Source organism: Curtobacterium sp. MCSS17_015 (assembly GCF_003234265.2).
GTDB lineage: Bacteria > Actinomycetota > Actinomycetes > Actinomycetales > Microbacteriaceae > Curtobacterium.
Genome location: NZ_CP126256.1, coordinates 1,828,786 through 2,058,436, shown reverse-complemented (window position 1 = coordinate 2,058,436; position 229,651 = coordinate 1,828,786). Strand labels below are relative to the sequence as shown.

General features: G+C 71.5%; 202 protein-coding genes, 5 tRNA genes, 3 rRNA genes and 1 other RNA gene (2 of these 211 running past the window's edge). 140 read left to right on the top strand and 71 right to left on the bottom strand.

Features of this window, described 5'->3' with window-relative positions; genetic code table 11:
* On the bottom strand, positions 1-994 hold the 5' end (the start) of the coding sequence (locus DEJ18_RS09610) for an acyltransferase family protein (RefSeq protein ID WP_181434240.1). The gene continues 1,103 nt to the left of window position 1, outside the view; only the first 994 of its 2,097 coding nucleotides appear in the window; its start codon is at positions 992-994; its stop codon lies beyond the left edge, outside the window.
* 70 nt (positions 995-1,064) lie between these two features.
* Here DEJ18_RS09610 and manA point away from each other — a divergent pair, with 70 nt between their 5' ends.
* The 5 genes from manA (at position 1,065) to DEJ18_RS09585 (ending at position 8,263) form a co-directional block, all read left to right on the top strand.
* The gene (manA, locus tag DEJ18_RS09605) at positions 1,065-2,288 is read left to right on the top strand and encodes a mannose-6-phosphate isomerase, class I (protein WP_111080689.1); all 1,224 of its coding nucleotides are present in this window, start codon (positions 1,065-1,067) and stop codon (positions 2,286-2,288) included.
* A gap of 77 nt (positions 2,289-2,365) precedes the next feature.
* Positions 2,366-3,328 (top strand): UDP-glucose 4-epimerase GalE, encoded by a 963-nt coding sequence (gene galE / locus DEJ18_RS09600; protein WP_111211012.1) that lies wholly within the window; start codon positions 2,366-2,368, stop codon positions 3,326-3,328.
* Positions 3,329-3,545: 217 nt separating this feature from the next.
* Positions 3,546-3,878, top strand: a complete 333-nt coding sequence (locus DEJ18_RS09595) for a WhiB family transcriptional regulator (RefSeq protein ID WP_375334644.1) — start codon at positions 3,546-3,548, stop codon at positions 3,876-3,878.
* Between the two features lie 138 nt (positions 3,879-4,016).
* Positions 4,017-6,869 carry a glycosyltransferase family 2 protein gene (locus DEJ18_RS09590; RefSeq protein WP_111211013.1) on the top strand — a complete coding sequence of 951 codons (2,853 nt, stop codon included), beginning with the start codon at positions 4,017-4,019 and terminating at the stop codon, positions 6,867-6,869.
* Positions 6,866-8,263 (top strand): DUF5719 family protein, encoded by a 1,398-nt coding sequence (locus tag DEJ18_RS09585; RefSeq protein ID WP_111211014.1) that lies wholly within the window; start codon positions 6,866-6,868, stop codon positions 8,261-8,263. Before DEJ18_RS09590 ends, DEJ18_RS09585 begins: the two co-directional genes overlap by 4 nt.
* Positions 8,264-8,393: 130 nt before the next feature.
* Here the strand turns inward: DEJ18_RS09585 and DEJ18_RS09580 are convergent, their stop codons facing one another.
* Positions 8,394-8,834 carry a metallopeptidase family protein gene (locus tag DEJ18_RS09580; RefSeq protein ID WP_111080486.1) on the bottom strand — a complete coding sequence of 147 codons (441 nt, stop codon included), beginning with the start codon at positions 8,832-8,834 and terminating at the stop codon, positions 8,394-8,396.
* 54 nt (positions 8,835-8,888) lie between these two features.
* Here DEJ18_RS09580 and DEJ18_RS09575 point away from each other — a divergent pair, with 54 nt between their 5' ends.
* Both DEJ18_RS09575 and ahcY read left to right on the top strand, forming a co-directional pair.
* Positions 8,889-9,116: a DUF3499 family protein gene (locus DEJ18_RS09575; protein WP_111080485.1), complete on the top strand. Its 228-nt coding sequence runs from the start codon at positions 8,889-8,891 to the stop codon at positions 9,114-9,116.
* Positions 9,117-9,181: 65 nt separating this feature from the next.
* Positions 9,182-10,660: an adenosylhomocysteinase gene (gene ahcY, locus DEJ18_RS09570; RefSeq protein WP_111211015.1), complete on the top strand. Its 1,479-nt coding sequence runs from the start codon at positions 9,182-9,184 to the stop codon at positions 10,658-10,660.
* 98 nt (positions 10,661-10,758) lie between these two features.
* Here the strand turns inward: ahcY and DEJ18_RS09565 are convergent, their stop codons facing one another.
* Entirely contained in the window at positions 10,759-11,628 is an 870-nt protein-coding gene (locus DEJ18_RS09565) for an RDD family protein (protein WP_111211016.1), read from the bottom strand.
* 109 nt (positions 11,629-11,737) lie between these two features.
* Here DEJ18_RS09565 and DEJ18_RS09560 point away from each other — a divergent pair, with 109 nt between their 5' ends.
* On the top strand, positions 11,738-12,733 hold the full coding sequence (locus DEJ18_RS09560) for a stage II sporulation protein M (RefSeq protein ID WP_111211017.1): 996 nt from the start codon (positions 11,738-11,740) through the stop codon (positions 12,731-12,733).
* A 127-nt stretch (positions 12,734-12,860) separates the two neighbouring features.
* On the opposite strand, the gene DEJ18_RS09555 is transcribed toward DEJ18_RS09560, so the two are convergent.
* The 5 genes from DEJ18_RS09555 to DEJ18_RS09535 are packed head-to-tail and all read right to left on the bottom strand — an operon-like array spanning position 12,861 to position 18,847.
* Positions 12,861-14,270: a DUF58 domain-containing protein gene (locus tag DEJ18_RS09555; RefSeq protein ID WP_111211018.1), complete on the bottom strand. Its 1,410-nt coding sequence runs from the start codon at positions 14,268-14,270 to the stop codon at positions 12,861-12,863.
* The gene (locus tag DEJ18_RS09550; RefSeq protein WP_502866245.1) at positions 14,270-15,265 is read right to left on the bottom strand and encodes an AAA family ATPase; all 996 of its coding nucleotides are present in this window, start codon (positions 15,263-15,265) and stop codon (positions 14,270-14,272) included. The genes DEJ18_RS09555 and DEJ18_RS09550 overlap by 1 nt, the downstream gene beginning before the upstream one ends.
* Positions 15,262-16,641 carry a DUF4350 domain-containing protein gene (locus DEJ18_RS09545; protein WP_146241602.1) on the bottom strand — a complete coding sequence of 460 codons (1,380 nt, stop codon included), beginning with the start codon at positions 16,639-16,641 and terminating at the stop codon, positions 15,262-15,264. Before DEJ18_RS09545 ends, DEJ18_RS09550 begins: the two co-directional genes overlap by 4 nt.
* On the bottom strand, positions 16,638-17,303 hold the full coding sequence (locus DEJ18_RS09540) for a DUF4129 domain-containing protein (RefSeq protein ID WP_111211020.1): 666 nt from the start codon (positions 17,301-17,303) through the stop codon (positions 16,638-16,640). The genes DEJ18_RS09545 and DEJ18_RS09540 overlap by 4 nt, the downstream gene beginning before the upstream one ends.
* A complete protein-coding gene (locus DEJ18_RS09535; protein ID WP_111211021.1) occupies positions 17,300-18,847 on the bottom strand; it encodes a glycerophosphoryl diester phosphodiesterase membrane domain-containing protein in 1,548 nt (515 codons plus the stop codon). Before DEJ18_RS09535 ends, DEJ18_RS09540 begins: the two co-directional genes overlap by 4 nt.
* Positions 18,848-18,957: 110 nt before the next feature.
* Here DEJ18_RS09535 and mtrA point away from each other — a divergent pair, with 110 nt between their 5' ends.
* From mtrA to secA, 6 genes are all read left to right on the top strand, one after another.
* Positions 18,958-19,635, top strand: coding sequence for an MtrAB system response regulator MtrA (gene mtrA / locus DEJ18_RS09530; protein ID WP_111080477.1), 678 nt, complete (start codon positions 18,958-18,960; stop codon positions 19,633-19,635).
* Positions 19,636-19,640: 5 nt separating this feature from the next.
* The gene (mtrB, locus tag DEJ18_RS09525) at positions 19,641-21,305 is read left to right on the top strand and encodes an MtrAB system histidine kinase MtrB (protein ID WP_258376967.1); all 1,665 of its coding nucleotides are present in this window, start codon (positions 19,641-19,643) and stop codon (positions 21,303-21,305) included.
* On the top strand, positions 21,302-23,008 hold the full coding sequence (locus DEJ18_RS09520) for an LpqB family beta-propeller domain-containing protein (protein ID WP_111211023.1): 1,707 nt from the start codon (positions 21,302-21,304) through the stop codon (positions 23,006-23,008). The genes mtrB and DEJ18_RS09520 overlap by 4 nt, the downstream gene beginning before the upstream one ends.
* A 96-nt stretch (positions 23,009-23,104) precedes the next feature.
* Entirely contained in the window at positions 23,105-23,902 is a 798-nt protein-coding gene (locus DEJ18_RS09515) for a phosphoribosyltransferase family protein (protein ID WP_111211024.1), read from the top strand.
* Positions 23,903-24,060: 158 nt separating this feature from the next.
* Entirely contained in the window at positions 24,061-24,783 is a 723-nt protein-coding gene (gene hpf, locus DEJ18_RS09510) for a ribosome hibernation-promoting factor, HPF/YfiA family (RefSeq protein ID WP_258371050.1), read from the top strand.
* A 147-nt stretch (positions 24,784-24,930) separates the two neighbouring features.
* Positions 24,931-27,711, top strand: coding sequence for a preprotein translocase subunit SecA (gene secA / locus DEJ18_RS09505; RefSeq protein ID WP_111080473.1), 2,781 nt, complete (start codon positions 24,931-24,933; stop codon positions 27,709-27,711).
* Positions 27,712-27,825: 114 nt separating this feature from the next.
* Here secA and DEJ18_RS09500 read toward each other — a convergent pair whose 3' ends face one another.
* Positions 27,826-28,332: an Rv3235 family protein gene (locus tag DEJ18_RS09500; protein ID WP_111211025.1), complete on the bottom strand. Its 507-nt coding sequence runs from the start codon at positions 28,330-28,332 to the stop codon at positions 27,826-27,828.
* Between the two features lie 118 nt (positions 28,333-28,450).
* On the opposite strand from DEJ18_RS09500, the gene DEJ18_RS09495 reads away from it, so the two are divergent.
* On the top strand, positions 28,451-29,956 hold the full coding sequence (locus tag DEJ18_RS09495; protein WP_111080471.1) for a sensor histidine kinase: 1,506 nt from the start codon (positions 28,451-28,453) through the stop codon (positions 29,954-29,956).
* Positions 29,957-30,109: 153 nt separating this feature from the next.
* Here the strand turns inward: DEJ18_RS09495 and DEJ18_RS09490 are convergent, their stop codons facing one another.
* Positions 30,110-30,358, bottom strand: a complete 249-nt coding sequence (locus DEJ18_RS09490) for a WhiB family transcriptional regulator (protein ID WP_022904217.1) — start codon at positions 30,356-30,358, stop codon at positions 30,110-30,112.
* A gap of 266 nt (positions 30,359-30,624) precedes the next feature.
* Here DEJ18_RS09490 and DEJ18_RS09485 point away from each other — a divergent pair, with 266 nt between their 5' ends.
* A complete protein-coding gene (locus tag DEJ18_RS09485) occupies positions 30,625-31,044 on the top strand; it encodes a hypothetical protein (protein WP_111211026.1) in 420 nt (139 codons plus the stop codon).
* Between the two features lie 34 nt (positions 31,045-31,078).
* On the opposite strand, the gene bcp is transcribed toward DEJ18_RS09485, so the two are convergent.
* Positions 31,079-31,549: a thioredoxin-dependent thiol peroxidase gene (gene bcp, locus DEJ18_RS09480; RefSeq protein WP_111080469.1), complete on the bottom strand. Its 471-nt coding sequence runs from the start codon at positions 31,547-31,549 to the stop codon at positions 31,079-31,081.
* Positions 31,550-31,661: 112 nt separating this feature from the next.
* Between bcp and DEJ18_RS09475 the strand changes: the two genes are divergently transcribed.
* Positions 31,662-31,737 (top strand) — tRNA-Lys (locus tag DEJ18_RS09475).
* Positions 31,738-32,013: 276 nt separating this feature from the next.
* Here the strand turns inward: DEJ18_RS09475 and DEJ18_RS09470 are convergent.
* Complete coding sequence (locus DEJ18_RS09470; RefSeq protein ID WP_111211027.1) at positions 32,014-32,664, bottom strand: IMPACT family protein; 651 nt, start codon at positions 32,662-32,664, stop codon at positions 32,014-32,016.
* Between the two features lie 57 nt (positions 32,665-32,721).
* Between DEJ18_RS09470 and DEJ18_RS09465 the strand changes: the two genes are divergently transcribed.
* The 4 genes from DEJ18_RS09465 (at position 32,722) to DEJ18_RS09450 (ending at position 34,872) form a co-directional block, all read left to right on the top strand.
* On the top strand, positions 32,722-33,162 hold the full coding sequence (locus DEJ18_RS09465) for a hypothetical protein (protein ID WP_146241603.1): 441 nt from the start codon (positions 32,722-32,724) through the stop codon (positions 33,160-33,162).
* Positions 33,159-33,623, top strand: a complete 465-nt coding sequence (locus DEJ18_RS09460) for an ImmA/IrrE family metallo-endopeptidase (RefSeq protein WP_111211029.1) — start codon at positions 33,159-33,161, stop codon at positions 33,621-33,623. Before DEJ18_RS09465 ends, DEJ18_RS09460 begins: the two co-directional genes overlap by 4 nt.
* On the top strand, positions 33,620-34,546 hold the full coding sequence (locus tag DEJ18_RS09455) for a hypothetical protein (RefSeq protein ID WP_111211030.1): 927 nt from the start codon (positions 33,620-33,622) through the stop codon (positions 34,544-34,546). Before DEJ18_RS09460 ends, DEJ18_RS09455 begins: the two co-directional genes overlap by 4 nt.
* 113 nt (positions 34,547-34,659) lie before the next feature.
* A complete protein-coding gene (locus tag DEJ18_RS09450) occupies positions 34,660-34,872 on the top strand; it encodes an SCO4848 family membrane protein (RefSeq protein WP_111080464.1) in 213 nt (70 codons plus the stop codon).
* Positions 34,873-35,048: 176 nt separating this feature from the next.
* Here the strand turns inward: DEJ18_RS09450 and DEJ18_RS09445 are convergent, their stop codons facing one another.
* On the bottom strand, positions 35,049-35,366 hold the full coding sequence (locus tag DEJ18_RS09445) for a hypothetical protein (RefSeq protein WP_146241604.1): 318 nt from the start codon (positions 35,364-35,366) through the stop codon (positions 35,049-35,051).
* A gap of 70 nt (positions 35,367-35,436) precedes the next feature.
* On the bottom strand, positions 35,437-36,990 hold the full coding sequence (locus DEJ18_RS09440) for an amino acid permease (RefSeq protein ID WP_111211032.1): 1,554 nt from the start codon (positions 36,988-36,990) through the stop codon (positions 35,437-35,439).
* Between the two features lie 144 nt (positions 36,991-37,134).
* On the opposite strand from DEJ18_RS09440, the gene DEJ18_RS09435 reads away from it, so the two are divergent.
* On the top strand, positions 37,135-38,316 hold the full coding sequence (locus DEJ18_RS09435; RefSeq protein WP_111211033.1) for a mechanosensitive ion channel family protein: 1,182 nt from the start codon (positions 37,135-37,137) through the stop codon (positions 38,314-38,316).
* 94 nt (positions 38,317-38,410) lie between these two features.
* On the opposite strand, the gene DEJ18_RS09430 is transcribed toward DEJ18_RS09435, so the two are convergent.
* Positions 38,411-38,611 carry a hypothetical protein gene (locus tag DEJ18_RS09430; RefSeq protein ID WP_111080460.1) on the bottom strand — a complete coding sequence of 67 codons (201 nt, stop codon included), beginning with the start codon at positions 38,609-38,611 and terminating at the stop codon, positions 38,411-38,413.
* Positions 38,612-38,713: 102 nt separating this feature from the next.
* Between DEJ18_RS09430 and DEJ18_RS09425 the strand changes: the two genes are divergently transcribed.
* On the top strand, positions 38,714-39,865 hold the full coding sequence (locus DEJ18_RS09425; protein ID WP_111211034.1) for an SLC13 family permease: 1,152 nt from the start codon (positions 38,714-38,716) through the stop codon (positions 39,863-39,865).
* Between the two features lie 12 nt (positions 39,866-39,877).
* Here the strand turns inward: DEJ18_RS09425 and DEJ18_RS09420 are convergent, their stop codons facing one another.
* Positions 39,878-40,849, bottom strand: coding sequence for a magnesium transporter CorA family protein (locus DEJ18_RS09420; protein ID WP_111211035.1), 972 nt, complete (start codon positions 40,847-40,849; stop codon positions 39,878-39,880).
* A gap of 159 nt (positions 40,850-41,008) precedes the next feature.
* Between DEJ18_RS09420 and otsA the strand changes: the two genes are divergently transcribed.
* The 22 genes from otsA (at position 41,009) to DEJ18_RS09310 (ending at position 65,286) form a co-directional block, all read left to right on the top strand.
* Complete coding sequence (otsA, locus tag DEJ18_RS09415; protein ID WP_111080457.1) at positions 41,009-42,601, top strand: alpha,alpha-trehalose-phosphate synthase (UDP-forming); 1,593 nt, start codon at positions 41,009-41,011, stop codon at positions 42,599-42,601.
* Positions 42,594-43,391, top strand: coding sequence for a trehalose-phosphatase (otsB, locus tag DEJ18_RS09410; RefSeq protein ID WP_111211036.1), 798 nt, complete (start codon positions 42,594-42,596; stop codon positions 43,389-43,391). Before otsA ends, otsB begins: the two co-directional genes overlap by 8 nt.
* A 128-nt stretch (positions 43,392-43,519) precedes the next feature.
* The gene (gene ilvD / locus DEJ18_RS09405; RefSeq protein ID WP_111211037.1) at positions 43,520-45,214 is read left to right on the top strand and encodes a dihydroxy-acid dehydratase; all 1,695 of its coding nucleotides are present in this window, start codon (positions 43,520-43,522) and stop codon (positions 45,212-45,214) included.
* A 46-nt stretch (positions 45,215-45,260) separates the two neighbouring features.
* The gene (locus DEJ18_RS09400; protein ID WP_111080454.1) at positions 45,261-47,081 is read left to right on the top strand and encodes an acetolactate synthase large subunit; all 1,821 of its coding nucleotides are present in this window, start codon (positions 45,261-45,263) and stop codon (positions 47,079-47,081) included.
* Positions 47,078-47,578, top strand: a complete 501-nt coding sequence (gene ilvN / locus DEJ18_RS09395) for an acetolactate synthase small subunit (RefSeq protein WP_111211038.1) — start codon at positions 47,078-47,080, stop codon at positions 47,576-47,578. The genes DEJ18_RS09400 and ilvN overlap by 4 nt, the downstream gene beginning before the upstream one ends.
* Before the next feature lie 44 nt (positions 47,579-47,622).
* A complete protein-coding gene (ilvC, locus tag DEJ18_RS09390; RefSeq protein ID WP_111080453.1) occupies positions 47,623-48,648 on the top strand; it encodes a ketol-acid reductoisomerase in 1,026 nt (341 codons plus the stop codon).
* Positions 48,649-48,721: 73 nt separating this feature from the next.
* Positions 48,722-48,862 (top strand): hypothetical protein, encoded by a 141-nt coding sequence (locus DEJ18_RS09385; protein ID WP_181434241.1) that lies wholly within the window; start codon positions 48,722-48,724, stop codon positions 48,860-48,862.
* Positions 48,853-50,043 (top strand): mannitol-1-phosphate 5-dehydrogenase, encoded by a 1,191-nt coding sequence (locus DEJ18_RS09380; protein WP_111080452.1) that lies wholly within the window; start codon positions 48,853-48,855, stop codon positions 50,041-50,043. Before DEJ18_RS09385 ends, DEJ18_RS09380 begins: the two co-directional genes overlap by 10 nt.
* 26 nt (positions 50,044-50,069) lie before the next feature.
* Positions 50,070-50,492: a hypothetical protein gene (locus DEJ18_RS09375; protein WP_111211039.1), complete on the top strand. Its 423-nt coding sequence runs from the start codon at positions 50,070-50,072 to the stop codon at positions 50,490-50,492.
* Complete coding sequence (locus tag DEJ18_RS09370) at positions 50,489-50,878, top strand: hypothetical protein (RefSeq protein ID WP_111211040.1); 390 nt, start codon at positions 50,489-50,491, stop codon at positions 50,876-50,878. Before DEJ18_RS09375 ends, DEJ18_RS09370 begins: the two co-directional genes overlap by 4 nt.
* A 105-nt stretch (positions 50,879-50,983) precedes the next feature.
* On the top strand, positions 50,984-52,573 hold the full coding sequence (gene serA / locus DEJ18_RS09365; RefSeq protein WP_111211041.1) for a phosphoglycerate dehydrogenase: 1,590 nt from the start codon (positions 50,984-50,986) through the stop codon (positions 52,571-52,573).
* Positions 52,574-52,580: 7 nt separating this feature from the next.
* A complete protein-coding gene (locus DEJ18_RS09360) occupies positions 52,581-53,648 on the top strand; it encodes a 3-isopropylmalate dehydrogenase (RefSeq protein ID WP_111211042.1) in 1,068 nt (355 codons plus the stop codon).
* A 14-nt stretch (positions 53,649-53,662) separates the two neighbouring features.
* Entirely contained in the window at positions 53,663-54,820 is a 1,158-nt protein-coding gene (locus DEJ18_RS09355; RefSeq protein ID WP_111080447.1) for a branched-chain amino acid aminotransferase, read from the top strand.
* A gap of 9 nt (positions 54,821-54,829) precedes the next feature.
* On the top strand, positions 54,830-55,600 hold the full coding sequence (locus DEJ18_RS09350; protein ID WP_111080446.1) for a fumarylacetoacetate hydrolase family protein: 771 nt from the start codon (positions 54,830-54,832) through the stop codon (positions 55,598-55,600).
* Between the two features lie 521 nt (positions 55,601-56,121).
* Positions 56,122-57,643, top strand: a 16S ribosomal RNA gene (locus DEJ18_RS09345).
* A 466-nt stretch (positions 57,644-58,109) separates the two neighbouring features.
* Positions 58,110-61,238, top strand: a 23S ribosomal RNA gene (locus DEJ18_RS09340).
* Between the two features lie 137 nt (positions 61,239-61,375).
* Positions 61,376-61,492 (top strand): 5S ribosomal RNA (rrf, locus tag DEJ18_RS09335).
* The 16S, 23S and 5S rRNA genes sit together here, the layout of an rRNA operon.
* A gap of 110 nt (positions 61,493-61,602) precedes the next feature.
* Positions 61,603-63,090, top strand: coding sequence for a glutamate--tRNA ligase (gene gltX, locus DEJ18_RS09330; protein WP_111210841.1), 1,488 nt, complete (start codon positions 61,603-61,605; stop codon positions 63,088-63,090).
* 5 nt (positions 63,091-63,095) lie between these two features.
* On the top strand, positions 63,096-64,019 hold the full coding sequence (locus tag DEJ18_RS09325; RefSeq protein ID WP_375334674.1) for an NAD(P)/FAD-dependent oxidoreductase: 924 nt from the start codon (positions 63,096-63,098) through the stop codon (positions 64,017-64,019).
* Positions 64,020-64,063: 44 nt separating this feature from the next.
* Positions 64,064-64,138 (top strand) — tRNA-Gln (locus DEJ18_RS09320).
* Positions 64,139-64,342: 204 nt separating this feature from the next.
* Complete coding sequence (locus DEJ18_RS09315) at positions 64,343-64,633, top strand: zinc ribbon domain-containing protein (protein WP_111210840.1); 291 nt, start codon at positions 64,343-64,345, stop codon at positions 64,631-64,633.
* A gap of 20 nt (positions 64,634-64,653) precedes the next feature.
* Positions 64,654-65,286, top strand: a complete 633-nt coding sequence (locus DEJ18_RS09310; protein ID WP_111210839.1) for an MBL fold metallo-hydrolase — start codon at positions 64,654-64,656, stop codon at positions 65,284-65,286.
* Positions 65,287-65,357: 71 nt separating this feature from the next.
* On the opposite strand, the gene DEJ18_RS09305 is transcribed toward DEJ18_RS09310, so the two are convergent.
* A complete protein-coding gene (locus DEJ18_RS09305; RefSeq protein WP_111210838.1) occupies positions 65,358-66,167 on the bottom strand; it encodes a DUF72 domain-containing protein in 810 nt (269 codons plus the stop codon).
* Positions 66,168-66,270: 103 nt separating this feature from the next.
* On the opposite strand from DEJ18_RS09305, the gene DEJ18_RS09300 reads away from it, so the two are divergent.
* From DEJ18_RS09300 to DEJ18_RS09280, 5 genes are all read left to right on the top strand, one after another.
* A tRNA-Glu gene (locus tag DEJ18_RS09300) sits at positions 66,271-66,346 on the top strand.
* A gap of 33 nt (positions 66,347-66,379) precedes the next feature.
* A tRNA-Glu gene (locus DEJ18_RS09295) sits at positions 66,380-66,455 on the top strand.
* Positions 66,456-66,705: 250 nt separating this feature from the next.
* Complete coding sequence (locus tag DEJ18_RS09290; RefSeq protein WP_111082446.1) at positions 66,706-67,209, top strand: fluoride efflux transporter FluC; 504 nt, start codon at positions 66,706-66,708, stop codon at positions 67,207-67,209.
* Positions 67,206-67,580 carry a fluoride efflux transporter CrcB gene (gene crcB / locus DEJ18_RS09285; protein ID WP_111210837.1) on the top strand — a complete coding sequence of 125 codons (375 nt, stop codon included), beginning with the start codon at positions 67,206-67,208 and terminating at the stop codon, positions 67,578-67,580. Before DEJ18_RS09290 ends, crcB begins: the two co-directional genes overlap by 4 nt.
* Positions 67,577-68,179 (top strand): histidine phosphatase family protein, encoded by a 603-nt coding sequence (locus tag DEJ18_RS09280; RefSeq protein WP_111082448.1) that lies wholly within the window; start codon positions 67,577-67,579, stop codon positions 68,177-68,179. The genes crcB and DEJ18_RS09280 overlap by 4 nt, the downstream gene beginning before the upstream one ends.
* Positions 68,180-68,195: 16 nt before the next feature.
* On the opposite strand, the gene DEJ18_RS09275 is transcribed toward DEJ18_RS09280, so the two are convergent.
* Positions 68,196-68,633, bottom strand: coding sequence for a GNAT family N-acetyltransferase (locus DEJ18_RS09275; protein WP_111210836.1), 438 nt, complete (start codon positions 68,631-68,633; stop codon positions 68,196-68,198).
* 108 nt (positions 68,634-68,741) lie between these two features.
* Positions 68,742-69,809, bottom strand: coding sequence for an FUSC family protein (locus DEJ18_RS09270; RefSeq protein WP_111082450.1), 1,068 nt, complete (start codon positions 69,807-69,809; stop codon positions 68,742-68,744).
* Between the two features lie 145 nt (positions 69,810-69,954).
* Here DEJ18_RS09270 and leuC point away from each other — a divergent pair, with 145 nt between their 5' ends.
* The 6 genes from leuC (at position 69,955) to DEJ18_RS09240 (ending at position 76,528) form a co-directional block, all read left to right on the top strand.
* The gene (gene leuC / locus DEJ18_RS09265; protein WP_111210835.1) at positions 69,955-71,406 is read left to right on the top strand and encodes a 3-isopropylmalate dehydratase large subunit; all 1,452 of its coding nucleotides are present in this window, start codon (positions 69,955-69,957) and stop codon (positions 71,404-71,406) included.
* Complete coding sequence (leuD, locus tag DEJ18_RS09260) at positions 71,406-72,002, top strand: 3-isopropylmalate dehydratase small subunit (RefSeq protein WP_110826128.1); 597 nt, start codon at positions 71,406-71,408, stop codon at positions 72,000-72,002. Before leuC ends, leuD begins: the two co-directional genes overlap by 1 nt.
* Complete coding sequence (gene murA / locus DEJ18_RS09255; RefSeq protein WP_110826129.1) at positions 72,002-73,369, top strand: UDP-N-acetylglucosamine 1-carboxyvinyltransferase; 1,368 nt, start codon at positions 72,002-72,004, stop codon at positions 73,367-73,369. The genes leuD and murA overlap by 1 nt, the downstream gene beginning before the upstream one ends.
* A gap of 1 nt (position 73,370) precedes the next feature.
* Positions 73,371-74,246 carry a lysophospholipid acyltransferase family protein gene (locus DEJ18_RS09250; RefSeq protein WP_258376958.1) on the top strand — a complete coding sequence of 292 codons (876 nt, stop codon included), beginning with the start codon at positions 73,371-73,373 and terminating at the stop codon, positions 74,244-74,246.
* Between the two features lie 106 nt (positions 74,247-74,352).
* Positions 74,353-75,366, top strand: a complete 1,014-nt coding sequence (locus tag DEJ18_RS09245; protein WP_111210873.1) for an NAD(P)H-dependent glycerol-3-phosphate dehydrogenase — start codon at positions 74,353-74,355, stop codon at positions 75,364-75,366.
* Between the two features lie 31 nt (positions 75,367-75,397).
* Positions 75,398-76,528, top strand: a complete 1,131-nt coding sequence (locus DEJ18_RS09240) for a D-alanine--D-alanine ligase family protein (protein WP_111210834.1) — start codon at positions 75,398-75,400, stop codon at positions 76,526-76,528.
* 68 nt (positions 76,529-76,596) lie between these two features.
* Here DEJ18_RS09240 and DEJ18_RS09235 read toward each other — a convergent pair whose 3' ends face one another.
* On the bottom strand, positions 76,597-77,079 hold the full coding sequence (locus DEJ18_RS09235) for a DUF3515 family protein (protein WP_111210833.1): 483 nt from the start codon (positions 77,077-77,079) through the stop codon (positions 76,597-76,599).
* Positions 77,080-77,154: 75 nt separating this feature from the next.
* Here DEJ18_RS09235 and thiL point away from each other — a divergent pair, with 75 nt between their 5' ends.
* Positions 77,155-78,201: a thiamine-phosphate kinase gene (gene thiL, locus DEJ18_RS09230; protein ID WP_111210872.1), complete on the top strand. Its 1,047-nt coding sequence runs from the start codon at positions 77,155-77,157 to the stop codon at positions 78,199-78,201.
* A 167-nt stretch (positions 78,202-78,368) separates the two neighbouring features.
* Here the strand turns inward: thiL and DEJ18_RS09225 are convergent, their stop codons facing one another.
* Entirely contained in the window at positions 78,369-78,932 is a 564-nt protein-coding gene (locus tag DEJ18_RS09225) for an RsmD family RNA methyltransferase (protein ID WP_111210871.1), read from the bottom strand.
* 180 nt (positions 78,933-79,112) lie between these two features.
* Between DEJ18_RS09225 and DEJ18_RS09220 the strand changes: the two genes are divergently transcribed.
* The 7 genes from DEJ18_RS09220 to DEJ18_RS09190 all read left to right on the top strand — a co-directional run bounded on the left by DEJ18_RS09220 (position 79,113) and on the right by DEJ18_RS09190 (position 88,280).
* Positions 79,113-81,314: an ATP-dependent DNA helicase RecG gene (locus DEJ18_RS09220; RefSeq protein ID WP_111210870.1), complete on the top strand. Its 2,202-nt coding sequence runs from the start codon at positions 79,113-79,115 to the stop codon at positions 81,312-81,314.
* A gap of 28 nt (positions 81,315-81,342) precedes the next feature.
* Positions 81,343-81,831 carry a pantetheine-phosphate adenylyltransferase gene (coaD, locus tag DEJ18_RS09215; protein ID WP_111210832.1) on the top strand — a complete coding sequence of 163 codons (489 nt, stop codon included), beginning with the start codon at positions 81,343-81,345 and terminating at the stop codon, positions 81,829-81,831.
* Positions 81,832-81,913: 82 nt separating this feature from the next.
* Entirely contained in the window at positions 81,914-82,492 is a 579-nt protein-coding gene (locus tag DEJ18_RS09210) for a YceD family protein (protein WP_258376957.1), read from the top strand.
* A gap of 47 nt (positions 82,493-82,539) precedes the next feature.
* Complete coding sequence (gene rpmF, locus DEJ18_RS09205) at positions 82,540-82,743, top strand: 50S ribosomal protein L32 (RefSeq protein ID WP_022905230.1); 204 nt, start codon at positions 82,540-82,542, stop codon at positions 82,741-82,743.
* A gap of 13 nt (positions 82,744-82,756) precedes the next feature.
* The gene (gene rnc, locus DEJ18_RS09200; RefSeq protein WP_111210830.1) at positions 82,757-83,488 is read left to right on the top strand and encodes a ribonuclease III; all 732 of its coding nucleotides are present in this window, start codon (positions 82,757-82,759) and stop codon (positions 83,486-83,488) included.
* Positions 83,489-83,492: 4 nt separating this feature from the next.
* Complete coding sequence (mutM, locus tag DEJ18_RS09195) at positions 83,493-84,458, top strand: bifunctional DNA-formamidopyrimidine glycosylase/DNA-(apurinic or apyrimidinic site) lyase (protein WP_111210829.1); 966 nt, start codon at positions 83,493-83,495, stop codon at positions 84,456-84,458.
* A gap of 30 nt (positions 84,459-84,488) precedes the next feature.
* Positions 84,489-88,280 (top strand): chromosome segregation SMC family protein, encoded by a 3,792-nt coding sequence (locus DEJ18_RS09190; protein WP_111210828.1) that lies wholly within the window; start codon positions 84,489-84,491, stop codon positions 88,278-88,280.
* An 84-nt stretch (positions 88,281-88,364) separates the two neighbouring features.
* Here DEJ18_RS09190 and DEJ18_RS09185 read toward each other — a convergent pair whose 3' ends face one another.
* Entirely contained in the window at positions 88,365-89,393 is a 1,029-nt protein-coding gene (locus DEJ18_RS09185; RefSeq protein WP_111082460.1) for a TerC family protein, read from the bottom strand.
* Positions 89,394-89,657: 264 nt separating this feature from the next.
* Between DEJ18_RS09185 and ftsY the strand changes: the two genes are divergently transcribed.
* The 3 genes from ftsY to ffh all read left to right on the top strand — a co-directional run bounded on the left by ftsY (position 89,658) and on the right by ffh (position 92,547).
* The gene (gene ftsY, locus DEJ18_RS09180) at positions 89,658-90,527 is read left to right on the top strand and encodes a signal recognition particle-docking protein FtsY (protein WP_111210827.1); all 870 of its coding nucleotides are present in this window, start codon (positions 89,658-89,660) and stop codon (positions 90,525-90,527) included.
* 132 nt (positions 90,528-90,659) lie between these two features.
* Positions 90,660-90,827 (top strand): hypothetical protein, encoded by a 168-nt coding sequence (locus DEJ18_RS09175; RefSeq protein WP_181434222.1) that lies wholly within the window; start codon positions 90,660-90,662, stop codon positions 90,825-90,827.
* A gap of 166 nt (positions 90,828-90,993) precedes the next feature.
* Entirely contained in the window at positions 90,994-92,547 is a 1,554-nt protein-coding gene (gene ffh / locus DEJ18_RS09170; RefSeq protein ID WP_111210826.1) for a signal recognition particle protein, read from the top strand.
* Between the two features lie 63 nt (positions 92,548-92,610).
* Here ffh and DEJ18_RS09165 read toward each other — a convergent pair whose 3' ends face one another.
* A complete protein-coding gene (locus tag DEJ18_RS09165) occupies positions 92,611-93,741 on the bottom strand; it encodes a glutamate--cysteine ligase (protein ID WP_111082463.1) in 1,131 nt (376 codons plus the stop codon).
* Between the two features lie 92 nt (positions 93,742-93,833).
* On the opposite strand from DEJ18_RS09165, the gene DEJ18_RS09160 reads away from it, so the two are divergent.
* The 5 genes from DEJ18_RS09160 (at position 93,834) to trmD (ending at position 98,065) form a co-directional block, all read left to right on the top strand.
* A complete protein-coding gene (locus tag DEJ18_RS09160; protein ID WP_258376956.1) occupies positions 93,834-95,948 on the top strand; it encodes an oxidoreductase in 2,115 nt (704 codons plus the stop codon).
* Between the two features lie 197 nt (positions 95,949-96,145).
* Positions 96,146-96,556 (top strand): 30S ribosomal protein S16, encoded by a 411-nt coding sequence (gene rpsP, locus DEJ18_RS09155; protein WP_111082464.1) that lies wholly within the window; start codon positions 96,146-96,148, stop codon positions 96,554-96,556.
* A 3-nt stretch (positions 96,557-96,559) separates the two neighbouring features.
* Positions 96,560-96,796 (top strand): RNA-binding protein, encoded by a 237-nt coding sequence (locus tag DEJ18_RS09150; protein WP_110826143.1) that lies wholly within the window; start codon positions 96,560-96,562, stop codon positions 96,794-96,796.
* A gap of 19 nt (positions 96,797-96,815) precedes the next feature.
* Positions 96,816-97,376: a ribosome maturation factor RimM gene (rimM, locus tag DEJ18_RS09145; RefSeq protein ID WP_111210825.1), complete on the top strand. Its 561-nt coding sequence runs from the start codon at positions 96,816-96,818 to the stop codon at positions 97,374-97,376.
* Positions 97,377-97,378: 2 nt separating this feature from the next.
* Positions 97,379-98,065, top strand: a complete 687-nt coding sequence (trmD, locus tag DEJ18_RS09140) for a tRNA (guanosine(37)-N1)-methyltransferase TrmD (RefSeq protein WP_111210824.1) — start codon at positions 97,379-97,381, stop codon at positions 98,063-98,065.
* A 110-nt stretch (positions 98,066-98,175) separates the two neighbouring features.
* Here the strand turns inward: trmD and map are convergent, their stop codons facing one another.
* Positions 98,176-98,958, bottom strand: coding sequence for a type I methionyl aminopeptidase (gene map / locus DEJ18_RS09135; protein ID WP_111082467.1), 783 nt, complete (start codon positions 98,956-98,958; stop codon positions 98,176-98,178).
* Positions 98,959-99,122: 164 nt separating this feature from the next.
* Here map and rplS point away from each other — a divergent pair, with 164 nt between their 5' ends.
* The 9 genes from rplS to DEJ18_RS09090 all read left to right on the top strand — a co-directional run bounded on the left by rplS (position 99,123) and on the right by DEJ18_RS09090 (position 106,383).
* Entirely contained in the window at positions 99,123-99,476 is a 354-nt protein-coding gene (rplS, locus tag DEJ18_RS09130; protein ID WP_110826147.1) for a 50S ribosomal protein L19, read from the top strand.
* A 160-nt stretch (positions 99,477-99,636) separates the two neighbouring features.
* Positions 99,637-100,386 carry a signal peptidase I gene (gene lepB, locus DEJ18_RS09125; RefSeq protein WP_111210823.1) on the top strand — a complete coding sequence of 250 codons (750 nt, stop codon included), beginning with the start codon at positions 99,637-99,639 and terminating at the stop codon, positions 100,384-100,386.
* Positions 100,383-101,078: a ribonuclease HII gene (rnhB, locus tag DEJ18_RS09120; RefSeq protein WP_111210822.1), complete on the top strand. Its 696-nt coding sequence runs from the start codon at positions 100,383-100,385 to the stop codon at positions 101,076-101,078. The genes lepB and rnhB overlap by 4 nt, the downstream gene beginning before the upstream one ends.
* 67 nt (positions 101,079-101,145) lie before the next feature.
* Positions 101,146-101,469 carry a DUF2469 family protein gene (locus tag DEJ18_RS09115; RefSeq protein WP_110826150.1) on the top strand — a complete coding sequence of 108 codons (324 nt, stop codon included), beginning with the start codon at positions 101,146-101,148 and terminating at the stop codon, positions 101,467-101,469.
* 77 nt (positions 101,470-101,546) lie between these two features.
* Complete coding sequence (locus DEJ18_RS09110) at positions 101,547-101,897, top strand: histone-like nucleoid-structuring protein Lsr2 (RefSeq protein ID WP_111082470.1); 351 nt, start codon at positions 101,547-101,549, stop codon at positions 101,895-101,897.
* A 96-nt stretch (positions 101,898-101,993) separates the two neighbouring features.
* Positions 101,994-102,473, top strand: a complete 480-nt coding sequence (locus DEJ18_RS09105) for a YraN family protein (protein WP_349775061.1) — start codon at positions 101,994-101,996, stop codon at positions 102,471-102,473.
* Positions 102,470-103,993 (top strand): YifB family Mg chelatase-like AAA ATPase, encoded by a 1,524-nt coding sequence (locus DEJ18_RS09100; RefSeq protein ID WP_181434220.1) that lies wholly within the window; start codon positions 102,470-102,472, stop codon positions 103,991-103,993. The genes DEJ18_RS09105 and DEJ18_RS09100 overlap by 4 nt, the downstream gene beginning before the upstream one ends.
* Entirely contained in the window at positions 103,990-105,255 is a 1,266-nt protein-coding gene (gene dprA / locus DEJ18_RS09095; protein ID WP_258376955.1) for a DNA-processing protein DprA, read from the top strand. Before DEJ18_RS09100 ends, dprA begins: the two co-directional genes overlap by 4 nt.
* 150 nt (positions 105,256-105,405) lie before the next feature.
* The gene (locus DEJ18_RS09090; RefSeq protein ID WP_502866244.1) at positions 105,406-106,383 is read left to right on the top strand and encodes a tyrosine recombinase XerC; all 978 of its coding nucleotides are present in this window, start codon (positions 105,406-105,408) and stop codon (positions 106,381-106,383) included.
* An 8-nt stretch (positions 106,384-106,391) separates the two neighbouring features.
* Here the strand turns inward: DEJ18_RS09090 and DEJ18_RS09085 are convergent, their stop codons facing one another.
* On the bottom strand, positions 106,392-107,111 hold the full coding sequence (locus DEJ18_RS09085; protein ID WP_258376954.1) for a murein hydrolase activator EnvC family protein: 720 nt from the start codon (positions 107,109-107,111) through the stop codon (positions 106,392-106,394).
* A 242-nt stretch (positions 107,112-107,353) separates the two neighbouring features.
* Between DEJ18_RS09085 and DEJ18_RS09080 the strand changes: the two genes are divergently transcribed.
* The 10 genes from DEJ18_RS09080 (at position 107,354) to DEJ18_RS09035 (ending at position 116,139) form a co-directional block, all read left to right on the top strand.
* Positions 107,354-108,796 (top strand): sugar porter family MFS transporter, encoded by a 1,443-nt coding sequence (locus DEJ18_RS09080; RefSeq protein ID WP_258376953.1) that lies wholly within the window; start codon positions 107,354-107,356, stop codon positions 108,794-108,796.
* A gap of 282 nt (positions 108,797-109,078) precedes the next feature.
* A complete protein-coding gene (rpsB, locus tag DEJ18_RS09075) occupies positions 109,079-109,993 on the top strand; it encodes a 30S ribosomal protein S2 (protein WP_111082473.1) in 915 nt (304 codons plus the stop codon).
* Positions 109,994-110,082: 89 nt separating this feature from the next.
* Positions 110,083-110,910 carry a translation elongation factor Ts gene (gene tsf, locus DEJ18_RS09070; protein ID WP_111210819.1) on the top strand — a complete coding sequence of 276 codons (828 nt, stop codon included), beginning with the start codon at positions 110,083-110,085 and terminating at the stop codon, positions 110,908-110,910.
* 106 nt (positions 110,911-111,016) lie between these two features.
* On the top strand, positions 111,017-111,736 hold the full coding sequence (gene pyrH / locus DEJ18_RS09065; RefSeq protein WP_111210818.1) for a UMP kinase: 720 nt from the start codon (positions 111,017-111,019) through the stop codon (positions 111,734-111,736).
* A gap of 54 nt (positions 111,737-111,790) precedes the next feature.
* On the top strand, positions 111,791-112,345 hold the full coding sequence (frr, locus tag DEJ18_RS09060) for a ribosome recycling factor (protein ID WP_111082476.1): 555 nt from the start codon (positions 111,791-111,793) through the stop codon (positions 112,343-112,345).
* Between the two features lie 50 nt (positions 112,346-112,395).
* Positions 112,396-113,337 carry a phosphatidate cytidylyltransferase gene (locus DEJ18_RS09055; RefSeq protein ID WP_111210817.1) on the top strand — a complete coding sequence of 314 codons (942 nt, stop codon included), beginning with the start codon at positions 112,396-112,398 and terminating at the stop codon, positions 113,335-113,337.
* A 67-nt stretch (positions 113,338-113,404) separates the two neighbouring features.
* Positions 113,405-113,953 (top strand): DivIVA domain-containing protein, encoded by a 549-nt coding sequence (locus tag DEJ18_RS09050; RefSeq protein WP_111082478.1) that lies wholly within the window; start codon positions 113,405-113,407, stop codon positions 113,951-113,953.
* Positions 113,954-114,151: 198 nt separating this feature from the next.
* Complete coding sequence (locus tag DEJ18_RS09045) at positions 114,152-115,048, top strand: aggregation-promoting factor C-terminal-like domain-containing protein (RefSeq protein ID WP_258376952.1); 897 nt, start codon at positions 114,152-114,154, stop codon at positions 115,046-115,048.
* Between the two features lie 12 nt (positions 115,049-115,060).
* Positions 115,061-115,366 (top strand): Rv1322 family protein, encoded by a 306-nt coding sequence (locus DEJ18_RS09040; protein ID WP_284177268.1) that lies wholly within the window; start codon positions 115,061-115,063, stop codon positions 115,364-115,366.
* The gene (locus tag DEJ18_RS09035) at positions 115,363-116,139 is read left to right on the top strand and encodes an alpha/beta hydrolase (protein ID WP_111210816.1); all 777 of its coding nucleotides are present in this window, start codon (positions 115,363-115,365) and stop codon (positions 116,137-116,139) included. The genes DEJ18_RS09040 and DEJ18_RS09035 overlap by 4 nt, the downstream gene beginning before the upstream one ends.
* A gap of 108 nt (positions 116,140-116,247) precedes the next feature.
* Here the strand turns inward: DEJ18_RS09035 and DEJ18_RS09030 are convergent, their stop codons facing one another.
* Positions 116,248-118,080: a coiled-coil domain-containing protein gene (locus DEJ18_RS09030; RefSeq protein ID WP_111210815.1), complete on the bottom strand. Its 1,833-nt coding sequence runs from the start codon at positions 118,078-118,080 to the stop codon at positions 116,248-116,250.
* 186 nt (positions 118,081-118,266) lie between these two features.
* Between DEJ18_RS09030 and DEJ18_RS09025 the strand changes: the two genes are divergently transcribed.
* Together DEJ18_RS09025 and DEJ18_RS09020 are read left to right on the top strand one after the other, a co-directional pair.
* Positions 118,267-120,012: a DUF8094 domain-containing protein gene (locus DEJ18_RS09025; protein WP_111210814.1), complete on the top strand. Its 1,746-nt coding sequence runs from the start codon at positions 118,267-118,269 to the stop codon at positions 120,010-120,012.
* Positions 120,009-121,028, top strand: coding sequence for a tetratricopeptide repeat protein (locus DEJ18_RS09020; RefSeq protein ID WP_111210813.1), 1,020 nt, complete (start codon positions 120,009-120,011; stop codon positions 121,026-121,028). Before DEJ18_RS09025 ends, DEJ18_RS09020 begins: the two co-directional genes overlap by 4 nt.
* Before the next feature lie 85 nt (positions 121,029-121,113).
* Here the strand turns inward: DEJ18_RS09020 and glgB are convergent, their stop codons facing one another.
* The 3 genes from glgB to DEJ18_RS09005 all read right to left on the bottom strand — a co-directional run bounded on the left by glgB (position 121,114) and on the right by DEJ18_RS09005 (position 127,733).
* The gene (gene glgB / locus DEJ18_RS09015; protein WP_258376951.1) at positions 121,114-123,600 is read right to left on the bottom strand and encodes a 1,4-alpha-glucan branching protein GlgB; all 2,487 of its coding nucleotides are present in this window, start codon (positions 123,598-123,600) and stop codon (positions 121,114-121,116) included.
* The gene (locus DEJ18_RS09010) at positions 123,597-125,597 is read right to left on the bottom strand and encodes a maltotransferase domain-containing protein (protein ID WP_258376950.1); all 2,001 of its coding nucleotides are present in this window, start codon (positions 125,595-125,597) and stop codon (positions 123,597-123,599) included. Before DEJ18_RS09010 ends, glgB begins: the two co-directional genes overlap by 4 nt.
* 84 nt (positions 125,598-125,681) lie before the next feature.
* A complete protein-coding gene (locus DEJ18_RS09005) occupies positions 125,682-127,733 on the bottom strand; it encodes a glycogen debranching protein (RefSeq protein WP_111210812.1) in 2,052 nt (683 codons plus the stop codon).
* A 58-nt stretch (positions 127,734-127,791) separates the two neighbouring features.
* Between DEJ18_RS09005 and DEJ18_RS09000 the strand changes: the two genes are divergently transcribed.
* The 7 genes from DEJ18_RS09000 to DEJ18_RS08970 all read left to right on the top strand — a co-directional run bounded on the left by DEJ18_RS09000 (position 127,792) and on the right by DEJ18_RS08970 (position 134,068).
* Positions 127,792-128,955: a cysteine desulfurase family protein gene (locus DEJ18_RS09000; RefSeq protein ID WP_111081592.1), complete on the top strand. Its 1,164-nt coding sequence runs from the start codon at positions 127,792-127,794 to the stop codon at positions 128,953-128,955.
* 81 nt (positions 128,956-129,036) lie between these two features.
* Positions 129,037-130,146, top strand: coding sequence for a peptide chain release factor 2 (gene prfB, locus DEJ18_RS08995; protein ID WP_111081593.1), 1,110 nt, complete (start codon positions 129,037-129,039; stop codon positions 130,144-130,146).
* Positions 130,147-130,241: 95 nt separating this feature from the next.
* The gene (gene ftsE, locus DEJ18_RS08990; protein WP_111081594.1) at positions 130,242-130,997 is read left to right on the top strand and encodes a cell division ATP-binding protein FtsE; all 756 of its coding nucleotides are present in this window, start codon (positions 130,242-130,244) and stop codon (positions 130,995-130,997) included.
* Positions 130,994-131,908, top strand: coding sequence for a permease-like cell division protein FtsX (gene ftsX, locus DEJ18_RS08985; RefSeq protein ID WP_111081595.1), 915 nt, complete (start codon positions 130,994-130,996; stop codon positions 131,906-131,908). The genes ftsE and ftsX overlap by 4 nt, the downstream gene beginning before the upstream one ends.
* Positions 131,909-132,028: 120 nt before the next feature.
* On the top strand, positions 132,029-132,505 hold the full coding sequence (gene smpB / locus DEJ18_RS08980) for an SsrA-binding protein SmpB (protein WP_111052779.1): 477 nt from the start codon (positions 132,029-132,031) through the stop codon (positions 132,503-132,505).
* Between the two features lie 127 nt (positions 132,506-132,632).
* Positions 132,633-133,008: a transfer-messenger RNA gene (gene ssrA / locus DEJ18_RS08975) on the top strand.
* Between the two features lie 211 nt (positions 133,009-133,219).
* The gene (locus DEJ18_RS08970; RefSeq protein WP_111210811.1) at positions 133,220-134,068 is read left to right on the top strand and encodes a hypothetical protein; all 849 of its coding nucleotides are present in this window, start codon (positions 133,220-133,222) and stop codon (positions 134,066-134,068) included.
* A gap of 7 nt (positions 134,069-134,075) precedes the next feature.
* Here DEJ18_RS08970 and DEJ18_RS08965 read toward each other — a convergent pair whose 3' ends face one another.
* From DEJ18_RS08965 to DEJ18_RS08950, 4 genes are all read right to left on the bottom strand, one after another.
* Entirely contained in the window at positions 134,076-135,380 is a 1,305-nt protein-coding gene (locus DEJ18_RS08965) for an LLM class flavin-dependent oxidoreductase (protein ID WP_111210810.1), read from the bottom strand.
* Positions 135,380-136,735 carry an O-acetylhomoserine aminocarboxypropyltransferase/cysteine synthase family protein gene (locus DEJ18_RS08960; protein WP_111210809.1) on the bottom strand — a complete coding sequence of 452 codons (1,356 nt, stop codon included), beginning with the start codon at positions 136,733-136,735 and terminating at the stop codon, positions 135,380-135,382. The genes DEJ18_RS08965 and DEJ18_RS08960 overlap by 1 nt, the downstream gene beginning before the upstream one ends.
* A gap of 171 nt (positions 136,736-136,906) precedes the next feature.
* Positions 136,907-137,626, bottom strand: coding sequence for a M50 family metallopeptidase (locus DEJ18_RS08955; protein WP_181431138.1), 720 nt, complete (start codon positions 137,624-137,626; stop codon positions 136,907-136,909).
* Positions 137,627-137,786: 160 nt separating this feature from the next.
* A complete protein-coding gene (locus tag DEJ18_RS08950; protein WP_111210807.1) occupies positions 137,787-140,537 on the bottom strand; it encodes a helix-turn-helix transcriptional regulator in 2,751 nt (916 codons plus the stop codon).
* Positions 140,538-141,023: 486 nt separating this feature from the next.
* Here DEJ18_RS08950 and DEJ18_RS08945 point away from each other — a divergent pair, with 486 nt between their 5' ends.
* Positions 141,024-142,586, top strand: a complete 1,563-nt coding sequence (locus tag DEJ18_RS08945) for an MFS transporter (RefSeq protein WP_258376949.1) — start codon at positions 141,024-141,026, stop codon at positions 142,584-142,586.
* Between the two features lie 83 nt (positions 142,587-142,669).
* On the opposite strand, the gene DEJ18_RS08940 is transcribed toward DEJ18_RS08945, so the two are convergent.
* From DEJ18_RS08940 to aroA, 3 genes are read right to left on the bottom strand one after another with little or no spacing between them, the layout of a single operon-like run.
* On the bottom strand, positions 142,670-143,455 hold the full coding sequence (locus DEJ18_RS08940; RefSeq protein WP_111210805.1) for an inositol monophosphatase family protein: 786 nt from the start codon (positions 143,453-143,455) through the stop codon (positions 142,670-142,672).
* Positions 143,456-143,500: 45 nt separating this feature from the next.
* Positions 143,501-144,553 carry a ribosome small subunit-dependent GTPase A gene (rsgA, locus tag DEJ18_RS08935; RefSeq protein WP_111081602.1) on the bottom strand — a complete coding sequence of 351 codons (1,053 nt, stop codon included), beginning with the start codon at positions 144,551-144,553 and terminating at the stop codon, positions 143,501-143,503.
* On the bottom strand, positions 144,550-145,929 hold the full coding sequence (gene aroA / locus DEJ18_RS08930) for a 3-phosphoshikimate 1-carboxyvinyltransferase (RefSeq protein WP_111210804.1): 1,380 nt from the start codon (positions 145,927-145,929) through the stop codon (positions 144,550-144,552). The genes rsgA and aroA overlap by 4 nt, the downstream gene beginning before the upstream one ends.
* Positions 145,930-146,081: 152 nt before the next feature.
* Between aroA and DEJ18_RS08925 the strand changes: the two genes are divergently transcribed.
* From DEJ18_RS08925 to DEJ18_RS08915, 3 genes are read left to right on the top strand one after another with little or no spacing between them, the layout of a single operon-like run.
* Positions 146,082-146,864 (top strand): sigma-70 family RNA polymerase sigma factor, encoded by a 783-nt coding sequence (locus tag DEJ18_RS08925; RefSeq protein WP_111081691.1) that lies wholly within the window; start codon positions 146,082-146,084, stop codon positions 146,862-146,864.
* On the top strand, positions 146,861-147,103 hold the full coding sequence (locus DEJ18_RS08920) for a zf-HC2 domain-containing protein (RefSeq protein WP_111081604.1): 243 nt from the start codon (positions 146,861-146,863) through the stop codon (positions 147,101-147,103). The genes DEJ18_RS08925 and DEJ18_RS08920 overlap by 4 nt, the downstream gene beginning before the upstream one ends.
* Before the next feature lie 60 nt (positions 147,104-147,163).
* Positions 147,164-147,601 carry a GNAT family N-acetyltransferase gene (locus tag DEJ18_RS08915; protein WP_111081605.1) on the top strand — a complete coding sequence of 146 codons (438 nt, stop codon included), beginning with the start codon at positions 147,164-147,166 and terminating at the stop codon, positions 147,599-147,601.
* Between the two features lie 99 nt (positions 147,602-147,700).
* Here the strand turns inward: DEJ18_RS08915 and DEJ18_RS08910 are convergent, their stop codons facing one another.
* Complete coding sequence (locus tag DEJ18_RS08910) at positions 147,701-151,510, bottom strand: multifunctional oxoglutarate decarboxylase/oxoglutarate dehydrogenase thiamine pyrophosphate-binding subunit/dihydrolipoyllysine-residue succinyltransferase subunit (protein ID WP_181434219.1); 3,810 nt, start codon at positions 151,508-151,510, stop codon at positions 147,701-147,703.
* A gap of 189 nt (positions 151,511-151,699) precedes the next feature.
* Between DEJ18_RS08910 and guaB1 the strand changes: the two genes are divergently transcribed.
* Positions 151,700-153,139: a GMP reductase gene (gene guaB1, locus DEJ18_RS08905; RefSeq protein ID WP_111081606.1), complete on the top strand. Its 1,440-nt coding sequence runs from the start codon at positions 151,700-151,702 to the stop codon at positions 153,137-153,139.
* 75 nt (positions 153,140-153,214) lie between these two features.
* Here the strand turns inward: guaB1 and DEJ18_RS08900 are convergent, their stop codons facing one another.
* The 3 genes from DEJ18_RS08900 to DEJ18_RS08890 all read right to left on the bottom strand — a co-directional run bounded on the left by DEJ18_RS08900 (position 153,215) and on the right by DEJ18_RS08890 (position 156,473).
* Positions 153,215-154,255 carry a hemolysin family protein gene (locus DEJ18_RS08900; RefSeq protein ID WP_111081607.1) on the bottom strand — a complete coding sequence of 347 codons (1,041 nt, stop codon included), beginning with the start codon at positions 154,253-154,255 and terminating at the stop codon, positions 153,215-153,217.
* Positions 154,252-155,622 (bottom strand): hemolysin family protein, encoded by a 1,371-nt coding sequence (locus tag DEJ18_RS08895; RefSeq protein WP_258376961.1) that lies wholly within the window; start codon positions 155,620-155,622, stop codon positions 154,252-154,254. Before DEJ18_RS08895 ends, DEJ18_RS08900 begins: the two co-directional genes overlap by 4 nt.
* 227 nt (positions 155,623-155,849) lie before the next feature.
* Positions 155,850-156,473 carry an HAD-IA family hydrolase gene (locus DEJ18_RS08890; protein ID WP_146241588.1) on the bottom strand — a complete coding sequence of 208 codons (624 nt, stop codon included), beginning with the start codon at positions 156,471-156,473 and terminating at the stop codon, positions 155,850-155,852.
* Between the two features lie 24 nt (positions 156,474-156,497).
* Here DEJ18_RS08890 and DEJ18_RS08885 point away from each other — a divergent pair, with 24 nt between their 5' ends.
* On the top strand, positions 156,498-157,346 hold the full coding sequence (locus tag DEJ18_RS08885) for an ADP-dependent NAD(P)H-hydrate dehydratase (RefSeq protein ID WP_111210802.1): 849 nt from the start codon (positions 156,498-156,500) through the stop codon (positions 157,344-157,346).
* Between the two features lie 83 nt (positions 157,347-157,429).
* Here the strand turns inward: DEJ18_RS08885 and DEJ18_RS08880 are convergent, their stop codons facing one another.
* Positions 157,430-158,146 carry a YceI family protein gene (locus DEJ18_RS08880; protein ID WP_258376948.1) on the bottom strand — a complete coding sequence of 239 codons (717 nt, stop codon included), beginning with the start codon at positions 158,144-158,146 and terminating at the stop codon, positions 157,430-157,432.
* A 138-nt stretch (positions 158,147-158,284) separates the two neighbouring features.
* Here DEJ18_RS08880 and DEJ18_RS08875 point away from each other — a divergent pair, with 138 nt between their 5' ends.
* Both DEJ18_RS08875 and DEJ18_RS08870 read left to right on the top strand, forming a co-directional pair.
* Complete coding sequence (locus tag DEJ18_RS08875) at positions 158,285-159,562, top strand: glycosyltransferase family protein (protein WP_111210801.1); 1,278 nt, start codon at positions 158,285-158,287, stop codon at positions 159,560-159,562.
* Complete coding sequence (locus DEJ18_RS08870; protein ID WP_111210800.1) at positions 159,559-159,867, top strand: thiamine-binding protein; 309 nt, start codon at positions 159,559-159,561, stop codon at positions 159,865-159,867. The genes DEJ18_RS08875 and DEJ18_RS08870 overlap by 4 nt, the downstream gene beginning before the upstream one ends.
* Positions 159,868-159,878: 11 nt before the next feature.
* Here the strand turns inward: DEJ18_RS08870 and DEJ18_RS08865 are convergent, their stop codons facing one another.
* The 3 genes from DEJ18_RS08865 to DEJ18_RS08855 form a co-directional block, all read right to left on the bottom strand.
* Complete coding sequence (locus DEJ18_RS08865; RefSeq protein ID WP_146241587.1) at positions 159,879-160,187, bottom strand: hypothetical protein; 309 nt, start codon at positions 160,185-160,187, stop codon at positions 159,879-159,881.
* A 612-nt stretch (positions 160,188-160,799) separates the two neighbouring features.
* Positions 160,800-164,552, bottom strand: a complete 3,753-nt coding sequence (locus tag DEJ18_RS08860) for an RHS repeat-associated core domain-containing protein (protein ID WP_181434218.1) — start codon at positions 164,550-164,552, stop codon at positions 160,800-160,802.
* A gap of 24 nt (positions 164,553-164,576) precedes the next feature.
* The gene (locus DEJ18_RS08855; protein ID WP_146241586.1) at positions 164,577-166,013 is read right to left on the bottom strand and encodes a DUF6531 domain-containing protein; all 1,437 of its coding nucleotides are present in this window, start codon (positions 166,011-166,013) and stop codon (positions 164,577-164,579) included.
* Positions 166,014-166,239: 226 nt separating this feature from the next.
* Between DEJ18_RS08855 and DEJ18_RS08850 the strand changes: the two genes are divergently transcribed.
* Both DEJ18_RS08850 and DEJ18_RS08845 read left to right on the top strand, forming a co-directional pair.
* Positions 166,240-166,431 carry a hypothetical protein gene (locus tag DEJ18_RS08850; RefSeq protein ID WP_111210797.1) on the top strand — a complete coding sequence of 64 codons (192 nt, stop codon included), beginning with the start codon at positions 166,240-166,242 and terminating at the stop codon, positions 166,429-166,431.
* Positions 166,432-166,699: 268 nt separating this feature from the next.
* Positions 166,700-167,968 carry an MFS transporter gene (locus DEJ18_RS08845; RefSeq protein WP_110825159.1) on the top strand — a complete coding sequence of 423 codons (1,269 nt, stop codon included), beginning with the start codon at positions 166,700-166,702 and terminating at the stop codon, positions 167,966-167,968.
* A gap of 250 nt (positions 167,969-168,218) precedes the next feature.
* On the opposite strand, the gene DEJ18_RS08840 is transcribed toward DEJ18_RS08845, so the two are convergent.
* The 6 genes from DEJ18_RS08840 to DEJ18_RS08815 all read right to left on the bottom strand — a co-directional run bounded on the left by DEJ18_RS08840 (position 168,219) and on the right by DEJ18_RS08815 (position 174,708).
* A complete protein-coding gene (locus DEJ18_RS08840) occupies positions 168,219-168,890 on the bottom strand; it encodes a response regulator transcription factor (RefSeq protein ID WP_111052750.1) in 672 nt (223 codons plus the stop codon).
* Positions 168,891-169,020: 130 nt separating this feature from the next.
* Complete coding sequence (locus DEJ18_RS08835) at positions 169,021-170,337, bottom strand: hypothetical protein (protein ID WP_111081616.1); 1,317 nt, start codon at positions 170,335-170,337, stop codon at positions 169,021-169,023.
* Entirely contained in the window at positions 170,334-171,491 is a 1,158-nt protein-coding gene (locus DEJ18_RS08830; RefSeq protein WP_111210796.1) for an ATP-binding protein, read from the bottom strand. Before DEJ18_RS08830 ends, DEJ18_RS08835 begins: the two co-directional genes overlap by 4 nt.
* Positions 171,492-171,672: 181 nt before the next feature.
* Positions 171,673-172,872 carry a homoserine O-acetyltransferase MetX gene (gene metX / locus DEJ18_RS08825; protein ID WP_111210795.1) on the bottom strand — a complete coding sequence of 400 codons (1,200 nt, stop codon included), beginning with the start codon at positions 172,870-172,872 and terminating at the stop codon, positions 171,673-171,675.
* Between the two features lie 135 nt (positions 172,873-173,007).
* Positions 173,008-174,339 carry a bifunctional o-acetylhomoserine/o-acetylserine sulfhydrylase gene (locus DEJ18_RS08820; protein ID WP_111210794.1) on the bottom strand — a complete coding sequence of 444 codons (1,332 nt, stop codon included), beginning with the start codon at positions 174,337-174,339 and terminating at the stop codon, positions 173,008-173,010.
* 198 nt (positions 174,340-174,537) lie between these two features.
* Positions 174,538-174,708, bottom strand: a complete 171-nt coding sequence (locus DEJ18_RS08815; protein WP_181434217.1) for a hypothetical protein — start codon at positions 174,706-174,708, stop codon at positions 174,538-174,540.
* A gap of 230 nt (positions 174,709-174,938) precedes the next feature.
* On the opposite strand from DEJ18_RS08815, the gene DEJ18_RS08810 reads away from it, so the two are divergent.
* Positions 174,939-175,928: an AraC family transcriptional regulator gene (locus DEJ18_RS08810; RefSeq protein ID WP_146241585.1), complete on the top strand. Its 990-nt coding sequence runs from the start codon at positions 174,939-174,941 to the stop codon at positions 175,926-175,928.
* A gap of 9 nt (positions 175,929-175,937) precedes the next feature.
* On the opposite strand, the gene DEJ18_RS08805 is transcribed toward DEJ18_RS08810, so the two are convergent.
* Positions 175,938-177,029, bottom strand: a complete 1,092-nt coding sequence (locus DEJ18_RS08805; RefSeq protein ID WP_111210792.1) for an acyltransferase family protein — start codon at positions 177,027-177,029, stop codon at positions 175,938-175,940.
* 84 nt (positions 177,030-177,113) lie between these two features.
* On the opposite strand from DEJ18_RS08805, the gene DEJ18_RS08800 reads away from it, so the two are divergent.
* From DEJ18_RS08800 to DEJ18_RS08780, 5 genes are read left to right on the top strand one after another with little or no spacing between them, the layout of a single operon-like run.
* Positions 177,114-177,911 carry an SDR family oxidoreductase gene (locus tag DEJ18_RS08800; protein ID WP_111210791.1) on the top strand — a complete coding sequence of 266 codons (798 nt, stop codon included), beginning with the start codon at positions 177,114-177,116 and terminating at the stop codon, positions 177,909-177,911.
* A 43-nt stretch (positions 177,912-177,954) separates the two neighbouring features.
* Entirely contained in the window at positions 177,955-178,485 is a 531-nt protein-coding gene (locus DEJ18_RS08795) for a phosphoribosyltransferase (protein ID WP_181431141.1), read from the top strand.
* Positions 178,482-179,201: a Type 1 glutamine amidotransferase-like domain-containing protein gene (locus DEJ18_RS08790; protein WP_181434216.1), complete on the top strand. Its 720-nt coding sequence runs from the start codon at positions 178,482-178,484 to the stop codon at positions 179,199-179,201. Before DEJ18_RS08795 ends, DEJ18_RS08790 begins: the two co-directional genes overlap by 4 nt.
* A gap of 1 nt (position 179,202) precedes the next feature.
* Complete coding sequence (locus DEJ18_RS08785) at positions 179,203-179,889, top strand: uracil-DNA glycosylase (protein WP_111210789.1); 687 nt, start codon at positions 179,203-179,205, stop codon at positions 179,887-179,889.
* Between the two features lie 23 nt (positions 179,890-179,912).
* Positions 179,913-180,521 carry a GNAT family N-acetyltransferase gene (locus tag DEJ18_RS08780; RefSeq protein WP_111081623.1) on the top strand — a complete coding sequence of 203 codons (609 nt, stop codon included), beginning with the start codon at positions 179,913-179,915 and terminating at the stop codon, positions 180,519-180,521.
* A gap of 11 nt (positions 180,522-180,532) precedes the next feature.
* On the opposite strand, the gene DEJ18_RS08775 is transcribed toward DEJ18_RS08780, so the two are convergent.
* Positions 180,533-181,231 (bottom strand): FadR/GntR family transcriptional regulator, encoded by a 699-nt coding sequence (locus DEJ18_RS08775; RefSeq protein ID WP_111210788.1) that lies wholly within the window; start codon positions 181,229-181,231, stop codon positions 180,533-180,535.
* Between the two features lie 217 nt (positions 181,232-181,448).
* Here DEJ18_RS08775 and DEJ18_RS08770 point away from each other — a divergent pair, with 217 nt between their 5' ends.
* Genes DEJ18_RS08770 through DEJ18_RS08760 form a run of 3 tightly spaced genes read left to right on the top strand, consistent with a single transcriptional unit; the run spans position 181,449 to position 184,834 of the window.
* Positions 181,449-182,951: a GntP family permease gene (locus tag DEJ18_RS08770; protein WP_111210787.1), complete on the top strand. Its 1,503-nt coding sequence runs from the start codon at positions 181,449-181,451 to the stop codon at positions 182,949-182,951.
* A complete protein-coding gene (locus DEJ18_RS08765) occupies positions 182,948-183,490 on the top strand; it encodes a gluconokinase (protein ID WP_111210786.1) in 543 nt (180 codons plus the stop codon). Before DEJ18_RS08770 ends, DEJ18_RS08765 begins: the two co-directional genes overlap by 4 nt.
* 48 nt (positions 183,491-183,538) lie before the next feature.
* Positions 183,539-184,834: a cytochrome P450 gene (locus tag DEJ18_RS08760; RefSeq protein ID WP_111210785.1), complete on the top strand. Its 1,296-nt coding sequence runs from the start codon at positions 183,539-183,541 to the stop codon at positions 184,832-184,834.
* A gap of 30 nt (positions 184,835-184,864) precedes the next feature.
* Here DEJ18_RS08760 and DEJ18_RS08755 read toward each other — a convergent pair whose 3' ends face one another.
* Together DEJ18_RS08755 and DEJ18_RS08750 are read right to left on the bottom strand one after the other, a co-directional pair.
* The gene (locus DEJ18_RS08755; RefSeq protein WP_111210784.1) at positions 184,865-186,529 is read right to left on the bottom strand and encodes an ABC-F family ATP-binding cassette domain-containing protein; all 1,665 of its coding nucleotides are present in this window, start codon (positions 186,527-186,529) and stop codon (positions 184,865-184,867) included.
* Positions 186,530-186,606: 77 nt separating this feature from the next.
* Positions 186,607-187,302: a hypothetical protein gene (locus tag DEJ18_RS08750; protein ID WP_111210783.1), complete on the bottom strand. Its 696-nt coding sequence runs from the start codon at positions 187,300-187,302 to the stop codon at positions 186,607-186,609.
* 71 nt (positions 187,303-187,373) lie between these two features.
* On the opposite strand from DEJ18_RS08750, the gene DEJ18_RS08745 reads away from it, so the two are divergent.
* Complete coding sequence (locus DEJ18_RS08745) at positions 187,374-188,813, top strand: amidase (protein WP_111210782.1); 1,440 nt, start codon at positions 187,374-187,376, stop codon at positions 188,811-188,813.
* Positions 188,814-188,978: 165 nt separating this feature from the next.
* Here the strand turns inward: DEJ18_RS08745 and DEJ18_RS08740 are convergent, their stop codons facing one another.
* From DEJ18_RS08740 to DEJ18_RS08715, 6 genes are all read right to left on the bottom strand, one after another.
* Positions 188,979-189,791, bottom strand: a complete 813-nt coding sequence (locus DEJ18_RS08740; RefSeq protein WP_502866240.1) for an ABC transporter ATP-binding protein — start codon at positions 189,789-189,791, stop codon at positions 188,979-188,981.
* A complete protein-coding gene (locus DEJ18_RS08735) occupies positions 189,788-190,591 on the bottom strand; it encodes an ABC transporter ATP-binding protein (RefSeq protein ID WP_111210781.1) in 804 nt (267 codons plus the stop codon). The genes DEJ18_RS08740 and DEJ18_RS08735 overlap by 4 nt, the downstream gene beginning before the upstream one ends.
* A complete protein-coding gene (locus DEJ18_RS08730; protein WP_258376960.1) occupies positions 190,588-191,478 on the bottom strand; it encodes an ABC transporter permease in 891 nt (296 codons plus the stop codon). The genes DEJ18_RS08735 and DEJ18_RS08730 overlap by 4 nt, the downstream gene beginning before the upstream one ends.
* A gap of 2 nt (positions 191,479-191,480) precedes the next feature.
* The gene (locus DEJ18_RS08725) at positions 191,481-192,434 is read right to left on the bottom strand and encodes an ABC transporter permease (protein WP_111210780.1); all 954 of its coding nucleotides are present in this window, start codon (positions 192,432-192,434) and stop codon (positions 191,481-191,483) included.
* A gap of 9 nt (positions 192,435-192,443) precedes the next feature.
* Positions 192,444-193,943 (bottom strand): ABC transporter substrate-binding protein, encoded by a 1,500-nt coding sequence (locus tag DEJ18_RS08720; protein WP_111210779.1) that lies wholly within the window; start codon positions 193,941-193,943, stop codon positions 192,444-192,446.
* 110 nt (positions 193,944-194,053) lie between these two features.
* On the bottom strand, positions 194,054-195,007 hold the full coding sequence (locus DEJ18_RS08715) for an alpha/beta fold hydrolase (RefSeq protein WP_181434215.1): 954 nt from the start codon (positions 195,005-195,007) through the stop codon (positions 194,054-194,056).
* Between the two features lie 99 nt (positions 195,008-195,106).
* Here DEJ18_RS08715 and DEJ18_RS08710 point away from each other — a divergent pair, with 99 nt between their 5' ends.
* Together DEJ18_RS08710 and DEJ18_RS08705 are read left to right on the top strand one after the other, a co-directional pair.
* Complete coding sequence (locus DEJ18_RS08710) at positions 195,107-196,021, top strand: siderophore-interacting protein (RefSeq protein ID WP_258376947.1); 915 nt, start codon at positions 195,107-195,109, stop codon at positions 196,019-196,021.
* Positions 196,015-196,833, top strand: a complete 819-nt coding sequence (locus DEJ18_RS08705; protein ID WP_502866239.1) for an ABC transporter ATP-binding protein — start codon at positions 196,015-196,017, stop codon at positions 196,831-196,833. The genes DEJ18_RS08710 and DEJ18_RS08705 overlap by 7 nt, the downstream gene beginning before the upstream one ends.
* A 31-nt stretch (positions 196,834-196,864) precedes the next feature.
* On the opposite strand, the gene DEJ18_RS08700 is transcribed toward DEJ18_RS08705, so the two are convergent.
* The 5 genes from DEJ18_RS08700 to DEJ18_RS08680 form a co-directional block, all read right to left on the bottom strand.
* On the bottom strand, positions 196,865-197,221 hold the full coding sequence (locus tag DEJ18_RS08700; RefSeq protein ID WP_111081635.1) for a Fe-S oxidoreductase: 357 nt from the start codon (positions 197,219-197,221) through the stop codon (positions 196,865-196,867).
* A 3-nt stretch (positions 197,222-197,224) separates the two neighbouring features.
* Positions 197,225-198,625, bottom strand: coding sequence for a dihydrolipoyl dehydrogenase family protein (locus DEJ18_RS08695; RefSeq protein WP_111081636.1), 1,401 nt, complete (start codon positions 198,623-198,625; stop codon positions 197,225-197,227).
* An 80-nt stretch (positions 198,626-198,705) separates the two neighbouring features.
* Positions 198,706-199,527, bottom strand: coding sequence for an arginase family protein (locus DEJ18_RS08690; RefSeq protein WP_111210778.1), 822 nt, complete (start codon positions 199,525-199,527; stop codon positions 198,706-198,708).
* 56 nt (positions 199,528-199,583) lie between these two features.
* On the bottom strand, positions 199,584-200,309 hold the full coding sequence (locus tag DEJ18_RS08685) for a PspA/IM30 family protein (protein ID WP_111210777.1): 726 nt from the start codon (positions 200,307-200,309) through the stop codon (positions 199,584-199,586).
* 47 nt (positions 200,310-200,356) lie between these two features.
* Complete coding sequence (locus DEJ18_RS08680) at positions 200,357-202,237, bottom strand: TPM domain-containing protein (protein WP_181434214.1); 1,881 nt, start codon at positions 202,235-202,237, stop codon at positions 200,357-200,359.
* A gap of 323 nt (positions 202,238-202,560) precedes the next feature.
* Between DEJ18_RS08680 and DEJ18_RS08675 the strand changes: the two genes are divergently transcribed.
* Complete coding sequence (locus tag DEJ18_RS08675) at positions 202,561-202,764, top strand: hypothetical protein (protein ID WP_111081640.1); 204 nt, start codon at positions 202,561-202,563, stop codon at positions 202,762-202,764.
* Positions 202,765-202,855: 91 nt separating this feature from the next.
* Positions 202,856-203,587, top strand: a complete 732-nt coding sequence (locus tag DEJ18_RS08670) for a 4'-phosphopantetheinyl transferase family protein (RefSeq protein ID WP_111210775.1) — start codon at positions 202,856-202,858, stop codon at positions 203,585-203,587.
* Here the strand turns inward: DEJ18_RS08670 and DEJ18_RS08665 are convergent.
* Positions 203,532-204,728: a glycosyltransferase gene (locus DEJ18_RS08665; protein WP_111210774.1), complete on the bottom strand. Its 1,197-nt coding sequence runs from the start codon at positions 204,726-204,728 to the stop codon at positions 203,532-203,534. The genes DEJ18_RS08670 and DEJ18_RS08665 overlap by 56 nt on opposite strands.
* Positions 204,729-204,790: 62 nt before the next feature.
* Between DEJ18_RS08665 and DEJ18_RS08660 the strand changes: the two genes are divergently transcribed.
* Both DEJ18_RS08660 and DEJ18_RS08655 read left to right on the top strand, forming a co-directional pair.
* Positions 204,791-205,687 (top strand): UbiA family prenyltransferase, encoded by an 897-nt coding sequence (locus DEJ18_RS08660; RefSeq protein WP_258376946.1) that lies wholly within the window; start codon positions 204,791-204,793, stop codon positions 205,685-205,687.
* On the top strand, positions 205,684-207,117 hold the full coding sequence (locus DEJ18_RS08655; protein WP_111210772.1) for a phytoene desaturase family protein: 1,434 nt from the start codon (positions 205,684-205,686) through the stop codon (positions 207,115-207,117). Before DEJ18_RS08660 ends, DEJ18_RS08655 begins: the two co-directional genes overlap by 4 nt.
* 55 nt (positions 207,118-207,172) lie before the next feature.
* Here DEJ18_RS08655 and DEJ18_RS08650 read toward each other — a convergent pair whose 3' ends face one another.
* The 4 genes from DEJ18_RS08650 to DEJ18_RS08635 all read right to left on the bottom strand — a co-directional run bounded on the left by DEJ18_RS08650 (position 207,173) and on the right by DEJ18_RS08635 (position 213,483).
* Positions 207,173-208,489: a M1 family metallopeptidase gene (locus DEJ18_RS08650; protein WP_258376945.1), complete on the bottom strand. Its 1,317-nt coding sequence runs from the start codon at positions 208,487-208,489 to the stop codon at positions 207,173-207,175.
* An 8-nt stretch (positions 208,490-208,497) separates the two neighbouring features.
* Positions 208,498-212,466 carry a Pls/PosA family non-ribosomal peptide synthetase gene (locus DEJ18_RS08645; protein ID WP_111210770.1) on the bottom strand — a complete coding sequence of 1,323 codons (3,969 nt, stop codon included), beginning with the start codon at positions 212,464-212,466 and terminating at the stop codon, positions 208,498-208,500.
* Between the two features lie 220 nt (positions 212,467-212,686).
* Positions 212,687-212,758, bottom strand: a tRNA-Arg gene (locus DEJ18_RS08640).
* Between the two features lie 131 nt (positions 212,759-212,889).
* Positions 212,890-213,483, bottom strand: coding sequence for a hypothetical protein (locus DEJ18_RS08635; RefSeq protein WP_111210769.1), 594 nt, complete (start codon positions 213,481-213,483; stop codon positions 212,890-212,892).
* A 73-nt stretch (positions 213,484-213,556) separates the two neighbouring features.
* On the opposite strand from DEJ18_RS08635, the gene argS reads away from it, so the two are divergent.
* From argS to prmC, 9 genes are all read left to right on the top strand, one after another.
* Complete coding sequence (gene argS, locus DEJ18_RS08630) at positions 213,557-215,227, top strand: arginine--tRNA ligase (RefSeq protein WP_111210768.1); 1,671 nt, start codon at positions 213,557-213,559, stop codon at positions 215,225-215,227.
* A gap of 2 nt (positions 215,228-215,229) precedes the next feature.
* A complete protein-coding gene (locus tag DEJ18_RS08625; RefSeq protein ID WP_111210767.1) occupies positions 215,230-215,994 on the top strand; it encodes a DUF2993 domain-containing protein in 765 nt (254 codons plus the stop codon).
* 69 nt (positions 215,995-216,063) lie between these two features.
* Positions 216,064-217,485: a diaminopimelate decarboxylase gene (lysA, locus tag DEJ18_RS08620; protein ID WP_111210766.1), complete on the top strand. Its 1,422-nt coding sequence runs from the start codon at positions 216,064-216,066 to the stop codon at positions 217,483-217,485.
* A 28-nt stretch (positions 217,486-217,513) separates the two neighbouring features.
* A complete protein-coding gene (locus DEJ18_RS08615; RefSeq protein ID WP_111210765.1) occupies positions 217,514-218,821 on the top strand; it encodes a homoserine dehydrogenase in 1,308 nt (435 codons plus the stop codon).
* Positions 218,822-218,921: 100 nt separating this feature from the next.
* A complete protein-coding gene (gene thrC / locus DEJ18_RS08610; protein ID WP_111081651.1) occupies positions 218,922-220,001 on the top strand; it encodes a threonine synthase in 1,080 nt (359 codons plus the stop codon).
* A gap of 32 nt (positions 220,002-220,033) precedes the next feature.
* Entirely contained in the window at positions 220,034-221,023 is a 990-nt protein-coding gene (gene thrB, locus DEJ18_RS08605) for a homoserine kinase (RefSeq protein ID WP_111210856.1), read from the top strand.
* Positions 221,024-221,151: 128 nt separating this feature from the next.
* Positions 221,152-223,338, top strand: a complete 2,187-nt coding sequence (rho, locus tag DEJ18_RS08600) for a transcription termination factor Rho (protein ID WP_111210764.1) — start codon at positions 221,152-221,154, stop codon at positions 223,336-223,338.
* 3 nt (positions 223,339-223,341) lie between these two features.
* Entirely contained in the window at positions 223,342-224,424 is a 1,083-nt protein-coding gene (gene prfA / locus DEJ18_RS08595; protein WP_111081653.1) for a peptide chain release factor 1, read from the top strand.
* Positions 224,425-224,536: 112 nt separating this feature from the next.
* On the top strand, positions 224,537-225,373 hold the full coding sequence (gene prmC / locus DEJ18_RS08590) for a peptide chain release factor N(5)-glutamine methyltransferase (RefSeq protein WP_111081702.1): 837 nt from the start codon (positions 224,537-224,539) through the stop codon (positions 225,371-225,373).
* Between the two features lie 144 nt (positions 225,374-225,517).
* On the opposite strand, the gene DEJ18_RS08585 is transcribed toward prmC, so the two are convergent.
* Positions 225,518-226,165: an HAD family hydrolase gene (locus DEJ18_RS08585; RefSeq protein WP_258376944.1), complete on the bottom strand. Its 648-nt coding sequence runs from the start codon at positions 226,163-226,165 to the stop codon at positions 225,518-225,520.
* A 38-nt stretch (positions 226,166-226,203) separates the two neighbouring features.
* On the opposite strand from DEJ18_RS08585, the gene DEJ18_RS08580 reads away from it, so the two are divergent.
* From DEJ18_RS08580 to atpE, 5 genes are all read left to right on the top strand, one after another.
* Positions 226,204-226,878 (top strand): L-threonylcarbamoyladenylate synthase, encoded by a 675-nt coding sequence (locus DEJ18_RS08580; protein WP_111210854.1) that lies wholly within the window; start codon positions 226,204-226,206, stop codon positions 226,876-226,878.
* Positions 226,875-228,128 carry an MraY family glycosyltransferase gene (locus DEJ18_RS08575; protein WP_111210763.1) on the top strand — a complete coding sequence of 418 codons (1,254 nt, stop codon included), beginning with the start codon at positions 226,875-226,877 and terminating at the stop codon, positions 228,126-228,128. Before DEJ18_RS08580 ends, DEJ18_RS08575 begins: the two co-directional genes overlap by 4 nt.
* Entirely contained in the window at positions 228,125-228,604 is a 480-nt protein-coding gene (locus DEJ18_RS08570) for a Cg1360 family ATP-synthase-associated protein (RefSeq protein WP_111081655.1), read from the top strand. The genes DEJ18_RS08575 and DEJ18_RS08570 overlap by 4 nt, the downstream gene beginning before the upstream one ends.
* Positions 228,605-228,708: 104 nt before the next feature.
* A complete protein-coding gene (gene atpB, locus DEJ18_RS08565; protein ID WP_258376943.1) occupies positions 228,709-229,569 on the top strand; it encodes a F0F1 ATP synthase subunit A in 861 nt (286 codons plus the stop codon).
* Between the two features lie 61 nt (positions 229,570-229,630).
* Positions 229,631-229,651: the beginning of an ATP synthase F0 subunit C gene (atpE, locus tag DEJ18_RS08560; protein WP_027465781.1), read on the top strand. Its footprint extends 216 nt past the window's final position; 21 of the gene's 237 nt are visible here — the first part of the coding sequence; its start codon is at positions 229,631-229,633; the stop codon falls past the right edge of the window.

Here is a 229,651-nt window from a genome sequence, read left to right as displayed (position 1 = left end):
TGCCGAGGGCGTGTCCCGTGACGATCGGCAGCAGCACGACCGCGGGCCAGTGCCAGAGGTACACCGCGTAGGAGATGCGCCCGAGCCCCGCCACCGGCGCCCACCGCCCGGGCACCGCCAGGCCCGACCGACCACCGAGCAGCACCACGAGCGTCGCACCGACCACGGGGAGCAGCGCCGCGGTCCCCGGGTAGGGGGTCGCCGACGTGATCGTCCACAGCGAGGCGACGAGCAGGGCCGCACCCAGCCACGCGCCTCCCGTCCGCACGGCGGCGGTCGTCCGCGAGCGCGGCGGCGCCGTCAGCACGGTGGCGGCCAGCCCGCCGAGTGCGAACTCCCACGCGCGCGTCGCGGTCGAGAAGTACGCGATCCCGGGAGCGGTTCGGGTCTCGACGACACACCAGACGAGGGAGAGCACGACCACCGCGCCGAGCAGCAGGCGCGCGGTGCGGACCGGGGAGTGCCCCCGCGTGCGACGGAGCGCGGCCGTCAGTACGACGAGGAGCACCGGCAGGGCGATGTAGAACTGCTCCTCGACGGACAGCGACCAGAAGTGCTGGAACGGGGACGGGTCGTTGTCGGAGGCCAGGTAGTCCACCGAGTCGGAGGCGAGCTGCCAGTTCTGCAGGTACACCGTCGACGCGATCAGCTCGCGGCCGTACTGCCCCCAGAGCGTGCTCGGCACGAGGACGAGCACGGCGGTGCCGGTGGCCAGCAGCGTCAGCGCCGCGCCGGGCAGCAGCCGCTTCGCACGCCGCGCCCAGAACGTGCCGAGGGCGATGCGTCCGGTGGCCACCTGTTCGCGGAGCAGGTGTCCCGTGATCAGGTACCCGGAGATCACGAAGAACACGTCCACGCCGACGAAGCCGCCGGGCACCCGGTTCGGCCAGAGGTGGTAGACGACCACGGCGAGGACCGCGAACGCCCGCAGCCCCTGGACGTCCCACCGGGTCCGGTCGGCGCGGTCGGGGACGGTGCGGGTCGGTTCGGCCATCCCGGAGAGTCTATGTATCGCGGATCGTGCACGTGCCCTCCGGGACGGTCGTGCCGGATACGCTCGTGACATGTTCCTCGGCATCACGAACACCCCTCGCGACTACGCCTGGGGGTCGGTCTCCGCGATCCCCGAACTGCTCGGACGGACCGTCACCGGCGTCCCGCAGGCCGAACTCTGGCTCGGCGCCCACGCCGGCAGCCCCAGCGTGGTGGTGAACCCGGCCATGGTGGGTGGTGCCGACACCGTCCTCGACTGGATCACGGCCGAACCGGAGACGGCGCTCGGTCCGGACCGCGCCGGCCTGCCGTTCCTGCTCAAGGTCCTCGCCGCCGCGGCCCCGCTGTCGCTCCAGGCCCACCCGACGCCGGAACAGGCCCGCGAGGGCTTCGAACGCGAGGAAGCCGCAGGGGTCCCGCTCGACGACCCGGGCCGCAACTACAAGGACCCGTTCCCGAAGCCCGAGCTCGTCGTCGCGTTGAGCGACCGCTTCGAGGCGCTGAGCGGCTTCCGCCCGGTACCCGAGGCGCTCGCCGAGGTCGAGGCGCTCGACGGCGGCTCCGGTCGTCTCGGGCCGCTCGTCGTGCACCTGCAGCACGGCCTCGAGGACACGGTGCGCTGGCTCGAGGAGGCCGACGACTCGGCACGGGCGGTGATCGGCGCGGTCGGGCACCTGGCGACCGGAGCCGTCGCCGCCGCAGGTCCGGACGGCACGGTCACGCCCAACACCGCGACCGCGGCCGACCTCGCCCGCGCCTACCCGGAGGACCCGGGCGTCGTGGTGTCCCTCCTCATGCACCGCGTGACGCTCACCAGGGGCGAGGCCATGTACCTGCCCGCCGGGAACATCCACGCCTACCTCGACGGCCTCGGCATCGAACTGATGGCACCGTCGGACAACGTCCTGCGGGGTGGGCTGACCCCGAAGCACGTCGACGTGCCGGAGCTCCTCCGGGTCCTCGACTTCACGGCGCACCCGGTGCCCCTGCTCGAGCCGGAGCACCTCGCCCCCGCGGTGGACCGCTTCGCGCCGGCGGGGGTCGGCTTCGCGCTGCTCCGCGTGACGGGTGACGGGCGGCCGGCCGGTCCCGGCGCCGGCGGGACCGCGCCGCTCCACGGACCGTCCATCGCGATCTGCACCGAGGGTGTCGTCACCCTGGTCGGCGCCCGCACCGCGACGCTCCTGCGTCGCGGGGAGTCCTGCTACATCACGCCGGACGAGGGCGACGTGACGGTGGAGGCGGACGCCGGCAGCGGGACCACCGGGACCGTGTTCATCGCGACGGGCGCGTAGGCCGACCGCCACCGGCACGGCGGCGGTCGGCCCGACCACCGCCGGGCCCCCGCCGCCCGTTCCGCTAGCGTGGCGGCATGAGTTGGTTGGTCACCGGCGGTGCCGGGTACATCGGGTCCCACGTCGTCCGAGCGCTCGGCGCGGCGGGCATCGACACGGTCGCGCTCGACGACCTCTCGAGCGGTTTCCGGGCGTTCGTGCCCGAGGGTGTCCCGTTCGTCGAGGGCACGATCCTCGACGGCGCACTCCTCGAACGGACCATGCGCGAGCACGCCGTGACCGGTGTCGTGCACGTCGCCGGCTTCAAGTACGCCGGTGTCTCGGTCGAGCGGCCGCTGCACACGTACGAGCAGAACGTCACCGGGATGGCGACGCTCCTGGGCGCGATGGCCGACGCCGGGGTCGACAAGGTCGTCTTCTCGTCGAGCGCCGCGGTCTACGGCACGCCCGACGTCGACGTCGTCGTCGAGGAGACCCCGAAGGCGCCGGAGTCGCCGTACGGCGAGTCCAAGCTCATCGGCGAGTGGCTGCTGCGGGACCTCGAGGTCGCCCGCGGCTTCACCACGACGTCGCTGCGCTACTTCAACGTGGTCGGCTCGGGGGAGCCCGACCTGTACGACGCCAGCCCGCACAACCTGTTCCCGCTCGTCTTCGACGCCCTGCTCGCCGGTCGCACGCCGCGCATCAACGGCGACGACTACGCGACCCCGGACGGCACCTGCGTCCGTGACTACGTGCACGTCGCCGACCTCGCGCACTCGCACGCGGTGGCGGCGCGCAAGCTCGAGTCCGGGAAACCGCTGCAGCGCGCCTACAACCTCGGCAGCGGTGACGGCGTGAGCGTCCGGCAGATCATGGACGCGATGGCCAGGGGGACCGGCATCGACTTCCAGCCCGAGGTCGCGCCGCGCCGCGCCGGCGACCCGGCCCGGATCGTCGCGACCGGCGAGGCCGCGGCGCGTGACCTGGACTGGGCGATGCGGCACAGCCTGGACGACATGGTGACGAGTGCCTGGGAGGCCCGGCGCCGCGCCGCCTGACCGGCCCGCGCCCGTCGAGCCCCGCCGCCACCCCGGCTGTGGGGCTCCTCGTGTCCCCCGAACGACCCGCAGACCCCGAGCGACACGCCCGAACGGGGGACATGCCACGGCGGAACCGGGAGGGGCTTCTATGATCCGCGACTTGACTCCGAGGAATCACACCGCTGTAATTACACCGACGGCATCGTCGTCAGGGCCGCAAACGAGACGTCAAGGGGTGATCAGGGTGAGCGCATCCGACTTCGAAGCCGGAGTGCCGGACGACTGGCACGTCGACCCCGTCGCACTCGGCGTGCCGGGTGTCCGCCGGTCGATCGAGACCGACGACGAGAACCCGCTCGCGTGGCAGGTCGACTCGCTCTGTGCCCAGACCGACCCCGAGGCGTTCTTCCCCGAGAAGGGCGGCTCCACCCGCGAGGCGAAGAAGATCTGCACCTCGTGCGAGGTCCGCACCCAGTGCCTCGAGTACGCGCTCGAGAACGACGAGCGATTCGGCATCTGGGGCGGTCTCTCCGAGCGCGAGCGCCGCAAGCTCCGCAAGCGCGCCTGAGCGGTCCCGGTCCACGAGGACCGTGCGCGGGCGCGCTCGAGCAGTCCCGCAGCGGACGCGTCCGGAGGCGACCGTCTGCGCAACGCGCCGCCGCACCCGGCCGGCACCGCGCCGTGCGGCCCGTAGAGTGGCGCCGTCATGCAGCCCAGTGCCTCCTCACGCCGCGTCACAGCGATCCTCGTCGCCGCCAACGCGGCGGACCACCTCGACCGCACCCTGAACGCCCTCGCTGCGCAGACCCGTCCGCCCGAGGCGCTCGTCGTCGTCGACGTCGGGTCGACCGACGGCTCGACCTCGGAACTGTCCTTCGGTGGCAGCGCCCAGCTCTCCCGGATCCCGGCGGGTCGCCCGTTCGGTGAAGCCGTCCGACACGGTGAGCGGGTGGCCCCGCGTGCGGAGCCCGACGAGGGCGTCGACGAGTGGCTCTGGCTCGTCGGGCACGACAACAGCCCGACCCCCGGCACCCTCGCCGCGCTCCTCGCCGCGGTCGAGATCGCCCCGTCCGTCGCGATCGCCGGGCCGAAGCTCGTCGGCGTCGACGACCCGGCACGGATCAAGGCCTTCGGCGAGAGCATGACCCGCTTCGGCCGCTCCGTCACCCTCGTGCAGGACGAGCTCGACCAGGGCCAGCACGACCGGCACACCGACGTGCTCGGCGTCTCGGCCGGCGGCATGCTCGTCCGCCGGTCCGTGTGGAACAGCCTCGGCGGGTTCGACCCGGCGCTGCCCGACGTCGACGCCGCCCTCGACTTCTCGGTCCGGGCACGACTCGCCGGACACCGCGTCGCCGTGGTCCCCGAGGCCCGCGCCACCAGCGCCGGCCCGATCGAGGAGTTCGGCCGCGCGAAGGTCTCCGAGCGTCGCCGGGTGCGCTTGCACCGCCAGGCCCAGCTGCACCGCCGCCTCACCTACGCACCCGCCGGCGTCCTCTGGTTGCACTGGCTCACGCTCCTGCCGTTCGCCGTGGGGCGCGCGATCGGGCACCTCGTCGCGAAGCACCCGGCCGCGGTCGGCGGCGAGCTCGCGGCCGCGCTCGCCGTGTCGGCCGGCGGTGGCGTCCGTCGTGCGCGGCGCACCCTCGCGGCCAACCGGAAGACCGGCTGGGCGGCGATCGAGCCGCTCCGGGTGAGCTGGCGACGGGTGCACGAGCACCGCACGACCTCACGGGACGTCGAACTCGCCCGCGCCGAGGACGCTCCGGTCGCCCGCGCGTCGTTCCTCGGCGACGGCGGCGTCTGGGTGGTGCTGGCCGCGGTCGTGCTGAGCATCGTGACGTTGTTCCCGCTGCTCGGGTCGCCGGCGTTGACCGGCGGGGGACTCCTGCCGCTGAGCACCGACGTCGGCGAACTCTGGCGGAACGTCGGGTACGGCTGGCACTCCCTCGGTACGGGGTTCACCGGCCCGTCCGACCCCTTCGCGGCGGTGCTCGCGGTGCTCGGCTCGATCACGTTCTGGTCGCCGTCCACCTCGGTCGTCCTCGTCATGCTCCTGTCCTTCCCGCTCGCCGCACTCGGCGCGTGGGCCGCGGTGCGCAAGGTGACGACGCGGACCTGGGTGCCGGTCATCGGCGCCGTGCTCTACACGCTCGCCCCCGCGCTGGTCGGGGCCGTCACCTCCGGGCACCTCGGCGCCGTGATCGCCCACGTGTTGCTGCCGTGGCTGTTCCTCACCCTGGTCGAGGCCCACCGCTCCTGGGCCTCGGCGTCCGGCGCCGCGCTGCTCTTCGCCGTCGTCGCCGCGTCGGCACCGTCGCTCCTGCCCGTCCTGCTCATCGGCTGGCTCGTCGCGCTCGTCGTCGGCTTCCGGCACGCGCACCGCCGGGTCTTCGTCCCCGTCCCCGCCGCGGTGCTGTTCGTCCCCCTCGTCCTCGCACAGGTCAGCAGGGGCAACCCGCTCGCGGTGTTCGCCGACCCCGGCGTCCCGACGGCCACGCCGGCACCGAGCGCGCTCCAGCTGGCCATCGGACAGCCGCTGCCGGACTGGAACGGTTGGCTGTCCGCCACCGCCCCGCTGGGGCTGGTCGGCGCGGTGCTGCCCGTCGTGATGGCCGTCCTGGCCCTCCCGCTCGCCGCGAGCGCGATCGGTGCCGTCCTCGGCCACCGGTGGTCGCTCGCGGGCACCGCGCTCGCCGCCGCCCTCCTCGGCTACGCGTCGGCGTTCGGTGCGACCCACCTGGCGGTCACCGGTGTCGGTTCGACGACGACGATCGTGTGGCCGGGCAGCGCCCTGTCCGTCACGGCGCTCGCGCTCGTCGTGGCCGCGTGCATCGGCATCGACACCGTGCCGCGTGCCGCGCCAGTCGTCGGGCTCGTCGCGAGCGTGTTCGCCGCCGTCGCCGTGGCTCCCGCCTTCGCCGCGTTCTACGTCGACCGGGCCGCGATCCAGCCCACGTCGGGTCGGGTCCTGAGCGCCTACGTCAACGCCGAGGCCCAGGCGAACCCGGACGTCGGCACACTCGTCGTGCAACCACAGACGGACGGGTCGCTCGCGGTCGCCCTCGAGCGGGGGCAGGGCTCGACGCTCGACGACCAGTCCACCCTCGACGCCACCGCGCTGTCGCTCAGCCGGTCCGGATCACGGCTGGCCACGCTCGCCGGGAACCTCGCGAGCCGCAGCGGCTACGACCCCGAGCCCGCCCTGCGCGAGCTCGGCGTGAGCTTCGTGCTCCTCGACGACGCCCCGGACGACCCCGAAGCGCGGGCCGTGCACGACCGGGCCGCCGGCGCGATCGGACAGAACGCGCTCTTCACGAGCATCGGCGAGACGACGAACGGTGCGCTCTTCCACTACGAGGGGGACGTCGACCGGACGAGCACCGGGTCCGCGGCGGCCGCGGCGACGCACGTGCTGCACCTCGTCGTGATCGGCATCGTGTTCGGGGCCGCGGCCCTGCTCGCCGTGCCGACCGCACCGCGCCGACGCCGTGCCACCTCGAACGTCATCGAGGCCGACGAGCCCGCCACCACCTTCGACGAGGAGCGCGACGAATGAGCACGAGCACCGCGCGCCGCTGGGCGCTCCGCGGCACCGCGACCGCCGTCGCCGTCGTCGTCGCGGCCGGCACGATCGCCGCCGCGCACACGATCGGCACCACCGAGACCCCGGGCCACCCGGCCGGCCGGACCGTCACCCCGGTGCCGGCCGCAGCCGAGCGCGTCTGCGCGGGCAGCGCCCTGCGGCTCTCGGACGAGTCCGGCAACGACGCCACGCGCGCCAGCGCCATCGGGTCGCCGGAGATCGCGAGCGCCACCACGGGCGAGGGCGTCGACCGCACCGAGCTCGAGGGCTCGACCACCGGCAGCAGCGCGCCGACGCTGCTCACCGCGCCGGCCGGGGACACCGCACCGCAGGTCGCCGGCAGCAGCGTGCAGAGCGTCTCCTCCGGCGACCTGGTCGGCGTCGGAGCGGCCTCCTGCGACGACCCGTCGCAGTCGACCTGGCTCGTCGGCGGTTCGACGGAGACCGGCCGGACCAGCCTCGTCACCCTCGCGAACCCGACCGACGTCAACGCCACGGTGGACCTGGCGATCGCCGACGCGAACGGCACCGTCAGCGCGCCCGGCACGACCGGCATCGTCGTCGCGCCGAACTCGCAGAAGGTCGTCCCGCTCTCCGGCTTCGTCACCGACCAGGGGTCGACGGTCGTGCACGTCACCTCCACCGGCGGCCAGATCGTCGCCCACATGCAGGAGACCGTCGTCCGGACCCTCACCCCGGGCGGGTTCGACATCGTCTCCGGCGGGGCCGCACCTGCCCGCACGCAGGTCATCCCGGGCGTCGTGCTCGACGACGCCGAGGGGGCACAGCGCGGCGAGGACACCTCAGACGCGGCACCCGCCCTCCGGCTCTACGTGCCGGGGGACCGGAGCGCGCGCGTCACGCTCGGCATCACGACCGCGGACGGCGGCGGCACCACGGTGGACGCCACCGCCGAGCCGGGGGTCGTCACGGACGTGCCGCTCGACGACTTCCCGGACGGCCGCTACTCGTTCACGATCACCTCGACCGTGCCGATCGTCGCCGGGGCGCGCACCACCACGCCGACCGACGACGGCCGGACCGACCTCGGGTGGTTCGCATCCGCCGAGCCGCTCGGCGAGTCGACCATCACCGCCGTCGCGGCCGGGTCGGGAGCGCGTCTCAACCTCGTCAACCCCACCCGCGAGGACGCCACGGTGACCATCGCCTCCGGCGACGACTCCCGCGAGGTCGAGGTCGCCTCCGGCTCGACCGCGACCGTCAGCGTGCCGAGCGCGCAGCAACTCCGGCTCACCGGTGCCGAGGGGTTGGTCGCCGGGGTCACCTACCAGGGCGACGACGGCATCGCCGGGTTCCCGGTCCGCCCGGCCACTGAGGTCTCGAGCCCGCTGCGGGTCTACCCCTAGCGGGTCGGCGACCGGCGGGCCGGTGACCGACGGGCTGGCCCTGACGGGCCGGCGGCCGGGTCCGGCAGGTCAGGCCGCTGGTGGTCCCGCGGGGTCGGCGGGGTCCCCGGCGTCGGTCGGGAGGCGCGGGTCACCAGTGCCGGTAGCGGTCCGGCGCCAGGTCCCACGGGTCCTTGTCGAGCAGTTCGGCGACGGCGCGGAACACCGCGGTCTCGACGACGATGCGTCGGTCGACGTCGTCCTTCTCGGGGCTGTGCGTGACCCGCTCGACGGGGATGCGGAACACCGTCACCCGTCGGCCGTCACGGTCCACACGCCACCGGGGCAGTGCGTCGGGCCGGGCCGTGTCGGTCGGCATGTCCGCGACCTGGAACACGACGCCCGCGAGCTCCTCCGGCCACAGCCCGACCAGGTAGTGCGCGGTGTCGCCCACGATGCGGTCGAAGGCCTCGGCACGGGTGATCACGGGTGCGAGCTCCGGCCCGGTGATGCTCGAACGGTACCCACGGCCGTGCCGGGAACGCCCGCGAGCACGGTCGACCTGCGGGACGGGAGGGGGCTTGCGGCGCATCCGCCCATCGTACGCGGCGGGCCCCCGAGCGGCTGCCGGTAGGGTCGGGGCGGTATGGACGTACGGATCTGCAGCAAGGTCGCCTGTGGCGCGGGTGCCTCGGCGACCCTGACGTACGACTACGCCGACTCGATGGTGGTCGTCGGACCCCTCTCGACCCGCGTCGAGCCGCACGGCTACGACCTCTGTGCCCGGCACGCCGCGACCCTGCGTGTGCCCCAGGGGTGGCGGGTCGTCCGCCGGGACCCGCCGCCGAGGACCCCGGACCGCACGGCGTCCTGACCCCAGCGTCCGGAGGCGCACGGCCGGACCGGGCCGGTGGCGGTGCCCGTGGGAGACTGGTGCCCATGCCGATCGAAACCCGTGCCGCCGTGCCGTTCCGCGTCGCCGACCTCACGCTCGCCGAGGCCGGACGCCACCAGATCCGTCTCGCCGAGAACGAGATGCCCGGCCTGATGGCCCTGCGCGAGGAGTTCGGCGCCGCGCAGCCCCTCGCCGGAGCACGCATCGCCGGGTCGCTGCACATGACGGTGCAGACGGCCGTCCTCATCGAGACCCTCGTCGCGCTGGGCGCGCAGGTGCGCTGGGCCAGCTGCAACATCTTCTCCACCCAGGACGAGGCCGCCGCGGCGATCGCCGTCGGCCCGACCGGCACCCCTGACGCCCCCGCCGGCGTCCCGGTGTTCGCGTGGAAGGGCGAGACGCTCGAGGAGTACTGGTGGTGCACCACGCAGGTCTTCGACTGGAGCGCCGAGGCGGCCGCGGCGGGAGCGGACTGGACGGGGCCGAACCTGATCCTCGACGACGGCGGTGACGCCACCATGCTGGTGCACACCGGTGCCGATGCCGAAGCCGCCGGGCGGGTGCCCGATGCCGGTGCGGACGCCAGCGCCGAGTGGAAGATCGTGCTCGCCACGGTGGCCGCCTCGCTCGAGACGTCCCCGGACCGCTGGACCCGCATCGCGGCCGAGATCCAGGGCGTCACCGAGGAGACCACGACCGGCGTGCACCGCCTGTACGAGCTCTCGCGCAACGGTGAGCTGAAGTTCCCGGCGATCAACGTCAACGACTCGGTGACGAAGTCGAAGTTCGACAACAAGTATGGCATCCGCCACTCGCTGCCCGACGGCCTGAACCGTGCCACCGACGTCCTCATCGGCGGCAAGGTCGCGTTCGTCGTCGGCTACGGCGACGTCGGCAAGGGCGCGGCGGAGGCACTCCGCGGACAGGGCGCGCGCGTCATCGTCAGCGAGGTCGACCCGATCTGCGCCCTGCAGGCCGCGATGGACGGCTACCAGGTCGCGCGGTTGCAGGACGTCGCGGGGGAGGTCGACATCGTCGTCACCTGCACCGGCAACCTCGGCGTCGTCGGGGTCGACGACATGCTCGCGTTGAAGCACCTGGCGATCGTGGCGAACGTCGGACACTTCGACAACGAGATCGACATGGTCGGGCTCGAGACGCTCCCGGGTGTCGAGAAGGTCGAGATCAAGCCGCAGGTGCACGAGTGGCGTCTGCCGAACGGCCGGTCGATCCTCGTGCTGAGCGAGGGCCGCCTCATGAACCTCGGCAACGCGACCGGGCACCCGTCGTTCGTGATGAGCAACTCGTTCACCAACCAGGTGCTCGCGCAGATCGAGCTGCACACGCGGCTCGACTCCTACCCCACCGGCGTGTACGTGCTGCCGAAGCACCTCGACGAGAAGGTGGCGCGCCTGCACCTCGACGCGCTGGGGGTGCGGCTGACCGAGCTCCGGCCGGAGCAGGCGTCGTACATCGGCGTCGCGGTCGAGGGCCCGTACAAGCCCGAGCACTACCGGTACTGACGCGCCGCGGGTCCGGGCGGGGGCGGGAGGCCCGGCCGGACCCGTCGCCTGCTCGGTGGCCGCAGCTGAGGTCATCTCCCCCAGCCCTTCCGGTGACCTCAGCGGGGGAAGCCGGGCGGGCGGGCACCGGCCACCGCCGCTGCGGCGTCGAGGGACCGTACCCGGCCGCCGAAGGCCAGCAGGTCCCGCTGCCGACGGAGCGCGACGACGCCCGCCAGGAACTCCTCCGGGGCCACGGGCGGCACCGGGTGCGCGTACCCGGCGACCTCGGCCGCCAGCGCGCGGGCGGTGGCCTCGCGGAGGGCCGGCTGCACCGTCGCGGCCCCGCGGAAGAAGGCCCCCAGACGGTTCTCGAGCCGCTGCGGGAGCGCACGGACGTCGGCCACCCGGGCCCACGCGGTCAGCGACGGCGGCAGCAGCACCGACGGTGCGGCGGACCGTGGCAACCGCTCGTGCTGCACGACGGTCCCGGCGAGCAGATCGCCCAGTCGGCGCGGCCGTGAGCCGAACAGGGCGACCACGAGCGCGAGCGAACCGAAGGTCGTCCAGAGTTCGAGCAGCCCGACCAGCGACCGGGTGAACGCGTGCCGGAAGGACACCGCTCCACCGTCGAGCCGGACCACCCGCGTGCCGAGGGCGTACCGCCCGACGCTCTTGCCACGGGTCGCCGTCTCGACCGCAGCGGGGACCAGGACGAAGACGGTCACGATGACGGCGATCTGCGCGGCAGCGCCCCAGGCGTCGTCGATGCCGACCGGCCAGACGCGAGCCAGTCCGATGAGCAGCATCACGAGGAGCGCGACCAGGCACAGCGCGTCGAGGAGCGCTGCGGCGAGACGGAGCACGATGCCGGCGGGGACGACGTCGAGCGCGACCGCCTCGCCCACCACGAGCGCGTCGTCGGTCTCGTCGAGCGCGCGGACGAACCGTCGGTCCGCCAGGTCCCGGGGCGTGCTGCGCTTCGGCATGGGATCATTCTGGCGGAAGCGTGCCACGAGCGGCAGGACGGACGCGGAGCCGGTCCGGTCGAGTGCCGCGAGCGGACGACCACGCGGACGATGACGAGGGGGAGACCGGATGGACCTGGACGCGTACGCAGACGTGCACCGCGAGCGGTGGACGGAGCTCGACCGGCTCGCCCGGCGCCGGCCGACCTCCGGCGCCGACGTCGACCGCCTCGTCGCCGGGTACCAGGCGGCCGCGACCGACCTCGCGCGGATCCGTGCCGCCGCTCCCCGGTCCACGACCGGGGACCGCCTGTCCCTGACGCTGCATCGCGCCCGGCTGCGGTTCACGGGTGCACCGGTCGATCCGCTGACGGTGCTGACGCGGTTCTTCGCACTGCAGCTGCCGGCGGCGCTCTACCGGATCCGCTGGGTGACGATCTGGGTCGCGGTCGCGACCGTCCTCATCGCGGTCGTCACGGCGGTCTGGATCACCTCGACACCCGGCGCCGTCGCCACCTTCGGGACCGACGCCGCCCTCCGGCAGTACGCCACGCAGGACTTCGTCGACTACTACTCCGACCACGGCCTCGGTGCCTTCACCGCGCAGGTTTGGACCAACAACGCCTACATCGCGGCGAGCATGGTGGCGTTCGGCATCACCGGGCTCTTCGTGCCGTACTCGATCATGCAGAACGCCGTGGGTCTCGGCGTCTCGGCGTCGGTCATGCACTCCCAGGGGCGGTTGGGCGACTTCTTCCTGTACATCGCGCCGCACGGGCAGCTCGAGTTGTACTCGGTCTTCCTGGCCGGTGGGGCCGGCCTGATGATCGCCTGGTCGTGGATCGCGCCCGGTCACCGCACGCGGGGGCAGGCGCTCGCCGAGGACGGTCGCGCGCTCATCACCGTCGCGATCGGGCTGGTACTGACCCTGCTGCTGTCCGGTGTCGTCGAGGGGACGGTCACCCGGCAGGAGTGGCCGTGGCCGGTGAAGATCGGCATCGGCACGGTGGCGCTCGCGCTGGTCCTGGCGTACCAGTGGGTGCTCGGCGGCCGGGCGTACCGGGCGGGGGAGCGGGGCGACCTGGACGAGTTCGACCGGGGAGCCGCGGCGATCGTCGCGGGCTGACGGGCTGACGGGCTGACCGGCTGACCGGCTGACCGGGCGGACCGGGCGGCATCGGGTGACCCGCCCTCGGGCGACCCGCCCGGCGCGTGGAGGGCGAGGCGGACCGGCGGTCGCCTGCCGGCGCCGGTCAGAGCCTCCCGGACGCCTTCGCCCGGATGTACGCGTCCGCGGTCCGCGGCGGGACGTCCTCGGGCGCCCCCCGCACCACCTCGGCGCCCGCGCGGCGGGCGACGTCGGCGACCCCGTCGGCGTCGAGCAGGGTCCGCTCGGCCGCGGCACGGCGGTACACGTCGTCACCCGCGCGTCGTCGCCACCCGGGCCGGAGGGCAACCGGGTCACCGCCGCCGACACCCCGCCGTCCGGCGCGGTCACGTCGTCCCCGAGCGACCTGGAGGCCCGACCCGGCCCCGTCGGTCCGCCCACCCGGTGCGGCCATCCGCAGCACCGCCGGGTCCTCGACCGACGTGACGACCACCGCGTGCCGACGCCCGAGCACGGGCAGCACCGTGAGCAGGTCCCCGGAGGCACCGACCGAGTCGAGGCTCGTCGCGAGCACCACGAGCGCGCGCTGTGTGGTGACGGCGTCGACGATGCCGGGGACGGCGGCCCAGTCGGTGGCCCGGAGCCCCGGCTCGGTGGTCGCGAGAACCGTGCCGAACCGTTGGACGACGTCCGCGCGCGTCGCACCGTGCACACGGCCCCGGACGACGTCGTCGAGCACGATGAGGTCGACCCGGTCGCCGGCAGCGGCCGCGAGCGCCCCGACCAGCAGTGCGGTCTCGATGGCGGTGTCCAGGCGGGGTTCGTCGTCCACGCGCCCCGCTCCGGCGCGTCCGGCGTCGACGACGACCACGACCCGTCGGTCGCGCTCGGGACGCCACGTCCGCACGACGAGGTCCTGCCGTCTGGCCGTGGCGCGCCAGTCGATCGACCGGACGTCGTCTCCGCGGACGTAGTCGCGGAGGGAGTCGAACTCGGTGCCGTGGCCGCGCAGCTGCAGGGTCGTCTCGCCGTCGAGCTCCCGCAGGCGGGCCAGGCGCGAGGGCAGGTGCCGGCGTGACCGGAACGGTGGGGTGACGACGAGTTCGTCCGGCGCCGCGACGACGCGCTGCCGTGCCGCGAGTCCGAGTGGTCCTGCTGCGCGGAGCGCGACCCCGGCGGTGGTGCGCCGGCCGCGACGGAAGGGGCTGAACCGCATCCTCGCGGTCCGTCGTTCGCCGGCGGGCACCGTCATGGGGATCCGGCGCGGCTCGTGCCCGGCGGATGGCTCCCACATGTCCCGGACCACGGCGCGCAGCACCCGGCTGCCGTCGTTGGCGAGCACCAGGGTGCCGTCGGCCGTCGTGTCCCGACGGGCGAGGCGGGGCATCCGGCGTTCCACCCGCACCCGCCGGAGGTCCGCCGCGAACACGAGGTCGACGCCGGCGGCGAGCACCACGACGCCGATCCACGCGACACCGCCCCACCCGCTGCCGAGCAGCACGGTGGGGACGATCGCGACGGCGAGGAGCGCGACGAACCGGCCGGTGACCGCCACTAGATCGGCACCCGCACCTGCTCGAGCACCTGCTGCAGCACCCCGTCCGCGTCGACGCCCTCGAGCTCGGCGTCGGGAGCGATCCGCAGCCGGTGCCGCCACACCGGCAGGAGCATCGCCTGCACGTGGTCGGGCGTGATGGCGTCGTAGCCGGTCAGCCACGCCCAGGCCTTCGCGGCGGCGAGCAGGGCGGTCGAACCGCGCGGGCTCACCCCGACGCGGACCGACGGCGTCTGCCGGGTGGCACGGGCGAGGTCGACGACGTACGCGAGGACGTCGTCACGAGCGCCGACGTCCCGGACGGCGCGCTGGGCGGCCCGGACCTCGTCGACGCCGACGACGGGCACGATGCCGGCCGACCGGACGTTGCGTGCCACGAACCCGTCCGCGTGGCGGCGGAGCACCTGCCACTCGACCTCGCGTGGGGGCAGGTCGAGCGTGAGCTTCATGAGGAACCGGTCGAGCTGCGCTTCCGGCAGCGTGTAGGTGCCCTCGAACTCGATCGGGTTCATCGTCGCGGCGACGAAGAACGGGTCGGGCAGCCCACGGGCGGAGCCGTCGACGCTGACCTGTCGTTCCTCCATCGCCTCGAGCAACGCGGACTGGGTCTTCGGGGGCGTCCGGTTCACCTCGTCGGCGAGCAGCACGTTCGTGAACACCGGTCCCTCGCGGAATGGGAACGTCCCGGTGGAGGCGTCGTACACGAGTGACCCCGTGACGTCGCCGGGCATGAGGTCGGGGGTGAACTGGATGCGCTTGGTGTCGAGCGACATCGCCGCCGCGAGGCTCCGAACGAGCAGGGTCTTCGCGACACCGGGGACGCCCTCGAGCAGGACGTGTCCCTGCGCGAGCAGACCGACGATCATGCCGGAGACCGCTCCCTCCTGTCCGACGACGGCCTTGCCGACCTCCGCGCGGACACGGCCGATGACGTCGCGGAGGGGGTCACCGTCCGTCCCGCGTCCGGAGCTGGTGGTGGTGGGCAGGTCGGTCACGATCGTCCTCCTGGTCGCGGGTCGGTGGTCGGTGTCGGTGCTGTCGGTGGCGGCTCGGCCGGTGGCGCCGGCGGTCCGTTGCGCTGCGGGGTGCGGCTGGTGCTGCCCCGGTCGGTGCGGTCCGTCGGCACGTCCGTCCGGGAGGCGCGGCGCACGTCGCCGGAGACCGCCCGGCCGACGGCGTCCTCCAGTTCGTCGAGCGCGGCGGCGCCGGCGACGAGCGCACGGTCGTCGCCGGTCGGCCCGCCGACGAGGACCGCGCCGACCTCCCCGACCGGACGGCGGGTGACGGCTGCGGCCCGGCGCACGACCGCGTCGACGTGCGCCGAACGGGGCAGGCCGAGTGCCTTCCCGATGCGGAGGACAGCGGCGACGCGGAGGGTGTCGAGCGTGTGGGTGCGGTCGCGGACCCGGGCGGCGAGGCGCGCGCGACCCTCGGTGGTCTCGGCGGCGCGGACCACGACGGGCAGACGCTCGACGACGAGGGGACCGAGTCGCCGACCGCGCCAGCACGCGGCGGCGACCGCCACGACCCCGAGCAGCCCGATGGCGCTCGGGACCCACGGCGGGGCGAGGTCGCCGAGCGTCGGCGCGGCGTCGGCGCTCCCGGCCGTCGGGACGTACCACAGCAGGTCGTCGTGGCTGCCGAGCAGCCCGAGCGCCAGGGCCGCGTTGCCCGCGCGGGTGACGGTGTCGTTCCGGAACGCGTCCGTGGTGCCGACGACCGTGACCCGTCCGGCGGCCGTGTCCGCCCGGAGGAGGCCCCATCGACGGTCTTCACCGGACCCGGTCGGGACACAGCGGAGCAGGTCCGGGTCGTCGGTGGCGTAGGTGACTCCACCGGTGGTCACGGACCCGGCGGCCCGGGCGGCCGGGATCCCGCACGAGGTCGTCGACGCCACCGTGGTCTCCGAACTCCCGCCGGCTGGTCGCGCGTCGACGCGGAAGGCCTCGAGGACGCCGGGGTCGGTCGTGACGAGGACGACGTCGGGCGCGGTCCGCGCGATGCGGCGGGCGACGGACGGGGCGAGCACCCCCGCCGAGTCGTCCACGAGGACGGTGCTGTCGGCCGCCGCGTCGTCCGTCGTGACCCGGTCGGCGTCGGAGACGACCGCGACGTCGACGCCCTGCTGCCCGAGCACCCGGACGATCGCCCGCGAGCCGCTGCCCGTCGTCGAGGACGGGTCGAGCGGGGTGTCCGAGGAACGGTCGCCCGTGCCCACGACGGCCGTCAGGGTCGCCAGGAGCAGCCCGACGACCACCACCGCACACCAGGCTCCGATGCGCACGGCGCGATCACGGGGATCCGGCCTTGCCGTCGCCGTCGAAGTGGTGGTCTGGTCCGGTGCCGCGGTGCGGGTCGCGGTGGCGCTCATGCCCGGACCCCTTGGTGGTCGACCGGGCGACGGGGGTCGCCCGGGCGGTCGACCGGTCGGGACTCGCGGACGGCCCGCTCGGCGTCGAGCACCCGCCGGGCGGTGGCCTCGTCCGCGTCGACCCCGAGGTACCGGACCGCGTCGAAGGCGTCGGAGGCGTCCCGCAGGACCGGACCGAGTGCGGGGAACGGCCGGGTCGCCCGGTCCGCGATGGCGCGCGCGGTCGCACCGGGCACCACGGCGACCAGGTCCCGCTCACCCAGGCCGCGCGCCAGGGCCCGGTAGCCCTCGAGCACCGCGGTCGACCAGTCGCCGGCGGCCAGAGCCGCGCGGGCGGCCACCGCGACGGCGTCCGCCGTGCGGAGGTCGTCGTCGTCGAACACCCCGCCCAGGTCGTCGGCCCGGATGCGGGCACGTCGGCGGGGGAGTCCGCGGTTCACCACGACGAGCACCACCACGGCCACGAGCACGACGATCGCCACGACGAGGAGGACCCGGCCGAGGGTGACGGAACCGGCACCGTCGGGCTGCAGCGAGCCGAGCCAGTCGAGGAACGCGCGGGAGGCCCGGTCCCACCAGGTCTCCTGGACCCCGCGGTACTCCGACCGGCCGAGCTCCTGCTCGAGCAGCCGACGTGCCTCGTCCGGGTCGACGGCGCTCACGGTCGGCCGCTCGGCGGGTCCTGCTGGCGTCGGTGCGGCAGCCCGGGTTGTTCCGGCGGCCAGGGTTGCTGCTGTCCCTGTGGCGGGCCCGGTTGCTGCGGCCAGCCCGGTTGCTGGGGCCAGGGCTGTTGTCGGGGCCAGCCCGGTTGCTGGGGCCAGCCCTGTCCCTGTGGCCAGCCCTGTCCCTCTGGCCAGCCCTGTCCCTGTGGCCAGCCCTGCTGCTGCGGCCAGCCCTGCTGCTGCGGCCAGCCCTGCTGCGGGGACCACGGCGGTCGGGCCACCGGGGCGGCCGGAGCGAACGGGTCGGCCGGTTGCCCGGTCTCCAGGTGCGCGGCGATACGCTGGTCGAGCGCCTCGGTCCGGATCCGCCGGTCGATCGCCAGGAAGGTCGTGACGGAGGCGCCGAGGACGTCCGTCACGCACTGCACCGCGATCACGAGCAGGCTGCCGACCACGAGCGCGACGATCCCGCCCGCGGAGGGCGCGCCTCCGGTCGTGTCGGTCTGGCCCAGCGGGTCGAACACACCGGAGAACAGTGTCAACGCGACGGTCAGCGGCACGCTGGCGATGCTCGCGGCGACGCCGAACACCACCTGGACGAGCAGCAGGATCCCGAAGGTGCGCCAGAAGGCCCCGCGGGTGAGCCGCCACGACTGGCCGGCCGCCGAGAACACGCCGCGACCCTCGAGCGCGATGGTCGGGACGGTGAACGCGAAGCGTGTGACGAGGAACGCGACGAGGACGGCGAACCCGAGCACCATCACGACGACGGTCAGCACGAACCAGCCGACGGCGCGCTCGCCCGCGGCGAGCGCGGCCACGAAGGCGAGCACGACCAGCACGAAGACCGTGCCGATGACGGCACCGGCGGCGAGCTGGAGCAGGATCCAGCCGACGACCGCACCCCGGCGCCCGGCGAGGAGTGACCACAGGCCGCGGAACGTCCCGCGGCGACCGAGCACCCGCTGCCCGGTGTCGACCGCGATCGGCGCGACGAGGAAGCCGCGCGCCAGGTACGCCAGGAACGGCAGGCCGATGCTGAGCACCGCGTAGAGCGTCACCGTCCCGGCGATGATCGTGTCGGTGTCACCCGTGCCGTCCACCGCCGACAGCATGCGGGTCTGCAGGGTGCGCTGCCCGAACGCGGAGGCGAGCGTGGACACGAGCCCGAGGACGCCGGAGAGCAGCACGGCCCAGAGGAGCAGCACGCGGGCGTTGCGGCGGAAGACCGTGAAGGCGCCGGCCAACACGTCGCCGAGGCCGAGCGGGCGGAGCGGGATGACGGGGCGGTGCGGCTGCGGACCCGGCCCGACCCCGGACGGGGGCTGCGTCGGTCCGTACCCCGGGCCGGTCTGGCCGGACGTCGTGCCCGAGGAGCCCGCCGGACCGGACGGGACGCCGGACGCACCGTCCCCGACCCGGTCGTGCTGCCCGGCAGCACCGTGCCCTGCACCGTGCTCCGGTGGCGTCCCCGCGCCCGGAACGTGCCATCCGCCGTCGACCATCGTGACCGCCCCCTCGCCTCGGTCGTTGCCGGAACGCACGACCGGGTCCCATCCTGTCGGAAAACCTGTGCCGACGAGGGCTCGGCTATCGTGAGCGGAGCGTGCCCGTCCCTGGGCACCCCCGACCTGCCCCTCGGAGTCCGGATCCCATGACACCGCGCATCCTCGTCGTCGACGACGACCAGGCCCTCGCCGAGATGATCGGCATCGTCCTCCGCTCGGAGGGCTACGAGCCCGACTTCAGCGCCGACGGCAACGACGCCGTCGACGCGTTCCACGCCACGAAGCCCGACCTCGTGTTGCTCGACGTCATGCTCCCGGGCATCGACGGGATCGAGGTCTGCCGGCGGATCCGTGCCGAGAGCGGCACGCCGATCATCATGCTCACCGCGAAGGGCGACACCGCCGACGTGGTCGCGGGCCTCGAGAACGGCGCCGACGACTACGTGGTCAAGCCGTTCAACCCGAAGGAGCTCGTCGCCCGGATCCGGACCAGACTGCGCCCGACCGCCTCGGACGCGACCGTCCTGCACGTCGGGGACCTCGTCGTCGACGTACCGGGCCACGAGGTGCGCCGCGGCGACAAGCCGATCGCCCTCACCCCGCTCGAGTTCGACCTGCTCCGCGCCCTGGCCGAGAAGCCGAGCCAGGTCTTCACGCGCGAGATGCTCCTCGAGCAGGTCTGGGGCTACCACTACAAGGCGGACACCCGCCTGGTGAACGTCCACGTGCAGCGGCTCCGCGCGAAGATCGAGCACGACCCGGACAACCCGCGCATCGTCACCACCGTCCGCGGCGTCGGGTACCGGGCCGGCGCGCAGAGCTGACGCCCGTGCCGTCGACGTCGGTCCCGGTGCCGTTCCGCCGGACGCGCCGGCGGGCCCGGTACTGGCTCCGTCGGATCTGGCGGGGGATCGCCTACCTGTGGCGCCGCTCGCTGATGGTGCGCTCGGTCGCGATCACCGTCGCGACCACCGGGCTGGCGGTGGCGGTCATCGGGACCGCTGTGATGGTGAGCATCTCGAACAACGTGTACGCGCAGCGCCGCGACCAGATCGAGGCGGAGTCGGCACGGGCCACCATCGTCGCGCAGGGGATCTTCGACGCCGCGACGGCGGCCGAGGACAACAACCAGACCGAACTCGAGTCGTTGCAGAGCGAGGCGCAGAACGCGATCCTCTCGAACACGACCAGCCCGGGCGGCACGAGCATCGCCATCGAGCGGACGCCGGGCGAGCGGACCCCGCAGATCCTGCAGAACGTCGCGAGCACCGGCTTCCCGGACGCGGTCATCACCGACGAGCTCCGGAAGCGGGTCGCGGCCGACACCGGGGAACTCAGTCTGCAGCCGGTGCGCCTCGACGGACCCGACGGCCGTGGTCCCGGGCTCGCCGTCGGGTCGACGCTCGACATCCCGAGCGCCGGGCAGTACGAGCTGTACCTCGTCTACGACCTGTCCGACGCGCAGCAGACCCTCGACTTCGTGTCGCAGACGCTCTCCATCGGCGGAGTCGCCCTCATCGTCCTCATCGCCCTCGTCACGTCCCTCGTGGTGCGGCTCGTGGTCCTGCCGATCCGTGGCGCCGCCGAGACGAGCCGCAAGATCGCCGCCGGGCGCCTCGACGAGCGCATCCCGGTCCGGGGTGAGGACGACATCGCGACCCTGGCCCGGAGTTTCAACGACATGGCCGACGCGGTCAGTCGGCAGATCACCCAGCTCGCCGAGCTCTCCCGCGTGCAGCAGCGCTTCGTGTCGGACGTGTCCCACGAGCTCCGCACCCCGCTCACCACGATCCGGCTCGCCGGCGACCTGCTGTACGACGCCCGGCACGACTTCGAACCATCTGCCGCGCGCTCGGCCGAACTGCTGCACGCCCAGGTCGACCGGTTCGAGCTGCTGCTCGCCGACCTGCTCGAGATCTCGCGCTACGACGCCCAGGCCGTCGAACTCGAGACCGAGTCGGTCGTGCCGGCGGCGCTGACGGCGGACATCGTCGACGAGTTCCGTCCGCTCGCCGACCGGGCCGGCATCGAGCTCCGCCTCGCCACCCCGGGCGGCCACACCACCATGCAGCTCGACGGTCGTCGCATCCGGCGGGTGCTCCGGAACCTGGTCGGCAACGCCATCGAGCACGGCGACGGTCGCCCGGTCGACGTCGTGGTCGACAGCGACTCGCGATCGGTCGCGATCGCGGTGCGCGACCGCGGCGTCGGGATGCCCCCCGAGGACACCGCCCGGGTGTTCGACCGGTTCTGGCGCGCGGATCCCAGCCGCAAGCGCACCATCGGCGGCACCGGGCTCGGGCTCGCCATCAGCCTGGGCGACGCCCAACTGCACGGCGGGCGCATCGACGTCTGGTCGCGACCGGGCGAGGGTTCGGCGTTCGTGCTGGTCCTGCCGCGCCGCAGCAGCGAAGCGCCCCCGACGTCGGCGATCCCGCTGCCCGCGCTCGACGAGTCGTACGACGGACCGACCGCATCGGAGGACCGACCATGAGCAGGACCACCGGCACCGGACACCGCGTGCGGCGGGCCCTCGCGACGGCGCTCGCCGCCCTCACGCTCCTGGGCGTCACGGCGTGCGCGGCGATCCCCGAGTCCGGACCGGTGCGGGCCGGGAAGTCCATCACCGACGAGTCGCCCTCGGGCGGCGTCGACTACCGACCCTCCGGACCCGAGGCCGGGTCCGACCAGACCGAACTGCTCACCCAGTTCATCGACGCAGCCACCGGCGCCCAGAACGACTACGCGGTCGCCCGGGAGTTCCTCAGCGCCGGGTTCTCCCAGAAGTGGAACCCGCGCCAGGGCGTCACGGTCCGCCAGGGCGACGGCGAGGTCGAGCGCGTCGGGACCCGCGAGCTGACCTACACGCTCACCGCCAGCGCATCGGTCGACGCCGACGGCGAGTACACCCAGGCGGTCCGCCCGACCTCGTCGACGCTCACCTTCCAGTTCACCCGTGAGGACGGCGAGTGGCGGATCGCCTACGCCCCCGACGGCATCATCCTGTCCCCGGTCAACTTCGTCTCGGTCTTCCAACCGCACGCGCTCTACTTCTACGACCCGACGTACCGCTACCTCGTGCCCGACGAGCGGTGGTTCCTCGCCCGCTCGTCGACGAGCACCCGCATCGTCAGCGCCCTGCTCGCCGGGCCGGCCGAGTGGCTCGAGGGCGCCGTCGTCTCGTCGTTCCCCGAGGGCACGCAGCTCTCCCTCAACGCGGTCACGATCGAGAGCGGCAGCGCACAGGTCGACCTCTCCAGCGAGGCGCTCCGGGCGAGCACCGTCGAGAAGGTCCGGATGCGTGAGCAGCTCACGGACTCGCTGTCCTCCATCGCCACGGTCTCCTCCGTCGACCTCACCGTCGAGGGCGTCTCGGTGCCCCTGCCGGACTCGAGCGGCACGAGCGCGCAGCGGAACCCGGACGTCGACGCCAGGCCCCTCGTGGTGCAGGACGGCGTCGCCGGGTTCGCGACGCCGAGCACGGGAGAGGTCACCGGCCTCGGCGGCGGGATGAGCGGTCGGATCGCCGACCTCGAGCCGGCGTCGCTCGCACTCTCCGCCGCGGGCACGGTCGCGGCCGTCGGCAACCGCGACGGCGTCTTCGTCGTCCGCAGCGGCAAGGACCCGCTCCGCGTCGACACCCGTGGCGGCCTCGTGCCGCCCTCGATCGACGACCAGGGGTTCGTGTGGGTCGCGGAGCGCTCCGACCCCCGCTCCATCGCCGCGTACGGCCTCGGTGGCGACCCGCACCAGGTCACCTCGACCCTGCCCGAGGGTCGGCTCGTGTCCTTCGAGGTGTCGCGGGACTCCACCCGCGCGCTCGCGCTCCTGGACACCGACGACGGGGCCGCCCTCTACGTGCTGGCGATCACGCGCGGCTCCGACCGGGCGCCGACCTCGCTCGGTCCGCCCGTGCGCGTCCAGGCCGCCGCCGGGGACCCCGTCGGCGCGACCTGGGTGGACGAGCTCGACGTCGCGTCCGTCGGCCGCACGGAGACCGGGTCCAGCGTCGTCCGGACGACGGTCGGCGGGCAGTCGGAGACGCTCGCGAAGCCCGACGGCACCGCGACCGCCATCGCCGGGGGGAGCGGCAGCGCGCTGCTGCTCCGGATGTCGGACGGCTCCGTGCTGCAGTCGACGGGTGGTGGGTGGGACACCACGGGCGTCGCCGCGTCGGTCCTCGGCGTCCAGCGCTGAGGCACTTGCCCTCCACGGACGTCCCGGACGCCGAGCCCGTCCACAGCTGTCCGGGCGGCCTCGGCGTCCGGCGCTCCGTTCCACGAGCATCGTGTCGTGTCGAACCACCAGCCACCGCCCGGCGGCGCACCGGCCGCCGCCGTACCCGCACCCGTTCCCGTACCGCGGGGCGAGGTGTCCCGGCCCTGGCGAGACGCCCTCGTCGCGGTCCTCGCCCTGCTCCTGCCCGTCGTGTGCGCCGGGTGCGGTCACCCCGACCATGCCCTCTGCCCGGTGTGCCGGTCCGCCCTCGCCGCCCTGCCCGGGCGCACGCGCCTGGTGGCGGGCGTCCGACTCGACGCGGCGTACGAGTACGAGGGACTCGTCCGCACGCTCGTCCTCGAGTGGAAGCTCCGCGGACGCGTCGACGTCGTCGGTCCGCTGACCCGCCGTACGGCGGACCTCGTCCGGGCGGCGCTCGCCGCGGCACCGGGTGCGGTCGTCCTCCGGGTCCCACCGTCGGCCCGCGGTCACCGGCGGCGCGGCTTCGACCCGGTCGTCACGGTGCTGCGCCGCGCCGGGGTCCGGCATGCTCCCGCACTCCGGCGGCTCACCGCTCCGCGGGCCCGGTCCGGTGTGGACGACGTGGCGGCGGCCCAAACCGGTCCCGGCACCCTGGCGTCCGGACCGCGGATCCCGACCGGGCAGAAGGAGCGCACCGCCCTGGAGCGGGTCGCCGCCACCGTGGGGACGCTCAGCGCCGCGGGACTCGTCGGGCAGGTCGGCGGTCGTGACGTCGTCGTCGTGGACGACGTCGTGACCACCGGCGTCACGATGGCCGAAGCCGTCCGCGCGGTGCGGGTGGCCGGCGGCCGCGTGGTCCGGTGCGTCGCGATCGCCAGTGTGGAGGCGTGAGCGTGGTGCACGAGCCGGACGTCCCCTGGGCATCGGGTGGGCGTGTGCTGCCTCCCGCGCAGCTCGCGTACCCGCTCGGGCGGCAGGGTCTAGCCTCGCGGCAAGGCGTTGGTGTTCGCCGGACGGAGGCGAACCGCCGAATGTGGATGGGAGCCGCCATGGACGTGACGATCACGGGCCGGAACGTCGGGGTCACCGACCGATTCCGGACCTACGTGGAGCAGAAGTCCGAGAAGATCGACGCGCTCGCCGACCGGGCCCTCGCGTTCGAGGTGCGAGTGAGCCGGCACCACGAGAAGAGCAGCGGGGCGCAGGGCGAGGACCGCGTCGAACTGACCCTCATCGGACCCGGGCCGCTCGTCCGGGCCGAGTCCGCGGCGTCGGACAAGTACGCGGCGTTCGACCTCGCGTTCGCCCGCATCGCCGAGCGCCTGCGTCGTGCTCGCGACCGCAAGAAGGTGCACCGCGGACGGCACCGCCCGACGTCCGTCGCCGAGGCCGCGGGCGCCGGCTTCGAGGGCATGGGCGTGGAGCCCGCCGACGGCAAGCTCATCGAGGAGGTCGCCACCGGCGCCGTGCCCGTGGTCGACGCCGACCAGGGCACGGACCACGAGGACGAGGACGCGGCCTACTCGCCGGTCGTGATCCGCCAGAAGGTGTTCGAGGCCGCCCCGATGACCGTCGACGACGCGCTGTACCACATGGAGCTCGTCGGGCACGACTTCTACCTCTTCGTCGACTCGGAGACCCACCGCCCGAGCGTTGTCTACCGACGGAAGGGCTGGGACTACGGCGTCATCGGCATCGACGAGAACCCGGGCGCCGACGCCCGGGGGAGTGAGCACGTCCTCGTCGAGGAGACCTCGCCCGCGAGCGCGTAGTCCCCGGCAGCACGGCCCTCGAGTGCGCACGGTCCACCCGGGCCGTGCGCACTCGTGCTGCTCCCAGCGCCGGGCCGCGGGGGGTTGCTAGCATGACTGGCTGATCGGGCGCGCGGACCGCGCACGACGACTTCGTAAGGAGCTCACGTGGCAAACGTGCTGGAGAAGGTCCTCCGCATCGGTGAAGGGCGGACCCTCCGTCGGCTGAAGGCGTACGCCTCGGCCATCAACGACCTCGAGGACGACTTCGCGAGTCTGACGGACGAGGAGCTCCTCGAGGAGACGACCGAACTCCGCGAGCGGTACGCCAACGGTGAGACCCTCGACGACCTCCTGCCGGAGGCCTTCGCGGCCGTGCGGGAAGCGTCGAAGCGGACGCTCGGCATGCGGCACTTCGACGTGCAGCTCATGGGTGGCGCCGCCCTCCACCTCGGCAACATCGCCGAGATGAAGACCGGTGAGGGCAAGACCCTCGTCGCGACGACCGCCGCCTACCTCAACGCGATCCCGTCCCGTGGCGTGCACGTCATCACGGTCAACGACTTCCTCGCGTCGTACCAGTCGGAGCTCATGGGCCGCGTGTTCCGTGCCCTCGGCATGACCACGGGCTGCATCGTCGCAGGTCAGTCGCCGGCCGAGCGCCGTGAGCAGTACGCAGCCGACATCACGTACGGCACGAACAACGAGTTCGGCTTCGACTACCTGCGCGACAACATGGCGTGGCAGGCGTCCGACATGGTCCAGCGCGGCCACTTCTTCGCCGTGGTCGACGAAGTCGACTCGATCCTCATCGACGAGGCCCGCACGCCGCTCATCATCTCCGGCCCGTCCTCGGGCGAGGCGAACCGCTGGTTCACGGAGTTCGCGTCCATCGCCACGCGGCTGACCCCGGGCGAGGACTACGAGGTCGACGAGAAGAAGCGCACCGTCGGCGTGCTCGAGCCCGGCATCGAGAAGGTCGAGGACTACCTCGGCATCGACAACCTCTACGAGTCGGCGAACACCCCGCTCATCTCGTTCCTCAACAACTCGATCAAGGCCGTCGCCCTGTTCAAACGCGACAAGGACTACGTGGTCATGAACGGCGAGGTGCTCATCGTCGACGAGCACACCGGCCGCATCCTGATGGGACGTCGCTACAACGAGGGCATCCACCAGGCGATCGAGGCCAAGGAGGGCGTCGAGGTCAAGGCCGAGAACCAGACCCTCGCCACGATCACGCTGCAGAACTACTTCCGCCTGTACCAGAAGCTCTCCGGCATGACCGGTACCGCCGAGACCGAGGCGGCGGAGTTCATGTCGACCTACAAGCTCGGCGTGGTCCCGATCCCGACGAACCGGCCGATGCAGCGCATCGACCAGACGGACCTGGTCTACAAGAACGAGCAGGCCAAGTTCGAGCAGGTGGCGAACGACATCGAAGAGCGCCACCAGAAGGGTCAGCCGGTCCTGGTCGGCACCACGAGCGTCGAGAAGTCCGAGTACCTGTCGAAGCTGCTCGCCAAGAAGGGCGTGAAGCACGAGGTCCTCAACGCGAAGAACCACGCTCGCGAAGCCGCCATCGTCGCCCAGGCCGGACGCGCCGGCGCCGTCACGGTCGCGACGAACATGGCCGGTCGTGGAACCGACATCATGCTCGGCGGCAACGCGGAGTTCCTCGCCGTGCAGGAGATGCACGCGAAGGGGCTGTCGCCGACCGAGACCCCGGAGGAGTACGAAGCCGAGTGGGACAAGGTCTTCTCGGCGATGAAGGCCACCGTGGAAGAGGAGAGCGAGAAGGTCCGCGACGCGGGCGGCCTCTACGTCCTCGGAACCGAGCGCCACGAGTCCCGTCGCATCGACAACCAGCTGCGCGGTCGTTCCGGTCGTCAGGGCGACCCCGGCGAGAGCCGTTTCTACCTGTCGCTCACCGACGACCTCATGCGCCTGTTCAACTCCGGTGCCGCCGAGAGCCTGATGGGCCGCGGGAACGTCCCGGACGACCTGGCCATCGAGAACAAGCTCGTCGGCCGCGCGATCCGCTCGGCGCAGGCGCAGGTCGAGGGCCGCAACGCCGAGATCCGCAAGAACGTCCTCAAGTACGACGACGTCCTGAACCGCCAGCGCGAGGCGATCTACAGCGACCGCCGGCACATCCTGGAGGGCGACGACCTGCACGAGCGCGCGCAGTCGTTCCTCAAGAGCGTCGTCGACGACGTCATCGACACCCACACCGGCGAGGGTTCCCCGGACGACTGGGACCTCGACGCCATGTGGACCGAGCTCGGCACGCTCTTCCCGATCTCGATCACCATCGACGAGGTCATCACCGAGGCCGGCTCGAAGGGCAAGGCGACGCGTGAGTTCCTCGCCCGCGAGATCCTCTCCGACGCTCAGCTCGCGTACCAGAAGCGTGAAGAAGCCCTCGGTGAAGAGGCGATGCGTGAGCTCGAGCGTCGCGTCGTCCTCTCGGTGATCGACCGCCGTTGGCGCGACCACCTCTACGAGATGGACTACCTCAAGGACGGCATCGGGCTGCGTGCGATGGCGCAGCGTGACCCGCTCGTCGAGTACCAGCGTGAGGGCTACGCCCTGTTCCAGACGATGATGGGCCAGATCCGCGAGGAGTCGGTCGGCTTCCTCTTCAACCTCGAGGTGCAGGTCCAGTCGGACGGCGAGAACGCCGTCATCGAGGCGAAGGGCCTCGGCGAGGAGGGTGAGAACGCCGGCCTCGAGTACTCCGCTCCGTCGATCGACGGCGAGGTCGAGGTCCGCGACGAAGCCGGTCGGCTCGAGCAGGCCGCCACGGCTCGCGCGCAGCGCGCCCAGGCCGAGCAGGAGGCCGCCGGCCCCGAGCAGGGTTCGGCCTTCGGGTCCGCAGCGACCGCTTCGGGCCAGGCCGACGCGAGCAACCGCGCCGAGCGCCGGGCGGCGGCCAAGAAGGGCTGACGCACCACGGCACACGACGGGAGGCCCGGTACCAGCTGGTACCGGGCCTCCCGTCCGTCGTCCCCGACGGCACCAGAGGCGGTGCCGGGGCGCGCCCCGCTCAGCGCGCCCCGTTCAGAGCACACCGATGGCCGTTGCCCGCCAGCGTCCGTTGCGGACCTCGAGCCGGATCGCGACCGCTCGAGCGCGGCTCCGGGTGTGGACGACGACGGCCGCCTCCGCGACGCCGTCCCGCGGCCCGTCCAGGACGACGCCGCCGACCCGGATGACGGCGCGGTGGTGGCTGTGCCGGGAGACCGAACGGGCCCGGGCCGCGATCGCCGCTCGGTGCTGCAGGTGTCGGTGCACCTCGTCACTGATCCAGCGCGAGATGGTGTCGACCTCGCGGGCGCCGGTGAGGATCTCGGCGACGCAGAGGGCCAGGGAGCGTGCGGTCTCACCCGCGTCTGGCAGATCGGCTGCAGCATCGGCGGGCGGCGCACCGGTGGCGTCTGCCGTGCCGTCCGCAGTCCGTCGGTCGCCGACCTGGTCGTGGCTCTGGCTGTGATCGTGCTCCGGTCTCTTGACGTGCCCGCGCCTCCCGATCGGCTCGTCGTCGATGCGCTCTGCGATGTCCGTCACCCCGGCCCCCTTTCGTCAGGGCCGAGCGTATGGGCCGTGCAACATCACATTTCGCAGCCGGTACCAGGCTGTGGAGAGCGCGCCGTCGTCCACACGGGGGCGCACCTAGACTTGTCGGGTGTCGACCCTCAGTGACCTCGTCCTCGCACAAGGCCGTTCCTCCGAAGCCGACGTGGAGTGGCTCCACCTGCTCGTCGGGGACTGGCAGCTGCTCGCCGACCTGTCCTTCGCCGACATGGTGCTCTGGGTGCCGACGGCCGACGGCTCGTCGTTCGTCGCCGTCGCTCACGCCCGTCCCTCCTCGGCCGCGACCCTGTTCTACCGCGACATCGTCGGGCAGGAGATCCGCGAGGAATGGCGCGACCAGGTCACCCAGAGCTTCACCGGCAGTCGCGTCGTCGACTCCGCCGAGCCGGACTGGTACGAGGACACCCCGACCCGGGTCCGCGCGATCCCGGTGCTCCGGCGCCTCACCGCGAAGAGCGCCGAGACCACCGAGCGACCGATCGCCGTCGTCACCCGGCACTCCAACCAGGACGAGTCACGCACGCCGAGCCGGCAGGAACTCAACTTCACCGCGAGCGCGAACGACCTGTTCGGCATGATCGCGACCGGCGACTTCCCGGACCTCGGTGCCCCCGCGGGTCCTCGTCGCGGCGCGCCCCGTGCCAGCGACGGCCTGCTCCGCCTCGACACGAACGGCGTCGTCACCTTCGCGAGCCCGAACGGCCTGAGCGCCTTCAACCGGATGGGCTTCGACGGCGAACTCGAGCGCAAGTCCCTGGCCGAGGTCACGACGGAACTCCTCGGCGCCCAGCTCGACGTCGACGAGTCCCTGCCGCTCGTGGTCACGGGGCGGGCCCCGTGGCGCGCGGACATCGAGGCGAAGGGCGTCACCGTGACGCTCCGGTCGATCCCGCTCCGCGACCACGGTGAGCGGATCGGCGCCGTCGTGCTCTGCCGCGACGTCACCGAGATGCGCCACCAGGAGCGCGAGCTCATCACCAAGGACGCGACGATCCGCGAGATCCACCACCGGGTCAAGAACAACCTGCAGACGGTCGCCTCACTGCTGCGGATCCAGGCGCGCCGCACCCACTCCGACGAGGCGCGGACCTCGCTGCAGAACGCGATGCGACGCGTGGCCGCGATCGCCGTCGTGCACGACACCCTGTCGACGGGCCTCAGTCAGACCGTGGACTTCGACGAGGTGTTCGACTCGGTCCTCAAGCTCGTGACCGAGGTCGCCGCGTCGCACAACACGACCGTGCACCCGAAGAAGACGGGGGAGTTCGGGGTGCTGCCGTCGGAGGCGGCCACGCCGCTGGCACTCGGCCTCACCGAACTCGTCACCAACGCCGTCGAACACGGCCTGGACGGGCGGGACGGTGAGGTCGAGATCGTCGCCAACCGGCACGATGACCACATCGAGATCCAGGTGCGCGACAACGGAGTGGGTCTGCCCGAGGGCAAGGTCGGATCGGGACTCGGCACGCAGATCGTCCGCACGCTCATCCAGGGCGAACTCGGCGGCACGATCGACTGGCACACCCTGACCGGCAGCGGCACCGAGGTCACCATCTCGATCCCGTTCCGCTGGCTCACGGCCGGTACCGCCGCCTAGGGTCTGCGGAACCGCGGCGTCCGTCACGAACTGCACGATGCCGCGGTCCCGCTGACGACGCCCCGCGGCCCGAGGGCGCGGTCCCGGGCACGACGACGCCCGCCGGCCCCGAGGGGCGCGGCGGGCGTCGAGCGGTCTGCCGGTCCTGCTGTGTCAGGAGGCCCGACGGGCGCGGGCGGCGCGGCGCTTGAGCGCGCGACGCTCGTCCTCGCTGAGGCCTCCCCAGACACCGGAGTCCTGGTTGTTCTCGAGTGCGTACTGCAGGCACATCTCGGTCACGGTGCAGCGAGCGCAGACCGACTTGGCCTTCTCGATCTGGTCGACGGCCGGGCCGGTGTTCCCGACGGGGAAGAAGAGCTCGGGGTCTGCGGTGAGGCAGGCTGCCTGGTCACGCCAATCCATGTGGTGGTGCTCCTTGCGATAGATGCTCGAACGGCAGGCCGCGGCCGTGACTCGGGGGATCGGGACTCTGCACATGCTCATGTGACGTACGGGAGGCTTCCTGTGGGGGAGGAGCCCGCGCGGGGAGAGTTCGACGCCCGCAGAACGCTCGGGGGAGGAGCGTCGAACCACGGGAGACGCACACCACATCGTGCCGTCCAAACGACCTCGAACATCGTTCCATACTGGTATGGCCAAATCAAGGGTTTCACTGCTGGAGGATCGCTGTGCCTGACACCATCCCGGACGACGAACTCGTCCCCCGGAGGCGGCCTGCTGCGCTCCTCGTGCTCGTCGTCGTCGTCGGACTCGAGTTCCTCGCGATGGCTGCCGTGACCGTGTTCCTGCTCGTCGAGCTCCTCATGACGCCGGCCGCGAGCGTGGCGTCGGCGGTGGCGCTCCTCGTGCTCGCCGTCCTCGCGACGCTCTGGCTCGGTGCCATGGTCGTGGGGCTGCGTCGTGGACGCGCCTGGGTGCGCAGCGGGATCGTCGTCTGGCAGGTCCTGCAGGGAGCCCTCGCGATCGGCGCGTTCCAGGGGGAGTCCCGTGTGGCGTCCGTCGGCTGGGCGCTGCTCATCCCGGCGCTGCTCGGCATCACGCTCGTGCTGTCACGGTCCGTGACCGCGGTGCTCGCACGTCGGGACTGACCGGAGCAGCGCCGGGAGGTCGGCTCGGAGCTCGTCAGACCAGGCCGAGCTTCTTCCGCAGGCTCGCGACGTGGCCGGTGGCCTTGACGTTGTAGAGCGGCAGCTGCACCGTGCCGTCCTCGTCGACGACGATCGTCGAGCGGATCGTGCCGGTGACGATCTTGCCGTAGTTGTTCTTCTCGCCCCAGGCGCCGTACGCCTCGTGCACGGAGAGGTCGGGGTCGCTCAGCAACGGGAAGCTCAGGGCCTGCTCGTGGTGGAAGCGCTGGAGTGCGGGCAGCTCGTCCTTGGAGACCCCGAGTACCTCGTACCCGGCCGCCTGCAGCGACGACATGTTGTCGCGGAAGTCGCAGGCCTCGGTGGTGCAGCCCGGGGTGGAGGCGGCGGGGTAGAAGTACACGATCACCTTCCGCCCGCGGAGGTCCGCGAGCGTGTGCTCCGTGCCGTCCTGGTCGGGGAGGGTGAAGTCGGGGGCGGTGTCGCCGGCGGCGAGACGGTCGCTCAAGTGGGGCTCCTGTTCGTCCGGTGCCGCGAGTGGTCAACGGCACGCAGAAGTCATGCTATTGTTGATTCCCGTCGCGGGGCGCATGCCGAAGCGGCAGGACAACGCAAGACACGCACCTCTAGCTCAATTGGCAGAGCAACTGACTCTTAATCAGTGGGTTCTCGGTTCAAGTCCGAGGGGGTGCACCACACCGAAGACCCCGACCGATCCGGTCGGGGTCTTCGTCGTTCTCGCCGTCTCCCTCGTTCCCGGACGCCCCGCCGGTCCCGAGCCCGTTCCCCCGGGCCGGTCCCCTGCCGAGAGGGCGGGGTCGCCCCTGCTCGGACCGTCGCGCACGATGCTGAGCGCGCGAACGGCTCATCGGCCCGACACGCCCGACTGCGCCGGGGCGACGGATCTCGGCAGTCCGTCGGCGTCGGTCACTCGGACCCGATCTGCAGGACGTGCCCTCCGGCCCCCTGTCCTCATCCGGCTGGGAGGTCCACCACCCGTTCCTCCCCGAGGACCGCTTCCAGCTCCCCGGCGGACACCGCGGCGAGTTCCGCCCGCAGCGCGGCGATCCCGTCCGACGGCACCCACACCTCGAAGGTGGCCTCGGTGCCGTAGGCCGTCGCGCCGGAGGTCGCGTCGTGGCGCTGCACCCACGCGCGGAGGGCGTTGTCGACCCGTCCGGCGTCCGCGTGGGGGACCGCGACGGTCACTCGCGTGCGTGCTGCCCGTCGGACGAGGTCGGCCCGGTCGAGCGTCTCGGACACCGCTGTCGAGTAGGCGCGGACCAGCCCACCGGCACCGAGCTTGACACCGCCGAACCACCGGCTGACGACCACGACGACGTCGGTCAGCTCGCGCCGCCGGAGCACCTCGAGCATCGGGACGCCCGCCGTGCCCGAGGGCTCGCCGTCGTCGGACGACCTGGCCTGGTCACCGAGCACTCCGGTCACCATCGCGGTGCAGTGGTGACGGGCGTCCCACCTGCGACGGCGCACGTCGGCGATCACGGCCTCCGCCTCGGCCGGGTCGGCGGCCGGGTGGGCGAGCGTGACGAAGCGGGAGCGGGACACGACGAACTCGTGCTCGACCGGACCGGCGACGGAAGAGGGGTACCGGCGGGACACCCGTCCGAGGGTAGCGGCGCAGTAGGGTTGACGGGCACGGGATCGAAGGGGGCGGCGATGACTGATTCGATGCCGAAGGGCGGCGTGCTCGACGTGGGGGAACTCGCGCGACGGCTCAACCTGCTGCTCGACTTCGAGGAGTCGCAGCGCGGCGCTCCGGTGCCCTTCGCGGAGATCGAGCAGTACGTCGGCGAACGCGGCGGATCGCTCTCGCGGGCGAAGTGGACGTACATGGTGTCCGGCGACGGCCGGCGGAACAGCGACACGCTGCTCCTCCGCCTGCTCGCGGGCTTCTTCGAGGTGGACGAGCGGTTCCTGCTCGAGGACAGTGAGCTCCCCGAGCGCATCGGGGCGCAGCTCGCGCTGGTGCGGTCCATCCGCTCGGCACGGGTGAGCGGGTTCGCGGCGCGGACCTTCCCCGGTGAGCTCTCCCCGGACGCCCTCCGCCGCATCGCCGAGGTCATCGAGCAGGAGTCGCGCAGCGGTGGTGCGGTGTGACGGCGCCGACGCTGGTCGAGCGCTTCTGGCAGGTGGGTGCCGATGCGGGCTGGACCGGCATCGACGACGCCGTCGCGGCAGCGGAGCAGCTCGTCGGCAAGCCGATCACGGTGCGTGAGGAGTCCTTCCTGGCAGACGAGCCGGTGTGCGGCTTCGTCGCGACGCTCGAGCACCGGCACCTCGTGATGATCTCCCCGACGCCGTCCCCGACGTTCCGCGCGTTCGTCATCGGCCACGAGCTCGGCCACGTCCTGCACGGCCACCACGAGACCGCTCCGCAGGCGGCGGCGATCCGGAGCCTCATCCCGGACCTGCCGGAGTACAAGGTCGAGCGTGCGCTCGCCCGCGGTCTCTTCGAGAACGAGTACGAACGCGAGGCCGAGCTCTTCGCCGACCGGCTCGCGCAGTTGATCCGCGGGCACCGCGAACGTCCCAGTGCGTTCCGCGGGGTCTTCGGGTGATCCTCGCCGTCGTCCAGGCGCTGCTGCTCGTCGTCGGGGCAGTCGTGCTCTCCGTCCTGCAGCGCGGCCAGGACCGCACGCTCGCGGTCACCTTCTGGCTGTTCTCGGCCACGATCGTCGCCGGCGTCGACCCCCTGGCCCGACTGGTCGACCCGCTGCTCGGCGGTCGGAACGTCCTGACACTCGTGTGCGACGTCCTCATGGCCGCCGGGACGAGCACGCTCCTCTGGGGTGTCGCCAAGGCCGTCGGTGCGGCGCGTCCGTGGATGCGCAACGCGGTGATCGCCTCGTGCTCGGTCGTGGTCGTCGCCGTCGTCACGGCGTTCGTGCTGCTCGACCCCGTGCCGACGACCACCACCTTCATGCTGGCCGTCGGTGACCAGCCCACCGCTGCCGTGTACTCGATCGTCCAGACCACCTACCTCGGTGTCGCGCTCGGTGCGACGGGTCTCATCTGCGTCCTCCGGGTGGCTGAGGCCCGGACGGCACCCGACCGCATCGGCCTGTGGGTCCTCGTCGCCGGCGGGGTGTTCGGCGTCGTCCGGATGGTGGTCGTCGCGGTGATGGACCTCGCGCACGTCGCCGGCCGGGTCGACGTCACCCACGCCCTGGCACTGCCGTACGACGTCACCACGCCGGGTGCGGTTCTGCTCGTCGCGTCCGGCATGCTGCTGCTCGTCGTCGGTCACCGGCTCTGGCAGGCGCGCCGGACGCGCGCGTTGGAGCAGGCCCTCCATCGTCTCGCGCCGCTCCATGCCCGGCTCGGCACCGACAACGACTACCCGGACTCCGACGACCCCGCGACCCGCCTCAGTCGACTCATCGTCGAGGTGAACGACGGCGTCCGTCGTCAGCGCGCGCCGCTCAGCCCGGGCGACCGCGCCACCCTCGCCGAGGCGGAAGCGGTCCTCGAGACCACCTGACGTCGGGACGACCAGCCGGGCGTGTAGTCTCTGTAGCACGTGCTACACCTGGTGTGGACGCGGGTCTCGGCCGGTCGTGGGGGGCGGCCGAGGCCCGGGCGTAGGATCGTCGGGTGCTCGTCTTCGCTGCAGTCGTCCTGATCGTCGGTGCCGTCTTCAACGTGATCGCCTGGCCGCGCTTCTTCCAGCGCGTCGCGAAGGACTCCCGCGCCCGTGACGCCGCCGGCCGCCCGACGACCTTCTGGCGGGTCCACTTCGTGCTGATGCTCATCGGGCTGGCGATCGCCGCCGCCTCGGTCCTCGCCGCGGTGCTGCTCCTGGTCTGACGAGCGTCGCGCCCCGGCGGCGTGCGACCCGGCTGCACGGTCGCGCAGTCCGGCTGTGCAGCGCGGCCGGGAGGCCCGTGGTGCCCCCGCACCGCGCCTCCCGTCAGCGGACGACACCGAACGACGGGCCCCGTCACGGATCCCGTGCCTCGTCACCGGGGCGCGTCTGGGCGACGTCAGCCGCGCTCCGACGAGGCCGGTGGGAGCGGCACACCGAGCGCCGATCGCAACGCGAGGTCGGCGACCGCTTCGTCCGCGGGGGAGAGCAGCACCCGCCAGACGTCCTCCGGCGTGACGAACTCGACGCAGACCGCGTCGACGTCGCACTCCTCGATGCGCCACCCCTGGACGGCCTCCATCGGGACCGGCAGGAGCGTCTCGCGCTCGTAGCTCGTCTCGGCGGTCACACGGTCACGGAACACGCGGACCCGGCACAGGGCACCTCGCCACGTGTGCTGCAGGTCCAGCGTCGGGAGAACAGGAGAGTCCGGCACCCGCTGATCGTACCGGCGGGTGCCGGACTCGTCTCGCCCCGCAGGGCGTCCGGATCGGTGCGGTGTCGGATCAGGACCGGTCGTCGACCTCGTCCGTGCCGTCACCGCGGCGGCGGACCTGCGCGGCCGGGTCGCGCCCGGTGATCGGGTACGGACCGGTGACGCCCTGCCGCAGCGACGCGATGCGCAGGATGCGGTCGCGCTGCAGGAACCACCCGACGACCAGCAGCGGGATGACGATGACGAGCGACGCGATCGTGTACGTGCCGACCGGGTAGTCGATGGCCATGAGGACGATGACCGAGGCGAGGAACGCCAGGGTCAGCCAACTCGTGACCGGAGCGCCGGGGAGCCGGAACGTCGGCTCCTTCGCCAGACCCTGCTTCGCCCACTGCCGCAGCTTCATCTGGCACAGGATGATCGTGCCCCACGCCGTGATGATCCCGAGGCTGGCGATGTTCAGGGCGATCTCGAACGCCTGGCCCGGGACGAAGTAGTTGAGGACGACGCCGGCGACGGTGAAGGCCGCGGTGAGCAGGATGCCGGCGTAGGGCACCCCGCCCTTCGACATCTTCGTCGTCCACTTCGGAGCGGAGCCGTTCATGCCCATCGAGTGCAGGGCGCGCCCGGTCGAGTAGAGCCCGGCGTTGAGGGACGACAGCGCGGCGGTGAGCACGACGAAGTTCATGATCGACCCGACGACCACACCGACCTGCGGGTTGCCGATCGACGAGAAGAACGTGACGAAGGGGCTCTCGCCATCCTTGTACGCCGTGTAGGGCAGCAGGATCGACAGCAGCACGATCGAGCCGACGTAGAAGACCGCGATGCGGAAGACGACGGAGTTGATGGCGCGCGGGATGACCTTCTCGGTGTCCTGGGTCTCACCGGACGCGGTGCCGACGAGCTCGATCGCGGCGTAGGCGAACACGACGCCCTGGATGACGAGGACCGCCGGCAGGACGCCGTTCGGCAGGATGCCGCCGTTGTCGCCCCAGATCGAGAAGCCGGTGCGGACCGCTTCGCCGCCGGTCTCCACCGGGAAGGCGAAGACGAGCCACACGATGGCGACGACCAGGAAGGCGACGAGGGCCGCGACCTTGATGAGGGCGAACCAGAACTCGAGCTCGCCGAACACCTTGACGGCCACCATGTTGGCGGCGAGCACGACGAGCAGGGCCACGAGCGCGAGCAACCACTGCGGTGCCGCGGTGAAGGCCGACCAGTACTTCAGGTAGACCGCGACGGCCGTGGTGTCGACGATCGAGGTCATGGCCCAGTTGAGGAAGTACATCCAGCCGGCGGCGTAGGCGAACTTCTCGCCGTAGAACTCGCGCGCGTAGGAGATGAACGACCCCGAGGACGGCCGGTGCAGCACGAGCTCACCGAGGGCCCTGAGGATGAAGAAGGCGAAGACCCCCGCGATCAGGTACGTCACCGCGAGGGCGGGTCCTGCGGTGTGGAGTCGGCCACCAGCACCGAGGAAGAGGCCCGTCCCGATCGCACCACCGATCGCGATCATCTGCAGCTGCCGGGGCTTCAGCCCGTGCTGGTAGCCCTCCTGCTCGTGCGAGAAGTCGTTCGCCGGAGCGCGGTCGACGCCCGTGTCGTTCTTCGCTGTCATGGCCGACACGCTACCGCCGGTCGTCACCCCCGGCGGACCGACGACCGCGGCAGACCCCAGGACCGCGCCCGACGGCCTGCCGGACCCGGCGCTCCCTGGCCGCCGGCTGGACGACACCGGTCGGGCACCCGTCACGATGGTCGGATGGACATTCTCCTCCGACTCCTCGTCGCGATCGGGTTCGCCCTGCTCGTCACGGCCGTCGCGTCACTCGTCCTGCACCTGGTGTTCCGGGCGCTCGGTCGGCGGGAACGTTGGGCGGTCGCACTCTCGCGACGGACGAAGCACCCGACCCGCGCCACCCTGCTCCTCGCGCTGCTCTGGACGGCGTTCAGCACGAGCATCCCGCGCGACGCCGACCGGTTCCCCTGGCGGGACGAGGTCTCGCACGCCTTCCTCATCGCGATGATCGGCGTCGGCTGCTGGCTGGCCTGCGAGCTCGCGATCTTCCTCGAGAGCCTCGGGCTGCACAAGTACCGCGTCGACGTGCCGGACAACCGGGTGGCGCGGCGGATCCGGACCCAGGTGCTCATCATCCGACGGCTCACCGTCGCTGTCCTCGTTATCATCGCCGTCGGCGCGATCCTGCTCACCTTCCCCGGGGTGGAGGCCGCCGGTGCGAGCGTCCTGGCGAGTGCCGGCCTGCTCTCGGTGATCGCGGGTCTCGCCGCGCAGTCGATGCTCGGCAACGTGTTCGCGGGGATGCAGCTCGCCTTCTCCGGGTCGATCCGGGTCGACGACGTGGTCGTGGTCGAGGGGCAGTGGGGGCGCATCGAGGAGATCACCCTGACGTACGTCGTCGTGCACCTCTGGGACGACCGTCGGTTCGTGCTGCCGTCGACGTACTTCACGAGCACGCCCTTCGAGAACTGGACCCGGACGAGCAGTGAGCTCCTCGGCGCCGTCGAGTTCGACCTCGACTGGCGGGTCAGCCCGTCGGAGATGCGCGAGGAGCTCGACCGGATCCTGGCGACGAGCACCATCTGGGACGGCCGCACGAAGGTCCTCCAGGTCACGGACGCCGTCGGGGGACTGGTCCGCGTCCGGATCCTCGTCACCGCCCCGGACGCCGGTGGCCTGTTCGACCTCCGGTGCTACGTGCGTGAGGAGATGGTCGAGTGGATGCAGCGCCAGCACCCGGAAGCGCTCCCGCTGCAGCGCGTGCAGCTCACCGACCCGACCCCCACCACGCCGACACGACGCGGGCCCCGGAGCGAGAACGACTCGCAGCTGTTCGGCGAGGGCGACGAACGGTCCGCTCTCTTCACCGGTCCGATCCAGACCTCCGGCATCCGTGCCGACGAGGTCCCGCCGGACGGCCGCTGACCACCGCACCCAGACGCGACCCGACCGGTCGCGGGACGGACGGGAGGCCCGGTACCAGCTGGTACCGGGCCTCCCGTCGTGTCGTCCGGGGCGGTCAGCGAGCCGAGCGCTGCTTCGCCTTCACCGCGCGGTCGTCCTCGACGACCGTCCCGACCGCCACGATCGTCGTCGCGAGCCAGGCCACCCAGGTCAGGGCGAGCCTCCAGTCGCGCGGTCCACGCCTCGTCGTCTGCAGCACGCTGTAGCCGCTGATGAGCGAGCCCCACACCGCACCGCTGAACATGAACTTCCGCACGGGTTCCTCCTGTCGTCGTCCTGGCCACGTTACCGGGCGCTACATTGGAGCGCCGCCGGGCGCACAGGGGGACCTCCGGCCATCCCAGCAAGGAGTCGCATCGTGCGCCAAGCAGTCATCGGGGCCGTCCTGCTCGCCGTCGGGGCGGTGTGCGTCGCCCTCGGGCTCCTGCCGCTCCCGGAGCTCGGTGCGCTCGCCGAGCGGGTGCTGCCGGTGCTCGGGTTCGTCCTCGGGCTGACGATCGTCTCCGAGCTCGCCGCTGACGCCGGGGTGTTCGACCGGCTCGCCGACGTCGCCGCGCGGGTCGGTGGCGGGCGGACGATATGGCTCTGGGCTGCCGTCGTCGTGCTCGCGGTGGTGTGCACGGTCTTCCTGTCCATCGACACCACCGCGGTCCTGCTCACACCGATCGTCATCACGCTCGCTCGTCGGGTCGGTCTGCCGCCGATGCCCTTCGCGCTGACCACGGTGTGGCTCGCGAACACCGCCTCGCTGCTGCTGCCGGTGTCGAACCTGACGAACCTGCTCGCCGTCGACGGCATCGGCCTGGACGGGCCGCTCCCGTTCGCGGGTCTCATGGTGTGGGCGGCGCTCGCCGGGGTCGTGGTGCCGTGCGCGGTGCTGCTCGTGGTCTTCCGTCGCTCGCTGTTCGGGCGGTACACGCCGGCCGGGCTGCGGAAGGCGTCCGACCCGCTGTTCTTCTGGGCGGCGTCGGCGGTGCTGGTCGCCCTCGTCGCGGCGCTGACCGCCGGTGTCGAGGTCTGGGTCGCGGCGGTCGTCGCCGCCCTGGTCCTGGTCGGCATCGCTGCGTGGCGGGCGCCGTCGGAGCTCCGCCCGTCCCGGGTGCCGTGGTCGACGCTCGTCTTCGCCGCCGGGCTCTTCGTCGTGGTCGAGACCCTGCACGCCACGGGCGTCACCGACCCGGTCGTGCAGGCCGTCGGCGGGGGGACCGGCACGGGGTCCCTGCTGGTGCTCGGCGGGGCCGGCGCGGTGGCGGCGAACGCGATCGACAACCTGCCCGCCTACCTGGTGCTCGAGCCGGCGGCGGGCCACGAGGCCCTGCGGTACGCGGCGCTGCTCGTCGGGGTCAACGCCGGGTGCCTCGTCACGCCGTGGGCTTCCCTCGCGACGCTGCTCTGGCACGCGCGGCTCACGGCGGAGGGCATCCACCTGTCGTGGGGGCGCTACGTCGCCCTCGGATGCGTCGTCGCGCCGCTCACCGTCGTCGCGGGCGTGCTCGCGCTGCGGCTCTGACCGACGTCGTCGTCAGAGCCAGTCGCGACGCTTGAACGAACGGTAGAGCAGCAGCGACGACGCCACCGTGAGCGAGATCGACGCCCAGAGACCGCTCCACTCGCCCTCGCCCGGGAAGTGCACGTTCTGCCCGAAGAAGCTCGTGATGCCGGTCGGGATCGCGATGATGGCCGCCCAGCTCGTCACCTTCTTCATGACGGTGTTCTGCCGGTTCGAGGCGAGGTTGAGGTTCGTCTCGAGCACGCTCGACACGGCGTCGCGCTGCTGTTCGACGGTGTCGGCGATCGACACGAGGTGGTCCTCGACGTCGCGGAAGTACGGGCGGACGCCGTCGACGATGGTCTCCGCGTCGCCGTGCAGCAACGACCCGACGCTGTCCCGGGTCGGGACGACGAGTCGGCGGAGCACCCCGAGCGCCTTGCGGAGTCGGAAGGAGCGACGTTGGATCTGCTGCTCGCGGGGGTCGCCGTTCTCGAACAGGTCGTCCTCGAGCGCGTCGATGTCCCGCTCGATCGTCGCGAGCACGCTGGTGGCGTGGTCGACGACGGTGTCGAGCAGTCCCCAGAGCAGCCACGGCACCCCGTGGTCGGCGAGGTCGCTGTTCGCGTCCCAGCGGCGCTGCACCGCCGCGGTGTCGAAGTCGGCGCCGTGGATGGTGACCAGGGCGTGTCGGGTGACGAAGGCCTTCACCTCGTGCGTGACGAGTTCGCCGTCCTCGCCCGGCCCGTCGGTGTCGTAGACCACGAGGAAGATGCTGTCCCGGTACCGGTCGAGCTTCGGCCGTTGCCCGCGCTCGACGGCGTCCTCGACCGCGAGGGCGTGGATGCCGAGCTCCTCCTCGACGTGCTCGAGGTCGGCGGGCTCGGGGTCCGTGAAGTCCACCCAGACGAACGACCCGTCCCGGGCGACGAGGTCGGAGACCTGCTCGACGGGGAAGTCCCGCTCCGCCGACGACCCGTCCTGCCAGCAGCGCGTGCTCACCATGCGGCCGAGCTTAGTGAGCGGACGGTGCACACCCCTGCCCCGGCGGCCCGACCCACGCCCCGGTGGTGAACGTCCCCTCAGCCCGGCCACCCGGTCGCTGGTAGTTTCGGTCGCGACGCCCCGGCAGGCCGCCGGGCAGGAACGGAGCACCCGCCACCCATGCCCGCAGACCGAACCGACAGCACCCGGTACGCATTCATCGTCGCCTCGAACCGACTCCCGGTCGACCGGGTGGTCGAGGAGGACGGCACGGAGGGCTGGCGGCACTCGCCCGGCGGCCTCGTCACGGCCCTCGAACCGGTGATGCGCGCGAACGACGGGGCCTGGGTCGGCTGGGTCGGCCAGCCCGACGTCACCGTCGAGCCGTTCGACAACGAGGGCATCCACATCGTCCCGGTACCGCTCAGCGCCGAGGACGTGCAGGAGTACTACGAGGGGTTCAGCAACGACACGCTGTGGCCGCTCTACCACGACGTCATCGAGCACCCGAGCTACCACCGTGACTGGTGGAACGCCTACAAGCGCGTGAACCAGCGGTTCGCCGAGCAGATCGCCGAGATCGCCGAGCAGGACGGCATCGTCTGGGTGCAGGACTACCAGCTGCAGCTCGTGCCGGCGCTCCTGCGCACCCTGCGACCGGACCTGACGATCGGCTTCTTCAACCACATCCCGTTCCCGCCGGTCGGCATCTACGCGCAGCTGCCCTGGCGAGCGCAGATCCTCGACGGACTGCTCGGCGCGGACGTGATCGGGTTCCAGCGCCAGGACGACGCGAGCGACTTCCTCCGCGCCGTCCGGCACATCAAGGGCTACACGACGAAGGGGTCGACGGTGGACGTCCCCGTCGACGACCCGCAGGCGCCGCGGAGCCGCAAGGGGATCACCGTCCGACACGTCGAGGCGCGCCACTTCCCGATCTCGATCGACGCCGAGAGCTTCGAGGAGATCGCCCGCCGTCCCGAGGTGCAGCAGCGTGCGAAGGAGATCCGCGACGGACTCGGCAACCCGAAGACGGTGCTGCTCGGCGTGGACCGGCTCGACTACACCAAGGGGATCCGGCACCGCATCAAGGCGTTCGGCGAACTCGTCGAGGACGGCCGACTCGCGGTGGAGGACGCCGCGCTCATCCAGGTCGCGAGCCCGAGCCGTGAGCGGGTCGACACCTACCGGATGCTGCGCGACGAGATCGAGCTGAGCGTCGGTCGGATCAACGGCGACCTCGGGGTCATCGGGCACCAGCCGATCTCGTACCTGCACCACGGGTACCCGCGCGAGGAGATGGTGGCGCTCTACCTGGCCGCCGACATCATGCTCGTGACGGCCCTCCGCGACGGCATGAACCTCGTCGCGAAGGAGTACGTCGCCTCGCGCCACGACAACGACGGCGTGCTGATCCTGTCCGAGTTCGCCGGAGCCGCCGACGAGCTCAAGCAGGCCGTCATCGTCAACCCGCACGACATCGGGGCCCTCAAGGACTCGATCCAGCGCGCCATCGAGATGCCCCGCCGCGAGCGCTCGACGCGGATGCGCGCGCTCCGCAAGCGCGTGAAGGACAACGACGTGGCACGCTGGTCGCGCTCGTTCCTCGAGGCGCTCGACCGGCACGCGCCGAAGGGCGCGCAGATCGATCCGGAGTCGGTCGAGCAGGGCGAGCCGCACCGGGAGGCCCAGACCGACGGCACGTCGATCTTCGACCAGGACGCGCAGCGGGCGCGCGCCGCCGAGGACACCCGGGAGGACCGTGATGCCTGAGCAGGAGGCGCGCACCGAGCAGACGACGGACAGCGGTCTCGCTCCGGCCCTCGAGGCGCTCGTGGCCGCGCCGCGACTGCTCGTCGCCCTCGACTTCGACGGCACGCTCGCGCCGTTCGCCGACGACCCGTCCCAGGTCGGGGCGCTCCCCGGCAGCTGGGCGGCCGTCCTCACGCTGCAGCGGGCACGGGACACCGAGGTCGTGCTCGTCTCCGGACGGCCGCTCGGCAGCCTCGCGGCGGTGTCGCACGCTCCCGACGGCATGGCACTGGTCGGCTCCCACGGCGTGGAGTGGCGCGTCGACGGCCACGACGAGGCGGCGCTCGCCGCGGACGAGACGGCTCGGGTGGCGCGCATCGGAGCCGCCCTCGACGCGGTCGGGGCCCGGCACCCCGGCGTCGTGATCGAGCACAAGCCCGCCGGGCACGGCGTGCACACCCGACGCGTCAGCGCCGAGGAGGCCGCGGCGGCGAACGCCGAGGCGAGTCGGGCGGCGCACGAGGCCGACGCCGACGTCCTCGAGCGCGGCGGCAAGGACATCCTCGAGTTCGCGGTTCGGCACGTCACCAAGGGGGACGCCATCGACCGGCTCCGTGCGCTCCGCGGAGCGGACGCCGTCTTCTTCGCCGGTGACGACGTCACGGACGAGGACGCCTTCCGGGTGCTCCGCGCCGGTGACGTCGGCGTGAAGGTGGGGGAGGGCGACACCCTGGCCACCCACCGGGTGTCCGACCCATCGGCCCTCACCGACGTCCTGAAGCAGCTGGCGCGCGCCCGGGCGACCCGCTGAGCCGGGGCCGGTCCGACCCTCCCGTCCGTCCGGCGGCGGGGGGCGCCCGGCTCGGGTCGATCGACGCAACACGATGCAGACGCATGGTGTTGCGCGACTGGTATCCCAAACGGTCCTAGACTCTGGGCATGCCTGACATCGACGTGAAGCCGCGCAGCCGGGTCGTCACCGACGGGATCGAAGCAACCACTTCGCGTGGCATGCTGCGGGCCGTCGGGATGGGCGACGAGGACTGGGAGAAGCCGCAGATCGGCATCGCCTCGTCGTGGAACGAGATCACCCCCTGCAACCTGTCCCTCGACCGCCTCGCCCAGGGTGCCAAGGAAGGCGTCCACGGCGGCGGCGGGTACCCGCTGCAGTTCGGCACCATCTCGGTGTCCGACGGCATCTCCATGGGCCACGAGGGCATGCACTTCTCGCTCGTCTCGCGCGAGGTCATCGCGGACAGCGTCGAGACCGTCGTCAACGCCGAGCGCCTCGACGGCACCGTGCTGCTGGCCGGCTGTGACAAGTCCCTCCCCGGCATGCTGATGGCCGCCGCGCGCCTCGACCTGGCGAGCGTGTTCCTCTACGCGGGCTCGGTGATGCCGGGCTACGTCAAGCAGGCCGACGGCACCATGAAGGAAGTCACGATCATCGACTCCTTCGAGGGTGTCGGCGCGTGCAAGGCCGGCACGATGAGCGAAGCGGAGCTCAAGAAGATCGAGTGCGCGATCGTCCCCGGCGAAGGCGCCTGTGGCGGGATGTACACGGCCAACACCATGGCGAGCCTGGCCGAGGCGCTCGGCATGTCGCTCCCCGGGTCCGCCGCGCCGCCGAGTGCCGACCGTCGCCGCGACTACTACGCGCACCGGTCCGGCGAAGCAGTCGTGAACATGCTCCGCCTGGGACTGACCGCCCGCGACATCCTGACACGCGAGGCGTTCGAGAACGCCATCACCGTGCTCATGGCCCTCGGCGGCTCGACGAACGCCGTGCTGCACCTGCTGGCGATCGCGCACGAAGCCGAGGTCGAGCTCACCCTCGACGACTTCAACCGCATCGGCTCGAAGGTCCCGCACCTGGCCGACATGAAGCCCTTCGGCAAGTACGTCATGGTCGACGTCGACCGCAACGGCGGCATCCCGGTGATCATGAAGGCCCTGCTCGAGGCCGGCCTGCTGCACGGCGACTGCATGACCGTCACGGGCAAGACGGTCGCCGAGAACCTGGCCGAGATCGACCCGCCGGAGCTCGACGGTGAGGTCTTCCGCAAGATCGACGACCCGATCCACGCGACCGGTGGCCTGACGATCCTGCAGGGCTCGTTCGCGCCCGAGGGCGCCGTGGTGAAGACCGCCGGCTTCGACGCCTCGGTGTTCGAGGGGCCCGCCCGGGTGTTCGACCGCGAGCGTGCCGCGATGGACGCCCTCACCGAGGGCCGTATCCAGAAGGGCGACGTCGTCGTCATCCGCTACGAGGGCCCCAAGGGCGGTCCGGGCATGCGCGAGATGCTGGCGATCACCGCGGCCATCAAGGGCGCAGGCCTCGGCAAGGATGTACTACTCTTGACGGACGGTCGATTCTCAGGCGGCACAACCGGCCTCTGCATCGGCCACATCGCACCGGAAGCCGTGGACGCAGGTCCAGTGGCATTCGTGCGCGATGGCGACCGCATCCGTGTCGACATCGCGGCTCGCACGCTCGACCTACTCGTCGACGCCGCCGAGCTGGAAGCCCGCCGTGACGGCTGGGCCCCGCTGCCCCCGCGCTACACCCGCGGAGTCCTCGCGAAGTACGCCAAGCTCGTGCAGTCCGCCGCCCAGGGCGCGGTCACGGGCTGACGTCGACACCCGACACATCGCCATCCCTCCAGGCAAGGAACCCTTCATGCCCACGGAAGCCACACCGCTGTCCGCTGCCGGAGCGCGCCGGTCACCCGAGGTCCTGACCGGCTCGGGCGCCGTCCTCCGCACGCTCGAGCACCTCGGGATCACCGACGTCTTCGGGCTCCCCGGCGGCGCCATCATCCCCTTCTACGACGAGCTCATGGCCTCGACGACAATCCGCCACGTCCTCGTCCGGCACGAGCAGGGAGCCGGCCACGCCGCCGAGGGCTACGCGTCCTCGTCGGGCAAGGTCGGCGTCGCCATCGCCACCTCGGGTCCCGGCGCGACGAACCTCGTCACCGCGATCGCCGACGCCTACATGGACTCGGTGCCGTTCATCGCGATCACCGGACAGGTGTTCTCGACGCTGATGGGCACCGACGCGTTCCAGGAAGCCGACATCGTCGGCATCACGATGCCGATCACGAAGCACTCGTTCCTCGTCACCAAGCCGGAGGACATCCCGGCCACGCTCGCCGCCGCGCACCAGATCGCGACGACGGGCCGCCCGGGGCCGGTGCTCGTGGACATCACCAAGGACGCGCAGCAGAAGTCGGCGCCGTACATCTGGCCGCCGAAGATCGACCTGCCCGGCTACCGCCCGGTCACGAAGGCGCACGGCAAGCAGATCACCGCGGCGGCGCAGCTCCTCGCCGAGTCGTCCCGCCCGGTGCTCTACGTCGGCGGCGGTGTCATCCGCTCCGGCGCCTCCGCCGAACTCCTGGCGTTCGCCGAGGCCACCGGCGCCCCGGTCGTCACGACGCTGATGGCCCGCGGCGCCTTCCCGGACTCACACGCGCAGCACCTCGGCATGCCCGGCATGCACGGCACGGTGCCCGCGGTGCTCGGGCTGCAGGAGAGCGACCTCATCATCGCGCTCGGTGCCCGCTTCGACGACCGTGTGACGGGCAAGGTCGACGACTTCGCCCCGGACGCCAAGGTCGTGCACGTCGACATCGACCCGGCCGAGATCTCGAAGATCCGGTACGCCGACGTCCCGATCGTCGGCGACGCGAAGGACGTGCTCGTCGACCTCGTGGCGGCGTGGGCCGACGTGCCGGTCGACCAGCGGGCCTCCACGGCCGACTGGTGGGCGCACCTCAACCAGCTGCTCGAGGACTTCCCGCTCGGGTACACCGAGCCGACCGACGGGCTGCTCGCCCCGCAGGCGATCATCAAGCGCATCGGCGAGATGACCGGACCCGAGGGCGTCTTCGCCTCGGGCGTCGGTCAGCACCAGATGTGGTCGGCGCAGTTCATCCAGTACGAGCGCCCGAACGCCTGGCTCAACTCCGGCGGCGCCGGCACGATGGGCTACTCGGTCCCGGCCGCGATGGGTGCCAAGGTCGCGCAGCCCGACCGCGTCGTGTGGGCCATCGACGGCGACGGCTGCTTCCAGATGACGAACCAGGAACTCGCAACCTGTGTCATCAACGACATCCCGATCAAGGTCGCGGTCATCAACAACTCGTCGCTCGGCATGGTGCGCCAGTGGCAGACGCTGTTCTACGACGGCCGCCACTCGTTCACCGACCTGCAGACCGGCCACGGCACCCGTCGGGTCCCGGACTTCGTGAAGCTCGCCGACGCGTACGGTGCGCTCGGGATCCGGGTCGAGAAGCCGGAGGAGGTCGACGCGGCCATCCAGCTCGCGCTCGACACCAACGACCGCCCGGTGGTCATCGACTTCGTGGTCAGCCGCGACTCGATGGTCTGGCCGATGGTCCCGCAGGGCATCGGCAACTCCTCCATCCAGTACGCCCGCGACCTCGCGCCCACCTGGGACGACGAGGACGCCGACATGACGGGGGAGCCCGCATGAACCACGTCCTGTCCCTCCTGGTGGAGGACAAGCCGGGTCTGCTGACCCGTGTCGCCGGCCTGTTCGCCCGCCGCGGGTTCAACATCGAGTCCCTCGCCGTCGGCAGCACCGAGGTGGACGGCCTGAGCCGCATCACCGTGGTGGTCGACGTCGAGGACCTGCCGCTCGAGCAGGTGACGAAGCAGCTCAACAAGCTCGTCAACGTCATCAAGATCGTGGAGCTCGACTTCCCCCAGTCGGTGCAGCGCGAACACATGCTCGTCAAGGTGCGTGTCGACAACCAGACCCGGTCCGCGGTGCTCGACGCCGTGACGCTCTTCCGGGCGCAGGTCGTCGACGTCGCCACCGACTCGCTCGTCGTCGAGGTGACCGGTGACCCCGGCAAGATCCAGGCGATCCTGCGCGTCCTCGAGCCCTACGGCATCAAGGAGCTGGCGCGCGCCGGTCTCCTCGGCATGGGCCGCGGACCGAAGAGCATCACCGACCGGGTGCGCTGAGCACCGGTCAGCCAGAGACCACCGAACCAAGGAGATCACGCACCGTGACTGACATCGTGTACGACGCCGACGCCGACCTCAGCCTCATCCAGGGCAAGAAGGTCGCCGTCATCGGCTACGGGTCGCAGGGCCACGCCCACGCACTCAACCTCCGCGACTCCGGCGTCGAGGTCAAGATCGGCCTCAAGGAGGGCTCGAAGAGCCGCCAGAAGGCCGAAGAGGCCGGCTTCGAGGTCCTCACCCCGGCCGACGCCACCGCGTGGGCCGACGTCGTCGTCATCCTCACGCCGGACCAGGTCCAGCGGATCGTCTACGCCGACGACATCGCCCCGAACCTCAAGCAGGGCGCGACGCTCGTCTTCGGGCACGGCTTCAACATCCGCTACGGCTACATCGAGGCGCCCGAGGGTGTCGACGTGTCCCTCGTCGCCCCGAAGGGCCCCGGGCACACCGTCCGTCGTGAGTACGAGGCCGGCCGCGGCGTCCCCGTGATCGTCGCCGTCGAGGTCGACGCCTCCGGCAGCGCGTGGGACCTGGCGTGGTCCTACTCGAAGGCCATCGGCGGCCTGCGCTCCGGCGGCATCAAGACGACCTTCACCGAGGAGACCGAGACCGACCTGTTCGGTGAGCAGGCCGTCCTCTGCGGTGGCACGTCGCAGCTCATCCAGTACGGCTTCGAGACCCTGGTCGAGGCGGGCTACCAGCCGCAGATCGCCTACTTCGAGGTCCTGCACGAGCTCAAGCTCATCGTCGACCTCATCTGGGAGGGCGGCCTCACCAAGCAGCGCTGGTCGATCTCCGACACCGCCGAGTTCGGTGACTACGTCTCCGGCCCGCGCGTGATCTCGCCCGAGGTGAAGGAGAACATGAAGGCCGTGCTCGCCGACATCCAGGACGGCACCTTCGCGAAGCGCTTCATCGAGGACCAGGACGCCGGTGCCCCGGAGTTCCAGGCCCTCCGCGAGAAGGGCGAGGGCCACCCGGTCGAGGCGACCGGCCGCGAGCTCCGCAAGCTCTTCGCATGGAAGCAGGCGGACTCCGACTACGTCGACGGCTCGGCCGCGCGGTAGTCTGCCTGAGACAAGCTCGACCCGCGAGGCGGCGGTGCACTGCACCGCCGCCTCTCGATGTGACCCGGACACGATGCAGCAGCTCCTCCAGTACCCCGACGTCTCCCGACGACGTCGACGCAGCGCGATGACGCACGCCGTCGTCCCCGCCGCCCTGCCCGCACGGTGGCGTGGGCGGTCCGCCGAGCATGGGATGATCGTCGGATGGCGGTGACGAGACGAGCGGTCCACATCGGCGCCGGCAAGATCGGGCGCGGGTTCGTGGGTCAGTTCCTCGTGGCGAGCGGCTACGACCTCACCTTCGTCGACGTCGACGAACGCGTGGTCTCAGCCCTCAACGAGGCCGGTCGCTTCGTCGTGCACGAGGTCGGCGAGCTGCCCGTGGAGCACCTGGTGCACGGGTTCCGGGCGCTCAACAGCAAGACCGACCGGGACCGCGTCGTCCACGCGATCGCGGAGGCCGACGTCGTGACCACCGCGGTCGGGGCGCGCACCCTGCCGCTCGTCGCGCCGCTCATCGCCGAGGGCCTCGCTGCCCGACCGCTCGACCGGGGCGAGGTGACGATCGTCGCGTGCGAGAACGCCTTCAACGCCACCGACTCCCTGCACGCGAGCATCCGGCGTGCCCCGATCCTCGAGGACCGCGACATCGCGGCGGTCTTCGCGAACTGCGCCATCGACCGGATCGTCCCGGACCAGTCCGGTGTCCTCGGTCAGTCCGGCGGCCTCGACGTCGTCCTCGAGCCGTTCTACGAGTGGGTCATCGAACGCACGCCGTTCGTCGGGACCGACACCGAGCCTCCCGTCATCGACGGCGTCACCTGGGTGGACGACCTGCAGCCGTTCGTGGAGCGCAAGCTCTACACGGTCAACACCGCGCACGGCGCGGCCGCCTACCACGGGTGGGTCCGTGGCATCCGCCTCATCCGGGAGGCCCTCCAGGACCCGGACGTGCGGGCGGAGGTCGACGGGGTCCTGGCGGAGACCACCGCGCTCCTCGTCGCGAAGCACGGCTTCGACCCGGCGGAGCACGCCCGCTACGTCGCCGCGAACCTCACCCGCATCGCGAACCCGCTCCTGCCGGACACGACGCTGCGCGTCGGTCGGAACCCGCTCCGCAAGCTCGGTCGCCGCGAGCGGTTCGTCGGTCCCGCCGCGCAGCTCGCCGAACGCGGTCTGCCCGTCGAGCACCTGATCGGCGCGGTCCGGGTCGCGCTCGAGTTCGACGACCAGGACGACCCCGAGTCGATCGAGCTGCACGCGCTGCTCCGCTCCGGTGCCACCGCGCACGCGCTCACCGAGATCCTCACCGGTCTCATGGAAGGGCACCCGCTGTTCCCGGCCGTCCGGGACGTCGTGGCCGAGGTCCTCGAGACACAGCCCGCCCAGGCATGACCGGTGACCCTCGTAGACTCGACGGCATGACGGAGGCACGGGAACCCGACGACGACGACGCGCTGTCGTGGGGTGACGCGGACGACGCGACGCACGTGGACGCCGCGCACAACCCGATCGCCGTCAAGGAGCGCGACGACTGCGACCCGGACGCCCCGGAGACGTCCGGTGCACTCGTCGGGTTCGGGGTCTTCGGCGGGCTGTACCTGCTCTACACCGTGGCGTGGCTGCTCACCGCGTCGACCACGTACGTCTCCGGCGTCGACGCCGTGCTGAGCGGGTACGTCGAGGTCCTGCGCTTCCTGTCGATCGTCGCCCCCGCACTCTGGTTCGCGGTCGTGCTCTGGGCCGCGCGCGGTCGCAGTACCCGCACGCGTCTGCTCTGGATGCTGCTCGGCGCGGTCCTGCTCTTCCCCTGGCCGTTCCTCATGACCCGGAGCTTCGGATGACCGCGATCGGTGGCCGGTCCGACCGGGCGGCACGCTCCCGGTCCGAACTCGTCGGCCGGATCGCGGTCTGGGTGGTCTTCGCGGTGCTGTTCGCCTACATGACCGTGCAGAGTGTCGGCAACCTCGTGACGGTGTCGCGCTCGGTGCACGAGTTCAACGTCTTCATCGAGACCTCCTCCGGCGGCGAGTCGCTCCGACGCGCCGTGCCGTGGGTCTGGCTCGTCCTCGACATCGCGATCGCGCCGGTGGCGTTCGCGGTCGCGTGGTGGGTGACCCGCCGGGCGACGCTGGCCATGACGGCGGTGGTGTTCCTGCTCGCGTTCGCGGCCGCCGGGGCACTCTGGCTCGACCTGCAGCTCTTCGTGCCGCGCCTGCTCGACTTCTGACCCGGAACCCCACCGGTCTCTCGGCGACGACGGCCGCGTCGTAACGACCCGGTCGCGTCGGTAGGGTGGTGGTACACCACCCGTCTCGTGTGAGGAACAGCAGTCGTGTCGAAGCCGGTCGTCCTGATCGCCGAAGAACTCTCGCCCGCCACCGTCGACGCCCTCGGGCCCGACTTCGAGATCAGGAACGTGGACGGTACCGACCGTCCCGCCCTGCTCTCCGCGCTGTCCGACGCGCACGCGATCCTCGTCCGCTCCGCGACGAAGGTCGACGCCGAGGTGATCGCCGCGGCGCCGCAACTGCAGGTCATCGCCCGTGCCGGCGTCGGGCTCGACAACGTCGACATCAAGGCGGCGACCACCGCCGGCGTCATGGTCGTCAACGCGCCGACGTCGAACATCATCTCGGCGGCGGAGCTGACCGTCGGTCACATCCTGGCGCTCGCGCGGCACATCCCGGCGGCGCACGCGTCGCTCGCGGCCGGTGCCTGGAAGCGGTCGTCCTACACGGGCGTCGAGCTGTACGAGAAGACCGTCGGCATCATCGGCCTCGGCCGCATCGGCGCGCTCATCACGCAGCGCCTGCAGGCCTTCGGCGTCTCGGTCATCGCCTACGACCCGTACGTCACGACGGCCCGCGCGCAGCAGCTCGGGGTCGAGCTCGTCTCGCTCGAGGACCTGCTCCGCCGCGCGGACTTCACCACCATCCACATGCCGAAGACGCCGGAGACGGTCGGCATGATCTCCGACGAGCAGTTCGCGCTCATGAAGCCGACCGCGTTCGTCGTCAACGTCGCCCGTGGTGGGCTCATCGACGAGGACGCGCTGTACCGCGCACTGACGTCGGACACCATCGCCGGTGCCGGGCTCGACGTCTTCGTCTCCGAGCCGCCGAAGGACTCGCCGCTCGTGTCGCTGCCGAACGTGGTCGTGACGCCGCACCTCGGTGCCTCCACCGACGAAGCGCAGGAGAAGGCGGGTGTGGCCGTCGCGAAGTCGGTGCGCCTGGCGCTCGGCGGCGAGCTCGTGCCCGACGCGGTCAACGTCGCCGGCGGCGTCATCGACCCGTACGTCCGCCCGGGCATCCCGCTGGTCGAGAAGCTCGGTCAGGTGTTCACCGCGATGGCGACCTCGCCCGTCACGAGCATCGACGTCGAGGTGCACGGCGAGCTCGCCGGCTACGACGTCAGCGTGCTGAAGCTGGCCGCGCTCAAGGGCGTGTTCACCGACGTCGTCAGCGACCAGGTGTCCTACGTGAACGCGCCGCTCATCGCTGAGCAGCGCGGTGTCACGGTCCGACTCATCACGGACGGCGACAGCCCCGAGTACCGCAACCTCCTCACGATCCGCGGTGCGCAGTCCGACGGCCCGGCGATCAGCGTCTCCGGCACCTTGACCGGCCCCAAGCAGGTCGAGAAGCTCGTCGAGATCAACGGCTACGACGTCGAGGTCGCGCTCGACAAGCACCACGTGGTCATGGCCTACACCGACCGACCCGGCATCGTCGCGGTGTACGGCAAGGAGTTCGGTGACGCGGGCATCAACATCGCCGCGATGCAGATCGCCCGCCAGTCGGCCGGCGGCGAAGCACTCAGCGTGCTCACCGTCGACTCGCCCGTACCGGACGAGGTGCTCGAACACGTCCGGTCGACGATCGACGCGGCGTCGCTCCGCGAGATCGACATCACGCTCTAGGAGACCCATGTCGCAGACGCTCAAGCTGGCGGTCATCCGCGGGGACGGCATCGGTCCCGAGGTGGTCGACGAGGCGCTCAAGGTCCTGCACGCCGTGGCCGGTGCGGAGCTCGACGTGCAGGAGACCGCCTTCTCGTTGGGCGCGACCCGCTTCCTCGAGACCGGCGACATCCTCACCGAGGACGACATGGCGGCGATCGCCGAGCACGACGCGATCCTCCTCGGAGCCGTCGGCGGTGACCCGCGGGACCCGCGGCTCGCCGGCGGGATCATCGAGCGAGGGCTGCTGCTGAAGCTGCGCTTCGCGTTCGACCACTACGTCAACCTCCGGCCGACGACGGTGCACGACGCCGTCGCGTCACCGCTCGCCGCACCCGGGGACGTGGACTTCGTCGTCGTCCGCGAAGGCACCGAGGGCCCGTACGTCGGCAACGGCGGCGCGATCCGCGTGGGGACGCCGCACGAGATCGCCACCGAGGTCTCGCTCAACACCGCGCACGGTGTGGAGCGTGTGGTGCGGTACGCGTTCGACCTGGCGTCGCGCCGCCCGCGGAAGCACCTGACCCTGGTGCACAAGAGCAACGTCCTCGTGTACGCCGGGTCCCTCTGGCAGCGCACCGTGTCCGCGGTGGGCCAGGAGTACCCGGACGTCGCGGTCGACTACCAGCACGTCGACGCCGTCATGATCCACATGGTGCGCGAGCCGTCGCGGTTCGACGTCATCGTGACCGACAACCTCTTCGGCGACATCATCACCGACCTCGCCGGGGCGATCAGCGGCGGCATCGGTCTGGCGGCATCGGGCAACATCAACCCGGACGGCACCTTCCCGAGCATGTTCGAACCGGTCCACGGATCAGCCCCGGACATCGCCGGTCAGCAGCTGGCCGACCCCACCGCAGCGGTCCTGTCCGTCGCCCTCCTGCTCGACCACATCGGTCGCGCGGACCTGGCGGCAGCGGTGACGCAGGCGGTCGAGGCCGACCTCGCCGACCGGGGCACCACACGGCGGTCGACGGCCGAGATCGGCGACGCCATCGTCGCGGCGGTCACCGCGCGCACCACCACGGCCTGACAGGAGCCATCCCCATGAGCAGCGACAGCATCCCCGACAGCACCCCCGACGACGGCGACACCGACTTCGCCCTCGACTTCGCGACCACCCCGTCCGCCGAACGCCGCGCAGCGGCGGAGCGTGAGGAGATCCTCGCCGATCCCGGCTTCGGCAAGCACTTCACCGACCACATGGCCACCGTCGAGTGGACCATCGACGACGGCTGGCACGACGCGTCGATCCACGCGTACGGCCCGCTCTCCCTCGACCCCAGCGCGAGCGTCCTGCACTACGCGCAGGAGATCTTCGAGGGCATGAAGGCCTACCGGCACGCCGACGGTTCGGTGTGGTCGTTCCGCCCGGACGCGAACGCGCGCCGGTTCGCCCGTTCGGCGCGACGGCTCGCGCTCCCGGAGCTGCCCGAGTCGGTCTTCGTCGAGTCGGTCCGGCAGCTGGTCCGCGCGGACGAGGCCTGGGTGCCGTCGGCACCGGAGACGAGCCTGTACCTGCGCCCGTTCATGATCGCGACCGAGGCCTTCCTGGGGGTCCGCGCCGCACACGCCGTGCAGTACCACTGCATCGCGAGCCCGGCGGGCGCCTACTTCACCTCGGGGCCGAAGCCGGTGTCCATCTGGCTCTCGACCCAGTACGCACGTGCCGCTCGCGGTGGGACCGGTGCGGCGAAGACCGGCGGCAACTACGCGGCCTCGCTGCTGCCCCAGCAGGAGGCGTACGAGCACGGGTGCCAGCAGGTGATGTTCCTGGACTCCGAGAAGGGCGAGTACCTCGAGGAGCTCGGCGGCATGAACGTGGTCCTCGTCCGTTCCGACGGCACGCTGGTCACCCCCGACTCCGACTCCATCCTCGAAGGCATCACGCGCGACTCGATCCTGCAGCTGGCGGTCGACCGTGGCCTGCGGGTGGAACGTCGACCCGTCGCCCTGAGCGAGTGGCGCGACGGTGTCGCTGACGGCACCATCACCGAGGCATTCGCGTGTGGCACCGCCGCGGTCGTCACCCCGATCGCGGAACTGCGCGGCGACGGCTTCACCATCGGCTCGCCGACGACCGGGGCCGGAGAACTGACGATGTCCCTGCGCGAGGAACTGACGGACATCCAGTACGGCCGCCGTCCCGACCCGCACGGCTGGATGGTCCAGCTCACGGAGCCGACCACCCCGAGCGCTGAGTAGGGTCGACCCGTGAAGATCGCACGGTTCAGCACCGAGGGGGAGGACCCCCGTTACGGCATCCTCGACGAGCGCGCACTGGTGGTGCTCGCCGGCGACCCGATGTACCAGGGCTTCGAGACGACGGGGGAGCGGGTGTCCCTGTCGGACGCGAAGCTGCTCGCCCCGGTCATCCCACGCTCGAAGGTCATCGGCGTCGGGCTCAACTACGCCGAGCACGTCTCGGAGATGGACGAGCGCACGGCCGACGACCCGGTGGTGTTCCTCAAGCCGAACACGTCGGTCATCGGTCCCGAGGACCCGATCCGCCTGCCCGCCGACATCGGCCGCGTCGACCACGAGGGCGAGCTCGCCATCGTGATCGGTTCGCTGGCCAAGAACGTCACGAAGGAGGACTTCGCGAGCGTCATCCTCGGGTACACGATCGCGAACGACGTGACCGCCCGTGACCTGCAGGCGCGCGACGGCCAGTGGGCCCGCGCCAAGGGCTTCGACACGTTCTGCCCGCTCGGCCCGGTCATCGAGACCGAGATCGACCCGTCGGACATCCGCATCGAGACGCGCGTGGACGGCGACCTCCGTCAGGCCGCGTCCACGAACGAGATGGTGCACGACATCCCGACGCTCATCGAGTTCATCTCGTCGATCTGGACCCTGCTCCCGGGCGACGTCATCCTGACCGGCACCCCGGCGGGCGTCGGCGCGATCCGCGACGGCGAGGTGGTGGAGGTCACGATCTCCGGCATCGGCTCGCTCCGCAACCCGGTCATCGCTCGTCACTGACCTCGCGGACGCCCGACCTGGAGGCCCGACACCGTCGCAGGTGTCGGGCCTCCGTCCGTCTCGTGCCGACCCCGGCACCTCCCGGTTCCGGACCGACACGCCCGGGATCGATCTCGGTTGGCAGCCTCCGGGAGCGTGTGTAGAGTAATCACTCGTTGCCGCTGAGGCGGAACGGAACGGCCGAGACGGTCACCGGGTCAAGCACCCGGTCAACGCAGTCCGGACGGGGTCCGCCTCCAGCAACCACCCACCGATCGAAAACGACGGCCTCGTGTCGTCCTCGCGGTGGGTTCGAGAACGACAGCCTCTCTGGCGAAGCATCCTGGTGGTGTGGAGTGGGGAGTGCGTCTGGTCCTTGAGAACTCAACAGCGTGCACATTGTCAATGCCAATTTTATTGACCCCGTGCCTGGTCGGTTTCGGCTGATCGGGTGTGGAGCAATTCCTTTTGGATTGAAGATTGTCAGTAGACAGTCAACAGTCAAGATCAACTCGCTGACACTTCGGTGTTGGTTGTAATTTTTTACGGAGAGTTTGATCCTGGCTCAGGACGAACGCTGGCGGCGTGCTTAACACATGCAAGTCGAACGATGATGCCCAGCTTGCTGGGCGGATTAGTGGCGAACGGGTGAGTAACACGTGAGTAACCTGCCCCTGACTCTGGGATAAGCGTTGGAAACGACGTCTAATACTGGATATGACTACTGGTCGCATGGCCTGGTGGTGGAAAGATTTTTTGGTTGGGGATGGACTCGCGGCCTATCAGCTTGTTGGTGAGGTAATGGCTCACCAAGGCGACGACGGGTAGCCGGCCTGAGAGGGTGACCGGCCACACTGGGACTGAGACACGGCCCAGACTCCTACGGGAGGCAGCAGTGGGGAATATTGCACAATGGGCGAAAGCCTGATGCAGCAACGCCGCGTGAGGGATGACGGCCTTCGGGTTGTAAACCTCTTTTAGTAGGGAAGAAGCGAAAGTGACGGTACCTGCAGAAAAAGCACCGGCTAACTACGTGCCAGCAGCCGCGGTAATACGTAGGGTGCAAGCGTTGTCCGGAATTATTGGGCGTAAAGAGCTCGTAGGCGGTTTGTCGCGTCTGCTGTGAAATCCCGAGGCTCAACCTCGGGCTTGCAGTGGGTACGGGCAGACTAGAGTGCGGTAGGGGAGATTGGAATTCCTGGTGTAGCGGTGGAATGCGCAGATATCAGGAGGAACACCGATGGCGAAGGCAGATCTCTGGGCCGTAACTGACGCTGAGGAGCGAAAGCATGGGGAGCGAACAGGATTAGATACCCTGGTAGTCCATGCCGTAAACGTTGGGCGCTAGATGTAGGGACCTTTCCACGGTTTCTGTGTCGTAGCTAACGCATTAAGCGCCCCGCCTGGGGAGTACGGCCGCAAGGCTAAAACTCAAAGGAATTGACGGGGGCCCGCACAAGCGGCGGAGCATGCGGATTAATTCGATGCAACGCGAAGAACCTTACCAAGGCTTGACATACACCGGAAACGGCCAGAGATGGTCGCCCCCTTGTGGTCGGTGTACAGGTGGTGCATGGTTGTCGTCAGCTCGTGTCGTGAGATGTTGGGTTAAGTCCCGCAACGAGCGCAACCCTCGTTCTATGTTGCCAGCGGGTTATGCCGGGGACTCATAGGAGACTGCCGGGGTCAACTCGGAGGAAGGTGGGGATGACGTCAAATCATCATGCCCCTTATGTCTTGGGCTTCACGCATGCTACAATGGCCGGTACAAAGGGCTGCGATACCGTAAGGTGGAGCGAATCCCAAAAAGCCGGTCTCAGTTCGGATTGAGGTCTGCAACTCGACCTCATGAAGTCGGAGTCGCTAGTAATCGCAGATCAGCAACGCTGCGGTGAATACGTTCCCGGGCCTTGTACACACCGCCCGTCAAGTCATGAAAGTCGGTAACACCCGAAGCCGGTGGCCTAACCCTTGTGGAAGGAGCCGTCGAAGGTGGGATCGGTGATTAGGACTAAGTCGTAACAAGGTAGCCGTACCGGAAGGTGCGGCTGGATCACCTCCTTTCTAAGGAGCATCTGGTCAGCGCTGCTCACCGTGTGGTGGGTTGGTTGCTGGTCCAGGCGCCCGGTTCGGACCGAACGTGTCCGACGGGTAGCTCATGGGTGGAACATTGACAGTGCAGTCGGGAGCGCGTCTTCCGGTCTCAGTACGTCCCGCTTGCGGGGTTGGAACGGGTCGGGTGGGAGCGGGTCGGCTGGTGCACGTTGTTGGGTCCTGAGGGACCAGGCTTCCTGGCCACGGTGGGTCACTTTCGGGTGGTTCGGTGGTTGGGGGTTGGGCCGGAAGGTCCTTCGGTGGGCCGCATGATGTCAGACCGGTTGGTCTGGGGGAGTGTGGTGCCGATCGTATGTTGAGAACTACACAGTGGACGCGAGCATCTTTAGATTCGCGTCATCCGAGACCGGTTGGTTGCCTTTGTGGTGATCGGCGTGGTGTTGGTGTGGCGTTGGATCGCAATTTTAATCTTTGTGGTCAAGTTTCTAAGAGCAAACGGTGGATGCCTTGGCATCTGGAGCCGAAGAAGGACGTAGAAATCTGCGATAAGCCTCGGGGAGCTGATAATCGAGCTTCGATCCGAGGATTTCCGAATGGGGAAACCCCGCCAGGCGACTTGTCGACCTGGTGACTCCCGCCTGAATATATAGGGCGGGTAGAGGGAACGTGGGGAAGTGAAACATCTCAGTACCCACAGGAAGAGAAAACAACATGTGATTCCGTGAGTAGTGGCGAGCGAAAACGGATGAGGCTAAACCGATCATGTGTGATAGCCGGCGGGCGTTGCATGGTCGGGGTTGTGGGACACGTCGCTCAGTTCTGCCGGACTGGGGCGGTTACAGCGCATCATAGTCGAACCGGTTTGAAAGCCGGGCCGTAGTGGGTGCCAGCCCCGTAGACGAAATGGTGTTATGGCCGGATGTGTATCCCAAGTAGCACGGGGCCCGAGAAATCCCGTGTGAATCTGTCAGGACCACCTGATAAGCCTAAATACTCCCAGATGACCGATAGCGGACAAGTACCGTGAGGGAAAGGTGAAAAGTACCCCGGGAGGGGAGTGAAATAGTACCTGAAACCGTTTGCTTACAAACCGTCGGAGCCTCCTTGTAGGGGTGACGGCGTGCCTTTTGAAGAATGAGCCTGCGAGTTAGCGATATGTGGCGAGGTTAACCCGTGTGGGGTAGCCGTAGCGAAAGCGAGTCTGAATAGGGCGATTTCAGTCGCATGTCCTAGACCCGAAGCGAAGTGATCTATCCATGGCCAGGTTGAAGCGACGGTAAGACGTCGTGGAGGACCGAACCCACTTCAGTTGAAAATGGAGGGGATGAGCTGTGGATAGGGGTGAAAGGCCAATCAAACTTCGTGATAGCTGGTTCTCTCCGAAATGCATTTAGGTGCAGCGTTGCGTGTTTCTCGCCGGAGGTAGAGCTACTGGATGGCCGATGGGCCTCAACAGGTTACTGACGTCAGCCAAACTCCGAATGCCGGTGAGTGAGAGCGCAGCAGTGAGACGGTGGGGGATAAGCTTCATCGTCGAGAGGGAAACAACCCAGACTACCAACTAAGGCCCCTAAGCGTGTGCTAAGTGGGAAAGGATGTGGAGTTGCACAGACAACCAGGAGGTTGGCTTAGAAGCAGCCACCCTTGAAAGAGTGCGTAATAGCTCACTGGTCAAGTGATTCCGCGCCGACAATGTAACGGGGCTCAAGCACACCGCCGAAGTTGTAGATTTCGCACACTAGACAAGCCTTCGTGGTTCAGTCGTGCGGAGTGGTAGGAGAGCGTCGTGTGGCGAGTGAAGCGGCGGAGTGATCCAGCCGTGGACGCCACACGAGTGAGAATGCAGGCATGAGTAGCGAAAGACGGGTGAGAAACCCGTCCTCCGAAAGACCAAGGGTTCCAGGGCCAGGTTAATCCGCCCTGGGTAAGTCGGGACCTAAGGCGAGGCCGACAGGCGTAGTCGATGGACAACGGGTTGATATTCCCGTACCGGCGAACAACCGCCCAAGCTAATCCAGTGGTGCTAAGAGTCCTAACCCGGACGTACCGGATCCCTTCGGGGTGATGGTCGCCGGTCTAACGCTCGACCCCATGCTGGTGCGGTTAGCGTATGAACAGGTGTGACGCAGGAAGGTAGCTGAGCCAGGCGATGGTATCCGTAAGGTGAACCTGGTGTAAGGATGTAGGGCTGACGATAGGCAAATCCGTCGTCTGTATGCCTGAGACCCGACGCGTACCCGTAAGGGGAAATCAGTGATCCTATGCTGCCGAGAAAAGCATCGACGCGAGGTTGCAGCCGCCCGTACCCGAAACCGACTCAGGTGGTCAGGTAGAGAATACCAAGGAGATCGAGATAATCGTGGTTAAGGAACTCGGCAAAATGCCCCCGTAACTTCGGGAGAAGGGGGGCCGGACACGTGACCGGATTCACTCCGTGAGCGTTGAAGGCCGCAGAGACCAGTGGGAAGCGACTGTTTACTAAAAACACAGGTCCGTGCGAAGTCGCAAGACGATGTATACGGACTGACGCCTGCCCGGTGCTGGAAGGTTAAGAGGAAGGGTCAGCCTCACGGCGAAGCTCTGAATTTAAGCCCCAGTAAACGGCGGTGGTAACTATAACCATCCTAAGGTAGCGAAATTCCTTGTCGGGTAAGTTCCGACCTGCACGAATGGCGTAACGACTTCCCAGCTGTCTCAACCGCGAACTCGGCGAAATTGCACTACGAGTAAAGATGCTCGTTACGCGCAGCAGGACGGAAAGACCCCGTGACCTTTACTACAGTTTGGTATTGGTGTTCGGAGTGGCTTGTGTAGGATAGGTGGGAGACTGTGAAGCGGGCACGCTAGTGTTCGTGGAGTCATTGTTGAAATACCACTCTGGTCACTTTGGATGTCTAACGTAGGACCCTGATCGGGTTCATGGACAGTGCCTGATGGGTAGTTTAACTGGGGCGGTTGCCTCCCAAAGAGTAACGGAGGCGCCCAAAGGTTCCCTCAACCTGGTTGGCAATCAGGTGGCGAGTGTAAGTGCACAAGGGAGCTTGACTGTGAGACTGACAGGTCGAGCAGGGACGAAAGTCGGGACTAGTGATCCGGCAGTGGCTTGTGGAAGCGCTGTCGCTCAACGGATAAAAGGTACCTCGGGGATAACAGGCTGATCTTGCCCAAGAGTCCATATCGACGGCATGGTTTGGCACCTCGATGTCGGCTCGTCGCATCCTGGGGCTGGAGTAGGTCCCAAGGGTTGGGCTGTTCGCCCATTAAAGCGGTACGCGAGCTGGGTTTAGAACGTCGTGAGACAGTTCGGTCCCTATCCGCTGCGCGCGTTGGAAATTTGAGAAGATCTATCCCTAGTACGAGAGGACCGGGATGGACGAACCTCTGGTGTGTCAGTTGTTCTGCCAAGGGCACCGCTGATTAGCTACGTTCGGACCGGATAACCGCTGAAAGCATCTAAGCGGGAAGCCGTCTTCGAGATGAGATTTCCATGCACCTTGAGTGTGAGAGGCTCCCAGCAGACTACTGGGTTGATAGGCCGGATGTGGAAGCGGGGACTAACGACCCGTGGAGCTGACCGGTACTAATAAGCCGAAGACTTGACACACACTTTTTTCCCACACTTCGGTGTGGGGCTCGCGTCCACTTTGTGGTTCCCGACAGACGATCGGGAACAACTGAAACTGAACACCGCGCATGCGCGGAACTGTTTCGAACCTTCCCTAGTAGAAGTGTCGAACGTGTTCCGGTGGTCATAGCGAGAGGGAAACGCCCGGTCACATTCCGAACCCGGAAGCTAAGCCTCTCAGCGCCGATGGTACTGCAAGGGGGACCTTGTGGGAGAGTAGGACGCCGCCGGACTCCTTTTCACGAAAAGAGCCCCTGGACGGGTGAGCAGCAATGCTCACCCGCCCAGGGGCTCTTTTCGCGTCCCTGGCAGGCGGGCCGTGTCACGGTAGGATCGGCAGGTCATGACTGCGCCATTCTCTTCTGCCACCGAGACCGACGTCCGCGTCCGGTTCTGCCCGTCACCCACCGGAACGCCGCACGTCGGTCTCGTCCGCACGGCCCTGTTCAACTGGGCCTACGCGCGGCACACGGGCGGGAAACTGGTGTTCCGCATCGAGGACACCGACGCGGCCCGTGACAGCGAGGAGTCCTACGCGCAGATCATCGAGGCGCTGCGCTGGTTGCGGCTCGACTGGGACGAAGGCGTCGAGGTCGGTGGCCCGCACGGTCCGTACCGCCAGTCGGAGCGGACCGAGGTCTACGCGGGCGCGATCGCGCAGCTCCAGGCCGCCGGTCACGTGTACGAGTCCTTCGTCACGCCGGAGGAGATGGAAGCCCGGAACATCGCGAACGGTCGTGACCCGAAGCAGGGCTACGACAACCACGAGCGCGACCTCACCGAGGACGAGCGTCAGGCCTTCCGCGACCAGGGGCGGGTGCCGGCACTGCGCCTGCGGGTGCCCGACCGTGACCTCGGGTTCCAGGACCTCGTCCGCGGCGAGATCACCTTCCCGCAGGGCTCCTTCCCCGACTTCGTCGTGGTCCGGCCCAACGGCAAGCCCCTGTACACGTTCACGAACCCACTCGACGACGCTCTGATGGGGATCACCCACGTGCTCCGAGGCGAGGACCTGTTGTCCTCCACGCCGCGGCAGATCGCCCTCTACGAGGCCCTGTACGAGATCGGTCTCGCGCAGTTCATCCCGCAGTTCGGCCACCTGCCGTACGTCATGGGGGAGGGCAACAAGAAGCTCTCGAAGCGCGACCCGGAGTCGAACCTCTTCCACCACCGCTCGAACGGCATGGTGCCCGAGGGGCTCGTCAACTACCTCGCGCTGCTCGGCTGGTCGATCGGCCCCGACCGTGACGTGTTCTCGGTCGACGAGATGGTCGCGGCCTTCGAGGTCACCGACGTCAACCCCAACCCGGCGCGGTTCGACCACAAGAAGGCCGAGTCGATCAACGGAGACCACATCCGCCTCCTCGACCCTGAGGACTTCCGTGGCCGGCTGAAGCCGTACCTGACCGCGTACCTCGACGAGCCGGTGACGGCCGAGCAGGATCGCGTCCTCGCCCTCGCGGCCCCGCTCGTGCAGGAGCGCATGCAGCTCCTCAGCGAGGCGCCGTCGATGCTCGGTTTCCTGTTCACCTCCGACCAGGAGCTGGTCGTGGAGGACGACGCCCTCGCCTCGCTCAAGGGCGACCCGCTCCCGGTCCTGCACGCCGGCATCGCCGCCCTCGAGTCGCTCGACGACTGGCAGACGGCGGCGATCGAGCAGGCCCTCCGCGTCGCGCTCATCGACGGTCTCGAGTTGAAGCCGCGGGTCGCGTTCGGTCCGCTCCGGGTCGCGGTGTCCGGCCGTCGGATCAGCCCGCCGCTCTTCGAGTCGATGGAGATCCTCGGCAGGGAGTCCACGCTCGCGCGACTGCGCTCCCTCGCGGCGCGCTGACCTCGGTGTACGACGTCGTCGTCGTCGGCGCGGGTCCTGCCGGGCTCAGCGCCGCGTTGAACCTCGTGCGGGCCAGACGGACGGTCCTGCTCCTCGACGCCAACCGGCCGCGGAACGCAGCCACCCTCCGGTCGCACGGGTTCATCACCCGGGACGGGATCTCGCCGCTCGAACTGCGCCGGCTCGGCCGTGACGAGGTCGCCGGGTACCCCGAGGCGACGGTGACCCAGGCCGTCGTCGACCGGGTGGAGCACGACGGGGAAGCGTGGCGGGTGCACGGCACCTGGCGTGGAGCCGAGGTGGACGCGACCGCGCGTGCGGTCGTGCTCGCCACGGGCCTCCGCGAGGTGTTCCCGGCCCTGCCGTCGCTCCGCGCGTTCTACGGCACGGACGTGCACAGCTGCGTCGAGTGCGATGCCTACGACAAGGCCGGCCAGCCGCTGGCCTTCATCTGCGAGGCCGACGACGTCGTGGACCGCGCGCTGCTCGTCGGCGCATGGACGGACGACCTGGTCGTCTACACCAACGGGGTGGCAACGGTGTCGGATGCCGGACGAGCGCGGCTCGACGGTGCCGGGATCCGACTCGACGACCGTCCCCTCGCCGACCTCGAGGGGGACCGCACCGGGATGACCGGCGTGCGTCTCGCCGACGGACACGTCGAACCGCGGTCCGGTGCCTTCGTGCGACCGGTGTGGCACGCCGACCTGGACTGGGTCGACGCGGAGCTCGACCGCGACGAGCTCGGTCTGGTGCGGGTCGACCGGCTCGGTCGGACGGGCGCGCCCGGGTTGTACGCCGTGGGGGACATCACCCCGCCCGGACCCGAACAGCTCATCGTCGCGGCCGGACACGGTGCGTCCACAGCGGCGGCGGTGCACCGTGACCTCGTGGGTGGTCTCGAAGACCTCCGGGATGCTGTACAGTAGTTGATCGTGCCCCGGACAACGGGGCGCAGGACCGCAAGGTCCATTGGGGTATGGTGTAATTGGCAACACAGCGGTTTCTGGTACCGTCGTTCTTGGTTCGAGTCCAGGTACCCCAGCCAGCAACGTGATCGAAGGCCCTCGGGAATCCGAGGGCCTTCGTCGTTCCCGTGGCGATCCTCGCGTCAGTCCGGCAGGCAGCACCGGTGGCGGGGGATAGCGTTGGGTGGAACACGCTCGCCACGCCCGAGTGCCGCGCTGGAGCCCGGACCGGACGGCACGAGGGCAGCACGGGCAACCCGAGCAGCACCACCACAGGGGACGTCATGATCATCTTCGGCAGCCGCACCAGGACCGACCTCGTCGGCGTCCTCTTCTTCGCCTGCGCACTCTGCGGATCGACCGCCGCGCAGCGCCTGCACCGCCTGCGCACCTGGTTCACGCTCTTCTTCGTGCCGGTGTTCCCGTTCGGACACGGCCGGTACGTGCTGCAGTGCTCGTACTGCGGGGGTCAGTCGGGGATGCCCCGTGGCGGCGCCGAACGCTTCATCGCCGATGCCGAGCGCGCCCAGGCCGCGCACCTCGCACAGGAGACGCTGCCGCCCGACGCCCGGTAGGGCGGCGTACGCTCGTCGCCATGCTGGTCACGAAGCTCGAGCACGCCTGCCTCGTCGTCGAGGAGGACGGCGCCCGTCTGGTCATCGACCCCGGCGCGTTCACCCGTCCCGTCGAGGCGACGGGCGCGGTCGCCGTCGTCGTCACGCACGAGCACCCGGACCACGGCACCGCCGAGCAGGTGGCCGGACTGCTCGAGCGCAACCCGGGCATCCCCGTCTTCGGTCCTGCCGGGGTCGCCGCGGCGCTCGCCCAGGTCGTCGACGTCGACGTCGTGACCGACGGGGAGGCCCGGAGCGTCGGGCCGTTCCGGCTCACCTTCCACGGCACACGGCACCAGCTCATCCACTCCTCGGTCCCGGTGGTCGACAACACCGGGGTGTTCGTCAACGGGGTGCTCTTCCACCCGGGTGACGCCTACATCGACCCGGGCGTTCCGGTCGAGGTCTTCGCGACGCCGGTGGGTGCCCCGTGGCTCCGCGTCGGCGACCTCATGGACCACCTGGCGTCCGTCGCACCCCGACGGGCGTTCCCGATCCACGAAGCGACGCTCTCCGACATCGGCTTCGCGGGCCACACCGACCGCATCCGACAGGTCGTCGAACCCGCGGGCGAGGTCGTCGTGCTCGCGCCGGGGGAGTCGCTCACGGCCTGACGTCCCTCGTCGGACGTCGGTCATCACCCGGCGCCGTCCACGCCCGCCGTCGGTCGCCGGGCCGGGCCCGGTCAGCCGACGAGCCGGGTGAGTCCGAGCGCGTCCCAGGGAGCGTGCCGTTCAGCGTCGTTGTCGAAGTAGACCCACACGTCCCGGCCCGCGCCCACGTGCCCCCGGACGGTGTCCGCCCACGCCGAGAGTGCTTCGGGCGTGTAGCCGTCGTGGTAGGTGTGCGGCGCTCCGTGCAGCCGGAGGTACGCAAGTGGTGCACGGGTGTCGTGGACGAAGCGGGGGAAGTCGCCGGCGTGCGAGTCGACGAGCGCGACACCGTGCCGCCGCAGGACCGCGAGGTGCTCGGGCGTGACGGCGTCCGGCGAGCGGACCTCCAGGGCGTGGTCGACGGGCAGGCCTGGGTCTGCTGCCACGGTGGCGGGTTCGACGACCTTCGCGTCGTGCTCGGCTGCCAGTGCCGCTGCCGCGCCGTGGGTGCGGGGGAGGACCGTCAGGAAGGCGTCGAGGACCTCCGCGGTGGGCACCACGTGTTCCGGGAGCTGCCAGAGCACCGGGCCGAGGGTCGGGCCGAGCTCGAGCGGGCCGGAGGCGAAGAAGTTCGCCAGGGCGGTGTCCACGTTCCGGAGGCGGAGCATGTGCGTGACGTACCGGCCGCCCTTGAGCGCGAAGCGGAAGTCCGCCGGGACCGCCGCTCGCCACGCGCGGTACCGGGACGGGCGCTGCAGCGAGTAGAAGGAACCGTTGACCTCCACGGTCGGGAACCGTTCCCCGACGTGCTCGAGCCACCGACGCTTCGCCAGGCGCGCGGGGTAGAAGTCTCCGCGCCACGAGTCGTACTGCCAGCCGGACAGGCCGATGCGCACCGTCATCGACCCACCGTATGCCCGGGTGGGGTCGACGACACACCGGGAGTGCCGGGCTCGTTTTGGTGCTCGCTCGCACCCTGTGCCATACTTGTCGAGTTGTCGGAACGGCCCCATCGTACAGTGGCCTAGTACGCCGCCCTCTCACGGCGGTAACGCGGGTTCGAATCCCGCTGGGGTCACCACGCGTGACACACTCCGTACCGACACATCGCCGCGGCCCCATCGTATAGCGGCCTAGTACGCTGCCCTCTCACGGCGGTAACGCGGGTTCGAATCCCGCTGGGGTCACCAGCACGAAGGCCCCCACCCGGTCGGGTGGGGGCCTTCGTCGTTCCCGATCCGCTCCTCCGGGCGGACGGGGCACGCATCCCGACTCGGTGAGCCGGAGCGGGTGGATGCGCCCTCAGGCCGAGGCCGGCTGGCGGTGGTCGTCAGAGCGAGACCGACACCGATTCGAGGTCGACCGAAGCGGTGCGCAGATCGCCGCCCGGCGCCGCGCGCAGCGGTACGATCGCGACCGCTCCACCCTGATCGGAGGCCCATGCCGCACGCAGAACCCGCCGCACCCGGACGACCCGTGCACCTCCGTCCCGCCGCCGTCGCCCTGGTCGCCCTCGGGGGAGCGGTCGGCACCGCGGCCCGAGCCCTCCTGGCCGAGGCCCTACCCGCGGTCGACGGCATCAGCTGGACCATCCTCGGGATCAACGTCGTCGGTGCCTTCTGCCTCGGGGTGCTGCTCGAGGACCTCGCCCGGCGCGGACCGGACGTGGGCCGGCGCCGCACCGTCCGGCTCGTCGTGGGCACCGGCGTGCTCGGCGGATTCACGACGTACAGCACCCTCGCCGACGACACGGCACGGCTCCTCGACGCCGGTCGGTGGGGTGCCGGGAGCGGCACCGCGCTGCTGACCGTGCTGCTCGGCCTCGTCGCGGCCGTCGCGGGCATCGCCCTGGCCGCGGCACTCCGTCGACGTCGGCCGGCAGCGCCGATGACGGATCCGGGGACCGGGGCAGGGGCAGTCGACGGGCCAGGGGAGGCGCGGTGACCGTCCTGGAACTCCTGCTCGTCGCGATCGGCGGCGGCGCCGGGGCCGCGCTGCGCTTCGTGCTCGACGGTGTCGTCAGGACCCGGGTGACCGGGTTCCCGCTCGGCACGCTCGTCATCAACGTCAGTGGGTCCCTCGTCCTGGGGCTCGTCACGGGCCTCGGGGAGAGCGGCACGTTCGCTGCCCCGGTGGTCGCTGTGGTGGGGACGGGCATGATGGGCGGGTACACGACGTTCTCGACGGCGAGCGTCGAGACCGTGCAGCTCCTCCGGACCGGTAAGACCCGGCTCGCCGTCCTGAACGGCCTCGGCACGCTCGTCGTCTCGGTCGGCGCCGCAGCGCTCGGCCTCTGGCTCGGAAGGAACTCATGACCTCGGAACGCCCCGGCGAACTCGTCCTCGTCCGTCACGGAGAGACGGAGTGGTCGAAGAGCGGGCAGCACACCGGCCGCACCGACATCCCCCTCACGGAGAACGGGGAGGCGCAGGCTGAGCGGGCCGCCCGGTACCTCGCCGACCGCGAGTTCGCGCTGGCGCTGTCCAGCCCGCTCACGCGGGCCCGCGAGACGGCGCGCATCATCGGCGTCGACCCGGAGCTCGACGAGGACCTGTACGAGTGGGACTACGGCGCCTACGAGGGCCTCACCACCCCGCAGATCAAGGTGCAGCGGCACGGTCCGTGGGACCTCTGGACCGACGGCGTCCCCGCGGGGCAGACCCCGGGTGAGAGCGCGGCCGAGGTGCGGGTCCGTGTCGAGCGGGTCATCAACCGCGCACGACCCGTCCTGGCCGAGGGACACGACGCGATCGTCGTCGCCCACGGACACGTGCTCCGTGCGCTCGGAGCGGCGTGGATCCGCCTCGCCCCGCAGGACGGCGCGGTGCTGAAGCTCGGCACGGCGACCGTGAGCACCCTCGGGTACGAGCACGGGCGTCCGGTCATCGACTCCTGGAACATCGAGCCGCGCTGAGCGCGAGGCGACGCGGTCAGTCGCCCGGGCCGAGGACCATCGCCATGCCGATGCTCGGAGCGACGTCCTCGAAGCCGAGCGAGCGGTAGAGCCGCTGCCCGGGCGGGTCGCCGACGAGCGACACGTACGCGCCCTCCGGTGCCCGCTCGCGGACGTCGGCCACGAGCCACTCCACGACCGCTCGACCGAGTCCCCGTCGCTGGTGTGCAGGGTCCGTGGCGATGTCGACGACGAGGAAGTACCAGCCGCCGTCGCCGATGACCCGTCCCATCGCGACGGGCGTGCCCGTCGCGTCGACGACGTGACACGCCGACCACGCGCCGGTGATCGCGGGAGCGCCCTGCTCCGCGGTCACCGGCGTCAGACCGGAGTCCCGCCGCAGGCGGAGGTAGTGCTCGAGCGGCGGAGCGGTGGGCAGCAGGGTGTACGGCTCCGCCGCGGTCGTCTCGTCCATGCACCCAGCCTGCCCGACACGTCCGACAGGTGGCGGGCCTCCCGGCCGTGCTCGGCGCACGGCCTGCCGGGAGGCCCGGCGCGCCCGCGGCGGGCCGGGGGCCGGTCCTCAGACGGTCCGGATGCTGCTGGTCGCGCCGAGCGGGTGGCCGCGACGCCGTTCGACCGCCCGCCCGACCGCGAGGAGCGCGACGCTGACGACGGCGCCGAGGAGCGTCTGACCGATGCGGTCGAGGGCGAGGAGTCCCGGCGCCTCGGGGACACTCAGCCACGACACGGCGAGGGCGAGCGGGGTGAGGAACAACAGGCACACGGCGTAGTTGCGCGCGACGAAGACCTCGGCCCCGAACTGCCCGACGACCGCGATCACGACGATCCACCAGGCCGAGGGCTCGAGCAGCAGGACGCCCACCGCGATCACGGTGCCGCCCACGGTGCCGACGACACGTTGCACGGCACGTGAGACCGTGTGCCGCTGCCGGAGCGCGGGCAGTGTCGAGACCACGGCGATCACCGCCCAGTACGGGTGCCCGAGGCCCGGCAGGACCTCGGCGACACCTCCGGCCACGAGGGCGCCCACGACGTTGAGCCCGACCGTCTCCCAGAGCGCCGGCGTGCGCAGGACCGCGAGGGACCGGTGCTTCCGGTCGGCGAGGGGGCGGAAGCGGTGCGGCGCGTGCGGGTGCAGGACGCGTCGGAAGCCGGCCCCGGACATCGCGACCGACCACGCCCACAGCACCGAGCCGATGATGATCGTCGCCACGAGGGGCAGGTCGGACGCCCGGACGGGCACGAGTGCCGAGACGACGAACGCGAACACCGGGAAGATCGGCTGCGCGGGGATCGCCCGGAGCGCGGTGAGGGTCACGACCGCGAGGACGACGACGGCCACCAGTCCGACCGCCTGCAGCCACAGCGGCGACCCGAGCAGCGCGACCCCGATCCCCGCCGCCATGCACACGACCTGCATCAGCCCCGCGACGCCCGTCGTGACGGCACGCTGCCGGTAGGGCTCGGTCGCGCCGAAGATCGCGGTGAAGCCGGCGAACACGGCGAAGGCCGCGTACTCCGGCAGGCCGAGCCCGATGAGCAGTGCCAGGGGCACCCCTCCGGCGACCGCGGCGCGGGCCGCGCCCTCGAGGTTGGTGGTCCGGGTCGAGTGCGGGGGCGTCGTCATGTCCCCGCCATCTTCTCACCGCGACGGGTTCTGCCGACGCGGGACGGGCCTCCGGGGCACCGGCCGCGATTGGTATACCAACCTGCTACAGTGCTCGTACGACGTCGTGACAGCGGCGTCGGAACGCGGATGAGGAGGCACGGGCATGGGCAGGACGCTCGCCGAGAAGGTGTGGGACGACCACGTCGTCGTCAAGGGCGAGGACGGCAACCCGGACCTCCTCTACATCGACCTCCACCTCGTGCACGAGGTCACGAGCCCGCAGGCCTTCGACGGGCTGCGACAGGCCGGCCGCCCCGTCCGTCGTCTCGACCTGACCATCGCGACCGAGGACCACAACACCCCGACGCTCGCCATCGACCGGCCGATCGCGGACCCGACCAGCCGCACCCAGATCGAGACGCTCCGCCGCAACTGCGAGGAGTTCGGCGTCCGCCTGCACTCGCTGGGCGACAAGGAGCAGGGGATCGTGCACGTGGTCGGTCCGCAGCTCGGGCTCACCATGCCCGGCATCACGGTCGTCTGCGGTGACTCGCACACCTCCACCCACGGGGCGTTCGGCGCCATGGCGTTCGGCATCGGCACCAGCGAGGTCGAGCACGTCCTGGCGACGCAGACCCTGCCGCTCAAGCCGTTCAGGACGATGGCCGTCACGGTCGAGGGCACGCTGCGCCCGGGCGTCACGGCGAAGGACATCATCCTGGCGGTGATCGCGCAGATCGGCACGGGCGGCGGCCAGGGCTACGTGCTCGAGTACCGCGGCTCCGCGATCCGGGCGCTCTCCATGGAGGGCCGCATGACGATCTGCAACATGTCGATCGAGGCCGGCGCCCGTGCGGGCATGGTCGCCCCCGACCAGACCACCTACGACTACGTGCAGGGCCGCGACCACGCCCCGACCGGTGCCGACTGGGACGAGGCCGTGGCCTACTGGGACACCCTCGCCACCGACGACGACGCCGTGTTCGACGCCGAGGTCTTCATCGACGCCGACGCCCTCGAGCCCTTCGTCACCTGGGGCACGAACCCCGGCCAGGGCGTCTCGCTGTCCGACTCGGTCCCGTCGCCGTCGGACTTCACGGACCCGAACGACCAGGCCGCCGCGTCCCGAGCGCTGGAGTACATGGACATCGAGGCGGGCACCCCGATGAAGGACATCGCCGTCGACGCGGTGTTCATGGGGTCGTGCACGAACTCGCGCATCGAGGACCTCCGTGCCTTCGCCTCGGTGATCCAGGGGCGGCAGAAGGCCGAGGGCGTGCGCGTCATGGTCGTGCCCGGTTCCGCTCGTGTCCGGCTCGAGGCCGAGGCCGAGGGGCTGGACAAGGTGTTCACCGACTTCGGCGCCGAGTGGCGTTTCGCTGGCTGCTCGATGTGCCTCGGCATGAACCCCGACCAGCTCGCGCCGGGGGAGCGATGTGCCTCCACCTCGAACCGCAACTTCGAGGGCCGACAGGGCAAGGGCGGCCGGACCCATCTGGTCTCGCCGCTTGTGGCCGCGGCGACCGCTGTCCGCGGAACGCTGTCGAGCCCGTGGGACCTGGAAGAGGACGACGCCCGCCTGGCCGTGCCGGCGACGGCTGGAGGGAACAACTGATGGAGAAGATCGGCACCGTCACCGGGATCGCCGCGCCGCTGAAGCGGTCGAACGTCGACACCGACCAGATCATCCCCGCGGTCTACCTCAAGCGGGTCACGAAGACCGGCTTCGAGGACGCGCTGTTCTCCGGCTGGCGCCAGGACCCCGACTTCGTGCTCAACCAGCCCGCGTACCAGGGCGCGAAGGTCCTGGTCGCCGGACCGGACTTCGGCACCGGCTCCTCGCGCGAGCACGCGGTGTGGGCGCTGCGCGACTTCGGGTTCCGCGTCGTGGTGTCACCCCGTTTCGCGGACATCTTCAAGGGGAACGCCGGCAAGCAGGGACTCGTCACCGCGATGGTCTCCGAGCCCGAGATCGAGCGGATGTGGGCGGCGATCGAGGCTCAGCCGGGCATCGAGGCGACCGTCGACCTGGCGACACAGCGCGTGTCGATCGGCGACATGGACGTGGCTTTCGAGATCGACGCTTACACTCGTTGGCGGTTGATGGAAGGGCTCGACGACATCGGGCTCACCCTCCGTGACGAGACCTCGATCACGGAGTTCGAATCCCGCCGCTCCCGTTGGCGGCCGAAGACATTGCCGGTGAAGTAGTGAACTCTCTCGTACAGGACGCAGCAGCTGCAGGGGCGCGCGTCGGGTTGAAGTCGGACGAGATCGTCATCCGCGGGGGCAAGCCCCTCGTGGGACGCATCGAGGTCCGCGGTGCGAAGAACCTGGCGACCAAGGCCATGGTCGCTGCGCTCCTCGGTGACACCCCGTCGATCCTCAAGGACGTCCCGGACATCTCCGACGTCAAGGTCGTACGCGGCCTCCTCGAGGTGCACGGCGTCCGCGTGACGGACCCCGCCCGCGGCGAGCTCATCCTCGACCCCTCCCGCGTGGAGTCGGCGCACTTCGCCGAGATCGACGCGCACGCCGGCTCGAGCCGCATCCCGATCCTGTTCTGCGGCCCGCTGCTGCACAAGCTCGGTGAGGCGTTCATCCCCGACCTCGGCGGCTGCCGCATCGGTGACCGCCCGATCGACTTCCACCTCGACGCACTGCGCGCCATGGGGGCCGTCGTCGACAAGCAGGTCTCGGGCATCCACATCACCGCCCCGAACGGCCTCAAGGGCGCGAACATCGAGCTGCCCTACCCGAGCGTCGGCGCGACCGAGCAGGTCCTGCTCTCGTCCGTCCTCGCCGAGGGCACCACCGAGCTGCGGAACGCCGCGATCGAGCCCGAGATCATGGACCTCATCGCGATCCTGCAGAAGATGGGCGCGATCGTTACGGTCGAGCCGAGCCGCACGATCTTCATCGAGGGCGTCAAGTCGCTCCGCGGATACACGCACCGCGCGATCAACGACCGCAACGAGGCCGCGAGCTGGGCCTCGGCCGCGCTGGCCACCAACGGCGACATCTTCGTCGAGGGCGCCAAGCAGCAGGAACTCATGACGTTCCTCAACGTCTTCCGCAAGGTCGGCGGCGGGTTCGACATCCAGGAGGACGGCATCCGGTTCTACCGCGAGCTCGACGTCCTCAAGCCCGTCGTCATCGAGACCGACGTGCACCCCGGGTTCATGACCGACTGGCAGCAGCCCCTCGTCGTCGCGCTCACGCAGGCCGAGGGTCAGAGCGTCGTGCACGAGACCGTCTACGAGAACCGCTTCGGTTTCACCGACGCGCTCAACGAGATGGGCGCCGACATCGTCGTGCACAAGGAGGGCCTGCCCGGTCACGACCGTCGGGTCGCCCGTCGTCCCTTCGAGCAGGCCGCGGTCATCACCGGCCCGACCAAGCTGCACGGTGCCAACGTCCGCGTCCCCGACCTCCGCGGCGGCTTCAGCCACCTCATCGCGGCGCTGACCGCCGAAGGCGAGTCGCACATCACGAACGTCGGCATCATCAGCCGCGGCTACGAGCACTTCATCCCGAAGCTCCGCAAGCTCGGCGCGGACTTCGACTTCGCCGGCTGACGTGACGGAGCAGCACGACCACGGCGGCACCGGTGACGGTGCCGCCGTGGCGCGACCGACGACCGGACCCGATGCGCTGGAACTGCCGCAGGTGGGACGACCAGGAGAGGTCCGCACGGGCCTCCCGGTCCCCGGTCGGCGGTGGCGACGCGGCGAGCTGAACCGGGCCTTCCGGATCACCGGGTCCGTCGTCATCCCGACCATCCGGTTCGCGTCCGGGTACCGCTGGCACGGCCCGAACCGGCTGCCGGCGGAGGGCGCGTTCGTCCTCGCGCCGAACCACTACACGAACATCGACCCGCTCGTCGTCGGGACGACCGTGTGGCTGCACCGTCGATCGCCGCGGTTCCTCGCGAAGGCCTCGCTCTTCCGTGTGCCGGTGTTCGGCAAGCTCATGAGCGGCATGGGGCAGATCCCCGTCGAGCGCAACGGCCGGACGCGGCTGAACGACCCGCTGAAGGGCGGCAAGGGACTCGTGTCGACCGGCGGCGCGGTCATCGTCTACCCCGAGGGCACGCTCACGCGTGACCCGGACCTGTGGCCGATGCGCGGGAAGACCGGGGCGGCACGGATCGCCCTCGAGAACGACGTCCCACTCATCCCGATGGCGCATTGGGGCACACAGCGGATCATGGCGCGGTACGGCAAGAAGCTCCGCCTGTTCCCGCCGGCGAAGGTCGACATCGTCTACGGCGAGCCGCTCGACCTGTCCCGGTGGCGGGGGAAGCCCGTCGACCAGCAAGCCCTGACCGAGGTGACCGCGCTCCTCATGGACCGGATCACCGCGTTGCTCGAGGGACTCCGCGGCGAGCAGGCGCCCGCCGAGCGCTGGGACCCGGCCGCCAACAAGCAGAAGGAGACCGGCAGGTTTGAGTGACGCAGCCGACCGGACCAGTGCGCCCGGCCTCCGCCCGCGCGACGACCACCCGGACCCCTCCGTCGCCGCCCGCGGCGCCGTCGACACGGCCGCGATCCGCGTCGTCATGCAGTCGACCGACAAGCCACGGGTCGCCGTGATCGGTGCCGGCAGCTGGGGGACCACGTTCGCGAAGGTCCTCGCCGAGGGTGGAGCCGAGACCGTGCTCTGGGCGCGTCGGCCCGAGGTCGCGCGGGAGATCACCGAGACGAAGCGGAACTCGGAGTACCTGCCCGGCATCAACCTGCCGCGGACCCTGACGGCGTCGACGTCGCTGGCATCGGTGCTGTCCGGTGCCGAGCAGGTCTACGTGTCGGTGCCGTCGCAGACGCTGCGCTCGAACCTCGCCGCCATCCGTGCGCTCCTGCCGGTGGACGTGCCCGTCGTGAGCCTCATGAAGGGCGTCGAGAAGGCGACCGGCCTGCGGATGAGCGAGGTGCTCCTCGACGGCCTCGGCATCGACCAGGACCGCATCGCCGTCGCCAGCGGGCCGAACCTGGCGCTCGAGATCGCCCGCCGGCAGCCGACCGCGGCCGTGGTCTCGTCGTCGAGCGCCGACACCGCGACCGCCGTCGCCGCCGTCGCCACGAACCCCTACTTCCGATCCTTCATCAACACCGACGTCATCGGCACCGAGTTCGGCGGCGTGCTGAAGAACCTCATCGCGGTCGCCATCGGCATCGTCGACGGGGTCGGGTACGGCGAGAACACGAAGGCCTCGATCATCACGCGCGGCCTCGCCGAGATGACCGAGTTCGCGGTGTCACTCGGCGCGCAGCCGTCGACGCTGTCCGGTCTCGCCGGACTCGGCGACCTCATCGCCACGTGCCAGTCGCCGCTGTCGCGCAACAACACCGCCGGGCGGCTGCTCGGCCAGGGGTACCGCTTCGACGAGGTCGTCCGGCAGATGAACCAGACGGCGGAGGGCCTGGCCTCGGTGGCGCCGATCCTCGAGCTCGCCCGCGCCAACGGTGTCGACATGCCCATCGTCGGGCAGGTCGGCGAGGTGCTCGCCGGTAGGCTCGATCCGCGCAACATCGCGCCGCACCTCACGGAGACCGACGAGCCCCAGGGCGAGTGACCGGTCCCGGTACCCACCGCTTGGAGCGTCCATGAGCAGCACCGCGCCCGCATCCGCACCCACCGATCGCCCCGCACCGGCACGCACCACCGTCGCCGTGCTCTTCGGTGGACGCTCGAGCGAGCACGAGATCAGCTGCGTCACCGCCGGCGGCATCATGGACGTCGTCGACCGCGACCGCTACGACCTCCTGCCGGTGGGCATCACGAAGGACGGCGCGTTCACGCTCCAGGCGGACGACCCGTCCGCCTGGGCGCTGCGCGGCCAGGAGCTGCCGACGGTCCCCGACAACGGCACCCGCGTCCGCTTCCCCGTCTCCGGCGGCTCCCGCGAGCTGTTCGTCGAACTCGCCGATGGTTCGGTCGAGTCCCTCGGCGACGTCGACGTGGTGTTCCCGATCCTGCACGGCCCGTTCGGCGAGGACGGCACCATCCAGGGCCTCCTCGAGACCGCGGGGCTGCCGTACGTCGGCGACGGCGTGCTCGCCAGCGCGCTGGCCATGGACAAGCACGTCGCGAAGGCGGTGCTCGAGCACGCCGGCCTCCGGGTCGCCCCCTGGACGACGGTGCTCCGTCGGCAGTGGCAGGCCGATCCCGTCGACGTCGCCGAGACGGTCGCCGCGCACGGCTTCCCGCTGTTCGTGAAGCCGGCACGCGCCGGGTCGAGCATGGGCGTCTCCCGCGTCGACGAGCCCGCGCAGCTCGGCGCCGCGATGGACCTGGCGTTCGAACACGACGGCAAGGTCATCGTCGAACCGCGGGTCATCGGCCGCGAGGTCGAGGTCGCCGTGCTCGAGGGCCGCGACGGGACACCGCGCACGAGCCTCCCCGGCGAGATCGTCGTGGCGGAGGACGGCTTCTACGACTTCGCCGCCAAGTACCTGGGTGGTGACGAGCAGCTGCTCTGCCCGGCACCGCTCACCGAGGCCGAGACCGACGAGATCCGCTCCGTCGGTGCGCGGGCCTTCGAGGCGATCGGCGGCGCCGGCCTCGCCCGTGTGGACTGCTTCCTGACCGACGACGGCTTCGTCGTCAACGAGGTCAACACGATGCCCGGGTTCACGCCGTTCTCGATGTACCCGCGGTGCTGGGCCGCGTCGGGCCTGCCGTACCCGGAGCTCGTCGCGGAGCTCATCGAGCTGGGACGTACAGCGGTGCGCTGACGGACGCCGCGCGGTCCGTGGGCGCACGTCCGTCACTGGTGGCGCTGGGGCGAGTCCCCGGCTCGGCGTCAGTCGACGTCCTGTGGGTCGAGGCACCGGTGGCCGTCCTGCGGCAGCCGTGACACCGCGTCCCCGAGGTCCTGCAACGCGTCACTCGTCGCCCGCGTGGTGTCGATGACGACCTGGACCGCGGGGGAGCGGCCGAACGTCGTGTAGACGACCTGCTGCCCGCGGTCGTCCCGGATCCAGTCGACCGACCCCTGCGAGAAGCACGGCAGGTCAGAGACGGTGGGCACGGCGACACCGCAGTGGTAGAGCACTGCCGAGGGCGACCCCCATGCCGCCGTGGACTGCGCCGAGGTCTCGCGGAGCGCGAGTGTGTCGTTGACGACGGCGGGCAGGCGGACCTGGGCGCTCGCGCACGCAGCCGCGTTCGCCGACGGGGCGGGCTGCATCCGGACCGCGTTGGTGCACCCGGTCAGACCCGCCACGACGGCGGCCGCAGCGAGCACGGTCGCGATGATGCGGGGTGGTCGGCGCGCGGTGTCCATCGGCGTCCAGGCTACCGTTCTCGTGTGGACGCGACGCACGACGAGCACGAGCACGAGCACGAGCACGAGCACCGCGTGGACGGTGGAGTCCCCGAGGCCGGTGCGCCCACGGTCGGGGAACTCGGCGAACTCGCGGTGCTCGAGCGCGTCACCGGGCGCCTGCCCGCCGGCTCCCCGCTGTTGGGGCCCGGGGACGACTGTGCCGTCGTCGCCGCCCCCGACGGTCGTTTCGTCGTGACGACCGACATGATGGTGCACGGCCCGGACTTCCGGTGGGCGTGGTCCTCGCCCGAGGACGTCGGGTGGAAGGCCGCCGTGACGAACCTGTCGGACGTCGCCGCGATGGGCGCTGTGCCCTCGGGGCTCGTCGTGGCGATCGCCGCACCGCGCGAGACGCCGGTCGCGGTGCTCGAGGGGGTGGCCGACGGTCTCCGTCTCGCGGTCGACGCCCTCGCTCCGGGGTGCGGCGTCGTCGGTGGCGACCTCTCCACGTCGGCGACGTTCTCGCTGACCGTCACCGCGTTCGGTGACCTCGACGGCCGCGCACCCGTCGTCCGGTCCGGCGCGCAGGTCGGTGACGTCCTCGCCGTGTCCGGCGAACTCGGTCCGGCGGCTCGTGGCCTGGCGCGGTTGTTCCGCGACGGCGTCGACCCGTCGGGCGAGCCCGACGCCGAGCGGGTGCGGGAGAGCGGGGCGGACGCCGACCCGGACGTCGCGCGCCAACGTCGCCCGGTCCCGCCGATCGCCGACGGTCCGCTGGCTGCTGCCGCCGGTGCGACCGCCATGCTCGACCTCTCCGACGGGCTGGCGATCGACGCAGGGCGGCTCGCCCGGGCGAGCGGGGTGACCCTCGAGATCGACGGCGACGCCGCCGCCACGGCGGACGGGGCACCACTCGACGCGGTCGCGTTGCACGGCGGCGAGGACCACGGACTGTTGGCCACGTTCCCGGCCGACGCGCGCCTCCCGGGCGGGTTCCGCCGCATCGGCGTGGTGCGCGACCGGTGGTCGGACGGCTCGGGGGACCTCGGCCGCACGTCCGTCGACCTCGTGCGCGGCGGTGTCCCCGTGTCGACCACCGGGTGGGACCCGTACGCCGACTGGGACGGCGCTGCCGGATGAGGTGCGCGGCAGCCGGAACGACCGGGTGATGACCGGAACGACCGGCTGCTGACCGGAGGACCGGCTGCTGACCTGAGGGCCGTCGCGACCCGTCGGCCCGGCGTCCGTCACACGGTGTCCGGTCCGCGGCGCCCGTCCGGTGGCGTCCGGTCCGGGCGTCCCGCGCCTCAGACGGCGTCGGCGACGGCCTCCCACGCCACCGTGTCGCCCCAGGAGCGCTTGCTGAACCGCGTCAGCCCGGCGGGCCAGGTGGGCTCCGGGGACCGGGTGCCGCGCTCGACGACCACGACGGCGTCGGGCGTGAGGCGGGACACGAGGGCGTCGAGGACGTCGGTGATCTCGGACTCGGCGACCTCGTACGGCGGGTCGATGAACACGAGGTCGAACGTCTTGGCCGTGCTGCGCAGGTAGCCCAGCGCGGGCTGCGCGTGCACGTCGATGCGGACCCCGGGAGCGCGCTTCTGCACCGCGCGGGCGTTCTCGCGGCAGGCGGCTGCGGCCGGGGCGGCACGGTCCACCAGGGACACCTCGACCGCGCCCCGCGAGGCGGCTTCGAGCCCGAGTGCCCCGGTCCCTGCGTACAGGTCGGCCACCGAGGTGTCGTCGATCAGCCCGCGCGACTCGAGCGACGAGAAGAGCGCTTCGCGCACACGGTCGCTCGTCGGCCGGGTGCCGGACTTCGGCACCCGGAGCGTCGTGGAGCCGGCTGCGCCGGCGATGATGCGGGTCATGCAGCCACCGTAGCGGGCCGGGGCACCGTCACCGGAGTCGTCCACAGGCGCACGGGAGGCCCGTGACGGGTCGGTCGTGCCGGGTACCGTTGCCGTGTGGCCACCTCCAGCACCGATGCCGCTCCGACGCCCTCCGACACGCCTGCCGACGGCACGACGCCCCCGGTCGGCACGGACCCGGTGCAGTGGGGTCCGGCGCCGCTCGACGTGCGGTTGGCGAACGTCCTCGGCGGTCGGACGGCCAAGGCGATCGAGAAGGCCTTCGGACACCGCACGGTCGGTGAGTTCCTCGAGCACGCCCCGCGTCGGTACGCCGAACGCGGGGCACTGACCGCGCTGGACTCACTCGCGATCGGGGAGCCCGTCACGATCGTCGCCGAGGTGGTCGAGGTCCGCGAGCGCACCATGCGGGCGCGGCGCGGTTCCATCCTCGAGGCCAAGATCGGCGACGGCACGGGCCTGCTGACCCTGACCTTCTTCAACCAGGGCTGGCGGACGAAGGACCTCGTGCCGGGCGCCAGGGGGATCTTCGCCGGCAAGGTCGGTGACTACCGAGGAGCCCGCCAGCTCGCGCACCCGGACTACGAGCTGTTCGACCGTGACGACCCGCGGGCCACCGCGAACCCCGGCTCGGACGAGGCGATCCGGTGGTCCCGCCAGCCCATCCCGATCTACCCGGCCACGGCCTCGCTGTCGTCCTGGCAGATCGCGAAGGCCATGGGGGTCGTCCTCGACACCCTGCCGGACGTCCCGGACCCGATCCCGGCGTCCGTGCGGACCCGGCTCGACCTCGTGCCGTTCCGCCGCGCGCTCGAACTGCTCCACCGACCGGACAAGGTCTCCGACTTCAAGCGGGCACAGGACGCCCTGCGCTACCGCGAGGCGTTCGTCCTGCAGACCGCACTGGTGCAGCGCCGGATGGCGGCCCGCGCGACGGCGTCCGTGGCGCGGACGGCCTCACCAGGAGGGATCCTCGAACGCTTCGACGCCAGCCTCCCGTTCACCCTGACGGACGACCAGCGAGCCGTCGGGGCCGAGATCGCCCACGACATGGCGGGCACGTGGCCGATGCACCGGCTCGTGCAGGGCGAGGTCGGTTCCGGCAAGACCCTCGTCGCCATCCGGGCGATGCTCACCGTGGCGGAGTCGGGCGGACAATCCGCGCTGATCGCCCCGACCGAGGTCCTGGCGGCGCAGCACCTGCGCTCGATCGTGAAGTTCCTCGGGCCCGACCTGGCCGCCGAACTCCGCCCGGTGATCCTCACCGGCTCACAGTCCACCGACGAGCGGCGGCGTGCGCTCCTCGCCGCGGCCTCCGGCGGCTCCCGCCTCGTCGTCGGCACGCACGCGCTGCTCGGCGACCGGGTGGACTTCGCCGAACTCGGCCTGGTGGTCGTGGACGAGCAGCACCGTTTCGGCGTCGAGCAGCGCGAGGCCCTGCGGACGAAGGGGGCGACACCCCCGCACGTCCTGGTGCTCACCGCGACGCCGATCCCGCGAACGGTCGCCATGACGGTGTTCGGCGACCTCGACGTGTCGACGATCCAGGGCATGCCGTCCGGCCGCGCCGGGGTCGAGACCTTCACGGTCGGACTGGCCGAGCACCCGGGGTGGGAGCACCGCATCTGGACCCGGATGGCCGAGGAGCTGTCCGCCGGCCGTCAGGCGTTCGTGGTCTGCCCCGCGATCGACGACACCCACGGCGAGGACGACGGCACGCCCGGTCCTGCCGCCGACGGCACCGAGACCGAGGGCGCGCCGGCCCGGAAGCCGGCGACCGTCCTCGCGACCGCCGAACGGATGCGGACGATGCCCGTGCTGGAGGGTCGACGGATCGAGGTCCTGCACGGGCGCATGACCGCGGAGGAGAAGGACCGCGTGATGACGTCCTTCGCCGACGGCGTGGTCGACGTGCTCGTCGCCACGACGGTGATCGAGGTCGGCGTCGACGTGCCGAACGCCTCGATGATGGCGGTGCTCGACGCGGACCGGTTCGGGGTGTCGCAGCTGCACCAGCTCCGCGGGCGCATCGGCCGCGGACAGTACGCCGGCGTCTGCCTGCTCGTCACCTCCGCCGAGGCCGAGACGGTGTCACGCGAGCGCGTGGACGCCGTCGCCGCGTCCGACGACGGCTTCGAACTGGCCCGGGTCGACCTCGAGCTCCGGCGCGAGGGGGACGTGCTCGGCGAGCGGCAGTCCGGCGGCCGGTCCTCGCTCACCCTGCTGCGGGTCGTGCAGCACGCCGACCTCATCGTCGACGCACGTGCTGAGGCCGAGCGCGTCCTCGAGCACGACCCGGACCTGAGCGGCAGCCCGGCCCTCCGCGACGCCCTCGCGCGTCGCCTCGACGAGTCCGACGCGGCCTTCCTCGGCAAGAACTGACCAGCACCCGGCCGGTATCGTCGCCGGCATGACGAAGATCGCCGTGGTGCCCGGTTCGTTCGACCCCGTGACCCTGGGGCACCTCGACGTGATCACGCGCGCGGCGGAGCTGTTCGACGAGGTCCACGTGCTGGTCGTGCACAACCCCGAGAAGACGGGGGCACTGTTCGACGCCGGCGACCGCGTCCGGCTCATCGAGGCCTCGCTCGCCGAGCTCGGCGTCCCGGGACGGATCGTCGTGGGTGAGTGGACCGCGGGGCTCCTCGTCGACTACTGCCGGCAGGTCGGGTCGACGATCCTGGTGAAGGGCGTCCGGTCGGGCGAGGACGTCGCGTACGAGACGCCGATGGCGATCATGAACCGGCACCTGGCCGGGGTCGAGACGGTCTTCCTCCTGCCGGACGCTGCCCGTGCGCACGTGTCGAGCTCGCTCATCCGGCAGGTCTCGTCGCTGGGGGGCGACGTGACGCCGTACGTGACCGATGCGGTGGCCAGGGCGCTCGCCGGACGGGGCTGACCTCCGGCAGCGGACCGACACCGGTCCGCGACACGCGTCGGGTGCTCGACTCGTCGGCCCGGGCGCGCTAGGCTGGTTGATCGTGTCTTCCTCCGTGAACAGCCCCTACGCCCTGCGTGTGCGTGACCTCGCGCACCGGCCGGGCGACATGCGCGAGGTGTCGCTCGACATCACGGTGCCGAGCACCCTCGGTGCCGGTCTCATCGCCGTGCGCGAGGGCGACCAGATGCACCTCGACGTCAAGCTCGAGGGCCTGCACAAGGGTGTGCTCGTCTCGGGCACCGCCCGGGCCGAGGCGACGGGGGAGTGCTCGCGCTGCCTCATCGACATCAGTGAACTCGTCGAGGTCGAATTCGCGGAACTGTTCGCGTATGATGCCTCGGAGGAATTCGACTACCAGGTTCACGACGACCACGTGGATTGTGAACCGGTCGTCCGAGACGCGGTGGTGCTGTCGCTGCCGTTCCAGCCGGTCTGCCGACCGGATTGCCCAGGACTCGACCCGGAGACGGGTGAGCGTCTGGCGGACGTCGGCGAACGACCGACGACGTCGGCCACCGACCCCCGGTGGGCTGCGCTCAGCGGGATCCAGTTCGACGACAGCACCCCGCACCAGACCACCGTGGACGAGGAGCGGACGCAGGCCGACCAGGCCGAGTGACCGCCACCATCCACGACTGACCACCGACCAAGCGAAAGAGAACCACCATGGCCGTCCCAAAGCGCAAGCAGTCCCGTGCGAACACGCACGCCCGTCGATCGCAGTGGAAGGCCGCACCGGTCCAGCTCGTGAAGACGATCGAGAACGGCAAGGTCACCTACAGCCTCCCGCACCGCGCGAAGGTCGTCGAGGACTCGGCCGGCACGCCCCTGTACATGGAGTACAAGGGCCGCAAGGTCGCCGACGTCTGATCGGACTCCTCCCATGACTGCGACGTCCGGCGCCGCGGGGTCCCGCCCCGTGGGGCCGGACGTCGTTCGTCTGCGCGAACTCCTCGATGTCCCGGTGGACCCGGAGCTCCTGCAGCTCGCCCTCACCCACCGCTCGTACGCGTACGAGCACGGCGGGATCCGGCACAACGAGCGGCTCGAGTTCCTCGGCGACTCCATCCTCGGGCAGGCCGTCACGGTCAAGCTCTTCCGCGACTACCCGGAACTCGACGAGGGTGAGCTCGCCAAGCGCCGCGCGAGCCTCGTCTCGACGGTCGCCCTCGCCGAGATCGGCCGGCACATCGGGCTCGGTGCGTACCTGCGTCTGGGCAAGGGTGAAGAGCAGACCGGTGGTCGCGACAAGTCCTCGATCCTCGCGGACACCGTCGAGGCCGTGATCGGTGCGACCTACCTGTCGGCCGGGGCCGACGCCGCCACCGACCTGGTGCTGCGACTCGTCGCACCGCTGCTGGTCGACCCCGCCCGGTTCGGCGCCGCCATGGACCCGAAGACGAGCCTGCAGGAACTCGCGTCCGCGCTCGCCCTCGGCAACCCGGCGTACCGGATCACCGAAGAGGGCCCGGACCACGACAAGACCTTCCACGCGACGGTCGTGCTGCAGGGCGAGGACGTCGCCACCGGCACCGGTACGAGCAAGAAGACCGCGGAGATGTCCGCAGCGCTGGACGCCTGGACGCGACTGTCCGGACGCACCACCGAGGGCTGACCGGGTGCCCGAACTCCCCGAGGTCGAGGTCGTCCGTGCCGGCCTCGAACCCGCCGTCACCGGCGCCCGGGTCCTCGGCGTCCAGGTGCTCGACGAACGGGCGCTGACCCGACACGACGGCCCGGGCGAGGACTTCGCCTCCCGCCTGACCGGGCGGACCATCGCCGCCGCCGTCCGGCGTGGCAAGTTCATGTGGTTCCCGCTGGACCCGGACGCCGAGCGCCCCGAGGCCCTCGTGGCCCACCTCGGCATGAGCGGCCAGATCCTGCTCGGGCGCGACCGGCCCGCGGCCCGTCACCGTCGCATCGTGCTGGACGTGCAGCCGCAGGGCACGGACCGCGACGGTGCCGCGGAGGTCCCCGTGCAGCTGGAGTTCGTCGACCAGCGCACCTTCGGGTCGATGGCGATCGACCGGATGCTGCCGACGGTCGACGGCGCTCCCGCCGGCGTCGCCGGCGCGGTGGACACCCTCGACCCGGACGCCTCCTGGCGTCGGCGGATCCCGTTCCAGGTCTCGCACATCGCGCGGGACCCGCTCGACCCCGCGTTCGACGACGAGCGCTTCATCGCGGCGGCGCGGAAGCGCGCCAGCGGCATCAAGCGCGTGCTGCTCGACCAGGGCGTCATCAGCGGGATCGGGAACATCTACGCTGACGAGTCGCTGTGGGCGGCGCGTCTGCACTTCGACCGACCGGCGGACCGGCTGCCCCGGGCGACGCTCCACCTGCTCCTCGACGAGGTCCGGGCGGTGCTCCGCCGTGCGCTGGAGGACGGTGGGACGAGCTTCGACGCGCAGTACGTCAACGTCAACGGGCAGTCCGGGTACTTCTCGCAGCGCCTGGCCGTGTACGGGCGGCAGGGTGAACCGTGTCCGCGGTGCGGCACGCCGATCGTGCGCGAGCCCTGGATGAACCGGTCGAGCCACCGCTGCCCCGTGTGCCAGCCCGCTCCGCGGCAGCGCAGGCGTTAGCCTGACGCCAGCCGAGCACCCGGAGACCACATGTACCTGAAGAGCCTGACCCTCAAGGGGTTCAAGTCCTTCGCGCAGCCGACGACGTTCGCGTTCGAACCCGGCGTCACGTGCATCGTCGGTCCGAACGGCTCCGGCAAGTCGAACGTCGTCGACGCCCTGGCCTGGGTGATGGGGGAGCAGGGCGCGAAGACCCTCCGCGGCGGCAAGATGGAGGACGTCATCTTCGCCGGCACCGCCACCCGCGGCCCGCTCGGTCGCGCGCAGGTGACGCTGACGATCGACAACTCCGACGGCCTGCTGCCGATCGAGTACGCCGAGGTGACGATCTCCCGCACGCTGTTCCGCAACGGCGGCAGCGAGTACGCCATCAACGGCGAGAACTGCCGACTGCTCGACGTCCAGGAGCTGCTGAGCGACACGGGCCTCGGCCGTGAGATGCACGTCATCGTCGGTCAGGGGCAGCTGGACAAGGTCCTGCACGCAACCCCGGAGGACCGTCGCGGCTTCATCGAGGAGGCCGCGGGCATCCTCAAGCACCGTCGCCGCAAGGAGAAGACGCTCCGCAAGCTCGACGCGATGCAGACCAACCTGACGCGTCTGTCCGACCTGGCTGGGGAGATCCGGCGTCAGCTGAAGCCGCTGGGCCGCCAGGCAGAGGTCGCCCGCAAGGCGCAGTCCGTCGCCGCGGTGGCCCGTGACGCGAAGGCCCGCCTGCTCGCCGACGACGTCGTGCGTCTGCGCCGGGAACTGCGCGACCACCTCGAGGTCGAGACGGGTCGGAAGTCAGAGCGGATCGTCCTGCAGGAGCGTCTCGAGCAGACCAGGCAGCGGCAGCAGCAGGTCGAGCAGAGCATGGTCGGCGATGACGTCGACCGGGCGCGCACCGTCGTGCACCGCCTCGAGAGCGTGCAGGAGCGCTTGCGCAGCCTGTCGATGCTCGCGAACCAGCGCCTCATGTTCCTGGCGCAGCAGGCCGAGGCCCCGCAGCAGGGCCCCACGATCACGCCCGAGCGGGTGGCCGGCGCGCGGGCCGAGGCCGACCGCCTCGACGACCGCGCCCGCGAGATGCAGGGCGGCACGACCGCCGTCGGCGAACGGGTGCAGGCCGCCCGTGCCGCGCTCGACGCCCTCGACGAGCAGATCGCGGCCCAGGCCGCCCTGGTCGCGCAGCACGACCTCGAGGGCCAGCGGCTCGCCGGTGCGGTGGAGGTGGCCCGGTCGAGGCGCTCGTCCGCCTCGGCGGACCGGGAACGCCGAGAGCGCGCCCTGGCCGAGGCGGTCGCCCGTGCCGAGCAGGCCGCGTCGGCGCTCGAGGACCTCGGACGTGACCCGGCGCTCGACACCGACGAGGCCGCCCTGGCGGCGACGCTGGCCGCTGCCACGGGGCAGCTCGACCAGGCCCAGACGGACCGGGACACGCACCGCGACCGGCTGCACACGCTCGAGCGGGAACGCGACGCCCTGGACGCCCGCATCGCCGCGCTCGCCCTGTCGATCGACGTCCGCGACGGTTCGCAGGCGCTCATCGACGCGGGCCACGCCGGCGTCGTCGGTCGACTGGCGGACCGTCTCACCGTCACGTCGGGCTTCGAGGCCGCCGTCGCGGCGGCACTCGACGGCCTCGCCGACGCCGTGCTCGCGGCGGACCGGGCGGTCGCACTCGACGCGGTCGAGCACGCGCGGACGGCCGACCTCGGCCGCATCGACGTGGTGGTCGCCGACGTCACCGGGAGAGGTTCCCGACTCCCCGCCGTCCTGCCGGCGTCCGTCCGCCGCGCGCTCGACCTGGTCGACGGCCCGCCCGCACTCACCGCGATCCTGTCCGACACGCTCGTGGCGGACACCGACCACGTCGACCTGGAGGCGGTGCTCGCGGCTGCCCCGGAGGCGACCGTCGTGACGCGGTCCGGTGACCTCGTCCGCGCTGCCCGGGTGACCGGCGGCGGGGAGCGCACGACGTCCCGCATCGAGCTCGTCGCCGACCGTGATGCGGCTGCGACCCGACGGGAGACCGTCGTGACCGAGGCGGAGGACGCGGCCACGCGCCTCCAGGCCGCCAGGGCCGCGGCCGAGGCGGCCCGACGGGCGGTGGACGAGGCGGACCGGGCTGCTCGCGCGCACGCCCGTGCGACCGCGGAGTACGACCGGACGAGCGCTTCCGCGCGTGCCCGGGCCGAGAACACCGCGGCCGAGGTCGAACGCCTGCGCGCTGCCCTGGCCGAGACGGACGGGGCGACGGCGACCACCGAGGCGGCGCTGGCGGAGGCGGAGGCGGCACTCGGGGCGTTCTCGGATCGGCCGAAGCCGGTCGTCGATGCGTCGGCCCGCCCGGCGGCGCAGGAGGCCGTCGACGCCGCGCGAGCCGCGGAGATCGAACACCGCATCCAGGTCGAGACCGCCAGGGAGCGTGCCCGGGCCGAGCGGCGTCGCGCCGACCAGCTCGAGCGGCAGCTGGAGGCGGAGCGGGCGGCGGCCGAGGAAGCGGCACGGTCGGCCGTCATCCGCCGAGGGCAGATCGCGTCCGCCGAGGGGGTGCTCGCCGACCTGCCGGTCGTGCTGGCCGCCGTCGACCGGTCGCTGGCCGAGGCGCGCGTGCAGCTCGCGACCGAGGAGTCCGAGCGCTCGAGACGCAACACGGAGCTCCAGACCATCCGGAACGAGGAGCGTGAACTCCGCGACCGGTTGCAGACCATCACCGACGGCGTGCACTCGCTCGAGATGGAGATCTACGAGAAGCGTCTGCACGTGTCGGGGGTCCTCGACCGGGCGCAGAGCGAACTCGGACTCGGCGAGGCGGTGCTCGTCGCCGAGTACGGCCCCGACGTCCCGGTGCCGGTCGACGTGCTCGTCGACCCCCGGGTGCTCGCGCGCCGCCACCGGGAGGCGGCACGAGCGGCCGCTGAGGCGGGCCGCGTCACGGACGCCGTCACGGATCCGGATGCCCCGGCGGACGCGCAGCCCGAGACCGACGGGGACTCGGACGGGTCCGCCGGGACCGCCGTGGACGTGGGGGACGACACCGACGTCCCGCTCGTCGACGCCGAGTCGACCCTGCCCGGCGGTCCCGCCCTGCCCGAGTTCGAAGCGCCCGACGTCGATCCCGCCAGCGTCCCGACCACGCCGTACGTCCGAGCCGAACAGGAGCGCCGCCTCGCCGACGCCGAACGCGACCTCGGGCGGCTCGGCAAGGTGAACCCGCTGGCGCTCGAGGAGTTCCAGGCGCTCGAGCAGCGGCACGCGTTCCTCTCGGAGCAGCTCGACGACCTGCAGCGGACCCGGACCGACCTCCTGACGATCATCGAGGAGCTCGACGGCAAGATGCAGACGATCTTCGCCTCGGCGTTCGAGGACACGCAGGCGGCGTTCGACGTCGTGTTCCCGATCCTGTTCCCGGGCGGCTCGGGGTCCATCGCGCTGACGAACCCCGACGACCTGCTCACCACCGGCATCGACGTGCAGGTGAAGCCGGCGGGCAAGAAGATCGACCGGCTGACCCTGCTGTCCGGCGGTGAGCGGTCCCTGGCTGCCGTGGCCCTGCTCGTGGCGATCTTCACCGCGCGGCCGAGCCCGTTCTACATCATGGACGAGGTCGAGGCGGCGCTCGACGACGCCAACCTCGGCCGGCTGCTGACCGTGTTCGGCCGACTGCGCGAATCGTCGCAGCTCATCGTCATCACGCACCAGAAACGGACGATGGAGATCGCGGACGCGCTCTACGGGGTGTCGATGCGGCAGGACGGCGTCTCGGCGGTCGTCGGGCAGCGGGTGCAGCGGCCCGAGCCGGCTGCGGACCCGACGGCTGAACCCGCGGTGGCGTAGCGGCCGGTCGCGACCGCACCCGGACGCGACGGGAGGCCCGGTACCAGCTGGTACCGGGCCTCCCGTCGTGATGCGTGGGGACGCTTACTTCGCGTCCGCCTGGACCTCTGACGGCTTCTCGCCCGTCGGGGTGAGTCCGCGCTCCTGCCGGCGCTTCGACACGACCAGGCTGGCCACCGTCGCGACGGTGATCGTCAGCAGGATGAACCCGAGCGAGAACCAGATCGGGATCTCCGGCGCCCACTCGACGTGCTCACCGCCGTTGATGAACGGGACCTCGTTGACGTGCAGTGCGTGGAAGACGAGCTTCACCCCGATGAAGCCGAGGATGACGGCCAGCCCCTGACCCAGGTAGATGAGTCGTTCGAGCAGTCCGGCGATGAGGAAGTACAGCTGGCGCAGACCGAGCAGCGAGAACGCGTTCGCGGTGAACACGATGAAGGCGTCCTGCGTGAGGCCGAAGATCGCGGGGATCGAGTCGAGCGCGAACAGCACGTCCGTCAGGCCGATGGAGACCATGACGAGCAGCATCGGGGTGAAGAGGCGCTTGCCGTTCACCCGCGTGGTCATGCGGTCGCCGTCGTAGTGCTCCGAGGTCGGGATGATGCGGCGGAGCAGGCGGATGAGCTTCGAGTCGCCCTCTTCCGCGCCGTGCTCGTCACCACCACGTGCCTGCGACCAGGCGAGCCAGAACAGCAGGAGCCCGAACAGGTAGAAGACCCACGAGAAGTTCTCGATGATCGTGACGCCGAGGGCGATGAAGATGCCTCGGGCGATGAGGGCGATCGCGACGCCGACCAGCAGGACCTTCTGCTGGTACTCCTTCGGCACCGCGAAGGTCGTCATGATGATGAGGAAGACGAAGAGGTTGTCGACGGACAACGCCTTCTCCGTCAGCCAGCCGGCGAAGTACTCGCCACCGGCCTGTCCGCCGCCGAACACCCAGACGCCGACACCGAACAGGATCGCGAGGGCGATGTAGACGACCGACCAGAAGGCCGATTCACGGATGTGCGGCACGTGCGGGGTGCGCACGTGCGAGAAGAAGTCGAACACGAGCAGGGCGAGGATGCCGGCGATCGTGATGAGCCATACGTACAGGGGAACGTCCACTGGAGTCTCCAGGTCAGGGGCGTACCGCACCGTCAGTCGACGGATCCCGCCACACCGCGAGGTGGACGGAAAACGGGTACGCCAGAGCCTGAAGGTCTCTTCCGCCGCGGTCCCGTCCGGTGCTGCTGATCGGGGCCGCGACCGACGCCCCGGGTCCGGGTCGTTCCGGGCCGTACTGACGGGGTCGCCGAGAGGGAATACTCCCCTTCGCGACTCCGACTCTAGCGAAGGTCCCGCCCACTCGGTCACCCGTAAGCTGGGAACATGGCGAGTAGTTGGTCACTGTCCTCCCGGCTCCGGGGTCTCTTCCAGCGGAAGACCATCGACGAGACGACGTGGGAGGACCTCGAGACCGCGCTGATCGGCGCTGACTTCGGGCCCGACATCTCCGAGGAGATCATCGAGGACCTCCGTGCCCGCGTCGCCCGGTACGACACGACGGACCCCGCCGACCTCAACCGCATGCTGCGCGAGGTGCTCGAGGAGCGGCTGTCGAAGCTCGACACGACCCTGAAGCTCAGCAACCGTCCGGCGGTCGTCCTCGTCGTCGGCGTGAACGGCGTCGGCAAGACCACCACCATCGGCAAGTTCGCCAAGTTCCTCCGCACCTACGACCGCACCGTCCTGGTCGGCGCGGCGGACACGTTCCGCGCGGCAGCGGTGGAGCAGGTCGCGACCTGGGCCCAGCGCGCCGGCGTCGACGTGGTCCGTCCCGCCCAGCCCGGACAGGACCCGGCGTCGGTCGCGTACCAGACCGTCGAACGGGCCATGCGCGAGGGCACCGAGATCGTCGTCATCGACACCGCCGGCCGACTCCACACCAAGGCCGGGCTGATGGACGAGCTCGGCAAGATCAAGCGCGTCGTCGAGAAGCAGACCGAGATCGCCGAGGTCCTGCTCGTGCTCGATGCGACGACCGGGCAGAACGGACTCGCGCAGGCGCAGGCGTTCATCGAGGGAGCCGGAGTCACCGGACTCGTCATCACGAAGCTCGACGGCTCCGCCAAGGCCGGCTTCGTGCTCAGCGTGCAGGAGAAGACCGGCATCCCGATCAAGCTCATCGGGCAGGGCGAGGGCATCAACGACCTCACCGGGTTCACGCCGCACGTCTTCGTCCAGAACCTCGTCGGGTGACCGCTGGTCGGAGGTCCACGCAGGCGGGCCAGACCGCACCGACGACATGCGACGAACCGGGTCGGCGGGCATGAGCGCCGCCCGACGTGTACCGTCCCGGGCGACCCTGATCGACCGGGAGAGGACCCCACCATGCCCGCACTGCTCATCATCGCCATCATCGTCGGGATCGTCCTGCTCGTGACCGGCATCGTCAGCGCCGCGCTCAAGGCGCTGCTCTTCATCGGCATCGTGCTCATCGTGCTCGCCGTCGTCGGTTGGATCCTCCGCCGCGTGCGCGGCGGTGGTTCGGGAGTCTGACGACCGGACCGGACGACGAACGGGAGGCCCGTCACCAGTTGGTGGCGGGCCTCCCGTTCGTCGTCATGGCGGCCAGACCTCCTGGCGGCCCACGGAGACGTTCCCCGATCTCGCTCCCTGCCGCGCCTCCCGGGCCGACGACCGTGGACGGTAGGATGGTCGGATCATGGCGCAATTCGGTTCACTCTCCGATCGGCTCACCGAGACCTTCCGCAAACTGCGGAGCAAGGGACGGCTGACCCCGTCCGACGTGGACGGCACCGTCCGCGAGATCCGGCGGGCGCTGCTCGATGCGGACGTCGCGCTCGAGGTGGTGAAGTCGTTCACCGCCGCGGTGCGCGAGCGCGCCCTCTCCGACGAGGTCAACAAGGCGCTCAACCCGGCGCAGCAGGTCGTCCAGATCGTCAACGAGGAGCTCGTCGGGATCCTGGGCGGGCAGCAGCGCCGGCTCGAGTTCGCCAAGCGACCCCCGACGGTCATCATGCTCGCCGGCCTGCAGGGCGCCGGCAAGACGACCCTCGCGGGCAAGCTCGGCAAGTGGCTCAAGAAGGACGGCCACACCCCGATGCTCGTCGCGGCGGACCTCCAGCGTCCCAACGCGGTGCAGCAGCTGCAGGTCGTCGGCGAGCAGGCCGGCGTGCACGTGTTCGCCCCCGAGCCCGGCAACGGCGTCGGCGACCCGGTCAAGGTCGCCAAGAACGCCATCAAGGCCGCGGTCGACCAGCAGTACGACACCGTCATCGTGGACACCGCCGGTCGACTCGGTGTGGACGCCGAGCTGATGAAGCAGGCCGCGAACATCCGCAAGGCCGTCGACCCGGACGAGGTCCTGTTCGTCATCGACGCGATGATCGGTCAGGACGCCGTGAACACCGCGCGTGCCTTCCAGGAAGGCGTCGACTTCACCGGCGTCGTGCTCTCGAAGCTCGACGGTGACGCCCGCGGTGGTGCGGCGCTGTCCGTCGCCTCGGTCACCGGACGCCCGATCATGTTCGCCTCGACGGGCGAGTCGCTCGACGACTTCGAGCCGTTCCACCCGGACCGCATGGCGAGCCGCATCCTCGACCTCGGCGACATCCTCTCCCTCATCGAGCAGGCGCAGGGCGCGTTCGACGAGGAAGAGGCCCGCAAGGTCGCCGACAAGATCGCGACCGACAACTTCACGCTGAACGACTTCCTGCAGCAGATGCAGCAGTTGCGCAAGGCCGGTTCGATCAAGGGCATGCTCGGCATGCTCCCCGGCGCGAAGGGCATGCGCGAGGCGCTCGACAACTTCGACGAGCGCGAGATCATCCGCACCGAGGCGATCATCCAGTCGATGACGCCGCAGGAGCGCGAACTGCCGAAGCTGCTCAACGGTTCCCGTCGCCTCCGCATCGCGCGCGGTGCCGGTTCGACCGTGACCGAGGTCAACGCCCTCGTCAACCGGTTCGAGCAGGCCGCGAAGATGATGAAGACGGTCGCACGCGGTGGTGTGCCCCAGATGCCGGGCATGGGGCCGATCCCGGGCATGCACGGTGGCAAGAAGCAGCAGCCGCAGACCAAGAAGAAGAAGGTCGGCAACCCCGCCAAGCGCGCGGCCCTGGCCGCTGGCGCCGCCGCAGCGCCACAGCAGGCTCCGAAGGGCGCCGGTCTCGGTCTCGGTGCCGGAGCAGGGAAGAACGGGAAGGCGCCGACCGAGGAAGAACTCGCGTCGCTGCAGAAGTTCCTCGGCCGCTGACGCGACCGACGGACGGGAGGCCCGGTACCAGCTGGTACCGGGCCTCCCGTCCGTCGCCGCAGGTCAGAGCGAGTCGCTGAGCTCCGTCACCAGGTGCTGGACCACCGCGCGGAGGTCCCCGCCGTTCTCCCGTGCCACCGCGAGCTGGCGCTGGTAGGACGCGCCCCGCTCGATCATCGTGTCGAGGTGGTGCAGCTCGTCCTGGCAGCCGAGGCGTTCGGCGACCGGATCGAGTCGGGTCACGAGGTCGTGCACCTCGTCCGTGACGAGACGTTCGTCGCCCGCGACGTTCGTGATGATCTCGGCCTCCATGCCGTAGCGGGCTGCGCGCCACTTGTTCTCGCGCACGAACCAGGGCTGCATCGCCTGCAGCGTCTCGCCGGCGTCGAGCCGGTCCGAGCTCTCGGTGACCAGGCACTGCACGAGGGCGGTGACGGCGCCGACCTCGTCGAGCGTCGAGATCCCGTCCGAGACGCGGTTCTCCAGAGTGCCCCAGCCCGGTGAGGGGCGGATGTCCCACCGCAGGTCCTTCACACCGTCGATCACACCGGTGTGGACGAGGTCGCCGACGACCTCCTCGAAGTTCGCCCACGCGCCGAGCTGTGGCGGGAGCCCGCCCGTCGGGAGCTGTTGGAACATGAGCGCCCGGTTCGAGGCGTAGCCGGTGTCGGTGCCGGCCCAGAACGGGCTCGAGGCGGTGAACGCCTGCAGGTGCGGCACGTGCCCGAGCATCGCGTTCATGATCGGGACGGCCTTGTCGCGGTCGTCGATCCCGACGTGCACGTGGACCCCCCAGATGAGCATCTGCCGGCCCCACCACCGGGTCCGGTCGATGAGGGTCGTGTAGTGCTCGCTGTCCGGGGTGATCTCCTGCTGGTCCCAGAGGGCGAACGGGTGCGTGCCGGAGCACATCACCTGCGCGTCGAGCGGTGCGGCGGCGTCGATGACCTCGCCGATGATGCCGGACAGCTCGCGGGTCGCGCTCCCGACGGAGCGGTGCACGCCGGAGACGACCTCGACGGTGTTCGTGAGGAGCTCCTCGGTCACCCGGTCCGCATCGCCGAGTCGCTCCCGGACCGCGGCGAGCACGGCCGGTGCCCGCGGAGCGAGGTCACCCGTCGCACGGTCGACGAGGGGCAGCTCCCACTCGACACCGATCGTCGACGGAGCGGATTCGGAGAACCGGATGTCCATGGGCCCATCCTGCCCGTCCACCCGCGGGATCGACGGAGCCCCGGCGTGTCCACCCGCACCGGCGCGCGGCCGGTTCGCCTAGTCTTCGTTGCGTGACCGCTGTCGTTCCGCCTGTTGCCGACGTGCCCGCCGACCTCCGCACCGTCGCCTCGCCCTGGACGCTCGGCCCCCTGCACCTGTCGAACCGCGTGGTGATGGGGTCGATGCACACCGGGCTCGAGGTGCTCGACGACGGCGGGGTCGCGATGGCCGCGTTCTACCGCGAGCGTGCCGCGGGGGGAGCGGCGTGCATCATCACCGGTGGGATCGCCGTGAGCGACGAGGCGCGGGGTGGTCCGGACTTCGCGGTGTTCGGTGTCGGCGACACCGACGAGCGGTTCCGCACGGCGGTCGAGGCCGTCCACGAGGAGGGCGGCACGGTCCTCGCGCAGTTGTTCCACGCGGGCCGCTACGCCCTGGTCGGTGGGCTGCGGGACCGGCACGGTCGACCCCAGCGGGCGGTCGCGCCGTCCGCACTGCCCTGGGCGGCCGCGCGCGGCGTGGTGCCGGAGGAACTCACCGCGGACGAGGTCCGGCGCACCGTCGACGACTTCGCCACCGCGGCCAGGGCCGCCGCCGACATCGGCTTCGACGGCGTCGAGATCATGGCGTCGGAGGGGTACCTCGTCAACCAGTTCCAGTCGCCGCTGACGAACCTGCGCGACGACGAGTGGGGCGGGACCCCGGAGAAGCGCCGTCGCTTCGCGGTCGAGGTGGTGCGCGCGGTCCGAGCCGCCGTGCCGGACCTCGCGGTCACCATCCGGCTGTCCGGTGCGGACCTCATGCCGGGGTCGTCGACCGACGAGGACGTCGACGCCCTCGTCCTCGAACTGCTGCCGCTCGGGCTCGACGCGATCTCCGTCGGCATCGGCTGGCACGAGTCGCGCACCCCGACCATCCAGGCCGCGGTGCCGCACGGCGCGTGGATCGACCAGGCGGTCCGGATCGCGGACGTCGTGCGCGCCTCCGATCACCCGCACGTCCGGGTGATCGCCTCGAACCGCATGACGGACCTCCGCGACGGTGAGGCCGTGCTCGCCGACGGCCGGATCGACGCCGTCGCGCTGGCCCGACCGTTCCTCGCCGACGCCGGGATCGTCGAACGGTCCCTCGCCGGCCGCTTCGACCTCGTGAACACCTGCATCGGCTGCAACCAGGCGTGTCTCGACCGGTCGGTGGTCGGCGCCCCGGTGTCGTGCCTCGTCAACCCCCGTGCCGCACGGGAGCTGCTGTTCCCGCTCCGGCCGACCGCTCGGCCGAAGCGCGTGGACGTCGTGGGTGGGGGACCGGCGGGACTGGCGGCAGCGGTCGACGCAGCCCGACGTGGGCACGACGTCCGGCTCTGGGAGGCCTCGGACGTGCTCGGCGGGCAGTTCGGTCTCGCGGCGGCCGTCCCCGGCAAGGAGGACTACGCGGGTCCGGTGCAGGCGGCGCGCGCGGAGCTGGCGGAGCGCGGCGCGACCGTGCACCTCGGACGCGCGGCACGGGTCGAGGACCTGGCCGACAGCGACGCCGTGGTGCTCGCGTCCGGCGTGCTGCCGCGGGAGGTGCCCCTGCCCGGTGCCGACCTGCCGCACGTCCTCACCTACGAGCAGGCGCTCCGGGACGGAGCGCCGGAGGGCAGCGTCGCGGTCATCGGCGGTGGGGGGATCGGTGTCGACACCGCCGCGTTCCTCACCGAGTCACCCGACGAGGCCGTCCGTGCAGCGGAGTTCGCCGCCCGCTGGGACGTACCGGTGTCCGACGCGCTGGTCGGGGACCTGCCGCAACGCCAGGCGACGGTGCACCGGACGACCCGCCCCGGACACCAGGTCACGGTGCTCCGGCGGAACGGCAAGTTCGCGCAGGGTGTCGGGCTCACCTCGCGGTGGGTGGCGCTCGGCCGGCTCCGCGACGCCGGGGTGCGGATGGTCGGCGGCGTGCAGGAGTACCTGCGGATCGAGCCGGGAGCGGTGTGGATCCGCGACGAGTCGGGCACCGAGGTCGCCGTGCCCGCGGACGTGGTCGTGCTCTGCGCCGGACAGGAGGCGCGGGACGACCTGGTCGCGGGCCTCCGGTCGGCCGACGTGCCGTTCGCGGTCGTCGGCGGCGCTCGGGACGCCCGTGGCGTCGACGCCGTCCGCGCCACGAGTGAGGCCCTGGAGGCGGTCCGCACGCTGGCGCCCTGACCCCCGCGGTGGTGACCTGCGGGCGCGCCGCGCGTCACGGCTCGCTTCCCGATCGGGAATCTGCAAGAATGAACGGTCGAATCGTGTCCGCTCGACCCTCTATCCAGCGGATCACGAGTCTCTCAGAGCTTCCACCGTGTGTGCCCCCACGCCCGCGGTTCCGGTTCAACCACAACACGTACGCAACAGGAGTCATTGTGGCTGTCAAGATCCGTCTCAAGCGTCTCGGTAAGATCCGAGCGCCGTACTACCGCATCGTCGTCGCCGACTCGCGCACCAAGCGCGACGGTCGTGTGATCGAGGAGATCGGCAAGTACCACCCCACCGAGGAGCCCTCGTTCATCGAGGTCCAGTCCGAGCGTGCGCAGTACTGGCTCAGCGTCGGCGCGCAGCCGACCGAGCAGGTCGCCGCGCTCCTCAAGCTGACCGGTGACTGGGCCAAGTTCAAGGGCGAGAAGGACACCGAGTCCAAGGTCAAGGTCCGCGAGCCGAAGCCGGCCTTCACGGTCGACAGCTCGAAGAAGGCCGTCCTCAAGCCGAAGTCGGAGAAGACGGCTCCCGCCGCTCCGGCCGCGGACGAGACCGCCGACGAGACGACCGAGGCGTAGTCCTTGCTCGAATCCGCGCTGACGCACCTCGTCAAGGGGATCGTCGATCACCCTGACGACGTGCGCGTCGCCAGCTCCACCTCCGCGCGGGGCGAGGTCCTCGAGGTGCGTGTGCACCCCGAGGACCTCGGCCGCGTGATCGGTCGCGCCGGACGCACCGCGAAGGCGCTCCGCACGCTCGTCACGGCCCTGGCCGACGGCAAGCGCGTGCGGGTCGACGTGGTGGACAGCGATTCCTAGGGAGACGACCCAGCTCCGGGTGGGTCGCATCACGAAGGCGCACGGGCTCAAGGGCGGTATCAAGCTCGAGCTCTACACCGACGACCCGGATCGTCGGTTCACGCCGGGAGCGGTCTTCACGCTCCAGGTCCCCGACGACTCTCCGTGGTCGGGGAAGACCATCGCGCTCGACGAGTTGCGCTGGTACAACGGTCATCCCGTCGCGTTCTTCGCCGGAGTCGCCGACCGGAGCGCCGCCGAGACCCTCGCGCGGGCGATCCTCTGGGTCGAGCAGGACACCGAGGAAGGCACCGGCGAGGACGACGCCTGGTACGACCACCAGCTGGTCGGCCTCACGGTCCTCCGCGACGGCGTCGCGGTCGGTACGGTCGCGCGTGTCGACCACCTGCCGGCGCAGGACCTGCTCGCCGTGGCCACGGCCGACCGCGGCGAGGTCCTCGTGCCGTTCGTCTCGGCGATCGTGCCCGCGGTCGACCTGGACGCGGGCACCGTCACGGTGACGCCGCCCACGGGTCTGTTCGAGGACCCGGAGGACACGAGCCGTCCCGAGACCGTCACGCCTCCCGCTCCCGAGGACTGACCGTGCGGATCGACATCGTCACGATCTTCCCGGAGTTCTTCGGGGTGCTCGACGTCTCCCTGCTCGGCAGGGCACGGCAGGGTGGCCTGCTGGACCTGCACGTGCACGACCTCCGTTCGTGGACGACCGACCGGCATCGCACCGTCGACGACACCCCGTACGGTGGTGGTGCCGGCATGGTGATGAAGCCGGAACCGTGGGCTCAGGCCCTCGACGCCCTGCTCCGTCCCGACGGGTCGTCGACCCTCGTCGTCCCGACGCCCGCCGGGACCCCGTTCCGGCAGACCATCGCCCGGTCCCTCGCCGAGCACGAGCACCTCGTGTTCGCCTGCGGCCGGTACGAGGGGATCGACGCCCGCGTGTTCGAGTGGGCCGCGACGCGCAGCACCGTCGTCGAGCTCTCCCTCGGGGACTACGTGCTGAACGGCGGCGAGGTCGCCGCGATGGCCATGATCGAGGCCGTCGGACGGCTCGTCCCGGGCGTCGTCGGCAACCCCGAGTCACTCGTGGAGGAGTCCCACGAGGACGGCCTGCTCGAGTACCCCTCGTACACGAAGCCGGCATCGTGGCGTGGCCTCGACGTGCCCGACGTGCTGCTCAGCGGACACCACGCGCGCGTCGCCTCCTGGCGGCACGAGCAGCAGGTGGAGCGGACGCGGCGCGTCCGGCCGGACCTGCTGCCGGACTGACCGGGTCAGCGCGACCGACGGACGGACGGGAGGCCCGCCATCAGCTGGTGGCGGGCCTCCCGTCCGTCCGTGACGTGTCGTCGCATCCGACGGCCGCTGCGACGGTCCCGTCAGGCGTCCCGCTGGGCGCGTCGGAGGGTGAGGACCTCGGGGCCCTGGTCGGTGACGGCGACCGTGTGTTCGACGTGCGCGGCGCGCGAGCCGTCGACGCTCCGGAGAGTCCACCCGTCGTCGTCCTGGAACAGCTCGTCCGTGCCCTGCATCAGCCACGGCTCGATCGCGACGACCAGCCCCGCGCGGAGCTTCATCCCGCGTCCGGGGCGCCCGTCGTTCGGCACGTGCGGGTCGCCGTGCATGGTGCGGCCGACCCCGTGCCCGCCGAACTGCAGGTTGACGTCGTAGCCGGCCCCGCGCGCGACCGACCCGATCGCGGCCGAGACGTCACCGAGCTTGTTGCCGGGGGCGGCCTGGGCGATCCCGGCGGCGAGGCACTGCTCCACCGTGGCGATGAGGCGCTGGTCCTCGTCACGCGGCGTCCCGACCTGCACGGTGACGGCCGAGTCGGCGACCCAGCCGTCGACGCTCGCGGCGAAGTCGAGACTGACGAGGTCCCCGTCCTGCAGCACGAGGTCGTGCGGCAGTCCGTGCAGCGCGGCGTCGTTCACCGACGTGCAGAGGTTCCTGCCGAACGGCGACTTGCCGAACGACGGGTGGTAGTCGACGTAGCAGCTCTCCGCACCACGGTCGGCGATCATCCGGGCGGCGACACGGTCGAGGTCGAGCAGGTTCACGCCGACGTCGACGGTCTCGAGGAGGGCGTCGAGGACATCAGCGACGAAACGGCCGGCGACACGCAGTCCGTCGAGTTCGGCGGGGGTGCGGAGTTCGATCATGGGACCATCCTGCCGGTTGGCTGCAGTGCCCTCGTTGTGGCATGATGATCGATCGTGCCCTGGCTGGACTCTGCCACGGGGGAGTCGCCGACACCGGGCACGTCTCGTTCTTTCCGAATTCGATCCGCGGCGACCCGTGTGCGTCCGCAGGAAGTGACACCATCATGCAGCTCCTCGACCACGTGACCGCCGGTGCCCTGCGCACCGACCACCCTGACTTCCGCCCCGGCGACACCGTCAAGGTCCACGTCAACATCGTCGAAGGCACGCGCTCGCGTATCCAGGTCTTCCAGGGCGTCGTCATCGGCCGCCAGGGTCACGGCATCGGCGAGACCTTCACGGTCCGCAAGGTGAGCTTCCAGGTCGGCGTCGAGCGCATGTTCCCCGTGCACTCCCCGATCATCGACCACGTCGAGATCGTCACCCGCGGTGACGTCCGTCGCGCGAAGCTCTACTACCTCCGCGAACTCCGCGGCAAGGCGGCCCGCCGCAAGATCAAGGAGAAGCGCGACAACTGATCGCCTTCACAGCGAAGCCCGGAATGCCGGGCCCGCTGCGAGCCCCTCGTCCATGTACGGTTGTGCATCGGCGGGGGGCTCGCCCGTTCCCGGAGCCGCTTCCGCCCCGGGGCCAAGCGTCCCGATGCGACACCGCAGGGACTGGTCGACGAGAGTGGAAATGACGGACACGACAGAGGGAGAGGCCCGTCGGCCCCGCACCGCGAAGAAGCCGCGCAACGGGGTGCTGACCTTCCTGCGGGACCTCGTCATCATCTTCATCGCCGCGCTCCTGGTGTCCTTCCTGGTGAAGACCTTCCTGATCCGGTCCTTCTACATCCCCTCGGCATCGATGCAGGACACGCTGCAGATCAACGACCGCGTCATCGTCAACGAACTCGTCCCGGACACCGTCGGCCTGAAACGCGGCGACGTCGTCGTGTTCAAGGACCCGGGCGGTTGGCTCGACGGCGAGCAGCTGTCGAACGTCACCCCGACGTCCCCCATCGGCGAAGCCGCCGACTGGCTCCTCACCCAGGTCGGTCTGGGCACCGGTGACAGTGACGACCACCTCATCAAGCGTGTCATCGGGTTGCCCGGCGACACGGTGGCGTGCTGCAACGACCTCGGTCAGATGTCGGTCAACGGCGTGCCGATCACGGAGCCGTACCTGAAGCTCCCCGCCGGCGACACCCGCGCGTCGTCGACGGACTTCTCGGTCACCGTGCCGAAGGGCACGATCTGGGTGATGGGCGACAACCGGAACAACTCGCGGGACTCCCGCTACAACGGGGACACCCCCTCGAAGGGCTTCGTGCCGCTCTCCGACGTGACCGGTCGGGCGTTCGTCATCTCCTGGCCGATGAGCCGCTGGACGTGGCTCGACGACCACCCCGAGGTCTTCGCCGGCGTGGAGGAGCGGGACGAGTGACCCCGGTCCGTCCGTCCCTGCGGGTCGAGAAGTCGTTGTTCGCCGCTGGCCGGGTCACGGTGATCGGTGTCGACGAGGTCGGCCGCGGAGCGATCGCGGGCCCGGTCGGCGTCGGGGTGGCAGCAGTGACCGTCGACGTCCGGCGCGTGCCACAGGGGCTCGCGGACTCGAAGCTCCTGACGCAGGCGAGGCGCACGGCGCTCGTCCCGGCGGTCACCCGCTGGGCCCGGACCGCGGTCGGGATGGCGTCGGCCGAGGTCGTGGACGACCAGGGCATCGTGGCGGCGCTCGGGCTGGCCGGCGCCCGAGCCCTCACGACCCTCGTCGACGACGGTGTCTCGCTCGAGGGGGCCGTGGTGGTGCTCGACGGGTCGTTCGACTGGCTCTCGCGAGCACTGCCGCCGGAACACCGCCCGTTGGACGTGCAGGTGCGGATCAAGGCGGACCGCGACTGCGCATCCGTCGCCGCGGCCTCCGTCGTCGCCAAGGTGGCCCGGGACGACCTGATGACCGCCGCGCACGACGATGCTCCGCACTACGCCTGGGCGTCGAACAAGGGCTACGGCTCGACGGCCCACTACGACGCGATCCGAGCGGTCGGACCGCACGCGCTGCACCGGAAGACGTGGTTGCACGCGGCGTCGAGCGTCGCCCTGGAGGGCTTCGACGAACTGGACCGGGTCGTCGGCTGAACGGTCGTGCGCGGTTCGGTGGCCCGGGCGGTGCACACGGCGGACGGCGCTCTAGACTGGTCGCGCGATGGATGACGAAGAATTCGACGACTACGACCGCGAGGTCGAGCTGGCCCTGTACCGCGAGTACCGCGACGTCGTGGGGCAGTTCCGGTACGTGGTCGAGACCGAGCGGCGTTTCTACCTGGCGAACGAGGTCGAACTCGTGCGCCGGGACACCGAGCACGACTTCTACTTCGAATTGACGATGAACGACGTCTGGGTCTGGGACGTCTACCGTTCGGACCGGTTCGTGAAGTCCGTTCGTGTCCTCACGTTCAAGGACGTCAACGTCGAAGAACTCACCGCGCGTGAACTCGAACTCCCGAAGGAACTCGCGCTCGACGAGTAGGGATCGCCGGTGAATTCGGCCGTGCTGCAATGTCCTGCGATACTCTGGGCCGTGATACGACTCTGAAGGAGTGAGAAATGGCGCAGAAGGTCACTGTCCAGCTCGTCGACGATCTCGACGATTCGCCGATCGCCGCTGGCGATGGCCGTACGGTCGAGTTCGCATTCGACGGTTCGTCCTACGAGATCGACCTGTCCAACGACAACGTCGACAAGTTCCGGGACGCGATCTCGGACTACATCGCCGCGGCGCGGAAGACAGCCGGTCGTCGCACCGGCACGACGGGCAAGAGCTCGTCGGCTCCGAAGCGTGGGAACTCCGAGGAACTCGGCAAGATCCGCGAGTGGGCGAAGGAAAACGGGTACGAGGTCTCTTCTCGTGGTCGTATTTCGACGCAGGTGCAGGAAGCGTACGCAGCCGCACACTGAACATCCCGACCGACGTTCGTCGTCGGTCGCCGCAAGAGCCGGACATTCCGTGAGGAATTGTCCGGCTTTTGTCGCATCAGGGTGCATGGCTGTGCAATGCATTCCTGCACAGGACGGTCGTTCTGCTCTTCCGTCCACAGATCGGCTGCAGCTGCTCCGTCGAATCCTGACGCAGATCATGGTGGCTCCATGACGAATCGCGTAGATCTCCGAGACGCAACCGATCCCCGGAAGACGACGGGGAACACCGGTGAAGACCATGCCGTGGAATGGCTCGTCCGGCACGGGTTCGCGATCATCGACCGGAACTGGCGATGTGCCCGCGGCGAACTCGACATCGTTGCCCGGGACGGCGACACCATCGTCTTCGTCGAGGTGAAGACCCGGACCGGACAGACGACCGGGCACCCGCTCGAAGCCGTCACGCCACGGAAACTCGGACGCATCCGAGGGCTCGTCCCCGCCTGGTTCCACGCGCACCGCGAGCAGACAGCGCGCGCGATCCGCATCGACTGCATCGCGGTGACGATCGTGGCGGGCCACGTCGCGATCGAACACGTCGAGGCAGTCGGATGAGCGACATCGGGCGGACGTCCGCCGTCGCTCTGGTGGGGGTGCAGGGGAGCCTGGTCGAGGTCGAAGCCCACCTGACCAGCCAGCTGCCGACCTTCAGCATCATCGGTCTCCCCGACACGTCGCTCGGAGAAGCCCGCGAGCGCGTCCGGTCGGCAGCAGCCGTGGCGGACTGCCCGCTGCCGGCCCGTCGGATCACGGTCAACCTCACCCCGGCCAGCGTTCCGAAGCGCGGATCCGGGTTCGACCTGGCGATCGCGATGGCCGTGCTCGCCGCCGCCGGGACCGCTCCCGGTGCCGACCGACGCATCGTGTACGTCGGTGAGCTCGGCCTCGACGGCCGGGTCCGTCCGGTGCCCGGCATCATCCCGGTCGTGCTGGCAGCGCGAGAAGCCGGCATGGACCGGGTGGTCCTCCCTGTCGGGAACCTCGCGGAGGCGCAGGCCGTCCCGGGTGTGGCGTTGAGCGGTGTCGATTCGCTGCGCTCCGCAGCCATCGACGCGGGAGCAGACCTCCCGGCCGGGTTCGTCGACCCGGTCCTGACGCCGGTCCCCGGCGTCGACGACCCACCCCCGCTCGAACTCGCCGACGTGGTCGGCAACGCCGTCGGCGTCCGAGCCGTCATCGCAGCAGCGGCCGGGGGACACCACGTCCTGCTGCTCGGACCGCCGGGTGCCGGCAAGACGATGCTCGCCGAGCGGCTCCCGGCCCTGCTGCCCGACCTCGACGACGACGCCGCGCTCGAGGTCGCTGCGGTCCGGTCCGTCGCCGGCCACGGAGCACGTTCGTGGACCCGCCGCCCGCCGTGGGAAGCTCCGCACCACTCAGCATCCGCTGCAGCGCTCATCGGAGGTGGGACCGGGCAGCTCCGACCCGGAGCAGTGTCGCGGGCGACCCGGGGCGTGCTGTTCCTCGACGAGGCCACGGAGTTCCCGCGGGTCGTCCTCGACGCGCTCCGGCAGCCGCTGGAAGCCGGGCGGATCACCGTCCACCGCGCCGGTGGATCGGCTGACTTCCCCGCCCGGTGTCAGCTCGTGCTCGCTGCCAACCCCTGCCCGTGCGGGAACGCCGGGTCGATCGGCGGGCCACCGTGCACCTGTCCGCCCAGTGCTGTCCGGAGGTACCTCGGCCGGTTGTCCGGGCCGTTGCTCGACCGCATCGACATCCGTGTGGCAGTACCTCGGGTGACGACCGGGACACTCCGTGCGAGCGACGGGACGGCCCCGAGCACCGAGGCAGCCAGGCGGACGATCGCCGAGGCCCGGGAACGCATGCGGGCGAGGCTCCGCGGGACCGGATGGACCAGGAACGCCGAGGTCACCGGTCCGTGGTTGCGCACGGACGGCCGAGCGGCTCCGGGGGCCTCCGACCTGCTCGACCGCGGACTCGACCTCGGCACGCTGACGATGCGCGGCTGGGACCGCGTCATGCGCCTGGCGTGGACGATGGCGGACCTCGCGGGCGATGACCGGCCCGAGCGCGGTCACGTCGAGCGGGCACTCGCGTTGCGGACCGCGCTGTGACCGCCCGCGCCGGGAGCGACGGCCGCGGATCGCTGGCGCGGTTGCGTGCCGGGGTGGGACGTGCCGGCGAGTCGGACGACGACGACGAGCTCCTCGCACGGGTGGCGTGGTCGACCGTCGCCGAGCCGGGGGACAGGACCGCGGGGGAGTTGGTCGGTCGTCTCGGGGCCGCCCGTTCCATGCGTGCAGCCTCCGCGGCACTCGAGGACGGTCCGGCGGTGCTCGGCAGGATGCTCCTGGGAGCGGCCTCGCCAGCGGAGCAGGACGAGGTCCACCTCGAACTCGCCCAGACGGCGGCGGACGCACTCGTGCCGGCACTCGACCGATGGCGGCAGCGATTGGTGCGCCTCGACGTACCCGCCGTCCTCAGAGCGGCATCGGCGGTGGGCAGCACGCTGCTCGTCCCGGGGGACGACGACTGGCCGAGCGGGCTCGACGACCTGGGGCCGCACGCACCCCTGGTGTTGTGGCGCCGGGCGACCGGGCGGCTCGAGGACCGCCCGGGCCTGGCGGTGGTGGGGGCGCGAGCGAACACGGTCCTCGGCGCCGAGGCGGCTGCGGAGATCACCTCGTCGGCTGCCGATGCGGGGTGCCTCGTGGTGTCCGGCGGGGCGTACGGCATCGACGCCGTCGCGCACCGGGTCGCCCTCGCGGCGGGGGTGCCGACCGTGGCGGTGCTCGCCGGCGGCGTGGACCAGCTCTACCCGGCGGCGAACAGCGCGATGCTCCGTGCCGTCGCCGAGCACGGAGCCCTCCTCGCCGAGTGTCCGCCGGGGACCAGACCGTCGCGCTGGCGGTTCCTGGCGCGCAACCGCCTGATCGCGGCACTGGGGACCGTCTCCGTCATCGTCGAGGCGGGTGCTCGGTCCGGTGCACTGAACACGGCGCACCACGCGGGGCAACTCGGGCGGCCGGTGTTCGCCGTGCCGGGGCCGTACTCGTCCTCGGCGTCCGTCGGGTGTCACCGTCTCATCGCCGATCGACGGGCCGAGATCGTCGTCCACCCGAAGGACCCGGCCGACGCGGCGCTCCGTGCCCGATCGGGCAACGTGTTCGCTGAGCCCGTGGTGCCGATCGCAGGAGCGCGGACGGACCCGGACGTGCTCCGCGTCGTCGATGCCCTGAGTCGGCGGCGTGCGGTGACCCTCGACGAGGTCGCCCTGCGGTCGGGGCTGTCCCTGGCGGACACCACCGACGCTCTCTCGCTGGCAGAGTTGCAGGGCCTGGCGCAACGGGGTCCGACCGGGTGGACGGTCGGGTGACGCGACGCGGTCGGCGGTCCCCGCTCGGAGCCCGATGCGGACGGGGGACGTGCGTGGGCTCGGGGCAGGCCCGGCACCTCGGCGTGGCCTCGGCACCTCGGGGCGGGTTGCGCGGAACGCACCGTCGGTACCGGCCGTACCCTGTCGGATGTGCCAGACGACGAGGGACACCTGCCGGGGAGCGACCGGTTCGACCGGGTCGTCGTGGTGTTCCTCGACCACGTGCGACATGCTCGGGGGCTCAGCGAGCAGACCGTCCGGGCGTACCGCGCCGACCTCGAGGACCTCGTCGCCTTCGCAGCTGGACGGCAGGTCGAGCGGGTCGACGGCATCACCCTCGAGCTGCTCCGTGACTGGCTCTGGACGGCGAACGAGCGAGGCCTCGCTCGGTCGACGATCGCCCGTCGGAGTGCTTCGGTCCGCGCGTTCACGCGGTGGGCGAGTGAGTCCGGCGTGCTCGCGGCGGATCCCGGGGTGCGGCTCCGAGCACCGAAGGGCGCCGCACACCTGCCGCGTGTGGTCGCACAGGACCAGGTCCGGCTCCTGCTCGACGGACTGGCTGCCCGGGCCGTCGGGGACGACCCCGGTGCCCTCCGCGACCGAGCGGCCGTCGAACTGCTCTACGCCGCCGGAGTCCGGGTGAGCGAGCTCGTCGGCTTGGACGTGGCGGACGTCGACCGGACGCGCTTGACCGTGCGCGTGTCGGGCAAGGGTGGGAAGGAGCGCGTGGTGCCGTTCGGGGTGCCGGCACGTGACGCGATCGAGGCGTGGCTCGAGCGCGGTCGGCCGGCGCTCCTCGCTCCGGGCGCGGCGCAGACCCCTCCCGACGCCGCTCGGCGTCCCTCGGCCACGGACGCCCTGTTCCTCGGCGACCGGGGATCCCGTCTCGGCACGCGGAGCGCCTACCGACTCGTGGCCAGGCTCCTCGGGTCGCTCCCGGGCGAGGGACCGAGCGGACCGCACACCTTCCGACACACGGCGGCCACGCACCTGTTGGACGGGGGAGCCGACCTCCGTGCCGTGCAGGAGATGCTCGGGCACGCGAGCCTCGGGACCACGCAGATCTACACGCACGTGTCGTCCGCCCGGTTGCGGGAGGTCTACCGGACAGCGCACCCCCGCGCCTGACCGGACCGTCAGCGAGCCGGCCGCGGATGAGCTGCCCCGGGCAGCACGCCCTCGGGCAGCACGCCCTCGGGGAGCAGGACCGGCCAGCGGGGCGGTGGGAGGAACGGGAGCGGATCGACGTACCGCCCGTCGACGCGAGCACCGAGGTGCAGGCACGGAGTCTCCGGCGGGCAGTGCCCGGCGGTGACGACCCCGACCGGATCGCCGCGGTCGACCTGGTCACCCTTCCGGACCGATGGGCGCACCGGGTCGAGCGTGCTCACCAGCCCGCCGCCGTGGTCGATGGTCACGACCTGCCGACCGCCGACCGATCCGGCGAACGCCACGGTCCCCGCACCAGGGGCGGACACGGCGGTGCCAGGGGCGGCGACGACGTCGACGCCGCGGTGACCGGGTCCGTAGTCCGTCGCGGGGGCGTCCCACGGCCGCCACACGACGTGTCGGCTGGTCGGCCACGACCACCGCGAGGCCGCGGCGGTGACCGCCGGCGACGTCGGGTGCGAGCCGTGGGCCCTCGACGGTGCCCCGGCGGGAGCGCCGGAGGTCGCCGCGACGGCCGTGCTCGGCGCACCCGACCCCACCCCGACCACCGCGCTCACGACCGCGAGGGCCACCAGCACCACCACCCCGCACCACGTCGCCAGGGCGCGGACGAACCCGCGCCCTCCCGCGCCGACCCACATCCCGTCGTCCGGAGCGATCGCCGCCCCACGCACCACCGTCACCATGGTCCCGACACTGCCGTTCCCGGCTCGGCCACGAGGTGGCCGAGCGCCGTCCTGTGGATGCCACTCCGAGCCTCCCGGCCGGTGGAGAGACGGGCACCGCCGCCCCGTCGATGTGCTCAGCCGCCCGTGAAGGGGTACTGTCGGGCCCGCTCCGGACACCGCAACGCCGCTCGGACGGCCATCCAGCCGACCGCCGGGGCACCGTGCACCACCCGGCACGGCGGCGGGAACCCAGGAGCATCGTGTCGACCAGGACAACCGAGCACGGCGAAGACCGTGCCTTCAAGGGGAAGGTCACCCTGTTCGCCGTCGCGGCGGCGGTCGGTGGCTTCCTCTTCGGATTCGACTCGTCCGTCATCAACGGCGCGGTCGACGCGATCAAGGGGGAGTTCGACCTCTCCGACGGCGCCAGCGGCTTCGCGGTCGCCTCCGCCCTCATCGGCTGCGCGTTCGGCGCGTACTTCGCCGGCCGCCTGGCGGACCGCTTCGGCCGGACGCGCATCATGTTCTGGGCCGCCGTGCTGTTCTTCGTCTCGTCGATCGGCTCCGGCTTCGCCTTCGCCACGTGGGACTTCGTCATCTGGCGCCTCGTGGGCGGTCTCGGCATCGGCACCGCGTCGGTCATCGCGCCGGCCTACATCTCCGAGGTCTCCCCGAAGGCGATCCGCGGGCGTCTCGCGTCCTTCCAGCAGCTCGCCATCACGCTCGGCATCTTCGCCGCCCTGCTCTCCGACCAGTTCTTCGCGGTGACGGCGGGCGGCGCGTCCGAGGTCGTCCTCGGCCTGCCGGCCTGGCGCTGGATGTTCCTGGTCGGAGTGCTGCCGTCGGTCGTCTACGGCATCCTCGCGATCACCCTGCCGGAGTCGCCGCGGTACCTGCTCACCAAGGGCCGGAACGACGACGCTCGCGAGGTGATGGGCAAGATCGTCCCCCGTGACACCGTGAACACGAGCCTGGAGGAGATCCAGGACGGCATCAAGCAGGAAGCCAACGAGAAGAAGGGTTCCATCCGCGGCAACCGCTTCGGCCTCCAGCCCATCGTCTGGGTGGGCATCATCCTGGCCGTGCTGCAGCAGTTCGTCGGCATCAACGTGATCTTCTACTACTCGACCACGCTCTGGCAGGCCGTCGGGTTCAAGGAGGAGGACTCGTTCCTCATCTCCACGATCACCTCGGTCGTCAACGTCGCGGTCACGTTCATCGCGATCTTCCTCGTCGACAAGGTCGGCCGGAAGCCGCTGCTGGTCGCCGGTTCCGCGGGCATGTTCGTCTCGCTGACGATGGTCGCCATCGCGTTCTCGCAGGCCCGCATCGTCGACGGCGAACCCTCGCTGCCGGGCGCGTGGGGCATCATCGCCCTCGTCTTCGCGAACCTGTTCGTCGTGTCGTTCGGCGCCACCTGGGGTCCGCTCATGTGGGTGCTGCTCGGCGAGATGTTCCCGAACCGCATCCGCGCAACGGCACTGGGTGTCGGATCGGCCGCCAACTGGATCGCGAACTTCATCGTCACGATCTCCTTCCCGGTCCTGTCCGGCTTCAACCTGACGGTCACGTACGGCATCTACGCCCTGTTCGCACTGCTGTCGCTGTTCTTCGTCATCGCGAAGATCCCGGAGACCAAGGGCCGCTCCCTCGAGGAGATGGGCATCAGCGCCGAGGGGGACACGGTCAGCGCCCGGTCCTGACCGCCCGACCGCGTCCTGGAGGCCCGGGCCACGTCAGCCGATCGGCTCGCGTGGTCCGGGCCTCCTTTCTGTTACGCTCTCCTCAGCAGCGCGCTGGTCGCGCTGACTTCGCGTGTCCACCACCGCCGGCCTCCGGCGCGTCCTGCGACCATCGGTCCCGCTCTCGCGAGCGGGCGGTCGCACGGGCAGGACACCAGGGACCACGACCACCGGTCGTGATCGACACAACCGCAACCGTGCGCACGGCTCCAGTCCTGTGCGCCGAGAACAAGGAGGGACGGCATGGCCGTCGTCACCATCCGCCAGCTGCTCGACAGCGGCGTCCACTTCGGACACCAGACCCGTCGGTGGAACCCGAAGGTGAAGCGCTTCATCCTCGCCGAGCGCTCCGGCATCCACATCATCGACCTGCAGCAGTCGCTGGCCTTCATCGACCGCGCGTACGACTTCGTCAAGGAGACGGTCGCGCACGGTGGCACGATCCTCTTCGTGGGCACCAAGAAGCAGGCCCAGGGCTCCATCGCCGAGCAGGCGACCCGCGTCGGCCAGCCGTACGTCAACCAGCGTTGGCTCGGCGGTCTGCTCACGAACTTCCAGACGGTCTCCAAGCGCCTCGCGCGCATGAAGGAGCTCGAGGAGATCGACTTCGACGACACGACGAAGGGCTTCACCAAGAAGGAGCTCCTCATCAAGAAGCGCGAGCTGGACAAGCTCCACAAGACCCTCGGTGGTATCCGCAACCTCACGCGGACCCCGAGCGCGCTCTGGATCGTCGACACCAAGAAGGAGCACCTCGCCGTCGACGAGGCGCAGAAGCTCGGGATCCCGATCATCGGCATCCTCGACACCAACTGCGACCCGGACGAGATCACCTACCCGATCCCGGGCAACGACGACGCGATCCGCTCCGTCGGTCTCCTCACCCGCATCGTCGCCGACGCCGCGGCCGAGGGCCTGAAGACCCGCCACAACGGTGGCGACGAGGCCGAGGCCGAGCCGCTCGCCGAGTGGGAGCAGGAGCTCCTGTCCGGTGACGCCGCTGGCCAGACGCAGGGCGAGGGCGCCACCGTCCAGGAGAACGACGCCGACGCGCAGGTCGCAGCGAAGGAGATCGGCGAGCCGATCGCCGACGCCGACAAGAACGCCGAGCCGACGGCCGAGGCCGCGACGGCCGCGGAGACCACCCCCGCCGAGTGAGCACCAGGGGCGCCGGGCCGACACGGTCCGGCGCCCCTGCCTCGCTCTCCACTCTCCACACACGCACAGTCCAGAAAGGACTCCAGTCAATGGCAAACTTCACCGCTGCTGACGTGAAGAAGCTCCGCGAGGACCTCGGCGCCGGCATGATGGACGCCAAGAACGCCCTCGTCGAGGCTGACGGCGACTACGACAAGGCCGTCGAACTGCTCCGCATCAAGGGTGCGAAGGCCGTCGCCAAGCGCGATGACCGCGCGACCTCCGAGGGCGTCGTGGTCGCTTCGGCCGACAACGGTGCCGCCACCGTCGTCGAGCTCGCGAGCGAGACCGACTTCGTCGCGAAGAACGAGAAGTTCACCACCCTCGCCGACAAGGTGCTCGGCGCGGTCGCCGCCGCCGGTGCCACCGACGTGGCGTCCGCCAACGCGGCTCCGCTCGACGGCAAGACGGTCCTCGAGGTCGTCAACGAGAGCGCGGCCGCGCTCGGCGAGAAGCTCGAGGTCCGCACGGTCCGCCGTGTCGAGGGCTCGTCCTTCGAGATCTACCTGCACAAGACGAGCCAGGACCTGCCGCCGCAGATCGCCGTCGTCGTCGCCTACGAGGGTGACAACGCCGCCGAGGCCCGTTCGATCGCGCAGCACGTCGCGTTCGCGAACCCGTCGTACCTCACGCGCGACGAGGTCCCGGCCGACGCGATCGAGAAGGAGCGCGCCACCGTCGAGGCGATCACGCGCGAGGAGGGCAAGCCCGAGGCTGCGCTCCCGAAGATCGTCGAGGGCCGCGTCAACGCCTTCATCAAGGGCATCTCGCTCCTCGACCAGGACTACGCGAAGGACAACAAGATCTCCGTCGCGAAGGCCGCCGAGAACGCCGGCATCACGATCCAGGGCTTCGCCCGCGTCAAGGTCGGCGCGTAACGAACCCATGACGGGGCCAGGAACCAACCGGTTCCTGGCCCCGTTGTCGTGCGCCCCGGCGCACCGAGTACATTTCCACGAGACCACGACGAAGGGTGCTTGACACATGACCGACGAGAAGACCGGACGCCGACGGGTCCTGCTGAAGCTCTCGGGAGAGGCGTTCGGCGCCGGTTCCCTGGGCGTGAACCCCGACGTCATCAGCACCATCGCCAAGGAGATCGCCGTCGCCGCCCGAGAGGTCGAGGTGGCCGTGGTGGTCGGCGGTGGCAACTTCTTCCGCGGCGCCGAGCTCTCGCAGCGGGGGATGGACCGGGGTCGAGCGGACTACATGGGCATGCTCGGGACCGTCATGAACGCCCTGGCGCTCCAGGACTTCCTCGAGCAGGCCGGCGCCGCCACCCGCGTGCAGTCGGCGATCAGCATGACGCAGGTCGCCGAGCAGTACATCCCGCGTCGCGCCGAGCGTCATCTCGAGAAGGGCCGTGTCGTCATCTTCGGTGCCGGTGCGGGCCTGCCGTACTTCTCGACCGACACCGTCGCCGCCCAGCGTGCGCTCGAGATCGGCGCGGACGAGGTCCTCGTCGCGAAGAACGGCGTCGACGGCGTCTACTCGGCCGACCCGAAGAAGGACCCCACCGCCGAGAAGCTGCACCACGTCACGTACCAGGACGCGCTGCTCCGGGGCCTCAAGGTCGTCGACGCCACCGCGTTCTCGCTGTGCATGGACAACGGCATGCCGATGCACGTGTTCGGCATGGAGGGCGAGGGCAACGTCCGCGCCGCGATCCAGGGCGAGCGCATCGGCACCGTCGTGAGCAACTGACCGGCGCACGACCGCCGACTGACTAGACTCGACCCGTACCGAAGGAGAACCACCGTGATCAGTGACGTCATGACCGAGGCGACCGAGAAGATGGCGAAGGCCGTCGACGTCGCGAAGGACGACTTCGCCACCGTCCGCACCGGCCGTATCAACGCCGCGCTCTTCCAGAAGATCCCGGTGGAGTACTACGGTTCGCCGACGCCCCTCGCGCAGCTGGCCTCGCTCCAGACGCCCGAGGCACGCACGCTCATCGTGACGCCCTACGACAAGACGGCGCTCAAGGAGATCGAGCGTGCGATCGCCACGTTCCCGAACCTCGGGGCGAGCCCGACGAACGACGGCGAGATCGTCCGCGTGACGATCCCGGAGCTCTCGGCGGAACGCCGCAAGGAGTTCGTGAAGATCGTCCGTGGCAAGGGCGAGGACCACAAGGTCGTGCTGCGCAACATCCGCCGCCGGGCGAAGGACGACCTCGACGCGCTGAAGGGCGAGGTGTCCGACGACGACATCGCCCGCAGCGACAAGGAGCTCGACGCGCTCACGAAGAAGCACGTCGACCAGATCGACGACGCGCTGAAGAAGAAGGAAGCCGAACTCCTCGAGGTCTGATGCGCCGTCCGGACCAGGGCGACGACCGCCCCACATCAGATGACCGCCGCATGACGGGGTTCCGACAGGACTTCGATGCGCGGGCGAGGGCGGCGCGGAGCGACTTCGAGGCGCAGATCCGTCAGCGCCGTGCGGAGTTCGGAGCGCGGAACGAAGCGCTCACCGCGCGGACCGGTCGGAACCTCCCGGCGGCCATCGCGATCGCACTCGCGTTCGCGGTGGTCATGCTCGGCTCGCTCCTGGTGTTCAAGCCGGTGTTCATGCTGGTCGCTGCGTTCCTGCTCGGGCTCGGCGTCTACGAACTCGCGAGTGCGATGCGCTTCGCCGGGCGCGACGTCCCGCGCATCCCGAGTGTCGCGGTCGCGGTGGGGATGGTCCCGGCTGCGTTCCTCGGCGGTCAGGACTGGGCGCTGTCCACGCTGCTCGGCGGCGTGGTGGTCATCTCGGTGTGGCGGCTCGTCGAGGTCGCCCTCTCGCGGCCGAGGCCGTCGGCACGGAACGTGTTCCGCGACCTCACGAACGGGTTGTTCGTCCAGGCGTACGTGACGCTGCTCGGTGCCTGCGTGGTGCTCCTGTCGGCGCAGGACCGGGGCGAACTCTGGGTGATCGCGTTCATCCTCGTGGTGGTCGCGGTCGACACCGGTGCCTACGCCACCGGGATCAACCTGGGCAAGCACCCGATGGCTCCGCGCATCAGCCCGAAGAAGACCTGGGAGGGCTTCGGGGGATCGGTCGCGGCGAGCATCGTCGTCGGCATCCTCGTGACCTGGCTGATGCTCGGCCTGCCGTGGTGGACGGGCATCATCCTCGGTGTGCTCATCTCCGGGTCCGCGACGCTCGGCGACCTGACGGAGTCGATGATCAAGCGCGACCTCGGCATCAAGGACATCTCGTCGTTCCTGCCGGGGCACGGCGGTCTGCTCGACCGGATCGACAGCATCCTGCCGTCCGCGGCGATCGCGTACCTGATGTACCTCGTCGTCGTCCGGTGACGCGAGCCTGAGGTCCCGTCCCGCGCGTCCAGGAAGTGCTCTGGCACAGGACTGGCACAATGGCGCCGTGCCTTCGACGTTCCCGACTGCCCCCCGCTCGGTCCTCGGCTACGACGCCGACGAGGTCGAGCGTTTCCTCGAGGATGCTCGCCGTGCCTACACGGCCAACGACAGCGCCCCGGGGATCGAAGCGGCCAAGATCCGCCGAACCGCCTTCTCGATGAAGAAGGGTGGCTACTCGACGCAGCACGTCGACGCCGCGCTGGAGCGGCTCGAGGACGCGTTCGCGGCGCGCGAGCGGGAGCGCGAGATCGCCGACATCGGGCAGAAGGCCTGGTACGCGGAGGCCCGTGGCAAGGCGTCCGACGTCGTCGCCCGACTCGGCCGCCCCGACGGCCAGCGGTTCCAGCGGGTGAACTTCCTGACGACCGGGTACCACCCGAAGGACGTCGACGCATTCTCGCGCCGGCTGCACGGGTACTTCAAGGACGGCAAGCCACTGAGCCTGACCGAGGTCCGTTCGATCGTGTTCCGCCCGAAGCACGGCGGGTACCGCGAAGCGCAGGTCGATGCGCTCCTCGACGCGGTCGTCGAGGTCATGCTGGCGGTGCGCTGACCGCTCACGGTCGCCGGACCTCGCCCGGCGAGGCGTCCACGCCGCCCGTCGAGAATCACCGTGCCCGGGTGCTTCGCTTTCCGTGATCGTTCCGTTATCCTGGACGGACTCATGGGCAGGCACACGGCAGACACTCGATCCGACCGCGGAACCCGCGAGCTGCACGATCACGCGATCGTCAGTGAGCGCCGAGCGGCGATGAACCGACCTCGCACGGCGGAGACCACGGTCGTCCGTCCCACCCCGACCCCGCAGGCGGAGCAGCGCGTCGCTCCAGTCATCGCCCCGGTGTCGGTCGCCGCGAACCGCGTGTCCGACGCCGATGCCGCGCACGCCGCGGCCGTGGTCGCTGCGCCGTCCGCTCGGATCGTCCGTCGTTCGCGTGCCCGGTCGCTCGCGCCGTCGAAGCCGACCACCCCGCGGTCGTTCAACGGCTTCGTCCGCCAGCGCTCCACGATCCCGGCCCTGTCGTTCTTCGCGGTGTCGGCGTTCGTCGGTGGCTCGCTGTTCAACCCGATGCAGACCGACGCCGCCACGGCCGCACCGGTGCTGGCTCCGGCGCCGATCGCCACCCCGCAGCAGTTCTCCGCGCACGGCACCTACGGTGACTTCGACGCCGCTCGCGACGGGTTCGACGTCGTCAAGCCAGCGCCGAAGCCGACGCCGACCCCCTCGGCCAGCGCGACGCCCGACGCGGACGACACGGCTGCCACGGCCACGGCGGACACCGAGTCGACCGACGACGCCCAGCCTGCAGCGAGCACGCCGCTCGCCGCCACTGCCGCGACCCCGGACCCGGGCAGTGCCCAGGCCATCGCGCAGCAGATGGTGACGGCCCGTGGCTGGGGCAACGACCAGTACAGCTGCCTGGTGTCCCTGTGGAACAAGGAGTCCGGCTGGCGGGTGAACGCCTACAACCCGAGCGGTGCGTACGGCATCCCGCAGTCGCTCCCGGGCAGCAAGATGGCCAGCGCCGGAGCCGACTGGCAGACGAACCCGGCCACGCAGATCACGTGGGGCCTCAACTACATCACCGGCGTCTACGGCACGCCCTGCGGTGCCTGGGCGCACAGCGTCTCCTACAACTGGTATTGATCGGCGGTCGCGGTGCCGCGGAGCAACCGGCCGCGTCGCCCGCGTGGCCGCGGTCACGAGGACGTGCCGGAGGGCGCGGGTCTCGAACGGCTGATGGGCGGCTGGCGCCGGACGGAGTTCCGGCGCGGCCGTGAGTGGTCCGTGCAGCCGATCTCGGCAGTGTCGGCGCAGAAGGAGTACCTGTGCCCCGGCTGCGGGCTGACGATCGAGCCCGGTACCGCACACGTCGTCGTGTGGCGAGCGGACGGCGTCCTCGGTGACGCCGCCGACCTCGCTGCCCGTCGGCACTGGCACCACCACTGCTGGAGCATCGCATGACGACCGAGCACACTGACGACGACTCGACGACCGTCGACGAGATTCGGTCCGGGACGGTACTGCCGGCCCGACGGTCCGACGTCGAGCTCGTCACCGACGACCACCTCACCCTCGTGGGGGAGCTCGCCGAACCGCTCGATCGTCCCGCGCGAGGGACCGTCGTCACACTGCACCCGCTGCCGACCGCGCACGGCTTCATGGACTCGCACGTGCTCAAGAAGGCTGCGGCTCGCCTGCCGGAGCTGGCGGACATCGCGGTCCTGCGCTTCAACTTCCGCTCGGTCACCTCACCGAGGGGGACCTCCGAGGGCAGCTTCGGTGACGGGGTGTCCGAAGGCTTCGACCTGCGAGCAGCCGTGACCGAGGTCGTCGACCGGGGCCTGCCGACACCGTGGCTCGTCGGGTGGTCCTTCGGGACGGAAGTCATCCTCAAGCACGCTCTCGAGCACGTCGAAGCCGGTCACGTGGCCGGCGTGGTCCTGCTCTCGCCACCGCTGCACCGCACGACCGACGACGAGCTCGCACGTTGGGCGGACGTCACCGTGCCGGTGGTCGCACTCGTGCCGGAGCACGACGACTTCCTCGTGCCCGACGCAGCTGCCCGCCGGTTCGCCATCGCACCGACGGTCCGGGTCGTCCCGGTCGCTGGCGCGAAGCACCTGTGGGTGGGGGAGAAGTACGTGCGGACCGTCCTCGACGCCGTCGCCGACCTCGTCGTGCCCGGCACTGCTCCGCTGCCGACGCACTGGGCGGCGTCGGGCGATCCGTCCTGAGCCGGACGCCCTGACGTCGTCGGACCGGGCTCGAGCGTGGTGCCCACCACGAGGACGCTCGCGGTGCACACCGGACACCTGCCGGCCAGCCGACCCGGTGCGGGGCGCTCAGCGCTCGGCGTCGTCTCCGGCCGGGACGGGTCGTCCGGCGACGCCCTGCTCGTCGATCACACCGGCCGCGTGGGTGAGGACGCCGCGGAGGTTCTCGAGGTAGCCGGCCACCGCCTCCCGTTCGGTGCGGATGGCGCCGAGGCGGTCCTCGGCCTCGGCCAGCAGGACCGCGGTGCGCTCCTCGGCATCGGCAACCAGTCGGTGTGCGCGCTCCTGGGCGTCGCGGACGAGGTCCGCCGCGCGCTCCTGCGCATCGCTCTCCTGCTGCCGAGCGAGGTCGGCGGCTTCCCGCTCGAGGCGGTCGGCGGTCTCGCGTGCGGCGGTGGCGCGGCGGGTCGCCTCGGCGAGCTGCAGGTTCGCTTCGTCGAGGTACTTCTGCGTCTCGGTCACCGTCGCACGGTGTCGCTCCAGGTACTCCTGCTCGGCGTCGTCGCGGCGTGCTGCCAGCTCTGTCTCGAGTGCTGCCCGGGCCTCGTCGCGCTCGCGCTCCACCGTCGCCCGGACCTCGTCGCGCTCCTGGGCGAGCGCGGCGCGCGCGGTGTCGATCTCCTGTCGCAGTGCCGTGCGCTCGGCGAACAGCTCGTCGAGCTCGGCGCTGCGACGGTCGGCGATCTCGGTGTCGACCTCGGCGTGCTCGCGCTCCCGACGAGCGGCGAGCTCGTTCTCGTGCTCGCGGGCGGCCCGCTCGGCAGCGGCCTCGGCTGCCGCGCGCTCCCGTTCGATGCGGGCGAGGTGCTCGGCGGTCTCGCGCTCGATCCGGTCCGTCGTCTCCTGGACACGACGGGCGTTTTCGGCCGCGGTCTGCTCGGTGTCGACGCGGAGCTGGGCGCGGGCCGCTTCGAGCTCCTGCTCGAGGGCGGTCCGGGCGCCGGCGAGTTCGCGCTCCCAGGCGGCTCGGGCAGCTGCGAGGTCCTCGTCGAGGTCGCGGCGGCGGTCGTCGATCTCCGCGGTGAGCTCGGCGCGTCGGCGCTCGACCTCGGCGGCCAGGTCGGCGCGTCCGGTCTCGAGTTCGAGTTCGAGGGCCCGGCGGGCTTCGCCGTGCTCGCGCTCCCACGCGGTCCGGGCCTCGGTCAGCGTGCGGTCGAGGGCGTCGCGGCGCGTGCGCTCCTCGCGGTCGAGGTCGTCGAGGCGGCGGGTCTGGTCGGCCTCGAAGACGCTGCGACGGTGCTCGGTCTCGCGGTCGAGATCGGCGGCGGCGCGACGGGCCTCGGCGGATTCGCGCTGTGCGGCCTCGCGCAGCTCGGCGACTTCGTGCTCGACCTGGGCGCGGAGCGCGTTCGTCTCGCGGATGGCGACCGATCGGACCTCGGCGGCCTCGGTGACCGCCGCACCGCGCAGGGCGGCCGCTTCGTTCCGGGCGTCATGGACGAGGATGCCGGCTTCGGCTCGGGCGCGCTCCAGCGTGTCGGCGGACTCGGCGCGCGCACGGGACAGTTCGTTCGCCGCACGCGTGCGGGCGTCCTCCAGGGTGTCGTGCGCTTCGTCACGGGCTTCGCGGAGTGTGCGCTCGGCCTCGGTGCGGCTCGTGGCACGCAGGCGCTGCGCGTCGATGTCGGCCTGGCTGATCAGTCGGGTGGCCTGTTCCTCGGCGACACGCAGGGTCGACTCGAGTCGGGTACCGAGACCGCTGTAGGTCGGGGTGCCGGCCTCGTCGAGCTCGCCCTGCAGGTCGGAGACGCGGGACTGCAGGAGACGGATCTCCTTCGCCGCTTCGGCACGGTCGGTGTTCGACTTGATCAGTTCGCGGCGGAGGTCGTTCAGAGCCCGTTCGACCTCGTCCTTGCGGTACCCCCGCAGCTCGGTCCCGAACTCTGCCTCGTCGTTCGCCACGTGTCGCTCCCTGTGGTCGTCCCGGACCGCCCCGTGCAGTCCGGACCCCGATTGTAGTGGTGCGCCTACGTGGGCCCCTGAGGCGTCGGGCAGAGCGCGGGGATGCGCCTCACAGCTGTCCTGGGTAACCTGGGCCGTTGTTTCGCGCGCCGATCCCCCCACCCCGGCGCGGAGGGAGAGAGTTCCGTGCGATTCGTCCTGGCGATCGTCAGCTTCGTCATCGGGGTGCTCCTCGTCGGCCTCGGCGTCGGGCAGCGGACCGTGTTCGCGCCCCCGTCCTCGATCGTCGCCGCGACGAGCGGGACCGCGTCCGCGCCGGTCACCGTCATCCCCGGCAGCGTGCTCAACGCCAACCCCGGGTACCAGCGCATCAACGTCTCCGGCGCGGACGAGGTCTTCGCCGCGTACGGGAAGACGTCCGACGTCGACGCCTGGGTCGGTGACGCCGCGCACACCACCCTGCGGTACGACGCCGACGACAGCTCCCTCGTCGGACGCACGACGGGCAGCGCGACCGAGGTGCCGGACCCGAAGGGCAGCGACCTCTGGTACCAGGAGTACGACGACGCCACCCAGTTCACCGTGCGGCTGCCCGCCGACGTGTCGCTCGTCCTCGCGTCAGACGGGTCGGACCCGGCGCCGTCGGACATCTCACTGACCTGGCCGCGGGACACCGCCACGCCCTCGGTGGGTCCGCTCCTCACCATCGGCGGCCTGTTCGTCCTCGGCGGTGTCGTCCTCCTCATCTGGGCGTTCCTGCACCAGCGCCGTTCGCGTGGTCCGCGTCGTCGGAGCGGGGGTGGGCGACCGCCGCGCGTCCGCGCCTCCCGTCGTGCCGCTGCCGCCGGCGCACAGGTGCCCGCCCGGAGCCGGCGCGGGCGCCGGTCGTTCGTCGCCGTGCCCGTGCTCGTCGCCGGTGCGCTCGTGCTGAGCGGTTGCTCATCCGAGTACTGGCCGCAGGGCGGTGGCGATGCCGGGACGACCCCCACGCCCACCGCTTCAGCCACCGGTGCCGCGGCAGCGACGCCGGCGACCGCAGCGACGAAGCAGCAGATCTCCCGCATCGTCTCCCGCGTCGCCGAGGTGGCGGAGCAGGCCGACGCCGACAAGGACGCCGACCTCGCCGGGTCGCGGTTCGCCGGGCCGGCCCTCGAACTCCGGAAGGCGAACTACGCCATCCGCAACGCCGACGCCGAGGCCAAGGCGCTGCCGGCGATCGCGGCGGACGACGTCTGCGTGGCGCTGCCGGAGCAGACGGACACCTGGCCCCGGACGGTCTTCACGGTCGTGGCGGCGGACTGCTCCGACGCCGAGACGGCACCGCAGGCGTTGACGCTCGTGCAGCAGGACGCGCGCTCCGACTACAAGGTCGAGTACGCCGTCTCACTCGAGGCCGACGCGCAGCTGCCGTCGCTCGCTCCGACCTCCGTCGGCGCCGCGCAGCTCGCCCCGGACTCGAAGCTCCTCGCGCTCGCACCGGACCAGGTCGCAGCGGCGTACGGTGACATCCTGTCGAAGGACTCCGAGAGCGCCTCCGCCGACCTGTTCGCCGGCGAGGGCGACGACCTCCGCACCCGGATCGGGAAGTCCTACAAGGACGAGAAGGCGAAGTCGCTCCCGGACACGGCCGACATCGAGTACTCCTCCGAGGTGCCGGCCGGCACGCCACTCGCACTCGCGACGAACACCGCGGGCGCCCTGGTGTCGGTCGACCTCAACGAGATCGAGAAGGTCACGCCGACGGCCGACGGCGCGAAGGTCAACACCGAGGGTGCCGTGAAGGCGCTGTCCGGTGTCGACTCGAGCACGAAGGGCGTGACGGCGACCTACGGCGTGCAGTTGCTCTTCTCCGTGCCCCCGGTGGGCTCGGACGACAAGATAGAACTCCTCGGGTTCACCCAGGGCCTGATCGCAGCGAGTGAGGTGCAATGACCAACGTCCCCCCGACCCCGTCCAGCTTGCGTGGAGCGGTCGACCTCTCGTCCCTCGTCGACCGGGCGCAGCGACCGCCGCAGGGTGCCGGCACCCCGTCCGCCGGTGCGCCGTCCGGATCCGCAGCCGGTGTCCCGGCCGCCGGCGCCGGTCCTGCGGACGACGGCGTCGTGAGCGTCCCGTCCCTCGTGATGGACGTGACGGACCAGAGCTTCCAGGACATCGTCCAGCTCTCCACCGTCGTCCCCGTCATCGTGGACATCTGGGCGGAGTGGTGCGGTCCGTGCAAGCAGCTCTCCCCGGTCCTCGAGCGTCTGACGGAGGAGTACGCGGGCCGACTCGTGCTGGCCAAGGTCGACGCGGACACGAACCCCCAGCTCGTGCAGGCGTTCCAGGCGCAGTCGATCCCGACCGTGGCCGCCGTCATCGGTGGTCGTCCGCTCGGCCTGTTCGTCGGCGCGCTGCCGGAGGCCGAGGTCCGTGACGTCCTCGAGCAGGTGCTCCAGGCCGCCGAGCAGAACGGCATCGCCGGCCGTGTACAGGTCGACGGCGCCGCGGACCCCGCCGCCGACGCCGAGCAGGGCGAACCGGAACCCGAACCGCTGCCGCCGCACCACCAGGCCGCGTACGACGCGATCGAGGCCGGCGACTACGCCACCGCGATCGCCGAGTACCGCACCGCGATCCTGCAGGACCCGCACGACCAGATGGCCGTGGCCGGTCTGGCGCAGGTGTCGCTGCTCGACCGGCTCTCCGGCAAGACCGCCGACGAGATCCGAGCAGCGGCTGGTGCCGGTCCGTCGGACGTCGCAGCACAGCTCGCGGTCGCCGACCTGGACATCAGCGGTGGGCACGTCGAGGACGCGTTCGGACGGCTCCTCGACCTCGTCCCGACGGTGTTCGGCGACGACCGTGAAGCGCTCCGCGTGCGGCTGGTCGAGTACTTCGAGCTCATCGGTGCCGAGGACCCGCGCGTCGTCGCCGCCAGGCGGCGGCTCGCCAACGCGCTCTACTGAGCCGGACCGCGCGCGACGCGACACGAGCGAGACGGGAGGCCCGGTACCAGCTGGTACCGGGCCTCCCGTCTCGCTCTGCGGGGTGCTACTCGGCCAGGCGCAGCCAGACGGCACCCAGCGGGGGGACCACGAGGTTCGCCGAGGCCGGACGGCCGGCCCACGGGACGTCCTCGGCCTGCACCGCACCGAGGTTGCCCACACCGGACCCGCCGTACGCCGAGGCGTCGGTGTTGAGCACCTCGTTCCAGGTGCCCGCGGTCGGGAGGCCGAAGCGGTGCTCCACGGGGACGCCGGAGAAGTTGACGAACACGGCGATGCGCTCGTCGCCCGCCTTGCGCAGGAACCCGAGCGTCGAGTGCGGTGCGTCCCCGCCCTCGAGCCACTCGAAGCCGTCCTGCGTCGCGTCGTGCGTCCAGAGCGCCGGGTTGTCCTTGTAGACGCGGTTCAGCTCGGCGACGAGGTCCTGCACGCCGCGGTGCCCCGGGTCGTCGAGGAGCCACCAGTCGAGGCCGTTCGCCTCGCTCCACTCGGACGGCTGCGCGAACTCCTGGCCCATGAAGAGCAGCTGCTTGCCGGGGTGCGCCCACATGAAGGCCAGGTAGGCGCGGACGTTCGCGAGCTTCTGCCACTCGTCGCCGGGCATCTTGCCGTAGAGCGAGCCCTTGCCGTGCACGACCTCGTCGTGGCTGATCGGCAGGGTGAACTGCTCGCTGAAGGCGTAGACGAACGAGAACGTGATCTCGTCGTGGTGGTACGAGCGGTAGGCGGGGTCACGCTCGACGTACTGGAGCGTGTCGTGCATCCACCCCATGTTCCACTTCTGGCCGAAGCCGAGACCGCCGGCACTCGTCGGCTGCGTGACGCCCGGCCACGAGGTCGACTCCTCGGCGATCATCACGATGCCGGGGTAGCGCTTGTAGGCGGTCGCGTTGGTCTCCTGCAGGAGCGAGATCGCCTCGAGGTTCTCGCGGCCGCCGTGGATGTTCGGCAGCCACTCGGTGCGGGAGTAGTCGAGGTAGAGCATCGAGGCCACGGCGTCGACGCGGAGGCCGTCGATGTGGAACTCCTCGAGCCAGTACAGCGCGTTGGCGACGAGGAAGTTGCGCACCTGGGGCTGCCCGAAGTCGAACACGTGGGTGCCCCAGTCGAGCTGTTCGCCGCGGCGGGGGTCCGGGTGCTCGAACAGCGCGTAGCCGTCGAACTTCGCCAGTGCCCACTCGTCCTTCGGGAAGTGCCCGGGGACCCAGTCCATGATGACGCCGATGCCAGCCGAGTGCAGCCGGTCGATGAGGTACCGCAGGTCGTCGGGGGAGCCGAAGCGCGCCGTCGGCGAGTAGTAGCCGGTGACCTGGTAGCCCCACGAGCCGCCGAACGGGTGCTCGGCGAGCGGCAGGAACTCCACGTGCGTGAAACCCGTGTACTGCATGTGCCCGATGAGGTCGTCCGCGACCTCCCGGTAGCTGAGGCCCGGACGCCACGAGCCGAGGTGCACCTCGTAGATGCTCATCGGGCGGTCGTGGGTGGTCGTGGCGGCGCGTTCGGCCATCCATCGGTCGTCGCCCTCGGACCACGTGTGGTGCGCACTCGTGATCACGGACGCGGTGAGCGGCGGCACCTCGGTGCGGCGGGCGAACGGGTCGGCCCGCTCCACCCAGCCGCTGTCGGTGAGGATCTGGAACTTGTACCGCTGGCCCTCGAGGGCACCCGGCCAGAACAGCTCCCAGACGCCGAGGTCGTTGAGGCGGCGCATCGCGGTGGTGCGGCCCTCCCAGCCCTCGAAGTCGCCGATCACGCGGACGGCGGTGGCGCGCGGTGCCCAGACGGCGAACGCGACGCCCTCGACGTCGTCCACGGTCTGCACGTGGGCGCCGAGGTGGTGCCAGAGCTGCTCGTCACGGCCCTCGCCGAAGAGGTGCAGGTCGAGTTCGCCGAGCGTGGGCGGGAAACGGTAGGCGTCGTCGGTGGTCCAGGTGTCGCCACCCTCGTAGTCGGCCTCGACGCGGTAGCGGCCGAGCTCGCCGGCGGTCGCTCCGGCCCAGACGCCCTCGCCCTCGTGGCGCAGTTCGACGTCGTCGCCGTCGGGGCGGACGACACGGACGGCGGTCGCCAGGTGGCGGACGACGCGGACGCTCGTGCCGCCGTCGACGGCGTGCGGGCCGAGGACGTCGTGCGGCTGGGACCAGCGGCCCTCGGCGACCTGCTGGCGGATCCACTCGTCGACCGGTGCGGGGACCGGCTCGGTGGTGCTGGTGGTGCCCGCCGTGGTCGGCGCGGGGGCTACGTCCGTCCGGGAGGCGCTGGTCGCCTCCGCCCCGGTCGGCGCGTCCGCGGCCAGGCCGCCGGCGAGCGTCGCCGACTCCGGCACGTCGCGCGAGGGCGACTCCGGCTGCGCAGCGGGCGCGCCCGGCAGGTCCTCGCCCGGAGCCGAGGTCTTCGGCTCGAAGCGCTCGGCGGCGCGTTCAGCGGGGGACTCGGTCGACCGGCGGGGGAGCGCGGGCGGCGGGGGCGGGACCGGGGGCAGGCCGGGGCCGTTCTGGGCGGACTTCTGCTCCGGTGTGTTCGGGTCGGTCATCGGTGCGGTCCTTCCACGACGAGCAGGTGCACGGGCTCCTGGAAGGCATCCAGGCGCACGTAGTTGGAGGTGCCCCAGGTCCAGCGGGCGCCGGTCACGACGTCACGGACGTCGAACTCGGTGCCGGGCTCGAGCCCGAGGGCGGTGAGGTCGAGGTGCACGGTCGTCTCCCGCGCGGAGTGCGGGTCGACGTTCGCCACGACGATCACGGTGTCGTCCCGGCCCGACCGGTTGTACTGCCCGGGCAGGTGCTTCGAGTACACGACGATGGCGTCGTCCTCGGCGGCGTGCACCGTGGTGTTCCGCAGCTGCCGGAGCGCGGGGTGCGCCGACCGGAGGCGGTTGAGCATCGTCACGTACGGGGCCAGGCTCGCGCCCTCGGCCTCGGCGAGCGCGAAGTCACGCGGCTTGTACTCGTACTTCTCGTTGTCGATGTTCTCCTCGGAACCCGGCCGGGCGACGTCCTCGAAGAGCTCGTAGCCGGAGTACATGCCCCACGTCGGGGCCCCGGTCGCGGCCAGTGCGGCGCGCACCTTGTACCCGGCACGGCCGCCGTACTGCAGGAACTCGGTGAGGATGTCGGGCGTGTTCACGAACAGGTTCGGGCGCAGGTACGCGCTCGTCTCGTGGGAGAGCTCGTCGAAGTACGTCTCGATCTCCTCCTTCGTGTTCCGCCACGTGAAGTACGAGTACGACTGCTGGAACCCGGTCTCGGCGAGCGCCCGCATCATCGCCGGGCGGGTGAACGCCTCCGCGAGGAACACGGTGTCGGGGTGCTCGTCGCGGACCTCGCGGATGACGCGCTCCCAGAACCAGAGCGGCTTGGTGTGCGGGTTGTCGACGCGGAAGATCCGGATGCCGAACGCGATCCAGTGCCGCAGCACGCGCAACACCTCGGCGACCAGGCCCTCGGGGTCGGTGTCGAACTGGATCGGGTAGATGTCCTGGTAGCGCTTCGGCGGGTTCTCGGCCGTGGCGATGGAGCCGTCGGCGCGGACCGTGAACCACTCCGGGTGCTCGGTGACCCAGGGGTGGTCGGGGGAGCACTGCAGGGCGAAGTCGAGCGCGACCTCCATGCCGGTGTTCTTCGCCGTCTCGACGAAGTCGCGGAAGTCGTCCTCGGTGCCGAGGTCGGGGTGGATGGCGTCGTGCCCACCCTCGGGGCCACCGATGGCCCAGGGGCTGCCGGGGTCGTCCGGGCCCGCGGTCAGGGTGTTGTTGGGTCCCTTGCGGGCGGTGGTGCCGATCGGGTGGATCGGCGGCAGGTAGACGACGTCGAAGCCCATCCGGGCGACGGCGGGGAGACGACGGGCCGCGGTGCGGAAGTCACCGCTCTTCCACGAGCCGTCCGGGTTGCGCTTGGCGCCCTCGCTGCGGGGGAAGAACTCGTACCAGGCACCGACACCGGCGCGGGTGCGCTCGACGTCGAGCAACTGGGTCGCGGAGACCGTGCGCAGCGAGGTGAGCGGCGACTCGGCCAGTTCGGCGACGATGCGGGGGTCGTCGACGGCGGAGAGGCGTTCGGCCGGGTCGAGGTCCTCGTCACGGACACGGGCCGCTGCACGGGCGGCGGCGGGCGAGTCGGTCTCGGCGGCGAGCCGGTCGAGCAGCGCGGCACCGTCGAGCAGGGTCGCCTCGGTGTCGACACCGGCGGCGATCTTCAGCCGGGCGCCGTGCACCCAGCTGGCCCAGTCGTCGGAGAACGACTCGACGTGCCACTCCCAGACGCCGACGCCGTCGACCTGGACGGTCGCTTCGTAGCGGTCGGTGCCGGGTGCGACGAGGGTCAGCGGGACGGTGCGGGTCGCGCCGTCGGGCCGGACGAGGACGAGGTCGGCGCCGATGACACCGTGCCCCTCCCGGAAGACGGTCGCGCCGAACGTGATCACCTCCCCGTCGAAGCCCTTGCCCGGGAAGCCGTTCGGCGTCGTCGGGGCGAGTTCGGTGATCGGGATGCGCCCGATCTTCGGACGCCGGGGTCGGTCTACGGAGGCCACGGAGCAGACGCTACCCGGCTGGGCCGTCCGTGTTCCCCGTTTGGTGTTCCGGGACTCGCGGACCGGGGGTGGCGCGACGGGCCGTCAGACGACCTCGAAGACGTGGATGCCGGGTCCGTAGGCGGTGAAGACGGTCCCGGCGGGGCGGTGTCGGTCGTGGTCCCGGTGCTTCTCGCTCGACCACGCCAACCGGTAGGCGAAGACGTCCTCGCGGGCCGGCAGCGTGAGGTCGCGGGTCCGTCCGCTGCCGTGCACGACGACGAGCACCCGGTCGTACGGCTCGTGCTCCGGCGTGGACTCGACGAAGTACTGCAGCGCACGGTGGATGGGCTGGTCCCATCCCTCGGCGGTCATCGGCAGGCCGTCCGGGCCGTACCAGGTCATCCGGGACGCCGACGGCGTGGTCTGCCCGGGGACGCCGAAGCGCGACGGGCGGAGTGCCGGGTGCGCGGCGCGGAGCCGGGTGAGGGCGGCGACCGTCTCGGTCATGGACTCGGCGTCCTCGTCGTCGGACCAGTCCACCGGAGTGAGGTCGTCCGAGACGACGTAGGCGTTGTTGTTGCCGTTCTGGGTCCGGCTGCGCTCGTCACCGGCGGTGATCATCGGGACCCCGGCGGACAGCAGCACGGTCGCCATCAGGTTCCGCATCGACCGCCCGCGGGCAGCACGGACGCCACGGTCGGCCGTCTGCCCCTCGATGCCGTGGTTGAAGGACCGGTTGTCGTTCGAGCCGTCGCGGTCGTCCTCACCGTTCGCCCGGTTGTGCTTGTGGTCGTACGACACGAGGTCGTGGAGGGTGAAGCCGTCGTGGGCGGTAACGAAGTTGACGCCGGACAACGGCCCGCGCTCGGCCCCGAACAGGTGGCGCGACCCCGTGAGGGCGCCGGCGAGCCCGCCGATCCCGGTGTCGGGTGCGCCGCGCCGACGTTCGTCGGCGACGTCCTCGAGCCAGAACTTCCGCACGGTGTCCCGGAAACCGTCGTTCCACTCGAGGGTGCGCGCGCCGAACGACCCGGTCCGCCACCCGTCCGGTCCGACGTCCCACGGCTCGGCGATGACGAGCGTGTCCTGCAGGTCCGGGTGGGAGCGGATGCGATCGAGCAGCGGGTGCTCCGGGTCGAAGACGTGGTCGGCGTCCCGGGCGAGCGCGGCCATCAGGTCGAAGCGGAACCCGTCGACCTGGACCTCGCGCGCCCAGTAGCGGAGGCTGTCGACGACGAGGTCGGCGGTCGCCGCCACCGAGGTGTCGAGCGTGTTGCCGCAGCCCGTGGTGTCGTAGTAGCCGTCGGTGTCGTTCCAGCGGTAGCGGTTCGCCCCGTCGATGCCACGGAGCGACGTGGTCGGGCCGCCGAGCCCTTCCTCTGCCGTGTGGTTGTACACGACGTCGAGGACGACCTGGATGCCGGCCTCGTGGAGCAGCCGCACCATACCCTTGAACTCGCGGAGGACACCGTCGGCACCGGCTGCCCGCGCGGCGGCGGAGGCGTGACCGGCGTGCGGGGCGAAGAAGCCGAGCGTGTTGTAGCCCCACGCGTTCTCACGGCCGGCCTCGCGGAGCCAGCGTTCGGTGTCGAAGGCCTGCACGGGGAGGAGCTCGAGCGTCGTCACCCCGATGCGCTGCAGGTGCGCGATGGTGCTCTCGTGCGCGATGCCGGCGTACGTGCCGCGGAGGTCAGCGGGGACGGCGGGGTTCGCGCTCGTCAGGGTCCGGACGTTCGCCTCGTACACGACTGCGCGGTCGCGGGGCACCTCGGGCTTGCCGACCCCGCCCCAGTCGAAGCCGTCGTCCACCACGACGCTCGTCCAGCGGGGAGCACCGGCCGCGTCGTCGGTCGCGCCGTCCGCGCTCGTCGCGACGATGCCGCGCGCGTACGGGTCCAGGAGCGGCCGTGTCGGGTCGAACTCGTGCCGTGGGCCGGTCGGCCCGTCCACGAGCAGGTGGTAGGTGTCACCGACCTGCACGCCGGGGGTCACCGCGGCCCACAGGTCCGTCTCGCCCTGACGGGCCAGTTCGAAGCGACCGCGGCCGTCGACGACCACCGCCGCCGCGGTCGCCGTCGCCGACCGCAGCGCGAACCGCCGGTCGCCGCCGTCGAGCCGGAAGCCCGGAATGGTCTCGATCGCCGTCTCGTACACGCCACCAGGGTACGAGGCCAGCCGGGTATCCTGAAAACGCTCCAGAAAGGGGTACCCCGTGCCCGTCTACCTCGACCACGCCGCGACCACGCCGATCCTGCCCGCGGCGCTCGCCGCGTTCACCGACGCGCTGGCCACCGTCGGCAACCCGTCGTCGATCCACAGCGCCGGCCAGCGCGCCCGGATGCTGCTCGAGGACGGTCGTGCCCGGGTCGCCGCGTCGCTCGGCGCCGACCCGGTGGAGGTCGTCTTCACCTCCGGCGGCACCGAGAGCATCAACCTGGCGGTGAAGGGCCTGTTCTGGGCGCGGCAACGGGACCGTCGGCGTCCGCGCATCGTCGTGCCCGCCGGCGAGCACCACGCGACGGTCGACACCGTCGATTGGCTGGAGCGACACGAGGGCGCCGTCGTCGACGTCGTCCCGCTCGACGCCCAGGGCCGCGTCGACCTGGCGGGACTGGAGGCCCGACTCGCCTCCGCCGACGACGTCGCCCTCGTCACGTTCCTGTGGGCGAACAACGAGGTCGGCACCGTGCAGCCCGTCGATCGGATCGTCGCCCTCGCACACGCGGCCGGCGTCCCGGTGCACAGCGACGCGGTCGCCGCCTACGGCCAGGTCCCGGTCGACTTCGCCGCATCGGGTCTCGACGCGCTGAGCGTCTCGGCGCACAAGATCGGCGGTCCGGTCGGCGTCGGTGCACTCGTGCTCGGCCGCCGGGCCGTCGTCGAGCCCCTCATCCACGGCGGTGGTCAGCAGCGCCAGGTCCGGAGCGGCACGCAGGACGCGCCAGCCGCCGCCGCGTTCGGGGTCGCCGCCGCAGCACCGCACGCCGACGTCCGACACCTGCGTGACCGGCTCGTCGCCGGGGTCCGGGCCGCGGTGCCGACCGCGGTGCTGATGGGGGATCCGGACGACCGGCTCCCCGGCAACGCGCACTTCACGTTCCCGGGCTGCGAGGGGGACTCGCTGCTGTTCCTCCTCGACGCCGCCGGGGTCGCGGTGTCCACCGGATCGGCGTGTCAGGCCGGCGTGCCGGAGGCCTCGCACGTGCTGCTCGCGATGGGGCTCAGCGAGGACGACGCGCGCGGTGCGCTCCGCATCACACTGGGGCACACCTCGACGGACGACGACGTCGACGCGTTCCTGGCGGCGCTGCCCGCTGCGGTGGCGCGCGCGGGTGCCGCCGGCATGGCGTCCCGGGAACCGTCGCTCGGACGCTGACCGGCCGACCCGGTTCCGCGAGCGGCGGGACGGAGCCGGTCCGGTCCTCCCGGCCGGGAAGCGCCGGTAGGATCGGGGACCATGGTCGAACTGGACATCGCCGAACAGCTCAACGCACTCCGCGTGACCTTCGGGAACATCCGCTCGGTGGTCGACGTGGACCGCCTCGAGCGTGAGATCGCGGAGCTGAGCGAGCAGGCCGGCGCGCCCGACCTGTGGGAGGACACCGACCACGCGCAGCAGGTGACGAGCGCGCTCGCCCACCGGCAGGCCGAGCTGAAGAAGCTCACGGCCACCGAGCAGCGCCTCGACGACCTCGAGGTCCTGGTCGAGATGGCGAACGAGGCGGAGGACCAGGAGTCCGCCGACGAGGCGATCGCCGAACTGGCCGCGATCACCAAGACCATGGGCGAGCTCGAGGTGCAGACCCTCCTCGACGGCGAGTACGACGACCGGCCCGCCGTCATCACCATCCGCGCCGGTGCCGGTGGTGTCGACGCGGCCGACTTCGCCGAGATGCTCATGCGCATGTACCTGCGGTACGCCGAGCAGCACGACCAGAAGGTCACCGTGATGGACACCTCCTACGCGGAGGAAGCGGGCATCAAGTCCGCCACGTTCGAGGTCGACGGTCCGCACGCGTTCGGCACGCTGTCGGTCGAGGCCGGCACGCACCGTCTGGTCCGCATGTCGCCGTTCGGTGCCGCGGGCAAGCGCCAGACGTCTTTCGCCGCGGTCGAGGTCATCCCGCTCATGCCGGAGACCGCCGTCATCGACATCCCGGAGAACGACATCCGCGTCGACGTGTTCCGTTCGTCCGGGCCCGGTGGGCAGTCCGTCAACACGACCGACTCCGCCGTGCGCCTGACCCACCTGCCGACCGGCACCGTCGTGTCCATGCAGAACGAGAAGTCGCAGATCCAGAACCGGGCCGCGGCCATGCGCGTGCTGCAGTCGCGCCTCCTGCTCCTCAAGAAGGAAGAGGAGAACGCGAAGAAGAAGGAACTCGCCGGCACGATCACGGCCAGCTGGGGCGACCAGATCCGCAACTACGTGCTCGCGCCGTACCAGATGGTCAAGGACCTGCGGACGGAGTACGAGGTCAACAACCCGTCAGCGGTGTTCGACGGCGACCTCGACGGCTTCATCAACGCCGGCATCCGCTGGCGGAAGCGTCCCGACGAGGACTGAGCGGCGAGCCAGGGCCGATCTGACCGAGCTCGCTGGTTCCTCCAGCCGCGCGCCTGGAGCGGGATCACCGGTTCGCGACCTACCCTGATCCGGTCATGATCAAATTCGACCAGGTCACCAAGGTGTACTCGGGCAACCCGAGTCCCGCTCTCGACAACGTCACCCTCGAGATCCTCAAGGGTGAGTTCGTCTTCCTCGTCGGTGCGTCCGGCTCCGGGAAGTCGAGCTTCCTCCGGCTCGTCCTCAAGGAGGAGAAGCCCTCCCGCGGGCAGATCCACGTCCTCGGCCAGCGGCTCGGCGCACTGTCGTCCCGCAAGGTCCCGTACTTCCGTCGCAACCTCGGCGTCGTGTTCCAGGACTTCCGGCTGCTGCCGAACAAGAACGTCTTCGACAACGTCGCGTTCTCGCTGCAGGTGATCGGCAAGAGCAAGGGCTTCATCAGCGAGTCCGTCACCGACGTCCTCAAGCTCGTCGGGCTCTCCGGCAAGGCGACCCGGATGCCGCACGAACTCTCCGGTGGCGAGCAGCAGCGCGTCGCGATCGCCCGCGCGGTCGTCAACAAGCCGGCTGTCCTGCTCGCCGACGAGCCGACGGGCAACCTCGACCCGACGACCTCGGCGGGCATCATGGCGCTCCTCGAACGCATCAACCAGGGAGGCACGACGATCCTCATGGCCACGCACGACGCCAGCATCGTGAACCAGATGCAGCGACGGGTCATCGAGCTCTCCGGCGGCACGGTCCTCCGTGACGAGCAGGCCGGCGGCTACCAGACCCAGGCGCTGCCGATCCAGCGTGGCACCGTGTCGAACACCACCGGCATCCAGACGATCCCGGGGCTCATCCGATGAGGCTCGGTCTCGTCATGGCCGAGGTCGGCTCCGGCCTCCGCCGGAACGCCTCGATGGTGGTGTCGGTCGTCCTCGTCACCTTCATCTCGCTGACCTTCGTCGGCACCGCGATCCTGCTCCAGATGCAGATCAACCAGATGAAGGGGTACTGGTACGACCGTGCCCAGGTCGCCGTGTACCTGTGCACCGACACCGACACCACGGGCAACTGCACCGGCGCGAAGGCCACCGACGACCAGCGCGCGCAGATCAAGCAGCAGCTCGAGTCGTCGACGCTGCAGCCGTACATCGAGAAGTCGTACTTCGAGGACCAGCAGGACGCCTACACGCGGTTCAAGCAGCAGTTCAAGGACTCGCCGGCCACGGAGTTCGTCAAGCCCGAGTACCTCAACGAGACCTTCTGGGTGAACCTGAAGAACCCGTCGCAGGCGGACGTGCTCGTCGAGAGCCTGTCGAAGGTCGCGGGCGTGCAGAGCGTCGTCGACCAGCGCGGGTACCTGCAGCCGATCTTCAACCTGCTGAACGCCTCGTCGTACACGGCGATCGGCATCGCGTCCCTCATGCTCATCGCGGCGGTGCTGCTCATCGCGACGACGATCCGGCTGTCGGCATTCTCGAGACGCCGCGAACTCGGCATCATGCGGTTGGTGGGCGCGTCGAACCGCTTCATCCAGACGCCGTTCGTGCTCGAGGGGGTGATCGCCGCCGCGGTGGGCGCTGTCCTGGCTGGCGGCGCGATCCTGGCGGTGGTGTGGTTCTTCGTCCGGAACTACCTGACGAAGCGCTTCTCGGGCACGGCGTTCATCGGGATGGACGACGCGGCCATCGTCGTCCCGGCGGTGATCGTGATCGGCGTGATCCTGGCGGCGGTGTCGGCGTCGATCGCCATCCGCCGCTACCTCAAGGTCTGACCCGGCGGCTCCGACCGCCCACGACGGGCCCGTGGACCGGGAAGGTGCGCGGGCCCGTCGGTGTTCGATATGCTGGGCGGCTCGCAGGGGCGAGCGCACACCATCGAGAAGGAGCCGGGCATGGCGAAGGAACGCGGGGAGAAGGTCGTCGCGACGAACCGTCGTGCGCGCCACGACTACCTCATCGAGGACACGTACGAGGCCGGCATGGTCCTCAGCGGCACCGAGGTGAAGTCCCTGCGCGAAGGACGGGCGTCGCTCGTCGACGGGTACGCCTTCGTGGACGCGGGAGAGGCCTGGCTCGACGCTGTGCACATCCCCGAGTACACCGAGGGGACGTGGAACAACCACGCGCCGCGACGCAAGCGGAAGTTGCTCCTCCACAAGCAGGAGATCGTGAAGATCTCGCACAAGACGTCGCAGGGTGGCTACACCCTCGTCCCGATGAAGATCTACTTCTCGGACGGTCGAGCCAAGGTCGAGATCGCGGTCGCGAAGGGCAAGCGCGAGTTCGACAAGCGCCAGGCGCTGCGCGAGAAGACCGACAAGCGTGAGGCCGAGCGGGCCATGCGCTCACGGAACCGTCTCGGCGAGTGATCAGCCGGGCCGACTAGCGTCGACACCGTTCAGTCGGTAGACTGAACAGCTGCCTGCACCAGTACCCTCCGGGGCCGCAGGCGTGACAACTCAACAGCGTGACAGTGGTCCGCACGACGGCCTGCATGGGGATGATCGGTTTCGACATCGCCTGTGTGCCGACGGGAAGCGGGCCGAGGACCCACGGTCATCTCGTCAACGATCCGTGGAAAACAACAAGTGCCAATTCCAAGCGCACTGACTTCGCTCTCGCTGCGTAAGCAGCCCAGCACATGAAGTCCGTCGGCCAGGTGATCGTTCCCTAACCTGAGTCCGGCGTCATCCAGGGGACTTGCTGCGCGGTTGTGCCTCAGGGCCGCGCGGGACTTGCACTGAGACTGGGCCTGTCGTCCGAGAAGCCGGTAGCAACGGACGGGGCCGAGCAGAACGCACATCCGGATACGCCCGTAGAAGACGTCGAATTGCAGCGATGGACGGGGGTTCGATTCCCCCCATCTCCACCACCTGCCGATCGTCGGACCACTGTCACGTGAGTCGTCACCGAACGCCCCGCACCGTCCCCGGACCGTGCGGGGCGTTCTGCATGCCCGGGCGTTCTGCTCGTCCGGGTGCTGACGGCGGCCTGCCCGTTCGTGGAGCTGCCGGGCGCGAGGACTACGCTCCGGGGCACGGTACGGCACCCCGCCGACGCCGTCCCCGAGCGAGAGGTACCCCGTGCAGGAGATCGCGATCCGAGTCCGACTGCGAGAGCAGGACCGTCTGGGCCTGGCCGAGTACGAGCGCATCGTCGCCTCGGTCGCCTCGGTCGCAGCCGTCGTCGCCTGGCTGCCGACACCCGACGCACGCCTGGTGCTCCGTGGGCGGGGTGCCGAGCCGGTCCGGCTCGAGACGATGTCCTACGGCGCGGTCTTCGAGATGCTCGTGGTCCTGGACCAGCGGGATCCCGCGGTCGAGAAGGCAGCCGCAGCGGTCGCCGCGCTGGTCGAGTCCGTACGCCACGAGCACGTCGAGGACGACGTCGCCGGTGTCGCGGGTGAGCTTGACCGGCTCGACCGTTCGGCTCCGCGCGGCCGGAGCCAGCCGGAGCGCGCGCTGCGGACCTTCCTCGAGTCCGCGCGTGCGGACGCGTTGGCCCGTCGGTCGACGACGAGGCTCCGGGCCGCCCAGGCGCTGCTGCGACTGGCCGAGTCCGGTGCCGAGATCGTGGTCGAGCGGGTCGAGGACGCGCTCGCTCCGGTGGCCGAGGAGCAGGCGGTCGACGTCCTCGCGGACACCGGCAGAGCGGTGGTCGTCGAGCCGGTCGACGGGGTCGCGGCCCCGGACGACGACGACGCAACGAGCGGGGTCGCGGACGTGGACCAGCAGGACGGCGGCAAGAAGTCGGACAAGAAGAAGTCGGACAAGAAGAAGTCGGACAAGAAGAAGTCGGACAAGAAGAAGGACGGCAGCAAGCAGTCCGACAAGAAGACGTCGGACAAGAAGAAGGACGCCGGCAAGAAGTCGGACGAGAAGCAGGACGGCGGCAAGAAGTCGGACAAGAAGAAGTCGGACAAGAAGAAGTAGCGAGGAGTCAGAAGTCGAACAGGTTGGCGCGGATGCCCCCGTCGCCGTACTCGCGACGCAGGAGCCCGCGCTGCCGGAGCACCGGCACCAGGTCGCCGAGCATCCGGTAGACCTGCGCAGGGTGCAGGTCGCCGGACAGGATCACGCCGTCGTTGTCCGCGTCGGTGGCCAGCTCCTCGATGAAGTCCGCGAACTCGTCCGCCGTCCCGACGAACCCCGACCGGTCGGCGACGCGGCCGAGTCGGGCCTTGCGGGTGAGCAGCTCGCGCAGCGGAGCGTCCGGTGTGTCGCCGACGAGACCACGGACGGTGCCGGCCGAGACGTGGTCGGCGAAGGTGCCGTCCGGGATCGGGGCGTCGAGGTCGAGCGCGAGCAGGTCGGTCTCGGAGTCGCTCGAGAACGCCAGGGCCACGGCGCGCAGGTCGTCGTCCGACGGGTGCCGTGATGCCTCGACGATGCGGTCGGCCTCGGCGGCCGAGGAGACCAGGACGGGCTTGAGGACGAACAGGACGCGCAGGTCGGTCGGGCTGCGGCCGACGAGCGCTGCGGCGTCGTGGACCTTCCGCCGGTAGGCCGAGACGGCTGCCGCGGACAGGGGCGCGAGGGCGAGCTGCACGTCGGAGTGCGCCCCCGCGAAGCCGAGGCCGCGGCCCGAGCCGCCGGGGGAGACCACGACGGGGTCGTCGTCGAGGGGGAGGGCGTTGAGCGGCCCGGCGGTGCGGAAGTACCCGCCCTCGTGGGTGAACGCGTCGAGTGCGGCCCCGTCGGCGAAGTGCCAGTCCGACTCGGACCCGACGTACCCGGGACCCCACGAGCGCCAGAGGCGTCGGAGCAGCCCGATCCACTCCTCGGCGCGGTCGTAGGCGGCGTCGTGCGGCAACGGGTCGAGGCCGGCGTGCCGGGCGCTGCCCACGTCCGTGACGACGTTGACGCCGAGTCGGCCGGACGACAGGTGCGCGAGCGTGGCGAGCTGCCGAGCGGCGAGGTACGGCGGCGTGACCCCGGCGTTCACCGTCGGTGCCACGCCGATGCGCCGGGTGGCGGCGAACAGCCACGGGGCGAGCAGGAGCGGGTCGTGCTTCGGACCCCCGTACGCCTGCCGGATCCGGAGGTCGAGCGTCGACGGGTCCCCGAGCGAGACGGCGTCCTCGGCGATGACGAGGTCGAACCCTGCGTCCTCGAGCGCCCGCACCGACTGCTGGTACAGGTCGGGCCTCGTCCAGTCGTACCCCCAGTGCCAGTCCGCCCGGCCCCACGCCTGCGGACCGAACCCGCGCGAGAAGAAGTAGCCGATGTGCTGCAGGCCGGCCATCAGCGCGCTCCGGCGACGGTCGCGGCGGAGGCGGGGCGGGCCTCCCGGCCGACGACGGCGGCTCGGCGCACGGCGGCGAAGCCGCGTTCCAGGTCGCCGATGAGGTCCGCGACGTCCTCGATGCCGACCGACAGGCGGACGAGCCCGTCGCCGATGCCCTGCGCGGCGCGTTCCGCGGGAGTCCTGCCGGCGTGCGTGGTCGACGCGGGGTGCAGCACGAGCGACCGGACGTCGCCGAGGTGGGTCATCCGGCTGAACAGCGTCACGGCGTCGATGAGGGCGTGCGCGGCCGGCTCGCCGCCGGCGAGCGTGAAGGCGAACACGGACCCGGCACCGCGGGGCAGGTACCGCTGGGCGAGGTCGTGGTGCGGACTGGAGGCGAGCCCCGCGTGGTCGACGCTCGTCACCTCCGGCTGCGCCTCCAACCACGTGGCCACGGCGAGCGCGTTCGCGACGTGGCGCTCGACCCGGAGCGACAGTGTCTCGATGCCCTGTCGGAGGAGGAACGCGTTGAAGGGCGACGGGGCCGGGCCGATGCGGGCCGCGACGACTTCCCGCGCGTACGCGATGAACGCGCGGTGGCCGGAGCGCTCGACGTGGCTCGCGCCGCCGAGCAACCGGTCCGGCCGGGTGAGGTGCGGCCAACGCTCGGGTGTGGCGCTCCAGTCGAACCGGCCGCCGTCGACGACGACCCCGCCGAGACCGGCGCCGTGGCCCGACAGGAACTTCGACGCGGAGTGGATGACGACGTCGGCGCCGTGGTCGACCGGCTGCACGAGGTACGGGGTGGCCAGGGTGTTGTCCACGACGAGCGGAACCCCGGCGCGGTGGGCGACCTCGGCGACGCCGGAGATGTCGAGGACGTCGTTCTTCGGGTTCGGGATCGTCTCGGCGAAGAACAGCTTCGTCTCGGGACGGACCGCGGCGGCCCACGCGTCGAGGTCACGCGCATCGGCGACGAAGTCGACCTCGATGCCGAGCCGCCCGAGGTTCTGCAGGAGCAACCCCCGCGTCCCCTCGTAGATGCTCGCGGCGCTGACCACGTGGTCACCCGCGGCGAGCAGCCCGAGGAACGCGACCGTCGCCGCCGCCTGGCCGCTGCCGACCAGGATCGCCTCGACACCGTGCTCCAGCAGGGCGATGCGACGCTCGACGTCACCGTTCGTCGGGTTGCCGAGCCGGGTGTACGTGTAGCCGTCGTCGGCTCCCGCGAAGCGGTCTCGGGCCTGCGCGGCGTCGTCGAAGAGGAACCCCGACGACATGTGGATCGCGGGGACGCGTGCGCCGTGTCCGGCGTCGGGCAGGAACCCGCCGTGCACCTGTTCGGTCGCGAACCCGTGTCGTTCGTGGGCCATCGATCCACCTCCGTACTGCCGTCGTGGCCGGTACTCTCGCAGGCCCGGCGGGGAGTGTGAGCGAATGCGGCGTCGCGTTACGGCGCGGGTCGACGGGCCTGCGTCGTCGGCCCGCCACCGGCGACGGGGAGAGCTGGGCAGGACGCACGCCGACGACCTCGGAGCCGCGGCCTAAGCGCCGACGAGTGCCCCGATGCCGACCACCACGGTGTCCCGGACGGCCAGCAGCGGTTCACGGGCAGCCCACACCGCGAGCCCGTTGACCGCGAGGAACAGCACGAACCAGACGACGGCGGGCAGCCGCATCTCGGCCGCGGCGATGTGGAAGTCCGTCTGCACCCGTGCCCCCGTCAGCAGCCAGCGGAGTACCTGGAGCAGGGAGCGGAGCCCGTCGACCAGGAACGCGGCGCCGAGGGCCGCGACGACGAGCAGGGTGAGCTCGGAGGGCCGGAGGGCAACCCACAGCGCGAGGGCGTCGAACCCGACGACGACGAGCAGGCCGAACCAGTTCCGGACGAAGGCCAGGGCGACCAGACCGACCACGCCGAGCACGACGACCGGCAGCCAGGGTGAGCCGACGACCGCACCGGTGACGAGGAGCACGCCGGCCCAGAGCGGCGCGCTGTACCCGGCGAAGAGGTTCAGCACCCGGACGAGCCACCGGACGGCCCCGGGGACCCGGCCGAGGGACACCCACGCCTCGCCCGACCCGTCCGGGTGCAGGTCGATGCGCCGGATGCGGCCGCCGAAGGGCACGACGACGACGCAGTGGCCGACCTCGTGCGCGATCGTCGCGGCGAGGCGGGCGATGCGTCCGAGGAACGGCACGAGGGGCAGCACGGCGCCGATGAGGAGGGCACCGAACACGGCGGAGGCGGGCAGCGTGGTCAAGCCGCCATCGTCCCAGACGAGGCGCTGGCGTTCACTGGGAGCCGGAGCCCCGGAGCCACGGGAGCGGACGAGAGCGAGGCCGGGGCCGCCGCCCGTCCCCGGGTCAGGCGGGGACGGACGACGGCGGTCCTCGGGCAGCGGAGCTCCGACGGGGCGGGCGCTACCCGAGCAGCGCCACCAGGTGCGAGCGCGACCGAGCGCCCACCTTCCGGTAGATCTGCGTGAGCCGCAGCTCGACCGTCCGCTGCGACATGTAGAGCGACGAGGCGATCTCGCGGTTGCGGTACCCCTCGGTCACCTTCTGCACCACGGCCTGCTCCTCGGCGGTGAGCAGGGGGACGACCGGGACGGCGTCCGGAGCGCTCCCCGGTGTCGTCGGCGACGGTGCGGCGACGATCCGCGCCGTGCCGACCGGTGCCACGCCGGACTGAGCGGCGCGGACCCCGTCGCCGCCCGCGCCGTGCGGGACACCGGGGCCGAGCGGTGGCATCACCGCCTCGTCGTGCGGCGCGACGAGCGGACGCCGGAGTCCCGCGGCCTCGAAGGCCGCCGCAGCCGTCGCGCCGAGCCGTGCCCGGTCCGGACCGGTGCTCGTCGCGGCGAGAGCGGCCAGCGTCCTCCCGCGCTCGTACTGCGAGTCGGTCGGTTCGAACAGCACGAGCGCCCGGTGTCGTGCGGCCTCCCTGGTGTCCTCGTCGGCGACGAGCGCGAGGCTCCGCGCCAGCACGAGGGCACCCCAGCGGGACGGGTGCGCCCGGTGGTCGGCAGCGAGCCGAGCGGTGGTGGACCGTGCTTCGTCGATCCGGCCGAGACGGACGTACGTCTCGACGAGGTCCCCGAGGTGGCGGAGGATCGTCGGGTTCCGCAGGGTGCGGCCGATCGCGTCCGCCGTCTCGAGCGCGGTGACCGCCTCGGCCGGTCGGTCCTCGGACAGCAGGACCCGACCACGGAACGCGTGCAGCTTCGCCGTCGCACCCCACAGCCCACTCGTGGACCGAACCGCGAGACACCGGTCGAGGACGTCGAGGGACGCCTGCGGACGCCCTTCGATGAAGGACCGCCACGCGATCGCGATCGCCCGCGAGGGCTCCCGGAGACGCTCGACCACGCTCGACCCGGACTCCCAGACGTCGATCGCCCGGCGGGCGAGGCGGAAGTCCCCCGATCGCACCTCGTTCTCCGCGCTGAGGTACCGCGCGGCCTCGATCCACACCGGCGCCGTCTGCGTGGACCGGGTGAGGACCAGCGCGAACACGCGCTGGGCGCTGCGGTGTCGGTCGGACAGGCTGAGTGCGTGCGCGAGCATGAGCAGCGCCGGCTCGGACAGTGCGAGGAGGGCCGGCGTGGCGAGGCCGTCGTGCAGGTCCTGGTCCGGTGGGAGGGAACCGGCGACCGCGGCCACCATGGTCCGGGCCGCCTGCAGGACCTGCGCGGTCGGCGCGGGGAGGTCGTGCTCGTACGGTTCGGCGCGCTGGAGGAGGGCCCGGGCCTGGTCCAGCTCCCATGCCTCCGCCCGGAAGCTGGCGACCATGACCACGAGACCCGCGACGGCCGTCGCCTCGGCAGCGTCCGCGGCGTCTCCGGGGACGAGGAGTTCGTCCCCCTCGACGACTTCGCCGCTCAGGTACTGCACCGAGTGGTGCAGCCGGAGGCGGCGCACGTCGTCGAGGCGGGACGCGAACGGCCCGATCGCGGCGAGGTACCGGGCCGCGTAGCCGAGGAGCCGGCGTGCGAGCAGCACCTCAGCGACGGCCAGGAGTGCCAGGTGTTCCGACTCGGAATGCGTCCCGACGTGCAGGGCCCGTTCGGTGAGCGTGACCGCGGCACCTGGTTCGCCCTCGGCGGCGTAGGCCCGTGCTGCGTGCAGCAACGCGACCGCGTCCGGTTCGTCCGCGGTGAAGCTCCGGTGCCACGCAGCGGCATGCGGGTCCGACCGGTCGGCCGACGCGGCGAGCTCGGCATGGGCCGCGCGTCGGTCACGCGTCGGCATCCCCCAGTGCAGCCACGAGCGCACGAGTGGTGAGCGGACCGCGATCGACGGCCCGCGGACCGTGACGAGGTCGAGGGCCGCGAGGTCCTCGACGACGTCCCGGTCCCACTCCGGTCCGACCGCACGGGTGACGGGCACCAGTGCCAGGCGGGACAGGACCTCGAGGTCACGGCTGCCGACCCCGGCGACGGCGGAGGCCGCGATCCGGGCGATGGTGGGGGTCGGGCGCAACGGCAGCACCAGCGGCTCGGAGCCGAGCAGCTGTTCCCGCCGGAGCATGCCGAGCTGTTCGCGGAGCACGCCGGGGTTGCCGGCGGTCTGCTCGGCGACGACCGCCAGCACGCCGTCGTTCGCGTCGTCGGCGGCCATGCTCCGGGCGAGCAGCAGGGCCTCGTCGGCGGGGAGGGCCTCCAGGCGCATCGAGGGCAGGGCGGCGAGCGGACCGCTGGACGGCAGGCTCGACACCGTCGCCACGATGCGCAGCGACGTGCCGGCCAGCCGACCGGCGAGGAACGCGATGAGCGTCTGACTCGCCGGGTCCATCCGGTCGAGGTCGTCGATGAGGACGAGCGTCGGCGGGAGCCGCAGGGTGCGCAGCGTGGCGAGGAGGTCGTGCGCCACGACGACCGCTCGGGACGGTTCCGCGTCGCGCACGCTGCCGAGGATCCTCGTGACGTGTGCGGCGGCCCGAGGATCGTCGAGCGCGCCGAAGAGTGTCGTCACACCGCTGAGCGGCCAACGGGACTCGGTCCCGTTGACACCGATGCGGACGACGGGGACGGGGACACGGCTGCTGGCCGCGTCGAGGACGCTCGTGCGTCCGGAGCCGGGGTCACCGACGACGACCAGCGCGGACTCCCGGGGGAGTGCTGCGAGGGTCGTGATCCGGTCGACCTCAGTGCGTCGACCGGTGAGTTCCATCAGGACTCACCGGCCTCCGACGCCAGGGACGGGGGAGCAGGACGCACCGCCGGGGGAGCCGGCGACGGGGGAGCCCGCGGCGAGGTGGGTGGCCCCGCGGAGGGTGGTGCCGGCGAGCGACGGGTGGGTGGCCCGGCTCGCTGACTGGTTCGACGTGTGGACAGATCGCGGACGACGAGCCTGGGTGGGCTCGGTTCCGCTCGGGAACGATGATGTCATCGTCGTGATCACCCCTCGGGTTAGGGTCTTCGGACGAGATGACGGCGGGCCGGCGCACTCCGGGACCAGGGATCCCGACGGGTACTGACCTGCCGCCAGGAGAACGGTAACCCACCATCGACCGCGCCGAGACGATCGTCAGTCGACCATCCGGATCGCCCTGCCCCCAGTCCGGGGGGTCTTCTGCCCCGTCCCCAGGTCGCCGTGGTACCGAGCGGGGTACAGACCCGGTGAGGCGTGGGGGTCCACCCGCGTACAACAGGTGCGGTGGAACAGCGGACTGAGGACCAGCAGCGGTGGCGGGCGTTCGGGGTGTGCGTCGCGGTGGCGGCTCTGACGATCCTGGACCTGTCGAAGGTGAACGTCGGACTCCCGTCGATCGAGCAGTCCCTCGACGCCACGAGCTCGTCGTTGCAGCTCATCGTCGCCGGCTACGCGCTCGCGTTCGGCCTCGCGCTCGTCCCGGCGGGGCGGCTCGGCGACCTCAAGAACCGGCGGCTCCTCTTCGTCATCGGACTCGTGGCGTTCACCGTCTCGAGCCTGCTCTGTGCCGTCGCCCCGACCATCGAGGTGCTCATGGTCACCCGGATCCTGCAGGGGTTCGCCGCCGGGACCCAGATGCCGCAGGTGATCGGTCTCGTCCAGCAGCTGTTCCGCGGTGCCGAACGCGGACGGGCGTTCGGGCTCTTCGGCGCCGTGATCGGCGTCGCGACGGCCCTCGGCCCGACCATCGGCGGCGGGCTCATCGCGCTCGGCGGCGAGCAGGACGGCTGGCGACTGCTGTTCTGGATGAACGTGCCGCTCGGGGCAGTGGCGCTGTTCTTCGCCTGGCGGCTCCTGCCCCGCGGGTCGCAGGGCGCGGCGTCGGACCGCGAACTCGACATCGTCGGGATCCTGCTGCTGGGCGTCGCGATCGTCTCGCTCATGCTGCCGTTCGTGACGACCTCGGGAGGCGGCGGATCGGCCGTGCGATGGCTCTGGCTCGTGGTCTTCGCGGTGTTCCTCGTGGCGTTCATCCTGTGGGAGCAGGGGTACAAGCGGCGAGGGAAGTCGCCCGTCGTGCACTTCGAGCTCTTCCGGCTGTCGTCGTACCGGAACGGCCTGGTGATCGTCGCGGTGTACTTCGCCGCCCTGCCGGCGTCCTTCCTCATGGTGACGCTGTACCTGCAGGAGGGCCTCGGCCTCGCCCCGGTCTTCGCCGGCATGGTGAGCATCCCGTTCGCGATCACGAGCGCGGTCGGTTCCTACATCGGTGGTCGCGTGGTGAACCGGATCGGTCGGGCGCTCGTCGTCGCCGGCCTCGCGGCGGTCGTGGTCGGGTTCGTGCTCCTCATGCTCGCCGCGGTCCTCACCCCACCGGAGGTCACGCCATGGGCGATGGCCGGCGCGTTCCTCGTCGGCGGCCTCGGCGGCGGCTTCGTCGTCTCGCCGAACCAGACCCTGACCCTCGCCGAGATCCCGGTGGAGCAGTCCGGGGTCGCCGGGTCGATGCAGCAGCTCGGGCAGCGGGTCGGCACGGCCATCGGCACGGCGGTCGCGACGAGCATCTTCTACGGCATCGTGCGGAGCGAGTCGTCGGGGTCCGGGTCCGGCGACCGTCTGGACGCGTACCACGACGCCTTCCGGAGCGGCACCACGTTCACGGTGTCGCTCATCGCGTTGGCGCTCGTGCTCGCGGTGCTCGACCTGCTCGTGCGCCGGCGCGCAGCGAAGCGGGACGAGGGCGCCGGCGGCGGTCACGGGTCCACCGCGGGAGACGGGTCGGGGCGCCACACGGCGGACCGGACGACCGAGGGCGACCACGTCGCCGAGGCGCGCCGAGCGGACTGAGGCTGGTCGGGCCTCCCGGCCGTCGGCGCTGCCGACGGGCTCGGGACCCGGCCTGTCCGGCGGCGGGCCCGTCCCGGTGCCGGTCAGGCCCGGCGGATGACCTCGACGACGGCGTCGTGGACCAGACCGTTGGAGGCGAGCGCGCTGCCGTGCCACGGCCCCGGGTCGCCGTCGAGCGAGGTGAGACGCCCGCCCGCCTCCTCGACGATCGGGACGAGGGCGGCGATGTCCCACGGCTTGAGGTCGGGCTCACCGGCGACGTCGAGGACGCCCTCGGCGACCATCATGTACGACCACATGTCGCCGTAGGCGCGGGTACGCCAGACGCGGCGGGACAGCGTCACGAGCGCGTCGAGCCGGTCGTCGTCGTCCCACTGCTGCAGCGAGTTGTAGCTGAGGCTGGCGTCTGCGAGGGCGGCGACGCCGGACACGTGCAGGGGCCCGTCGAACGAGTGCGCCCCGAGGCCCTCGGCCGCCCACCAGCGCTTGCCGAGGGCGGGGGCGCTGACGACGCCGAGGACCGGACGGCCGTCAACCGCCAGCGCGATGAGGGTCGCCCACACGGGGACCCCGCGCAGGTAGTTCGCGGTGCCGTCGATCGGGTCGACCACCCACTGCCGGTGACCCTCGCTCAGCGCGTCGGCGCCGGTGTCCGCGGTGGTCTCCTCGCCGAGGAACGCGTCGTCCGGGCGTTCGACGGCGAGCCGCTCGCGCAGCGCCCGCTCGACGGCCTGGTCGGCGTCGGTGACCGCGGTGTGGTCGGCCTTCTCCGTGACGCGCAGGTCGGCGGCTCGGAACCGGTCGAGGCTGATCGCGTCGGCGGTGTCGGCGAGGGAGCGGGCGAAGTCCAGGTCGGCGCTGAGGTCCACGTGCGCCAGCGTACCGGCGGTCAGGAGGACGGCCGTGCTGTCGGGCTACGCCGTGCCGGGGTCCTCGGCGCCCATGCCCGTCAGGAGCGCGCGGAACGAGTCGAGCCGCTCGATGCCCGTCGGTCCGAGCTCGCCGCCCGCCACCCGGTCGACGATCTCCCAGTCGTGCGCCTGGTGGAGCGGGATGCCGTCCGGGGCGTCCTGCACCGGCACCGCGTGCGACGCGAACGCCCGGAACACGTTCTCCGGCTGGACGTGCCCGAGCCCGAACGACCGCACCCCCGGCGTGTCGATGATCCAGCCGCCGTCGCGGACGCGGAGCGCGACGGACGACGACGACGTGTGCCGACCGCGCCCGGTCACGGAGTTCACGACACCGATCGCCCGCGTGGAGCCGGTCAGTGCGTTCACGAGGGTCGACTTGCCCACGCCGGAGTGCCCGACGGTGACGGTCACCTTGCCGTCGAGGAGTTCGTGCAGTGCCTCGTGCGGCACGTCGTCGGCGCGACTCGTCACGATGCGCAGGTCGAGGCAGGCGAAGTGCGCCAGGAACGGTGCCGGGTCCGCGAGGTCGGTCTTCGTGATGCAGAGGACCGGGTCGAGGCCCGCGTCGAACGCGGCCACCAGGTACCGGTCGATCAGGCGGGGCCGGGGCTCGGGGTCCGCCGCGGCCACCACGATGAGCATCTGGTCGGCGTTCGCCACGATGACGCGCTCGACCTCGTCCGAGTCGTCCGCACTCCGACGGAGCAGGGTCGTCCGGTCGGCGACGCGGACGATGCGGGCGAGGGTGCCCTCGTCGCCGGACACGTCACCGGTCAGCGAGACGTGGTCGCCCGTGACGACGGACTTCCGGCCGAGCTCCCGGGCCTTCGTCGCGGTGATGACGTGCTCGCCGTCGTCACCCGACACGAGCACGCCGAAGCGCCCGCGGTCGACGTTCGTCACCCAACCGGTCGGGGCGTCCTCGTAGGTGGGGCGGGTCTTCGTCCGCGGCCGGTTCCCCTTGGGGTTCGGCCGCACCCGGACGCTCGACTCGTCGTACTGGCCGTACGGCTCGTCCTCGTCCCCGCCGTCGGTGTCGTCCCACCAGCTCATGCCGGTCCTCCCTGTCCCGTGGTGGTGACGCCGCTCGTCCCGGCGGTCGCGACCAGTCCGGCCCACAGCTCGGGGAACTGCGGCAGCGTCTTCGCGGTGGAGCCGATGTCATCGACCGACACCCCGTCGGTCACGAGCCCGACGACGGCGCCGGCGGTGGCCATGCGGTGGTCCTCGTAGGCGGCCCAGGCGCCGCCCGACAGCGGTGCCGGCTCGATCCGGAGGCCGTCCTCGCGTTCCGTCACCGCGCCTCCGAGGCCGTTGACGTCCGCGGCGAGCGCCGCGAGTCGGTCCGTCTCGTGCCCGCGGAGGTGCCCGATGCCGGAGACCTCGCTCGGGCCGTCGGCCAAGGCCGCCAGCGCGACGAGTGCCGGGGCGAGTTCGCCGCCGCGGGTCAGGTCCAGCTCCACACCCGGCAGGGAGGCCCCACCGCGGACGCCGACGCCGCCGTCGAACACCAGGTCCGCACCGTGGCGCGTCACGGTCGCGCCCCACAGCGGCAGGAGCGTCTCGAGGTCGGCGCCGACCTGGGTCGTCTCGGTCGGCCACGTCCGGATCCGGACCGTCCCCCCGGCCACGAGCGCGGCGACCGCGAAGGGAGCCGCGTTCGAGAGGTCGGGCTCGATCGTCACGTCACGCGCCGCGATCGGACCGGGGTGCACGACCCACTCACCGACCGTCGGCTCGTCGACCCGGACACCACGGGCGCGCAGGACGTCGATCGTCATCGCGATGTGCGGCATGCTCGGCAGGCGCTCGCCGACGTGGCGGAGGTGCAGGCCCTCGTCGAAGCGCGGTGCGGACAGCAGCAGGCCGGAGACGAACTGGGACGATGCCGAGGCGTCGATGTCGAGCGTGCCGCCGCGGACCGAGCCGGAGCCGACGAACGTGAAGGGCATCGCGCCCGCACCGTCGTCGGTGACGTCGACGCCGAGGTCCACGAGCGCTCGGATGATCGCCGCCATCGGGCGCTTGCGGGCGTAGGGGTCGCCGTCGATCGTGACGGGCCCCTCGGCCAGGGCTGCGAGGGGCGGCAGGAAGCGCATGACCGTGCCCGCGAGGCCGCAGTCCACGCGCACGCCGCCGTGCAGGGCAGCGGGGGTCACCCGGAGGTCCGGACCGTACGGGTTCGCCGGGTCGCCCGCGGCCGGATCGACCTCGTCGATGCCGACGCCGAGCTGTCGGAGCGCCGTCGACATGAGTGCGGAGTCCCGTGAGTGCAGGGGCAGCCGGATGGTGGAGGGGCCGTCCGCGAGGGCCGCGAGGACGAGCTCACGGTTCGTCAGCGACTTCGACCCGGGCAGGGCGACGTCCCCGGCGAGCGGGCCCGGCGCGACGGGGGCGGTCCAGGGGCGGGAATGCGTCGTGGCTGCCATCGGTTCACCACACTACTGAACCCATCGGGAGGAGCACGGTGATCGCACTCGCACCGTCACGACCGGCCGCCGCGGACCTGCTGCCGTCGGCCGTCACGACGCTGGCCGAGCCGCAGGGCCCGGACATCCGCGTCCGCCTAGACTGGCGGGCGATGACGACCGACGAACCGCAGCACGCACCGGACGACCTGGTCGAGGAGACCGAGGCGCAGCTCGACGCCGTCGAGGACGAGGAACTCGTCGACGACGAACCCGTCGACGCGAAGACGGTGTCGGAGCACGAGCTGCGCCGGTTGTTCGAGGACCAGGCGCTGCCGTTCATGGACCAGCTCTACGGCGCCGCCATGCGGATGACCCGCAACCCCGCCGATGCGTCCGACCTCGTGCAGGAGACCTTCGTCAAGGCGTTCGCCGCCTTCCGACAGTTCCGCCAGGGCACGAACCTCAAGGCGTGGCTCTACCGGATCCTCACCAACACGTTCATCAACACGTACCGCAAGAACCAGCGGAACCCGTACCAGGGCACGATCGACGAGCTCGAGGACTGGCAGCTGGGCGGCGCGGAGAGCGTGACGCAGTCGATCTCGGCGCGGTCCGCCGAGGCGGACGCCATCGACCACCTGCCGTCCTCCGCCGTGAAGGACGCGCTGCAGGCCATCCCGGAGGACTTCCGCATGGCTGTCTACTTCGCCGATGTCGAAGGGTTCTCCTACCAGGAGATCGCCGACATCATGAAGACCCCCGTGGGGACGGTCATGAGCCGCCTCCACCGTGGGCGCCGGCTCCTGCGCGGACTGCTGGCGGACCACGCACGCGAGACCGGTGTCGTCCCGGACGCAGCGTCGACGGCGACGATGCGCGGACGAGGCCGAGGTGCAGGCACGCGGGCGGCCACGACGGCCGGTTCCCGCTCGACCCGGAAGGACGCACGATGAGCGGGTGCGACTGCTCGAAGGCGAAGGCGGAGCTCGAGGAGTTCCTCCACGACGAGCTCCGTCACGAGGACGCCGCGGACATCCGCGAGCACATGGACGGGTGTGAGGACTGCCTCACGGAGCACCGTGTCGGCGTGGTGCTCATGGAGACCGTCAAGCGCGCGTGCCAGGAGACCGCGCCGGAGCGGCTCCGTGACGAGGTCCTCGCTCGACTCCGTGCGGTGCAGTCGACCCACTGACCCGACCCCGGCCGCGTCACACCACACGGTGGCGCCGTCGCGAGCGGGTAGGGTGCGGGCATGACCGACGCCGAGCCGATCAGCACCTGGACCGAACCCGACGTCGCCGCGGTGACCGACCTGATGCGCCTGCTCGGTCACCAGGTCGAGCCCGACGCCATGCGGTCGCGGCTCGAGCGCCTCACGTCCGAGGCGGGGCACCGCACCTGGGTCGTCCGCGGTGACGACGGTCGACCGATCGCGGTCGCCGGAGCGCAGGTCACGTGGACCTACGCCGGTGACGAGCCGACCGCGCAGCTCCTGCTGCTGGTCGTCGACCCCACGGCCAGGAGGCACGGCACCGGTTCCGCGCTCCTCGGCACCTTCGAGACGTGGGCGGCCGAGCAGGGCGCACGCCGACTGTCCGCCGTCAGTGCCGCGGCGACCGACAACGCGCACCGCTTCTACCAGCGCCGCGGCTACCACGAGGCCGGAGTCCGCTACACGAGGTTGGTCTAGCGAACGCTGTTGCATCCCTCGCGAACGTCGGAGCGCCTCGTGCTGGAGTCCATCGGACTTCTGCACGAGGCGCTTCCTGGTCGGCTCAGGCCGACGCGCTCAAGCGCTCAACGCGCGGTCGATGACGTCGGCGGCCTCCTGGGCGCTGCGCTTGGACGATCCCGTCGCCGGGGCCGCACTCGCCGTGCGGGCGGCGACCGACAGCGGTCGACCGTCCAGGTGCGGCGAGAGGTTCATGCACACGAACGGCCAGGCTCCCTGGTTCTCGGGCTCCTCCTGCGCGAACACGACCTCGGCCTGCGGGTAGCCCGACAGGACCTCGAGGATCCGGTCGAGCGGGAGCGGCGCGAGCTGCTCGAGCCGGACGAGTGCCACGTCGGTGACGCCGCGCTTCTCCGCCTCGGCCCGCAGGTCGTGGTGGATCTTGCCCGAGTGCAGCACGACCCGGCGCACCGACCCGCGGTCGACGCCGTTCGCCTGCAGACGGTCGTCGTCCAGGACCTCCTCGAACGTCCCCGAGGTGAAGTCGGCGACCGCGCTCGTCGCCTGGCGCAGGCGGAGCATCGCCTTCGGCGAGAAGACGATGAGCGGCTTCTGCGGCTTCGCCCACGCCTGACGACGGAGCAGGTGGAAGTACGACGCCGGGGTCGACGGGCGGGCGACCACCATGTTGTCCTGCGCGCAGAGCTGCAGGTACCGCTCGATGCGACCGGAGGAGTGGTCCGGTCCCTGGCCCTCGTAACCGTGGGGGAGCAGCAGCACCAGGCCCGAGCGCTGGCCCCACTTCTGCTCGGCGGACGAGATGAACTCGTCGATCACGGTCTGGGCGCCGTTGGCGAAGTCGCCGAACTGCGCCTCCCAGAGCACGAGTGCTTCAGGTCGCTCGACCGAGTAGCCGTACTCGAACGCCATCGCCGCGTACTCGCTGAGCAGCGAGTCGTAGATGAAGAAGCGTGCCTGGTCCTCGGTCAGGTTGGCGAGCGGCAGCCACTCCTGGCCGTTCGTCCGGTCGTGGAACACCGCTTGGCGCTGCACGAAGGTGCCGCGGCGGGCGTCCTGCCCGGCGAGTCGGACCGGCTTGCCCTCCGTCAGGATCGAGCCGATGGCCATCAGCTCGGCCATCGCCCAGTCGATCCCGCCCGCTCGGGTCATCTCGCGGCGCTTGGTGAGGAGCTGCTGCAGCTTCGGGTGGATGGAGAAGCCCGACGGCGGGTTGCCGTGCGCGTCCCCGATGAGTTCGACGAGTTCCTGCGAGACGGCGGTGTCGTGCACCTCGAGCTCGGAGTCGTCGCGCTGCGCGGTGGGCCGCTCGAGCCCGTTCACGGCTCCGGAGTCACCCACCGCCGGCATCGTGCCGGTCTGCGCCTCGTGCGTCTCGGCGAAGGCTCGCTCCAGGCGGTCCTGGAAGTCGCGGTGCGCGTCGTCGTACTCCTGCTGCGTGATGTCACCACGGCCGACGAGGGCCTCGGTGTACAGGGTGCGGACGGAGCGCTTCGCCTCGATGAGGTTGTACATGAGCGGCTGCGTCATCGAGGGGTCGTCGCCCTCGTTGTGGCCGCGTCGGCGGTAGCAGACGAGGTCGATGACGACGTCGCGGTGGAACTCCTCGCGGTACGCGAACGCCAGGTCGGCGACGCGGGCCACGGCCTCCGGGTCGTCGCCGTTCACGTGGAAGACCGGCGCCTGGATCGTCTTCGCCACGTCGGTCGAGTACACCGACGTGCGAGCGGACTCCGGCGGCGTGGTGAACCCGACCTGGTTGTTGATGACGAGGTGCACGGTGCCGCCGGTGCGGTAGCCACGCAGCTGCGACATCTGCAGGGTCTCGACGACGACGCCCTGGCCCGCCATCGCGGCGTCGCCGTGCACGAGCACCGGGAGCGTGCCGAACGTGCCGGCGGGCTTCCGGTCCTGCTTGGCGCGGACGATGCCCTCGAGCACGCCGTCCACCGCCTCGAGGTGTGAGGGGTTCGCGGCGATCGTCACCGGGATGCGGGAGCCGTCGGACGCGCGGAACACGCCCTCGGTGCCGACGTGGTACTTGACGTCGCCCGAGCCCTGCCCGGAGACCGTACCCGGCAGCTGGGTGCCCTCGAACTCGCGGAAGATCTGGCCGTACGTCTTGCCGGCGATGTTCGTCAGCACGTTGAGACGGCCGCGGTGGGCCATGCCGATCGCGACCTCGTCCAGCCCGGCACCGGCGGCGTGCTGGATGAGCGTGTCGAGGAACGCGATCGTCGACTCGCCGCCCTCGAGCGAGAAGCGCTTCTGACCGACGTACTTCGTCTGCAGGAAGGTCTCGAACGCCTCGGCCTCGTTGAGCTTGCCGAGGACACGGAGCTGCTCGTCCTTCGACGGCTTCGAGTACGGGACCTCGATGCGCTCCTGCACCCAGCGACGCTGCTCGGGGTCCTGGATGTGCATGTACTCGATGCCGACGGTGCGGCAGTAGGCGTCGCGGAGGATGCCGAGCACGTCGCGCAGCGGCGCGGTCGTCGTGCCCGCGAGGCCACCGGTGACGAACTCGCGGTCGAGGTCCCAGAAGGTCAGCCCGTGACTCTCGATCTCGAGGTCGGGGTGCGTGCGCTGCCGGTACTCGAGCGGGTCGATGTCCGCCATCAGGTGCCCGCGGACGCGGTAGCTGTTGATGAGCTCCTGCACGCGCGCGGTCTTGTTCACCCGGTGCGCCAGGTCGACGTTGATGTCGTTCGCCCACTGGATCGGCTTGTACGGGATCCGGAGCGCGGCGAAGATGTCGTCGTAGAAGCCGTGCTGGCCGATGAGGCGCTCGTGCACCTTCTTGAGGAACTCGCCCGAGCCGGCGCCCTGGATGACGCGGTGGTCGTAGGTGCTCGTCAGCGTGATCGTCTTGCCGACACCGAGCTCGACGAGGGTCTTCGGCGCCGAGCCCTGGAACTGCGCCGGGTACTCGAGCGCACCGGCGCCGATGATGCAGCCCTGGCCCTTGGTGAGGCGCGGGACCGAGTGGACGGTGCCGATGCCGCCCGGGTTCGTCAGGGAGATCGTCGTGCCCTGGAAATCCGACGGGGTCAGCTTGTTGTCCCGGGCGCGCTTGACGACGTCCTCGTACACGGAGAGGAACTGCCCGAACGTCAGGGTCTCGGCCCGCTTGATGCTCGGGACGAGCAGGGACCGGGTGCCGTCCTTCTTCGGGACGTCGATCGCGATGCCGAGGTTGACGTGCGCCGGGGTCACCAGGAACGGCTTGCCGTCACGCTCCTCGTAGGAGACGTTCTGGCTCGGGAACTCCTTGAGCGTCTGCACCATGGCCCAGCCGATGAGGTGCGTGAAGGAGATCTTGCCGCCGCGGGCACGCCGCAGGTGGTTGTTGATGACGATGCGGTTGTCGATCATCAGCTTCGCCGGGATGGTCCGGACGCTCGTCGCGGTCGGGACGGTCAGCGACGCGTCCATGTTCGACGCGAGGGTCTTCGCCATGCCTCGCAGCGGGGTGGCGACGTCCTCGTGCGTCTCCTCGTGCTCGTCGGCTGCGTCGTTCGCCTCGGCGGGGATCGGCTGCGGCGACGGCTGGCGTGAGGTGGTCCGGGCCTGGAGCGGGGTCTTGGCCTCCCCGGTGGCGGGCTGCTGCGTGGAGGAGGGACCCGAGACGGCGGCGGGCTGACCGGCGGGGGCGTCCTGCGCGGCGGCGGCCTGCGCCGGAGCCGGGGTGCTCGAGTCGGTACCGGCCGGGGTGCTCGAGTCGGAAGCAGCTGCGTCGGCGTCCGTGCTGGTCGCCTGCGTCCGGTGGTAGCTCTCGAGGACGGGCCACCAGGCCTCGTCCACGCTGCTCTTGTCCACGACGAACTGCTCGTACAGCTCGTCCACCAGCCACTCGTTCGCCCCGAATTCGCCCGCGGTCTCGTCCGTTCCGGTCAGATGGCTCGACACAGCCGATCGCCCACTCTCCGTCGATTGATGCTCGTGTGTGTCGTGCAGGGCAACCCTGTCCCGCACGCCGTCAACCCTAGCCGCTCCTCCGTGGCCGTGAGGTGGGAGACGGCAGGCGAGTCGGGCCTGTCGGCCGGGTCCACGGGGCCGCCCGGCCGCCCCGCACACGACCCGCCGTACAGTTGTCCCATGAGGTTCTACGAGACGCGGCCGACCCACGACCTGACCTACTCCGACGTCTTCCTCGTCCCGAGTCGGTCGAGCGTGACGAGCCGCTTCGACGTGGACCTCGCGACGAACGACGGCACCGGCGCGACCATCCCGGTCGTCAGCGCGAACATGAACTCGGTCACGGGCCCGCGGCTCGCGGCGGCCCTCGCCCGTCGCGGTGGACTGGGCGTGCTGCCGCAGGACATGCACCTGCAGGACCTCGCCGAGGCGATCCGCTGGGTGAAGGCGCAGCCGGTCGAGTACGACTCCGCGATCGACCTCGGTGCCGACGCGACCGTCGCCGAGGCGCTCGAGCAGCTCCTGCCCGTCGAGGGTCGCGGCATCGTCGTGCGCGACGCGGCGGGGGAGTACCTCGGCTGCGTGCCCGCGACCCGCCTCGCCACCGCCGGCGCGGATGCCGTCCTCGGCGACCTGCTGCACGGCGCGACGGTCGCGATCGACGCGGAGGACGCCGGCACCCCGCGGCACGTGTACGACGTGCTCACCGCGGCGGGCGTCGACTTCGCCCCGGTGATGCGGCACGGCAAGGTCGTCGGCACCACGAGCCCGACCAGCGCCATCCGCTCCGACATCTACCGGCCGGCGGTCGACGGCTCAGGGCGCCTCCGCGTCGCGGCTGCCGTGGGCATCAACGGCGACGTCGCCGCGAAGGCCGCGGCCCTCGCCGACGCCGGGGTCGACGTGCTCGTGCTCGACACCGCGCACGGCCACCAGGAGGGCATGCTCCGTGCGCTCCGCGCCGTCTCGGCCCTGCAACTCGGCATCCCCCTCGTCGCGGGCAACGTCGTCACCGCCGACGCCGTCGCGCACCTGGTCGCCGCGGGGGCGTCGATCATCAAGGTCGGTGTCGGCCCCGGCGCGATGTGCACCACCCGCATGATGACGGCCGTCGGCCGCCCGCAGTTCTCCGCCGTGCTCGAGACCGCGGCGGCGGCGCGTTCCCTCGGCGCACACGTGTGGGCGGACGGCGGCGTCCGGTACCCGCGCGACGTGGCCCTCGCCCTGGCGGCCGGTGCGTCCGCCGTGATGATCGGCTCGTGGTTCGCCGGCACGCTCGAGGCACCCGGCGTCCTCCGCCGCGACGACGCCGGTCGGGCGTACAAGGAGAGCTGGGGCATGGCGTCGGCCAAGGCGGTCCGGGAGCGGTTCGAGCGCCTCGACCCGTACGAGCGCGCCCGCAAGGCGCTCTTCGCCGAGGGCATCTCGTCGTCGACCATCTACCTCGACCCGGAGCGCCCGAGTGTCGAGGACCTGCTCGACATGATCACGACCGGTCTCCGCAGCTCCGCCACGTACGCCGGCGCGACGAGCCTCACCGAGTTCGCCGACCGCGCGCTGGTCGGCATCCAGTCGGCCGCCGGGTACGAGGAGGGCAAGCCCCTCCCCGTCAGCTGGTAACGCGCGCCACACCACGGACGGACGGGAGGCCCGGTACCAGCTGGTACCGGGCCTCCCGTCCGTCCCGGGGTCGCGTCAGCGGCGCCGGGTGGCGTCCTCGACGGTGCCGATGAGCTCCTCGAGGATGTCCTCGAGGAACAGCACGCCCGTCGTCCGGCCCTCGGCGTCGAACGCCCGCGCGACGTGACGACCGGCGCCGCGCATGGTCGCGAGCGCGTCCTCGAGGTCCATCTCCGTGTAGAGCGAGATGAGTTGCCGGATGCGCTTCGGCGGCACCGGATCGTCGAACTCGTCCGGCCGCAGGTCGATGACGTCCTTGACGTGCACGTACCCGGTCGGGTCGCCCGCGTCGTCGACGAGGACGTAGCGCGAGAACCCGCGCTGCGACACCATCCGCTCGACGTCCGCCGGGGTGGCGTCCTCGTGCAGCGTCACGAGCCCGGACATCGGCACGGCGACGTCCTTGACCTTCTTCTCCGTGAACTCGAACGCCATCCGGAGCGTGCCGGAGTCGTCGGCGAGGGTGCCCTCACGTCGCGACTGCTCGACGATCGTCTGGACCTCCTCGACGGTGTAGGCGCTGACGGCCTCGTCCTTGGGCTCGACCTTGAACAGCCGCAGGACGCCGTTCGCGACCGCGTTGAGGCCGACGACGACCCAGTGCAGGCCGTGGCCGATGTACCAGAGCGTCGGCACGAGGAGCAGTGCGGCACGGTCCGGCATCGAGAAGGAGATGTTCTTCGGGACCATCTCGCCGAACACGACGTGCAGGAACGACACGAGCAGCAGCGTGAACACGAACGCCACGACGCCGATGACCTCGGCGCTCCACCCGGTCAGGTGCAGCGGGACCTCGAGCAGGTGGTGGATGGCCGGCTCGGAGACGTTGAGGATGAGCAGCGAGCACACCGTGATGCCGAGCTGCGTGGTCGCGAGCATGCGGGTCGCGTGTTCCATCGCCCACAGGGTCATCTGTGCGGCGCGGGAGCCCTGCTCGGCACGGGGCTCGATCTGCGAGCGACGTGCCGAGATCACGGCGAACTCGGCGGCGACGAAGAACGCGTTGCCCCCGAGCAGGACGAACAGCCAGAAGATGCCCCACCAGTCGGAACTCATCGGTCGGCCTCCGCTGTGGTGATCGTCTTCGGGCCCGTCGTCCTCGTGCTGGTCGACGCCGTGGTGCCGGTGCTGCCGGTGGGGGAGTCGACCGGGTTCGGCGTGTACCGGATGCGGTCGATCCGGCGGCCGTCCAGACGCTCGACGCGGAACACGCCGGAGTCGATCGCGACCTCGTCACCCACCACGGGGAGGCGTCCGAGCTCCTGCATGAGGAACCCGCCGACGGTCTCGTACGGGCCGTCCTCGGGCACGGTGACGCTCGCACGGTCCTCGAGCTCGTCGGGACGGAGCAGTCCGGGGAAGGTCAGCCACCCGCGGCTCCGGACGACGTCGATGCGGGCGCGGTCGTGCTCGTCGGACACCTCGCCGACGATCTCCTCGATGAGGTCCTCGAGCGTGACGACCCCGGCGGTGCCGCCGTACTCGTCCACGACGATGACCATCTGGTACCCGCGGCCGCGGACCTCGGTCAGCAGCGTGTCGCCGGGCATGGTCTCGGGGACCCGCTCGGCGTCGGTCATGAGCGCGCCGACCGGCACCTCGGCGCGCTTCTCGCGCGGGACCGAGACGGCCTGCTTGACGTGCACGAGTCCGACGACGTCGTCCGCGTCCTCCTCGATCACCGGGAAGCGGCTGAAGCCGGTGCGGCGGGCGAGGGCGATGACGGCGTCGGCGCTGTCGGACACGCGGATCGTCGACAGGCGCGGGCGCGGGGTCATCACGTCGCTCGCGTTGCGTTCGGAGAACGCCAGCGTCCGTTCGAGGAGCGTCGCGGTGTCCTGTTCGAGCGAGCCCTCGGACGCCGAGCGGCGGAGCAGCGAGGTGAGTTCCTCGGCGCTCCGTGCCCCGGACAGTTCCTCCTGCGGCTCGATCCCCATCGACCGCAGCACGGCGTTGGCGGTGCCGTTGAGGAGGGCGACCGCCGGCTTGAACACGGTCGTGAACCCGACCTGCAGCGGCACGACGAGCTTCGCGGTCTGCAGGGGCAGCGCGAGCGCGAAGTTCTTCGGCACGAGCTCACCGAGGATCATCGACAGCAGGGTCGCGATGACGAGGGCGACGATCGACCCGACCGTCTCGACGATGCTCTCGGGCAGGTTCATCGCGAGGAACGGGGCCTCGAGCAGCGTCGCGATCGACGGCTCGAGCAGGTACCCGGTCAGCAGTGTCGTCAGGGTGATGCCGAGCTGGGCGCTGGACAGGTGGGTCGAGGTGACCTTGAGCGCGCCGATGACGGGGCTCAGGCCGGACTCACCGCGGTCCCGGCGGGCTTCGACATCGGCGCGGTCGAGGTTGACGAGCGCGAACTCGGAGGCGACGAAGACGCCGGTGCCGAGCGTCAGCAGGATGCCGCCGATCAGCATGACGATGTCGACGGGATTCACGAGGCGCACCCCGGAGTCGGGCAGCTCACTGTGTGAGCGGCGGGCATGTGATGGTCAGCGCAACTAGGAGGGTCGTCCACAATGAGGGAATCGTACCGGGCACTCGCTCGGAGGAGCCGAGGAGGCGTCGCGTCGGTGCGCCGGGCCTCCCGGCCGATCCCGGCCCGCCGTCACTCCGTTGGCCGCCGTCACTCCGTCGGCCGCCGTCACGCCGTCGGGGCGGCGAGCTCCTCGAGCGCCGACCGCAGGGCCGCCGCCGAGGTGAAGTGCACGCCCACCGCACCGACCGCCTCGGCTCCGGCGGCGTTCTCGACCCGGTTGTCGACGAACACCATCGCGGCCGGCTCGATGCCGAGGCGGTCGCAGGTGGTGTGGTAGATCGACGCGTCCGGCTTGAGGACGTGCTCCTCGGCGCTCACCACGACGGTCTCGAACATCGAGCCCATCGGCGAGTACCGGTACGGGTCGCCGAAGTCGAAGCCCGCGTTCGAGAGGAGCGCCAGGCGGGTGCCGGCGTCGTGCAGCTCCTCCACGAGGGCCAGGACCTCGGGGTCGACCTCGAACCACCCGGTGTAGTCGAGCGCCCAGAACCGGTGGATCTCGGTCACCGACCACGACCGGCCGGTGCGCTCACCGATCGTCCGCCAGTAGGCGAGCACGGAGAGGTCGCCGCGGTCCAGGTCGTGCCGGAGCTCCTGGTAGACGGGGAACAGCTCGTCGGCGTCGAGTCCCGTCGCCTCGAGCAGAGCTGCGCGGGCGGCGTGCGGGGTGCGGCTGATCACCTCGCCGTAGTCGAAGACGACGACACGGCCGGGCAGGGACAGGCTCATGCTCGTCACCGTACCGTGGGGACGATGAACGACTTCGTGACCGTCCGTCCCGCCGACGCCGCTGCCTGGATCACCGTCCCGACGGGTGACACCTCGAAGTACCGGCGCGGGGTCCTCGGGGTCGCCACCGGTTCCGCCGCGTACCCGGGTGCTGCGGTGATGGGCGTCGACGCCGCGGTGCACACCGGGCTCGGCATGGTCCGGTACGTCGGACCCGACCGCGCCGCCGACTTCGTGCTCGCCCGACGGCCGGAGATCGTCGCCGGGGTCGGCCGCGTCCAGGCGTGGCTCGTCGGGTCGGGCATCTCGGCGACCTCCCTGGACGAGTTGGACGCGACGACCCGCGACGGGTTCCGGCACGCCTCCGACGACGGGGTCCCGGTCGTCGTCGACGCCGGCGCGATCCCGCTCATCGACCTCGGGCCGCTCGCGGTCCTCACCCCGCACGCCGGGGAGGCCGCGTCACTGCTCGGCGTGTCCCGTGACGAGGTCGAGGGCGATCCGCAGCGTGCCGCCCTCCGTGCCGCCGAGCAGACGGGGAGCGTCGTGCTCCTCAAGGGCGCGGACACCCACGTCGTGACACCCGACGGCGGCGTCCGGTTGGTCGCGTCCTCGGCGACGCCGTGGCTCGCCGCGGCGGGTGCCGGGGACGTCCTCGGCGGGGTGCTCGGTGCCCTGGTGGCGGCGCGGGCCGGATCGTCCGAGGTCGGCCCGGAGGAGCTGGCGCACCTCGCGGCGGCGGCAGCGGTCGTGCACGGGGTCGCGGCCCGACGTGCCTCCCGGGGCGGGCCGTTCCCGATGACGGGACTCGTGGAGCAGCTGCCGGGCGTGGTGCGGGATCTCGCGGTGCACGGGGACGCCGAGGCGGACTGACGGACCGACGGGAGACGCCGTGCCGGCCGGTGCCGCGCCTCCTGACCGTCAGGTGGTCGTGTCGCGATCGCCGGGGGTGACGGTCAGGACGCCGGTGTGGCGTGCACGAGGAGCTCGACCGCACCCGCGTCGTCGACCTTGACGAACCCGAGGTTCGGTGCCTGCACGGAGTAGTCCGAGAACGTGATGGGGATCGTGCCGGAGACGTCCACGCCGTCGCCGCTGAGCCCGACCTGCAGCGTCGCGGTGACCGGCTTCGTGACGCCGTGCAGATCGAGCGTGCCGGTGGCCTGTACCTCGGTGGTCGCGTCGCCCGACGGGACCGCGTCCTCGATCGGCTCGGTGAGCGTGAAGGTGGCGGTCGGGAACGCCTGGGTGTCGAGCGCCGAGTCGCGGAAGTACGAGTCGCGCTGCTCCGAGTCGGTGGCGATGTCGCCGACCTGCACCGTGATCGTGGCCGCGCTGATCGTCGTCCCGTCGACGGTGGCCGTGCCGGTGACGCTCGACGTACGGCCCGTGACGGTGACGTCGGAGCCGTTCAGGACCTCGTGCACGCGGTAGCCCGCCTCGGACCCGTCGCCGATCGTCCACTCGCCGGACAGGTCCTGCGGCTCGAGGGTGGAGGGGGCACGGGTGGCGGCTACGGTGGGCGTGGCGGAGGCCTTCGCGTTCTCGGTCGACGTGTACGCGCGGGTGCCGACGACGACCGCGACGACCGCGACGACCAGGACGACGACGGCGATGACGAGCCACGTCAGGAGGCGGCGGCGGGGCGTGGGACGGTCCGGTACTGAGGTCACAGGAGGACGGTGACACGTCACTCTCGGGATCGGCTGTGGATCCGGGTCGCCCGTGGTGTTCCGGGGTGGCAGCGGCGTCGGTGCGCCAGCGTTGTGGACGGCGGAGGTCGGCCGCGCTCGACTCGGTACGCTCGTCCGGTGCGCAGGAACCCGTGGCCGGAGATCGTCGCGTTCGTGGTCGCGTTCGCCGCGGTGCACGCGCTGCTCTGGACCCTGACCCTCGTCGTCCCGAACCAGCCGATCGGCGACGTGACGATCACGTACCGTCGCTGGATCGAGTCCGGGCACGCCTCGCACTTCTGGGTGGGGATCGACGCTGCCTGGGTGTACCCGATCCTGGCGATCGTGCCGATGGCGGCCGCGTCGCTCGGCGGGACCGCGGCGATCGGCACCGGTTGGCTGCTGCTCATGGTGCTGCTGCACGCGGTCGTCTGCGCGGTGCTCTGGCGCTACCGGGCGTTCGGCGTCCGGGTCGTCTGGTGGTGGCTGGCGTTCCTGCTCGCGCTCGGGCCGATCGCCCTCGGACGCGTCGACACCGTCGCCACCACGGTGGCACTGGTCGGCGTCGCGTTCGTCGCGGCCCGTCCGGGGATCGCCGCCGCGGTGTTCACCGTCGCCGCGTGGGTCAAGGTCTGGCCGGCGGCGCTCGTCGGCGTGCTCGTCGTCCTCCGTCGGGGGCGTCGTGTCGAGGTGGTCGCCGGAGCACTCACGGTCACCGCGCTCGTGGTGCTCGTCGACGTGCTGTTCGGCGGCGCCGCGCACCTGTTCTCGTTCATCGGCGAACAGACCGGGCGCGGCCTGCAGATCGAGTCACCGCTCGCGACGCCGTACCTGTGGGCGGCAGCGGCCCGGGTGCCGGGCGCCGCGGTGTTCTACGACCAGGAGATCCTGACCTTCGAGGTGTCCGGCGCCGGGACGGAGGTCGTCGCAGCGCTCTCGACCCCGCTCATGGCGGTCGTCGTCGTGGTGGGCGTCGTCCTCGCCCTGCTCGCCGTCCGCACCGGAGCGCAGCGGGTACGGGTCGCACCGGTCCTCGCGCTGTTGTTCGTCGCGGCGCTCATCGCGACGAACAAGGTCGGGTCGCCGCAGTACATCGGCTGGTTCGCCGTGCCGGTGGTCTGGGGCCTCGTCGCCGGGCGCGCCAGTGCCTGGCGCTTCCTGCCGGTCGCCGGGGCGATGCTGCCGATGGCGTTCCTCACGCAGCTCGTCTACCCGGCGTACTACGACCAGGTGCTCGGCGTGCAGCCGTGGATCCTCGTCGTGCTGTCGCTGCGGAACCTGCTGGAGGTCGCGGTGCTCGTCTGGACGATCGTCGTCCTGGTCCGGATGTGGCGGGACGGGATCGAGCCACGGGCCTCCCGTCCGGCAGCCGGAGCCCCGCACGCGGACCGCGAGCGGGGCAGGATGGGCGCATGATCGTCGCATTCTCCATCGCCCCGTCCGGCGGACCCGCTGCGACCGAGGACGGCTCCGTGCACGACGCCGTCGCCGCGGCCGTCCGGGTCGTCCGCGAGTCCGGACTGCCGAACCGCACCTCGTCGATGTTCACCGAGATCGAGGGGGAGTGGGACGAGGTGTTCGACGTCGTCAAGCGGGCGACCGAGGCCGTCGCGCCGTTCGGCACTCGCATCTCACTCGTGCTCAAGGCGGACATCCGGTCGGGGCGCACGGGGGAGATCGACGGGAAGCTCGAGCGGCTCGAGGCGGCGCTCGGGGACTGAGCGGCGACCGGTCAGCGACTCATCGACGAATCGCGTGTGAAGACGTAGTCCGGGCGGGGTGCATCGAGCGTGTAGGTGTAGAAGCCCAGGCTGCCCGAGTAGACCTTCGTTCCGCACGCGATCGACGCCGGGATGTCGTGTGCGGTGTAGGTGTGGTCGTCTGCGACCTCGAACCGCGCAGCCGCGGCCCCGCTCGCCGTCTGCAGCCGCCACGTCCCGACGTAGTCCTGGGGCCCGGGCTTCGCTGGCAGGGTGCAGCCGGTCAACGCCACGGTCATCGCCGCCAGCAGTCCGGTGATCCCCGCACGACGTCCTGTCACCACCGCGCTTCTTCTTTCCATCTGAACCATTCGGGGACCCGCGAGAACGGACCGTGGCCGCCGGCTGCCCCGGTGCAGGGCGTGGCCGCGACCATGGACAGGATCACCATCGCGGCGACTCGCAGCGCGGCTGCCGTTGAACGTCACCTGTGATGACATTCGGCGGTCCAGTTCGCAGTCAAGTCGAAGACGTCCTGTAGAACACGTAGTCAGGTCGTGGTGCCTCGACTGATCGCACGAAGAAGCCGAGGTGGTCGCCATCGCGGACAGCCCTGCGCACGAGGAAGTCGTTGTACTCCAGCCAGAGTTCGCGTGGGTTCCCGTCCGCCAGTCGCCATGTCCCGGAGAAACTCACCGAAGGGCTACCATCTCGGCACCCGGGAGGGCTTCCGGCGGCGATCTGGAGCCGACAGGCGAGCGCTCGCGGCAGATCCTCTGCGGTGTACGTGTGGTCCTCCCCGAGGGTGACGCGCGCTGGTGATTCCCCGTTCTCGGCCTGTAGCTGCCAGGAGCCCACGTAGTCCTCCGGCGCGGGCTGCGATTCTACCGTGCACCCGGTCAGGGACACGATGAGTGATGGGAACAGCACCACCCGCGCCGCTCGACGCCAGTTCACCATTGCACTTCCTCTTTCCAAGTGAACCGCTCGGTCACTCGCGACATAGGCCCGTGATCTCCTGCCATTCGATTGAGATCTTCGTAGCTGGGACCGGGAAGCCCCCGGAGGAAGGAGCCCAAAGTCGTCTCGTTGGTTGCGGTGTACTCGACAACAGCAGCTCCACCCACATCGCGACTCACAACACGGGCCTCAACTTCGTACGAGCCGAGCGCGAGAAGCGTTCGATGCTCCTCCGGAGCGATGGGCCAGGTGGCGACCGTCACGAGGTCTCGTACGAAGTTCGGATTGTCGAGTCCGGGAGACTCGGCGTTGTAACCGTATCCAGATGCCACCGGCTCGCCAGCCTTCAAGTCACGGATGATCCTCTCACGCTGGTCGGCCGGCAACTGCTCTCGCACGGACTGCGTCATCTTGCTGTCCGACCCGTAGACCAGGGTCCTGGGCGACGTACCCGTCGCCCATCCGAAGAGCATTTCACCCTGCCCGCTCGTCAGAACGGTCCCGGCGTAGAAGTCGGCCGCCATACCGATGGGGATCCCGATCGCGGGCATGGGGCTCAAGAGCCCGAGCCAGAACCCGGGACCGGGCGAGGGGTCGAGGAGGGACATGCCGAGCAGCCAAGACAGCGCATGCGAAACATGGACATCCCCGTCCATGGCGAACGCGCCGTTGTTCGACAACCGGTGCGCGATACCGAGGAGCCCCTGGCGCCCGGCACCGTAGGCGGCCAACTCCGCGTCTGTGATCGGGCGGAGGCCAGAAGGGTCGATCTGGTTCACCGGGTCGTTGCCGGCGTATGCGTACGGGTTGTCAAACCACGCCGCACCCACCACTGCAGGCAGCGGGTCGGGGGAGAGGAACGAGCGCACCGACGGGTCGTACATGCGCGCACCCGTGAACTCGAGTCCGCCGACCACGACGGTCCCGGTCGGGCTGACCCCGATGCCGTCCGGGAGGCCCCCAGCCGTGACGGCGGCCGTCGCCGTCCACGGGTCCGCGCGCTGTGTCGAGCGCGCTCGCCGCCAGCCGACGGGCGTCCAAGTTCCGTCGACGCCCAGGAGGCCGGGTGCCGTCACGACAGGTGCGTCGCCGACCGACATCAGGGTCGGCACCGGGGTCGTGGGATCCCAGCTGAGCGTGGTGCCGTTGACCTCGGCGAGTTCCCCGAGAGCGTTCACCCAGAGGGCGGTGCGCTCGCTGCCGGTGCTGTCCTCGCGCATGACGGTGCGGAGATGACCCAGCTCGTCCCACACGTACGACATCGTGACCTCGTCCGACTCGGCTCGGACCCGCCGACCGAGGCCGTCGTACGCAAACCGGACGACTGAAGGAGCGTCGCCGTGGCGTTCGGCCTGCAGGAGCGCTCCGGCTACGTCGTGCGAGTACGAGTACCGGTCAGCGGCCCGGTGCTCGTCGACGAGCCGACCGGACTCGTCGTAGCTCCAGGTCGACACCGAGGACCCGTCATGGGCGGCGAGGAGCTGCGAGGCCGCGTCGTACTCGTACCGCACGGCCTCGCTGTCCGGGGTGCGAACGGCTGTCAGACGCCCGCGGTCATCGCGCTCGAGGACGGTCTTGCTGCCGTCGGAGGAGTGGCTGATAAGGAACCCGTCCTCGTACTCCCACGCCTGGGCGAGCGCTCCAGCGAAGGCGCCGGTCAGTCGACCTTCCCCGTCGTGCCGGAACGTCGCCTCCGGGAAGTCCGACCGACGGATAGCCTTCAAGATGCCACCGCGACCACGGTCGAACTCGGTCCGCACCCCGTCCGGGGTGATCACTGCGCGCTGGTTGCCCGCGGTGTCGTACTCCCACCGGGTCGTCGTGCTCCGACCGGCACGCGTCGTGGCGCGTCGGAGGAGCTCGCCCCTTGCGCCGTACTCCAGACGGTGGAAGGTGGGCGTGCCGTCGGGGTGCGTCAGGTCAGTGATCGTCACCGACCGTTCCTCGGCGTTCCGTGCGATGCTCGCGACGAGTCGGTCGTCGTGACGCACCTCCGACAGCCGACCGGCCGCATCGCGCACCCAGGCCGTCGTGTGTCCGTCGGGGTCCGTGCGGGTGGACAACCGTCCGGTCGGGTCCCGAGTCGAGACGACCGTCCGGTCCAACGGGTCGGTCGTCCTCGACACCTGACCGAGGGGCGTGTGGTCGGTGCGGGTGTGCTCGCCGGAAGGGGGCGTCGTCTGCGTCACCTGTCCGACGGCGTCGTGATCGAATGCGGTGGTCCGACCGAGCCCGTCGTTGACGGCGACCATCTGACCGGCGGCGTCGCGAGCGACCGTGCGCCGTCCGTTCCGGGGGTCGTCGATCCAGGCCAGTCGCCCGGTCAGGTCGTGGCCGTACCGGGTCGTACCCACACCCGGGACATGCTCACAGACGACCCGAGCACACGCGTCGTACTCGAACATGGTGACGGCACCGGACGGCTCCACGCGCTCTATGAGGCGGGAGTCGGCGTCGTACCGGAGCGTGGTCCGGCCGCCGTCCGCTTCGGTCCATGCGGCCAGCCGACCGCAAGCGTCGTACTCGATCGCCGTCCGGTCACCGAGCGAAGACGTCCCAGCAACGACACGGTTCGCGAGGTCAAACTCGAAGGACGGAGCAGACGGTGACCCGTCGACCCTCGGGTCACCGTCGATCAACTCGACGACGGACCGGACGCCGCTGGGGTCGACCCGAGCGGTTGGACGCCCGACGGCGTCGTGTTCCCGGCGCCATCGGCCTCCTGCCGGGTCCGAGACCTCCTGCAGTCGCGAGAGAGCGTCATGCAACAGATCCCAGCGCGCGCCGTCCGGCAGGACGACCGCGCTGAGGTTGCCGAGACGGTCGTACCGTAGCTCGGTCGTCCGTCCGAGTGGGTCGGTCGTGCTAGACACATCGCCGCTCGGACCATGTTCTTGGGTCGTCCTGCCACCGAGCGGATCGACGATGGCACCGACGCGGCCACCGGCGTCCCGCTCGAACGTCCACACGGCGCCGGCGGGGTCCTCGCGGGACGTCGCGCGGCCGGCGTCGTCGTAGGTGAAGCGGGTGCGGTGACCCAGCGGGGTGGTGGTCGCTGCGACCCGACCGGCCGGGTCACGGTCGATCCTGGTCGTGCCGCCGAGAGCGTCCCGCACGGCGACCAGGTCACCGGCGCGGTCGTACTCGTACGCGACGACGACGCCCGCAGGGTCCTCCATCCGGACGAGCAGGTCGTCGTCCCACGTCAGGGTGAATGCGGCTCCGCGCTCGTCGGCGACGGCCGAGGGGAATCGGGCGGACGGCCCGGCATGCTCGAACGTGACGACCCGGCCGTCGCGCTCGATCCGCCGCACGCGGTCCTGCTTGTCGTAGGACACTGTCGTGTCGGTCCCGTCCGCTGCCACGGTCCTGACGAGCCGACCCCGGTCGTCGTAGGCGTGAACGGTGACCGAACCCTCACGAGTGGTCGACGCTACGAGGTTCCCGTGCTCGTCGCGGCTCAGGGACTGACGGTGACCGTCGGAGTCGACGATCCCGACCACCCGTCCGTGCCGGTCGGACATCCACGTGTTCGCGTTCGCGCCGTCCTCGTCGGAGACGGAGGTGACGCGTCCGGGCAGATAAGCGAAGCGCAATGTCCGGCCGTGCGGGGTTGCCTGGCGGAGCACCCGGCCGTGCTCGTCGTAGGTGTTGACGCACTCGACGACGCCGTCCGCTGCCGTGACCCGCTCGATCCGGCGATCCTGATCCCACGTGTACGACCGGGTGCCACTCGGACCCGTCACCGGGGTGAGCATCCCGTCGGCGTCCTACTCGTACGTCACCGTGCGGCCGTCCGACGACCGGGCCGAGCGGACTAGACCGTCGGCCTGGACGAAGGCGACGGCCCGTCCGCGGCGGTGCTCGAGCCGGACCAGTCTGCCGTCTCGGTCGCGACCGGCGGTGACCGCCGCACGGACCCCCGTCCCGGAGGCGAGCCATGCGCCGGTCATCGCGAACGACCACCAGGCTCCGGCGTTGTCACGGACGACGAGCACCGTCTCGTCCGGGGTCGTACTCGATGCAGATCCAGACGCGATTGCGGGCTCGGTGGCCAACCACAGGTTCTCGCCGACGGCCCGGACACCCGAGGAGCCCCGGGTCGGGAACGTGATCCGCCGACCGTCGTCAGTCACCATCGCGATGTGGTCGTCGAGGAGTTCGAGGCGCATGTCGAGCACGGATGACCACCCGGGGCCGAACACCCCGCCGACGGTGTCGAAGGAGTTGTAGGTCCGGGTGAGGTCGAGCGCCAACGCGGTCCCCTCGAACGCGATGTCGTGCTCCACCTCGATGAAGTTGCCCGTCGCGGTGTTGACCGGATCGGCCGCGAACCCGCTCGTGGGCACGGCGCCGAACAAGCTGGGCTCCCCGAAGTTAAGATCCGTCCGCGTCTGGCTCAACCCGGCAGCATGCAGTGCTGCCGCCAGCGAACTGTCGGCGACGCTGACGACCGCTCCGCGCGAGCCGGCGGCGTCGAAGGCCGCCGCGATCGTGTTCGCCCACCGCACGTCACCGTCGTTGGCGTCCAACCAGGCGCGGAAACCGCGGAGCACGGGTGCCACGTCGACGGTTCCGAAGTCGCACGTCTGCGCGAAGGAGGCCATCGCGCTCTCGATTCGTCCGGGCAGGGCGCTGAGCTGACCGTTCGAAGACGCGGACCCCGAGGCGAACGACCGGAGGTTCTCCGGGCGCGCGGACGAGATCCCACCACCGCGCCCCGGACCGCCCCCGGCGGACGGCGTGTTCCTGGCCCTCGGTGCGTAGCTCGTCTCGGGGAACGCCGGAGCATCGAGTTTCCCGCTGCTCGGAGGCGGTTCCTCGCCGAAGATTCGGTCCCAGGTGCTGTCGACGGCGTCCGCTCTGCGCGCCAGCACGCGATCACGCCAAGCACGTGCGTCGCGGCGACGAGCGTTCTCTTCGCGCGCGGCCTCGCTCAGTCGCCGGATTCCCTGTGCGATCTCTCCAAGCTTGGTGGTGAGTTCGCGCGAGTCCTCCTGCGCGATGGCGGCGTTCGCCCGGAACGTCTCCGCGAAATCGCCCGCGAAGTCCGTGCCACCGAGCAGGACCAGGGCAGCTCGTGACGACGAGTCGAAGGCGACCGCGGACTGCGCGGCGTCACAGGCCCGTGCGACCGAGTCGGCATCGGCGAAGTCGTACGTGAGGTCGGGCAATGCGAATGCCGACAGGTCTGTTGGTGCAGTCACCGTTGTGTTCCCCCCATGGGAAGCGGCGTGTCCCCTGAACTTAACGCAGCCGTGACGACACCGTCTCGCGAGAACCGATCGCACAGGGGATGACCAGCCCGGTGTGCGGCCGGTGCGCACCCGCCCGACACGCCGCCGACGTTCCTGCGATGTCGGCGGTGGGGTGTGTGCTGGTTCCATCAGCCGGTGCACGAGCACCGACACCCACGACGGAAGGAGCCCGCTCATGATGCATGACGGTTGGTGCCCGGACTGCGACCTTCCCTCGGTCGTCATCGACTCCTCCGACGACGGCCAGCACGCCTGGGCGAGCTGCTCCGAGTGCGGCAGTGGGTGGATACACCGCGACGAACTGCCGGAGGCGCGGAGCTCGACTGCGCGTCGTGCCGAGCAGACGGCGGAGCAGCGCGCGGCCTGAGCGCTGCGACGCCCGTAGGGGGCGACACGATGAACGCGGTCGCGCCGATCGGGGATTCCGGTGCGCACGACCGCGTTCGTCGTCCTGGAAGCGGCGCGTAGGACGCGCTCGTCGAATCGATTCGTGCTACTTCTTTCGTCGCCGGTTGGAGCGGTCTACACTGGCCCGGCACCCGAACACGGCGTGCTCGGCCCCACCGCGCCCGTCTCGATCGTGCTCGTCCCCGCCATGCTCGTCCCCACCGTGCTCCGGCACGAGAACAGGTCCCATGTCGCAGCTCACGCCAGCCCGCCGCACGCTCGCCATCCTCGCCCTCGCGCTCGGTGGGTTCGCCATCGGCACGACGGAGTTCGTCGCGATGGGTCTGCTGCCGAACATCGCCGAGGCGCTCCTGCCCGGGCAGTACGCGGCCGACCCGGAGGGCGGCGTAGCGCACGCAGGGTGGCTCGTGAGCGCGTACGCCCTCGGTGTGGTCGTCGGAGCGCCGACGATCGCCGCGATGTCGGCCAGGTTCCCCCGCAAGGGCTTGCTCATGGTGCTGCTGATCGGGTTCGCGGTCGCGACGGTCGCCAGTGCGGTGTTGCCGTCCTTCGGGCTCGTCGTCGTCGCACGCTTCGTCGCCGGACTCCCGCACGGCGCGTACTTCGGCATCGCCTCGATCGTCGCCGGCGACATCATGGGCCCGGGGAAGCGCGGCAAGGGCATCGCGCTCGTGCTCCTCGGCCTCTCCGTCGCGAACGTCGTCGGCGTCCCCGCGGTCACGTGGATCGGGCAGGTCGCGAGCTGGCGGGTCGCCTACGGCGTCGTCGCCGCCCTGTTCGCCCTGACCTTCCTCGCGGTCTCCGCGTTCGTGCCCCGCAGCGCGCGGGACGTCCACGCGACCATCGGCCGCGAGCTCCGCGTCTTCCGACTGCCGCAGGCCTGGATCGTGATGAGCCTCGGCGCGGTCGGGTTCGGCGGGTTCTTCGCCGTCTACTCGTACATCTCGCCGCTCGTACAGAACGTCACCGGGTTGTCGGAGTCCACCGTTCCCCTGGTGCTCGTCGTCGTCGGGCTCGGCATGGTCGTCGGCGGGCTGCTCGGTGGGTTCCTGGCCGACCACAGCGTGAAGGCCACCATCTTCGTGGGGCTCTTCGCCCTCATCGGCGCGCTGCTCGTGACGGTGCTCACCGCGCAGTGGGTCGTCGGGCTCTTCGTCGGTGCGTTCCTGCTCGGAGCGACCTCGTCCGCGATCCCGCCGGCGGTGCAGTCCCGCCTGATGGACATCGCCGGCGACGCCCGGACCATCGCGGCAGCGCTCAACCACTCGGCGTTCAACCTCGGCAACTCGCTCGGCGCGGCCCTCGGCGGGGCGGTCATCGCGGCCGGCTTCGGGTTCCTCGCGCCGGGGTGGCTCGGCATCGGTCTGGCGCTGCTCGGCGTCGTCGTCGCGGTGATCAGCTACGCGGTGGAGGGCCGCTCGAAGCGTCGCGCAGCGGCGCTGCGGACGGCGGGCGCGAGCACCGGCCCGATCCGCGAGGTCGTGTCCACGCACTGACGCGTCCCCGGCCCGGCGTTCGCCGGACGTGACCGGGCGCGCTCACCCGTGCCGCGCCTCCCGAGTGCGGAGCGCTTCGACGCGCCCGGCTGCGCTCGTCGCGGTTCCACGACGCGCCGCGCGCGCACCGTCCCGGTTCCACGACTGCGGCATCTCGACGCTCGAGATGCCGCAATTCGGGAACCTGGCGGGGCGGGGCGAGGCCGGGCGGGGCAGGGCGGGCCGAGCCGCCGCCGCCCGCGCGCGACCCCTACAGCCCGTGCGGGGTGCCGTCCTGGACGATGATGCCGTCGGTGATCGCCCGCTTCCGGAGCGCGACCTTCGTGCCCACGTCGAAGCCGGCGACCCGGTACTTCTCGCGGATGCGCTTGAGGTAGCTCTTCGCGGTCTCCTCGGAGATGCCGAGTTGGTACGCCACGCTCTTCACCGGCTCCCCACCGCCGTAGAGCGCCATCACACGACGCTCCTGCGCGCTGAGCTTCGGGACGCCACCGACGTCGCCGGAGTTGATGGCGAGGTCGAGTTCGGCGGAGACGTACTGCTCGCCCCGCTGTGCCGACCGGATCGCCTCGACGATCATGGCCGCGTCCTCACTCTTGACGAGGTAGCCGAGGGCACCGGCACCGAGTGCCTCGCGGACGACGTTGGGCTCCGAGTACGTGCTCATCACGACGGTCTTCACGCCGGCGGTCTTCAGCGTCGAGATCTTCAGCGACACCGGGATGGAGTCCTTGAGGTCGAGGTCGAGGAGCACGACGTCGACCGGGAACCCCGGGCTGGTGAGCAGCTCGGGCCACGTGGTGACCGCGGTGACCATCTGGATGTCGTCGGCGGCGTTGCGGATCCACTCGGTCAGGGCGCTGAGGAGCATCCGGTGGTCGTCGACGAGTGCGAGTCTGATCGGTTCCGCTGGAGTCGCCATGCTCGGCGTCCTTTCTCGTGGTGTCCGTCCGGGGCCTGCCGATCCTAGGAGGGTCGGTGGTCCGGTCTGGGGAGGCTGGCCTGGTTGTCCGCTTGACGCACGTCGGAGCAGCCGGGAGGCGCGGGGTGCGTCACATCTGCGGGTGCCGGTCGACGACGCAGTGCGCGGTGACGTGGAGCACGCCGTCCCGCACGCTGTCGGTGTACGGGCCGATGCGTTGGAGGGCGGCCCACGCTGCGGGCCCGAGGCGCCGACGGGGGACCCCGCGGGACTCGATCACGACGGGGACGTCCATCCGGTCGTCGCTGACCGGGTGACCGTCGGTCCCGACCGGCCCGAGGGTGACCGAGACGACGGGGGAGCCGGGCTGCTGGCTCCGGCCGTCGCCGACCATCTGCCAGAGGGCCTGGAGCAGACCGTCGCGCTGCGCCGGGGACAGGTGTCCGGCGAGGGCGCCTGGGTCGGCGACGGCGACGGCCCGTCCGAGCCGGTCCGACTCGGTGATGGCGTGGTACAGCCACGTCTCGCGACGCCCCTCGATGAGGTGCAGGCGGAGTTCGGTCGCGAGGGAGGCGGCGACGGAAGCGGACGCGTCGGACAGCGGCAGCGGGTCGGAGCCGTTCGCGACGGCGTCGAGGAGCTTCTCGGCGGCGAGGTCGAGTCGGGCGAGTTCGTCCGACGCGAGCATCCCGACGGCGAACTGCGGGGCGCCGACGTTGCTCTGCACGAGCACCCGGTCGAGTTCGCGCTGCACGAGCTGGCGGAACCGGTGCACGACGAAGAGCGCGATCGACGGCGGCACGACCGTCACGGACAGGAGGGTCACGAGGCCGGGGAGCGTCTCGGGGCTGATCGGGGTGGAGACCACCGCGTAGACGACGAAGGCCAGACCGAGGGCGACGATCGCCGCGATGACCTCGCGCGCGGGTCGGAGGGTCGTGATCGGCAGGAGGGCGAAACCGGCCGCCATCGAGGCGGTCGAGGTGTGCCCGACGTCGTGCTGGGACCAGATCCCGATGAAGTCGAGCGCGACGACGCCGGCGAGCACGACGCAGATGAGACCGAACGCCAGACCGGTCAGCCGCTCGCCGTAGGTGAGGACGATGCCGATGACGCAGGTGGCCGCGGCGACGAAGAGGAGCCACGCGCTGGCGGTGAACCAGGGGTTGCCGTAGTCGTCCCAGTGCGCGAGGAAGAAGACGATGCCGCCGAGCGCCTCGAGGCCGGTCAGGACGGCCGCACCGAGCCCGAGGTGTCCGGCTCCGAGGGACGCGCCGGGCTGGGCCGCCTGGCGGAGGGAGCGGGCGCCGGTCGACGTGGAGGGGAGACCGCGGGCCTGCCGACGCTCGGTGCCCCGGTACCGCTCACGGGCCTCCCGGCGGGTGCGGGGCGCGCTCGGTTCGCCGGGGAGGCCGCGGCTCATCGTGTCCTCGGGGATGCGGCTCACCGTGGTGCCTCCAGCACGACCGTGGTGCCGGAGCCCGGCGCGGAGAAGAGCCGGGCGTCGCCGCCGACCTCGCGCAGGCGGTTCACGACGCTCTCCTTGAAGCCGAGTCGTTCGGAGCTGACGGAGTCGAGCTCGAAGCCGACCCCGGAGTCGGTGACCATCGCGCGGACCATCGCCTCGTCGTGCACGATCGTGACGTGCGCCTCGGGGACCCCGGCGTGCCGACGGACGTTCTCGAGGCACTCGCCGAGCGCGAGCAGGAACGCGTCGAGGACGTGCGTCGGCAGGAGGACCTGCCCGGTGCCGTGCCAGGCGACCTCGAGTCCCATCCGACCGAACCGCTGCTTCACCGACTCGAGGGTCTGACCGAGGGGGGACTCCTCGGTGCGGGTGAGCGAGTAGTCGCCGGACTGCTGCGGCTGCGGCGTCGCGCCGAGGCGGAGGTGACGGAGGAGCCGGGCGTCCTCGGCGGCTTGCTCGCGCATGGCCTGCTCGGACACGCCCACACCGGAGTGGGCGAGGAGGGTCAGGGTCGCCAGGACGGTGTCGTGCAGGAGTCGTGCTCCTTGCCGACGCTGCGCCTCGGTCTCGCTGGCCTGCCGTTCGGCGCGGTGTGCCGTCCCGATCGTGTAGATGCGTCGGGCCACGCGCGGGATGCTCCGGCTGATCCACACGGCGATGACCGCGACGAGGACCCAGCCGAGCAGCACACCGCTGACGGGCAGGGAGAGGACGGTGCCGCTCGCCCAGGACATCAGGCCGACGGAGACGACGCCGGCGGAGGCCGCGATGCCGAGGCCCACGGGGTGCCCGCGTTGCGCCATGAGGAGGGAGGCCAGTCCGCCGCCGGCGAGCGGCACGAGCGCACTCGCGATGAGTGCCCGGTCCTCCGGGGCGACGGCGGTGGCGAGGACCGCGACGGCGCCGAGGCCGCTCAGCACCGTGAGGGCGGTCCACCAGGTCGACCCGTTCCACCCGAAGGCGACGAGTGCCCCGACCATGACGGCGATGCACGTGAACCCGACGACGAGCGGCAGGACGGGTACGGCGAGCGACGTGGCCACGCCCACGACGCTCACGAGCGCGCAGACGATGCCCACGACACGCGTCGTCGACCGGAGGAGGCGGTCGCGTTCCTGCGCGAGGAGTTCCATCGTTGGTCCTGGCTGTTCCTGGTTCGGGAGAGCTGGTTGGTCTTGGGAAACCGAGCACTGGTCGAGACCGTGCACTCTGCATCATTCCACGGGCGACACCCGTTGTGGGGCCTTCGGCGCGCGGGGGTCGACGGATCGGTCTGCGGGTGTCCCGTCTTCCGGGGACACGGTTGCCCCCCGATCAGTCGAGCAGGCGCCGCAGGTGTGCCCCGACGGCCTCGTGTTCGATCAGGAACCCGTCGTGGCCGAACTCGCTCGTGATCACCGCGGCCCGGTCGCCGTCCAGCGTGTCGGGCACTCCGGCGGCGATGCGGTGCTGGTCCTCGACCGGGAACAGCCGGTCGCTCGAGACGCCGACGACGAGGGTCCTGGCGGTCACGCGGGCGAGCGCCTGAGCCACCCCGCCGCGGCCGGCTCCGACGTCGTGTGAGTCCATCGCATGGGTGAGGGCGACGTACGAGGCCGCGTCGAAGCGGCGGGTGAACTTGTTGCCGTGGAAGTCCAGGTAGCTCTCCACCGAGAAGCGACCGTCGTCGCCGAGCGGGGAGACGTCGCTCTGCCATGACCGGGCGAACCGGCCGTTCAGCTCGTCGGAGGCCCGGTAGGTCATCATCGCCATCCGCCGCGCGAGGGCGAGCCCACGGTGCGGCCCCTCGCCGGGTTCGGCGTCGTGGTGGTCACCGCCGGCGAATCCGGGGTCCATCTGGATCGCGGCACGCTGCAGGGAGTTCGCTGCGATCTGGTCCGCCGTGGTCTGCGCCGTGGTCGCGAGCACCGCCACCCGTGCGACCCGCTCCGGCGCGGTGACGGCGAGTTCGAGAGCGTGCATGCCGCCCATCGAGCCTCCGACGACGGCAGCGAACCGGTCGATCCCGAGTCGGTCCGCCAACCGGACCTGGGTCGCCACCTGGTCGCGGACGGTGACGAACGGGAAGCGGGAGCCCCACTCCACGCCGTCCGGAGCCAGCGAGGACGGTCCGGTGGTGCCCTGGCAGCCACCGAGCATGTTCGGCGCGACGACGAACCACCGGTCGGTGTCGATCGCGCGACCGGAGCCGACGACGTCGCCCCACCAGCCGGCGGTGCGGTGCCCGGGGCCGGCCGGACCGGTGACGTGGGAGTCACCGGTGAGCGCGTGGAACACCAGCACGGCGTTGTCCCGGGCGGGGGAGAGCGTCCCCCAGGTCTCGTAGGCCACGCGGACGGCGGGGATGAGCCCGCCGCGGACGGACTGCTCGCCGAGGTCCTCGAAGCGTCGAGCCCCGGGCGGGTCACCCGGTCGCCACGCACCCGTCACGGGCGGTTTGCCGAGCGTGCGGAGCTCGGCACCGGGCACCAGGGTGGACGGCACGGAGTCCTCGGGGGTCGTCTGCCAGTCCATCGTGCGTCCAGTCTGCCGGGAGGCCCGCCGCACCGCCGCCGTGTTACGTCGCGACGGCCTGCCGAACGCGCCGTGGACGGGTCCGCGCGGCGGGGTACCGCTGCGGGGATACGCCCACGTCGCGTCGTGCCGGGGTCAGGCGCGCAGGCCCGCCTGGGCGACGGCTCGCGCTGCGGCGAGCCCGGCCTCGAGGTCGGCCTTGAGGTCCTCGACGTTCTCGATGCCGACCGACAGGCGCACCAGGCCCGGGGTGACCCCGGTGGTGAGCTGCTGCTCGGGGGTCAGCTGCGAGTGGGTCGTGGACGCCGGGTGGATCACGAGCGAGCGGACGTCGCCGATGTTCGCCAGGTGCGAGAACAGCTGCAGCTCGTCCACCAGCGCACGTCCCGCGTCGACACCGCCCTTGAGTTCGAACGACAGCACCGCACCGACACCGCGCGGGGCGTACTTCGTCGCCGCCGGGTACCACGGGCTCGTCGGCAGGCCCGCGTAGGCCACCGTGGCGACGTCCGGGTGTCGGTCGAGCCACTCCGCGATCTCCTGCGCGTTCGACACGTGTCGCTCGATGCGCAGGCTCAACGTCTCGATGCCCTGCAGCAGCGCGAACGCCGTGTCGGGGGAGTTCGACGCCCCGAGGTCGCGGAGCAGCTGCACCCGCGCCTTGACGATGTAGGCCAGGGCGTCGCCGACGGCCTGCGAGAAGACCGCCCCGTGGTACGACGGGTCCGGCGTGCTGAACTCCGGGAACCGCTCGGCGTGCTCCGACCAGGCGAAGGTGCCGCCGTCGACGATGACCCCACCGATGACGGTGCCGTGCCCGCCCAGGAACTTCGTCGCCGAGTGCACGACGATGTCCGCCCCGTGCTCGAACGGACGGATCAGGTACGGCGTGGCGATCGTGTTGTCGACGATGAGCGGGACGCCCGACTCGTGCGCGACGCCGGCGACGGTCTCGATGTCGAGCACGTTGATGCGCGGGTTGCCGATGGTCTCGGCGAAGAACAGCTTCGTGTTCGGACGGACCGCGCGACGCCACTCCTCGGGGTCGTCCTGGTCCTCGACGAACGTGGTCTCGATGCCGAGCTTGGCGAGCGTGTACTTGAACAGGTTGTACGTCCCGCCGTAGATCGACGACGACGAGACGATGTGGTCACCGGCCCCGGCGATGTTGAGCACCGCGTAGGTCTCCGCCGCCTGGCCGCTCGACACCAGCAGCGCCCCGGTGCCGCCCTCGAGTGCGGCGATGCGCTGCTCGACGACGTCGTTCGTCGGGTTCATGATCCGCGAGTAGATGTTGCCCGGCTGCGCCAGCGCGAACAGGTCCCGCGCGTGGTCCGAGTTCTCGAACACGTACGAGGTCGTCTTGTAGATCGGGGTCGCCCGGGCACCCGTCGTCGGGTCCGGAGCGGCACCCGCGTGCACCTGCGTGGTCTCGAACCGCCAGGCGGTTGCGTCGTTCGTGGTCATCGGGAGCTCCTCTTCCGTCACCGTGGTCGTCGGGTCGACACGGGTGCATCGACACGGGCGCGGTGTCGGGAGGACCGCCGCGTCTGTCCGTCGCCCGTCACGCTACGCAGGTGGCCGGGCGGGCACCAGCGCGCCCGTCGTCGGACGTAACGCGCAGTGGGACACGGCGGGCGGGCCTCCCGTCGGACCCGGGTGCCGTCAGTCGGTGCTGGTGCTCCGCCGCCCGTGGTCGACGAAGAAGTCCGAGTACCGCATCGGAGGCAGCGGCGGGAACGGGATCGGCATCGCCTGTCGGACGGACGTGCGGTGACGGACGAGGGAGTCGATGCGAGCCGGTGGGACGTCGGGCTCGGACCGGTACGTGCTCATGGGGTTCCTCAGCCGCCGGCCGCACGGGCAGCCGACGGAGGTCGGCGTGTCGAACCGGAGCGTGTCGGCGGTGACACCGACGCTACGACCGCGCCCGTCACTCTGTCAGGGGCTTGACAGCACGGGCCCGAGTGCCGCATGTGGCGATCCATCCGGATCGAGCCGACAACCGGCCGGTGGGGACGTCGGCGTCGTCCGGGGCCCGACGGATGTCCTACAGTGTCGCCGTCATGAGCTCTCCGATGCCGCCCCCGCACCGCGACCCGCACGGCGGCCCCGAGCACCCGCCCGTCCGCCGGGACGACGTCGCCGGCCGGGACCTCGACGAGGCCATGGGGTTCTACGAGCGCGTGCACAACGCCCACCAGGTCCGACTGACCCAGGACGAGTCCCGCCCCTTCGGGTTCCGCTTCCGCGCCGTCGGCGACGACCGACTCCGCCTCCGCAGCTCCGCCCTGAGCGCCCGCCGCTGGGGCCGGATCGAACCCGAGGGGCGCTACCTCGTCACCTGGGCGCACGACGGGCAGGTCGCCTTCGACGCCGGCACCGACGACGAACTCGTCGCCGAGGCGGGCGTCCCAGCCGTCTACCCGACCGGCCGACCCTTCACCATCGAGGCACCCGCCGGCGTCACGCTGCACACCATCGACGTCGACGCCCGCGCCCTCGAGGACCTGCACGCCGCCCGCACCGGCACCAGCCCAGGGCCCCTCGTCTTCGCCCGCCGCCCCGACGCCGCCAGCCTCGCCGCCCTCCGCGCCGTGCTCGCCGCGTCCACCCCCGTCCTCCTCGACCCCGCCGCCGACCGACTCGAGCGCGCCCGACACGTCGACGCCGTCAGCCGCCGGATGCTCGACGCCTTCGCCCCCGTCCCCGCGGCACCCCGTCACGTCGGACACCCCCGCAACGTCGCCCGGGCGCTCGACTACATCGAGGAACACCTCGGGGAACCCGTCACCGCCGCCGACATCGCCCAGGCGGCCGGTCTCAGCCAACGGGGGCTCCAACAGGCGTTCGGGCGCAACGACCTCCCCACGCCGCTCGAGACCCTCCGCGAAGCCCGACTCCGACGGGTCCGGACCGCGCTCGCCGACGCCCGACCCGGCGAGGTCAGCGTCGCGGCGGTGGCCCGGGAGTACGGGTTCGCACACCTCGGCCGCTTCGCCGGGTACTACGCCGAGCGGTTCGGCGAACGACCGAGCGACACCCTGCGCTCCTGAGGCTGCGGGTCAGACCGGGTCGCGACGGAACAGCCAGTCGACCTTCGGCTCGAGCAACCACCGCATCCCACGCCGGACGAACGGCTGCGCCAGGAACAGACTCACTCCACACGCCAACAGCACCATGAGGAGCACGTACGGCCACGCCGAGTGCTCCCCGGCCAGGACGCCGGACTCGCGGATCGGGTAGAGCACGAACGTGTGCAGCAGGTAGACGTACATCGTCGCCGCGCCGAACCTGGTCAACCACACCGTCCGCCGCGGCACGAGCAGCAGGAACGCCGCCGTCAGCAGCGCCGCGAACAGCATCAGCCCGAACCGGACCCCACCGGCCCACCACGTGTCCTCGCCGAGACCCGAGTACGAGTCGTCGTAGAAGAACCAGTGGTGCAGGTCGAACTGCTTGAACTGCGGGATGAACAGCACGCAGGCCACCGCCCACACGGCGAACAGCAGCGCAGCAGCGACCCGGACCCGGACCACGACCCGCCGGGGCGCCTCGTACCAGCGGTCGAACACCCCCCACTGCCGCACCTGCCAGCCGAGCAGGAAGAACGGCAGCAGACTGATCGCCCGCGACAGCGACAGCGTCGAGTCGACGTTGTCGAAGTACCCCACCCCGATGCTCAACACCACGGCCCAGAGCAACGGCCATCGCAGCTGCGCCAGGTACGGCAGGATCAGCCGGAAGATCCCCAGCGCCAGCAGGAACCACAGCGTCCACGTCGGCTTCGTGGGGTTGAACTCCTTGCCGCCCTCGACGAGCGCCTGCACCACGGTCCAGATCGTCTGCATCACGATGTACGGCACGACGATGTCCGTGAAGGTCCGCCGCATCCGCTTCGCCGTCGGGGTGTCCGCGGACGAGAAGTACCCGCTGATCACGCCGAACGCGGGCATGTGGAACGCGTAGATGAACGTGTACAGCGCGAGCGCGTGCTCGCTGCCCGCGGTCTGCCGCTGGATCGCGTGCCCGATCACCACGAGCGTCACCGCGAGGAACCGGGCGGTGTCCCACATCGGGATCCGACGTCCCGCCCGACCCGGGTCGAGCCGTCCCGCCGGGACCGAGGGCGCGGGAGGGGCGGCGTCCGTCGTCATCCACCGCACGTTACCGTCCGGGGGCCCCCGGCGTGTCGGTAGCGTTGACGGCACCCGGCACCATCGACCACCACGAGGAGCACCATGACCAACCGTCGAGCCGTCGTCACCGGAGCCAGCTCGGGCATCGGAGCCGCCACCGTCCGGCTCTTCCGTCAGCACGGGTGGGACGTCCTCGCCGTCGCCCGACGAGCCGACCGTCTCGAGGCGCTCGCCGCGGAGACCGGGGCGGACACCCTCGTCGTCGACGTCACCTCGGACGCAGACGTGTCGGCGCTCGCTGCCCACGTGGACGCCCTCGGCGGTGCGGACGTCCTCGTCAACAACGCCGGCGGGGCCTTCGGCTCGGCATCGGTGGAGGAGTCCGACATCGACGACTGGCGTGCGATGTTCGAGGTGAACGTCCTCGGCACCAAGCGGGTCACCGCGGCACTGCTGCCGGCCCTGCGCCGTCGTGCGGCCGTGACGGGCGGTGCCGACGTCGTCACGGTGACGAGCACCGCCGGGATCGTGACCTACGAGAACGGCGGCGGCTACGTCGCGGCGAAGCACGCCGAGCACGCCCTCGTCGGGGTGCTCCGGCTGGAACTGAACGGCGAGCCGATCCGCGTCGTGGAGATCGCCCCCGGGATGGTGAAGACCGAGGAGTTCTCCGTGGTCCGGTTCGGCGGCGACACCGCGGCGGCCGCGGCCGTCTACGACGGCGTCGAGGCGCCGTTGGTGGCCGACGACGTCGCCGAGGCGATCGTGCACGCCGTCGAGCTGCCCGCGCACGTCAACCTCGACCTCGTGACGGTCCGTCCGGTGGCGCAGTCGGCGCAGCACAAGCTCGCGCGCGGGCCGCTCACGCCGAAGGGGCAGGACGCAGCGCCCGGGCGGTGACCACGGGTCGCGGGCGGGGGACCCCTGCCGGTACCGTGGGCGGATGCCGATCAGCAGCGAACCCGCGGAGCCGTCCGCCTCGTCGACCGTGACCGTGACGAGCGGACCGGAGGTGCTCGGCTGGCTCGAGTTCGGTGACGCCGCACGGCTGCTCGCCAAGGACGTCCTGTCCGCCGGGTTCGAGCCCGAGGTGGTCGTCGCCGTCGCGCGTGGCGGCCTCATCATCGCCGGAGCCGTGGCGTACGCACTCGGCACGAAGGAGTGCGGCTCGATCAACGTCGAGTTCTACACCGACGTCGAGCAGCGCCTCGAGGAGCCCGTCGTGCTCGCGCCGGCACTCGACGCCCCGAGCCTCGCCGGCAAGCGGGTCCTGGTCGTCGACGACGTCTCGGACTCGGGCCGCACCCTCGCGCTCGTGGTCGACATCATCCGCAGCGCCGGAGCCGACGTCCGGAGCGCCTGCCTCTACTCGAAGCCGGGCACCGTGCTCGAGCCGGACCACGTCTGGCGTCGGGTCGACGGGTGGATCACCTTCCCGTGGAGCGCGCTCGCTCCGGTGACGGCCGAGTCGTGAGCATCCACCTGGTCGGTGGCGGACCGTTCGTCGCCGCGGACGTCGCCGCCGCCTTCACCGCCGAGGCCACGGCGCGCTCCGCTGCCGTGGGCCGCAGCGTGCCCCGGATCGGACTGCTGTCCGTGGCCGGCACCGACGGCACCTCGCCCGGCTCGACCGCCGACATCGCCGAGGTCCTCGGTGGCGCCCGCGCGGCCGAGGTGCTGGTCACCGAGGTCCCCGCCGGCCGGGTCTTCGACACGACGGTCCTCAGCGACGTCGACGCCCTCGTCGTCAGCGGCGGTCGCACGCCCGACTACCTGCACGCCGTCACGCCGCTCGTCGACCAGATCCGCCTGCTCGTCTCCGACGGCCTGCCGTACCTCGGGTACTCCGCCGGCGCGATGATCGCCGCGGACCGGGCTCTGGTCGGTGGCTTCCGCATCGGCGGCGTCGAGATCTGCCCCGAGGGCGCGTCCGAGGGTCTCGACGAGGTCGAGCTCCGTGAAGGACTGGGCCTCGTCGACCTGACCATCGACGTGCACGCCGTGCAGGCCGGCACCCTCGCCCGCCTCATCGCGAGCGCCGAGGCCGAGTTCGTCACGGCTGGCCTGGCCATCGACGAGGACACCGCGCTCGTCGTCGGTGAGGGCGCGCTCGAGGTCCGCGGCACCGGGAGCGTCTGGCGGGTGATGGCGGGCGAGGAGTCCGTCTCGGTCGCCACCATGGGCGCGTAGCGTGCAGCCGAAGCCCCTCGCCGAGCTGGTCGACCCGGGTTGGGCCGAGGCGCTCGCACCGGTCGAGGACGAGGTCCACCGCATCGGTGCCTGGCTCCGTGCCGAGACCGAGGCAGGCCGACCGTACCTGCCCGCCGGACCGGCCGTCCTCCGTGCCTTCGAGGACCCGTTCGACCGCGTCAAGGTGCTCGTCGTCGGGCAGGACCCGTACCCGACGCCGGGACACCCGATCGGACTGTCCTTCGCCGTCGACCAGCACGTGCGCCCGGTCCCGAGGAGCCTGCAGAACGTCTACCGGGAGCTCGCCGACGACCTCGGCGTGACGCCCCCGCCGCACGGCGACCTGCGGGCGTGGTCCCGGCAGGGTGTGCTGTTGCTCAACCGGGTGCTCACCGTCGGCGTCGGCGCACCCGCCAGTCACCGCGGCAAGGGGTGGGAGACGGTCACGGAGCAGGCCGTCCGGGCCCTCGCCGCCCGCGACCGTCCCCTCGTCGCCGTGCTCTGGGGCGCACAGGCGGCATCGGTCCGGCCGTTCCTCGGCGACACCCCGGTCGTCGCCTCGGCGCACCCGAGCCCGCTGAGCGCCTCCCGTGGGTTCTTCGGCAGTCGACCGTTCTCCGCCGTCGACGACCTGCTCGTCGCCCAGGGTGCCGACCCCGTCGACTGGACCCTGCCGACGGAGCCGTGACGGGCCTCCCGTAGGCTCGTGCCGTGCTCGAGGAGGAATACCAGCAGCGGCGGAGCCTGCCGCGACACCTGCGTGCCCCGGCCCCGCCGGCACCGGTCTTCACGTACGCGATCCGACCGGCGACGACGGCGGACCTGCCCGAGGTGCGCGAGATCCACACGCACTACGTCCGGAACTCCTCGGTGACGTTCGACGCGGCGGCCTTCACCTTCGCCGCGTGGAAGCGCCGGTACGACGAACTCCAGCGGCGGAAACTGCCGTTCCTGGTCGCCCAGGCGCCGTCCGGTCAGGTGCTCGGCTACGCGCTCGTCGAGCCCTGGAACCCGCGGGACCGGTCGAACCACGTGGTCGAGGACTCGATCTACCTCGGCGCTGCCTCCGGGGGGAAGGGCCTCGGCCGTGCCCTCATGGAGGCACTGCTCGAGGCGTGCCGTGCGGCCGGTGTGCGCGAGGTGATCGCCGTGATCGCCGACCGGTCCGCGGACGCGTCGATCCGGTTGCACGAGCGGCTCGGGTTCGAGGAGATCGGCCGGATGGGACGGGTCGGCTTCAAGTACGACCGGTGGCTCGGCACGGTGACGATGCGCCTGCGGCTCCGCGGCCTGCGGAAACGGCCGTTCGGCGGGCGCTGAAGGACGACCGGTCAGCGCGCCTCGGCGACGAACTCGTCCCGTGTGGTGCGCACCAGGGCGGCGGCGGCGTCGGAGGCGAGCCGGGCCTCCCGGTCGACGACCGCGTGACCGACGGCCTCGTGGCGGGCGGCGGCTTCGGCGGTCCAGGCGGTGATCGTGTCGCGGGACTCGCTCGTCCGGGTGCGCAGCAGCGCCTCGACCGTGTGCGCGAAGTGGGCGAAGACCGTGTTGCCCGACCCGGTGAGCAGGGCACGGTGGAAGCGCACGTCCGCCTCGAGGTAGGCGCGCCCGTCCCCGCGTCCGGCGGCGTCGACCATCTCGCGGGCGGCGACGAGCACGGCGTCGGCGGCTGGTCCGCCACGGTCCGCGGTGAGGGCGGCGGCGACCGGTTCGATCCCGAGCCGGAGTTCGAGCAGCTCGCGCTGCTGGGTGAAGTAAGCGTCGGAGGCACCGCGCCACCGGATCACCGACGGGGCGAGGAGTTCCCAGTCCGACGAGGGCAGCACCTGGGTGCCGACGCGTTGGCGCGGCCGGACCATGCTGAGCGACTGGAGCACACGGAGTGCCTCGCGGACGACGGATCGTGAGACGCCGAACTCGGCGGCGATCTCCTCCGGTCGGAGCACCGTCCCCGGGGCGACCGCGCCGTCGACGATGCGCTGCCCGAGCGTGTCGAGCACGTGGGCGTGCAGCCCGCGCGGTGTCGGCATCGTTCCTCCTGGTCGGACCGCGGTACGCGGACGTGTGACGCGGAGTCCATTGCAGCGGCACACTGCCCGCACCGCCGGGTGGCGCGCGGACGACGACGATGTAGTCTGATTAATCAGATTATTGGATCGGCGACCACGGGCGTGATCAGCGTCCGGCCGGTCCGACACCAGCAGCAGGACGGCAGCAGCGCAGGAGCTGCTCCAGGAAGGGGCGCAGATGCCTCACCTCCAGACGTCGGCGGCGGGCACCCTGCTCGCGGCGGGCCCCGAACCCGTCGAACCGTCGGGCACGATCCCACAGCTCGTCATCGCGGCGCTCCTCGGCATCGTGGTGATCATCGCGCTCATCACCTGGCTCAAGGTGCACCCGTTCGTCGCACTGACGATCGGGGCGCTCGGCGTCGGCCTCGGCGCGGGACTCGCCCCGGAACAGACCGTCACGAGCTTCGGCAACGGTTTCGGCGCGACCATGACGAGCGTCGGCATCCTGGTCGGCCTCGGGTCGATGTTCGGCAAGCTGCTCGTCGACTCCGGCGCCGCCGACCGGGTCGTCGACACGCTCGTCCGTCGCTCATCCGCCGCCGCCCTGCCCTGGACGATGGCCCTCATCGGCGCGCTGATCGGCCTCCCGATGTTCTTCGAAGTCGGCCTCGTCCTCCTCATCCCGATCATCGTGCTCGTCGCGAAGCGCAGCGGCGTCCCGATCATGAAGATCGCGATCCCGGCGCTCGCCGGTCTGTCGACCATGCACGCGTTCGTCCCGCCGCACCCCGGTCCGCTCGTGGCCGTCTCGACGGTCGGCGCGAACCTCGGGACCACCCTCGCCTTCGGCATCGTGCTCGCGATCCCCGTCATCGTCGTCGCCGGTCCGGTGTTCGCCCGCTTCGCGGCCCGCTGGGTCGACGTCCCGGCACCGGACATGTTCGGCTCGCGGGACGCGGACCCCGCGCACCCCGGCCGGGAGGCGCGGCGCGGCCCCGCCACGCAGGACACGGCGTCCCTGCCGAACGGGAAGAGCGACTTCACCCGGGTCATCACCGAACCGCGGAGCCCCTCCTTCGCGGTCGCCCTCGTCGGGATCCTGCTGCCCGTCGTGCTCATGCTCGCGCAGGCGATCCGGGAAGCCGCGATGCCGGACGCCGGCGGCGCGTGGGTCGGTGTGCTCGACTTCCTCGGTACCCCGATGATCGCGATCGGCATCGCCACCGTCTACGCGATGGTGTTCTTCGCGATCGGCGGCGGCATGGACCGCTCAGCCGTCGCGAAGTCCCTCGAGAGCGCCCTGCCGCCCGTGGCCGGCGTCCTGCTCATCGTCGGCGCGGGCGGCGGCTTCAAGCAGGTGCTCATCGACACGGGCATCGGGGGCGTGATCGCGGACGCCGTGCAGGAGTCCGGCGTGTCGGTGCTGCTCGTCGCATGGGTGGTGTCGGCGCTCGTCCGCGTCGCCACCGGGTCCGCGACCGTCGCGACCGTCACCGCCGCGGGCATCATGGCCCCGATCGCGCAGGACCTCTCGTCCCCGATGACCTCGCTGCTCGTGCTCGCCATCGGTGCCGGGTCGGTCTTCCTGTCGCACGTGAACGACGCCGGGTTCTGGCTCGTCAAGGGGTACCTCAACACGACCGTCGGGCAGACGTTCAAGACGTGGTCGGTGCTCGAGTGCCTCATCTCGGTCACGGGGCTGGTCGGCGTGCTCGTCGCGGGGGTCTTCATCCGATGAGCGGACGCACGACCGACCAGCAGCCGGTGCCGCTCGACGCGCGGGTGCTCGTGGTCATGGGCGTGTCCGGCTCGGGCAAGTCGACCGTCGCCGCGAAGGTCGCCGACGAGCTCGGTTGGGCGTTCGCCGAGGGGGACGACATGCACCCCGAGGCGAACGTCGCGAAGATGCAGGCGGGGACGCCCCTGACCGACGAGGACCGCTGGCCGTGGCTCGACGTCGTCGCCGACTGGATCCGCGGGCACCTCGACGCCGGGACGAACGGCGTGGTGACCTGCTCGGCGCTGAAGCGGTCCTACCGGGACGTGCTGCGGGCCTCCGGGGTGGTGTTCGTGCACGTCGCGGGGGACGGGGCGCTCCTCGAGCAGCGGATGTCCTCGCGGTCCGGGCACTTCATGCCGACGTCGTTGCTCGCCTCGCAGCTGGCGACGCTCGAGCCGCCGCAGGCGGACGAGGCGCACGTCACCGTCGCCGCCGACCGCACCCCGGCCGAGGAGTGCGCCGAGGTCCTCACGCTGCTCGGCCTCCGTCCCGCCTGACGGGCGCTCCCGAGAGGACGGCCGGGGAGCCGTCGGCACCATGGGGACATGGCTGTCGACGACTCCCCGTCCCTGCTCACCCGCGGCTACGGCTTCGGCGCACACATCTGGCGGCGCGCGTCGGACGGCGCTCGGGCGGTGCCGATGCGCTTCCTGTTCCGCGATGCGCTGCTCGTCCGCGGTGCCGAGGGCGTCGGGCTCTTCTACGACGGCGACAGGATCGCCCGACACGGCGCGATGCCGGCGATCGTGCAGCAGACGCTGTTCGGCAACGGCTCGGTGCACAGCCTGGACGGCGAGGAGCACCGGCACCGCAAGGCGACCTTCGTCGACGTGGCCTACGAGGACGAGCAGGTCGCGCGGCTCACCCCGCTCATCGCCCAGGAGTGGCACCGTGAACTCGACGAGTGGCTCGGTGGGGGCGGGCGGACCGCCTACGACGCCGCCGTCGGCGTGTTCGGACGCGCCGGGATGCAGTGGGCTGGCCTGCCCGGGACGGCCGCGGCCAAGACCCGCTGGGCTGCGCGGCTCGCGCAGATCGTCGACGGCTTCGGCGTGCCGTACTCGCCGGAGTACCTGCTCGCGGCCGTCAACCGCCGGTGGTCGGACCGGCACGCCGAGCGGCTGGTCCGTGCCGTCCGGGACGGTGACCTCGACCCGGCCGCGGGGACGGCGCTGTACGAGTGGGCGTGGCACCGTGACCGCTCCGGGGTGCTCCTGCCGGCGCGGACGGCCGGCATCGAACTGCAGAACAGCTTCCGACCGCTCATCGCCGTGGCCCGGTTCGTCGCCTTCGCCGCGAAGGAGCTGCACGACCGGCCCGAGTGGCGTGCCCGGATCGCCGAGGAGTCGGTGACCGAGCGCTCGTTGGTCGGCGGGCCGGTCGCGACCGCGTTCGCCCAGGAGGTCCGCCGGACGGCTCCGTTCGTCCCGATGCTGCCGGGGTGGGCGACCGAGGACGTCGAACTCGACGGTGAGCACCTCCGCAAGGGCGGCCGGGTGGTGCTCGACCTGCTCGGCACCGACACCGACGACCGGTCGTGGGAAGCGGCGGACCGGTTCGATCCGGAGCGGTTCCTCGGTGTCGAGGACCACGAGGCGATCGAGACCTTCGTGCCGCACGGCGGCGGCGACGTCGCCACCGGCCACCGTTGCCCGGGTGAGAAGCTCGCGATCGTCGCACTCGCCTCGGCGGTCGCGACCCTCAGCGACCCGCGGTTGACGGTCCTCGACGAGGGGCTCGAGGTGAACCGGCGCCGGCTGCCCACGAAGCCCGCCTCAGGAGGTCGGGTGCGGGCCTCCCGATCGGGCGGCGGGTGCCCGTTCCACCGCAGCGCGCACTGACGGCGCGGCTCCGTCCGCGCTCGTCGGTCCTCACCGCTCGGTGACCCGCCCCGCCTCGACGCGCCACTGCCGGTCGAGCTGCACGGTGTCGAGCATGCGCCGGTCGTGGGTGACGAGCAGGAGCGTGCCCTCGTACGTCTCGAGCGCCTGCTCGAGCTGCTCGATCGCCGCGAGGTCCAGGTGGTTCGTCGGCTCGTCGAGGACCAGCACGTTCACCCCGCGGGCCTGCAGGAGCGCCAGCCCCGCGCGGGTGCGTTCACCGGGGGAGAGCTCACCCGCGGCGCGGCCGACGTGCTCGGCCTTCAGCCCGAACTTCGCGAGCAGGGTCCGGACGTCGGCCGTGGTCATCTCGGGCACCAGGCCCTCGAACACCGCGGCCAGGGGCTCCGCACCGGTGAACAGCGAGCGGGCCTGGTCGACCTCGCCCACCGCGACGCTCGACCCGGTCGAGGCCGTGCCGCTCGTCGGCGCCTGCCGCCCGAGCAGTGCCCGGAGCAGCGTCGACTTGCCGGCACCGTTCGGACCGGTGATCCCGATGCGGTCGCCACCGTTCACCTGCAGCGACACCGGACCGAGCGTGAAGTCACCCTGCTCGTAGGTCGCGTCCGACAGGGTCGCGACGACGGCCGAGGACCGGGGCGCCTGCCCGATGGTGAACTCGAGCTGCCACTCCTTGCGCGGCTCCTCGACCTCGTCCAGCCGGGCGATCCGTGACTCCATCTGACGGACCTTCTGCGCCTGTTTCTCGCTCGACTCGCTGGCGGCCTTGCGGCGGATCTTGTCGTTGTCGGGCGCCTTCTTCATGGCGTTGCGGACGCCCTGGCTCGACCACTCGCGCTGCGTCCGCGCACGCGAGACGAGGTCGGCCTTCGTCGCCGCGAACTCGTCGTAGGCGTCGCGCTTGTGCTGGCGGGCGATCTCGCGCTCCTCGAGGTACGCGTCGTACCCGCCGCCGAACAACCGGTTCGAGGACTGCGCCAGGTCGAGTTCGAGCACCGCCGTGACCGAGCGCGCCAGGAACTCGCGGTCGTGGCTGACCAGGACGACCCCGCCGCGCAGGCCGCGCACGAACTCCTCGAGCCGGGCGAGCCCGTCCAGGTCCAAGTCGTTCGTCGGCTCGTCGAGCAGGACGATGTCGAACCGGGACAGCAGCAGCGCCGCCAGTCCGACCCGGGCCGCCTGCCCGCCGGACAGCGACGTCATGAGCGACTCGGCCGTGACCGAGCCGTCGGGCGCGTCGAGGGTCAGCCCGAGGTCCGCGAGCACGACCGGCATCCGCTCGTCGAGGTCCGCCGCGCCCGACGCCAGCCACCGTTCGAGGGCGACCGAGTAACGGTCGGCGGCTGCGTCACCGGCGTCCGGCTCGCCGAGGGCCAGGGCCGTCGCGTCCATCTCGAGCGTGGCCTGGGCGCAGCCGGTCCGGCGGGCGACGTAGCCGGCGACGGTCTCGCCGGGGACGCGCTCGTGTTCCTGGGGCAGCCAGCCGACGAACGCGTCCGTCGGCGACAGGGACACCGTCCCGCCGAGCGGCTCGTCGACCCCGGCCAGCAGGCGCAGCAGGGTCGACTTGCCGGCGCCGTTCACACCGACGACGCCGATCACGTCACCGGGGGCGACCGTGAGGTCGAGGGAGTCGAACAGCGTGCGGGCGGCGTAGCCGCCGGCGAGTCCCTTGGCGACGAGCGTGGCGGTCATCCCCACATCGTCCCACCTCGCCGGGCCGGCGGGGGACCGGACGGGAGGCTCGGTGCGGGGCCGGCGCCTGCCTCGCGTCAGCCGAGCGGAGCGGCCGAGTCGAAGGCGACGGTGAGCAGGGGCAGCTCGTCACGGGGGAGCACCGCGGTCACGAGTCGCCCGTCGTCGAGCTCCGCGGCGATGCCGAGCACGAAGGGGTCCGTGTCGAGGAGCAGACCCGGACGCTCGACGCCGTCGACCAGGACCGGGTGCCCGGACTGGACGCTGCGCTCGTCGACCAGGGCGGGCCAGGGGTGCTCGGTCAGGTCGGGGAGGGCGTGTTCGTCGCGGTACTGGTTGACCAGGACGTACTGCACGTGCTGGACGAGGGTCTCCGCCGACGTGGGACGGGTCGGATCGGGTGCGGTCCGGTGCGTCTGGACCGCCTCCCAGAGCATCGGGTACCGCAGGCGCTCGACGGTCGCGACGAGCCAGTCCGGGCGCGGCCACGGCGGGACCTCCTCGAGCGACCGTCGCCGCTCGTCGTCCAGCACCGCCAGGTTCACCGGGTCGTCCCGGTCGTCGGGGTTCCGCCAGAGCGTGTACTGCCGGGACACGGTCGCACGCACGAGCACGCCGTCGGACTCGCTGGTCTGCACACCGAGGGAGCCGGAGTCCTCGAGGAGCCGCTGCGCGACGAGACCGGCGACGTCGAACCCGAGCGCACGGACCGCGGCCCGCTGCTCGAGCTCCGGGTCGGGCGCGTCCGCGCCGAGCACTCCGCCGAAGTCCATGCGGCGAGCTTGGCCCCGGACCGCGACACGGTCAAGGACCGGGTCCGACCGCGTCCGCCTAGGCTCGGTCCGTGTTCGAACTCCACCACCTGTCCGCGCAGGAACTCTGGGACTGGATCCGCCGCGGCGATGCCACCGCCCGCGAGGTCACCGACCACTACCTCGCCCGGATCGACCGGCTCGACGCGGAGCTCGGCGCGTTCGTCACCGTCACCGCCGAGGCCGCGCGTGCCCGGGCCGACCACCTCGGCGACCTGGTGCCGACGTCGCGACCGCTGTGGGGCCTCCCGTCCGGGGACAAGGACCTGACGGACCGACGCGGAGTCCCCACCCGGTCGGGCACCGCCGCCCTGCCGGGAGACCCGGCGGAGGCCGACCACCCGCTCGTCACCGCGCTCGACGACGCCGGGGCGATCAGCCTCGGCAAGACGGCGACGCCGGAGTTCGGCATGTCGTCGTCGTCGGAGACGCGCTTCGGCACGACGCGGAACCCCTACGACACCACGCGCGCCCCGGGCGGGTCGTCGAGCGGAGCTGCCGTCGCGGTCGCTGTCGGCCTGTTGCCCGCGGCCGTCGGGTCGGACGGCGGCGGATCGGTGCGGATCCCCGCGGCCGCCACGGGCCTGGTCGGTCTGAAGCCGAGCCGCGGGCGCGTGCCCTCCATGCCCGGGCGCGCCGGCCTGGGAGGCCTGGCCGTCGCCGGACCGCTGACCCGCACCGTGGCCGATGCCGGCATGCTGCTCGACGCGCTCGTGGCGCCGACCGGGCTGCCGGAGCGGCAGCCGTACGCGCTCGTGACGCCCGACGTCGGTGACGGGCCGTTCACGGCGGCAGCCGTCCGCGGTGAGGGACGCTTCGCCGTCGGTCTGCTGGAGGGTTCACCGTGGGACGACTTCGTGGACGTGGTCGTCGACCCGGCGGCCCGGGAGGCCGTGGACACCGCCGTCCGTGTGCTCGGCGAGGTCGGACACGGGGTCGAGGACGTGACGATGCCGCGCGTGCCGTACGCCGAGCCGTTCCAGGTGGCATGGGAGTCGTCAGGTGCCGGCATCGCCCGGCTCCCGGGGATCGACCTGTCCGCGCTGACGCCGCTCGTCGCCTGGTTGGTCGAACGCGGTCGGGCACTGACGGGCGCGCAGGTGCTCGACGCGATGGCTGGGCTCGACGCGTTCTCCGTCGCCCTCACCCGCGCGTTCGACCGGTTCGACGCGGTCCTCACCCCGACGCTCGCGCTGACCCCGCGTCCGCTCGGCTGGTACGGCGAGGACCCGGCGGAGGACTTCCGGCGCCAGTGCGCCTACTCGCCGTGGACGTCGATGGCGAACGTGGCGGGGCTGCCCGCGATCACGTTGCCCGTCGGGGTGACCGCCGAGGGGCACCCGGACGGAGCGGGGCTCCCGATGGGCGTGCAGCTCATCGGGCGTCCGGGTGGGGAGCGCGTGCTCCTCGCGATCGGGGCGCAGCTCGAGCGTCGGCTGCGGTGGCAACGGCGGCACCCGTCCGTCTGGTGAGGGAGGCGCGCGCCGGCCCCCGGTGCAGGAGACCCGCGCCGTGCCACGCACGCCCGTCGGTTCCACGACCCGCCGCCCGCACGCGTCCGGGTTCCACGATCGTCGCATCCGGCGCCCTGAGGTGCCGACGTCCTGGAACCCGGGGGAGGACCGCTGCGCGCGCCACTACGGCAGCGTCGGCGCCGCAGCGACCAGGGCCTGTGTCACCGGGTGCGCGGGGGCGTCGAGGAGGGACACCGGCCCGTGCTCGACGATGCGCCCCGCCGACATCACCGCCACGGTGTCGCACAGCCGCTGCACCACGCCGATGTCGTGCGACACGAGCACGAGCGTCGCCCCGAGGTCGTCGACGAACGAGCGGAACAGGTCGATCACCCGCGCCCGCACCACCACGTCGAGTGCGCTCATCGGCTCGTCCCCGAACAGGATCCGCGGCCGGTGCACCACGGCCCGCGCGATCGCGATCCGCTGCCGCTGCCCGCCCGAGAACTCGTGCGGGTACCGGTCGGCGGCGTCGGCGGGCAGGTCGACCCGCTCGAGCACGGTACGGACCGTGGCCCGGTGGTCGCCCGCGATCCGCAGCGCGCGGAGCGGCTCGGCGACGATCGCGCCGACGCGCATCCGCGGGTCGAGCGAGGCGACCGGGTCCTGGAAGACGATGCCGGTCTCGCGCCGGTACCAGCGGCCGGCGGCAGCCGGAGCCCGCGCGTCCACGGGGCGGCCGGACGCCGTCACGCTGCCGGTGGTGGGGGCCTCCAGTCCGGCCAGCAGTCGGACGAGGGTCGACTTGCCGGACCCGGACTCGCCGACGATCCCGAGCCGCACGCCGGCGGGGACGACCAGGTCGACGCCGTCGACCGCGGTCCGCAGGGCGCCCGGCTCGAACGGGCTGCGGCGGGGGAGGCGGTAGGTGCGGTGCAGGTCGACGGCGGAGAGTGCCGGTCCACCGGCGGTGGCCGGTGCGGGGAGGTCGGTCACGGGGTCCTCCTGGCGGTGGCTCGCGCTGCGTCGACGAGCGCGACGGTGGCGGGGTGGCGAGGTCCGGCGAGCAGGTCGGCGACGGGACCCTGCTCGACCACACGCCCGGCTTCGAGCACGACGGCCGAGTCGGCGATGCGTGACAGCACCGCCAGGTCGTGGGTCACGAACACCATCCCGGTCCCCCTGGAGTCGGTGAGCGACTCGAACAGGTCGAGGATCCGCGCCTGGGTGGTGACGTCGAGCGCCGTGGTCGGCTCGTCCGCGACGAGGTACGCCGGCTCGCCCGCCATCGCCATCGCGATGCAGATCCGCTGCCGCTGTCCGCCCGACAGCTGGTGCGGGTACTGACGCAGGAGTGTCTCCGGGTCGGGCAGGCCCACGTCGCGGGCGAGTCCGGCCGCTGCCGCGGCGGCGGCGCGGCGGTCGAGCCCACGGTGCAGGCGGAGCGGTTCGACGATCTGCGCTCCGACCCGTCGGAGCGGGTCGAGGGCGGAGCCGGGCTCCTGGAAGACCATCCCGATGGCCGCCCCACGGATCCGGGCGCGCTCACGGTCGGGCAGGCCGACGAGCTCCCGACCGTCCAGGCGGATGCTGCCGGTGACGCTCGCACCGGCCGGCTCCAGGCCCATCAGGGCGAGCGAGGTCATGGACTTGCCGGAGCCGGACGCGCCGATCACGCCCACCCGGCGGCCGGGAGGCACGGCGAACGTCACGTCGTCGAGCACCGTCCGCCCCGCGATCCGCACCGTCAGGCCGCGGACGTCGAGGCCGGGCGGGGCCGGCGTGTCGCCGCTCATGCGATGCCCTCCGTCCCGGTGACGGCGGGGCTCGTCGGGCTCGCCGACCCGTCGGGACCACGGCGCCCCGTGGTGAGGCGGGGATCGGTCGCGTCCCGGACGGCGTCACCGAGCAGGGACAGCGCGGCCACGACGACCGCGATCGCGGCACCCGGCCAGGTCGCACTCCAGGGGTGCACCCCGATGTAGGTCTGCAGGTCCGACAGCAACCGTCCCCACGATGCCGTGCCCGCATCGGCACCGTAGCCGAGGTAGGACAGCCCGGCCTCGGCGAGGACGGCCGTCGCCATCGCCAGCGAGAGCTGCACGGTGAACAGGGGCGCGGCGTTCGGCACGAGGTGGCGGAACAGGACGCCCACCGGACCCACGCCGGACGCGCGGGCGGCGACCACGTAGTCGCTCCGGGCGATGCGGCGGATCTCCCCGCGAGCGACGCGCGCGATCGTGACGCCGAAGGCGAGTCCCACCGAGACGACGACGACCCCGAGGGACCCGCCGTACACGGCGGTGAGCAGCATCGCCGTGAGCAGGGTGGGGAAGGCGACCAGGACGTCGAGCAGCACGGCGGTGGTCTCGCGGACCCAGCGTGCGGTGAGCGAGCCGATCGCGGTGAGCACGATGCCGACGACGCTCGCGATGACGCCCGAGCCGACCGCGACGACGACAGCGGTCCGGGTGCCGGCGAGCAGGTAGCTGGCGATGTCCCGGCCGACGGCGTCGGTGCCGAACCAGTGCGCAGCGCTCGGCCGCTCCCACTGCGCCACGGGATCGGTGCGGAACGGGTCCTGCGGCGTCCAGACGAGCGACACCGCCGCCAGGACGACGAGCAACCCGAGGACGACCACGGCGAACACCCCGGTCGGGGTGGCGAGCAGACGACGGAGCACGGTCACGATGCGGCCTCCCGCTGCCGGGGGTCGAGTGCTCGGTGCAGCACGTCGACGGCGAACCCGACGAGCAGTACGAGCCCGGTGAGCACGAGGAGTTCGGACTGCACCTTCGTGATGTCCCGCCGTCCGACGTCGGTCACGAGCATGCGGCCGACGCCGGGGAGGGAGAAGAGCTGTTCGACGACGACGGCCCCCACCAGGAGCCCGGCGATCTGCACCCCGAGGACGGCGAGCACGGTCAGGGCGACGCTCGGCAGACCGTGTCGGAGCAGTGCTGCGTTCTTGGTGAGGCCGACGGCGGCGGCGGTGCGGACGTGGTCGGCGTCGAGGACGGACAGTGTGGCCGACCGGGTGAACCGGAGGATGACGGCGCCCTCGACCGCGCCGATCGTCAGCGCGGGCAGCACGAGCGCCGCCAACGCCCGGTCGGGCGTCTGCCAGCCGTCGAGCGGGAAGCCCTGCACCGGCAGCCAGTGCAGGGTGACCGCGAAGAGGGCGACGAGGAGCATCCCCGCCCAGACCACGGGGATCGCGGCGACGGCCTGGGCGGCGAAGGAGATCACCGCTCCGCCCGGTCGGCGATGCAGGACCGCGGCGACCACCCCGAGCGGGACGCCGATGACGAGCGCGGCCGCCAGGGACATGCCGGCCAGCGGCAGGGTGACCGCGAGCTTCTGCGTGATCTCGGGAGCGACCGGACCACGGGTGACGAGCGAGGTCCCGAGGTCGCCGTGGAACAGCCCACCGATCCAGTCGAGGTACTGCAGGACGACCGGTCGGTCGAGCCCGAGCTGCTCGCGGAGGGCGGCGACCTGTGCGGGCGTCGCCTCGGCCCCGGCGACGACCTGGGCGACGTCGCCGGGCAGCACCCGGAGCGTCGCGAAGACGATCAGGCTCGCCACGAGCAGGCCGACGGCGAGCAGGAGCACCCGCCCGACGAGGAATCGGGTCACGGTGCGATGCTACGAGACGGCGAGGTCCGCCAGGTCCAACCGTGTCGTGGTGCTGTCGAACGGGAAGCCCGTGACACCCTCCCGCACCGCCGTCGTCGTCGTCGCGGTGTAGAGCCACTCGGCGGCCGCGTCCTCGCTGACGATCCGTGCCGCCTGCCGCAGGGCGTCGACCTTCTCGTCCTGGTCGGTGGTGGCGAGGGAGGCCGCGTACAGCCGCTGGACCTGTGCGTTGTCGTAGCCGAAGTAGTAGTCCGGGTCCGCCCAGTTGCCGAAGTCCCGTGCCTCGGTGTGGTTCACCACGCTGAGGTCGAAGTCCTTCTTGGTGAAGACGGTGTCGAGCCAGGTCGCGAAGTCGACGCGCTGCACCTCCAGGGTGATGCCGACGTCGGCGAGCTGCGAGGTCAGCACGTCCCCGATCGCCGTCGGGTACACGTTCGCGTACGTCAGGGTGAGCGTCGGCTTCGTCACACCGGCCTGACGCAGGAGCTTCCGCGCCGCCGCGGGGTCGTAGGCGTCGACCTCGGTGAGGTCCTGGTACCCGGGGTCGAGCGCCGGGATGGGCCCGCCCTGCTCGACGCCACCGCCGCCGATGGCCGTGATGACCGCCTTCGGGTCGATCGCTTGACGGATGGCCCGGCGGACGCGGACGTCGTCGAAGGGGGCTTCGCGGTCGTTGAAGGCGAGCGTGTACTTGTCGGTCGTCTTCCCGGTGTGCAGGGTGATGCCGGAGGTGCCCTCGAGCTGGCTCTTCAGCGTGCCGTCGACCGCGGTCTGCACGTCGAGGTCTCCGCCGGCCATCGCGTTCACGGCCGTCGACGGGTCGGTGATGTAGCGGAAGACGACCTTCGCGACCTTCGCCTCGGTGCCCCAGTAGTCCGGGTTCCGCCGGAACGTGAGCGAATCGCCCTGCTTCCAGTTCGCGACCTCGAACGGGCCCGTGCCGTTCGCGGTCTCCGTCCGGTCGTTGTCGGCGTCCTGCTCGAGCACGAGCCCGGCGCGTCCGGTCAGGTTCCAGAGCAGGTCGGAGTCGGGGCGGGTGAGCTGCAGTCGCACCTGGTCGTCCCCGGTCGCCGTGACGGTGTCGACCGAGGCGAGGTCGTCCGCGTCGACGTACGAGTCGTTCGCCTTGACGTCCTCGAGCGACCAGACGACGTCGTCCGCGGTGACGGGCTCGCCGTCCTGGAAGGTCACGCCGTCGCGGAGCGTGAAGGTGTACGTCAGCCCGTCGTCGGACACCTCGTGTGACGAGGCCAGCACGTCGCGGATCCCGCCGTCCGCGGTCCGACCGACGAGCCCCTGGTACACGTTGTCGATGAGGACCTGGTCGAGTGCGTTGCCCGACTGGGTGCGGATGTCGAGGCTCGTCGGTTCGAGCACCAGGCCGACCCGGACCGTCGCGTCGGGACCGCCGCGGGTGTCGTCGGAGCCGCCGGAGCAGCCGGCCAGGGCGACCGAGGTCGCGACGGCGAGTGCCGTCGCGACGAGGGCGGTGCGGTGGAGCGGACGCATGCTGGGTTCCTTCCCGGAGCCGTCCCACGGTGGGCCGGAACGAGGGCGACGCGACGACGGTCGTCAGCGGCGCTCGGACGAGGTTACCGGCCGGTGCGGTACCGGCGGTGTCAGGTCGGGGACGAAGTCGTCGGCGGTTCTTCGACGCCATCCAACAAACGGTGCGTCGTGGCCCATTCCCGGATCGCGGCGGCGAGGGCCAGCGGCGCCTGTGTCTGCACGGCGTGCCGCGACTCGACCGTGACCACGGTGGCCTGCGGCAGCCGCTCCGCGAACCCTTGCTGCAGTCTGGGGGAGACGTAGCCGCGGTCGCCGCGCACGAGCAGCAGCGGGACGTCGAGGCGCTCCAGGTCCGGCCACGCGTCGGCGAACCGTCCGACCGAGGCGGTCCGGCCGGCACCGAGGTGCGGGAAGTGGTGCCGCCGCACGAGACGCCCGTCCGCTCCGAGACGGGTGGTGTGCCGCGCTTCCCGCATCAACGCCGGTCGATCGTCGCCGACCCGGGCCGCGATCGCCCGTTCGACGACCTCGTCGAGGTCGGCGAACGGCTCCTCCGTCTCGAGGGCGCGGGCGATCCGGTCGACGGCGCGCTGCGCGAAGTCCGGCGACATGTCGACGAGCACGAGACCGGTGACCCGGTCCGGTGCGAGCGCGGTCAACCGGGCGGAGAGGATCGCGCCGAGCGAGTGCCCGACGACGAGCCCCGGCGGGACGTCGAGGGCGTCGAGCGCGGCGAGGACCGTCGGCGCCGTCGCGGCCGCCGCGTAGTCGGCGTCCTCCCGCCACGCGGACCGGCCGTGACCGGGCAGGTCGAGCGCGACGGCGGGCGCGTCCACGGCGATCGCGGTCTGGTCGAAGCTGTGCGCGTCGATGCCGAGCCCGTGCAGGTAGGTGATCCGGGCCTCCCGTCCGGGTGCCGGTGAGTCCGTCCGGGACCAGCGGATCGCCGAGACGTCGCCGTCACCCGCCTGGACCACCTGCCTGGAGGCGCGGAGCGGCTCCGTCACGCCGCTCGCGGCGGCGAGGGTCGGGACGTCGGCGAATTCGTCATCGTGCTCGGACACCCGTCCAGTGTCCCGCAGTGCGCGATTCCTGCGCTCCCCGATGGCCTGCGCTTCCCGACCGTCCTGGCCTCGTTAGGTAAGGCATGCCATACTCAGAGGGTGGCAGCCCGGTACCGCGTCTTCTCCGTCCGCGTGGCGGCCGTCACCTCGCTCACCCCGCACTTCGTCCGGGTGACGCTGACGGGCGACGAGCTCGCCGACTTCTCCGCGGTCGGTCTCGACCAGCGCATCAAGGTGCTCCTGCCGCTCGACGGACACGGCTTCTCCGACCTGCCGGAGGGCGCGGACTGGTTCGCCGCCTGGCGTGCGCTGCCGGACGCGACCCGCAACCCGATCCGCACCTACACGGTCCGGTCGTTCCGGCCCGACGCCCACGAGCTCGACATCGACTTCGTGGCCCACGGCGACACCGGCCCGGCCTCGCGCTGGGTCTCCGCGTGCCGGGTCGGCGACGAGCTCCGGATCGTCGGTCCCCGGGTGCCGGAGTCGCCGGAGGACCTGCCCTCGGGTGCCGCCGAGTTCGCGCCCGGTTCGGCGAACCGGATCCTGCTCGCAGGCGACGAGACCGCCGCTCCCGCGATCTGCGCGATCCTCGAGGCCCTCGACGTCTCGGCCGTCGGACACGTGTTCATCGAGGTCCCGACCGACGCCGACCGTCTGCCGGTCTCCGCTCCCGCCGGGGTCGAGGTCCGGTGGATCGCCCGCAACGGCGCCTCGCACGGTGTCCGCATGGCCGACCACGTGCAGGCCTGGGCGTCCACCGTCGCGGTGCCGGAGCCCGTCCTCGCCGGTGGGCATGACGCGGTGGCGGTGGAACTCGCGGACGTCGACGTCGACCACCAGGTGCTCTGGGACGTCCCGCGCGAGGACGACGACCTGCCCGTCTACGCCTGGATCGCGGGGGAGGCGGGCTGCGTCAAGGAGCTCCGCCGGCACCTCGTGCGCGGTGTCGGGCTGGACCGGAAGCAGGTCGCGTTCATGGGGTACTGGCGGCACGGCAAGGCGGAGTGTTGAGCCCTGCCAGCGACCTCACCCCTGAGGCGCCGGTCACCGCGCTGGGTGCCCGCGGGCTGCGGCTCGGCTACGACGACCGCGTGGTCGTCGACGGGCTCGACGTCGACGTGCCCGACGGCGAGCTGACCGTCATCGTCGGTCCGAACGCGTGCGGCAAGTCGACGCTCCTCAAGGCGCTCGCGCGGACGCTCAAGCCGACCGCCGGGACGGTCTACCTCGACGGTCGCCCGATCACCTCGTACCGCCCGAAGGCCGTGGCCCGACGGGTCGCGATGCTGCCGCAGACGCCGGTCGCACCCGACGGCATCAGCGTGCGCGACCTCGTGTCCCGCGGGCGGTTCCCGCACCAGGACCTGCTGCACCCGTCGAGCGGGACCGACCGGGAGGTCGTGCAGGCCGCCCTGGCGCAGACCGACATCGTCGGGCTCGCGGACCGCGGCGTCGACGAGTTGTCCGGCGGCCAGCGGCAGCGCGTGTGGATCGCGATGGTGCTCGCGCAGGAGACCGACATCGTGCTCCTCGACGAGCCGACCACGTTCCTCGACATCGCGCACCAGTACGACGTGCTCGAACTCGCCTCGACGCTGCACGCGGCCGGTCGCACGGTCGTGGCGGTGCTGCACGACCTCAACCAGGCTGCCCGGTACGCGACGCACGTGATCGCCATGCGGGACGGGGCCATCGTCGCGCAGGGGCCGCCGACGTCGGTCGTGACCGCGGAGCTCGTCGAGGACGTCTTCGGGTTGCCGTGCGTGGTCGTGCCCGACCCGGAGACCGGCACGCCCCTGGTCGTCCCGCGCCGCTCGCGCTGAGCGGGTCCTGCGCGGGCCTCCGGGCCGTCCGTCAGCGGTAGCCGCCGTCCGCCAACCCCGCCTCGACCTCGAAGCGGTTGCGGAGCGGGTCACGCCCGGCGACCGCGTACAGCAGTGGCATGAGCATGCCGTAGCGCCGCCACTGGTCGACGTGGATCCGCTCGTGCCGCAGGACCCGGTCACCGTCGTTGTCCCGCGTCAGGTACACCGATCCGACGCACGTCCCGCCGCGCCGGAACACCCAGCGCGGCAGGCCCCGGCAGACGATCAAGCCGTCGACGACCCGCACGGGCCCGGTCGACAGCGGGAGGCCGATCGCCAGGCCGACCGCCGTCGCGAACACCCATCCGGCGCGGGACACCGGCGAGTCGACGAGCGGGTTGCGCATCGGCTACTCGGGGCGGCCGTACGTCTCGAGCAGGCGGAGCCAGATCTCGTTCATCGTCGGGTACGCGGGGACGGCGTGCCAGAGCCGGTCGACCGGGACCTCGCCGACGACGGCGACCGTCGCGGCCTGCAGCATCTCGGCGACGTCCTGACCGACGAACGTCACGCCGACGACGACGCCGCGGGACTCGTCGACGACCATCTTGGCGCGCCCGGTGTAGCCGTCGGCCTGCAGTGCCGATCCCGCGACCGCGCCGAGGTCGTACTCGACCGCACGGACGTCGATGCCCTGCTGCCGGGCCTGCTCCTCGGTGAGGCCGACGCTGGCGACCTCGGGGTCGGTGAAGGTCACCTGCGGGACCGCGGCGTGGTCGGCCGTGGCCACGTGGGCGCCCCACGGCTCGGCGTGCACGGGCGTGCCCTGGAGGCGGGCGGCGATGGCCTCGCCCGCCGCGCGGGCCTGGTACTTGCCCTGGTGGGTGAGGAGGGCACGGTGGTTGACGTCGCCCACGCCGTAGAGCCAGTCGGTGCCGGCGACGAGCATGGTGTCGTCGACGTCGAGCCACTCGCCCGGGGTGAGTCCGACGGCCTCGAGCCCGAGGTTGCCGGTACCCGGGGCGCGGCCGGTCGCGGCGAGGACCTCGCTCGTGACGAGCGTCGTACCGTCGTCGAAGGTCGTCGTGACGAGGCCGTGCTCGTCACGGTCCACGCGCGTCGGGTTGACGCCGGTGCGGACGTCGATGCCGGCCTCGCGCATGGCGTCGGCGACCAGTTCACCGGCGAACGGCTCCATGCCGCCCAGCAGGCCGTGACGGGCGACGAGCGTCACCTTCGCACCGAGGGCCGCCCATGCGGTGGCGAGCTCGGACCCGGCGACCCCGCCGCCGATGACGAGCAGGCTCTCCGGGACCTCCTGTGCACTCGTGCCCTCACGTGTGCCCCAGGGCTTCGCCTCGTCGAGCCCGGGGACGGGCGGCAGCGTGTGCAGCGAGCCGGTCGCGACGGCGACGGCCCCTGCGGTGTACGAGGTACCGTCGACCTCGATGGTCTTCGCGCCGGTGAACTTCGCGTACCCGCGGATCAGGGCGATGTCGGACGACTCGAGCCACTGCACCTGCGACGCGTCGTCCCAGTTGCTCGTGAACGAGTTGCGACGGGCCAGGACGGCGGCCGCGTCCACCGTGCCGGTGACGGCCTCCTTCGCGCCACCGAGGCGCTTGGCCGCGGCGACCGCGTGGCTGCTGCGGAGGAGGGCCTTGGACGGCATGCACGCCCAGTAGGAGCACTCACCGCCCACGAGCTCGGCTTCGACGACCGCGACCGACAGGCCGCGCTTGTGGGCGTAGTCCGCCACGTTCTCGCCGACAGCGCCGGCTCCGATCACGATGAGGTCGTAGTCCGTCATGGGGCCGAGCGTAGCCGCCCGGAGCGGAGTCCCGGCCGGGAGCGGTGCGCTCTGTGGAGGGGCCGGTGCGGACCGCCGGGTCAGGAGGCCCGGGCTGCGGTGGACAACGCACCGACGATCCGCAGGATCACGCCGAGGTCGTCGACGGCCCGGTCCGGGTCGACGGGCGCGAAACCGGTCAACGCGGCGCCGACGAGGCGTCGTCCGGCGGTCGCCGCCTGCAGGAGGGCGACGAGCGCGGCCCCGTCGAGGCCGAAGGGCACGGGTTCGAGCAGGCCGTCGACCTCCGACGGGTCGAGCACGTCCAGGTCGACGTGCACGAACGCCTGGTCGGCCCCGGTCCGTTGCACGGCGTCGGCGAGTGCGTCGGGAGTGGCCGCGTCGACGTCGAGGTGCGCGATCCCCGCCCGGTCCAGCGCAGCGGCCTCGGCGCCCTCGGTCCCGCGGGTCCCCGCGATGACGACCGAGCCGGCCGGGACGACCGGGAGGCCGGGGAAGAGGTCGGCCGGGCGGTCGACCAGGAGGCGCAGTGCGGCGGTCTCCGCGGCCACCGGCTGCGCGCGGTTCAGGGCCCGGTAGCCGCTCGAGCCGGACAGACGGACGACGGCGGTGTCCGGGCCGACCAGGACGGAGGCGCCGAGCACCGCCGACCCGTCCCCGCCGATGACCAGCACCGGTTCGGTGGCGACGGCCGACTCCTCGGCGACGGAGCCGGAGACGGCCAGGACCGAGGTGTAGCGGGCGACCGCGGTGTCGAGCCGGTCGCCGGCGCCCGCGGGGACGTCGATCGTCGTCGTCGCCGACCGGGGGAGGTCGGCTGCGACGGCGGCCGCTCCGTCCGCGAGCCGCATGGCGCGCGACGACGCCGAACCCTGCCACTGACCGACCACGAGGAAGCGCATCCTGTCAGTCTGTCAGCCGGGTCCGACGTCGTCCGGAGCAGCCGTGGTGCCGCGGGTCAGGCCCCGGTGCTGCCACCCGACTTGAGGGCGGCGAGGCGGGCCTCCACCTCGGCGTCACGGCCGACGTCCTCGAGGCTCTCGAACTGCGCGTCGAGGCTCGATGCCTGCAGCTCCTGCTGGCCGATGACCTTCGCTTCCTCGCGGCGGACCTTCTCCTCGAAGCGTGCGAGGTCGCTCGTCGGGTCGGTGATGTCGATCGTGCCGATAACGTCGTTCACCTTCGACTGCGCCTCGGCCGTCTTCGCGCGGGCGACGAGGCTGTTGCGCTTGGCGCGCAGCTCCTCGAGCTTCTGCTCCATGCCGGCGAGGCCCTGCTTGAGCTTCTCGACCTGCTCGTTCTGGGTGGCGAGCGGTGCGGCGTTGTCCTTGACCTCCTGCTCGGCGGCGATCTGCTTGCCGATGGCGATCTTGGCGAGGTTGTCGAACTTGTCGGCCTCGGCGGTCTTGCCCTCGGCGCGGTACTTGTCGGCGGCGGACGAGGCGTTGACCGCCTTCTGGCCCCACTCCTGCGCAGCGCGGACGTCTTCCTCGTTGTCCTGCTCGAGCAAGCGGAGGTTCCCGATCGTCTGGGCGATGGCGCTCTTGGCGTCCGCGATGTTGTTCGAGTAGTCCCGGACGAGCTGGTCGAGCATCAGCTGCGGGTCCTCGGCGTCGTCGATGATCTGGTTGATGTTCGCCCGGACGAGCGAGGAGATCCGGCCGAAGATGGTCTGCTTAGCCATTGCTGGTTCCTTTCGTGGATGGAAGTGCTGGGTCGATGGAGGGCCGTTCAGAAGCGGCCGCCGCCGGAGAAGCCGCCGCCGAAGCCGCCGCCCCCGAAGCTGCCGCCGCCGTAGCTGCCGCCGCGGCCGCCGAGCAGCCCGCCGAGGACGAGGCCGGTGACGAGGCCACCGAGCTGTGGGCCGCCACGACCGCCGCCCATGCCACCCATGCCACCGCCGGGCCAACCGGTGGTGTCGTTGTTCGCCTCGTCGATGGCCGCCGCGGCGTACTGCTCCGCGGCACGGGCGGCCTGCAGCGCCCGCTGCGGGTCGGTGGTGGCGAGGTCGAGCGCGTCGTCGAAGGCCCGTTCGGCCTCGGACAGGCGGGTCCGTGCGGTGGGGCCGACGGCTCCGCGGTGCACGGTGATGAACTCGCGCGCCTGGCCGATCCGGGAGCGGGCATCGCGGAGGGCTGCGTCGAGCGCCTGGGTCGCGCGTCGGTGCTGCTCCTCGGCGGTTCGAGCCGTCGCGAGGGCGGCGTCGATGTCCGTGTTCGCCTTCGTGAGCGCGTCAACCGCCCCGACGGGGTCGCGCGGGTCGACGTCGGCCCGGAGCACGCGCTGTGCCCGCGCCACCGCGGCCGCGAGGTCGGGGCCGCCGGAGCGGAGTGCGGCGGCCGCGGCGATGTCGCCCTCGATGTCGGCGCGCATCGCCTCGGCGCGGTCGGCGGCCTCGGCGAAGGTGCGCTCCGCCGTGGTCACGGCCCCGGTGAGCTGTTGTACCTGGGCCAGCGCGTGCTGACCGTCGCGGACGGCGACGACGGCTTCGCCCCGGTCGCCCGCGGCGAGGGCGGTGCGGGCGGCGTCGGCGCGTTGGCCCGCGTAGGCGAGCACCTGCTCGGCCTGGTCGACGTTGTCGGCCACGGTCGCCAGCGTCCGGCCGCGGTACGCGGTCCGGACCCGTTCGAGGGCGCTCCGCGCCTCGGCCACGGCGGTCGGCGCGGCCGTGAGCGCGGCGGTGAGGTCGGCGGACGCGGTGTCCACGCCCTGCTCGAGTGCCCGGAGCTGGTCGAACGCCTCGGTCTGCGACTCGATCGCCGCGTGGGCCTGTTCGCAGATCGCGATGATCTGGTTCGACCACTCGGCGCGCTCCTGCGGCGTGTCCGGGACCTCGTCGTCGAGCTGCTGCTGCAGGGCGAAGGCCTTGCGCACCTCGCGTTGGGCGATCGAGACCGTCTCGGCGAACGGGGCGGCTGCCTCGTCGCCGAACTGTGCCGCCGCGAAGCCGACCTCCTGCTCGGCGGTACGGAGTTCGTCGTCGATGGTGACGAGTGCTCCGCCGGCTCGCCGCTGGAGTTCGGCGAGGGACTGTTCCTGCTCGCGTCGGGCTGCGGCGGCACGACCCTCGTTGCGGCGCCGGATGACGAGGACGGCGACGACCGCGGCCAGGACGGCGGCACCGAGCAGCACCCAGAGCCAGGTGAGGTCGGCGGGCTGCTGGCTCTGCTGGAGTCCGCCGGCGAAGGCGACCGCGGCGGCAGCCCACTGGCCCTGCTTGAGACGCGGGAGCAGGTCTCCGTCGACGGCCCGCTCGACGTCGCCCGACGTGATCGAGGTCTCGTTCGTCTGCTGCACGTCGTAGTTGCGCTCGTCGACCGCGACGGAGAGCAGGATGCTGTCGGTCTCGACCTGGTTCTGCTGCATGGTCGCGGTGCCCCAGGCGGTGTGGTCGCTCGGGTCGGTGAAGGACGGCACGAAGACGACGAACAGCTGCGTCTGCGTCTCCTGGTACAGGTCCTGCACGGCCTGTTCGACGTCCGCCTGCTGCGCGTCGGTGAGGGCGTCGGCGTCGTCGAGGACGTAGGCGCCGGCGAGGTCGACCGGCGGGTTCGCCTGCGCAGCCGAGACCGGGGAGACGACGAGCAACGCGGCGACCGCGGTGGCAGCCACTCCCGCGAGCAGGCGAGCGAGACGGGAGGGCCGCGCAGTGCCGTTACGGGCAGGCACCCCCGACGACCCGGAGTCCGTCCTGACCTCGACCGTGCGCATCCGTCCTCCGTCCGTGGCCGTCGTCCAGCTGGTCAGTGGCCGTCGTCCGGAGTCTATCCAGGCGACTCCTGGACGAGCCGGGGCTGTGGAGGACGGGACCGAGTCGAGAACGCTTGTACCCCGCCGAGATCGAGCCGCGGGGTGCACTCTGCGGACAGAGCCCGGCGACTGTCCCCCGAAACGGGGTATGGTCATGTCACGCCAATGAAGGAAGGGGAGCAGCAATGGAGCGAGCGACCACCGCAGAAGTCGTCCCACTCGAGGACGGGTACCACCGCGTGTCCACGCCGGCGAGCGGCGTGATCGGGTTCGTGCGCGAGCGCGACGGAAGGTACGAGGTCCTCCGCGGACGCGTCCGTCAGGCGACCCGGTCCGAGGGCAAGTACGCGACGATGAACGTCGCGCTCATCGCCCTCACCCACGCCTGAACCAGCGCGACGGCACGACGCCGCACCCCGTTCGGCCCCGGTCCATCGGACCGGGGCCGTCGTCGTGTGCGCGGCACCGTAGGCTGCCCGGGTGGTGAGTCGAGCCGTGCGGACCGTGTCGGTCCGTGTGGCCGCCGCCGGGGCGTCCCGCACAGCCGATCGGGAGGCCCTCCTCGCGTTCGTCGCCGAGGTCACCCGGTCCGACCCCGCGCTGGTGCGCGTCCGCCGGCGCTGTCCGCACTGCGGTGCCGTCGACCACGGGCGTCCGGACGCCCTCGTCGACGGCCGTCCGGTCGGCGTCGGCCTGGCGCGAACCTCCGGGGTCCTCGTCCTCGCCGTCGGACCGGGGCGGATCGGGGTCGACGTCGAGCGCCCGTCACGGGTGACGGCCGCTCCGCTCGACGCGTTCACCGCCGGGGAGCGGGATCGTGCGGCGGCGGGACCGGACGGCGTCGGCCTGCAGCTCGCGGCCTGCTGGGCGGTGAAGGAGGCGGTGCTGAAACGCGACGGACGCGGTCTGCGGGTCGAGCCGGTGCGGGTCGAAGCGGTCCTCGGTCGGACCGTCCGCGGTGGACACGCGCGGTTCGACGGAGTGGACCACCCCGTCACCGTCGTCGTGCTCGACGCGGACCTGGTGCTGGCCGTCGCTGCCGGCGGTGCAGCCGTCCGGGTGCAGGACCTGCGCGCGCGGGACCGCTCGGTCGTGTCTCCTCGACGGGCTGGGCTGTCGGAACGTCCCGGTCCGTACCGTCCACGGGAGGCAGGTCTCAGAGGGACTCGAGCACGTCGAGCGCCCGATGCACCCCGTGCTCCCGGCGCATGAGTCCGCCGACCTCGGCCGCCCGCTCTCTGCGGGACAGTGCCTCCTGCATCGCGGGCACGAGGGCGCGGGCCGACAAGCGGCGCAGCGGGATCGGGGCGGCGGCCACCCCCTGTCGATGCAGCTGGGCGGCCCAGAACGGTTGGTCGGCGGTGACGGGCACGACGACGGCGGGCACGCCGGCCCGGGCGACGGCGTGCGAGGTGCCGGCCCCGCCGTGGTGGACGGCGAGCGTCGCGCCCGGCAGCACCGCGTCGAACGGCACCGACCGCACCGCCAGCACGTCGGGGCCGTGGCACTCCGCCGGCAGCACGAGCCCGCCCCACCCGGTGACGAGCAGCACCCGCAGGCCTCGGGAGCGGGCGGCCGTGACGATCGCGTGCCCCCGGGCCGACGCATCCCCCGTCGTCATGGAGCCGAACGAGGCGACGATGAAGGGGCCGGTGCGCAGGAAGTCGCCGACGACGGGGTCGGGGGACGCTGTCGGCGCCTCCTCGTACCAGGCCCCCGTCTGGTGCACCCGCTCCGGCCAGTCGTCGGGCCGCGGCAGCAGCGCGGGGCTCACAGCCATGAGCGTCGCCCGCGACGGCGACCGTCGGGCGGGACGACGGCCGTCCGGCAGCTCGGCAGCGGCGCGCGCCACGTCGGCGTCGAAGAGGCGAGCGGCAGTGCGCGGTACGGCGTAGGTGGACCGGTTGTGCGAGCCGAGATCGCGGGTGGCCGTGGGACCGCCGGCAGCGGGGAAGTGCTCGCTCGGGGTCGCCACCGGCGCGAACTCCACCAGCACGCGGGGCACACCGAGTGAGTCCGCCACCATCGGGGCACTGAGGACCAGCGGGTGGTGCACCACCACGTCGGGGTCGAAGGCGACCGTCTCGCGCACCGCGGCGGCGAGCATCCGCCGCATCGCGGGCCGCACCTCGGCGCGGACGTGGTGTGCGAGAGCCCACGGGGTGCGACCGGCCGGGGAGAGCACCCGCTGTACGTCCAGACCGAGCGCGACGGTGTCCACCTCCTCGGGCGCGTCCGCGTCGTCGGGCAGCGCCAGCCGTACGTCGTGACCGCGGGATGCGGCGTGTCGCGCGAGGGCTGCGAAGGGCTCCACGTCGCCCCGGGTGCCGGCGGTGAGCAGCATCATGCGCATCCACCCAGTGTGGCCCGGAAGCCGTCGGCCGGCGTCGACGCGAGCCGGGTACGCTCGGGCCCGTGACTGACGGCAGTGAGCGGATGTCGCGCACCGTGCCGTCGGGGATCGGTGTCGCCGTGCGCCGCCTCGTGCTCATCTCGCGCCCGGTGCTGTGGATCAACACCATCGGCTCCGGTCTCGTCGCCGTGTGGCTCACCGGCGCGCTGTTCGACCTGCGGGCACTGCCGGTCATCCTGTGGCTCACCCTGCCGTTCAACCTGCTCATCTACGGTGTCAACGACATCTACGACCAGGACACGGATGCGGCCAACCCCCGCAAGGGCTCCATCGAGGGCGCCAGGATCCGGCAGTCCGAGGTGCGGCTCATCGCCTGGGCCGTCGCTGCCGTCAACGTCCCGTTCCTCGTCTTCTTCCTGCTCACGCTGCCGCCGCTCGCGAACGCGGCGATCCTGCTCTACGTGGGCGTCTTCGTCTTCTACTCCGCACCGCCGCTGCGCTTCAAGGCGCGGCCCTTCCTCGACTCCCTGAGCAACGCGGCCTACGCGCTGCCACTGGTCATCGTGCCCGCGGCCCTCGCGGTGACGCCGGTCTGGCCCGCCGCCCTCGGCCTGATGGCCTGGAGCGTGGCCAAGCACGCCTTCGATGCGGTCCAGGACATCGTGGAGGACCGCGACGCGGGCATCACCACCACCGCGGTTCGACTCGGTGCGCGCGGGACCGCCCTGTGGAGCGGCGCCTGGTGGATCCTCTCGACGGCGCTGTTCGCCGTGGTGAGCGTGCCCGTGGCCGCCGTCAACCTCCTGATCGCGGGCATCCTCGTGGTGCGCCTGCTGCGCGACCCGACGCCGGAGACCGGTCACCGCCTCTACCGACTGTCGGTCGCCTTCCCGTACATCGCCGGGTCGTTCGCCGGGGTGCTGCTCATGGTCTCGATCGTGCTGGGGGGAACCCCGTGAGCCGCGTCGTCGTGGTCGGTGGCGGGATCGGGGGGCTCACCGCCGCCGCGCTGCTCGCGCACGCGGGCCACCGCGTCACCCTGCTCGAGGCCTCCACCGAGCTCGGCGGCAAGAGCCGTCGCATCCAGCTGGGCCCGGACCGCATCGACACCGGGCCGTCGCTGGTGACGTTCCCAGCGGTGTGGGACGAGCTGCTGCGGAGACTCGGCGACGGTGGGCATGCCCCCGAACGCGCCCGCGACGACGGACACCTCGACCTGGTGCGGATGCCCGAGGTGGGCCGCTACCACCACGACGGCGAGGAGACGGCCCTCCCGGTGGCACCCGACCACCCCTGGTACCCCGCCTGGCGACGGTTCTCCGACCTGCACGCGCCCCTCGCCGACGACGTGACCGAACTGCTGCTCGCCGACCCCCTCGACCGAGCTGCCCTGCCGGCGCTCCGCAGGCTGCTGGCCGTCTACGGCTCGCGCCTCACCACACGCGCGTACCTCGACAGCCTGCCGTGGCTGCCGGACGGGCTGCGCGAGATCATCGCGATCCACACCCTCAACGCGGGCGTCTCGCCCTCCCGCACCCCCGCGCTCTACGCGAGCATGCCGGCGATCATGGCCGAGACCGGCGCTTGGGTGCCGCGCGGCGGAGTGTACGAGATCGTGCTCGCGTTGGGCCGGCTGGCCGAGGCCGCCGGGGTCGAGGTGCGCACCGGCGAAGCCGTCACCCACATCGAGCGCGGGTCGGTCACCACCGACTCCGGGCACCATCCCGCCGACCTCGTCGTGAGTGCCCTGGACGCCGACCGGCTCGCCACGCTGACGGGTCCGTCGCGGATCCCGGTGATTCACCGCCGGCGCCACCGCACCCTCTCGTGCTCGGCCATCGCGGTGTACGGCGTGCTGCGCGAGGAACTGCCGGCTCGGATCGCGACGCACAGCGTGGTGCTGCCGACGAAGCCGGCCGCACTGCACCGCAGCCTCGAGGCGGGCGACGAACCGGCGGACACCATGGTGTTCGTCAACCAGTACCGCGCGGGCGAGGTGTACCCGAACCCACGCAGCACCCTCGGCATCCTGCTCACCGCGCCAGCGGACGGCGGTCACTACACGATCGAGCACCCCTTCGTCCGCCGTGAGGTCGACCGCGTCTCCCGCGCGATGGGGCTCGACCGGCCCCTCACCGACCTGCTCGACGAGCACACGGTGCTCGATCCGCAGTACTACGGCGGCGGCGGCGAACCGCACGGCGCGCTCTACGGGGCGGCGCGTCCGCCGTGGCTGAGCGGGCCGTTCCACCGCCCCTCCTACAACGACCCCTGGCGGCCCTGGCTGTGGCGGGTGGGCGCGTCGGTGCACCCCGGCGGCGGCATCCCGGCGGTGGTGGGCGGCGCGATGATCGCGGTGACCCGGCTGCTCAGGTCGACCCCGGCCTGACGCGGGGCGTCGAGGGACGACGTGGACGTCGTCTCCGCCGTGCTCGGCACACGCCTCAGGGCAGTGCCGGGACGCCGGGCTCGTCGATCCAGGGACCGAGCACCAGCAGGACCGCGGCCGGGTCGGAACCCGCAGCGGTGGCGAACGCGTCCACGACGTCGGGCGTCGTCACGGTGCCGTGACGGTGTCGCTCCGTCACCGTGCGGAGACCCGAGGTGAAGGCCGTGTCACCGATCGTCCGACGGAGGGCGTGCAGTGCGAGGGCGCCGCGCTTGTAGACCCGGTCGTCGAACATGTCGGGCGCCCCCGGATCGGCCACGACGAGGTCCTGAGGATGGTCGAGCAGCCCGGCGCGGTACGCAGCCGCGAGGTCGTCCGCCGTGGCACCGCCGCGGTGTTCGGACCAGAGCCACTCGGCGTAGCAGGCGAACCCCTCGTGGAGCCAGATGTCACGCCACACGCCGAGCGTCACCGAGTTGCCGAACCACTGGTGGGCGAGCTCGTGTGCGATGAGCCGGTCGCTGCCGTGCTCGCCGTCGACGTGGTTCCGGCCGAAGACGGCGAGGCCGTGCGCCTCGAGCGGGATCTCGAGCTCGTCGTCGGTGACCACGACCCCGTACTCGGCGAACGGGTAGGGCCCGAACCGGTCGGTGAACAGCGCGATCATCTCGGGGACCTGCCCGAAGTCGGTCTTCGCGGCGGCGGTGAGGTCCGCCGGGTGGTGCAGGGTGACCGGGACGTCGCCGCCCCGCAGCTTCGTCGTGCGGTACCGGCCGATCTGCACGGTCGCCAGGTACGTCGCCATCGGATCGGTCACGGCGAAGGTCCACCGGGTCCCGCGGGCGGTCCGGTCACGCCCGAGGAGTGCGCCGTTCGCGACGACCTCGTACCCGGCCTCGCAGGTGACCTCGATGCGGTACGTCGCCTTGTCGTCCGGGCGGTCGTTGCAGGGGAACCAGGACGGTGCACCGACGGGCTGACTCGCGACGATCACGCCGTCGGTCAGCTCCTCCCACCCGAGCGTCCCCCAGGGGCTCCGGAGCGGCCGGGGAGCGCCGCGGTAGCGCACGTGGACCGTGAAGTCGGCTCCCGCGGCGATGGGCGTCGCCGGGGTCACGGTGGTCTTGTGCGCGCCGACGGAGACCTTCTTCACGCGGACACCGTCCACGTCCACCCGGTCGACGCCGAGCCCGTGCAGGTCGAGCACGACCTTGTCGAGCGGCTCGTTCGCCGTCGCCGTGACGGTCGCCGTCGCGTCGAGCCGGTTCGTGGCGACGCGGTAGTCGAGCTGCAGGTCGTAGTGGCGGCTCGTCCACCGCCGGTCGCCGCTGTGGGGGGTGTACGGGTCGGCGGCGGGGTCGGTCTGCTTCACGGTGCCGGTCAGTCTGCCACGGCGTCGACCGGCCTCGGGTCCTCGGCGCGCTCGACGGACTCGACGGACTCGACCGGCCCAGGGTGCTCGCGGCCCTCACGGCCGGTCGTCCCGCTCCGCCAGGGCGGGTGCTCCCACGGACCGATCGGGTTGCCGGCCCACAGCGTGCCGCCCGGTACCTGCTCGCCGCGCATGACGAGCGAGGCGGGGCCGACCGTCGCGCCCGGGCCGATGCCGGCGGCGGGGAGGACCACGCCGTGCGGCCCGAGCGTCGCACCGGCGTCGAGCGTGACGGTGTCGAGCTGCATGACCCGGTCGTGGAACAGGTGGGTCTGCACGACCGTGCCGCGGGCGACGGTCGCCCCGTCACCGATGGTGACGAGGTCCGCCTCCGGCAGCCAGTACGTCTCGCACCAGACCCCGCGCCCGATCGTCGCCCCGAGGCTCCGGAGCCAGGCGGCCAGTGCCGGGGTGCCGATCGCCTGCTCGGCGAACCACGGACGTGCGACGGTCTCGACGAAGGTGTCCTGCACCTCGTTCCGCCAGACGAACGACGACCACAGCGGGTGCTCGGTGGCGGTGATGCGCCCGACGAACGCCCACTTCGCGAGCGTGGAGACGCCGGCCGCGACGGCTCCGGCGACGATGAGCACGGGTCCGGCGAGCAGCACCGTCCAGCCGAGGCCGACGGCGGTCCAGAGCGCCAGGAGCGTGACGGCGACGCCGAGTCCGATCACCGTCGACACCATCGGTGCCACGATGCGGAGGAGTTCCCACGCGCCGCGGGCGACCTTGAGGCGCGTCGGCGGGCGGAACGTGCGCTCCTCGTCGAACTGCGCAGCGGCCCGGCGGAGTCGGACCGGCGGGCTGCCGAGCCACGAGGACCCGCGCTTGGCCTTCTTCGGAACCGCGGACAGCACGGCGACGAGGGCCTCGCGCGGCACCGACCGACCGGCTCCGGTCATGCCGCTGTTGCCGAGGAAGGCCCGTCGGCCGACCTTGGACCGGCCGATCCGCACGCGTCCGCCGCCGAGTTCGTAGGTCGCGACCATCGTGTCGTCGGCGAGGAAGGCCCCGGAGGCGATCTGCGTCAGCGCCGGGATGAGCAGCACGGTGGAGATCTCGGTGTCCCGGCCGACCCTGGCGCCGAGCAGCCGCAGCCACAGCGGGGTGACGAGGCTCGCGTACAGCGGGAACAGCAGCGTCCGGGCGGCGTCGAGGATGCGCTCGGTGCTCCACACCTGCCACCCGATCCGGGACCGGACCGGATGGCGTCCCTCGGCCAGCCCGAGCCCGAGCAGCCGGACCGCGGCGACGACGAGGCCGGCGTAGACCAGCCCGGCGACGACCGTGACGAGCGGGACGCTGAGCAGCGCGGGGCCGACCGCGGAACCGAGCGAGGCCGGGCGTCCGACGACCACCGCGGCGGCGGCCAGTCCGGCGGCGACCCCGGCGACGGGGAGCCCGGCGACGGCGACGGACCCGACCCCGTACGCGAGCAGCCAGCGCTTCGGGGAGGCGGGACGGGCCTCCCGGCCGTGGCGTGCGGAGCCGACGCGCTCGGCGGGGGACCCGGCCCAACGTTCGCCCGCGGGGACGGTCCCCGCGACCGCGGAGCCGGCCTCGACCTCGGCGCCGTCGCCGACGTGCGCCCCGGGCATGAGGGTCGAGCGGCTGTGCACGACCGCGTCGGCTCCGACGTGCACCGTGCCGAGGCGGAAGACGTCGCCGTCCACCCAGTGCCCGGCCAGGTCGACCTCCGGCTCGACCGAGGCCCGCTTGCCGATGGTCAGCATGCCGGTCACCGGCGGCAGCGTGTGCAGGTCGACGTCCCGGCCGACGGTCGCGCCGAGTGCCCTGGCGTAGTAGCTGATCCACGGTGCCCCGGCGGTCGAGGGACCGTCGACGGCCTCGGCGATCCGTTCGGCGAGCCAGACCCGCACGTGCACCGAGCCACCGCGCGGGTGGTCGCCGGGTCGGACCCCGGCCAGCAGGAGCCGCGCGGCGACGATGGTGAGCGCCATCTTGCCGGCGGGGGTGACGAACAGCACGAGGGCGAGCACGAGGACCGGCCAGGGGAGCACCGGCAGGAACGGCATCGTCGTGGCGTGCAGGACCGCGGCGACGAGGGCCGTCCAGCTGAGCAGCCGGAGCCCGCGGAGCACCTGCAGGGGCAGACCGAGCAGCGTCATGAGCAGCCCGGCGCGGGGTGGGACGGGGCGGACGTCCCGGCGGGCCGCGGCGACCGGCCCGGACTCGTCGAGCGCGGCGGCGAGCGCTCCGATGCGCGGGTGGTCGTAGACGTCGGCGACGGTGGTGGTGGGGTAGCGCTCGCGGATCGCGGACACGAGCTGCGCGGCGGTCAGGGACCCACCGCCGTGCGCGAAGAAGTCGTCGTCGACGTCGGCGACCGGCACACCGAGGATCGCGGACCAGCGTTCGGCGATCCAGGCCACGGTCGGCGGCAGGTCGGTCGCGACCGCTCCCTCGAGAGGCCAGGGGAGTGCCGCTCGGTCGACCTTGCCGGAGGTCCGCGTCGGCAGCGAGTCGACGACGGCGAGGAGCGGGACGAGTGCGGCGGGCAGTTCCGCACGTAGGCGGGCGTTCGCGGCCGTGGTGTCGATCGCGGCGCCGGCGACCGGAGCGACGTAGCCGACGAGGACCTGGTTCCCCGCTGGGGTCCGCTGCACGACCGCGGCTCCACCGGCGACGTCGTCGAGGGCCTGCAGGGCGGCGTCGATCTCGCCGAGTTCGATGCGCCGTCCACCGAGTTTCACCTGGTCGTCGGCACGGCCCTGGAAGACGAGGCCTTCCGGGTCGTAGCGCACGAGGTCGCCGCTCCGGTACGCCCGCTCCCACCCGAGCTGCGGGAAGGGGGCGTACTTCTCGGCGTCCTTCGCGGGGTCGAGGTAGCGGCCGAGGCCGACGCCCCCGATGACGAGCTCGCCGACCTGCCCCGGAGCGACGCGTGCTCCCTCGGCGTCGACGACCGCGAGGTCCCACCCGTCGAGCGGCAGACCGATCCGGATCGGGGTGCTGCCGTCGAGCAGGGCGCCGCAGGCCACGACGGTCGCCTCGGTCGGACCGTAGGTGTTCCAGACCTCGCGGTCGCGCGAGGCGATGCGGGCGGCGAGATCGGGTGGGCAGGCCTCACCGCCGAAGATCACCAGGCGCACGGACTCGAGCGCGTCGTCGGGCCACAGCGCCGCGAGGGTGGGGACGGTCGACACGACGGTGATGCCGTGCGCGATGAGCCACGGGCCGAGGTCGACGCCGCTCTTCACCAGGGACCGGGGCGCGGGGACGAGGCAGGCACCGTGACCCCAGGCGAGCCACATCTCCTCGCACGAGGCGTCGAACGCCACGCTCAGCCCGGCGAGCACCCGGTCGGTCGGGCCGAGCGGTGCGGAGTGCAGGAACATCCGTGCCTCGGCGTCGACGAAGGCCGCGGCGGAGCGGTGGGTGACGGCGACGCCCTTCGGTACCCCGGTGGAGCCGGAGGTGAAGATGACCCAGGCGTCGTCCTCGGTCGTCGGCTGCTCGGGGGTCGCGGCCGGGTCGGTGACGGGCAGTGCGGACCCCTGGCGGTCACGCAGGACGCCGCCGGCGCCGATGACGCCGACGACGCCGGCCTCGCCGAAGACGAGGGTGGCGCGTTCCTCGGGGTCGTCGGCGTCGACGGGGACGTAGGCGGCGCCGGCGGCGAGGACGGCGAGGATCGACACGGACAGGTCCCGGCCGCCGGAGGGGATCCGGACGCCGACCCGGTCGCCGCGGCGGACACCGTGGCGGGCGAGGTCGTCGGCGCGCTCGTGCACGAGGGTGAGGAGGGCGCGGTAGTCGAGCGGCCCCTCGGGGGTCTCGAGGGCGAGGGCGTCGGGGTGCGCCTCGGCGGTGGCGGTGAGCACGTCGAGCAGGGTCCTGGCCGGTGCGGCCCGGTCACCGCGGTCGAGTTCCTGTTGCACGTTCGTCGTCACGCCGCGTGATCCTAGAGCCCGAAGGTGTCGCGTTCGGGAACGAGGCGCCCCGGCGACCGCGGGCGACGGCCGCCGCAGGCGATGACGTCCCGGTGACCACGGCGGAAGGTCGCCGCAGCCGATGTCGCGCTCGTGACCACGGCGGAAGGTCGCCGCAGGCGACGTCGCGCGCTGCCGACCGAGCGCAGCGAGGACGACAGCTTGCGCGGGGATGTGACCGTGCCCCCAGGAGGATTCGAACCTCCGCCCCTGCCTCCGGAGGGCAGTGCTCTATCCCCTGAGCTATGGGGGCCCTGGGGTGTCACCAACCGTAGCAGGTCCGGACCGGCCTCCTGTACGCCCGGGCGGCTCCCCGGGCGTGCCGTGTCGTCACGGGAGGCTCCCACCCGGCCGGCGCGGGCCTCCCGTCCGGCGGTGGGTCGTTCAGGGTGTCGGCGACCCGCTCGGCGCGGTCGCCGGTGCGGTCGCGTCCGGTGCGACCGCCTGCCGGACGGCGTCGACGACGGGCTGCGCGGTGCCGGGCTCGGTGTACAAGCCGGAAGTGGTGTGGATCCAGTACGGGCCGGCGAAGGCGTCGGCGCGTCCGGTGTCGTCGGTGAGCGAGAAGTACCCCTCGACGGTGTAGGTGGGCACCGACCCGCCCTGTTCGAAGAGGGCGTCCTCGAGCCGGGTGAGCGACTCGGCGGGCAGGTGGGCGACGGCGACGGTGACGGTGACGCTGTCGTCGGTCGTGGACCGCCAGGTGCAGACGCGTCCGTCCTGCGCGGCGATCTGCGCGACGGGTGACCCGTCCGCCGGCTGCGGCGTCCGGACCCGTTCGAACTCCTGCGCGTAGACGGCGAAGGCGGCCGCGGGCACGAGGGTGCGGCAGGACTGCGTGACCCGTTCCCCGACGGCGCCGGGGGAGGTCGAGGCGGAGGGGCCACCACCGTCCGTCCCGGAGCAGGCCGCGAGCACGAGCGCGGCGGGGACGACGAGTGCGGCGAGGCCGGACGCCCGGAGGCTGCGGGAGGTCATGACGGACCATGATGCTGCATCGCTCCCGGCGTGGTCCGGGCGGTGGCTGGGCGTCCCGGTAGACTCGATCGCCGTGACTCCTGCCGAACTCTCCGCCGCGTACCTGTCGATCCTCACGGGCATCGTCGAGCGCCGAGGCGCTGCCGACACGGTGACGGTCCAGGAGTCCCACGTGGCCCTGGAACGACCGAAGAACCGGGCGCACGGCGACTGGGCGTCGAACGCGGCCATGCAGCTCGCGAAGCGCCTCGGGACGAACCCGCGCGAGCTCGCGACGGAGATCGCCGGCGAGCTGACCGAACTCGACGGCGTGGACTCCGTCGACGTCGCCGGCCCGGGCTTCATCAACATCACGCTCGAGGCCGCCGCCGCCGGCGAGGTCGCGCGCACCGTCGTGGACCAGGGCGTGTCCTTCGGTCACGGCGACCTCTACGACGGTGTCCGCATCGACCTCGAGTTCGTGTCGGCGAACCCGACCGGGCCGATCCACATGGGCGGCGTCCGGTGGGCCGCGGTCGGCGACAGTCTGGCCCGGGTGTTCCAGGCACAGGGCGGGCTCGTCACCCGCGAGTACTACTTCAACGACCACGGCAACCAGATCGACCGGTTCGCCCGGTCCCTCCTGGCGTCCGCACTGGGGGAGCCGACGCCCGAGGACGGCTACGGCGGTGCGTACATCGGCGAGATCGCGGCCCGTGTGCTCGCGACGCTCGAGCCCGGTGTCGACGTGGCGGACCTGCCGCGCGACGAGGCGCAGGAGCTGTTCCGGCGTGAGGGCGTCGAGTTCATGTTCACGGACATCAAGCGTTCGCTGCACGACTTCGGTGTCGACTTCGACGTCTTCTTCCACGAGAACTCGCTGCACGAGTCGAAGGCCGTCGACCGCGCCATCGCCCGCTTGCAGGAGCAGGGGCGGATGTACGAGGCGGACGGCGCGCTGTGGCTCCGGACGACCGACTTCGGCGACGACCGCGACCGCGTCGTCATCAAGTCGGACGGCGAGCCGGCGTACATCGCCGGCGACCTGGCGTACTACCTCGACAAGCGCGAGCGCGGCTTCGAGCGGAACCTCATCATGCTCGGCGCGGACCACCACGGCTACGTCGGCCGGATGATGGCGATGTGCGCGGCGTTCGGCGACGAGCCGGGCAAGAACCTCGAGATCCTCATCGGGCAGCTGGTGAACCTGCTCAAGGACGGCCAGCCGCTCCGGATGTCGAAGCGCAACGGCACCGTCGTGACGATGGAGGACCTGGTCGACGCCGTGGGTGTGGACGCCGGTCGGTACGCCCTCGTCCGGTTCGCGAGCGACACCGCGATCGACATCGACCTCGACCTGCTGACGAAGCGGACGAACGACAACCCCGTCTTCACCGTCCAGTACGCGCACGCCCGCACGCACTCCGTCGCGCGGAACGCAGCGGCGTCCGGTGTGGACCGCTCGGTGTTCGACGCGTCGCTGCTCACGCACGAGTCCGAGAGCGCGCTCCTCGGGGCGATCGCCGAGTACCCGCGGGTGGTCCGCCAGGCCGCGGAACTCCGCGAACCGCACCGCATCGCCCGGTACATCGAGCAGCTCGCGGGCCTGTACCACCGCTGGTACGACTCCTGCCGCGTCACGCCCCTCGGCGACGAGCCGGTGACGGACCTGCACCGCACCCGTCTCTGGGTGAACGACGCCACCGGACAGGTCGTGCGCAACGGCCTCGGTCTGCTCGGCGTCAGCGCACCCGAACGGATGTAGTGGTGACGCCGGCACCCGCCGCGGGTCGGACCCGGAGGCACCGCGGCCGGACGCTCGCGATCGTCCTGGTCGTCGTGCTCCTGGTCCTCGCGGCGCTCGTCGTGGTGGCGGAGTCCGTCCTGCGCGGGGTCGTCGACCGCACGATCGCGGACCAGGTCGAGCAGTCGCTGCCCGACGGCACGACCGGCACCGTGGACGCCCACGTCGACGGCGTGGTGATCCCGCAGCTCGTCGGGGGGACGTTCGACCGGGTGCACATCACGTCGGACCGGCTGACGGTGGACGGCATCCCGCTCGCGGCCGACGTGACGGCGCGCGACCTGCCGGTGGACGGCCAGGGCGCGGTGCACGACGTCGACGGCACGGTCCGGCTCGCTGCCGGAGCGGTCGAGGACCTGGCGAAGTACTCGCCGCTCTTCGAACGGCTGCGGCTCATCGACGGGGGCGTCGAGCTGCGGGGCACCACCTCGGTGCTCGGCTTCGACATCGGGTACGCGGCCAACGGGTCGGTCGCGGCGCAGTCCGACGGTCGGGGCGTCACGATCACCCCGGAGACGGTCCGGATCACGAACTCGTCCCTCGGCTTGGACGTCGACGACATCCCCGGCGTCTCCGACGTGCCGGTCCCGGTCTGCACGGCGCAGTTCCTGCCGGAGCAGCTCCGGGTCCGCTCGCTCCGCGTGACGGAGTCCGCCGCGACGGTCCGGATCACGGCGGACGAACTGCCGCTCAGCGAGGACGGCCTGCGGACCACCGGCCGCTGCTGAGGCCGGGCCCGTCCCGATCGGCGTCACATGGGCCGGCGAGGTCGTCACGGCCGGATAGGATCGGGTCCCGTGAGCGAGAACCCCCTTGCGCCGCCGCGACTGCGGTTCCCGACGGACGCCTCCGAACTCGTCGACCGCATCTGGCCCGCCTCCGCGACCCGCACCGACGCGGGCATGCTCGCGATCGGCGGGGTCGCTGCCGACGAACTCGTCGCGCGCTTCGGCTCACCCCTCTACGTCGTGGACGAGCGTGACGTGCAGTCGCGGGCCGTGCGCGTCCGGAACGCGTTCACCGACGCCTTCACGCGGATCGGCACGCGGGCGCACGTCTACTACGCGGCCAAGGCGTTCTGGACGACCCACGTCGCCCGGTGGATGGCCGACGCCGACCTCCGTCTCGACGTCTGCACGATGGGGGAGATCGCCGTCGCGCTGGCCGCGGGCGTCGACCCCGCGCTCATGGGCTTCCACGGCAACGACAAGTCCGACGCCGAGCTCGAGCGCGCGGTCTCGATCGGCCTCGGCACGATCGTGCTCGACAGCCACGAGGAGATCGGCCGCGTCGCCCGGATCGCCGCCGACGCCGGTGTCGTCCAGCGCGTGCGCATCCGCATCAACAGCGGCGTGCACGCCTCGACCCACGAGTTCCTGGCCACCGCTCGCGAGGACCAGAAGTTCGGCATCCCGCTGTCCGAGGCCGTGCAGGCAGCGACGGCCGTCCGCGCCGAACCGTCCCTCGCGTTCGTCGGACTGCACTCCCACATCGGGTCGCAGATCTTCGACGACAGCGGCTTCCGAGAAGCCGCTCGTCGGCTGATGGACGTGCACGCCACCCTCGTCGCCAGCGGGCCGGTCCCGGAGCTCAACCTCGGCGGCGGGTGGGGCATCGACTACACCGAGGCAGACTCCGCCCTCGCGCCGGAGGACGTCGCCGACGCCCTGGCCGCGATCGTGGCCGAGGAGTGCGCGTCGCGCGGCATCCCGGTGCCGGAGATCGCGGTGGAGCCCGGCCGCTACATCGTCGGCCCGCCCGGCGTGACGCTGTACCGCGTCGGCACGATCAAGCCCGTCACGGTGGAGACCGACGACGGCCCGTCGGCGACCCGCACGTACGTGTCGGTGGACGGCGGCATGAGCGACAACGTCCGCCCGGCGCTCTACGGCGCGGACTACACGGCCCGCCTGGCCCGGACCTCCGACGCCGACCCGGTGCTCACCCGTGTCGTCGGCAAGCACTGCGAGAGCGGTGACGTCGTGGTCCACGACGAGTACCTGCCCGGTGACGTGCGGCGGGACGACCTGCTCGCAGTCGCCGCGACCGGCGCCTACTGCTGGAGCCTGGCGAGCAACTACAACCACGTCGGACGCCCGCCGGTCGTCGCGGTCGCCGACGGGGCGGCCCGTATCCTCGTGCGGGGCGAGACCGTCGACGACCTCCTCGCCCGCGACACCGGCGTCGCTCCGGTGTCCGGCACCGGTGCCGCCCGCTGACCACCCGAACCGGAGAGACACCCACCAGATGATCGAATACCGCAACGTCCGCGTCGCGCTGCTCGGAGCCGGCTCGGTCGGCTCACAGGTCGCCCGACTCCTGCTCGAGCACGGTCCGGAGCTCGCCACGCGTGCCGGCGCCGGTCTGGAGCTGGTCGGGATCGCCGTGCGTGACGTCGACGCCGAGCGGGACGTCGACCTGCCCCGCGAGCTGTTCACGACGGACGCCGCCTCGCTCATCCTCGGGGCCGACATCGTCGTCGAGCTCATCGGGGGGATCGAACCGGCTCGGACCCTGGTGCTGCAGGCGCTGCAGTCGGGCGCGGACGTCGTCACCGGCAACAAGGCGCTGCTCGCCACGCACGGGCCGGAGTTGTTCGCCGCGGCCGAGCAGGTCGGCGCACAGCTCTACTACGAGGCCGCGGTCGCCGGCGCGATCCCGATCATCCGCCCGCTGCACGACTCGCTCGCGGGGGACCGCATCGAGCGGATCATGGGGATCGTCAACGGCACCACGAACTTCATCCTCGACCTGATGGACCGCGAGGGCGCCACCTTCGAGGACGCCCTGGCGACCGCGACGGAACTCGGGTACGCCGAGGCCGACCCGACCGCCGACATCGAGGGCTACGACGCCGCGCAGAAGGCCGCGATCCTGGCCTCGCTGGCGTTCCACACGTCGGTCCCGCTCGCCGCCGTGCACCGCGAGGGCATCACCTCGGTGACCATCGAGCAGGTCCGTGCCGCCCGGAAGGCCGGCTACGTCGTGAAGATCCTCGCGACCTGCGAACGGCTCACCGACGCCGACGGGCAGGAGGGCGTCAGCGCTCGTGTCTACCCGGCGCTCGTCCCCGAGTCGCACCCGCTCGCGAGCGTGCACGGCGCGAAGAACGCCGTGTTCGTCGAGGCCGAGGCCGCGGGTGACCTCATGTTCTACGGCGCTGGTGCCGGCGGGGTCGAGACGGCCTCGGCGGTGCTCGGCGACCTGGTGTCCGCGGCCCGTCGTCACGTCATCGGCGGCCCGGGTGTCGCGGAGTCGACCCAGTCGGCGCTGCCGGTCTTCCCGATCGGGACGGTCCGGACCCGGTACCAGATCGCGTTGCACGTGTCGGACGCCCCCGGGGTGCTCTCGACCGTGGCCGGCGTGCTCGCCGCCCACGGCGTCAGCGTCGAGACCGTCGAGCAGACCACCACGGGTGCCGCCGAGGGGACGGCCACGCTCGTCGTCGGCACGCACCTGGCGCGCGAGGCCGACCTGGCCGACACCGTCGTCGCACTCCGCGGCGAGGACGTCGTCCGCGACGTGACCAGCGTCCTGCGCGTCGTCGGCGTCTGAGCGCACCACGGGCCTCCCGGCCGACACCGGGTCCGCCCGGACCGACCCGCACCACCGATACCGACCCCACACCGATCCACCGGACAGAGAGAGAAGCCTGATGGCCCACCAGTGGCAGGGAGTCCTGCGCGAGTACGCCGACCGACTCGACGTGACGGACGCGACCCCGATCGTGACGCTCGGTGAGGGCGGGACCCCGCTCATCCCGGCGCGACGGCTCTCGGAGCGCACCGGTGCGCAGGTGTACGTGAAGTACGAGGGCATGAACCCGACGGGTTCCTTCAAGGACCGCGGCATGACCATGGCGATCTCGAAGGCCGTCGAGCACGGCGCGAAGGCCGTCATCTGTGCCTCGACCGGCAACACGAGCGCTTCGGCGGCCGCGTACGCCACGCACGCCGGCATCACCGCCGCGGTGCTGGTGCCCGAGGGCAAGATCGCGATGGGGAAGCTCAGTCAGGCCGTCGCCCACGACGCCCAGCTGCTGCAGGTGCAGGGAAACTTCGACGACTGCCTCGACATCGCGCGGGACCTGTCGGCGAACTACCCGGTGCACCTGGTCAACTCGGTCAACAACGACCGTATCGAGGGGCAGAAGACCGCCGCGTTCGAGGTCGTCGACGTCCTGGGCGACGCGCCGGACTTCCACTTCCTGCCCGTCGGCAACGCGGGCAACTACACCGCGTACTCCCGCGGTTACCGCGAGGACGTCGCCTCGGGCCGTTCGTCGAAGATGCCGCGCATGTTCGGCTTCCAGGCGGCCGGCTCGGCGCCGATCGTCCGCGGTGAGGTCGTGCCCCACCCGGAGACCATCGCGTCGGCGATCCGCATCGGCAACCCGGCGTCCTGGAAGTACGCACTCGAGGCCCGGGACGAGACCGACGGCTACTTCGGCGCGATCTCCGACGAGGCGATCCTCGCCGCGCACCACATCCTCTCCGCCGAGGTCGGCGTCTTCGTCGAGCCCGCCTCGGCCATCGGTGTCGCAGGACTGCTCGAGCGGTCCGACGCCGGCGTGGTCCCGAAGGGTGCGACGGTCGTCATCACGGTCACCGGTCACGGCCTCAAGGACCCGCAGTGGGCGCTCCGTACCCAGGACGGTGGCGAGGTCACGCCGACGAGCGTGCCGGTCGACACCGCCGCCGTCGCCGGCGTGCTCGGACTGGTCAGCGCGCGGTGAGCGTCGACCGCTCGTCCGGACCGGGGGAGGGCGTGACCGCCCTGGAAGCTGTACCGGCCGGACGGGCGGTCCGCGTGCGCGTCCCGGCGACCTCGGCGAACCTCGGGCCGGGGTTCGACTCGCTCGGACTCGCGCTGTCCCTCTACGACGAGGTCGACGTCCGCGTCCGCCGTGCCCCGGGATCGACCGTCACCATCGTGGGCGTCGGCGCGGGTGAGGTCCCGACCGACGACACGAACCTCGTCGTCCGGGCGGTCCGCCGCGGCTTCGAGCACGCGGGCGTCGAGCAGCCGGGGCTCGAGCTGCACGCGACGAACGCCATCCCGCACGGCCGCGGCATGGGGTCCTCCGCCGCCGCGATCGTCGCCGGACTGATGGCGGCACGCGGCCTCCTCGCCGGCGTGGTCGACCTCGACGCGTCGACGCTGCTGACCCTCGCCACCGAGATGGAGGGGCACCCGGACAACGTCGCGCCGGCCCTCTTCGGCGGCCTGACGATCGCGTGGATGACCGCCGACGGCCCCGCGTACAAGCGGTTGCTCGTGCACCGCGGCGTCTCGCCCGTCGTCTTCGTGCCGACCTCGACGCTGTCGACGAAGCTCGCGCGCTCCCTGCAGCCGATGACCGTGCCGCACGAGGACGCCGCCTTCAACGTCTCGCGCTCGGCACTGCTCGTCGCGGCCCTCATCCAGAGTCCCGAGCTGCTGCTCGCCGCGACCGAGGACCGCCTCCACCAGGCCTACCGGGCGAGCGCGATGCCCGAGACCGACGCCCTGATCGGCCTGCTCCGCCAGCACGGTCTCGCGGCCGTCGTCTCGGGGGCCGGACCGAGCCTGTTGGTGATGGGGAGCGACCCCGCGCAGCGCCTCGCGGCCGCCGAACTGGTCGAGCGACACGCCGAATCCGCCTGGCGTCCGCTCATGCTGGCCGTCGACCTCGGTGGTGCTACAGTGAAGCCGCACCCGACGCTCGAAGCCGAACTCGCGGAGGCGTCGACCATCCCAGGTCGACCGCCACGCTGATCCGGTGCGTGGGGCACTCTCTCCAGATCACCGTTCCCGGTCCGTCGTCTGAACGACGGCCGTTGCACACCCGCCACGGGAACGGTGGAAACTCTCCGCGTTCTGCGGTCGGAAGGAACAACAGCATCGTGACCGACGTCACCACCTCCACCGGTTCGGTGGAGATCCCCACTGACCTGCGCGCGCTCCGTCTCCCGGAGCTCCAGCGCATCGCCTCGTCCCTCGGGATCACGGGGCTCTCGAAGCTCCGCAAGGGCGACCTCATCGCCTCCATCGAGGACAAGCGCCCGGCCGAGGCGACCGCCTCCGTCACGCCGACCCTCGACGGTGCCGGCACCGGCACGCCGGGTACGGAGGACGCCCCGTCCCAGGACGCCGCCGCGCAGGCACCTGCTGAGCAGATCGCCGCCGCTCCGGCCCAGCAGACCGCCGAGCCGGTCGCCGAGGCCCCGTCGCGCGGCCGCCGCAGCCGCCGCGCCTCCTCCGGCGGCACCGTGACCGCCACCGAGCCGACCGCCGCCGCGTCGCACACGAACGCCGGACACACCGGTACCGAGGACCTGCTCGCCGGTCTCGACCAGGTCCGTGCCGAGAAGGACGCCCAGGAGGCCGCGCAGAGCGGTCAGCGTCGTGGCCGCGGTCGTGACCGCCAGGCGCAGCAGGCCGACGGCCAGGAGGCCCGGGGCGGCGCCACCGCCGAGGCGCAGGTCCCCGTCGAGGACGCGCTCGAGCAGGGTGACCAGGACGCCGTCCAGCAGGACGAGGGCCAGCAGGCCGACCAGGCCGACGCGGGCGAGCAGAGCGAGGGCGGCGCCCGTCGCGGCCGTCGGAGCCGAGGCCGCGGTCGTGGCCGCGGGCAGAACGGCGACCAGGCCGAGCAGAACGGTCAGCAGGCCGAGGCCGACAAGGGCGAGCAGAAGCAGCAGAACGGCAAGCAGCAGAACGCCGACAAGGCCGAGCAGAAGCAGAACGGTCAGCAGAAGCAGGCCGACCAGCAGCGCGGCGACCAGCAGCGTGGCGACCAGCAGCGCGCCGACCAGCAGCGTGCCGCCGAGCAGGAAACCGAGAACGGTCGGACCCGTCGCCAGCGTGACCGCAAGCGCGGCCGCGGTGGTCAGAACGACGAGTTCGAACCCGAGGTCACCGAGGACGACGTCCTCATCCCGATCGCCGGCATCCTCGACGTCCTCGACAACTACGCCTTCGTCCGCACCACCGGCTACCTGCCGGGACCGGAGGACGTGTACGTCTCGCTCGGCCAGGTGAAGAAGTACCACCTCCGCAAGGGCGACGCCGTCGTCGGTGCCATCAAGCAGCCGCGGGACAACGAGCAGCAGAGCCGCCAGAAGTACAACGCGCTGGTCAAGATCGACACGATCAACGGCCAGACCGCCGACGAGGCTGCGGCCCGCGTCGACTTCCAGGACCTCACCCCGCTGTACCCGAACGAGCGCCTGCGCCTCGAGACGGAGCCGGGCAAGCTGTCGACCCGCATCATCGACCTCGTGTCGCCGATCGGCAAGGGCCAGCGCGGTCTCGTCGTGTCGCCGCCCAAGGCCGGCAAGACCGTCGTGCTGCAGGCCATCGCGAACGCCGTGTCGACGAACAACCCCGAAGCGCACCTCATGGTCGTCCTCGTCGACGAGCGTCCCGAAGAGGTCACCGACATGCAGCGCACGGTGAAGGGCGAGGTCATCGCCTCGACCTTCGACCGCCCCGCGGAGGACCACACGACCGTCGCCGAGCTCGCCATCGAGCGCGCCAAGCGCCTGGTCGAGCTGGGCCACGACGTCGTCGTGCTGCTCGACTCGATCACCCGCCTGGGTCGTGCGTACAACCTGGCCACCCCGCCGTCGGGCCGCGTGCTCTCCGGTGGCGTGGACTCGGCCGCGCTCTACCCGGTCAAGCGCTTCTTCGGCGCCGCCCGGAACATCGAGAACGGTGGCTCGCTCACGATCCTCGCCACCGCGCTCGTCGAGACCGGGTCGAAGATGGACGAGGTGATCTTCGAGGAGTTCAAGGGCACCGGCAACATGGAGCTCCGTCTCAACCGGCACCTCGCCGACAAGCGGATCTTCCCGGCCGTCGACATCAACGCCTCGGGCACCCGTCGTGAGGAGCAGCTGCTCTCCGCCGACGAGGTCGCGATCACGTGGCGTCTCCGCCGGGCCCTCGCCGGACTCGACCCGCAGCAGGCGCTGGACGTCGTGCTCCGGAACCTCAAGGAGACGCAGTCGAACGTCGAGTTCCTCGTCCAGATCCAGAAGTCGGTGCCGGCGACCAACGGTCACCACGGCAACGGCCACCAGGAGTAACGCGTGTTCGAGTCGGTGGCAGGGCTGCTGGCGGAACACGAGGAACTGACGCAGCAGCTGTCGGACCCCGCGCTCCACGCCGACCCGGCCCGCGCCAAGAAGGTCAACCGGCGGTACGCCGAGCTGAGCCAGATCAAGGCCGCGTACGAGGCATGGCAGGCGGCGGGGGACGACCTCGCCGCCGCCCGGGAACTCGCGCGTGAGGACGAGGCGTTCGCGGACGAGGTCCCCGGGCTCGAGGAGCAGCTGGCGGAGCGCCAGGAGCGTCTCCGCCGGCTCCTCATCCCGCGTGACCCCGACGACGGGCGCGACGTCATCATGGAGATCAAGGGCGGCGAGGGCGGCGAGGAGTCCGCGCTGTTCGCTGCCGACCTGCTCCGGATGTACTCGCACTACGCCGAGGGCAAGGGCTGGAAGGTCGAGATGCTCGAGCGCACCGAGTCCGACCTCGGTGGCTACAAGGACGTCCAGGTCGCGATCAAGTCGAACACGACCGACCCGTCGCAGGGCGTGTGGGCGCATCTCAAGTACGAGGGCGGCGTGCACCGCGTGCAGCGTGTGCCGGCGACCGAGTCGCAGGGCCGCATCCACACCTCGACGACCGGGGTGCTCGTCTTCCCCGAGGTCGACGAGCCCGAAGAGGTCGAGATCAACCAGAACGACCTCAAGATCGACGTCTACCGGTCGTCCGGTCCCGGCGGGCAGTCCGTCAACACGACGGACTCCGCGGTGCGGATCACGCACCTCCCGACGGGCATCACGGTCGCCATGCAGAACGAGAAGTCGCAGCTGCAGAACCGTGAGGCCGGCATGCGCGTCCTCCGTGCCCGCATCCTCGCGCGGCAGCAGGAGGAGCGCGACGCCATCGCCTCGGACGCGCGCAAGTCGCAGATCCGCGGGATGGACCGGTCGGAGCGGATCCGGACGTACAACTTCCCGGAGAACCGGATCGCGGACCACCGCACGGGCTACAAGGCGTACGACCTCGACCGCGTCATGAACGGTGCGCTCGAGCCGGTCGTGCAGTCCGCCATCCAGGCGGACGAAGAGGCCAGGCTGGCCGCCATCGGCGACCAGGACGCCTGACGCCGACGTGGACGACACGTTCGACTCCGGCCCGTCCCGCACCGGGGACGCGACCGGCCGGGAGGCCCGCGCCGCGTCCGACCCGCAGCCCGCGTTCGCGGCGGACCGCCTCCTGCGTGAGGCGGCCGTGGCGCTGGCCGCGGCGGGCGTGGTGACACCACAGGTCGACGCCGAACTCCTGCTCGCCTGGGCGACGGACACCTCCCGCGGGGCCGTCCAGGCTCGTGCGATGACCGGGGGAGCGATCGCCCCGGACCACGTCGAGCGCTTCCGGCACGCCGTCGCCCGTCGGCGGACCCGCGAGCCGCTCCAGCACGTCACCGGCGAGGCGCACTTCCGGGCGTTGACCCTCGCCGTCGGACCGGGCGTCTTCGTCCCGAGGCCCGAGACCGAGTCGGTCGTGCAGTTCGGCATCGACGCGCTCCGTGCCACGGCCGTCGCCGAGCCGATCGCCGTCGACCTCGGGTCCGGCAGCGGTGCCATCGCGATCGCCATGGACACCGAGGTGCCCAACGCCGTCGTGTACGCCGTCGAACGCTCCCCCGAGGCCCTGCCCTGGACGCGGCGCAACACCGCGGCGCACGGTGGCACGGTGCACCTCGTCGAGGGTGACCTCGCAGACGCGTTGCCGGAACTCGACGGTCGGGTGTCGGTCGTCGTCTCGAACCCGCCCTACGTCCCCGACGACGCCGTTCCCGTCGACCCGGAGGTCCGTGACCACGACCCGGCACTCGCACTGTACGGGGGACCTGACGGTCTGGACGCCGTGCGCGCCCTGACCGAGACCGCGTGGCGCCTGCTCGTCCCCGGTGGGACGCTCGTCGTCGAGCACGCGGAACAGCAGGGTGAGGGCGTCCGGCGGGTCCTCGCGGACCGGGGGTTCCGGTCCCCGCAGACGCACGTCGACCTCACCGGACGCGACCGGACCACGACCGCGACCCGCGCGTAGTCCGGTCGTGTCGGCGCAGCGGCACCGAGGAGCCAGCGGGCGGGGTCGTGCGTGACCGGTGCCGGGTCTCTCCCCACCGGCACGGCCCGTCCGCCGCTGGCGCGTCGGCCGGGGACCGGCGGCGTGGGCCGAGGCCGGCGACGCCTACGCGACCGGGGTGGTCTCGTGCGCGGAGACGAAGGTGCGGACCGCCTGGCGCAGGTCGGTGTCGCGCTCGACGAGCACGGCGGTGATGCCGACGCTCCGTGCACCGGCGACGTTCTCGGGCATGTCGTCGGCGAAGAACGTGCGCTCGGCGGGGACGCCGTGGTGCTCGAGCACGCGCCGGAACACGTCCGGGTCCGGCTTGCGGGCGCCGAAGGCGCTCGAGGTGTCGAGGTGCTCCTCGAAGAGCGGCGGCAGGGACGGGACCCACTGGTGCAGCCACCGACCGGCCAGCGGCCCGTTGTTCGTGAGGAGCGCGACCCGGCCGTGCTGCTTGGCGATCCGGACGGCCTCGACCCGGTCGGGCAGCTCGGTCATCGCGGCGCCGCGGACCCGGGCCCACTCGGACTCCGGCACCTCGCACCCCATCGCCTGCTGGAAGGCCGCGAGGTACTCGTCTCCGTCGGCGTAGTGCCCCGCCTCGGCGCGCTGCTCGTTGCCCGTGTCCCACCAGCGGCGACGGAGCTCGGCGAAGTCGTGCCCGGTCAGCTCGGTCAACCCGGCCATGCGGGTCATCCAGTCGTAGCGGACGAGCACGTCGTCCATGTCGAAGAGGAACAGGAGTGGGGGCGCGGGCGTCTCGTTCACGATGCCACCTATCCTCGCGCACTATCATCGTGCAGGTCATGGCTTCCCGATACGACTGTTCCGACCCCGACGGGCTCCTGACCGGCATGCGGCTCGCACGGACCGCCCTCGGTCGGGGCGAACTCGTCGTCGTGCCCACCGACACGGTGTACGGCGTCGCGGCGGACGCGTTCAGCGCGTCGGCCGTGCAGCGCCTGCTCGACGCGAAGGGTCGGACGCGGCAGTCCCCGCCGCCCGTGCTCATCCCGGGTGTGGCCACCCTCGACGCCCTCGCGAGCGAGGTCCCGGAGCCGGTCCGTCGGCTCGTCGAGGAGTTCTGGCCCGGCGGCCTCACCGTGATCCTCCGTGCCCAGCCGTCGCTCGACTGGGACCTCGGTGAGACGCGGGGGACCGTCGCGCTCCGGATGCCGGACTCCCGCATCGCGCTGGAACTCCTGCGCGAGGTCGGTCCGCTCGCGGTCTCCTCGGCGAACTCGACCGGCGACCCGGCCGCGATGGACATCGACGACGCCGAGCGCATGCTCGGTGACAGCGTCGCCGTCTACCTCGACGGCGGAGCCCTCCCGACGCACGACGGTGCCGCCGCGTCGACGGGCTCGACGATCGTGGACGCGACGGGCCTGGCCGCGGGGGAGGGCTTGCGCATCGTCCGCCACGGCGTGATCCCGGACGACGAGATCCGGCGGGTCGTCGGGGACGACCTCGTCCTGTGAAGTTCTACCTGCTCGCGGGGGTCATCTCGGCGGTCGTGAGCTTCCTCGTCAGCTGGCTCGTCTGGAAGTTCGGGATCCGGTACAGGTGGTACCCGAAGGTCCGCGAACGGGACGTGCACCGCACGCCGACGCCGCGGCTGGGGGGCATCGCGATGTTCGTCGGCGTCATCGTCTCGCTGCTGTGCGCGTGGTTCCTGTTCCCGGTCATCGCGGGCCAGGACTACTTCCGGCTCGTGTTCGCCGAACCCGGCCGGGTGATCGCGGTCCTGGCTGGCGCGACGATCATCGTGGTGCTCGGGGTGGCGGACGACATCTGGGACCTCGACTGGATGACGAAGCTCGCCGGACAGATCATCGCGGCGGGGATCCTGGCGTGGCAGGGCGTCGCGATCGTCTCGTTGCCCATCGGCAACACGCTCGGCGTCGGTTCGTCGTACATGAGCCTCATCTTCACCGTGCTCGCGGTCGTGCTCGTCATGAACGCCGTCAACTTCATCGACGGACTCGACGGGCTGGTGGCCGGGGTGGCGATCATCGCCGGCGGCGTGTTCTTCCTGTACACGTTCTTCATCAACCGCGTGGTGGTGGAGACCGAGTTCTTCTTCAACCTCCCGTCACTGCTCACCGCCGTGCTCGTCGGGGCCTGCGCGGGCTTCCTCGTCCTCAACTGGCACCCGGCGAAGCTCTTCATGGGTGATGCCGGTGCGTTGCTCGTCGGGTTCCTCATGGCGACCAGTGCGGTGTCGATCACGGGCAACATCGACCCCGCCGCGGTCCGGACCCGCACCGACCTCCTGCCGGCCTTCATCCCGATCCTGCTGCCCTTCGCCATCCTGGTCGTGCCGATCCTCGACTTCGGCCTGGCCGTGATCCGACGGGTCAGCGCGGGGAAGTCCCCGTTCTCGGCGGACCGGAAGCACCTGCACCACCGCCTGCTCGACATGGGGCACTCGCACTTCCACGCGGTGCTCATCTTCTACGCCTGGACCGCGGTCGTCGCGTTCGGGTGCCTGCTCTTCCTGTTCGTCAACTGGTGGTGGGTCGCGGCGTTCGTCGCCGTCGGCTTCACGGTGTGCGCCATCGTCACGTTCGCACCGCTCGGTCGGAAACGGGTCGAGATCGCCGCGCAGACCACCGCGTCGCCGGGTGCGCCCTTCGACGCGAGCCACGACCCGCTCGACCGCGCAGCCGCCGTCCGGGACCCGCACACCAGCCCCCGGCCCCGCTCGACCTCTGGAGACCCATCGTGACCGCACCGAACGCGCTCGACCACGTCCGGCCGGTGTTCCGCCGCATCCTCGTGCAGGGCGCGGGCCTGGCGGCCGCACTCGCCCTCGTCGGCGGCGTCGTCGGCTGGTTCGTCGACGGCGGACCCGGGCTGACCGGGGGGCTCATCGGCGCGGTGATGAGCGTCGTGTTCTGCGGGTTGACCGCGGTGAGCGTCCTGCTGGCGATCCGGTTCTCCGGTGGACAGATGGTCTCGGGTGCCTTCTTCGGCACGATCATGGGCACGTTCCTCGTGAAGTTCGTGCTGTTCATCGTCGTGCTCGTCGCGCTCAAGGACCGGGACTGGGTGAGCACCCCGGTGCTCGCCGTCGCGATCATCGTCGGCGTCATCGGCTCGCTCGTGATCGACGTCACGGTCATCGCGAGGTCGCGGGTCCCGATCGGTGTGTCCCTGCCCGGAGACCGAACGGACGCTGAGGATCGCGACCCGGCTGCCTGAGAGCCCGAGAAGCCGCACACACCTGATAGGCTTCTGGAGCCCGCTGCCGGAGCTTGAGCTCGGACGGGCAAGCCTCCACTTCAGTCCACCTCCGCGTGCCATGCGTGCGCGCCCCGACACAGGAGACAGCGCTGCTATCCCACGCTCTTCCCCTGTCCCTCATCGCTGCGGGTAACCCCGTCGCGGCGGGGAGCAGCAAGGCCGCCGAGTTCCATGGTCCGTCGATCAACGAGTTCTTCCCGGACCCGATCTTCTTCGCCGGTACTGCGTTCGAGATGGACCGCATCGTCCTCATCCGCTTCTTCGCGGTGGCCGTGCTCCTCGTCTTCGCGTTCGCCGGAACCCGCGCGCTCAAGCTGGTCCCCAACCGTGGACAGGCCTTCATCGAGTACGCCTTCGACGTCGTCCGTCGGAACACCTTCGACAACCTGGGTGAGAAGGACGGCAAGCGCTTCCTGCCGCTCCTCGCGACGATCTTCTTCGGCGTCCTGTTCATGAACCTCACGGGTCTCATCCCGTTCATGAACATCGCCGGCACGAGCCGCATCGCGATGCCGATGATCCTGGCCATCGTCGCCTACGTCGCCTTCATCTACGCGGGGCTGCGCAAGCACCCGGGCACGTTCCTCCGGAACTCGCTCTTCCCGCCCGGGGTGCCGTGGCCGCTCTACCTGATCGTGACACCGATCGAGCTGGTCTCGACCTTCGTCCTCCGTCCGATCACGTTGACGCTGCGACTGCTGATGAACATGGTCGTCGGCCACCTGCTCCTGGTGCTGTTCTTCTCGGCGACCTGGTTCTTCTTCTTCGATGCCGAGAGCCTGTTCAAGCTGTTCGGTGTCGGGACGCTCGCGTTCGGCATCGCCTTCAGCTTCTTCGAAGTCCTCGTCGCGCTGCTGCAGGCCTACGTCTTCATGCTGCTGACGGCCGTCTACATCCAGCTCGCGCTGGCTGACGAGCACTGACACCCTTCTGACCCCCTACGGGGCCGGCGACCGCCGGGCCCGCACCTCGAAAGGAAAACACGTGGACGCAACGACCGTTCTC

Excerpts from the sequence above, each read along its gene's own strand:
- manA (WP_111080689.1), top strand. The coding sequence starts at position 1,065 with ATGTTCCTCGGCATCACGAACACCCCTCGCGACTACGCCTGGGGGTCG.
- galE (WP_111211012.1), top strand. The coding sequence starts at position 2,366 with ATGAGTTGGTTGGTCACCGGCGGTGCCGGGTACATCGGGTCCCACGTC.
- DEJ18_RS09590 (WP_111211013.1), top strand. The coding sequence starts at position 4,017 with ATGCAGCCCAGTGCCTCCTCACGCCGCGTCACAGCGATCCTCGTCGCC.
- DEJ18_RS09585 (WP_111211014.1), top strand. The coding sequence starts at position 6,866 with ATGAGCACGAGCACCGCGCGCCGCTGGGCGCTCCGCGGCACCGCGACC.
- DEJ18_RS09580 (WP_111080486.1), bottom strand. The coding sequence starts at position 8,834 with ATGCGCCGCAAGCCCCCTCCCGTCCCGCAGGTCGACCGTGCTCGCGGG.
- DEJ18_RS09575 (WP_111080485.1), top strand. The coding sequence starts at position 8,889 with ATGGACGTACGGATCTGCAGCAAGGTCGCCTGTGGCGCGGGTGCCTCG.
- ahcY (WP_111211015.1), top strand. The coding sequence starts at position 9,182 with ATGCCGATCGAAACCCGTGCCGCCGTGCCGTTCCGCGTCGCCGACCTC.
- DEJ18_RS09565 (WP_111211016.1), bottom strand. The coding sequence starts at position 11,628 with ATGCCGAAGCGCAGCACGCCCCGGGACCTGGCGGACCGACGGTTCGTC.
- DEJ18_RS09560 (WP_111211017.1), top strand. The coding sequence starts at position 11,738 with ATGGACCTGGACGCGTACGCAGACGTGCACCGCGAGCGGTGGACGGAG.
- DEJ18_RS09545 (WP_146241602.1), bottom strand. The coding sequence starts at position 16,641 with ATGAGCGCCACCGCGACCCGCACCGCGGCACCGGACCAGACCACCACT.
- mtrA (WP_111080477.1), top strand. The coding sequence starts at position 18,958 with ATGACACCGCGCATCCTCGTCGTCGACGACGACCAGGCCCTCGCCGAG.
- DEJ18_RS09520 (WP_111211023.1), top strand. The coding sequence starts at position 21,302 with ATGAGCAGGACCACCGGCACCGGACACCGCGTGCGGCGGGCCCTCGCG.
- hpf (WP_258371050.1), top strand. The coding sequence starts at position 24,061 with ATGGACGTGACGATCACGGGCCGGAACGTCGGGGTCACCGACCGATTC.
- DEJ18_RS09490 (WP_022904217.1), bottom strand. The coding sequence starts at position 30,358 with ATGGATTGGCGTGACCAGGCAGCCTGCCTCACCGCAGACCCCGAGCTC.
- DEJ18_RS09465 (WP_146241603.1), top strand. The coding sequence starts at position 32,722 with ATGACTGATTCGATGCCGAAGGGCGGCGTGCTCGACGTGGGGGAACTC.
- DEJ18_RS09440 (WP_111211032.1), bottom strand. The coding sequence starts at position 36,990 with ATGACAGCGAAGAACGACACGGGCGTCGACCGCGCTCCGGCGAACGAC.
- DEJ18_RS09435 (WP_111211033.1), top strand. The coding sequence starts at position 37,135 with ATGGACATTCTCCTCCGACTCCTCGTCGCGATCGGGTTCGCCCTGCTC.
- DEJ18_RS09420 (WP_111211035.1), bottom strand. The coding sequence starts at position 40,849 with ATGGTGAGCACGCGCTGCTGGCAGGACGGGTCGTCGGCGGAGCGGGAC.
- otsA (WP_111080457.1), top strand. The coding sequence starts at position 41,009 with ATGCCCGCAGACCGAACCGACAGCACCCGGTACGCATTCATCGTCGCC.
- otsB (WP_111211036.1), top strand. The coding sequence starts at position 42,594 with ATGCCTGAGCAGGAGGCGCGCACCGAGCAGACGACGGACAGCGGTCTC.
- ilvD (WP_111211037.1), top strand. The coding sequence starts at position 43,520 with ATGCCTGACATCGACGTGAAGCCGCGCAGCCGGGTCGTCACCGACGGG.
- DEJ18_RS09400 (WP_111080454.1), top strand. The coding sequence starts at position 45,261 with ATGCCCACGGAAGCCACACCGCTGTCCGCTGCCGGAGCGCGCCGGTCA.
- ilvN (WP_111211038.1), top strand. The coding sequence starts at position 47,078 with ATGAACCACGTCCTGTCCCTCCTGGTGGAGGACAAGCCGGGTCTGCTG.
- DEJ18_RS09385 (WP_181434241.1), top strand. The coding sequence starts at position 48,722 with ATGCAGCAGCTCCTCCAGTACCCCGACGTCTCCCGACGACGTCGACGC.
- DEJ18_RS09380 (WP_111080452.1), top strand. The coding sequence starts at position 48,853 with ATGGCGGTGACGAGACGAGCGGTCCACATCGGCGCCGGCAAGATCGGG.
- DEJ18_RS09375 (WP_111211039.1), top strand. The coding sequence starts at position 50,070 with ATGACGGAGGCACGGGAACCCGACGACGACGACGCGCTGTCGTGGGGT.
- DEJ18_RS09370 (WP_111211040.1), top strand. The coding sequence starts at position 50,489 with ATGACCGCGATCGGTGGCCGGTCCGACCGGGCGGCACGCTCCCGGTCC.
- DEJ18_RS09360 (WP_111211042.1), top strand. The coding sequence starts at position 52,581 with ATGTCGCAGACGCTCAAGCTGGCGGTCATCCGCGGGGACGGCATCGGT.
- DEJ18_RS09355 (WP_111080447.1), top strand. The coding sequence starts at position 53,663 with ATGAGCAGCGACAGCATCCCCGACAGCACCCCCGACGACGGCGACACC.
- gltX (WP_111210841.1), top strand. The coding sequence starts at position 61,603 with ATGACTGCGCCATTCTCTTCTGCCACCGAGACCGACGTCCGCGTCCGG.
- DEJ18_RS09315 (WP_111210840.1), top strand. The coding sequence starts at position 64,343 with ATGATCATCTTCGGCAGCCGCACCAGGACCGACCTCGTCGGCGTCCTC.
- DEJ18_RS09310 (WP_111210839.1), top strand. The coding sequence starts at position 64,654 with ATGCTGGTCACGAAGCTCGAGCACGCCTGCCTCGTCGTCGAGGAGGAC.
- DEJ18_RS09305 (WP_111210838.1), bottom strand. The coding sequence starts at position 66,167 with ATGACGGTGCGCATCGGCCTGTCCGGCTGGCAGTACGACTCGTGGCGC.
- DEJ18_RS09290 (WP_111082446.1), top strand. The coding sequence starts at position 66,706 with ATGCCGCACGCAGAACCCGCCGCACCCGGACGACCCGTGCACCTCCGT.
- DEJ18_RS09280 (WP_111082448.1), top strand. The coding sequence starts at position 67,577 with ATGACCTCGGAACGCCCCGGCGAACTCGTCCTCGTCCGTCACGGAGAG.
- DEJ18_RS09275 (WP_111210836.1), bottom strand. The coding sequence starts at position 68,633 with ATGGACGAGACGACCGCGGCGGAGCCGTACACCCTGCTGCCCACCGCT.
- DEJ18_RS09270 (WP_111082450.1), bottom strand. The coding sequence starts at position 69,809 with ATGACGACGCCCCCGCACTCGACCCGGACCACCAACCTCGAGGGCGCG.
- leuC (WP_111210835.1), top strand. The coding sequence starts at position 69,955 with ATGGGCAGGACGCTCGCCGAGAAGGTGTGGGACGACCACGTCGTCGTC.
- leuD (WP_110826128.1), top strand. The coding sequence starts at position 71,406 with ATGGAGAAGATCGGCACCGTCACCGGGATCGCCGCGCCGCTGAAGCGG.
- DEJ18_RS09245 (WP_111210873.1), top strand. The coding sequence starts at position 74,353 with ATGCAGTCGACCGACAAGCCACGGGTCGCCGTGATCGGTGCCGGCAGC.
- DEJ18_RS09240 (WP_111210834.1), top strand. The coding sequence starts at position 75,398 with ATGAGCAGCACCGCGCCCGCATCCGCACCCACCGATCGCCCCGCACCG.
- DEJ18_RS09235 (WP_111210833.1), bottom strand. The coding sequence starts at position 77,079 with ATGGACACCGCGCGCCGACCACCCCGCATCATCGCGACCGTGCTCGCT.
- DEJ18_RS09225 (WP_111210871.1), bottom strand. The coding sequence starts at position 78,932 with ATGACCCGCATCATCGCCGGCGCAGCCGGCTCCACGACGCTCCGGGTG.
- coaD (WP_111210832.1), top strand. The coding sequence starts at position 81,343 with ATGACGAAGATCGCCGTGGTGCCCGGTTCGTTCGACCCCGTGACCCTG.
- rpmF (WP_022905230.1), top strand. The coding sequence starts at position 82,540 with ATGGCCGTCCCAAAGCGCAAGCAGTCCCGTGCGAACACGCACGCCCGT.
- rnc (WP_111210830.1), top strand. The coding sequence starts at position 82,757 with ATGACTGCGACGTCCGGCGCCGCGGGGTCCCGCCCCGTGGGGCCGGAC.
- DEJ18_RS09190 (WP_111210828.1), top strand. The coding sequence starts at position 84,489 with ATGTACCTGAAGAGCCTGACCCTCAAGGGGTTCAAGTCCTTCGCGCAG.
- ftsY (WP_111210827.1), top strand. The coding sequence starts at position 89,658 with ATGGCGAGTAGTTGGTCACTGTCCTCCCGGCTCCGGGGTCTCTTCCAG.
- DEJ18_RS09175 (WP_181434222.1), top strand. The coding sequence starts at position 90,660 with ATGCCCGCACTGCTCATCATCGCCATCATCGTCGGGATCGTCCTGCTC.
- ffh (WP_111210826.1), top strand. The coding sequence starts at position 90,994 with ATGGCGCAATTCGGTTCACTCTCCGATCGGCTCACCGAGACCTTCCGC.
- DEJ18_RS09165 (WP_111082463.1), bottom strand. The coding sequence starts at position 93,741 with ATGGACATCCGGTTCTCCGAATCCGCTCCGTCGACGATCGGTGTCGAG.
- map (WP_111082467.1), bottom strand. The coding sequence starts at position 98,958 with ATGATCGAACTCCGCACCCCCGCCGAACTCGACGGACTGCGTGTCGCC.
- rplS (WP_110826147.1), top strand. The coding sequence starts at position 99,123 with ATGCAGCTCCTCGACCACGTGACCGCCGGTGCCCTGCGCACCGACCAC.
- lepB (WP_111210823.1), top strand. The coding sequence starts at position 99,637 with ATGACGGACACGACAGAGGGAGAGGCCCGTCGGCCCCGCACCGCGAAG.
- DEJ18_RS09115 (WP_110826150.1), top strand. The coding sequence starts at position 101,146 with ATGGATGACGAAGAATTCGACGACTACGACCGCGAGGTCGAGCTGGCC.
- DEJ18_RS09110 (WP_111082470.1), top strand. The coding sequence starts at position 101,547 with ATGGCGCAGAAGGTCACTGTCCAGCTCGTCGACGATCTCGACGATTCG.
- DEJ18_RS09105 (WP_349775061.1), top strand. The coding sequence starts at position 101,994 with ATGCATTCCTGCACAGGACGGTCGTTCTGCTCTTCCGTCCACAGATCG.
- DEJ18_RS09100 (WP_181434220.1), top strand. The coding sequence starts at position 102,470 with ATGAGCGACATCGGGCGGACGTCCGCCGTCGCTCTGGTGGGGGTGCAG.
- DEJ18_RS09085 (WP_258376954.1), bottom strand. The coding sequence starts at position 107,111 with ATGGTGACGGTGGTGCGTGGGGCGGCGATCGCTCCGGACGACGGGATG.
- rpsB (WP_111082473.1), top strand. The coding sequence starts at position 109,079 with ATGGCCGTCGTCACCATCCGCCAGCTGCTCGACAGCGGCGTCCACTTC.
- tsf (WP_111210819.1), top strand. The coding sequence starts at position 110,083 with ATGGCAAACTTCACCGCTGCTGACGTGAAGAAGCTCCGCGAGGACCTC.
- pyrH (WP_111210818.1), top strand. The coding sequence starts at position 111,017 with ATGACCGACGAGAAGACCGGACGCCGACGGGTCCTGCTGAAGCTCTCG.
- DEJ18_RS09055 (WP_111210817.1), top strand. The coding sequence starts at position 112,396 with ATGACGGGGTTCCGACAGGACTTCGATGCGCGGGCGAGGGCGGCGCGG.
- DEJ18_RS09045 (WP_258376952.1), top strand. The coding sequence starts at position 114,152 with ATGAACCGACCTCGCACGGCGGAGACCACGGTCGTCCGTCCCACCCCG.
- DEJ18_RS09035 (WP_111210816.1), top strand. The coding sequence starts at position 115,363 with ATGACGACCGAGCACACTGACGACGACTCGACGACCGTCGACGAGATT.
- DEJ18_RS09020 (WP_111210813.1), top strand. The coding sequence starts at position 120,009 with ATGACCAACGTCCCCCCGACCCCGTCCAGCTTGCGTGGAGCGGTCGAC.
- glgB (WP_258376951.1), bottom strand. The coding sequence starts at position 123,600 with ATGACCGACCCGAACACACCGGAGCAGAAGTCCGCCCAGAACGGCCCC.
- prfB (WP_111081593.1), top strand. The coding sequence starts at position 129,037 with ATGGTCGAACTGGACATCGCCGAACAGCTCAACGCACTCCGCGTGACC.
- ftsE (WP_111081594.1), top strand. The coding sequence starts at position 130,242 with ATGATCAAATTCGACCAGGTCACCAAGGTGTACTCGGGCAACCCGAGT.
- ftsX (WP_111081595.1), top strand. The coding sequence starts at position 130,994 with ATGAGGCTCGGTCTCGTCATGGCCGAGGTCGGCTCCGGCCTCCGCCGG.
- smpB (WP_111052779.1), top strand. The coding sequence starts at position 132,029 with ATGGCGAAGGAACGCGGGGAGAAGGTCGTCGCGACGAACCGTCGTGCG.
- DEJ18_RS08965 (WP_111210810.1), bottom strand. The coding sequence starts at position 135,380 with ATGGCCGGCCTGCAGCACATCGGCTACTTCTTCTCGCGCGGGTTCGGT.
- DEJ18_RS08960 (WP_111210809.1), bottom strand. The coding sequence starts at position 136,735 with ATGGCCCACGAACGACACGGGTTCGCGACCGAACAGGTGCACGGCGGG.
- DEJ18_RS08950 (WP_111210807.1), bottom strand. The coding sequence starts at position 140,537 with ATGGAACTCACCGGTCGACGCACTGAGGTCGACCGGATCACGACCCTC.
- rsgA (WP_111081602.1), bottom strand. The coding sequence starts at position 144,553 with ATGAGCTGGTGGGACGACACCGACGGCGGGGACGAGGACGAGCCGTAC.
- aroA (WP_111210804.1), bottom strand. The coding sequence starts at position 145,929 with ATGGCAGCCACGACGCATTCCCGCCCCTGGACCGCCCCCGTCGCGCCG.
- DEJ18_RS08925 (WP_111081691.1), top strand. The coding sequence starts at position 146,082 with ATGACGACCGACGAACCGCAGCACGCACCGGACGACCTGGTCGAGGAG.
- DEJ18_RS08920 (WP_111081604.1), top strand. The coding sequence starts at position 146,861 with ATGAGCGGGTGCGACTGCTCGAAGGCGAAGGCGGAGCTCGAGGAGTTC.
- DEJ18_RS08915 (WP_111081605.1), top strand. The coding sequence starts at position 147,164 with ATGACCGACGCCGAGCCGATCAGCACCTGGACCGAACCCGACGTCGCC.
- guaB1 (WP_111081606.1), top strand. The coding sequence starts at position 151,700 with ATGAGGTTCTACGAGACGCGGCCGACCCACGACCTGACCTACTCCGAC.
- DEJ18_RS08900 (WP_111081607.1), bottom strand. The coding sequence starts at position 154,255 with ATGAGTTCCGACTGGTGGGGCATCTTCTGGCTGTTCGTCCTGCTCGGG.
- DEJ18_RS08895 (WP_258376961.1), bottom strand. The coding sequence starts at position 155,622 with ATGCTGATCGGCGGCATCCTGCTGACGCTCGGCACCGGCGTCTTCGTC.
- DEJ18_RS08890 (WP_146241588.1), bottom strand. The coding sequence starts at position 156,473 with ATGAGCCTGTCCCTGCCCGGCCGTGTCGTCGTCTTCGACTACGGCGAG.
- DEJ18_RS08885 (WP_111210802.1), top strand. The coding sequence starts at position 156,498 with ATGAACGACTTCGTGACCGTCCGTCCCGCCGACGCCGCTGCCTGGATC.
- DEJ18_RS08870 (WP_111210800.1), top strand. The coding sequence starts at position 159,559 with ATGATCGTCGCATTCTCCATCGCCCCGTCCGGCGGACCCGCTGCGACC.
- DEJ18_RS08850 (WP_111210797.1), top strand. The coding sequence starts at position 166,240 with ATGATGCATGACGGTTGGTGCCCGGACTGCGACCTTCCCTCGGTCGTC.
- DEJ18_RS08845 (WP_110825159.1), top strand. The coding sequence starts at position 166,700 with ATGTCGCAGCTCACGCCAGCCCGCCGCACGCTCGCCATCCTCGCCCTC.
- DEJ18_RS08840 (WP_111052750.1), bottom strand. The coding sequence starts at position 168,890 with ATGGCGACTCCAGCGGAACCGATCAGACTCGCACTCGTCGACGACCAC.
- DEJ18_RS08830 (WP_111210796.1), bottom strand. The coding sequence starts at position 171,491 with ATGGAACTCCTCGCGCAGGAACGCGACCGCCTCCTCCGGTCGACGACG.
- metX (WP_111210795.1), bottom strand. The coding sequence starts at position 172,872 with ATGGACTGGCAGACGACCCCCGAGGACTCCGTGCCGTCCACCCTGGTG.
- DEJ18_RS08820 (WP_111210794.1), bottom strand. The coding sequence starts at position 174,339 with ATGACCACGAACGACGCAACCGCCTGGCGGTTCGAGACCACGCAGGTG.
- DEJ18_RS08815 (WP_181434217.1), bottom strand. The coding sequence starts at position 174,708 with ATGAGCACGTACCGGTCCGAGCCCGACGTCCCACCGGCTCGCATCGAC.
- DEJ18_RS08810 (WP_146241585.1), top strand. The coding sequence starts at position 174,939 with ATGAGCTCTCCGATGCCGCCCCCGCACCGCGACCCGCACGGCGGCCCC.
- DEJ18_RS08805 (WP_111210792.1), bottom strand. The coding sequence starts at position 177,029 with ATGACGACGGACGCCGCCCCTCCCGCGCCCTCGGTCCCGGCGGGACGG.
- DEJ18_RS08800 (WP_111210791.1), top strand. The coding sequence starts at position 177,114 with ATGACCAACCGTCGAGCCGTCGTCACCGGAGCCAGCTCGGGCATCGGA.
- DEJ18_RS08795 (WP_181431141.1), top strand. The coding sequence starts at position 177,955 with ATGCCGATCAGCAGCGAACCCGCGGAGCCGTCCGCCTCGTCGACCGTG.
- DEJ18_RS08775 (WP_111210788.1), bottom strand. The coding sequence starts at position 181,231 with ATGCCGACACCGCGCGGGCTGCACGCCCACGTGCTCGACACGCTCGGG.
- DEJ18_RS08770 (WP_111210787.1), top strand. The coding sequence starts at position 181,449 with ATGCCTCACCTCCAGACGTCGGCGGCGGGCACCCTGCTCGCGGCGGGC.
- DEJ18_RS08765 (WP_111210786.1), top strand. The coding sequence starts at position 182,948 with ATGAGCGGACGCACGACCGACCAGCAGCCGGTGCCGCTCGACGCGCGG.
- DEJ18_RS08760 (WP_111210785.1), top strand. The coding sequence starts at position 183,539 with ATGGCTGTCGACGACTCCCCGTCCCTGCTCACCCGCGGCTACGGCTTC.
- DEJ18_RS08755 (WP_111210784.1), bottom strand. The coding sequence starts at position 186,529 with ATGACCGCCACGCTCGTCGCCAAGGGACTCGCCGGCGGCTACGCCGCC.
- DEJ18_RS08750 (WP_111210783.1), bottom strand. The coding sequence starts at position 187,302 with ATGGACTTCGGCGGAGTGCTCGGCGCGGACGCGCCCGACCCGGAGCTC.
- DEJ18_RS08735 (WP_111210781.1), bottom strand. The coding sequence starts at position 190,591 with ATGAGCGGCGACACGCCGGCCCCGCCCGGCCTCGACGTCCGCGGCCTG.
- DEJ18_RS08720 (WP_111210779.1), bottom strand. The coding sequence starts at position 193,943 with ATGCGTCCGCTCCACCGCACCGCCCTCGTCGCGACGGCACTCGCCGTC.
- DEJ18_RS08700 (WP_111081635.1), bottom strand. The coding sequence starts at position 197,221 with ATGCGCAACCCGCTCGTCGACTCGCCGGTGTCCCGCGCCGGATGGGTG.
- DEJ18_RS08695 (WP_111081636.1), bottom strand. The coding sequence starts at position 198,625 with ATGACGGACTACGACCTCATCGTGATCGGAGCCGGCGCTGTCGGCGAG.
- DEJ18_RS08690 (WP_111210778.1), bottom strand. The coding sequence starts at position 199,527 with ATGCGCTTCCTCGTGGTCGGTCAGTGGCAGGGTTCGGCGTCGTCGCGC.
- DEJ18_RS08685 (WP_111210777.1), bottom strand. The coding sequence starts at position 200,309 with ATGGCTAAGCAGACCATCTTCGGCCGGATCTCCTCGCTCGTCCGGGCG.
- DEJ18_RS08675 (WP_111081640.1), top strand. The coding sequence starts at position 202,561 with ATGGAGCGAGCGACCACCGCAGAAGTCGTCCCACTCGAGGACGGGTAC.
- DEJ18_RS08665 (WP_111210774.1), bottom strand. The coding sequence starts at position 204,728 with ATGCGCATGATGCTGCTCACCGCCGGCACCCGGGGCGACGTGGAGCCC.
- DEJ18_RS08635 (WP_111210769.1), bottom strand. The coding sequence starts at position 213,483 with ATGACCTCCCGCAGCCTCCGGGCGTCCGGCCTCGCCGCACTCGTCGTC.
- DEJ18_RS08615 (WP_111210765.1), top strand. The coding sequence starts at position 217,514 with ATGATCGAATACCGCAACGTCCGCGTCGCGCTGCTCGGAGCCGGCTCG.
- thrC (WP_111081651.1), top strand. The coding sequence starts at position 218,922 with ATGGCCCACCAGTGGCAGGGAGTCCTGCGCGAGTACGCCGACCGACTC.
- DEJ18_RS08580 (WP_111210854.1), top strand. The coding sequence starts at position 226,204 with ATGGCTTCCCGATACGACTGTTCCGACCCCGACGGGCTCCTGACCGGC.